The organism is Burkholderia puraquae (assembly GCF_002099195.1).
Classification (GTDB): Bacteria; Pseudomonadota; Gammaproteobacteria; order Burkholderiales; family Burkholderiaceae; genus Burkholderia; species Burkholderia puraquae.
Genome location: NZ_NBYX01000006.1, coordinates 114,023 through 334,957 on the forward strand (window position 1 = coordinate 114,023; position 220,935 = coordinate 334,957).

221 protein-coding genes, 9 tRNA genes, 1 other RNA gene and 1 riboswitch (2 of these 232 only partly in view) are annotated in these 220,935 nt (G+C 66.8%); of the genes, 115 read left to right on the forward strand and 116 right to left on the reverse strand.

Annotated elements, in window-relative coordinates; genetic code table 11:
* From ureC to hemN, 13 genes are all read right to left on the reverse strand, one after another.
* A protein-coding gene (ureC, locus tag B7G54_RS14170; RefSeq protein ID WP_085039642.1) for an urease subunit alpha crosses the window boundary here: on the reverse strand, positions 1-755 show its beginning. The gene continues 952 nt to the left of window position 1, outside the view; the window shows 755 of its 1,707 coding nt (coding positions 1-755); it begins with the start codon at positions 753-755; its stop codon lies beyond the left edge, outside the window.
* 29 nt (positions 756-784) lie between these two features.
* On the reverse strand, positions 785-1,090 hold the full coding sequence (locus B7G54_RS14175; RefSeq protein ID WP_046545089.1) for an urease subunit beta: 306 nt from the start codon (positions 1,088-1,090) through the stop codon (positions 785-787).
* A gap of 8 nt (positions 1,091-1,098) precedes the next feature.
* On the reverse strand, positions 1,099-1,401 hold the full coding sequence (gene ureA / locus B7G54_RS14180; protein WP_006406310.1) for an urease subunit gamma: 303 nt from the start codon (positions 1,399-1,401) through the stop codon (positions 1,099-1,101).
* A 236-nt stretch (positions 1,402-1,637) separates the two neighbouring features.
* Positions 1,638-2,513, reverse strand: a complete 876-nt coding sequence (locus B7G54_RS14185; RefSeq protein ID WP_085039643.1) for an urease accessory protein UreD — start codon at positions 2,511-2,513, stop codon at positions 1,638-1,640.
* 207 nt (positions 2,514-2,720) lie between these two features.
* A complete protein-coding gene (gene urtE, locus B7G54_RS14190; RefSeq protein ID WP_085039644.1) occupies positions 2,721-3,413 on the reverse strand; it encodes an urea ABC transporter ATP-binding subunit UrtE in 693 nt (230 codons plus the stop codon).
* A 4-nt stretch (positions 3,414-3,417) separates the two neighbouring features.
* Positions 3,418-4,275 (reverse strand): urea ABC transporter ATP-binding protein UrtD, encoded by an 858-nt coding sequence (gene urtD, locus B7G54_RS14195; RefSeq protein WP_085039645.1) that lies wholly within the window; start codon positions 4,273-4,275, stop codon positions 3,418-3,420.
* Positions 4,272-5,459, reverse strand: a complete 1,188-nt coding sequence (gene urtC / locus B7G54_RS14200; protein ID WP_085039646.1) for an urea ABC transporter permease subunit UrtC — start codon at positions 5,457-5,459, stop codon at positions 4,272-4,274. Before urtC ends, urtD begins: the two co-directional genes overlap by 4 nt.
* A 1-nt stretch (position 5,460) precedes the next feature.
* Positions 5,461-7,080, reverse strand: a complete 1,620-nt coding sequence (urtB, locus tag B7G54_RS14205) for an urea ABC transporter permease subunit UrtB (protein ID WP_085039647.1) — start codon at positions 7,078-7,080, stop codon at positions 5,461-5,463.
* A gap of 160 nt (positions 7,081-7,240) precedes the next feature.
* Positions 7,241-8,548 carry an urea ABC transporter substrate-binding protein gene (gene urtA, locus B7G54_RS14210; RefSeq protein WP_085039648.1) on the reverse strand — a complete coding sequence of 436 codons (1,308 nt, stop codon included), beginning with the start codon at positions 8,546-8,548 and terminating at the stop codon, positions 7,241-7,243.
* Positions 8,549-8,999: 451 nt separating this feature from the next.
* Positions 9,000-9,323, reverse strand: a complete 324-nt coding sequence (locus B7G54_RS14215) for a rhodanese-like domain-containing protein (RefSeq protein ID WP_011351193.1) — start codon at positions 9,321-9,323, stop codon at positions 9,000-9,002.
* 14 nt (positions 9,324-9,337) lie between these two features.
* A complete protein-coding gene (locus B7G54_RS14220; RefSeq protein ID WP_085039649.1) occupies positions 9,338-9,994 on the reverse strand; it encodes a protein-L-isoaspartate O-methyltransferase family protein in 657 nt (218 codons plus the stop codon).
* Between the two features lie 104 nt (positions 9,995-10,098).
* Positions 10,099-10,356, reverse strand: coding sequence for a hypothetical protein (locus B7G54_RS14225; protein WP_085039650.1), 258 nt, complete (start codon positions 10,354-10,356; stop codon positions 10,099-10,101).
* Positions 10,357-10,422: 66 nt separating this feature from the next.
* The gene (hemN, locus tag B7G54_RS14230; RefSeq protein ID WP_085039651.1) at positions 10,423-11,814 is read right to left on the reverse strand and encodes an oxygen-independent coproporphyrinogen III oxidase; all 1,392 of its coding nucleotides are present in this window, start codon (positions 11,812-11,814) and stop codon (positions 10,423-10,425) included.
* 171 nt (positions 11,815-11,985) lie between these two features.
* Between hemN and B7G54_RS14235 the strand changes: the two genes are divergently transcribed.
* From B7G54_RS14235 to B7G54_RS14245, 3 genes are all read left to right on the forward strand, one after another.
* On the forward strand, positions 11,986-12,303 hold the full coding sequence (locus B7G54_RS14235; RefSeq protein ID WP_085039652.1) for a YkgJ family cysteine cluster protein: 318 nt from the start codon (positions 11,986-11,988) through the stop codon (positions 12,301-12,303).
* Entirely contained in the window at positions 12,300-12,881 is a 582-nt protein-coding gene (locus B7G54_RS14240) for a DUF1439 domain-containing protein (protein ID WP_085039653.1), read from the forward strand. The genes B7G54_RS14235 and B7G54_RS14240 overlap by 4 nt, the downstream gene beginning before the upstream one ends.
* 81 nt (positions 12,882-12,962) lie before the next feature.
* Entirely contained in the window at positions 12,963-13,793 is an 831-nt protein-coding gene (locus tag B7G54_RS14245; RefSeq protein ID WP_046545097.1) for an undecaprenyl-diphosphate phosphatase, read from the forward strand.
* Positions 13,794-13,940: 147 nt separating this feature from the next.
* On the opposite strand, the gene trmB is transcribed toward B7G54_RS14245, so the two are convergent.
* Positions 13,941-14,708: a tRNA (guanosine(46)-N7)-methyltransferase TrmB gene (gene trmB, locus B7G54_RS14250; RefSeq protein ID WP_085039654.1), complete on the reverse strand. Its 768-nt coding sequence runs from the start codon at positions 14,706-14,708 to the stop codon at positions 13,941-13,943.
* A gap of 133 nt (positions 14,709-14,841) precedes the next feature.
* A tRNA-Gly gene (locus tag B7G54_RS14255) sits at positions 14,842-14,916 on the reverse strand.
* Between the two features lie 344 nt (positions 14,917-15,260).
* On the opposite strand from B7G54_RS14255, the gene B7G54_RS14260 reads away from it, so the two are divergent.
* Together B7G54_RS14260 and B7G54_RS14265 are read left to right on the forward strand one after the other, a co-directional pair.
* A complete protein-coding gene (locus B7G54_RS14260; protein WP_085039655.1) occupies positions 15,261-16,337 on the forward strand; it encodes an Imm71 family immunity protein in 1,077 nt (358 codons plus the stop codon).
* Between the two features lie 272 nt (positions 16,338-16,609).
* Positions 16,610-16,954, forward strand: coding sequence for a cupin domain-containing protein (locus tag B7G54_RS14265; protein ID WP_011351206.1), 345 nt, complete (start codon positions 16,610-16,612; stop codon positions 16,952-16,954).
* Positions 16,955-17,081: 127 nt separating this feature from the next.
* Here the strand turns inward: B7G54_RS14265 and B7G54_RS39330 are convergent, their stop codons facing one another.
* Positions 17,082-17,381, reverse strand: coding sequence for a hypothetical protein (locus B7G54_RS39330; RefSeq protein ID WP_175130509.1), 300 nt, complete (start codon positions 17,379-17,381; stop codon positions 17,082-17,084).
* A 95-nt stretch (positions 17,382-17,476) separates the two neighbouring features.
* Between B7G54_RS39330 and B7G54_RS14270 the strand changes: the two genes are divergently transcribed.
* Positions 17,477-18,637, forward strand: coding sequence for an enolase C-terminal domain-like protein (locus B7G54_RS14270; protein ID WP_085039656.1), 1,161 nt, complete (start codon positions 17,477-17,479; stop codon positions 18,635-18,637).
* Here B7G54_RS14270 and B7G54_RS14275 read toward each other — a convergent pair.
* The 3 genes from B7G54_RS14275 to B7G54_RS14285 form a co-directional block, all read right to left on the reverse strand.
* Positions 18,623-19,267, reverse strand: a complete 645-nt coding sequence (locus B7G54_RS14275; protein ID WP_085039657.1) for a LysE/ArgO family amino acid transporter — start codon at positions 19,265-19,267, stop codon at positions 18,623-18,625. The genes B7G54_RS14270 and B7G54_RS14275 overlap by 15 nt on opposite strands.
* A gap of 115 nt (positions 19,268-19,382) precedes the next feature.
* Positions 19,383-19,721 carry a DMT family transporter gene (locus B7G54_RS14280; protein WP_085039658.1) on the reverse strand — a complete coding sequence of 113 codons (339 nt, stop codon included), beginning with the start codon at positions 19,719-19,721 and terminating at the stop codon, positions 19,383-19,385.
* A 123-nt stretch (positions 19,722-19,844) separates the two neighbouring features.
* Positions 19,845-20,771, reverse strand: coding sequence for a LysR substrate-binding domain-containing protein (locus B7G54_RS14285; protein WP_085039659.1), 927 nt, complete (start codon positions 20,769-20,771; stop codon positions 19,845-19,847).
* 170 nt (positions 20,772-20,941) lie between these two features.
* Here B7G54_RS14285 and B7G54_RS14290 point away from each other — a divergent pair, with 170 nt between their 5' ends.
* From B7G54_RS14290 to scpB, 3 genes are all read left to right on the forward strand, one after another.
* Entirely contained in the window at positions 20,942-22,264 is a 1,323-nt protein-coding gene (locus tag B7G54_RS14290) for an MFS transporter (protein ID WP_085039660.1), read from the forward strand.
* Between the two features lie 61 nt (positions 22,265-22,325).
* Positions 22,326-23,549: a CaiB/BaiF CoA transferase family protein gene (locus B7G54_RS14295; RefSeq protein ID WP_085039661.1), complete on the forward strand. Its 1,224-nt coding sequence runs from the start codon at positions 22,326-22,328 to the stop codon at positions 23,547-23,549.
* Entirely contained in the window at positions 23,546-24,355 is an 810-nt protein-coding gene (scpB, locus tag B7G54_RS14300; RefSeq protein ID WP_085039662.1) for a methylmalonyl-CoA decarboxylase, read from the forward strand. Before B7G54_RS14295 ends, scpB begins: the two co-directional genes overlap by 4 nt.
* A 32-nt stretch (positions 24,356-24,387) precedes the next feature.
* Here the strand turns inward: scpB and B7G54_RS14305 are convergent, their stop codons facing one another.
* The 3 genes from B7G54_RS14305 to B7G54_RS14315 form a co-directional block, all read right to left on the reverse strand.
* The gene (locus B7G54_RS14305) at positions 24,388-24,930 is read right to left on the reverse strand and encodes a chromate transporter (RefSeq protein WP_085039663.1); all 543 of its coding nucleotides are present in this window, start codon (positions 24,928-24,930) and stop codon (positions 24,388-24,390) included.
* Complete coding sequence (locus tag B7G54_RS14310) at positions 24,927-25,538, reverse strand: chromate transporter (protein WP_085039664.1); 612 nt, start codon at positions 25,536-25,538, stop codon at positions 24,927-24,929. The genes B7G54_RS14305 and B7G54_RS14310 overlap by 4 nt, the downstream gene beginning before the upstream one ends.
* Positions 25,539-25,670: 132 nt before the next feature.
* On the reverse strand, positions 25,671-26,426 hold the full coding sequence (locus B7G54_RS14315; RefSeq protein ID WP_085039665.1) for a DeoR/GlpR family DNA-binding transcription regulator: 756 nt from the start codon (positions 26,424-26,426) through the stop codon (positions 25,671-25,673).
* 81 nt (positions 26,427-26,507) lie between these two features.
* Here B7G54_RS14315 and B7G54_RS14320 point away from each other — a divergent pair, with 81 nt between their 5' ends.
* The 5 genes from B7G54_RS14320 (at position 26,508) to B7G54_RS14340 (ending at position 29,496) form a co-directional block, all read left to right on the forward strand.
* Entirely contained in the window at positions 26,508-27,107 is a 600-nt protein-coding gene (locus B7G54_RS14320; protein ID WP_085039666.1) for an NUDIX domain-containing protein, read from the forward strand.
* Positions 27,104-27,484, forward strand: coding sequence for a TIR domain-containing protein (locus tag B7G54_RS14325; protein WP_085039667.1), 381 nt, complete (start codon positions 27,104-27,106; stop codon positions 27,482-27,484). Before B7G54_RS14320 ends, B7G54_RS14325 begins: the two co-directional genes overlap by 4 nt.
* A gap of 184 nt (positions 27,485-27,668) precedes the next feature.
* Positions 27,669-28,541 carry an SIR2 family NAD-dependent protein deacylase gene (locus B7G54_RS14330; protein ID WP_085039668.1) on the forward strand — a complete coding sequence of 291 codons (873 nt, stop codon included), beginning with the start codon at positions 27,669-27,671 and terminating at the stop codon, positions 28,539-28,541.
* A 194-nt stretch (positions 28,542-28,735) separates the two neighbouring features.
* The gene (gene crcB / locus B7G54_RS14335; protein WP_085039669.1) at positions 28,736-29,122 is read left to right on the forward strand and encodes a fluoride efflux transporter CrcB; all 387 of its coding nucleotides are present in this window, start codon (positions 28,736-28,738) and stop codon (positions 29,120-29,122) included.
* A gap of 23 nt (positions 29,123-29,145) precedes the next feature.
* Positions 29,146-29,496 carry a DUF190 domain-containing protein gene (locus B7G54_RS14340; protein ID WP_085039830.1) on the forward strand — a complete coding sequence of 117 codons (351 nt, stop codon included), beginning with the start codon at positions 29,146-29,148 and terminating at the stop codon, positions 29,494-29,496.
* A gap of 12 nt (positions 29,497-29,508) precedes the next feature.
* Here B7G54_RS14340 and B7G54_RS14345 read toward each other — a convergent pair whose 3' ends face one another.
* The gene (locus B7G54_RS14345; RefSeq protein ID WP_059448134.1) at positions 29,509-30,072 is read right to left on the reverse strand and encodes a YggT family protein; all 564 of its coding nucleotides are present in this window, start codon (positions 30,070-30,072) and stop codon (positions 29,509-29,511) included.
* A 72-nt stretch (positions 30,073-30,144) separates the two neighbouring features.
* Positions 30,145-31,074, reverse strand: coding sequence for a Rossmann-like and DUF2520 domain-containing protein (locus B7G54_RS14350; RefSeq protein WP_085039670.1), 930 nt, complete (start codon positions 31,072-31,074; stop codon positions 30,145-30,147).
* Positions 31,075-31,590: 516 nt separating this feature from the next.
* Here B7G54_RS14350 and B7G54_RS14360 point away from each other — a divergent pair.
* Complete coding sequence (locus B7G54_RS14360) at positions 31,591-31,893, forward strand: hypothetical protein (protein ID WP_021157078.1); 303 nt, start codon at positions 31,591-31,593, stop codon at positions 31,891-31,893.
* Between the two features lie 123 nt (positions 31,894-32,016).
* Here the strand turns inward: B7G54_RS14360 and B7G54_RS14365 are convergent, their stop codons facing one another.
* On the reverse strand, positions 32,017-32,685 hold the full coding sequence (locus tag B7G54_RS14365) for a LysE family translocator (RefSeq protein WP_085039672.1): 669 nt from the start codon (positions 32,683-32,685) through the stop codon (positions 32,017-32,019).
* Between the two features lie 58 nt (positions 32,686-32,743).
* Positions 32,744-34,300 (reverse strand): UbiD family decarboxylase, encoded by a 1,557-nt coding sequence (locus B7G54_RS14370; RefSeq protein WP_085039673.1) that lies wholly within the window; start codon positions 34,298-34,300, stop codon positions 32,744-32,746.
* A 596-nt stretch (positions 34,301-34,896) separates the two neighbouring features.
* Here B7G54_RS14370 and B7G54_RS14375 point away from each other — a divergent pair.
* Positions 34,897-36,009 (forward strand): lytic transglycosylase domain-containing protein, encoded by a 1,113-nt coding sequence (locus tag B7G54_RS14375; RefSeq protein ID WP_085039674.1) that lies wholly within the window; start codon positions 34,897-34,899, stop codon positions 36,007-36,009.
* A gap of 114 nt (positions 36,010-36,123) precedes the next feature.
* Here the strand turns inward: B7G54_RS14375 and B7G54_RS14380 are convergent, their stop codons facing one another.
* The 5 genes from B7G54_RS14380 to B7G54_RS14400 form a co-directional block, all read right to left on the reverse strand.
* Positions 36,124-37,320, reverse strand: a complete 1,197-nt coding sequence (locus B7G54_RS14380) for a pyridoxal phosphate-dependent aminotransferase (RefSeq protein ID WP_085039675.1) — start codon at positions 37,318-37,320, stop codon at positions 36,124-36,126.
* A 73-nt stretch (positions 37,321-37,393) separates the two neighbouring features.
* A complete protein-coding gene (nusB, locus tag B7G54_RS14385; RefSeq protein ID WP_021157083.1) occupies positions 37,394-37,831 on the reverse strand; it encodes a transcription antitermination factor NusB in 438 nt (145 codons plus the stop codon).
* The gene (gene ribH / locus B7G54_RS14390; protein WP_011351235.1) at positions 37,828-38,346 is read right to left on the reverse strand and encodes a 6,7-dimethyl-8-ribityllumazine synthase; all 519 of its coding nucleotides are present in this window, start codon (positions 38,344-38,346) and stop codon (positions 37,828-37,830) included. Before ribH ends, nusB begins: the two co-directional genes overlap by 4 nt.
* Before the next feature lie 53 nt (positions 38,347-38,399).
* Positions 38,400-39,542: a bifunctional 3,4-dihydroxy-2-butanone-4-phosphate synthase/GTP cyclohydrolase II gene (ribBA, locus tag B7G54_RS14395; RefSeq protein WP_085039676.1), complete on the reverse strand. Its 1,143-nt coding sequence runs from the start codon at positions 39,540-39,542 to the stop codon at positions 38,400-38,402.
* A 178-nt stretch (positions 39,543-39,720) separates the two neighbouring features.
* Positions 39,721-40,239 carry a DUF1993 domain-containing protein gene (locus tag B7G54_RS14400; protein ID WP_085039677.1) on the reverse strand — a complete coding sequence of 173 codons (519 nt, stop codon included), beginning with the start codon at positions 40,237-40,239 and terminating at the stop codon, positions 39,721-39,723.
* A 275-nt stretch (positions 40,240-40,514) separates the two neighbouring features.
* On the opposite strand from B7G54_RS14400, the gene B7G54_RS14405 reads away from it, so the two are divergent.
* Together B7G54_RS14405 and B7G54_RS14410 are read left to right on the forward strand one after the other, a co-directional pair.
* Positions 40,515-41,117 (forward strand): O-methyltransferase, encoded by a 603-nt coding sequence (locus tag B7G54_RS14405; RefSeq protein ID WP_085039831.1) that lies wholly within the window; start codon positions 40,515-40,517, stop codon positions 41,115-41,117.
* Positions 41,114-41,797 carry a GntR family transcriptional regulator gene (locus tag B7G54_RS14410; RefSeq protein WP_085039678.1) on the forward strand — a complete coding sequence of 228 codons (684 nt, stop codon included), beginning with the start codon at positions 41,114-41,116 and terminating at the stop codon, positions 41,795-41,797. The genes B7G54_RS14405 and B7G54_RS14410 overlap by 4 nt, the downstream gene beginning before the upstream one ends.
* Positions 41,798-41,869: 72 nt before the next feature.
* On the opposite strand, the gene B7G54_RS14415 is transcribed toward B7G54_RS14410, so the two are convergent.
* The 4 genes from B7G54_RS14415 to B7G54_RS14430 all read right to left on the reverse strand — a co-directional run bounded on the left by B7G54_RS14415 (position 41,870) and on the right by B7G54_RS14430 (position 45,573).
* Positions 41,870-42,499, reverse strand: coding sequence for a riboflavin synthase (locus tag B7G54_RS14415; protein ID WP_085039679.1), 630 nt, complete (start codon positions 42,497-42,499; stop codon positions 41,870-41,872).
* Positions 42,500-42,513: 14 nt separating this feature from the next.
* Positions 42,514-43,635 carry a bifunctional diaminohydroxyphosphoribosylaminopyrimidine deaminase/5-amino-6-(5-phosphoribosylamino)uracil reductase RibD gene (gene ribD / locus B7G54_RS14420; RefSeq protein ID WP_085039680.1) on the reverse strand — a complete coding sequence of 374 codons (1,122 nt, stop codon included), beginning with the start codon at positions 43,633-43,635 and terminating at the stop codon, positions 42,514-42,516.
* A 15-nt stretch (positions 43,636-43,650) separates the two neighbouring features.
* Positions 43,651-44,934: a glutamate-1-semialdehyde 2,1-aminomutase gene (hemL, locus tag B7G54_RS14425; RefSeq protein ID WP_014897811.1), complete on the reverse strand. Its 1,284-nt coding sequence runs from the start codon at positions 44,932-44,934 to the stop codon at positions 43,651-43,653.
* A gap of 174 nt (positions 44,935-45,108) precedes the next feature.
* Positions 45,109-45,573 carry a hypothetical protein gene (locus B7G54_RS14430; RefSeq protein WP_085039681.1) on the reverse strand — a complete coding sequence of 155 codons (465 nt, stop codon included), beginning with the start codon at positions 45,571-45,573 and terminating at the stop codon, positions 45,109-45,111.
* Positions 45,574-45,820: 247 nt separating this feature from the next.
* Between B7G54_RS14430 and B7G54_RS14440 the strand changes: the two genes are divergently transcribed.
* Positions 45,821-47,038, forward strand: a complete 1,218-nt coding sequence (locus B7G54_RS14440; RefSeq protein WP_085039682.1) for a Bcr/CflA family multidrug efflux MFS transporter — start codon at positions 45,821-45,823, stop codon at positions 47,036-47,038.
* 107 nt (positions 47,039-47,145) lie between these two features.
* On the opposite strand, the gene B7G54_RS14445 is transcribed toward B7G54_RS14440, so the two are convergent.
* The 3 genes from B7G54_RS14445 to zwf all read right to left on the reverse strand — a co-directional run bounded on the left by B7G54_RS14445 (position 47,146) and on the right by zwf (position 51,290).
* Positions 47,146-49,074, reverse strand: a complete 1,929-nt coding sequence (locus B7G54_RS14445) for a bifunctional transcriptional regulator/glucokinase (protein ID WP_085039683.1) — start codon at positions 49,072-49,074, stop codon at positions 47,146-47,148.
* Complete coding sequence (pgl, locus tag B7G54_RS14450) at positions 49,052-49,732, reverse strand: 6-phosphogluconolactonase (RefSeq protein ID WP_085039684.1); 681 nt, start codon at positions 49,730-49,732, stop codon at positions 49,052-49,054. Before pgl ends, B7G54_RS14445 begins: the two co-directional genes overlap by 23 nt.
* An 88-nt stretch (positions 49,733-49,820) precedes the next feature.
* Complete coding sequence (zwf, locus tag B7G54_RS14455) at positions 49,821-51,290, reverse strand: glucose-6-phosphate dehydrogenase (RefSeq protein ID WP_085039685.1); 1,470 nt, start codon at positions 51,288-51,290, stop codon at positions 49,821-49,823.
* Positions 51,291-51,721: 431 nt separating this feature from the next.
* On the opposite strand from zwf, the gene B7G54_RS14460 reads away from it, so the two are divergent.
* The 4 genes from B7G54_RS14460 (at position 51,722) to B7G54_RS14475 (ending at position 56,124) form a co-directional block, all read left to right on the forward strand.
* Positions 51,722-52,969 carry an ABC transporter substrate-binding protein gene (locus B7G54_RS14460; protein WP_085039686.1) on the forward strand — a complete coding sequence of 416 codons (1,248 nt, stop codon included), beginning with the start codon at positions 51,722-51,724 and terminating at the stop codon, positions 52,967-52,969.
* A 138-nt stretch (positions 52,970-53,107) separates the two neighbouring features.
* Entirely contained in the window at positions 53,108-54,046 is a 939-nt protein-coding gene (locus B7G54_RS14465; RefSeq protein WP_085039687.1) for a carbohydrate ABC transporter permease, read from the forward strand.
* Positions 54,036-54,893: a carbohydrate ABC transporter permease gene (locus tag B7G54_RS14470; RefSeq protein ID WP_011544828.1), complete on the forward strand. Its 858-nt coding sequence runs from the start codon at positions 54,036-54,038 to the stop codon at positions 54,891-54,893. Before B7G54_RS14465 ends, B7G54_RS14470 begins: the two co-directional genes overlap by 11 nt.
* Positions 54,894-55,005: 112 nt before the next feature.
* Entirely contained in the window at positions 55,006-56,124 is a 1,119-nt protein-coding gene (locus B7G54_RS14475; protein WP_085039688.1) for an ABC transporter ATP-binding protein, read from the forward strand.
* A gap of 87 nt (positions 56,125-56,211) precedes the next feature.
* Here B7G54_RS14475 and B7G54_RS14480 read toward each other — a convergent pair whose 3' ends face one another.
* From B7G54_RS14480 to trxB, 3 genes are all read right to left on the reverse strand, one after another.
* The gene (locus tag B7G54_RS14480; protein ID WP_027788121.1) at positions 56,212-56,835 is read right to left on the reverse strand and encodes a trimeric intracellular cation channel family protein; all 624 of its coding nucleotides are present in this window, start codon (positions 56,833-56,835) and stop codon (positions 56,212-56,214) included.
* Entirely contained in the window at positions 56,822-57,601 is a 780-nt protein-coding gene (locus B7G54_RS14485; RefSeq protein ID WP_085039689.1) for a Smr/MutS family protein, read from the reverse strand. Before B7G54_RS14485 ends, B7G54_RS14480 begins: the two co-directional genes overlap by 14 nt.
* Positions 57,602-57,738: 137 nt before the next feature.
* Entirely contained in the window at positions 57,739-58,701 is a 963-nt protein-coding gene (trxB, locus tag B7G54_RS14490; protein ID WP_085039690.1) for a thioredoxin-disulfide reductase, read from the reverse strand.
* A 439-nt stretch (positions 58,702-59,140) separates the two neighbouring features.
* Here trxB and B7G54_RS14495 point away from each other — a divergent pair, with 439 nt between their 5' ends.
* The 3 genes from B7G54_RS14495 (at position 59,141) to B7G54_RS14505 (ending at position 63,673) form a co-directional block, all read left to right on the forward strand.
* Positions 59,141-61,450: a DNA translocase FtsK gene (locus B7G54_RS14495; RefSeq protein WP_085039691.1), complete on the forward strand. Its 2,310-nt coding sequence runs from the start codon at positions 59,141-59,143 to the stop codon at positions 61,448-61,450.
* A gap of 46 nt (positions 61,451-61,496) precedes the next feature.
* Positions 61,497-62,186 (forward strand): outer membrane lipoprotein chaperone LolA, encoded by a 690-nt coding sequence (lolA, locus tag B7G54_RS14500; protein ID WP_027788119.1) that lies wholly within the window; start codon positions 61,497-61,499, stop codon positions 62,184-62,186.
* Positions 62,187-62,362: 176 nt separating this feature from the next.
* A complete protein-coding gene (locus B7G54_RS14505) occupies positions 62,363-63,673 on the forward strand; it encodes a replication-associated recombination protein A (protein ID WP_085039692.1) in 1,311 nt (436 codons plus the stop codon).
* Positions 63,674-63,718: 45 nt separating this feature from the next.
* On the opposite strand, the gene B7G54_RS14510 is transcribed toward B7G54_RS14505, so the two are convergent.
* Positions 63,719-63,985, reverse strand: coding sequence for a DUF2164 domain-containing protein (locus B7G54_RS14510; RefSeq protein WP_085039693.1), 267 nt, complete (start codon positions 63,983-63,985; stop codon positions 63,719-63,721).
* A 262-nt stretch (positions 63,986-64,247) separates the two neighbouring features.
* Between B7G54_RS14510 and serS the strand changes: the two genes are divergently transcribed.
* From serS to B7G54_RS14530, 4 genes are all read left to right on the forward strand, one after another.
* Positions 64,248-65,549: a serine--tRNA ligase gene (gene serS, locus B7G54_RS14515; protein WP_085039694.1), complete on the forward strand. Its 1,302-nt coding sequence runs from the start codon at positions 64,248-64,250 to the stop codon at positions 65,547-65,549.
* Positions 65,550-65,676: 127 nt separating this feature from the next.
* A tRNA-Ser gene (locus tag B7G54_RS14520) sits at positions 65,677-65,767 on the forward strand.
* 216 nt (positions 65,768-65,983) lie between these two features.
* Positions 65,984-66,304 (forward strand): hypothetical protein, encoded by a 321-nt coding sequence (locus tag B7G54_RS14525; RefSeq protein ID WP_085039695.1) that lies wholly within the window; start codon positions 65,984-65,986, stop codon positions 66,302-66,304.
* Positions 66,305-66,364: 60 nt separating this feature from the next.
* Positions 66,365-67,900, forward strand: a complete 1,536-nt coding sequence (locus tag B7G54_RS14530) for a methyl-accepting chemotaxis protein (protein ID WP_085039696.1) — start codon at positions 66,365-66,367, stop codon at positions 67,898-67,900.
* Between the two features lie 108 nt (positions 67,901-68,008).
* Here the strand turns inward: B7G54_RS14530 and B7G54_RS14535 are convergent, their stop codons facing one another.
* A complete protein-coding gene (locus B7G54_RS14535) occupies positions 68,009-69,169 on the reverse strand; it encodes an alkane 1-monooxygenase (protein WP_085039697.1) in 1,161 nt (386 codons plus the stop codon).
* A 466-nt stretch (positions 69,170-69,635) separates the two neighbouring features.
* On the opposite strand from B7G54_RS14535, the gene B7G54_RS14540 reads away from it, so the two are divergent.
* The 5 genes from B7G54_RS14540 to B7G54_RS14560 all read left to right on the forward strand — a co-directional run bounded on the left by B7G54_RS14540 (position 69,636) and on the right by B7G54_RS14560 (position 73,011).
* Positions 69,636-70,352, forward strand: a complete 717-nt coding sequence (locus B7G54_RS14540) for a GNAT family N-acetyltransferase (RefSeq protein WP_244289338.1) — start codon at positions 69,636-69,638, stop codon at positions 70,350-70,352.
* A 169-nt stretch (positions 70,353-70,521) separates the two neighbouring features.
* Entirely contained in the window at positions 70,522-71,307 is a 786-nt protein-coding gene (gene minC / locus B7G54_RS14545) for a septum site-determining protein MinC (RefSeq protein WP_085039698.1), read from the forward strand.
* A 59-nt stretch (positions 71,308-71,366) separates the two neighbouring features.
* Positions 71,367-72,182: a septum site-determining protein MinD gene (minD, locus tag B7G54_RS14550; protein ID WP_085039699.1), complete on the forward strand. Its 816-nt coding sequence runs from the start codon at positions 71,367-71,369 to the stop codon at positions 72,180-72,182.
* A 12-nt stretch (positions 72,183-72,194) separates the two neighbouring features.
* Positions 72,195-72,449, forward strand: a complete 255-nt coding sequence (gene minE / locus B7G54_RS14555; RefSeq protein WP_006476634.1) for a cell division topological specificity factor MinE — start codon at positions 72,195-72,197, stop codon at positions 72,447-72,449.
* A 160-nt stretch (positions 72,450-72,609) separates the two neighbouring features.
* The gene (locus B7G54_RS14560; protein ID WP_085039700.1) at positions 72,610-73,011 is read left to right on the forward strand and encodes a YXWGXW repeat-containing protein; all 402 of its coding nucleotides are present in this window, start codon (positions 72,610-72,612) and stop codon (positions 73,009-73,011) included.
* Positions 73,012-73,127: 116 nt separating this feature from the next.
* Here the strand turns inward: B7G54_RS14560 and B7G54_RS14565 are convergent, their stop codons facing one another.
* Positions 73,128-74,672, reverse strand: coding sequence for a chloride channel protein (locus B7G54_RS14565; RefSeq protein WP_085039701.1), 1,545 nt, complete (start codon positions 74,670-74,672; stop codon positions 73,128-73,130).
* 170 nt (positions 74,673-74,842) lie between these two features.
* Between B7G54_RS14565 and waaC the strand changes: the two genes are divergently transcribed.
* Positions 74,843-75,841: a lipopolysaccharide heptosyltransferase I gene (gene waaC / locus B7G54_RS14570; RefSeq protein WP_085039702.1), complete on the forward strand. Its 999-nt coding sequence runs from the start codon at positions 74,843-74,845 to the stop codon at positions 75,839-75,841.
* 19 nt (positions 75,842-75,860) lie between these two features.
* Here the strand turns inward: waaC and B7G54_RS14575 are convergent, their stop codons facing one another.
* The 9 genes from B7G54_RS14575 to rph all read right to left on the reverse strand — a co-directional run bounded on the left by B7G54_RS14575 (position 75,861) and on the right by rph (position 82,372).
* Positions 75,861-76,040 carry a hypothetical protein gene (locus B7G54_RS14575; RefSeq protein WP_021164136.1) on the reverse strand — a complete coding sequence of 60 codons (180 nt, stop codon included), beginning with the start codon at positions 76,038-76,040 and terminating at the stop codon, positions 75,861-75,863.
* A 102-nt stretch (positions 76,041-76,142) separates the two neighbouring features.
* The gene (locus B7G54_RS14580) at positions 76,143-77,453 is read right to left on the reverse strand and encodes an MFS transporter (RefSeq protein ID WP_085039703.1); all 1,311 of its coding nucleotides are present in this window, start codon (positions 77,451-77,453) and stop codon (positions 76,143-76,145) included.
* A gap of 294 nt (positions 77,454-77,747) precedes the next feature.
* Complete coding sequence (locus B7G54_RS14590; RefSeq protein ID WP_085039704.1) at positions 77,748-78,239, reverse strand: energy transducer TonB family protein; 492 nt, start codon at positions 78,237-78,239, stop codon at positions 77,748-77,750.
* A gap of 325 nt (positions 78,240-78,564) precedes the next feature.
* The gene (locus B7G54_RS14595) at positions 78,565-78,858 is read right to left on the reverse strand and encodes a hypothetical protein (RefSeq protein ID WP_046545146.1); all 294 of its coding nucleotides are present in this window, start codon (positions 78,856-78,858) and stop codon (positions 78,565-78,567) included.
* 236 nt (positions 78,859-79,094) lie between these two features.
* Positions 79,095-79,490: a hypothetical protein gene (locus tag B7G54_RS14600; RefSeq protein WP_085039705.1), complete on the reverse strand. Its 396-nt coding sequence runs from the start codon at positions 79,488-79,490 to the stop codon at positions 79,095-79,097.
* 141 nt (positions 79,491-79,631) lie between these two features.
* Positions 79,632-79,719, reverse strand: a tRNA-Ser gene (locus B7G54_RS14605).
* 44 nt (positions 79,720-79,763) lie between these two features.
* A complete protein-coding gene (hemW, locus tag B7G54_RS14610) occupies positions 79,764-80,978 on the reverse strand; it encodes a radical SAM family heme chaperone HemW (RefSeq protein ID WP_085039706.1) in 1,215 nt (404 codons plus the stop codon).
* Between the two features lie 34 nt (positions 80,979-81,012).
* Positions 81,013-81,639, reverse strand: coding sequence for an RdgB/HAM1 family non-canonical purine NTP pyrophosphatase (gene rdgB, locus B7G54_RS14615; protein WP_085039707.1), 627 nt, complete (start codon positions 81,637-81,639; stop codon positions 81,013-81,015).
* 1 nt (position 81,640) lies between these two features.
* Positions 81,641-82,372, reverse strand: coding sequence for a ribonuclease PH (rph, locus tag B7G54_RS14620; protein ID WP_085039708.1), 732 nt, complete (start codon positions 82,370-82,372; stop codon positions 81,641-81,643).
* A gap of 174 nt (positions 82,373-82,546) precedes the next feature.
* Here rph and B7G54_RS14625 point away from each other — a divergent pair, with 174 nt between their 5' ends.
* From B7G54_RS14625 to B7G54_RS14640, 4 genes are all read left to right on the forward strand, one after another.
* Positions 82,547-83,470: a YicC/YloC family endoribonuclease gene (locus tag B7G54_RS14625; protein ID WP_043181767.1), complete on the forward strand. Its 924-nt coding sequence runs from the start codon at positions 82,547-82,549 to the stop codon at positions 83,468-83,470.
* Positions 83,471-83,558: 88 nt separating this feature from the next.
* Positions 83,559-84,242 (forward strand): guanylate kinase, encoded by a 684-nt coding sequence (gene gmk / locus B7G54_RS14630; RefSeq protein WP_085039709.1) that lies wholly within the window; start codon positions 83,559-83,561, stop codon positions 84,240-84,242.
* A gap of 58 nt (positions 84,243-84,300) precedes the next feature.
* On the forward strand, positions 84,301-84,504 hold the full coding sequence (rpoZ, locus tag B7G54_RS14635) for a DNA-directed RNA polymerase subunit omega (RefSeq protein ID WP_006025620.1): 204 nt from the start codon (positions 84,301-84,303) through the stop codon (positions 84,502-84,504).
* Positions 84,505-84,567: 63 nt separating this feature from the next.
* Positions 84,568-86,934: a RelA/SpoT family protein gene (locus tag B7G54_RS14640; RefSeq protein WP_085039710.1), complete on the forward strand. Its 2,367-nt coding sequence runs from the start codon at positions 84,568-84,570 to the stop codon at positions 86,932-86,934.
* Positions 86,935-87,126: 192 nt separating this feature from the next.
* Here the strand turns inward: B7G54_RS14640 and B7G54_RS14645 are convergent.
* The 3 genes from B7G54_RS14645 to B7G54_RS14655 form a co-directional block, all read right to left on the reverse strand.
* Positions 87,127-87,203 (reverse strand) — tRNA-Arg (locus tag B7G54_RS14645).
* A gap of 60 nt (positions 87,204-87,263) precedes the next feature.
* Positions 87,264-87,340 (reverse strand) — tRNA-Arg (locus B7G54_RS14650).
* A 67-nt stretch (positions 87,341-87,407) separates the two neighbouring features.
* Positions 87,408-87,484 (reverse strand) — tRNA-Arg (locus tag B7G54_RS14655).
* A 129-nt stretch (positions 87,485-87,613) separates the two neighbouring features.
* On the opposite strand from B7G54_RS14655, the gene greB reads away from it, so the two are divergent.
* On the forward strand, positions 87,614-88,177 hold the full coding sequence (greB, locus tag B7G54_RS14660; RefSeq protein ID WP_085039711.1) for a transcription elongation factor GreB: 564 nt from the start codon (positions 87,614-87,616) through the stop codon (positions 88,175-88,177).
* A gap of 83 nt (positions 88,178-88,260) precedes the next feature.
* On the opposite strand, the gene B7G54_RS14665 is transcribed toward greB, so the two are convergent.
* Together B7G54_RS14665 and B7G54_RS14670 are read right to left on the reverse strand one after the other, a co-directional pair.
* On the reverse strand, positions 88,261-89,406 hold the full coding sequence (locus tag B7G54_RS14665) for a porin (RefSeq protein WP_085039712.1): 1,146 nt from the start codon (positions 89,404-89,406) through the stop codon (positions 88,261-88,263).
* A 501-nt stretch (positions 89,407-89,907) separates the two neighbouring features.
* On the reverse strand, positions 89,908-90,174 hold the full coding sequence (locus B7G54_RS14670) for a hypothetical protein (protein WP_085039713.1): 267 nt from the start codon (positions 90,172-90,174) through the stop codon (positions 89,908-89,910).
* Between the two features lie 247 nt (positions 90,175-90,421).
* Between B7G54_RS14670 and B7G54_RS38590 the strand changes: the two genes are divergently transcribed.
* From B7G54_RS38590 to B7G54_RS14680, 3 genes are all read left to right on the forward strand, one after another.
* Positions 90,422-90,604, forward strand: a complete 183-nt coding sequence (locus B7G54_RS38590) for a hypothetical protein (protein ID WP_133059166.1) — start codon at positions 90,422-90,424, stop codon at positions 90,602-90,604.
* On the forward strand, positions 90,586-90,789 hold the full coding sequence (locus B7G54_RS14675; protein ID WP_006476615.1) for a cold-shock protein: 204 nt from the start codon (positions 90,586-90,588) through the stop codon (positions 90,787-90,789). Before B7G54_RS38590 ends, B7G54_RS14675 begins: the two co-directional genes overlap by 19 nt.
* Positions 90,790-90,930: 141 nt before the next feature.
* Entirely contained in the window at positions 90,931-92,070 is a 1,140-nt protein-coding gene (locus B7G54_RS14680; protein WP_085039714.1) for an exonuclease domain-containing protein, read from the forward strand.
* Between the two features lie 34 nt (positions 92,071-92,104).
* Here B7G54_RS14680 and B7G54_RS14685 read toward each other — a convergent pair whose 3' ends face one another.
* A complete protein-coding gene (locus B7G54_RS14685) occupies positions 92,105-92,698 on the reverse strand; it encodes a chorismate mutase (RefSeq protein WP_085039715.1) in 594 nt (197 codons plus the stop codon).
* A 223-nt stretch (positions 92,699-92,921) separates the two neighbouring features.
* Complete coding sequence (locus B7G54_RS39035) at positions 92,922-93,068, reverse strand: hypothetical protein (RefSeq protein ID WP_165765576.1); 147 nt, start codon at positions 93,066-93,068, stop codon at positions 92,922-92,924.
* 198 nt (positions 93,069-93,266) lie between these two features.
* On the opposite strand from B7G54_RS39035, the gene B7G54_RS14690 reads away from it, so the two are divergent.
* The 3 genes from B7G54_RS14690 to B7G54_RS14700 all read left to right on the forward strand — a co-directional run bounded on the left by B7G54_RS14690 (position 93,267) and on the right by B7G54_RS14700 (position 96,580).
* Complete coding sequence (locus B7G54_RS14690) at positions 93,267-93,656, forward strand: DUF2946 domain-containing protein (protein WP_085039716.1); 390 nt, start codon at positions 93,267-93,269, stop codon at positions 93,654-93,656.
* Positions 93,657-93,782: 126 nt separating this feature from the next.
* A complete protein-coding gene (locus B7G54_RS14695) occupies positions 93,783-96,146 on the forward strand; it encodes a TonB-dependent receptor (protein WP_085039717.1) in 2,364 nt (787 codons plus the stop codon).
* Complete coding sequence (locus B7G54_RS14700) at positions 96,134-96,580, forward strand: TlpA family protein disulfide reductase (protein ID WP_425266483.1); 447 nt, start codon at positions 96,134-96,136, stop codon at positions 96,578-96,580. The genes B7G54_RS14695 and B7G54_RS14700 overlap by 13 nt, the downstream gene beginning before the upstream one ends.
* A gap of 36 nt (positions 96,581-96,616) precedes the next feature.
* Here B7G54_RS14700 and B7G54_RS14705 read toward each other — a convergent pair whose 3' ends face one another.
* From B7G54_RS14705 to pepN, 7 genes are all read right to left on the reverse strand, one after another.
* Positions 96,617-96,871 (reverse strand): GlsB/YeaQ/YmgE family stress response membrane protein, encoded by a 255-nt coding sequence (locus B7G54_RS14705; protein WP_027788093.1) that lies wholly within the window; start codon positions 96,869-96,871, stop codon positions 96,617-96,619.
* Between the two features lie 265 nt (positions 96,872-97,136).
* Positions 97,137-97,349, reverse strand: coding sequence for a hypothetical protein (locus tag B7G54_RS14710; RefSeq protein ID WP_085039718.1), 213 nt, complete (start codon positions 97,347-97,349; stop codon positions 97,137-97,139).
* A complete protein-coding gene (locus tag B7G54_RS14715; RefSeq protein WP_085039719.1) occupies positions 97,346-99,079 on the reverse strand; it encodes an FAD-dependent oxidoreductase in 1,734 nt (577 codons plus the stop codon). The genes B7G54_RS14710 and B7G54_RS14715 overlap by 4 nt, the downstream gene beginning before the upstream one ends.
* A gap of 166 nt (positions 99,080-99,245) precedes the next feature.
* Positions 99,246-100,055: a helix-turn-helix transcriptional regulator gene (locus tag B7G54_RS14720; RefSeq protein WP_085039720.1), complete on the reverse strand. Its 810-nt coding sequence runs from the start codon at positions 100,053-100,055 to the stop codon at positions 99,246-99,248.
* A 172-nt stretch (positions 100,056-100,227) separates the two neighbouring features.
* Positions 100,228-100,303: transfer RNA gene (locus B7G54_RS14725), tRNA-Thr, on the reverse strand.
* 205 nt (positions 100,304-100,508) lie between these two features.
* Positions 100,509-101,522, reverse strand: coding sequence for a class 1 fructose-bisphosphatase (locus tag B7G54_RS14730; protein WP_085039721.1), 1,014 nt, complete (start codon positions 101,520-101,522; stop codon positions 100,509-100,511).
* 276 nt (positions 101,523-101,798) lie between these two features.
* Positions 101,799-104,492: an aminopeptidase N gene (pepN, locus tag B7G54_RS14735; RefSeq protein WP_085039722.1), complete on the reverse strand. Its 2,694-nt coding sequence runs from the start codon at positions 104,490-104,492 to the stop codon at positions 101,799-101,801.
* 187 nt (positions 104,493-104,679) lie between these two features.
* Between pepN and B7G54_RS14740 the strand changes: the two genes are divergently transcribed.
* Positions 104,680-105,378, forward strand: coding sequence for a DUF4136 domain-containing protein (locus B7G54_RS14740; RefSeq protein ID WP_085039723.1), 699 nt, complete (start codon positions 104,680-104,682; stop codon positions 105,376-105,378).
* A 54-nt stretch (positions 105,379-105,432) separates the two neighbouring features.
* On the opposite strand, the gene B7G54_RS14745 is transcribed toward B7G54_RS14740, so the two are convergent.
* From B7G54_RS14745 to B7G54_RS14790, 7 genes are all read right to left on the reverse strand, one after another.
* The gene (locus B7G54_RS14745) at positions 105,433-106,005 is read right to left on the reverse strand and encodes a TMEM165/GDT1 family protein (protein WP_046545165.1); all 573 of its coding nucleotides are present in this window, start codon (positions 106,003-106,005) and stop codon (positions 105,433-105,435) included.
* Between the two features lie 78 nt (positions 106,006-106,083).
* Positions 106,084-106,221, reverse strand: a riboswitch (yybP-ykoY riboswitch).
* A gap of 155 nt (positions 106,222-106,376) precedes the next feature.
* A complete protein-coding gene (guaD, locus tag B7G54_RS14755; protein WP_085039724.1) occupies positions 106,377-107,696 on the reverse strand; it encodes a guanine deaminase in 1,320 nt (439 codons plus the stop codon).
* A gap of 371 nt (positions 107,697-108,067) precedes the next feature.
* Entirely contained in the window at positions 108,068-109,093 is a 1,026-nt protein-coding gene (locus B7G54_RS14765) for an adenosine deaminase (RefSeq protein WP_085039726.1), read from the reverse strand.
* 18 nt (positions 109,094-109,111) lie between these two features.
* The gene (gene xdhC, locus B7G54_RS14770; protein WP_085039727.1) at positions 109,112-110,122 is read right to left on the reverse strand and encodes a xanthine dehydrogenase accessory protein XdhC; all 1,011 of its coding nucleotides are present in this window, start codon (positions 110,120-110,122) and stop codon (positions 109,112-109,114) included.
* A gap of 630 nt (positions 110,123-110,752) precedes the next feature.
* Positions 110,753-111,265 (reverse strand): disulfide bond formation protein B, encoded by a 513-nt coding sequence (locus tag B7G54_RS14780; protein ID WP_085039729.1) that lies wholly within the window; start codon positions 111,263-111,265, stop codon positions 110,753-110,755.
* Positions 111,266-111,404: 139 nt separating this feature from the next.
* Positions 111,405-112,781 (reverse strand): amidase, encoded by a 1,377-nt coding sequence (locus tag B7G54_RS14785; RefSeq protein ID WP_085039730.1) that lies wholly within the window; start codon positions 112,779-112,781, stop codon positions 111,405-111,407.
* Between the two features lie 6 nt (positions 112,782-112,787).
* Positions 112,788-113,468 (reverse strand): GntR family transcriptional regulator, encoded by a 681-nt coding sequence (locus tag B7G54_RS14790; protein ID WP_085039731.1) that lies wholly within the window; start codon positions 113,466-113,468, stop codon positions 112,788-112,790.
* A 280-nt stretch (positions 113,469-113,748) separates the two neighbouring features.
* Between B7G54_RS14790 and B7G54_RS14800 the strand changes: the two genes are divergently transcribed.
* The 3 genes from B7G54_RS14800 to tcuC all read left to right on the forward strand — a co-directional run bounded on the left by B7G54_RS14800 (position 113,749) and on the right by tcuC (position 117,439).
* On the forward strand, positions 113,749-114,939 hold the full coding sequence (locus tag B7G54_RS14800) for a gamma-glutamyl-gamma-aminobutyrate hydrolase family protein (RefSeq protein WP_085039732.1): 1,191 nt from the start codon (positions 113,749-113,751) through the stop codon (positions 114,937-114,939).
* A 115-nt stretch (positions 114,940-115,054) separates the two neighbouring features.
* On the forward strand, positions 115,055-115,747 hold the full coding sequence (locus B7G54_RS14805; protein ID WP_085039733.1) for a DUF2968 domain-containing protein: 693 nt from the start codon (positions 115,055-115,057) through the stop codon (positions 115,745-115,747).
* 396 nt (positions 115,748-116,143) lie between these two features.
* Entirely contained in the window at positions 116,144-117,439 is a 1,296-nt protein-coding gene (tcuC, locus tag B7G54_RS14810; RefSeq protein WP_085039833.1) for an MFS transporter, read from the forward strand.
* A gap of 81 nt (positions 117,440-117,520) precedes the next feature.
* Here tcuC and B7G54_RS14815 read toward each other — a convergent pair whose 3' ends face one another.
* Positions 117,521-119,359, reverse strand: coding sequence for a tetratricopeptide repeat protein (locus tag B7G54_RS14815; protein WP_425266485.1), 1,839 nt, complete (start codon positions 119,357-119,359; stop codon positions 117,521-117,523).
* Positions 119,360-119,491: 132 nt separating this feature from the next.
* On the opposite strand from B7G54_RS14815, the gene B7G54_RS14820 reads away from it, so the two are divergent.
* Positions 119,492-121,135, forward strand: a complete 1,644-nt coding sequence (locus B7G54_RS14820) for an FAD-dependent monooxygenase (RefSeq protein ID WP_085039735.1) — start codon at positions 119,492-119,494, stop codon at positions 121,133-121,135.
* Between the two features lie 9 nt (positions 121,136-121,144).
* On the opposite strand, the gene B7G54_RS14825 is transcribed toward B7G54_RS14820, so the two are convergent.
* The 4 genes from B7G54_RS14825 to B7G54_RS14840 are packed head-to-tail and all read right to left on the reverse strand — an operon-like array spanning position 121,145 to position 126,447.
* A complete protein-coding gene (locus tag B7G54_RS14825) occupies positions 121,145-121,396 on the reverse strand; it encodes a formate dehydrogenase subunit delta (protein ID WP_085039736.1) in 252 nt (83 codons plus the stop codon).
* Positions 121,397-121,403: 7 nt separating this feature from the next.
* On the reverse strand, positions 121,404-124,355 hold the full coding sequence (gene fdhF / locus B7G54_RS14830) for a formate dehydrogenase subunit alpha (RefSeq protein WP_085039737.1): 2,952 nt from the start codon (positions 124,353-124,355) through the stop codon (positions 121,404-121,406).
* Positions 124,356-124,372: 17 nt separating this feature from the next.
* Entirely contained in the window at positions 124,373-125,950 is a 1,578-nt protein-coding gene (locus B7G54_RS14835) for a formate dehydrogenase beta subunit (RefSeq protein ID WP_085039738.1), read from the reverse strand.
* A complete protein-coding gene (locus B7G54_RS14840; RefSeq protein ID WP_085039834.1) occupies positions 125,947-126,447 on the reverse strand; it encodes an NAD(P)H-dependent oxidoreductase subunit E in 501 nt (166 codons plus the stop codon). Before B7G54_RS14840 ends, B7G54_RS14835 begins: the two co-directional genes overlap by 4 nt.
* Positions 126,448-126,576: 129 nt before the next feature.
* Between B7G54_RS14840 and B7G54_RS14845 the strand changes: the two genes are divergently transcribed.
* From B7G54_RS14845 to B7G54_RS14855, 3 genes are all read left to right on the forward strand, one after another.
* Positions 126,577-127,683 (forward strand): substrate-binding domain-containing protein, encoded by a 1,107-nt coding sequence (locus B7G54_RS14845; protein ID WP_085039739.1) that lies wholly within the window; start codon positions 126,577-126,579, stop codon positions 127,681-127,683.
* Positions 127,684-127,784: 101 nt separating this feature from the next.
* Positions 127,785-128,054 (forward strand): hypothetical protein, encoded by a 270-nt coding sequence (locus B7G54_RS14850; protein ID WP_085039740.1) that lies wholly within the window; start codon positions 127,785-127,787, stop codon positions 128,052-128,054.
* 378 nt (positions 128,055-128,432) lie between these two features.
* On the forward strand, positions 128,433-128,786 hold the full coding sequence (locus B7G54_RS14855) for a DUF4148 domain-containing protein (RefSeq protein ID WP_085039741.1): 354 nt from the start codon (positions 128,433-128,435) through the stop codon (positions 128,784-128,786).
* Positions 128,787-129,061: 275 nt separating this feature from the next.
* Here the strand turns inward: B7G54_RS14855 and ssrA are convergent.
* The 4 genes from ssrA to ompA form a co-directional block, all read right to left on the reverse strand.
* Positions 129,062-129,431: a transfer-messenger RNA gene (gene ssrA, locus B7G54_RS14860) on the reverse strand.
* Positions 129,432-129,448: 17 nt separating this feature from the next.
* Positions 129,449-130,165 (reverse strand): phosphoglycolate phosphatase, encoded by a 717-nt coding sequence (gene gph / locus B7G54_RS14865; protein ID WP_085039742.1) that lies wholly within the window; start codon positions 130,163-130,165, stop codon positions 129,449-129,451.
* A gap of 13 nt (positions 130,166-130,178) precedes the next feature.
* Entirely contained in the window at positions 130,179-130,877 is a 699-nt protein-coding gene (ubiG, locus tag B7G54_RS14870; protein WP_085039743.1) for a bifunctional 2-polyprenyl-6-hydroxyphenol methylase/3-demethylubiquinol 3-O-methyltransferase UbiG, read from the reverse strand.
* Positions 130,878-131,031: 154 nt separating this feature from the next.
* Positions 131,032-131,700: an outer membrane protein OmpA gene (gene ompA, locus B7G54_RS14875; protein ID WP_085039744.1), complete on the reverse strand. Its 669-nt coding sequence runs from the start codon at positions 131,698-131,700 to the stop codon at positions 131,032-131,034.
* Positions 131,701-132,241: 541 nt separating this feature from the next.
* On the opposite strand from ompA, the gene gyrA reads away from it, so the two are divergent.
* From gyrA to cysM, 16 genes are all read left to right on the forward strand, one after another.
* Positions 132,242-134,845 (forward strand): DNA gyrase subunit A, encoded by a 2,604-nt coding sequence (gyrA, locus tag B7G54_RS14880; RefSeq protein WP_085039745.1) that lies wholly within the window; start codon positions 132,242-132,244, stop codon positions 134,843-134,845.
* Positions 134,846-134,928: 83 nt separating this feature from the next.
* Positions 134,929-135,528, forward strand: coding sequence for a DUF2059 domain-containing protein (locus B7G54_RS14885; RefSeq protein WP_006486966.1), 600 nt, complete (start codon positions 134,929-134,931; stop codon positions 135,526-135,528).
* 155 nt (positions 135,529-135,683) lie between these two features.
* A complete protein-coding gene (gene serC, locus B7G54_RS14890) occupies positions 135,684-136,766 on the forward strand; it encodes a 3-phosphoserine/phosphohydroxythreonine transaminase (protein WP_085039746.1) in 1,083 nt (360 codons plus the stop codon).
* A 33-nt stretch (positions 136,767-136,799) separates the two neighbouring features.
* Complete coding sequence (gene pheA / locus B7G54_RS14895) at positions 136,800-137,882, forward strand: prephenate dehydratase (protein ID WP_085039747.1); 1,083 nt, start codon at positions 136,800-136,802, stop codon at positions 137,880-137,882.
* A gap of 186 nt (positions 137,883-138,068) precedes the next feature.
* Positions 138,069-138,995, forward strand: a complete 927-nt coding sequence (locus B7G54_RS14900; RefSeq protein ID WP_085039748.1) for a prephenate dehydrogenase — start codon at positions 138,069-138,071, stop codon at positions 138,993-138,995.
* 13 nt (positions 138,996-139,008) lie between these two features.
* Complete coding sequence (aroA, locus tag B7G54_RS14905) at positions 139,009-140,313, forward strand: 3-phosphoshikimate 1-carboxyvinyltransferase (RefSeq protein ID WP_085039749.1); 1,305 nt, start codon at positions 139,009-139,011, stop codon at positions 140,311-140,313.
* A 13-nt stretch (positions 140,314-140,326) separates the two neighbouring features.
* Complete coding sequence (cmk, locus tag B7G54_RS14910) at positions 140,327-141,013, forward strand: (d)CMP kinase (protein WP_006476573.1); 687 nt, start codon at positions 140,327-140,329, stop codon at positions 141,011-141,013.
* A gap of 141 nt (positions 141,014-141,154) precedes the next feature.
* Positions 141,155-142,867 carry a 30S ribosomal protein S1 gene (gene rpsA / locus B7G54_RS14915; RefSeq protein WP_085039750.1) on the forward strand — a complete coding sequence of 571 codons (1,713 nt, stop codon included), beginning with the start codon at positions 141,155-141,157 and terminating at the stop codon, positions 142,865-142,867.
* 22 nt (positions 142,868-142,889) lie between these two features.
* The gene (locus tag B7G54_RS14920; protein ID WP_006486894.1) at positions 142,890-143,213 is read left to right on the forward strand and encodes an integration host factor subunit beta; all 324 of its coding nucleotides are present in this window, start codon (positions 142,890-142,892) and stop codon (positions 143,211-143,213) included.
* A 209-nt stretch (positions 143,214-143,422) separates the two neighbouring features.
* Positions 143,423-143,716 (forward strand): lipopolysaccharide assembly protein LapA domain-containing protein, encoded by a 294-nt coding sequence (locus tag B7G54_RS14925; RefSeq protein ID WP_085039751.1) that lies wholly within the window; start codon positions 143,423-143,425, stop codon positions 143,714-143,716.
* Between the two features lie 53 nt (positions 143,717-143,769).
* A complete protein-coding gene (gene lapB / locus B7G54_RS14930) occupies positions 143,770-144,942 on the forward strand; it encodes a lipopolysaccharide assembly protein LapB (RefSeq protein WP_085039752.1) in 1,173 nt (390 codons plus the stop codon).
* Between the two features lie 90 nt (positions 144,943-145,032).
* Entirely contained in the window at positions 145,033-146,433 is a 1,401-nt protein-coding gene (locus B7G54_RS14935) for a UDP-glucose dehydrogenase family protein (protein ID WP_085039753.1), read from the forward strand.
* A 7-nt stretch (positions 146,434-146,440) separates the two neighbouring features.
* On the forward strand, positions 146,441-147,391 hold the full coding sequence (gene rfaE1, locus B7G54_RS14940; protein WP_085039835.1) for a D-glycero-beta-D-manno-heptose-7-phosphate kinase: 951 nt from the start codon (positions 146,441-146,443) through the stop codon (positions 147,389-147,391).
* Positions 147,392-147,454: 63 nt separating this feature from the next.
* Positions 147,455-148,447 carry an ADP-glyceromanno-heptose 6-epimerase gene (gene rfaD / locus B7G54_RS14945; protein WP_085039754.1) on the forward strand — a complete coding sequence of 331 codons (993 nt, stop codon included), beginning with the start codon at positions 147,455-147,457 and terminating at the stop codon, positions 148,445-148,447.
* 73 nt (positions 148,448-148,520) lie between these two features.
* Entirely contained in the window at positions 148,521-148,865 is a 345-nt protein-coding gene (locus B7G54_RS14950; protein ID WP_085039755.1) for a ComEA family DNA-binding protein, read from the forward strand.
* Positions 148,866-149,079: 214 nt separating this feature from the next.
* Entirely contained in the window at positions 149,080-149,982 is a 903-nt protein-coding gene (gene cysM, locus B7G54_RS14955; RefSeq protein WP_085039756.1) for a cysteine synthase CysM, read from the forward strand.
* A gap of 79 nt (positions 149,983-150,061) precedes the next feature.
* Here the strand turns inward: cysM and mltB are convergent, their stop codons facing one another.
* A complete protein-coding gene (gene mltB / locus B7G54_RS14960; RefSeq protein WP_085039757.1) occupies positions 150,062-151,405 on the reverse strand; it encodes a lytic murein transglycosylase B in 1,344 nt (447 codons plus the stop codon).
* Between the two features lie 43 nt (positions 151,406-151,448).
* Here mltB and B7G54_RS14965 point away from each other — a divergent pair, with 43 nt between their 5' ends.
* Positions 151,449-152,372 (forward strand): histone deacetylase family protein, encoded by a 924-nt coding sequence (locus tag B7G54_RS14965; RefSeq protein WP_085039758.1) that lies wholly within the window; start codon positions 151,449-151,451, stop codon positions 152,370-152,372.
* A 30-nt stretch (positions 152,373-152,402) separates the two neighbouring features.
* On the opposite strand, the gene B7G54_RS14970 is transcribed toward B7G54_RS14965, so the two are convergent.
* Positions 152,403-153,323, reverse strand: a complete 921-nt coding sequence (locus B7G54_RS14970) for an alpha/beta hydrolase (protein ID WP_085039759.1) — start codon at positions 153,321-153,323, stop codon at positions 152,403-152,405.
* A 218-nt stretch (positions 153,324-153,541) separates the two neighbouring features.
* Here B7G54_RS14970 and B7G54_RS14975 point away from each other — a divergent pair, with 218 nt between their 5' ends.
* The 5 genes from B7G54_RS14975 to B7G54_RS14995 all read left to right on the forward strand — a co-directional run bounded on the left by B7G54_RS14975 (position 153,542) and on the right by B7G54_RS14995 (position 157,973).
* Positions 153,542-154,576 (forward strand): methionine ABC transporter ATP-binding protein, encoded by a 1,035-nt coding sequence (locus tag B7G54_RS14975; RefSeq protein WP_085039760.1) that lies wholly within the window; start codon positions 153,542-153,544, stop codon positions 154,574-154,576.
* Positions 154,566-155,219, forward strand: a complete 654-nt coding sequence (locus B7G54_RS14980; protein ID WP_085039836.1) for a methionine ABC transporter permease — start codon at positions 154,566-154,568, stop codon at positions 155,217-155,219. Before B7G54_RS14975 ends, B7G54_RS14980 begins: the two co-directional genes overlap by 11 nt.
* A gap of 29 nt (positions 155,220-155,248) precedes the next feature.
* Positions 155,249-156,043 (forward strand): MetQ/NlpA family ABC transporter substrate-binding protein, encoded by a 795-nt coding sequence (locus tag B7G54_RS14985; protein WP_085039761.1) that lies wholly within the window; start codon positions 155,249-155,251, stop codon positions 156,041-156,043.
* A gap of 228 nt (positions 156,044-156,271) precedes the next feature.
* Positions 156,272-157,021, forward strand: coding sequence for an electron transfer flavoprotein subunit beta/FixA family protein (locus tag B7G54_RS14990; RefSeq protein WP_006496532.1), 750 nt, complete (start codon positions 156,272-156,274; stop codon positions 157,019-157,021).
* Positions 157,022-157,037: 16 nt separating this feature from the next.
* Positions 157,038-157,973, forward strand: a complete 936-nt coding sequence (locus B7G54_RS14995; protein WP_085039762.1) for an electron transfer flavoprotein subunit alpha/FixB family protein — start codon at positions 157,038-157,040, stop codon at positions 157,971-157,973.
* 158 nt (positions 157,974-158,131) lie between these two features.
* Here the strand turns inward: B7G54_RS14995 and B7G54_RS15000 are convergent, their stop codons facing one another.
* Positions 158,132-159,418 carry a D-amino acid dehydrogenase gene (locus B7G54_RS15000; RefSeq protein ID WP_085039763.1) on the reverse strand — a complete coding sequence of 429 codons (1,287 nt, stop codon included), beginning with the start codon at positions 159,416-159,418 and terminating at the stop codon, positions 158,132-158,134.
* A gap of 145 nt (positions 159,419-159,563) precedes the next feature.
* Between B7G54_RS15000 and B7G54_RS15005 the strand changes: the two genes are divergently transcribed.
* Entirely contained in the window at positions 159,564-160,052 is a 489-nt protein-coding gene (locus B7G54_RS15005; RefSeq protein WP_011351353.1) for an Lrp/AsnC ligand binding domain-containing protein, read from the forward strand.
* Between the two features lie 90 nt (positions 160,053-160,142).
* On the forward strand, positions 160,143-161,330 hold the full coding sequence (locus B7G54_RS15010) for a PA0069 family radical SAM protein (RefSeq protein WP_085039764.1): 1,188 nt from the start codon (positions 160,143-160,145) through the stop codon (positions 161,328-161,330).
* A 36-nt stretch (positions 161,331-161,366) separates the two neighbouring features.
* Here B7G54_RS15010 and B7G54_RS15015 read toward each other — a convergent pair whose 3' ends face one another.
* On the reverse strand, positions 161,367-161,834 hold the full coding sequence (locus B7G54_RS15015) for an NINE protein (protein WP_060062168.1): 468 nt from the start codon (positions 161,832-161,834) through the stop codon (positions 161,367-161,369).
* A 109-nt stretch (positions 161,835-161,943) separates the two neighbouring features.
* Positions 161,944-163,083 carry a PQQ-dependent sugar dehydrogenase gene (locus B7G54_RS15020; protein WP_085039765.1) on the reverse strand — a complete coding sequence of 380 codons (1,140 nt, stop codon included), beginning with the start codon at positions 163,081-163,083 and terminating at the stop codon, positions 161,944-161,946.
* A 152-nt stretch (positions 163,084-163,235) separates the two neighbouring features.
* On the opposite strand from B7G54_RS15020, the gene rpsP reads away from it, so the two are divergent.
* The 6 genes from rpsP to B7G54_RS15050 all read left to right on the forward strand — a co-directional run bounded on the left by rpsP (position 163,236) and on the right by B7G54_RS15050 (position 167,365).
* A complete protein-coding gene (rpsP, locus tag B7G54_RS15025) occupies positions 163,236-163,490 on the forward strand; it encodes a 30S ribosomal protein S16 (RefSeq protein WP_006476550.1) in 255 nt (84 codons plus the stop codon).
* Positions 163,491-163,532: 42 nt separating this feature from the next.
* Positions 163,533-164,210, forward strand: a complete 678-nt coding sequence (gene rimM, locus B7G54_RS15030) for a ribosome maturation factor RimM (RefSeq protein ID WP_085039766.1) — start codon at positions 163,533-163,535, stop codon at positions 164,208-164,210.
* A gap of 1 nt (position 164,211) precedes the next feature.
* Positions 164,212-165,006 carry a tRNA (guanosine(37)-N1)-methyltransferase TrmD gene (gene trmD / locus B7G54_RS15035; RefSeq protein ID WP_085039767.1) on the forward strand — a complete coding sequence of 265 codons (795 nt, stop codon included), beginning with the start codon at positions 164,212-164,214 and terminating at the stop codon, positions 165,004-165,006.
* A 133-nt stretch (positions 165,007-165,139) separates the two neighbouring features.
* Entirely contained in the window at positions 165,140-165,532 is a 393-nt protein-coding gene (rplS, locus tag B7G54_RS15040) for a 50S ribosomal protein L19 (protein WP_085039768.1), read from the forward strand.
* Positions 165,533-165,619: 87 nt separating this feature from the next.
* Entirely contained in the window at positions 165,620-166,306 is a 687-nt protein-coding gene (locus B7G54_RS15045; protein WP_085039769.1) for a CoA pyrophosphatase, read from the forward strand.
* Positions 166,307-166,426: 120 nt separating this feature from the next.
* A complete protein-coding gene (locus tag B7G54_RS15050; RefSeq protein WP_085039770.1) occupies positions 166,427-167,365 on the forward strand; it encodes a CobD/CbiB family protein in 939 nt (312 codons plus the stop codon).
* Positions 167,366-167,428: 63 nt separating this feature from the next.
* Here B7G54_RS15050 and B7G54_RS15055 read toward each other — a convergent pair whose 3' ends face one another.
* The 3 genes from B7G54_RS15055 to B7G54_RS15065 all read right to left on the reverse strand — a co-directional run bounded on the left by B7G54_RS15055 (position 167,429) and on the right by B7G54_RS15065 (position 170,010).
* A complete protein-coding gene (locus tag B7G54_RS15055) occupies positions 167,429-167,746 on the reverse strand; it encodes a putative signal transducing protein (RefSeq protein WP_011351362.1) in 318 nt (105 codons plus the stop codon).
* Positions 167,747-167,812: 66 nt separating this feature from the next.
* Positions 167,813-168,754, reverse strand: a complete 942-nt coding sequence (gene rsgA / locus B7G54_RS15060) for a ribosome small subunit-dependent GTPase A (RefSeq protein ID WP_085039771.1) — start codon at positions 168,752-168,754, stop codon at positions 167,813-167,815.
* Positions 168,751-170,010 (reverse strand): M48 family metallopeptidase, encoded by a 1,260-nt coding sequence (locus B7G54_RS15065; RefSeq protein ID WP_085039772.1) that lies wholly within the window; start codon positions 170,008-170,010, stop codon positions 168,751-168,753. The genes rsgA and B7G54_RS15065 overlap by 4 nt, the downstream gene beginning before the upstream one ends.
* A gap of 117 nt (positions 170,011-170,127) precedes the next feature.
* Here B7G54_RS15065 and orn point away from each other — a divergent pair, with 117 nt between their 5' ends.
* Positions 170,128-170,748, forward strand: a complete 621-nt coding sequence (gene orn, locus B7G54_RS15070) for an oligoribonuclease (protein ID WP_085039773.1) — start codon at positions 170,128-170,130, stop codon at positions 170,746-170,748.
* Positions 170,749-170,782: 34 nt separating this feature from the next.
* Here the strand turns inward: orn and mog are convergent, their stop codons facing one another.
* Positions 170,783-171,394, reverse strand: coding sequence for a molybdopterin adenylyltransferase (mog, locus tag B7G54_RS15075; RefSeq protein WP_085039837.1), 612 nt, complete (start codon positions 171,392-171,394; stop codon positions 170,783-170,785).
* Complete coding sequence (yjgA, locus tag B7G54_RS15080; RefSeq protein WP_279628075.1) at positions 171,375-171,980, reverse strand: ribosome biogenesis factor YjgA; 606 nt, start codon at positions 171,978-171,980, stop codon at positions 171,375-171,377. Before yjgA ends, mog begins: the two co-directional genes overlap by 20 nt.
* A 127-nt stretch (positions 171,981-172,107) precedes the next feature.
* Between yjgA and pmbA the strand changes: the two genes are divergently transcribed.
* The gene (gene pmbA / locus B7G54_RS15085; RefSeq protein WP_085039775.1) at positions 172,108-173,478 is read left to right on the forward strand and encodes a metalloprotease PmbA; all 1,371 of its coding nucleotides are present in this window, start codon (positions 172,108-172,110) and stop codon (positions 173,476-173,478) included.
* Positions 173,479-173,561: 83 nt separating this feature from the next.
* On the opposite strand, the gene B7G54_RS15090 is transcribed toward pmbA, so the two are convergent.
* Positions 173,562-174,062, reverse strand: a complete 501-nt coding sequence (locus tag B7G54_RS15090) for a dihydrofolate reductase (protein ID WP_085039776.1) — start codon at positions 174,060-174,062, stop codon at positions 173,562-173,564.
* A gap of 272 nt (positions 174,063-174,334) precedes the next feature.
* Entirely contained in the window at positions 174,335-174,553 is a 219-nt protein-coding gene (locus B7G54_RS15095) for a hypothetical protein (RefSeq protein ID WP_244289339.1), read from the reverse strand.
* Between the two features lie 613 nt (positions 174,554-175,166).
* On the opposite strand from B7G54_RS15095, the gene B7G54_RS15105 reads away from it, so the two are divergent.
* Positions 175,167-176,564: a sigma-54 dependent transcriptional regulator gene (locus B7G54_RS15105; RefSeq protein WP_085039779.1), complete on the forward strand. Its 1,398-nt coding sequence runs from the start codon at positions 175,167-175,169 to the stop codon at positions 176,562-176,564.
* A gap of 41 nt (positions 176,565-176,605) precedes the next feature.
* Entirely contained in the window at positions 176,606-177,577 is a 972-nt protein-coding gene (locus B7G54_RS15110; protein ID WP_085039780.1) for a thymidylate synthase, read from the forward strand.
* Positions 177,578-177,680: 103 nt separating this feature from the next.
* Here the strand turns inward: B7G54_RS15110 and B7G54_RS15115 are convergent, their stop codons facing one another.
* A complete protein-coding gene (locus B7G54_RS15115; protein WP_085039838.1) occupies positions 177,681-180,254 on the reverse strand; it encodes a DUF6600 domain-containing protein in 2,574 nt (857 codons plus the stop codon).
* 162 nt (positions 180,255-180,416) lie between these two features.
* Positions 180,417-181,124 carry an ArsR/SmtB family transcription factor gene (locus tag B7G54_RS15120; protein ID WP_085039781.1) on the reverse strand — a complete coding sequence of 236 codons (708 nt, stop codon included), beginning with the start codon at positions 181,122-181,124 and terminating at the stop codon, positions 180,417-180,419.
* A 194-nt stretch (positions 181,125-181,318) separates the two neighbouring features.
* On the opposite strand from B7G54_RS15120, the gene B7G54_RS39040 reads away from it, so the two are divergent.
* Positions 181,319-181,459 (forward strand): hypothetical protein, encoded by a 141-nt coding sequence (locus B7G54_RS39040; RefSeq protein WP_165765577.1) that lies wholly within the window; start codon positions 181,319-181,321, stop codon positions 181,457-181,459.
* A 130-nt stretch (positions 181,460-181,589) separates the two neighbouring features.
* Positions 181,590-182,102, forward strand: coding sequence for an acyl-CoA thioesterase (locus B7G54_RS15125; RefSeq protein WP_012328135.1), 513 nt, complete (start codon positions 181,590-181,592; stop codon positions 182,100-182,102).
* A gap of 44 nt (positions 182,103-182,146) precedes the next feature.
* Here B7G54_RS15125 and fumC read toward each other — a convergent pair whose 3' ends face one another.
* The 3 genes from fumC to B7G54_RS15140 all read right to left on the reverse strand — a co-directional run bounded on the left by fumC (position 182,147) and on the right by B7G54_RS15140 (position 185,440).
* Complete coding sequence (gene fumC / locus B7G54_RS15130) at positions 182,147-183,541, reverse strand: class II fumarate hydratase (protein WP_047850516.1); 1,395 nt, start codon at positions 183,539-183,541, stop codon at positions 182,147-182,149.
* Positions 183,542-183,697: 156 nt separating this feature from the next.
* Entirely contained in the window at positions 183,698-185,086 is a 1,389-nt protein-coding gene (gene norM / locus B7G54_RS15135) for a multidrug efflux MATE transporter NorM (protein WP_085039782.1), read from the reverse strand.
* 135 nt (positions 185,087-185,221) lie between these two features.
* Positions 185,222-185,440, reverse strand: coding sequence for an RNA-binding S4 domain-containing protein (locus B7G54_RS15140; RefSeq protein WP_006486208.1), 219 nt, complete (start codon positions 185,438-185,440; stop codon positions 185,222-185,224).
* A 270-nt stretch (positions 185,441-185,710) separates the two neighbouring features.
* On the opposite strand from B7G54_RS15140, the gene B7G54_RS15145 reads away from it, so the two are divergent.
* The gene (locus tag B7G54_RS15145; protein WP_085039783.1) at positions 185,711-186,112 is read left to right on the forward strand and encodes a hypothetical protein; all 402 of its coding nucleotides are present in this window, start codon (positions 185,711-185,713) and stop codon (positions 186,110-186,112) included.
* 123 nt (positions 186,113-186,235) lie between these two features.
* Here the strand turns inward: B7G54_RS15145 and B7G54_RS15150 are convergent, their stop codons facing one another.
* From B7G54_RS15150 to fdxA, 8 genes are all read right to left on the reverse strand, one after another.
* Positions 186,236-187,018 (reverse strand): DUF4088 family protein, encoded by a 783-nt coding sequence (locus B7G54_RS15150; protein WP_085039784.1) that lies wholly within the window; start codon positions 187,016-187,018, stop codon positions 186,236-186,238.
* A gap of 161 nt (positions 187,019-187,179) precedes the next feature.
* Positions 187,180-187,518: an AzlD domain-containing protein gene (locus B7G54_RS15155; RefSeq protein ID WP_085039785.1), complete on the reverse strand. Its 339-nt coding sequence runs from the start codon at positions 187,516-187,518 to the stop codon at positions 187,180-187,182.
* Positions 187,515-188,282 carry an AzlC family ABC transporter permease gene (locus B7G54_RS15160; RefSeq protein ID WP_085039786.1) on the reverse strand — a complete coding sequence of 256 codons (768 nt, stop codon included), beginning with the start codon at positions 188,280-188,282 and terminating at the stop codon, positions 187,515-187,517. Before B7G54_RS15160 ends, B7G54_RS15155 begins: the two co-directional genes overlap by 4 nt.
* A gap of 126 nt (positions 188,283-188,408) precedes the next feature.
* Positions 188,409-189,308: an AraC family transcriptional regulator gene (locus B7G54_RS15165; protein ID WP_085039787.1), complete on the reverse strand. Its 900-nt coding sequence runs from the start codon at positions 189,306-189,308 to the stop codon at positions 188,409-188,411.
* 62 nt (positions 189,309-189,370) lie between these two features.
* Positions 189,371-189,856, reverse strand: a complete 486-nt coding sequence (locus tag B7G54_RS15170; protein ID WP_027788025.1) for a CreA family protein — start codon at positions 189,854-189,856, stop codon at positions 189,371-189,373.
* A gap of 119 nt (positions 189,857-189,975) precedes the next feature.
* A tRNA-Asn gene (locus B7G54_RS15175) sits at positions 189,976-190,051 on the reverse strand.
* Between the two features lie 75 nt (positions 190,052-190,126).
* A tRNA-Asn gene (locus B7G54_RS15180) sits at positions 190,127-190,202 on the reverse strand.
* A gap of 101 nt (positions 190,203-190,303) precedes the next feature.
* Positions 190,304-190,627: a ferredoxin FdxA gene (gene fdxA / locus B7G54_RS15185; RefSeq protein ID WP_011351384.1), complete on the reverse strand. Its 324-nt coding sequence runs from the start codon at positions 190,625-190,627 to the stop codon at positions 190,304-190,306.
* Between the two features lie 320 nt (positions 190,628-190,947).
* On the opposite strand from fdxA, the gene pncB reads away from it, so the two are divergent.
* The 5 genes from pncB to B7G54_RS15215 all read left to right on the forward strand — a co-directional run bounded on the left by pncB (position 190,948) and on the right by B7G54_RS15215 (position 196,918).
* Positions 190,948-192,147: a nicotinate phosphoribosyltransferase gene (gene pncB / locus B7G54_RS15195; RefSeq protein ID WP_085039789.1), complete on the forward strand. Its 1,200-nt coding sequence runs from the start codon at positions 190,948-190,950 to the stop codon at positions 192,145-192,147.
* An 88-nt stretch (positions 192,148-192,235) separates the two neighbouring features.
* Complete coding sequence (locus tag B7G54_RS15200; RefSeq protein ID WP_085039790.1) at positions 192,236-192,898, forward strand: LutC/YkgG family protein; 663 nt, start codon at positions 192,236-192,238, stop codon at positions 192,896-192,898.
* Between the two features lie 43 nt (positions 192,899-192,941).
* On the forward strand, positions 192,942-194,372 hold the full coding sequence (locus B7G54_RS15205; protein ID WP_085039791.1) for a sodium:proton antiporter: 1,431 nt from the start codon (positions 192,942-192,944) through the stop codon (positions 194,370-194,372).
* A gap of 81 nt (positions 194,373-194,453) precedes the next feature.
* Positions 194,454-195,443 (forward strand): 2-hydroxyacid dehydrogenase, encoded by a 990-nt coding sequence (locus B7G54_RS15210; RefSeq protein ID WP_085039839.1) that lies wholly within the window; start codon positions 194,454-194,456, stop codon positions 195,441-195,443.
* Complete coding sequence (locus tag B7G54_RS15215; RefSeq protein WP_085039792.1) at positions 195,440-196,918, forward strand: DNA recombination protein RmuC; 1,479 nt, start codon at positions 195,440-195,442, stop codon at positions 196,916-196,918. The genes B7G54_RS15210 and B7G54_RS15215 overlap by 4 nt, the downstream gene beginning before the upstream one ends.
* An 87-nt stretch (positions 196,919-197,005) precedes the next feature.
* On the opposite strand, the gene B7G54_RS15220 is transcribed toward B7G54_RS15215, so the two are convergent.
* The 6 genes from B7G54_RS15220 to B7G54_RS15245 all read right to left on the reverse strand — a co-directional run bounded on the left by B7G54_RS15220 (position 197,006) and on the right by B7G54_RS15245 (position 204,248).
* The gene (locus B7G54_RS15220) at positions 197,006-197,491 is read right to left on the reverse strand and encodes a GNAT family N-acetyltransferase (protein WP_085039793.1); all 486 of its coding nucleotides are present in this window, start codon (positions 197,489-197,491) and stop codon (positions 197,006-197,008) included.
* Positions 197,488-197,763, reverse strand: a complete 276-nt coding sequence (locus tag B7G54_RS15225; RefSeq protein WP_006401288.1) for a hypothetical protein — start codon at positions 197,761-197,763, stop codon at positions 197,488-197,490. Before B7G54_RS15225 ends, B7G54_RS15220 begins: the two co-directional genes overlap by 4 nt.
* Before the next feature lie 39 nt (positions 197,764-197,802).
* Positions 197,803-199,101, reverse strand: coding sequence for a molybdopterin molybdotransferase MoeA (gene moeA, locus B7G54_RS15230; RefSeq protein WP_085039794.1), 1,299 nt, complete (start codon positions 199,099-199,101; stop codon positions 197,803-197,805).
* Between the two features lie 105 nt (positions 199,102-199,206).
* Entirely contained in the window at positions 199,207-199,824 is a 618-nt protein-coding gene (mobA, locus tag B7G54_RS15235; RefSeq protein WP_085039795.1) for a molybdenum cofactor guanylyltransferase MobA, read from the reverse strand.
* 28 nt (positions 199,825-199,852) lie between these two features.
* Positions 199,853-200,965 (reverse strand): GTP 3',8-cyclase MoaA, encoded by a 1,113-nt coding sequence (gene moaA, locus B7G54_RS15240; RefSeq protein WP_085039796.1) that lies wholly within the window; start codon positions 200,963-200,965, stop codon positions 199,853-199,855.
* 130 nt (positions 200,966-201,095) lie between these two features.
* Positions 201,096-204,248: an Rne/Rng family ribonuclease gene (locus tag B7G54_RS15245; protein ID WP_085039797.1), complete on the reverse strand. Its 3,153-nt coding sequence runs from the start codon at positions 204,246-204,248 to the stop codon at positions 201,096-201,098.
* Between the two features lie 721 nt (positions 204,249-204,969).
* Here B7G54_RS15245 and B7G54_RS15255 point away from each other — a divergent pair.
* The 4 genes from B7G54_RS15255 to B7G54_RS15270 are packed head-to-tail and all read left to right on the forward strand — an operon-like array spanning position 204,970 to position 208,042.
* A complete protein-coding gene (locus B7G54_RS15255) occupies positions 204,970-205,974 on the forward strand; it encodes an RluA family pseudouridine synthase (RefSeq protein WP_085039798.1) in 1,005 nt (334 codons plus the stop codon).
* Positions 205,975-205,979: 5 nt separating this feature from the next.
* Positions 205,980-206,639, forward strand: a complete 660-nt coding sequence (locus B7G54_RS15260; protein WP_085039799.1) for an HAD-IA family hydrolase — start codon at positions 205,980-205,982, stop codon at positions 206,637-206,639.
* The gene (locus tag B7G54_RS15265; protein ID WP_085039800.1) at positions 206,636-207,037 is read left to right on the forward strand and encodes a Rieske (2Fe-2S) protein; all 402 of its coding nucleotides are present in this window, start codon (positions 206,636-206,638) and stop codon (positions 207,035-207,037) included. Before B7G54_RS15260 ends, B7G54_RS15265 begins: the two co-directional genes overlap by 4 nt.
* Positions 207,038-207,049: 12 nt before the next feature.
* Positions 207,050-208,042, forward strand: coding sequence for a S49 family peptidase (locus B7G54_RS15270; protein WP_085039801.1), 993 nt, complete (start codon positions 207,050-207,052; stop codon positions 208,040-208,042).
* A 60-nt stretch (positions 208,043-208,102) separates the two neighbouring features.
* Here the strand turns inward: B7G54_RS15270 and B7G54_RS15275 are convergent, their stop codons facing one another.
* Positions 208,103-208,825 carry an SAM-dependent methyltransferase gene (locus tag B7G54_RS15275; RefSeq protein WP_043181959.1) on the reverse strand — a complete coding sequence of 241 codons (723 nt, stop codon included), beginning with the start codon at positions 208,823-208,825 and terminating at the stop codon, positions 208,103-208,105.
* Positions 208,822-209,454: a Maf-like protein gene (locus B7G54_RS15280; protein WP_085039802.1), complete on the reverse strand. Its 633-nt coding sequence runs from the start codon at positions 209,452-209,454 to the stop codon at positions 208,822-208,824. The genes B7G54_RS15275 and B7G54_RS15280 overlap by 4 nt, the downstream gene beginning before the upstream one ends.
* Positions 209,455-209,684: 230 nt before the next feature.
* On the opposite strand from B7G54_RS15280, the gene B7G54_RS15285 reads away from it, so the two are divergent.
* The 14 genes from B7G54_RS15285 to B7G54_RS15350 form a co-directional block, all read left to right on the forward strand.
* Positions 209,685-210,320 (forward strand): YceD family protein, encoded by a 636-nt coding sequence (locus tag B7G54_RS15285; protein WP_085039803.1) that lies wholly within the window; start codon positions 209,685-209,687, stop codon positions 210,318-210,320.
* A gap of 98 nt (positions 210,321-210,418) precedes the next feature.
* The gene (gene rpmF / locus B7G54_RS15290; protein ID WP_047900174.1) at positions 210,419-210,598 is read left to right on the forward strand and encodes a 50S ribosomal protein L32; all 180 of its coding nucleotides are present in this window, start codon (positions 210,419-210,421) and stop codon (positions 210,596-210,598) included.
* Between the two features lie 129 nt (positions 210,599-210,727).
* Positions 210,728-211,834: a phosphate acyltransferase PlsX gene (plsX, locus tag B7G54_RS15295; RefSeq protein WP_085039804.1), complete on the forward strand. Its 1,107-nt coding sequence runs from the start codon at positions 210,728-210,730 to the stop codon at positions 211,832-211,834.
* Positions 211,835-212,824, forward strand: coding sequence for a beta-ketoacyl-ACP synthase III (locus B7G54_RS15300; RefSeq protein WP_085039805.1), 990 nt, complete (start codon positions 211,835-211,837; stop codon positions 212,822-212,824).
* Between the two features lie 83 nt (positions 212,825-212,907).
* A complete protein-coding gene (gene fabD / locus B7G54_RS15305; protein ID WP_085039806.1) occupies positions 212,908-213,840 on the forward strand; it encodes an ACP S-malonyltransferase in 933 nt (310 codons plus the stop codon).
* Positions 213,841-213,876: 36 nt separating this feature from the next.
* Positions 213,877-214,626 (forward strand): 3-oxoacyl-ACP reductase FabG, encoded by a 750-nt coding sequence (fabG, locus tag B7G54_RS15310; protein WP_006476504.1) that lies wholly within the window; start codon positions 213,877-213,879, stop codon positions 214,624-214,626.
* A gap of 144 nt (positions 214,627-214,770) precedes the next feature.
* Positions 214,771-215,010, forward strand: coding sequence for an acyl carrier protein (gene acpP, locus B7G54_RS15315; RefSeq protein ID WP_004197638.1), 240 nt, complete (start codon positions 214,771-214,773; stop codon positions 215,008-215,010).
* Positions 215,011-215,177: 167 nt separating this feature from the next.
* Complete coding sequence (gene fabF, locus B7G54_RS15320) at positions 215,178-216,410, forward strand: beta-ketoacyl-ACP synthase II (protein WP_085039807.1); 1,233 nt, start codon at positions 215,178-215,180, stop codon at positions 216,408-216,410.
* 12 nt (positions 216,411-216,422) lie between these two features.
* Positions 216,423-216,887, forward strand: coding sequence for a hypothetical protein (locus B7G54_RS15325; protein WP_085039808.1), 465 nt, complete (start codon positions 216,423-216,425; stop codon positions 216,885-216,887).
* Between the two features lie 91 nt (positions 216,888-216,978).
* Positions 216,979-217,578, forward strand: a complete 600-nt coding sequence (rpoE, locus tag B7G54_RS15330; RefSeq protein ID WP_006490873.1) for an RNA polymerase sigma factor RpoE — start codon at positions 216,979-216,981, stop codon at positions 217,576-217,578.
* 86 nt (positions 217,579-217,664) lie between these two features.
* Positions 217,665-218,282: a sigma-E factor negative regulatory protein gene (locus tag B7G54_RS15335; protein WP_085039809.1), complete on the forward strand. Its 618-nt coding sequence runs from the start codon at positions 217,665-217,667 to the stop codon at positions 218,280-218,282.
* Positions 218,283-218,287: 5 nt separating this feature from the next.
* Positions 218,288-219,340, forward strand: a complete 1,053-nt coding sequence (locus B7G54_RS15340; RefSeq protein WP_085039810.1) for a MucB/RseB C-terminal domain-containing protein — start codon at positions 218,288-218,290, stop codon at positions 219,338-219,340.
* Positions 219,341-219,356: 16 nt separating this feature from the next.
* Complete coding sequence (locus B7G54_RS15345; protein ID WP_085039811.1) at positions 219,357-220,859, forward strand: DegQ family serine endoprotease; 1,503 nt, start codon at positions 219,357-219,359, stop codon at positions 220,857-220,859.
* 7 nt (positions 220,860-220,866) lie between these two features.
* Positions 220,867-220,935, forward strand: partial view of a glutaredoxin family protein gene (locus tag B7G54_RS15350; protein ID WP_085039812.1) — the 5' end (the start) only. 174 nt of this gene lie beyond the right edge of the window; the window shows 69 of its 243 coding nt (coding positions 1-69); its start codon is at positions 220,867-220,869; its stop codon lies beyond the right edge, outside the window.

Consider the following 220,935-nt stretch of genomic DNA (forward strand, 5'->3'; position numbering starts at 1 on the left):
TTCAGCGTGTCGGTGTGGATCGCAACCTGCGTGTCGGTATCGTCGGCGACCGACAGGCAGTTGTCGATCGCGGCGGGCGTCGTGCCCCAGTCCTCGTGCAGCTTCAGCCCGATCGCGCCGGCCGCGATCTGCTCGACGAGCGGCTGCGGCAGGCTCGCATTGCCCTTGCCGAGAAAGCCGAGGTTGATCGGCCAGCCGTCGGCGGCCTGCAGCATCCGCTCCATGTGCCACGGGCCCGGCGTGCAGGTCGTCGCGTTGGTGCCGGTGGCCGGCCCGGTGCCGCCGCCGAGCATCGTCGTGACGCCCGAGGCGAGCGCCTCGTCGATCTGCTGCGGGCTGATGAAGTGGATGTGCGTGTCGATGCCGCCGGCCGTCACGATCAGCCCTTCGCCGGCGATCACTTCGGTTGCGGCGCCGATCGCGATCGTCACGCCCGGCTGGATGTCGGGGTTGCCGGCCTTGCCGATCGCCGCGATGCGGCCGTGCTTGAGCGCGATGTCGGCCTTCACGATGCCCCAGTGATCGAGGATCACCGCGTTCGTGATGACCGTGTCGGGCACGTCGGCCGCCACGCGCTGCGACTGGCCCATCCCGTCGCGGATCACTTTCCCGCCACCGAATTTCACTTCCTCGCCGTAGGTCGTGAAGTCGCGTTCGATCTCGATCAGCAGTTCGGTATCGGCGAGCCGGACGCGGTCGCCCGTCGTCGGCCCGAACATTTCCGCGTACGCGCGGCGGCTCAAGCGTAGTGTCATGTTGCTGTTCCTGAAGAGCGGGGCGCGGCTTACAGCGGCCCCATCACTTTGCCCTGAAAACCGTAGACGGCGCGATCGCCCGCGAGTGCGACCAGCTCGACGGTGCGCGTCTGGCCCGGCTCGAAGCGCACGGCGGTGCCGGCCGCAATGTTCAGGCGAAAGCCGCGCGCGGCCGCGCGATCGAATGACAGTGCGTCGTTGACTTCGAAGAAGTGGTAGTGCGAGCCGACCTGTACCGGGCGGTCGCCGGTGTTCGCGACGACGAGCGTCAGCGTCGCGCGGCCCGCGTTCAGTTCGTGTTCGCCGTCGTCGGTGAGGATTTCGCCGGGGATCATGCGGGGCCTCACGGAATCGGGTGATGGACGGTCACGAGCTTCGTGCCGTCGGGGAAGGTCGCTTCGACCTGGATGTCGGGAATCATCTCCGGCACGCCGTCCATCACGTCATCGCGCGTGAGCAGCGTCGTGCCGTAATGCATCACCTCGGCGACGGTCTTGCCGTCGCGCGCGGCTTCCATCAGCGCGGCGGTGATGAAGGCGACCGCCTCCGGATAGTTGAGCTTCAGGCCGCGGGCGCGACGGCGCTCGGCCAGCAGCGCCGCCGTGAAGATCAGCAGCTTGTCCTTCTCTCGGGGAGTCAGTTTCATGAAGGTAGACGTTCAGGAAAACGTAATTTTTATCGGTGCATGCGCAACGGGGCGAACGCGCGGGTCATCGTAGCACCGCGCTGTTTAGCGTGCGCCGCGTATCGGTTATGTAAGGAGCAAGGCGCGTGCCATGTGCATGAAACGCAGCGCGATGCGCGTTCGTGGTGCGCGATGCATGGCCAGCGTGCAACGCCCGTCGCGACGCTGCGCCGAAACGGTGCGTGGCGCGACGGCGCTCAGGTTTGCCAGAGACGCAGCGGCCGTGCGTCGACGCCGTGCACGATCGGCCGCAACTGCAGCCAGCAGTCGGTGAAGTGGCGTTGCAGCGCTTCCATCGATGTCGCGAGCGCGCGCACGAGCACGACCCCCGGGGTCACGCACGTTGCCCCCGCGCGCAGCGTGTCGTCGAACGGCATCCGCGCGGCGAGCGCTTCGGCGAGCGCGGCGTCGCATGCGGCGCCGGCGGCCCATAGCGTGCCGTACGCGGGAAAGCCGGCGAGACCCTGCAGCGCGCCGCGCAGCGGGTCGTGCGCGTCGAGCAGCGCACGTTCGGTCCACAGCGGCCGGCCGTCGGCATCGACGAGCGCCGAGGTCGACGCGATGCGGCCCGCCGACCAGGTTTCGCCGGCCGCCTGCCGGCCGAGCTGCGACGCGTCCCAGCCGATCGCACTGGCGCCCGCACCGAGCGTCACCGTGAAGTCGAGCGCCGCGTGCGCCGCGTCGAAGAACAGGTTGTTCTGCGGCAGCCAGTCGAGCTTCGCATGCGCGCCGACCGTGATGCCGACGCGCTGCGTCGCATCGAGGCCGTTCGACTTGTACCACTTGGTCGCGCCGGGCGTCGTCAGCACCGCGTGCGTGCCGTCGCCGAGCGCGATGTCGATGTCGAGCCGGTCGCCGCCCGCGACGCCGCCCGGCGGGTGGACGATCACCGCGTGGCAGATCGCGTCGCCTTCCGGGTACAGCGGCCGCTGCACGCGCAGCGGGCCGTCGTGCAGCCGGTGCGCAAGCGTCGTGCGCGCGCCGTGCCGCTCGAAGCCGAGTTCGAGGCGGCCGCGCCACGACTTGGCGACGGCGGGGCGGGACAGCGGGGCGTGAGAATCAGGGGCGGACATCGGCGGGAAGCAGGGGACGGGCGCGGTGAACGAGGATGCTACCGCAACAATATACGCTTCGGTGCCCGCGTTGCAGGACGTGGCAACGCCGCTCCCGGGCCGTGCCGCTTCGCCGGCGTGGGGCCGACATGCGCTGTTCGGCGAGGCGCCGGATCGATGCGCAGGATCGGCAGCCGGCTGCGGTGCAGCCCCGGGCCGCTTTTCCCGCTACACCGCGATCAACTCCCGCACGCCGTTCGCCGCCATGTCGCACGCGTCGCCGCCCGCGACGATCTCGCCGCGGCTCATCACCCAGTAGCGGTCGGCGATCGATTGGGCGAAGTCGTAATACTGCTCGACGAGCAGCACGGTCATCTTCGATTCGTCGACCAGCTGGCGCAGCGTGCGGCCGATGTCCTGGATGATCGACGGCTGGATGCCTTCGGTCGGTTCGTCGAGGATCAGCAACTGCGGCTCGCTCATCAGCGCGCGGCCGATCGCGAGCTGCTGTTGCTGGCCGCCCGACAGGTCGCCGCCGCGCCGCGCCCGCATGTCCTTCAGCACCGGGAACAGGTCGTAGATGCGGTCGGGTACCTTCGACGGCGCCTTGCGGCTCGCCGCGCCGACGAGCAGGTTCTCCTCGACGGTCAGCCGCGGAAAGATGTCGCGGCCCTGCGGCACGTACGCGAGCCCGGCCGCGACGCGCGCATAGGGCGGCAGCGCGCCGAGCGCCGTCCCGCGCCACGCCACGCTGCCGCTTTTCGCGGCGACGACGCCCATCAGGCAGCGCAGCAACGTGCTCTTGCCGACGCCGTTGCGGCCCAGCAGCACGGTGAGCTTGCCGTCGTCGGCGGTGAGGTTCACGTTGCGCAGGATATGGCTGCCGCCGTAGAACTGGTTCAGTGCATCGATCTTCAGCATCGCATCATCGTCCGAGGTAAGACTCGATCACCGCTTCGTCGCGCTTGACCTGGTCGAGCGTGCCTTGCGCGAGCACCGCGCCTTCGGCCATCACCGTCACGCGGCCCGTGTCGCCCGCGAGCGCCGCGACGAATTCCATGTCGTGCTCGACGACCATCATCGAGCAGGTGCCGCGCAGCGTGTTCAGCAGCTCGGCAAGTTCCATCGTTTCCTGGTCGGTCATCCCGGCCGCCGGCTCGTCGAGCAGCAGCAGCGCGGGGCGCTGCATCAGCAGCATGCCGATCTCGAGCCGCTGCTTCTGCCCGTGCGACAGCTCGCCGGCCGCGCGGAATGCCTGGCTTTCGAGGCCGATCAGCGCGAGCGTTTCCTCGATCTTCGCCTGCGCGGTGCGGTCGAGCCGCGCGCGCAGCGACGCGAGCCAGCCCTTGTCGGTCTGCATCGCGAGCTCGAGGTTCTCCCACACCGGATGCTGTTCGAACACGGTCGGCTTCTGGAACTTGCGGCCGATGCCCGCGCGTGCGATCTCGGGCTCGTTCATCCGCGCGAGGTCGAGCGTCTGGCCGAGAAACACCTTGCCCGCATCGGGGCGTGTCTTGCCGGTGATCACGTCCATCATCGTCGTCTTGCCCGCACCGTTCGGGCCGATCACGCAGCGCAGCTCGCCCGCGTCGATCGCGAGCGACAGCTTCTTCAGCGCGCGGAAGCCGTCGAAGCTCACCTCGATATCCTCGAGGTAGAGGATCGTGCCGTGCGACGTGTCGATGCCGGGCGGTACCACGCGCCCCATCGATGCGGTGCCGCTGACGGCCAGCAGTTCGTCCTCGGGCGGCGGCGTGAATTGGTAGAGGGCCGTTCCGTTCATGCGCGTTTCCCCTTCGCGAGCACGGTTTCGACGAGGCCCATGATCCCGCGCGGCAGCAAGAGCGGCACGAGCACGAAGATCAGGCCGAGGAAGAACAGCCAGTATTCGGCGAAGTACGCGGTAAAGAAGCTCTTCGCGCCGTTCACCGCGAACGCGCCGACGATCGGCCCGATCAGCGTGCCGCGCCCGCCCACCGCGACCCAGATCGCCATCTCGATCGAGTTGCCGGGCGACATCTCGCCGGGGTTGATGATGCCGACCTGCGGCACGTACAGCGCGCCCGCGATGCCGCACAGCACGGCCGACGCGGTCCACACGAACAGCTTGTACGCGAGCGGGCTGTAGCCGAGGAACATCAGCCGCGTCTCGCCGTCGCGCACCGCGGTGACGACGCGCCCGAGCTTGCTGGTGACGATCGCGCGCGCGGCGATGAACGCGAGTACCAGCGTCGCGAACGTCAGCAGCAACAGCACCGTGCGCGTGCCGGGCGACGTGATCGCGAAGCCCGCGATGCGCTTGAAATCGGTGAAGCCGTTGTTGCCGCCGAAGCCCGTCTCGTTGCGATAGAACAGCAGCATCGCGGCGAACGTCATGGCCTGCGTGATGATCGACAGGTACACGCCCTTCACGCGCGAGCGGAACGTGAAGAAGCCGAACACCCACGCGAGCACGGCCGGCACGAGCACGACGAGCGCCAGCGCCCACGCGAGATGCTGCGTGCCGCTCCAGTACCACGGCAACTGGTGCCAGTCGAGGAACACCATGAAGTCGGGCAGGTCGCTGCCGTACTTGCCGTCGCGGCCGATCTCGCGCATCAGGTACATGCCGATCGCATAGCCGCCGAGTGCGAAGAACAGCCCGTGGCCGAGGCTCAGGATTCCGCAGTAGCCCCACACGAGATCGAGCGCGAGCGCGGCGATCGCGTAGCACATCAGCTTGCCCGTGAGCGTCATCGTGTACGCGGACAGGTGGAACGCGCTCGACTCGGGCGCGACGAGCGCGGCGAGCGGCACGCCGATGCCGATCGCGACGCACAGCGCGATCAGCGCGAGCCACGCACGGCGCGACAGCAGTGCGGGGCGGGGCGGCAGGCCGAGCGCGAAACCGTCTGCCGCGCGGCCGGCGGCAGTGGGCTTCGGCGTATCGGCGGCCGGATTCGACAGGGAATGGCTGAATGAAGTCACGTCAAGCCTCCGCACTGCGGCCCTTCGGGGCGAACATGCCCTGCGGACGTTTCTGGATGAACAGCACGATCATCACGAGCACCGCGATCTTCGCGAGCACGGCGCCCCAGAACGGCTCGATCGCCTTGCTCGCGAGGCCGAGCCCGAAGCCGCCGAGCACGGTGCCGGCGATCTGCCCGACGCCGCCGAGCACGACTGCCATGAACGAATCGATGATGTAGTTCTGGCCGAGGTCGGGGCCCACGTTGCCGATCTGCGACAGCGCGCAGCCGCCGAGGCCCGCGATGCCCGCGCCGAACGCGAACGCATACGCATCGACGCGCGCGGTCTTCACGCCGACGCACGCGGCCATCCGGCGGTTCTGCGTGACCGCGCGCACGAACAGGCCGAGCCGCGTCTTCGTCAGCACGGCCCACGCGACGAATACCACTGCGAGCGCGAAGGCGAGGATCGCGAGCCGGTTGTACGGTAGGATCAGGTTCTGCATCACGGTCACGCCGCCGCTCATCCACGACGGGTTCACGACCTGCACGTTCTGTGCGCCGAACAGCATCCGCGTGGCCTGGATCAGGATCAGGCTCACGCCGAAGGTCGCGAGCAGCGTCTCGAGCGGGCGGCCGTACAGGTGCCGCAGCACGAGCCGTTCGAGCACGATGCCGACGAGCGCCGCGGTCACGAACGACACGGGCACGGCGACGAGCGGATACCAGTCGAATGCGCCGGGCGCGTAGCGCTGGATCAGCGTCTGCACGACGTAGGTCGCGTATGCGCCGATCATCAGGAATTCGCCGTGCGCCATGTTGATCACGCCGATCAGCCCGTACGTGATCGCGAGGCCGAGCGCGGCGAGCAGCAGCACGCTGCCGAGTGACAGGCCGGCAAACAGGGTGCCCGCAATTTCGCCGCGGCGCTGCAGCGAATGCAGTGCGTCGAGCCCTTGCTGGGCGGCGTCGCGTACACGTGCGTCGGGTTCCGCGTAGCTGCCGTCGGCGTTCTTCGCGACGAGCGGGCGCAACTGTTCGATCATGTCGAGGTCGTGGCGCGCGGCCACCACCTGCACGGCTTCGAAGCGTTTCGCCGGATCGGCATCGTGTAGTGCGGCGATCGCCCACAGTGCGTCGAGGCGGCGCTTCAGTGCGGGATCGGTTTCCTTTGCGCGCGCTCGGTCGATCATCGGCTTGAGTGCCGGGTCGGGCGATTTAAGCAATGCGTCGATCGCGTCGCGGCGCGCGGCGACGTCGGGCGATGCGAGCGCGAGCCCCGACAGCGCGCCCGCGATCTTCGTCCGCAGCAGGTTGTTCAGCATCACGGGCTGCGCGTCGCCGGACGGTGCCGCGGCCTGCGTGAGCGCATCGTGCGCGGTGTCGCCGGCCTGGATCAGCAGGCGGCCGTCGCCAGTCGCGAGTGCGTCGCCGGTCGACAGTGCGTTGAGCACCGCGACGGCGCGCGGATCGGGATCGGCGGCGAGCCGTTCGATCGCGGCCGTCTTCGCGTCGAAGTCGTCGCCGGCAAGCGCAGCGGTATCGGTAGGCGTCAGCGCGAACGCGGCGCGCGGCAGCCCGCCCGCGAGGGCGGCGCACGCGACGATCGCGACGGCGGCTCGGCGAAAGCGTGTTGGCATCGGGAAATCCTGTCGGGCGTAGGGAAGCGGATGCAGGCGGCGATGCGCGGGCGCTTGCTGTTCATCACGGCAAGCGCGGCCGGTGCATCGAGATCGGCATCGGCGTGCGAGCGGCACGTCGCGTGTGAAGCACGACGCGCCACCCAGCGTCAGGCCCGCATCAGGCCAGCGCCGCGCGCTGCCGGCGCAGGAAGGCCGGGATCGACGTGACGATGTCCGGCTTGCCCTGGTTGCCCGCGATGAACGGGCTCCACGGCTGCGCGCGCACCGCGGTCTTGGTCTTCCACACGACGTTGAACTGCCCGTCGCCGCGGATCTCGCCGATCATCACCGGCTTGTGCAGGTGATGGTTGCCGTCCATCGCGAGCGTGAAGCCGGACGGCGCGGCGACGGTCTGGCCGATCATCGCGACGCGCACCTTGTCGACGTCGGTGCTCTTCGCCTTCTCGACGGCCTGCTTCCACATGTGGATGCCCACATAGGTCGCTTCCATCGGGTCGTTGGTCACGCGCTTCGCGCCGCCCGGCAGGTTGTTCGCCTTCACCCACGCGGCGAACTGGTCCTTGAACTTCGTGTTGGTCGGGTTCTTCACCGACATGAAGTAATTCCACGCGGCGAGGTGGCCGACGAGCGGCTTCGTGTCGATCCCGCGCAGCTCTTCCTCGCCGACCGAGAACGCGACGACCGGCACGTCGGTCGCCTTGATCCCCTGGTTGCCGAGTTCCTTGTAGAACGGCACGTTCGAGTCGCCGTTGATCGTCGAGATCACGGTCGTCTTGCCGCCTTGCGAGAAGTTCTTGATGTTCGCGACGATCGTCTGGTAATCGCTGTGGCCGAACGGCGTGTAGACCTCCTGAATATCGGCGTCCTTCACGCCCTTCGATTTCAGGAACGCACGCAGGATCTTGTTGGTCGTGCGCGGATACACGTAGTCGGTGCCGAGCAGGAAGAAGCGCTTCGCGCCGCCGCCTTCCGCGCTCATCAGGTACTCGACGGCCGGGATCGCCTGCTGGTTGGGCGCGGCGCCCGTATAGAACACGTTGCGCGACATTTCCTCGCCTTCGTACTGCACCGGGTAGTAGAGCAGCCCGTTCAGCTCCTCGAACACCGGCAGCACGGACTTGCGCGACACCGACGTCCAGCAGCCGAACACGCATGCGACCTTGTCCTGCGTGAGCAGCTGGCGCGCCTTCTCGGCGAACAGCGGCCAGTTCGACGCGGGATCGACCACCACGGGCTCGAGCTTGCGGCCCATCACGCCGCCGCTCTTGTTGATGTCGGCGATCGTCATCAGCGCGGTGTCCTTCAGCGACGTCTCCGAGATCGCCATCGTGCCCGACAGCGAGTGCAGGATGCCGACCTTGATCGGGCCGGTGCCCGCATCGGCCGCTTGAGCGAACGGGCTCTTGCCCGCGAGCGCAAGTGCGCCGGCCATCGAACCGAACTTCAACAGACTGCGACGTTTCATCGGGATCCCCTTGACGTGTTGGATGTGCGTGCGCCGTGAAGGCGTGTGCCAAGGGGTAACGCAAGGCATGTGCCAGTCGTGCGGATGCACGTCCGGCGTGCCTGCGCGGGGCCGTGCGTGGCGTCGGGACGGTGCGCATGACGCGTCGTGCAGCATGCGCGGTCCGTCGCGGTGCAGGTTCGCGGGCGTAAATGGTGCACGGTCGGGGTTCCCCGTTCCGGTGCCTGCACCTGCACGCGGTGCGGGAACAGTCGTGCACCATGACTTCGCGCCAAGCGGGCAGGGCGCGGGCACGGCACGGTGCCGCCGTCGGTCATCGAGGCGACGCTGAAGTGATTAGCCTGACCGGAAAAGAGAAACGGGCACGCGATGCGTGCCCGTTCGGGGGATCGGTGCGGCCGGCGGCAGTGTGCCGATCGGCGAGGCGGCGCGTGATGCGCCACCGGCAGGATCAGTAACGCGGCACGGACGGATCGACGTCGCGCGACCACGCGTCGATCCCGCCTTGCAGGTTGTACAGCTTCGTGAAGCCGCGCGATTCGAGGAACATCGCCACCTGTGCGCTGCGCATCCCGTGATGGCACACGCAGACGATTTCCGCTTCGTCGTCGAGCTCTTCGCTGCGCGCAGGAATCTGCTGCATCGGGATCGACACGCTACCGGCGATGTGCGCGGTCGCGATTTCCCACGGTTCGCGCACGTCGAGCACGACCGGCGCGGGGCGCGCCTTGTCGCCGAGCCATTCCGCGAGCATCGCGGCCGTCAGGATCTGCATGGAGGCTCCGCTGCTCAGAACTTGAAGCGCGACGGCTCGATCGCGTTGACGAGGTGGTCGATGTAGGTTTCGAACACGTCGGCGACGCGGTACTGCTTGTCGTCGATGCGCGTGATGATCTGCGCCTTCATCACCGGACGGCCGCCGACGAATGCCGCGAGGCGGCCGCCGACCTTCAGCTGTTCGAGCATTTCCTGCGGCACGACGGGCAGGCCGCCCGCGACGCAGATCACGTCATACGGCGCCTTGCCGGCCCAGCCGCGCGAACCGTCGCCGAGCACGACTTCCACGTTGGTCACGCCGTCGTTGCGCAGGTTGTCTTCCGCGAACTTCGCGATCGTCGGATCGATCTCGACGGCCGTCACGTGCTGCGCGCGATGCGCGAACAGCGCGGCCAGGTAGCCCGAGCCGGCGCCGATCACGAGCACGTTCTCGTGCTTCTTGACCGTCAGCTCCTGCAGCACGCGCGCTTCGACGCGCGGGAACAGCATCTTGCTGCTGCCGCCGGGCAGCGGCAGTTCGAGGTCGGCGAACGCGAGATCGCGGTATTCGGCCGGAACATAGTTTTCACGCTTGACGATCGACAGCAGGCCCAGGACGTCGAGATCCAGCACGTCCCACGGCCGGATCTGTTGTTCGATCATGTTGAAACGCGCGTTTTCGATATTCATGGTGTGGTCACGCAGCCTGGTCGGCCATCAGCGGGGATAGAGAAACTTTGTGATTGTACCAAACGGGGCGGCCGCGAAGCCTTCAGGCGGCCTGCAACAGACCTTTACCCCTTGCTCTTCTTGATCTGCGCCTCGAACGCGAGGTCGAGCTTGCTCGCCTTGCGCGGCTTTTTGGGGCCGTATTCGTCGACGAACTTGACGAACTCGTCGAGCGGCAGCGGCTCGCAGCGCTTCTCGGCCGTGCCGCCCGAGCGGTCGACGAGATAGAACAGGCCGCCCGCCATCGCGACGGCCGCGAATTGCGGGTTGCCGGAGCGGGTCTTCAGGCGTTCGACCGCGTGGGTCGCTTTGGTGGTGCGCATCGTGCGGATTCTGGCGGAGCGTAAGCCCCACACTGTATCAAACCGGCCGCCCGCGTGCGGCCGGCCCTAGACCGTACGCGAATAGCGCTGCTGTTGCGCCTGGCCGAGATACGCGTCGAACGCCATCGCGATGTTGCGCACGACCATCCGGCCGGCCGGATGGATCGTCAGGCGGTCGGCCGCGATCGTCAGCAGCCCGTCGCGTTCGAACGGGCGCAGCGCGTCGAGTTCGCGCGCGAAATGATCGGCGAAGCGGATGCCGTGCGCGGCCTCGACGTGCGAGAACGGCAGTTCGAGGTTGCACATCAGTTGCGTGATCACGTCGCGGCGCAGCCGGTCGTCGGGCGTGAGCCGCACGCCGCGCGCGATCGGCAGCCGGCCCGCGTCGAGCGCGGCGCCGTAGGCGGGCAGGTCCTTCACGTTTTGCGCGTAGACGTCGCCGACCTTGCCGATCGACGACACGCCGAAGCCGACGAGGTCGGTATCCGCGCGCGTGCTGTAGCCCTGGAAATTGCGCTGCAGCGTGCCGTTGCGCTGGGCGCGCACGAGCTCGTCGGACGGCCGCGCGAAGTGGTCCATCCCGATGTACACGTAGCCGGCCGACGTCAGCATGTCGATCGCGAGGCCGAGCAGCGCAATGCGCGTTTCCGGCGGCGGCAGCGCCGCATCGTCGATCTGCCGCTGCATCTTGAACAGGTGCGGCATGTGCGCGTAGCCGAACACCGACAGCCGGTCGGGCGCGAGTTCGATGATCGTTTCCAGCGTGCGCGCGAAGACGGAAACGGTCTGGTGCGGCAGCCCGTAGATCAGGTCGACGCTCACCGAATGAAAGCCCGTCGTGCGCGCGGCGGAGAGCAGGTCGGCCGTCATCGCAAGCGGCTGGATGCGGTTGATCGCCTGCTGCACGACCGGATCGAAATCCTGCACGCCGAGGCTCAGCCGGTTGAAGCCGATGGTGCGCAGATGGACGAGCGTTGCGGGCGTGACCGTGCGCGGGTCGATCTCGATCGAGAACTCGGCATCGGCATCCGGCGCGAGCGCGAAGTGCTCGCGGGTGGCCGCCATCAGCTCGGCCGTTTCGTCGTCGGACAGGAAGGTGGGCGTGCCGCCGCCCCAGTGCAGCTGCGTGACCGGGCGCGCCGGATCGAATAGTGCGGCCTGCAGCGCCATCTCGCGCTTGATCTGGTCGAGATACGGGCGCGCGCGGCGGCGGTTGTTGGTCGCAATCTTGTTGCAGCCGCAGTAGAAGCACGCGGTGTTGCAGAACGGGACGTGGAAGTACAGCGACAGCTCGCTCGACGACGCACCGGGGTCGCTCGCCGCGCGCACGTAGTCGGCCGGGTTGAAATCGTCGCGAAACTGCAGCGCAGTGGGGTACGACGTATAGCGCGGCCCGTTCGCGCCGTATTTCGCGAGCAAATCGGGACGGAACAATGAGTCGGCAGAACCGGAACGCATGATGGTCTCGCGCTTTTTAGATGCTTTCGAGTATATAAACGCGCGATTCGGCTGCATTGCGTAATAACGTCGCAGCCGGCGATGGCACAATGCGGGGTGGGGCTGCCGGCACCGCGTCCGGTTGCCGCACCGTTTTTGTTGTTCGTTCGAGAGAGCCGAGTGTCCGTCGAAATGCCTGTCCGCCCGGCGCCTGCCGATGTCCCGCCGCCGCATGCGTGCCGCGAGGGCTGCGGTGCGTGCTGCATCGCGCCGTCGATTTCCAGCCCGATTCCGGGCATGCCCGACGGCAAGCCGGCCGGCGTGCGCTGCGTGCAACTCGGCGACGACCTGCGCTGCCGGATCTTCGGCCGCCCCGAGCGGCCGGCGTGCTGTTCCGGGTTGCAGCCGGCCGCGGACATGTGCGGCGCGTCGCGCGACGACGCGCTCGCGTGGCTCACGCGTCTCGAGGCCGCGACGCGGCCGTCGCCATCAGGAGAGTGTTCAGCATGACCGTACCTTGCGCGCCCGGCCGGCGCCGTTTTCTCGCCGCAACCGTCGGCGCCATCGGCGTGACGCTGTCGCTCGCCGCCTGCGCGTCGACGTTCCCGTTCATCCCCGATCACTACACGTTCTCGCGCGGCGACGTGCAGAAAGCCGTCGCGCGCAAGTTTCCGTACCAGAAGACGGTCGCGCAGGTCGTCGACGTGTCGCTCGCGAACCCGGCCGTCAACCTGCTGCCCGACCAGAACCGCGTGGCCGTGCAGCTCGACGCGCATTTCGTGAGCCCGTTCCTGCGCGCGCCCGTCAGCGGCAAGTTCACCGTATCGGGCCAGCTCGCGTACGACGCGCCGAGCCGCTCGGTCGTGCTGAAGTCGCCGGCCGTCGACAGCCTCGCGCTCGACGGCGACGCGCAGATGTACGCGCAACAGGTTGGCGCGGCCGCCGGCCTGCTCGCGACGCAGTTGCTGACCAACTATCCGATCTATACGTTCAAGGCCGAACAACTGCAATTTGCCGGGGTGAACTACGAACCCGGTACAATTACGATTCTTACAAACGGCATACGCGTGGCGATCGTCGAAAAGTGACGACGAACCGCGCTCGGCCGGAGGGGGGCCGCGCGCGGAAGAGTGGCCCATTCATTCGACCATTTCGGAGTTGGGCCACGGATGGACTGGATCCTGATCTGCAAGGCTTTGATCCTCGGCGTCGTCGAGGGGCTGACGGAATTCCTGCCGGTGTCGAGCACCGGTCACCTGATCGTCGCGGGCAGCTTCCTGAATTTCAACGATTCGCATGCGAAGACGTTCGACGTCGTGATCCAGTTCGGTGCGATCCTCGCGGTCTGCTGGGAATACCGGCAACGGATCGCGTCCATCGTGTCCGGGCTGCCCAGCCGGCCCGACGCGCGGCGCTTCACGCTGAACGTCGTGATCGCGACGATTCCCGCGATCGCGCTCGGCCTCCTGTTCGAGAAGAAGATCAAGGCCGTGCTGTTCTCGCCGGTGCCCGTCGCGTTCGCGCTCGTCGTGGGCGGCGCGATCATCCTGTGGGCCGAGGCGCGGCAGCGCGAACGCAGCGAGCCGCCGCGCGTGGTGTCGGTCGATGCGCTGACGCCGCTCGATGCGCTCAAGGTCGGCATCGCGCAATGCTTCGCGCTGATTCCCGGCATGTCGCGCTCGGGCTCGACGATCATCGGCGGGATGCTGTTCGGCCTCGACCGGCGCGTGGCCACCGAATTCTCGTTCTTCCTCGCGATCCCGATCATCTTCGGCGCGACGCTCTACGAAACCGTCAAGGACTGGCAGGCGTTCACCGTCGACTCGCTCGGCCTGTTCGCGCTCGGGCTCGTCGCGGCGTTCGTCAGTGCGTTCGTGTGCGTGCGGTGGCTGCTGCGCTACGTCGCGACGCACGATTTCACGGTGTTCGCGTGGTACCGGATCGCGTTCGGGCTGTTCGTGCTGCTGGTCGGGTACAGCGGCTGGCTGAACTGGGCGTGACGCGGGCCGGCGGCGCCGTGCATGTGTGAAGCCGGGCGCCGCCCGCCACGCTCGACGCAGTACGTGCACCCAACGTAAAAACGGCCCAATCGGCATTTGCCGGTTGGGCCGTTTTGCTTGACGCCGTTCGCGCGATGCCGGGCGGGATCAGCTCGCGCGCTTGCGGAACACCAGGTCCCACACGCCGTGGCCGAGCCGCAGCCCGCGCCGTTCGAACTTCGTCACCGGGCGGTAGTCGGGGCGCGGTGCGTAGTCGGCGGCTGTGTTTTCGAGCGTCGGCTCCGCGCCGAGCACTTCGAGCATCTGTTCCGCATAGTTCTGCCAGTCGGTCGCGCAGTGAATGTACGCGCCGGGCTTCAGGCGCGACGCGAGATGCGCGACGAGCGGCGGCTGGATCAGCCGGCGCTTGTGGTGGCGCGCCTTGTGCCACGGGTCGGGGAAGAAAATGTGCACGCCATCGAGGCTTTCCGGCGCGAGCATGTGCTCGAGCACCTCGACCGCGTCGTGCTGGATGATGCGGATGTTCGGCAGGTCCTGCTCGCCGATCAGCTTCAGCAGCGCGCCGACGCCCGGTTCATGCACCTCGACGCCGAGGAAGTCGTCGCCGGGGCGATTCGCGGCGATTTCCGCCGTCGATGCGCCCATGCCGAAGCCGATCTCGAGGATGCGCGGCGCGCTGCGGCCGAACACCGCGTTCCAGTCGGGCATCTCCGGCGCATACGGGACGACGAAGCGCGGGCCGAGTTCGTCCATCGCGCGGCGCTGGCCGGTCGACACGCGGCCGGCGCGCGTCACGAAGCTGCGGATGCGGCGGTGGTGCAGCGGATTGACTGCGTCGGCGCCTTCGGCGGCTTCGTCGGGAATGGCGTCGTCGTGCGGCGGCAGGCCGGCTTCGTTCGGATCGTCGTGCATCATCGGTGACAGAGAAAGGCTCGGTTGCTGGCGAGGGCCCGTTGCGCGCAGCAGGGGCCGGGTGAACCGGCACATGGTACAAAAAAGCCGCCTTCGACGAGGCGGCTCATGCGCAGGCTGCGATGCAGCCGGAAAGTGGAGCGGGCGATGGGAATCGAACCCACGTCATCAGCTTGGGAAGCTGAGGTAATGGCCATTATACGACGCCCGCAGAACTGGCGATTCTACAGGGGTTTGGGTGGGGATGGCAAGCGGGAGGTTTCGGGCGGTGGCAGCGAAACGGGCATGGGGCGATGCTGGGGCGGTGGCGTTGCTGGCAGTGTCGGGCGAGCCCCCTGCTATTCACGGGATTTACCATCCAGGCGGAAGGCACATCCCTTCGGCGCGCAGCTTGCGAACGGGCAGCTCAAGGCGCTTCGGATGCATTGGACTGACGTTAAGTTACCCGATCAAGCAACTGCGCGAGCGCGAGCGAGCGGCCAAGATCAGACAGGAAGGTTACGTTCGGAGAGCGGTAGCCGATGCTGGCAAACAATCGACGGATGAACAGGTTCCATGATGTTGAATATTTTGACCATGACCGCCGAGCAGGAACAGGATGCGCGAGCAAAGGCGTTTTATCTGCTCAAGAAATGGACGAGTTTCACGTTTCTGGAATACGCCGTTGGACTATATCGGGACTTTCTCTGCGCGTACGCAAAACAACTGGACACACCGAGCCCAAATCAGGGAGAGCTTGAGGAAGCCTACACACATGATTTCTTGCGGGCACTGGTGCCTATGGGTCTGGGCATCGATGCATTGCGCCGAGGTCTTGACAAACGAGCAGCATACGACGCGCTGATTATAGGAAGCGAGCGAGGTGGCGACCTGTTGTTTGGACGGAGTGCGCTTGAAATCGGTCGTAAATACGATCCGCTTTTTCATTCACTGGGACTGAAGGACACCAACTTTGCAGACCCGGTGTATGCGACCGGGTTCGCGCAGGGCGTGTGGATCGAGAGATTGATTTGCTACGCGCTCAAGTGCACGGTCGGGCTCGATTTTTCCGAATACCTTACCTATGGCAAGCGTGCCGACGGCGGCACTCGTGTGTTCAAGCATTGGACGTATGAATCGTTGTTCCAGGATCCGTTATTTCCTGCATGGCGGTATTGGCCCCCCGGTCGCACCTATCCTGCATCGCTTCCTCCCTGTCCGCCCAGGAACGAATCCGCAAGCGGCGAGGTTTGCAGCGATCAGGAGATTCCTGTCGAGGGTATCTGGGAGCCATGGTTTCCTTCCGGCAAGGTGGGCTGTCCGAGCTACTTCCTCAAAGGCAGCGTTGCCCATAAGTACCTGCTGGAAGGGTCCAACGACGAACAGGTGGTGCGCTGGCGGCTGCTGTGGGAAGACAAGCGATACCGTGACGGCAGCATTCCGGCGGAGGAGGAAACTTACCTCCCCAGGCCCGTCGCGCAACCGAGGCTACGGGTGCTGCCCGGAGAGCCTTGTCCGCGCACCGGCTACTGGCAAAGCCCGGCCGTGAAAGATTCGGTTCATGTCGAGGCCGGAGCGCCTATGCCGGGGCCGCAGCGCACCGCGTGCGGGAGGGGCATTTGGCATTATGGAGATCCTCAACCGGACAATTGAATAGCTGCTGAGCCACGAGGTAACGGCGCTTCGCGACCTGGTCATGAAGTGCCTGATGACCTGTTTCCTGCCCCTCCGTCTCCATGAGTGCCTCCGTCCGTTGTTCATGGGATAGGGGCGTGTCCGATCCCATACGTGACCTCGGGCGGCGTGCCCGCGCGCAAACCGGTGTCGAAAATAGACGAGTCCGCGTCGGAAGCATACAAGTCCCCACCACGCTTTCGAACTAACGTGACAGGCCTCTCTTACACGATCGTTAGTCTGGAGCCGACATGTCCGATTTCATCACCGTTCTGCGCAAAACCTGCCCGACCCCGGTCCTCGATGCGACCAAGTGGAAGCGCATCGGCGGCGATCCGCACACCGTGAACCTGAACGCCTACGTCTCGAAGGACGGCAGCAAGATCATGGGCACCTGGATCTGCACGCCGGGCAAGTTCGAGGTGAACTACGAGAAATGGGAGTACTGCCACTTCCTCGACGGCTACTGCATCATCACGCCGGAAGGCGAGGAGGCGGTGCACCTGAAAGCCGGCGACGTGTTCGTGATCGAACCCGGCATGAAAGGGACGTGGGAAGTGGTGGAAACGGTGCGCAAGTACTTCGTGTTCGCCTGAGCGAGTTGTTCGGTTCGGCCTGCGCAAAAGGCGCCGGTCGTTCCGACGCATTGAGCCGCCCCCTTCAGTCGATACCCGCAAGCCAGGATGGCAGCCGGGATGACCGGCGAGAGATGCCGGCTCAATCTCAATAGAACTCGTTCCGGTTCGGAAACAGCTCGCCGAGCCTGGTCGCACGCCCGACCGGTTCCGTCATCCTGCCAATCGCGCCCGCGATCCACAGCATCGTGACATGGCGTTGTTTCAGGCCGTCGCCAGGCCCGTATGACGACCATTCATGTCGTTCTCCTCCCTGTTGACAGTGTCTGGTTTGTTGTTCATCGACCTGCGCGTTGCAGGCAGCGATCGCGTTCGTATGCCGATGCGGCGCTGCGCGATTCGGACGCCGCTGCTCGGGTCGCATGACGATCGCGAGCCTGCAGGACATCGCGCGAGCGCCTATGATGCAGCGGTCCGCCCGTCGCGCCGGCCGCCATGCGTGCAGCACCTGCGAACCCCGACCGTTTTCCCGGAACCCCGACCATGCGCATCACCGCGATCCACGAACAAGCGATTCCCGTGTCCCGCTATGGCGATCCGGCGATCCCGTCCGGTGGCCTGACGACGAGCGTTGTCGCGGTCGTCACCGACGTCGTGCGCGACGGCCGCCCGGTGACGGGCTACGGCTACGCGTCGATCGGCCGCTTCGCGCAGGGCGGCCTGATCCGTGAACGATTCGCACCGCGCCTGCTGGCCGCGGCCGACATGCTCGCGGACGAAGCCGGCACGAACCTCGATCCGTTCCGCGCGTGGCGCGCGATGATGGCCGGCGAAAAGCCCGGCGGACACGGCGAACGATGCGTCGCAGTCGGCACGCTCGACATGGCGATCTGGGACGCAGCCGCGAAGATCGCCGGCCTGCCGCTTCATCGCTTTCTCGCCGACCGGCTTGACCGCACCGCGGCGCCACGCGTGCGCGTCTATGCAGGCGGCGGCTACCGTTATCCGCATGACGATCTCGCGCGTCTGTCGGACGAGCTGCGCCGCATCGTCGATCTCGGCTACACGCACGCGAAGATCAAGATCGGCGGCGCGGATCTCGATCAGGATCGCAGGCGCATCGAAGCGGCCGCCACGCAATTGGCGGACAGTTCGCATCTCGCGGTCGATGCGATGAACACGTACGGCGCGACGACCGTTGACGCTGCCGCCGCGATGCTCACGCCGTTCGATCTCTGGTGGTTCGAGGACATCTGCGATCCGCTCGACCTGCCGCTCCAGGCGGATCTCGCCACGCGCTACGCATTGCCGATCGCGGCCGGCGAAGCGTTGTTCTCGCTCGCGGAAGCGAAGCTGCTCGACCGCTACGGCGGCCTGCGTCCCGATCGCGACGTGCTGGTGTTCGACCCGGTGCATTGCTACGGGCTGCCGGGCTATCTGCAGATCGTCGAATACTTCGCATCGCGCGGCTGGCGGCGCGACGCGTTCTGGCCGCATGGCGGCCACCTGTTCTCGCTGCACGTCGTCGCGGCGCTCGGGCTCTGCGGTGCGGAAGTCAGCCCGTTCGCGTTCCATCCGTTCAGCGGGCTCGCCGACGGCGAAACCGTCGACGCGGGATACGCACGCGTGCCGCAGGCACCGGGTATCGGCTTCGAGATGCATGCCGGTGCGCGCGACGTGTTTCGCACGCTATCGAGCCGCTGACGCCTGAAGCGCGTCGATCGCGAAACGTGCCGCGAAGCCGAGCATCATCACCGCGACGAAGCAGTCGAGCATGCGCCACGCGAGCGTACGGGCGAACCACGCGCGGCACGCGCGTGCGCCATACGCGAGCATCAGGAACCAGGCGAGCGAAGCGGCCATCGCGCCGATCGCAAACGGTGTGCGCGCGGCGGGCGTGTGGCTCACGATCACGGTGCCGAGCAGCAGCACGGTATCGATCCACGCGTACGGATTGAGCAGCGAGACGGCGGCGGTCGCGAGCACCGTGCGCGAGAGCGTGGGCTCACTACCCGAGTGTGGGCCATCGACGTGCCCTGGCTGTCGCCGCCGGATCGCCGAGTGCAGCGCGAGCAGGCCATAGCCGGCGAGATACGCGATGCCGGCCCACAGCGCGGCCGACACTACGCCGGGATGTCGCGACAGCAACGACGACAACCCGTGCGCGCCCAGCGCGATCAGCAGCGCGTCGCTGCCTGCGCAGACGAGGGCGATGGAAAGCAGATGGGGGCTCGAGATCGAGCGCTTGATGACGAACGCGTCCTTGGGGCCGACGGACGTGAACAGTCCGGCGCCAAGCAGCAGGCCTTCGATGAAGGCAGAGGTGTCGAGCACGAGCGGGCCGACAACCTCTTAAGCTGAACCGGTGATGGTTGCGATGGAAGCAACGTTAAGGGGCGCCGGGGGGCGTTGTCAATGCTCAATGCCCCGCCGGACGCGTGCGCACCGATCATCGCGCCGCCTCGCCGAGGTTGAGCGCGACGAGCGCACAGACGGTCAGCGCGATGCCGGCGAGCTTCAGCGACGACACCGATTCGTCGAAGCAGACGATGCCGATCACGGCTGTGGCCGCGGTGCTGGCGGCGGCCCAGCTTGCATACGCGAGCCCCATTTCGAGCCGCTTGGTCGCGAGCGCCATCAGCCAGACAGCACACGCGTAACAGACGACGGTGAGCGTGGAGGGGAGCGGGCGGGAAAAGCCGGCGGAGTATTTCAGGCCGACGGAGCCGAGCACTTCGGCGAGGACACTGACGCCCAGCAGAAGCCAGGCAGACTGGAGCGGGGACACGGGCAGCCTCCTTCGTCCGACGCTTATACCGAGCGGCGAGGAGAAGTGGGGGTGTCAGCGGTACCCAGGATGAACGGAGCTTAGTACGCGTGGCGGCGCAGCACAAGGCACGCGGCGCGCTCGTCATGCACCGGCCTGCCCGGCCGCCCACTCGAGCCGTTGCCCGAGCGTGTCGAACAACCGGACGATTTCGGCTTTCACCTTCTGCACCGCGTTGCTGACGAGCGCGGTGTCGTGCCAGCACAGTGACAGGTCGCGCGCGAACAGCCGGTGCGCGACTGTCGACAGCTTGAGCTTGCGTTCCTCGATCTCGACGTGCGCGGCCGTCCACGGCAGGATCGTCACGCCGAGCTGCGCCATCACGGCCGCGAACAGCAGCCCGGTCGAGCTCGCCTCGAAACTGATCTCGTACGACAGTCCGGCCTCGCGCATCGCCCAGTCGACACGGTTGCGGATCGTGTTCGGCGCGCTCGGCAGCACGAGCGGCATCCGCGCGATCGCGTCGAGCGGCACGGGATCGTCCGGTACCTGGAACCCGGGCCACCTGATCAGGTACAGCGTTTCCGTCAGCAGCCGATGGATCGCGATGCCGCGCGAGTCGACCGCGTCGACGACGATCGCGAGATCGAGCCGCGCACGTTCGAGCAGCGTGTCGAGGTCGGCGCTCGGCGCCTCGATCAGTTCCAGCATGATGCCGGGAAACCGATCGCGCACCGCGCGGGCGAGCGGAATGGCCAGCACGCGCGCGGTGCTCGACGGCATCCCGACCGTCACGCGGCCCTGCGGCGTGTCGGCGTCGCGGCGCAGCAGTTCGCGCGTGCCGTCGGCCTGGCGCAGCAGTTCGAGCGCGTGTTGGTATAGCGTGCGGCCGGCAGCAGTCGGCGCAACGCCACGCACGCTCCGTTCGAGCAGCTGCATCCCGAGATCCTGCTCGAGATTGCGCATCTGCTGGCTCACCGCCGGCTGTGCGACGTGCAGCGCCTCGCTCGCATGCGTGACGTTGCCGCATTCGACGACCTTCACGAAATAGCGCAACTGTCTCAAGTCCATCGCCGCCGCCTCCCGATTCAAGCCATAAGCCAATCCGATCGAGCAAGATGAATATCATATTTTTCTGTGATCGATGGGGTTTCTATACTCGTCTCACAAAAGAGCCAGCCTGCCGGCCATCCCGGACCGGACGAGGCAAAAGCGCCGGCACCGCCGGCAAGGAGACGAAGATGTTCAAGGCGATCGACGCGCCGGCGGCCGGCGCGAAGCCGCGGCGCACGCCGCTCACGCGCGAGCAGGTCAAGGGCTTCTGGGCCGTGTATGCGGGCTGGGTACTCGACGGCGTGGATTCGGTGATCTACGCGCTCGTGCTGATTCCCGCACTGACCGAACTGCTGCCGGCGTCCGGCATCGCGGCGACGCCCGCGAACCTCGGGATGTACGGCTCGATCCTGTTCGCGCTGTTCCTGATCGGCTGGGGGCTGTCGTTCGTCTGGGGGCCGCTCGCCGACCGCTTCGGCCGCGTCCGTACGCTCGCCGCGAGCATCCTGATCTATTCGGTGTTCACCGGCGCGGCCGCGTTCGTGCACGACGTGTGGGCGCTGGCCGCGTGCCGGCTGATCGCCGGGATCGGCGTCGGCGGCGAATGGGCGCTCGCGGGCACCTACGTGGCCGAGAGCTGGCCGGAAGACCGCCGCAAGATGGGCGCCGGCTACCTGCAGACGGGCTACTACTTCGGCTTCTTCATCGCGGCGTGCCTGAACTACACGATCGGCGCGACCTACGGCTGGCGCGCGATGTTCCTGTGCGGCCTCGCGCCTGCGTTGCTCGCGGTGTTCACCGTGATGCGCGTGAAGGAGCCCGGCCAGTGGCGCCGGCATGACGCACGCGACGGCGACGTGGCCGACGCGCGGCGCGCGCATCCGCTGCGCGAGATCTTCGCGCCGGCCTTCCTGCGCCGCACGCTGACGAGCGCGAGCCTCGTCGGCGTCGCGATCGTCGGGCTGTGGGCCGGCTCCGTGTACGAGGCGAGCGCGGTCAGCACGCTGGCGGCGCGTGCGGGCATCGACCACATCGGCGCGATGCGGCTCGCGTCGATCGGCGCGGCGATCCTGTCGTGCGCGACGATCGCCGGCTGCCTGGTGGCACCGTGGCTCTCCGAACGGCTCGGCCGGCGCACGGCGCTCGGCGTGTATTTCGCGGGCATGGCCGGGTCGATCGTGTTCGCGTTCGGCTGGGCGTTCTACCAGCCGAACGGGCTTGCGGCATTCATGGTGTCGCTCGCGTTCCTCGGTTTCTTCGGCGGCAATTTCGCGATCTTCTCGCTGTGGCTGCCCGAGCAGTACCCGACGCGCGTGCGTGCCACCGCGTTCGCGTTCAATGCGTCGGTCGGCCGCTTCATCGGCGCAGGCGTGAACTTCCTGCTCGGCGCGGCGATTCACGGCTACGGATCGCTCGGCGTGCCGGTCGCATGGACCGCGGCCGTGTTCGGGCTCGGCATCCTGATCCTGCCGTTCGCGGTCGAAACGCGCCACCAGACGCTGCCCGAATGAGCGGCACGCCGCGATCGTTCGAAAGCCAGCTACACCCAGTCATCAATATCAGGAGTCCGGAATGCAGGCATTACAAGGAATCAGGGTCGTCGATCTGAGCCGCGCGCTGTCGGGGCCGTTCTGCTCGATGGTGCTCGCCGATCTCGGCGCCGACGTGATCAAGGTCGAGTCGGGGCCGCACGGCGACATGAGCCGCGCATGGGGGCCGTTCGATCGCGGCGTGAGCACGTACTACCTGTCCTGCAACCGCAACAAGCGCGGCATCTGCGTGGATTTCCGGCAACCGGCCGGCCTCGATGTCGTGCGGCGGCTGATCGCGCAGGCCGACGTCGTGATCGAGAATTTCAAGGCGGGCACGATGGACGCGATGGGGCTCGGCTATGCCGCACTGAGCGCACGCGATCCGCGGCTCGTGATGGGCAGCGTCACCGCATTCGGCCCGCGCGGCCCGTTGCGCGACTGGCCGGGCTTCGACCAGATCGCGCAGGGTTACGCGGGGCTCATGAGCCTCACCGGTTTTCCCGACGGCGAGCCGACCCGCACGGGCACCGCGATCGGCGATCTCAGCTCGGGGATGTGGGTCGCGACCGGCGTGACGGCCGCGCTGTTCGAGCGCGAGCGCACCGGGCGCGGGCAGCATGTCGGCACGTCGCTGCTCGAGAGCCTCGTTTCGCTGCTGAGCGTGCACGGGCAACGCTACCTGAGCCTCGGCGACGTGCCGCGCCGCACCGGCAATGCGCATGCGGTGATCGCCCCGTACGGCGTGTTCGAGACGGCCGACGGGCCGCTCAACCTCGCGCCGATCACGACCGACATGTGGCTGCGGCTGTGCCAGTTGCTGGATCTGCCCGAGCTGCCGAACGATCCGCGCTTCGCGACCAACGACGCACGCGTCGCGCACCGCGACGAACTGAAAGCGTTGCTCGAAGGCCGCTTGCGCACGCGCGGCAAGCGCGAATGGACGCAGCGTTTCGTCGACGCCGGGCTGCCGGCCGGGCCGATCAACACGCTCGACGAAGTGTTCGACGATCCGCAGCTCGCGCATTGCGGGCTGGTCGAGCCGGTTGCGCATCCGACGCTCGGCGCGCTGCGCCAGGTCGTCACGCCGCTCGGCGGGATGGGTGACGAGGTGCCGGCGCCGCGCACGCGCCATGCGCCGCCGCTGCTCGGCGAGCATACCGTCGACGTGCTGCGCGAAGCGGGCTACGGCGACGACGCGATCGACGCGCTGCTGGCCGGGCGCGCGATTTTCCAGGCGGAAGCGGTGGCGGAGGCCGTGCAATGAGCGACACGACGAAACTCGAAGGGGCGTCGAACGTGACGGTCGACATGATCGGCGAGCGGATCGCGCGCGTGCGGTTCGCGAATCCGGCGCGACGGCATGCGCTCGACGCGCCGTTGCTCGATGCGCTCGTCGCACGCCTCGATGCGCTGGCCGAACACCGTCCTCCACCGGTCGTGATCCTGTCGAACGACGGCAGCGGCGACGTGTGGAGCGCGGGGCACGACCTGCGTGAACTGGCCGACGATCGCGATCCGCTCGCGTACGGCAAGCCGCTCGAACGGGCGCTGCGGCGCGTGCGGACCTACCCGGGCGCGGTGATCGCGGCGGTATCGGGTTCGGCGTGGGGCGGGGCGGTCGATCTCGTGATGAGCTGCGACCTGGTGGTCGCGGCGCGCGACGCGCGTTTCGCGATGACGCCCGCGAACATCGGCCTGCCGTATTCGACGAGCGGCCTGCTGCGCTTCTACGACAACTTGCCGATCCACGTGCTGAAGGAGATGTTCTTCTGCGCGCAGCCGCTCGATGCGGAGCGTGCTGCGCATCACGGGCTCGTGAACCGGCTGGCCGACGCGGGCGGTGTCGACGATGCGGCGCTCGACGTCGCGCGCACGATCGCTGCGAAGGCGCCGCTCGCGGTGCACGCGGTGAAGGAGCAGTTGCGCGTGCTGCAGGACGCGCGGCCGTTGCCGGCCGACGCGTTCGAACGGATTGCCGAGCTGCGCCGGCACGCGTGCGAAGGCGCGGACTTCGACGAAGGGCTGCGCGCGTTTGCGGAACGCCGTGCACCGCAGTTTCGCGGCGTCTAGGTGTACCGGCCGCACTGCGACGGCAGCATGCGCTACACGCCGCCGAGCGCGTGCATGCCGACGAGCAGCAACGCGCCGATCGCGATCAGCAGCAGCGCATGGACGCGCGTGTAGATCACGCACAGCGTCGATGCAACCGCGATCGCGCGCGCGGCCCAGCCGCCGTCGAGCGCCTGCAGCAGCACCCACACCGACGCGAGGATCATGCCGGCCGCGACCGGGCGCAGGCCGGCTTCCAGTGCGACCTGCCAGCGCGCACCCTGATGGCGTCTCCACAGGTGCGCGACGCCGTAGATCAGGAACGCGGTCGGGCCGAACAGCGCGAGCGTCGCGATCACTGCGCCCCAGAAGCCGGCGACCTGCCAGCCGATCAGCGTCGCCAGCAGCGAGCCGGGGCCCGGCGCCATCCGCGCGATCGCGAAGTCGTTCACGAATTGCGTCGCGGTCATCCAGTGATGCACGTCGACCACCTGCCGCTGGATGTCGGCGATGATCGCCTGTCCACCGCCGATCGTCGCGATCGACAGCGGCGCGAACACGCCGAACAGCGCGGCGTAGCGGGCCGACGCGGTCATCGTGCGTCGCTCCCGGCCGGGGTGGCGGCCGCGCGGCGGTATTCGAGCGCGACGCTCAGCGTGCCGCCGATCAGCACGGTCCACACGAGCGGCCAGTGCAGCACCGCAACCGACACGAAGGTGAGCGTCATCACCGCGAACGGCAGCACGCGGCGCGGCAGCCGGCGCACGGCGGTGATCGCCATCGAGATCGACAGTCCAATCGCCGCGGCCGCTGCGCCGGCGAGCGCGACATGCGTGAGCGGGAAGCGCGTGAGGGTCGAGAACGCGATGCCGAACAGCACGATCAGCACGGCCGGCGGCGCGATGATGCCGGTGAAGCCGGCCACCGCGCCGCGCCATCCGGCGAGCCGGTAGCCGATCCAGATCGCGAGGTTCTTCACGTTGACGCCCGGCAATGCCTGCGACAGCGCGAGGCCGTTGAGGAACGCTTCTTCGTCGAGCCAGCGCCGCTCGTACACGAAGTCGCGCATCATCCGCCCGCTGAGCCCGCCGCCGAAGCTGGTCAGGCCGATCTGCGAGAACGCGACGAACAGCGCGAGGATGCCGGGCGGCGGCGCATCGTCCGCGGGCGGTGCCGGTGACGTCGTGGCGGAGGGTGGGGGCATCGGGTGGGCGGCGCGTGGCGATCGGGTGATCGCCCATGTTAGCAAGCGCTGCCTGTCAGCACGCTGACATCGGCTCGGCGCCGGCGTGACGGCAGTCCGCGATCGATTCGACGCGTACGGGCCAGCGATGTGTCAGGCGCGCACGACCGTTACGCCCGCCGCCTCGATCGGCTCCGTGAGCGCGGTGTCGGTTTCCTGCTCGACGACGATCGTTTGCGCCAGCGTGAGTTCGCCGATCACGAACTGCGACGCCGCGCGCAGCTTCGACTGCGACGCGAGCACGACCGTCTCGGCCGCGCGCCCGGCCAGCGCGCGCTTGATCGCCGCTTCCTCGAAATCGCCGGTGCTGAGTCCCGCGACCGGATGGACGCCCGTGACGCCCATGAAGTACAGGTCCGCGTGGATGCGCGCAATGCCCTCCATCGCGGCCGCGCCGACGGCGACGATCGAATGCTTGTAGAGCCGCCCGCCGATCAGGATCACGTCGATCGACGGATGCGCGGCGAGCGCGACTGCGACACTCGGGCTGTGCGTGACGATCGTCGCGCGCAGGTCGGCCGGCAACTGGCTGACGAGCAGCGCCGAGGTGGTGCCGCCGTCGACGATCGCCACCTGCCCGGGCGCGATCATTTCCGCGGCCCGCCGCGCGATGCGCCGCTTTTCCGCCGACTCGAGCGCCTCGCGCTGCGCGAAGGGGGCAACGGCCGGCGACGCCGGCAGCGCGCCGCCGTGCACGCGCTGCAGCAGGCCCTCGGCGGCGAGCTCGCGCAGGTCGCGGCGCACGGTATCTTCGGATACGCCGAATTGCGCGCTCAGTTCGACCGCCAGCACCTGGCCATCGCGCGCGAGTGCGTCGAGGATCGCTTTCTTGCGTTGTGTCGTCAGCATCGTGTTTGCACGAATTTTCTTGAAGTTGCACGAATATGCACGTTACCATGGGCGCCGTCTTTTGTCGAACCGGAGGCTGGGATGGCTGCAACGCGGGACCGTGTCCGCATCGTCGATACGACGGTGCTGTCCGATGACTGGTATGTGCTGAAGAAGGTGACGTTCGATTTCCTGCGCCGCGACGGAACGTGGCAGCGCCTGAGCCGCGAGACCTACGATCGCGGCAATGGCGCGACCATCCTGCTGCGCAATGCCGATACGGGCGACGTGCTGCTGACGCGGCAGTTCCGGATGCCGGCGTTCGTCAGCGGGCACGACGGCATGCTGCTCGAGGCCGCCGCCGGCCTGCTCGACGACGCGACGCCTGAAGCACGCATCCGCGCGGAGGCCGAGGAGGAGACCGGCTATCGCGTGCGCGGCGTGCGCAAGGTGTTCGAGGCATTCATGAGCCCGGGCTCGGTGACGGAGAAGCTGCATTTCTTCGTCGGCGAATACGATGCGTCGCTGCGCACCGGCGACGGCGGCGGTGTCGCGGAAGAGGGCGAGGATCTCGAGGTCGTCGAGATGCCGCTGCAGGCGGCGCTGGACGCGGTCGAGCGCGGCGAGATCGTCGACGCGAAGACGATCATGCTGCTCCAGTACGTCGCGCTGCGGGAAACCGCCGGCGCGCGCACGGCATGACGCCGCTGCTCGTGCTGGTCGCCGGCCCCTATCGCAGCGGCACGGACGGCGACCCCGCGCGCATCGCCGCGAACCTGCACCGGCTGGAGGAGGCGGCGCTCGCCGTGTATCGCCGCGGGCACGTGCCGATGATCGGCGAGTGGGTGTCGCTGCCGCTCGCCGTCGCGGCCGGGTCGCGACAGGTCGGCGACGCAATCAGCGAGGCGTTCCTGTATCCGGCCGCGCACCGGCTGCTGCGCCGCTGCGATGCGGTATGGCGGATCGACGGCGCGTCGCGCGGGGCCGACGCGGACGTCGACCTTGCGCGGCAGCTCGGCAAGCCGGTCTATTTCGCGGTCGACGAGATTCCGGTCGCGCAGGACGATTCGGATAGCTGAGCAGGCGGGGAGCCGCCTGACCGCGGCGGCGCCGGCCGCGCACTGCATCGGCCGGCCGCCTGCATCGCCCGCGGCTGGACGAGCGTCGCGTCACGCCGTTGCATCGCGCACGCCGCGCCATACGCGAACCGGCGTATGATCGCGACGCCACTCGCGCACCGCTCGACGCTACAGGCGCCCCATCATGCCGTTTTCCGATTCCGCTGATTCCGCTGCTGCTGCCGCCACCGCCCAACTGCCCGCCGATCTCGTCGCCTCCGCCGTTGCCGCGCTCGCACGTGCCGACGCATTGCTCGTGACGGCCGGCGCCGGTATCGGCGTCGATTCCGGGCTGCCCGATTTTCGCGGCACGGACGGCTTCTGGCGCGCGTATCCGGCGCTGCGCCACGAGCGTTTCGAATTCCACGAGATCGCGTCTCCGCATGCGTTCCGTGCACGCGCGCAGCTCGCGTGGGGCTTCTACGGGCATCGTCTCGCGCTCTACCGTGCGACGGTGCCGCATGCGGGCTTCGCGATCCTGCGCCGCTGGATCGACGCGATGCCGAACGGCGGCTTCGTGCTGACGAGCAACGTCGACGGCCAGTTCCAGAAAGCCGGCTTCGATCCGGCGCGGATCGTCGAGATCCACGGTTCGATCCACGCAATGCAGTGCTTGCGCCCCTGTTCGGACGATACGTGGGATGCGGCGCCGTTCGCGCCGGACGTCGACGAAGCGACGTGCCGCCTCGTCGGCGACATGCCGCGCTGCCCGCACTGCGGCGGCCTTGCGCGGCCGAACATCCTGATGTTCGGCGACACCGGCTGGCTCGGCGCGCGCTACGACGCGCAGGAACGTGCGCTGGAAGACTGGATCGCGCGGGCCGGGCGGGTCGTCGTGGTCGAGATCGGTGCGGGCACGGCGATCCCGACCGTGCGCCTGCTGAGCGAACGGCTCGGTGCCGACGTGATCCGCATCAACGCGCGCGAAGCGCATGCGCGCCGCGCGGACGTGATCGGCCTGAAGGGCGGCGCGCTGGCGACGCTGAGCGCACTCGACGCAGCCTGGCCACGCGCGTGAGCCTGCGGGCGGGCGAGACGATTCGAACGGGCGGGCAGTCTGCCGGTTGTCGCCGTTGCGGGTGGGCGGCGAATCCGCATACAGTTCAGCGTGTGCCGCCCGCGCACGCGCCGCGCGCGGGCGGGAGCGCACATTGCCCCGGGCAACCGGGGGCCGGCGGCTGAATCCAGCTGCCTTATCGACCGGGAGCGCCCTTGTTCTATTCGATCGTCGCGATCTTCGTCGGCGCCGGGCTCGGCGCGTTGCTGCGCTGGTTCCTGAGCCTCGCGCTCAACGCATTCTTTCCCGCCGTGCCGCTCGGCACGCTCGCCGCGAACCTGATCGGCGGCTACGTGATCGGCATCGCCGCCGTCGTGTTCACGACCCGCGTCGGGCTGCCGCCCGAGTGGCGGCTGTTCGTGATCACGGGCTTTCTCGGCGGCCTCACGACGTTCTCGACCTATTCGGTCGAAGTGATGACGCATGCGCTGCAGGGCGAATTGGGATGGGCGTTTGCGGTGGCTGCCCTACACTTGACTGGATCGTTCGCGCTGACGGCGCTCGGCATGTGGACCGCGCGCGCGTGGCTCGCGGCGGCCTGAGCGTGCCGCCATCGGAGGAAGCGATGGACAGGATCTTCTTGCGCTTTTATGTGCACGAGCAGCACCGGTTGCACTGGAAGCCGCTGTGGGAATGGCTGCTGGAGGAGGCGAACCGGATGGGCGTCGCGGGCGGTTCCGCGTTTCGCGCGATGGCCGGTTTCGGCCAGCATCGCGTGCTGCACGAGGACCGCTTCTTCGAACTGCAGGGGTCGCTCGCGATCGAGATCGAATTCATCGTCACCGAGGACGAGGCGCAGCGCTTGCTCGACCGGCTGTCGCACGAGAAGGTGCGGGTGTGCTACGCGATGATGCCGGCGCGCTTCGGCGTGATCGACACGCTAGGTGCACCGCCGGCGCAAGGGCCGGCGGCGTAGGGTACGACGGCGTCAGATGCCGAACATCGTCAGCGACACGGCGGCGCGCGTGACGATCATCAGCAGCACCTGCACGATCACGAACAGCAGGATCGGCGACAGGTCGATGCCGCCGAGGTTCGGGATGACGCGGCGCAGCGGGTTCAGGAACGGCGCGGTGAGCTGGTAGAGGATCGGCATTGCCGGCGAGCGCGGGTTGAGCCACGACAGCAGCGCCATCAGGATCGTCATCCAGATCACGAGATTGAGTGCCCACTTCACGACGGTGAGCAGCGCGACCACGACGAGCGTCGCGATCACCGAGGCCGGGTCGAAGCCGGCCATCACGACCATCAGCACGACGTAGACGAGCGCGGTGAGCAGCGCGGCGACGACGCTGGCCCAGTCGATGCCGCGCACGCCCGCGATCACGCGGCGCAGCGGCAGCACGAGCCAGTTGGTCGCCTGCAGCACGGCCTGCGTGACGGGGTTGTACGGCGGCACGCGGACGGCCTGCATCCAGACGCGCAGGATCAGCGCGGCGCCGAACAGCGTGAAGACGGTATTGAGCAGAAAACGGGCGATCTCGCCGAACATCGTTGGCATCCTCTTTTAGTCAGTAGCGTGCGGCCGCCAACGCCGGATGGCGGCGCATCGGCCGACACCTTATCACGCCTTGTCACGCGACGGGGAGGGGTGCGCGGCCGTGCGCGCGAGCGACGTTTCGACGGCTTCGGCGAGCGCCGGCAACGATGCCGGCGGTACGGCGCGCTGCGCCGCGAGCGCGACCGCGCGGCGGGTCAGCAGCGCATACAGCGTCGCATGATCGCCGCCGCGCGTTTCAAGCAGTGCCAACTGGCGTTCGACGATACCCGTATCGCCACGCGACACGGGGCCGGAGAGCGCGTTCGCGAGCCCCTTGTCGCGCGCGGTCTCGATCGTGCCGGCCAGCATCGGCAGCAGCGCGCGCAGCGCGGCTTGCTCGTCGAAACCGAGGCCGCGCCACAGCTCGACCGCTTCCGCCAGCCCGCACAGCGCGAAGCTCGCCGCGTAGTGCGCGGCCGCGTGATAGAGCATCCGGCCGCCGGCCGGAATCGACAGCGGATGGCAGCCGAGTGCGGCAGCAAGTCGCATCAGCGTCGCATGCAACGCGCCGTCGGCTTCGATCGTGACCGAGCAGCCGTCGATGCGGGCGAGGTCGGCGTCGGTGCCGCCGAACAGGTAGAGCGGATGGAAGCCGCCGGTGGCCGCGCCTTGCCGTTTCGCCGGATCGAGCAGTGCGACCGCCGACGCGCCGCTGCAGTGAACGACGGCCTGCTGCGCCGCGCGCGAAGTATCGAAGTGCAGCGCCGCGGCGGTCGACGCGAGATGGTCGTCGGGCACCGTCAGGAAGATCAGGTCGGCGGTGTCGGCGACCTGCTGCGGCGTGTCGACCGCCTGGCAGCCGTCGATGCGCGCGGCGAGCGCCGCGGCCGACGCGGGCGTGCGGCTCGCGATCGCGACGACCGGAAAGCCGGCCTGTGCGAAGCGCTGCGCGACGCAGCGCGCGAGACGGCCGGCGCCGATGAAGCCGAGGCGGGGTGTGTCGGGGAGGGACATGGCAGCGGGCGTAAGCGAAAACGAAGCAACCGCCAGTATCGCAGGAATGACGGCGGGGCCGCGAAAGGACAATTTCCGCGCGAACACGTGCGTGGCTGACCGGTACGCGCACGATATCGACGCGTGTACCGGCACCCGGCGTCACGGTCGATTCACGATTCTGGAATCCGACCCCGACACATATCGCACCCGTATCCCGCTTGAAATGTCGGCATCTTGTCTCAAATTTGTAATCGTTCATTACGGTTGCGTGCCCGCTGCGCGCGCCGCATCCGGTAAGACTGACCGGCCATGATGTTGCGACCCGACTCGTCGGACGGAATGGTGCGGCCCGCAAGGGGCGCCGCGGGTGCTGCAAGTCACCCCGCACGGCGGCTCCGGCCGCGTGCAATTGCAATTTGCAACAAATGCAGGACACGCGCGGGGCGGGTTTTCGCTACATTGCTTGCATGCGACGTGCATGCCCGCCGTTGCCGACAGGAGCGCATAAAATACCGCTCCAGCAGGAGAATCGAAGTGAAAAAGCTCATTCCGTTCATCGCCGCCGCCGCGCTGGGCCTGGGTGCCGCAAGCGCCGCGCAGGCTCACGTGTCGATCGGGGTCGGCATCGGTATCCCGGTCGCACCCGCGTACCCCGTCTATGCACCGCCGCCGCCCGTGTATTACGCGCCGCCGCCTCCGCCCGTCTATTACGCGCCGGCACCGGCCTACTATGCGCCGCCGCCCGCCGTGGTCGTCGGCGGCTACGGTGGCTACTACGGCCGTCCGTACTGGCGTCACGGATACGGCGGCTGGGGCCATCACGGCTGGCGTCGCTGATTCGTCCCGCGCGGCCTGACCGCGCGTGGCAAAACGGCGCACCGTCCTGAGAGGGGCGCTGCGCCGTTTTTCTTTGGGGCCGCCGCCAAACCGCGGCGCGCGGCCCGTGCAGGCCGGCTTCGATTACACCGCGTGCACGATCAGGTCGCGGTAGCCACCGACGATCACGCTGTACGAGAAATACGCGAACAGCATTGCCGACGCGACGTGACACGCACGCATCAGCCCGGCGCCCGCGCGCTTGCGGCCCTGGCTTGCGAGCGTGCACATGAAGAGCGTCCACGCGAGGCCGCCGAGGAAAAACCCCGACAGGAACACCGACGCGGTGACCGGTGTGGTCGCGCCGGCTTTCGCGATCAGCGCGCCGCCGACCGCCGCGAACCACAGGATCGCGCTCGGCGACGACATCGCGAGCAGCATCCCGCGCAGGAAACTGCGCCGCGCGCTTGCACGTGGCTGCGGCGTGTCCTCGGCATCGTTGCCGGGTGCCTTGGCTGGCGCGAGCGCTTCGCGCGCCATCTTCCACGTGAGGAACAGCAGCACGGCGCCGCCGCCGATCCACACGATCCAGCGCACCGGCTCGAACTGCAGCAGCACGGCCATTCCCGCAAGCGCGAGCGCCGCATAGACGAGATCGCCGACGCACGAGCCGATGCCGAGCCAGAAGCCCGGCCGGAAGCCGTGCGACAGCGTCAGCGACAGCATCGCGACGTTCACGAGGCCGATGTCGAGGCACAGCGACAGCGACAGAAAGAAGCCGTCGGACAGCATGGAGGCGGGCGGAAAGGTCATCTTCGTTGGTCTTGTGGCGATGGCACGCCATGGGCCGGCGGGCGCCGGCCGCATGGTGTCAGAGTCCGATCTCCTGCCAGAGCCGGTCGACGCGCGCCTTGACGGCCGCATCCATCTCGATCGGGCGGCCCCATTCGCGGCTGGTCTCGCCGGGCCACTTGTTGGTCGCGTCGAGCCCCATCTTCGAACCGAGGCCGGCGACCGGCGACGCGAAGTCGAGATAGTCGATCGGCGTGCTGTCGACCATCACGGTGTCGCGCACGGGGTCGACGCGCGTCGTGATCGCCCAGATCACTTCCTTCCAGTCGCGGATGTTCACGTCTTCGTCGACGACCACGATGAACTTCGTATACATGAACTGCCGCAGGAAGCTCCACACGCCGAACATCACGCGCTTCGCGTGGCCCGCGTAGCTCTTCTTCATCTGGACGATGGCCATCCGGTAGCTGCAGCCTTCGGGCGGCAGGTAGAAGTCGGTGATCTCGGTGAACTGCTTCTGCAGCAGCGGCACGAACACCTCGTTGAGCGCGACGCCGAGCACCGCGGGCTCGTCGGGCGGCTTGCCCGTGTAGGTCGAATGGTAGATCGCGTCGCGGCGCATCGTGATGCGCTCGACGGTGAACACCGGAAACCACTCCTGCTCGTTGTAATAGCCGGTGTGGTCGCCGTACGGGCCTTCGAGCGCGTGCTCGTATGCGGCGGACGCATTGCCGGCCGGGCGCGGCGGTGCGCCGGCCGGAGCGGGGGCGGGGGAGCCTTCCTGCGGATAAATGAAGCCTTCGAGCACGATTTCCGCGCGCGCGGGCACCTGCAACGTGTCGACGCCGGGCGTCAGGCACTTCGCGAGCTCCGTGCGGCTGCCGCGCAGCAGGCCGGCGAACTGGTACTCGGACAGCGAATCGGGCACGGGTGTCACCGCGCCGAGCGTCGTGGCCGGATCGGCGCCGAGCACGACCGCGACCGGATACGGCTTGCCGGGGTTCTGCAGCGCGAATTCGCGGAAGTCGAGTGCGCCGCCGCGATGCGCGAGCCAGCGCATGATCAGCTTGTTGCGGCCGATCAACTGCTGGCGGTAGATCCCGAGGTTCTGGCGCGACTTGTTCGGCCCGCGCGTGACCGTCAGGCCCCACGTGACGAGCGGCCCCGCATCGCCGGGCCAGCAGGTCTGGATCGGCAGCCTGTTCAGGTCGACGTCGGCGCCTTCCCAGACGATTTCCTGGCACGGCGGCGACGACACCGACTTCGGCGCCATGTCCCACACGGCCTTCGCGAGCGACAGCAGCTTGCCGGCATCCTTCAGGCTCTTCGGCGGATCGGGTTCCTTCAGCGCGGACAGCAGGCGCCCGAGATCGCGCAGCGAGCCGAGCGCGGCGTCGTCACCCGCATCGACGCCCATCCCGAGTGCGACGCGGCGCGGCGTGCCGAACAGGTTGCCGAGCACCGGGAAGTCGTAGCCGGTCGGCGTGTTGAACAGCAGCGCAGGGCCGCCGGCGCGCAGCACGCGGTCGCACAGCTCGGTCATTTCGAGCACGGGCGACACGGGCTGCGTGACGCGCCGCAGTTCGCCGAGCGCCTCGAGGCGCTGGATGAAATCGCGTAAGTCTTTGTATTTCATGAAGATGGTCCGGGCCACCCGCGTGGCGGGCAGCGATGGGCGGGCGCAGCGGCCGGCTGCGGCCCCGAATCGACCGACGATTTTACCTGCGCCGCCGCATGCCCGCCCGGCGGAGAAAAAAGTCGACCGCGCGCAAACCCCCTACGGCACGGGGCCTGCGATCTGAAGAGCGGTTTTAAATTACTTTTTGTTATGATTTCAGTGTTTTATAGTGTTGACGATCTATAAAACCCTGCTAGAATCCGCTCACATTGGCTGCAGGGTAAAAGGCTTCGAGCCGCCAATCACCGATCTTTGACGCAGCGCGTCACCGTCCGCCGAATCCTGCACGGCGTATCCGACGGCCTTAGTCGTAGTCTCAGCCAGCGCTATCAAACGCTGGTTTTTTGCGTGGGTGCCACCGCGTATGCCCGCCTCGCCCAATGTGCGAAGGCGCCGGCCCTCTTACACCGTGGCCTCGAACGGTACTTATACCGTTTCCCCGATGCTTGCACGCCCCAACCAAAGCGTGCGGCGTTGTGATTCCGCGGCGCGTTACCTGTCTCGCCATCGAGCTGAGCGAGCCGCACGAGTCATGTTCATGGGAGATGATCTGAATGAACGCTTGGTTATCGTGGCGTCCTAGTGAGCAGCATGCGCAGTTCGTGCGCAGCATGCTGCGTCGCGGGACGCGTGTCAGTCACCATTTATTCAGCGTTGTCGGCTGTCTCGCTGTCGCAGTTGCGCTCGCACTGTGGCTGCTGCCAACCGTTCGCGGCACGCTCGCCGCGAAGCTGATGCCGGTCGTATCCGCGGCCGTGCAAGCCGGGCCGGCCCGTCTGCTGACCGGCCATCCGCTGCCGAACTTCGCGCCTGCCGGCGCGCAGCCGCAGCAGGAAGACAGCCCCGAAACGGACGCGCTTGCGGTCGGCCTCGACGTCGCACCGGAAGCCGCCGCGCAGGGCGACGCGTCCGATCCGGCTCGCAACGGCCCGTCGCCCGTCGCGCTTGCCAAACTGATCCCGACCCAGCGCGTGGCGGCCGATGCGCGGGACGACCGTGCGCTCGCATCGAATCGCGAGCAGGCGCTCGTCGCGACCTACCTGTCGCGCCGTTACCGCGTCGCGCAGGAGCCGCTCGGCCAGCTCGTCAAGGCTGCATTCCAGACCGGCCGTGACGTCGGTCTCGATCCGCTGCTGCTGCTGTCCGTGATGGCGATCGAGTCGGGCTTCAACCCGTACGCCGAAAGCGGCGTCGGCGCGAAGGGCCTGATGCAGGTCATGTCGAAGGTGCATTCCGACAAGTTCGAGTATTTCGGCGGCACCGACACCGCACTGCAGCCGCTCGCGAACCTCCAGGTCGGCGCGCTCGTGCTGAAGGACTGCATTGCACGTGGCGGTTCGCTCGCGAACGGCCTGCGCATGTACAACGGTTCGACGAATCCCGATGACAACGGCTACGGCTCGAAGGTGATGGCCGAGCGTGGTCGCCTGCGTGACGTTGCGCGTGGCCGCAGCGTGCCCGTCAATGCGCCGCAGGCGCCGGCGAAGCCGATCGTCACGGCCGCTGCCGTGACGGCAGCAGCAGGCGGTGCGAAGCGCGTACATGCGACGCTCGAAACCTCGACGTCGGCGAAGTCGACGGCATCGAAGGAAGCCGCGTCGCAGGACGACGCGAGCGTCGATACCGCGAAGCAGTCGCACACCGACCATTCGGAGCTTGGCGCGTAACGTGCGGCGGTAACGTACCGGATGGCTCAGGCCGGCAGGAAATGAAAAAGGCACCCGATCCGGGTGCCTTTTCTTTTTTGCGGTGCGCGGAATGGCCGCCGCGCCGGCCGCGTGTCAGCGTTGCCCGAACAGCGTCGCGAGCCGGTCGACCGCTTCTTCGAGCCGTGGGTAGGCCGTCGCATAGGACAGGCGGATATAGTCACGCGGCGCATGGACACCGAAGTCCATGCCGGGCACCAGCACGACGCCCGCGTCGTGCAGCATCGCCGTCGTAAGCGCGGCGCTGTCGCCGGCCGCCGGGTGGGCGACGCCGCCGCAGTGCGCATAGACATAGAACGCGCCGTCCGGCATCACGGGCACCGTGAAGCCGAGCCGTTCGAGCGCGGGTGCGATGAAGTCGCGGCGGCGCTTGAATTCGAGCCGGCGTGCTTCATAGATGTCGAGCGCGGCCGGCTCGAAGCACGCGAGCGCCGCGTGCTGCGCGAGCGCGGACGGGCAGATGAACAGATTCTGCGCCAGCTTCTCGAACGTGCCGACCAGCGTGGGCGGCACGACCAGCCAGCCGAGCCGCCAGCCCGTCATGCTGAAATACTTGGAGAAGCTGTTCACGGTGACGACGTCGTCGCCGAACGACAGCGCCGACACGGGCGCCGCGTCGTAGCTGAGCCCCTGGTAGATCTCGTCGACGATCGTGAAACCGCCGCGTGCGCGCACGGCTTCGACGATTCGTTTCAGCTCGTCCGGTTCGAGCGACGTGCCGGTCGGGTTCGACGGCGATGCGAGCAGTACGCCGCGTGTGCGCTCGCTCCAGCGCGTGCGGACGTCGTCCTCGGTGAGCTGGAAGCGCGCGTCCGGGCCGCTCGGCACGAGCACCGCGCGGCCTTCGGCCGCCGCGACGAAGTGCCGGTTGCACGGATACGACGGATCGGGCATCAGCACCTCGTCGTCACGCCCGACAAGCGCGAGGCACGCGAGCAGCAGCGCGGCCGACGCGCCTGCCGTCACGACGATCCGTTCCGGACTGATCGTGAGGCCGTAGGCGCGCGCGTAGTGTGCGGCGATCGCCTCGCGCAGCGGCGCGATGCCGAGCGCGCTCGTATATTGCGTGACGCCGCGACGCAGCGCGGCCGCGGCCGCTTCGACGACCGGCTCCGGCGCAGTGAAATCCGGCTCGCCGATGCCCATGTGGATAACATCGCGCCCGGAGGACTCGAGACGCTGTGCCTCCTTCATCAGTTCCATCACGTAGAAGGGCTGGATCGCGTCGACGCGTGCGGCGAGCTTGACGAGCGAATCGGTGGCGGTATTCATCGGGCGGGCAGGGCGAGGGAGGCGGGGCAAAAGAAAAAACGGGCGCATGTGCGCCCGTTCCGGACAAACGGTATCAGCCGTTGCGGCGCGCCTGCGTTTCGGCGGGGCGCAGCTTCGCGGCGAGCTTGTCGAGCACGCCGTTCACGTACTTGTAGCCGTCGGAGCCGCCGAACGTCTTCGCGAGTTCGACTGCTTCGTTGATGATCACGCGGTACGGCGTTTCGACGTGGTGCGTGAGCTCGAACGTCGCGATCAGCAGCACCGCGCGTTCGACCGGCGACAACTGGTCGATCGGGCGGTCGAGCGACGGCGTCAGCGCTTCGACGAGCGTGGCGTGCTCGCGGATCACGCCGTGCAGGATCGCGTCGAGCAGCTCCTTGTCAGCCTTGTCGTAACCGAGCGCGCCGCGCAGTTGCGCGTCGATCTCGCCGGAGGACGCGTTCGACAGCAGCCACTGGTAGAGGCCTTGCGTCGCCAGCTCGCGCGATTGTCGGCGGGCGCTCTTCTTCATGCCCGCTCCTCTTCGTCGTCTTCGTCTTCTTCTTCGTCCTCGTCGTCATCGCCGAGCTGGTCGAGTGCCATCGTCAGGTTGGCCATCTCGACGGCGACGCGTGCGGCGTCACGACCCTTTTCGGTCATGCGCGCGACGGCCTGCTCGTCGTTTTCGGTCGTCAGGACCGCGTTCGCGATCGGCAGGTTGAAGTCGAGGCCGATGCGGGTGATGCCCGCGCCGCTCTCGTTCGACACGAGTTCGAAGTGGTAGGTCTCGCCGCGGATCACCGCGCCGAGCGCGATCAGTGCGTCGAACTGGCCGCTTTCTGCGAGCTTCTGCAGCGCGAGCGGGATTTCCAGCGCGCCGGGCACCGATACGAGCAGCACGTCTTCACCGGTGACGCCGAGGCGTTCCAGTTCCTCGACGCACGCGTCGGCGAGGCCGTTGCACACGGGCTCGTTGAAGCGCGATTGCACGATACCGATACGCAGGCCGTCGCCTTCGAGATTCGGTTGGTATTGTCCGATTTCCATGATCTTGTCCGTGGTGTGGATGAACGGTTATAGGGCGAAAGCGCCGTGGCGGGTTACGCGTTGGACGCCGGGCAGGACTTGGCTTCGCCGCCGGGCATCGGAATGAAGCCCGTGACTTCGAGGCCGTAGCCGGACATGCTGCCCAGCTTGCGCGGATTCGACAGCACCTGCATCTTGCTGACGCCGACATCGTGCAGGATCTGCGCGCCGATGCCGAACGTCTTGAAATCAACCGGCCGGCGCTTGAGCGCAGCGGCCTTTTCTTCCTCGTCGAACGCCTTGAAGACGTCGATCAGGTGTTCCTTCGTGTCGCCGCAGTTGAGCAGGACGATCACGCCGAGGTCGCGCTCCGCGATCTCGCGCATCGCGGCGTCGAGCGTCCACGAGTGCGTCGACACGCCCGTCTCGAGCAGGTCGAGCACCGACAGCGGCTCGTGCACGCGCACCGGCGTATCGACGTCGGGCGACGGCGCACCGCGCACCAGCGCGATGTGCGGCGAGCCGCTCGGCTGGTCGCGGTACAGCACCGCGCGGAACGTGCCGTGCGCGGTTTGCATCGTACGCTCGGCGATCCGCTCGATGATCGATTCGGTGCGGCTGCGGTACTGGATCAGGTCGGCGATCGTGCCGATCTTCAGGTTGTGTTCCTGCGCGAATTCGATCAGGTCGGGCAGGCGCGCCATCGTGCCGTCGTCCTTGATGATCTCGCAGATCACCGCGGCCGGCGTGAGGCCCGCGAGCGCGGTGAAGTCGCAACCGGCCTCGGTGTGGCCCGCACGCACGAGCACGCCGCCCGGCTGCGCCATGATCGGGAATACGTGGCCCGGCTGCACGATGTGCTCGGGGCGCACGTCGTGCGCGACCGCCGTGGCGATCGTGTGCGCACGGTCGGCGGCCGAGATGCCGGTCGTCACGCCTTCGGCCGCTTCGATGCTGACCGTGAACGCGGTGCCGTACTGCGTGCCGTTGCGGTAGGTCATCAGCGGCAGGTGCAGCTGCTTGCAGCGTTCCTGCGTCAATGTCAGGCAAACCAGGCCGCGGCCGTACTTGGCCATGAAGTTGATCGCTTCCGGCGTGACGAATTCGGCGGCGATCACGAGGTCGCCCTCGTTTTCGCGGTCTTCTTCGTCGACCAGGATCACCATCCGGCCGGCTTTCAGCTCGGCGATGATGTCGAGCGTGGAGGCGAGCGTCATAAGGGGGCGAGAAAGAGGAAAGTGCGTATTTTACGCCAGCCGGACGGCGTTTCGGCTGGCATGGGCCACGCGCGGCCGGCAAGCGCTCCGGAAAGCGCTGCGACCGGCCTGCGCGGCAGGCCTGGCAAGGCCGCCGCGCGTTGCCAGCACGCGGGTGCGGGCCGTGGCGGGCCGGGCGTCAGGCGTGCTGGTCGCGCCCGCCCAGGTAGTCGAGCTTGCCGAGCTCGACGCCGCTGTGGCGAAGGATGTCGTACGCGGTCGTCACATGGAAGAAGAAGTTGGGCAGCACGAAATTCAGCAGGTACGACTGGCCGGTGAACTCGATCGGGCCGACGCGCATCTTCAGCACGATCTGGCGCGCCTCGCTGCCGTCGATCTGCGCGGCGTCGAAGCTTTTCAGGTAGTCGATCGTCTTCTGGATGCGTGCGTGCAGTTCGTCGAAGGTCTGCTCGACGTCCGGGTAGCTCGGGATCTCGACATCGGCGAGCCGTGCGGCGCAGCCCTTGGCCGTGTCGGTCGCGATGTAGACCTGGCGGACGAGCGGCAGCATGTCCGGGTACAGGCGGGCGCCGACGAACACCGACGGATCGATCTGCTTTTCGGCCGCATGCGCCTGCGCCTTGCCGAGGATGTGCTGGAGGTTGGTCAGGCCACGGATCAGCACGGGCAGCGAAGCCTGGTACATCGAGATGGACATGGGAACGACTCCTTGAGGAGGAAGAGGGCGGCCGGTATGCGGCACGTCGTGCGTTGCGGCGTTGAAACCGCTGTCGACGCATCTTAGCGCGGCGGCATGACCCGTGCGCGTCGTTGGCCATTCGGCCGGGTGCCGGGTGAGCGACTGGCCGATGGAGGCGATGCAGTCGTCCCGATTGCGCCGGAATGGCGGGCGTCGCCGGCACCACGCGTCGATCCGCAAAAAAGTCGTATCATGAAACACGAAACACGAAATATGAAGAAGCGGAGATCTCGATGATCGAACTCGATAGCGCCGCGTTGGCCGTCGTTGCCCGGCTGGCGGCCTTCGGCCAGGAAAACGATGCGCGGATGGACGACCGCAGCCGCAAGATGCTCAACCTCGAGCCGCCCACGGCCGAACTGCTGTACCTGCTCGTCACCGGCGCGCGTCGCCGGCGCGTGCTCGAGATCGGCACGTCCAACGGCTACAGCGCGGTCTGGCTCGCCCACGCGCTGCGCGAAACGGACGGGCAGCCGCTCGTTACCGTCGAGTACTCGCCCGACAAGGCCGGGCAGGCGAGGGCCAACCTGCGTGCGGCGTCGCTGCAGGATTGGGCGCAGGTGATCGAAGGCGATGCGACGCAGGTCTGCGCGGCCGTAACGGGCCCGTTCGACTGCGTATTCTTCGATGCCGACCGCGTGAGCGCGCCGCAGCAGCTCGCGCACCTGTTGCCGAAGCTGACGGCCGACGCGCTGCTCGTCGCGGACAACGCGCTGTCCCATCCGGACGAGATCGCCGGCTATCTCGCCGCGGTCGACGCGACGCGGCAGTTCGACACGACGATCGTGCCGGTCGGCAAGGGGCTCCACATCGCACGCCGCCGGCGGGTCGCATGACGCGGGCCACGCTCGAGCGCTCGACTCTGGGGCGCGACGCGTATGGGGCGATCCGCGAGATGCTGGTCGACGAGGCGCGCTTCGCGGCGGGCGAGAAGATCAGCATCGAAGCGCTGTCGCGCGATCTCGGCATCAGCCGCTCGCCCGTGTGGGCGGCGGTCTCGCGCCTGGAGGCCGAGGGGCTGCTGCAGGTCGTGCCGCGGCAGGGCGTGTTCGTCATCGCGTTCGACCGCGCGCGAATCGTGGCCATCTTCGAGGCGCGGGAAGCGCTCGAAGGGATGGCCGCGCGCCTGGCGGCGCAGCGCATGACGCCCGACGATCACGCGGCGCTGGATGAAGCGTTGACGCGGCAGGCAAATGCGGTCGACAGGCGCGACGGCGATGCATACCGCATCGCCAACCTCGACTTTCACCACGGGCTGCTCGCTACCGCGCGCAACGCGACGATCGAGGCGTCGCTCAGGGCGCTGTATGCGCAGGTGCAGACGATGTGTTCGGGCAGCGCGAGTCCGATGGACGACTGGGCACGGCTCAGCGGGAATGTCGCCGAACACCGGCAGGTGTTCGCCATGATCGCGAAGCACGATGCGGAGGGTGCCGAGCGCGCGGCGCGCGAGCATGTGCGGCAGTTGCTCGGGACGATCCTGGCGCGCGCGGGAGCGGAGGAGGCGGATGCTTGATCGCCCGCGGGCGACGGCGCGAAGGATGGGGAAAGGCGGCGGCCGGCCGGGCTACGGGGGCCGCCCGTACGATCAGTCCTGATGCACGCCCTGCGACGTCGACAGCATCCGCTCGACGTAGCGCGCAATCATGTCGACTTCGAGATTGACCTTGTCGCCGGCCTTCACGTGGCGCAGCGTCGTGACCTCGACCGTATGCGGAATCAGGTTGATCGAGAATTCGCAGCCGTCCGCGCGATCGTCGATCGTGTTGACGGTCAGGCTCACGCCGTTGACCGTGATCGATCCCTTGTATGCGAGATAGCAGCCGAGCTCGCGCGGCGCGACGATGCGAAGCTCGTGCGACTCGCCGACCGGCGCGAAGCGCGACACGGTGCCGAGGCCGTCCACATGACCCGACACGATGTGCCCGCCGAGGCGGTCGTGCGCGCGCAACGCCTTCTCGAGGTTCACGTCGCCGGGTTCCGCGAGGCCGACCGTGCGGTTCAGGCTTTCGCGCGACACGTCGACGTCGAACGATGAATCGGTCTTCTCGATCACCGTCATGCACGCGCCCTGGATCGCGATGCTGTCGCCCAGCGCCACATCGGTGAGATCGAGCCCGCCGACCAGCACGGTGAGGCGCACGCCGGCATCGGCCGACGCGCCGAGCGGCTGGATCGATCCGATACGGCCGACGGCCGCGACAATTCCGGTAAACATCGTGACGATCCCGTTCAGTGAGTGGCGTCAGGCGGCGTGAAACGCGCGAGGATCCGCAGGTCGTCGCCGATCCGCTCGAACCCGTGGAACGACAGTCGCGTGCGCGCCTCGAGGCTCGCCGGCGCGGCGAGGTCGAACATGCCGGCCGCATCGGCGCCCAGCAGGCTCGGCGCGAGGTAGACGAGCAATTCGTCGACGCACTGCTCGCGCAGCAGCGAGCCGTTCAGCTTGTGGCCGGCCTCGACGTGCAGCTCGTTGACGCCGCGCGCGCCGAGCGCCGCCAGCATCGCGGGCAGGTCGACCTTGCCGTGCGCATTCGCGAGCGGCACGATTTCCGCGCCGCGCGCCTTCAGCACCTTCGCGCGCACTTCGCCGGCGGCGTCGAGCCGGCCGCAGAAGATCAGCAGCGGCGCACCCTCGAGCAGCCGCGCATCGAGCGGCAGGTCGAGGCGGCTGTCTACCAGGATGCGCTGCGGCTGGCGCGGCGTGTCGACGCCGCGCACGGTCAGCAGCGGGTTGTCTTCGCGCACGGTGCCGATGCCGGTCAGGATTGCGCAGGCGCGCGCACGCCATGCGTGCCCGTCGAGGCGGGCGGCCTCGCCGGTGATCCACTGGCTTTCGCCGGACGGCAGCGCGGTGCGGCCGTCGAGCGACGCGGCGGTCTTCATCCGCACCCACGGGCGGCCGCGCGTCATCCGCGACACGAAGCCGATGTTCAGTTCGCCGGCTTCATGCGCGAGCAGCCCGCAGCGCACGTCGATGCCCGCGTCGCGCAGCATCCCGAGGCCGCGCCCCGACACCTGCGGGTTCGGGTCTTCCATCGCGGCGACGACCTTCGCGACGCGCGCGTCGATCAGCGCGTTCGCGCATGGCGGCGTGCGGCCGAAATGGCTGCACGGTTCGAGCGTGACGTAGACGGTCGAACCCGCGACGTCGTAGCCGCGCGAGCGCGCGTCCTTCAGCGCCTGCACCTCTGCGTGATCCTGGCCGGCCGGCTGCGTGAAGCCTTCGCCGATCACGTCGCCGTCCTTGACGATCACGCAGCCGACACGCGGGTTCGGTGCCGTTGTATACATGCCGCGCGCGGCGAGCGCGAGCGCACGCTGCATGTGGGCGAAATCGATATCCGAGAACATGCGCGCGGACCCGGGTCAGGCAGCGAGTGCCGCGAATGCGCGGCGCGCGGCCGCGAGCGTCGCGTCGATCACCGCGTCGTCGTGCGTGCTCGACACGAAGCCGGCTTCGTATGCGGACGGCGCGAAGTACACGCCTTCGTCGAGCATCAGGTGGAAGAAGCGGTTGAAGCGCTCGGTGTCGCTCTTCGTCACTTCGGCGAAGCTGGTCGGCACGCGTTCGGCGAAGTAGAGGCCGAACATCGCGCCGATCGAGTCGGCCGCGAACGGCACGCCGGCCGCGCGCGCTTCGGCCGCGAGGCCGTCGGCGAGCCGCTTCGTCTGCGCAGTGAGCGCGTCGTAGAAGCCGGGCGCCTGGATCAGCTGCAGCGTCTTCAGGCCTGCCGCGACCGCGATCGGGTTGCCCGACAGCGTGCCGGCCTGATAGACGCCGCCGAGCGGCGCGAGATGGGCCATGATGTCGCGGCGGCCGCCGAATGCAGCCGCCGGCATCCCGCCGCCGATCACCTTGCCGAGGCAGGTGAGGTCGGCCGTGATCCCGTAGTACGCCTGCGCGCCGCCGAGCGCGACGCGGAACCCGCACATCACTTCGTCGAAGATCAGCACGGCGCCGTGCTTCGTGCACAGCGCGCGCAGCGCGTTCAGGAATTCGGGCGTGCCGCGCACGAGGTTCATGTTGCCCGCGACCGGCTCGACGATCACGGCGGCGATCTCGTCGCCGAACGCACCGAACGCTTCTTCGAGCGCGGCGACGTTGTTGTATTCGAGGACGGTCGTGTGCTTCGCGATGTCGGCGGGCACGCCGGCCGACGTCGGGTTGCCGAACGTCAGCAGGCCCGAGCCGGCCTTCACGAGCAGGCTGTCCGCATGGCCGTGGTAGCAGCCTTCGAACTTGACGATGCGGCTGCGGCCCGTGAAGCCGCGCGCGAGACGCAGCGCGCTCATCGTGGCCTCGGTGCCGCTCGACACCATCCGCACCTGCTCGATCGACGGCACGAGCTTGCAGATTTCCTCGGCGATCTCGATCTCGGCTTCGGTCGGCGCGCCGAACGAGAAGCCGTCGGCGAGCACGTTCTGCACGGCCGACAGCACTTCCGGATGGACGTGGCCGACGATCATCGGGCCCCAGGAGCCGATGTAGTCGATGTACTGCTTGCCGTCGGCATCCCAGAAATACGGGCCTTGCGCGCGCGCGACGAAGCGCGGCGTGCCGCCGACCGAACGGAATGCGCGCACCGGCGAGTTGACGCCGCCGGGAATGGTCTTCTGGGCGCGTTCGAAGAGGATCTGATTGTTGGACATGGGCGAAACCTGCGAGAGAAGGGCGCGGGGGCCTGTGCACGGGCCGCGGCGCCTGGGCGGAACGATCGTCTGATTGTACCGGAGACGCGCGTGGCGGGCCCGCGACGCCGTCTGCGGCCTGTCGGCGCATGAGGGATCGCGTTGGCCGGGAAGGAAGGGGGCAATTCGGCCCCGTTATCGATCCGGCACGGGCGGCGGCTTGCGCTTGCCGGTCAGCTCGGCCCAGCGCTTTTCGAGCGGGCCTTCGACCATCGGCTTGATCACCGTGCCCGAGCTCTGCGCATCCCAGGTCTGCACCGAGTACGGATGCACGCGCAGCGCGTCGCGCGCGATCACGACGTCCTGGTGCGCGTCGACCAGCCAGTCGTACACGAAGTCGATGCACAGCCGGTAGCCGCGCTTCGTCGCCGGATCGGGCACCTCGTACGGCGCGCGCGTCACGTAGCCGGAACCGAACACGCCCTTGGGCTCCTTCGCGACGCGGTGCAGGAACACGCGGTCGCCCGGCAGGATGCCGCGCGCGAAGCCGCAGCCCCACACGTCATGCACGGCCTCGCCTGCCTTCACGCGCGCGGCGACGTCGGGCAGTTCGGGCCACGGCCATTTCTTGGGGCTCCAGATCAACAGGAAAGCGGTCATCGGTTCGGTCGTGCGTCGAATTGGTCAGACAAGAGGGGCGAGGAGCTGCAAGCTTAATCGAATCCCCGCTCGCGATCCCGCGCGGCGGGCACCGCGCCGGTCGTTTTCGACCGGCCGCGCACTCGGCCGACGGCACGTAAAAAAGTTGCGCGTACAATCATGGGCCTGGGCGTGCCGTTCGCGGTGCGGCCTCCCGTCTTCACTGCCACGTGCGCCCCGATGCGCGCGGGCTCCATTGCGGATACCCATGTCTCACGTCGTCCGACGCCGGCCCGATGCCCGGCTGATCCTGTTGCTCGGCGCGCTCGCCGCCTGCGGGCCGATCGCTACCGACATGTACCTGCCGAGCCTGCCGTCGATCGCCGACGGCTTCTCCGTCAGCCCCGGCGCCGCGCAGCGCACGCTGACGAGCTTCATGGCCGGCTTCTCGATCGGCATGCTGCTGTACGGTCCGCTGTCCGACACGTGGGGCCGCCGCCCGGTGCTGCTCGGCGGCATCGCGCTGTTCACGCTCGCGAGCATCGGCTGCTTCGTGTCGAACTCGATCGACATGCTGATCCTCGTGCGCTTCCTGCAGGCGCTCGGCGCCGGCGCGGCGTCGGTGTTGTCGCGCGCGATCGCGCGCGATGCGCACGAGCCGACCGATGCGGCGAAGGTGCTGTCGATGGTCGCGATCGTCACCGCGGTCGGGCCGCTGCTCGCGCCGCTGATCGGCGGGCAGATCCTGCGCTTCTCCGGCTGGCGCGGCGTGTTCGTCGTGCTGGCCGCGTTCGGCGCGGTGTGCGCGGCGACCGCGTACCTGCGCGTGCCCGAAACCTGGCCGAAGGAGCGGCGCAAGAGCGCGGCCGTGCTCGCATCGTTCGCGTCGTACGGGCGCATCCTGTCCGACCCCGTCGCATGGGGGCACATGCTGTGCGGCGGGATGGCGTTCGCGGCGATGTTCTCGTACATCACCGCGACACCGTTCGTGTACATCGAGTATTTCCACGTGTCGCCGCAGCACTACGGGCTGCTGTTCGGCCTGAACGTGGTCGGCATCATGATCGGCAACTTCACGAACACGCGGCTCGTCGGCCGTATCGGTTCGCTGCGCATCATCGCGGCCGCGTCGCTCGTGAGCTGCATCGCATCGCTCGCGGTCGCGCTCGTCGCGCTGACCGGGTGGGGCGGGCTGTGGTCGATCGTCGTGTGCCTGTTCTTCGTCGTCGGCGTGGTCGGGATCCTGTCCGCGAACTGCACGACCGACCTCATGCATCGCTATCCGCACAACGCGGGCGCGTCGGCGGCCGTGTTCGGCGCGATGCAGCTGGCGCTCGGCGCACTCGCGAGCGTCGCGATCGGCGCACTCGCGGACGGCACGCCGTTCGCGATGGGCGTGACGATCGGCGTGTCGGGGGTGCTGTGTTTCGCCGGGCGCTACCTCGTGCTGCGCTGGCATGGCCGGCCGGTGAAAGCGGGCGCCTGAGCGGAGGCCGCAATGGCCGCGGCATGAAAAAACGCCACCGCGCGATGCGTCGGTGGCGTTCTTTTTCGGGCAGTCGGAACGCGGCGAGCGCCTGACCGTGTCGAGCGTCAGTCCCGCGCGACGTCCTTCGCCGCCGGCGATGCGCCGTGGCTCAGCCAGTCGAGCACGTCGGCCGTTTCGTCGTCGCTCGCCCGTGCGCGCGCCTGCGCGACGGCCTCCGGCAACTCCCCGTTGGTCGACGCACGGCGGATCGCGACGCCGACCGCGAGGACGTCGATCATCAGCAGATGCAGGATCCGCGAGATCATCGACAACTGCGACTCGCGCATCTCGATGTGGTCGGTCTCGAGCGCGACGGTCGCACGCTTCGCAAGCGGCGTGTTGCTCGACGTGATCGCGATCACCTTGGCACCGGCCTGCATCGCGACCTCGAGCACGCGCAGCAGCTCGGGCGCGCGCCCCGACTTCGACACCGCGACGATCACGTCGCCCTTGCCGAGCAGCGCGGCCGATGCGGCCTGCATGTACAGGTCGCCGTACGCGATCGTCGGGATCCCGAAGCGGAAGAACTTGTAGTGCGCGTCCTGCGCGACGATGTTCGAGTTGCCGAGCCCGTAGAACTCGATGCGCCGTGCGCCGTTCAGGATCTCGATCGCATTCTCGACGTGCTCGAAGTTCAGGTGTTCGCGCAGCTGCAGGATCGCGGACACTGTGTTGTCGAGCACCTTCGCGCCGAAGTCGGTGGCCGTGTCGCCGAGATGCACCTGGCTGTGGCTCATCGGAATCGTGCCGGTGAGGCCGGTGGCGAGCTTCAGCTTGAAGTCCGACAGCCCCTGGCAGCCGAGCGAGCGGCAGAAGCGGATCACCGTCGGCTGGCTCACGTCGGCCTTGCGCGCGATATCGACGATCGGATCGTTGATGATCGAGCGCGGATGGTTCAGCGCGAGATCGGCGACGCGGCGCTCGGCCGGCGTCAGTGCGTCGCGCATCTGGCGGATCCGTTCGAACACGGCCGACGATGCACCGCCCGAGCGGTTCGACAACTGCTCCGCGAGGATCGCCGACACGCCGAGGAACGCCGGGTATTCGGCGGTGATCAGGTAGGTCGGGATGTTCTCGAGGTAGTGCGTGAAGCGGCCCTTCGCCTCGAAGCGCGCACGGAACGACGAGCGCGTGAACAGTTCGCCGAGCTTCACCGCGACGCCGCCGCCGATGTATACGCCGCCGAGCGCGCCGAGCGTCAGCGCGACGCTGCCCGCGAACGCGCCGAGAATCCCGCAGAAGCATTCGACCGTTTCGAGCGCGAGCGCGTCGCCCGCATGCGCGCGCTCGACGATCTCGACCGTGTCGACGGTCGCGGCCACGCGCTTCTTGTCGCGCGCGGCAAGTGCGCGATAGATGATCTCCATGCCGGGGCCCGCGCACACGCGTTCGAATGACACGTGCGGAAACTTCTTGCGCGCGTACTGCAGCACCAGGTCCTCGCGCTCGTCCTGCGGCGCGAACGATGCGTGGCCGCCTTCGCTGCCGAGCGCGATCCAGCGGTCGTCGGCCGGAATCAGCCCCGACACGCCGAGCCCGGTGCCGGGCCCGAGCAGCCCGATCACGCTGTTCTGGCGGCGCGCGCCGCCGCCGATCTGCACGCGCTGCGCGTCGGTCAGGCCCGGCAGCGCCATGGCCAGCGCGGTGAAATCGTTGACGACGAGCAGCGTGTCGAAGCCGAGCGCGCGGCGCGTCGCCTCGATCGAGAAGCTCCAGTCGTGGTTGGTCATCGTGACCTGGTCGCCGTCGACCGGGTTGGCGATCGCGATCGCCGCGTGGTTCACGCGGCTGATCTTCACGTCCTTCAGATACTTGCGGATCGCGTCGGTGATCGTCGGATAGTCGGCGCCGGGATACACGCGGATCTGCGTGATCTCGCCCGGGCCGGTTTCCAGCGCGAAGCGCGCGTTGGTGCCGCCGACGTCCGCGAGCAGGCGCGGGCCGTCGGCATGCTGGGCCACGACGACCGCCTTACTTTGCGCACCAGTAGACATCGAGCTGGGTCCCCTTGTCGTTGGCCAGTTGGGAAATCGCGTTCTTCTGCAGCGATGCGGCCGCGGCGTCGAGCACCGCGCGTTTGCGTTCGCCCGCGATCAGCAGGAATAGCCGGTCGACGCGCTTGAGCGCATCGAGCGAGAAGCTCACGCGCGCATGCGGTGCGGCGCCGGGATGCACGGCGACGAAACGCTCGGGCGTCGTGATCGCGTGATCCCATTCGGGCGCATCGGCGAAGATCGACGCGGTATGGCCGTCCTCGCCCATCCCGAGCACCGCGACGCTCGGCACGCGGTACTCGGCGTTTGCGTTCAGCGCAGCGACGTGCGCGTCGAGCGCGCTGCGCGTGTCGACGAGCGGCAGGAAACGGGCAGGGGCTGCCGCGTGCTGCAGCAGCGTGTCGCGCACGAGGTGCGCATTGCTGGCTGCGTCGTCCTCCGGCACCCAGCGGTCGTCGACCAGCGTCACGTCGACGCCGGCCCAGTCGAGCGCCGCGTGCGACAGCGTTTGCAGGAACGGGCGCGGGCTCGTGCCGCCGGACACCGCGAGCGTCGGGCGCGCGGGGCCGGCGAGCGCGGCGCGCAGCGCATCGCCGACGGCGCGCGCGAGCGCTTCGCTTTGCGCTTCCTGGGTGTCGAAAGCGTGGATCTCGATCACATCTCCTCCGGACTGCTTTGTCTGTTCAAATCGTACGAATCGTGGGGCACGTTGCCGCGTACGGTGGCGTGCGCGGCAGCGGTTTGCATCAGTTCTCTTCTTCGAGCCAGCAGGTGTCGTGCTGCGCAAGCATCGCGCTCGCCGCGGCCGGCCCCCACGTGCCCGCCGCATACGGCTTCGGCGGCTTCAGCGTGCGTGCCCATTCGTTCAGGATGGGCTCGACCCAGCGCCATGCGGCTTCCTGTTCGTCGCGGCGCACGAAGAGGGCGAGACGGCCGTTGATCACGTCGAGCAGCAGGCGCTGGTACGCCTCCATCTGCCCTTCCTTGAAGAACTGGTCGAACGCGAGGTCGAGGTGCACGCTCGCGAGGTTCATCCCTTCGCCGGGCTGCTTCGCGAGGCAGTACAGGCGGATCGTCTCGTTCGGCTGCAGCCGGATCACGAGGCGGTTCGAGCCGGGGCGCAGCGCGGTGGGCCCGAGCGCCGAATGCGGCACCGGGCGGAAATTGACGACGATCTCCGCGACGCGATCGGCAAGACGCTTGCCGGTGCGCAGGAAGAACGGCACGCCGGCCCAGCGCCAGTTCTCGATCTCGACTTTCAGCGCGACGAAGGTTTCGGTCTGGCTGTCGGGCTTCACGCCCGGCTCGGTCGCATAGGCCGGCACCTGCGCGCCCTTGATCACGCCCGCATGATACTGGCCGCGCACGGCCACCTTGCCGATGTCGCGCGGATCGACCGGTTTCAGCGCGCGCAGCACGCGCAGCTTCTCGTCGCGCACCGAATTCGAATCCATCGAATGCGGCGGCTCCATCGCGACGATCGACAGCAACTGCAGCAGGTGGTTCTGCACCATGTCGCGCAGTGCGCCCGTATTGTCGTAGAAATCGCCGCGCGCCTCGACGCCGAGCTCCTCGGCGATCGTGATCTGGATGCTTTCGACCCATTCACGGCGCCACAGCGGCTCGAACAGCGCATTGCCGAAGCGCAGCGCGAGCAGGTTCTGCACGGGTTCCTTGCCGAGGTAGTGGTCGATCCGGTAGATCTGGCCTTCCGCGAAAATTTCGCCGACCGCGTCGTTGATCGCATTCGACGACTTCAGGTCGTAGCCGAGCGGCTTCTCGAGCACGATGCGCGAGCCTTCGTTCAGGCCGACCGACGCGAGCGCCTTGCAGATCGGTACGAACAGCGACGGGCCCGTCGCCAGATAGAACACACGGATGCCGGGCAGCGATGCGACCGCGTCGCGCAGCACGACGTAGTCTTCCGCGCGGCCGAGATCGAGGTGCACGTATTCGATGCGATCGAGGAAGGACTTCCACGCAGTTTCGTCGAACGCCTTGCCGGCGGCCTTGGCCGCGTGCGGCTTCACGTGCGTGTCGACCCATTCGAGATAGGACGCCCGATCCGATTCATGACGCGCCACGGCGACGATGCGGCCGCTCTCCGCCAGCATGTTCGCACGGTGCGCTTCGAATAGCGCAGGCAGGATCTTGCGCATCGACAGATCGCCGGTGCCGCCGAAAAGTACGAAGGTAAAGCTGGAATCGGTATGCATGTGTCTCCGCCGTGTTGGGGGTGCTCGGAAGCGATCCGTAGTGCGATAAAAATATTTTTGACACTGAATTGTAGTTTAACTACAATCCGCCGCAAGGGGTAGCACCTGGGTGAAGAAAAAAAGAAGTGCGGTCGATGAACTGCGCGAGCTTCGCCTTCGGGAACGCCTTGTGCCGAATGTTATCGGACATTGACGGCGCGCATCGTCGGCGCGACGTCGGCCCCGGGCTCGCGCCGCATCATCGCGGCGGGCCAGAAACACAAAGAGGAGACACGCCGTTGAATCTCGATTCACGCTTTCTGTAAGAGCCCGGCCGGTCATCGGCCCCGTACGCTGCATGCGTCCCGCGGCTCGATTTCCCCGTCGTTATCAAGAAGCCGGTTCCCGGTCAGGGAACCTCACGAGTTGATTCAGTCTGGAGGAGATAAGTAATGAAAGTTCGCTCGATCATGGGTGCGCTCTGCGCGGCAGGTCTGATGGCTGGCGCCGTGGCGGCGCAGGCAGCCGAGAATGTAACGGTGCTGCACTGGTGGACCTCGGGCGGCGAGTCGAAGGCCGTCGGCGTGCTGAAGGACGACCTGCAGAAGCAGGGTTATGTATGGAAGGACTTCGCGGTTGCGGGCGGCGCGGGCGCCGCGGCAATGACCGCGCTGAAGACCAAGGTGATCAGCGGCGACGCACCGTCGGCCGCGCAGATCAAGGGCCCGCTGATCCAGGACTGGGCCGACCAGGGCGTGCTCGTCAACATCGATTCCGCTGCCGGCGACTGGAAGCAGAACCTGCCGCCGGAAATCGATAAGATCATCAAGTACAAGGGCCACACCGTCGCGGCGCCGTTCTCGGTGCACCGCGTGAACTGGCTGTACATCAACAAGGCCGCGCTCGACAAGGTTGGCGCGAAGGTGCCGACCACCTGGCCTGAATTCTTCGCGGTGGCCGACAAGCTGAAGGCCGCGGGCATCCAGCCGGTCGCGATGGGCGGCCAGCCGTGGCAGGACCTGACGCTGTGGGAAGACGTGGTGCTGTCGCAGGGCCCGGCGTTCTACAAGAAGGCGCTGGTCGATCTCGACCAGGCGACGCTGACGTCGCCGCAGATGCTGTCCGTGTTCGACACGGTGCGCAAGATCCAGGGCTACTTCGATGCCGGCCGTAACGGCCGCGACTGGAACCTCGCGACCGCGATGGTCATCAACGGCAAGGCCGGCATGCAGTTCATGGGCGACTGGGCGAAGGGCGAGTTCGAGAACGCCGGCAAGAAGTCGGGCAAGGACTACATCTGCGCACCGGTGCCGGGCACGGCGAATGCGTACACGTTCAACGTCGATTCGTTCGTGTTCTTCCAGCAGAAGGGCGAGAAGAACGCGACGCCGGGCCAGCTCGCGCTCGCGAAGACGATCATGACGCCGGACTTCCAGGAGCAGTTCAGCCTGCTGAAGGGCTCGGTGCCCGTGCGCCTCGGCGTGAAGATGGACAAGTTCGACGACTGCGCGAAGAAGTCGTATGCCGACGAGCAGACCGCGATCAAGTCGGGCGGCTTCGTGCCGTCGCTCGCACACGGGATGGCGCAAAGCGATGCGACCGCCGGCGCGATCACGGACGTCGTGACGAAGTTCATGAACTCGCAGCAGGATTCGAAGAGCGCGGTCGCCGCGCTCGCGAAGGCCGCGAAGGTCAAGTAACGCGCGCCAGGCGCCCGGCCGGAAACGCTTCATCGGCCGGGCGTTTTTGCATGTGCAGCAAACGGGCTCGCCCGCGGGCTCGTGCCGTACCTGGCGCCGGCCCGGCCTGCGCCGCCCTCGTTCCAGGAGTCGAATCAAGTGGCTGCCCCTCTTAGCGGAAACGGATCCGGCGCTGCCGCCGCACGGCGTACGTCGCCGATGTCGGCCTTCGCCGATCGCTGGATCCCGAAGCTCGTGCTTGCACCGAGCGTCGCGATCGCCGTGGTGTTCATCTACGGCTTCATCCTGATTACCGGCTATCTGTCGCTGACCAATTCGCGGCTGTTGCCGAACTACGAATTCGACGGCTTCGGCCGTTACACGGACCTGTTCCAGAACGACGTGTGGTGGACTTCCGCCGCGAACCTCGGCTGGTTCGGGATTCCGTTCATCGCGGTCTGCGTCGCGCTCGGGTTGTTCCTCGCGATCCTGCTCGACCAGCGGATCCGCAACGAAGGCGCGCTGCGCGCGATCTTCCTGTATCCGATGGCGCTGTCGTTCATCGTCACCGGCACCGCGTGGCAGTGGATCCTGAACCCGGGCCTCGGCCTCGAGAAGGTGATGCACGACTGGGGCTGGACGAGCTTCTCGTTCGACTGGCTCGGCGATCCGGACAAGGCGATCTTCTGCGTGGTGATCGCCGCCGTGTGGCAGTCGACGGGTTTCGTGATGGCGCTGTTCCTCGCGGGGCTGCGCGGCGTCGATGCGGAGATCTTCAAGGCCGCGCAGGTGGACGGCGCGACGCTGCCGACCATCTACCGGAAGATCGTGATCCCGAGCATGCGCCCGGTGTTCTTCTCGGTGCTGCTGATCCTCTGCCACATCACGATCAAGACCTTCGACCTGGTCGTCGCGCTGACGGCGGGCGGCCCGGGCACGTCGTCGTCGCTGCCGGCCATGTTCATGTACACGTTTTCGTTCAACCGCGGCCAGCTCGGGCTCGGCGCGGCGTCCTCGGTGATGATGCTCGCGACCGTGGTCGCGGTGCTGGTGCCGCTGATGTATATGGAATCGAGGAGCACCCGCAATGCAGCCTAAGATGACGATCAGCCGGGCAGTGATCTATGCGGCACTGATCCTGTTCGCGCTGTATTTCCTGTTCCCCATCTACGTGATGCTGTCGACCTCGTTCAAGGATCTCGACCAGCTGCGCACCGGCAACCTGCTGACGCCGCCCACCACGTGGACCGTCGACCCGTGGGTGAAGGCCTGGAGCGGGGCGTGCACCGGCGTGCGCTGCGACGGCATGAAGCCGTTCTTCCTGAACTCGCTGCAGATGGTGATCCCGGCCGTGCTGATCTCGTCGCTGATCGGCGCGTTCAACGGCTACGTGCTCACGCACTGGCGCTTTCGCGGTGCCGACGCGCTGTTCACGATGATGCTGGTCGGCTGCTTCATCCCGTTCCAGGTGATCCTGCTGCCGATGGCGCGCCTGCAGGGGATGCTCGGCCTCGCCAACACGATTCCGGGCCTCGTGTTCGTGCACGTCGTGTACGGCATCGCATTCACGACGATGTTCTTCCGCAACTTCTACGTGAGCGTGCCGGCCGAGCTCGTGAAGGCCGCGCGCATCGACGGCGCGGGCTTCTTCACGATCTTCACGAAGATCCTGCTGCCCGTGTCGCTGCCGATCTTCATGGTGTGCCTGATCTGGCAGTTCACGCAGATCTGGAACGACTTCCTGTTCGGGATCGTGTTCTCCGGCGTCGATTCGATGCCGATCACGGTGGCGCTGAACAACCTCGTCAACACGTCGACGGGCGTGAAGGAATACAACGTCGACATGGCCGGCGCGATCATCGCCGCGCTGCCGACGCTGCTCGTCTACATCGTCGCCGGCCGCTACTTCGTGCGCGGGCTGACGGCGGGCGCGGTGAAGGGGTAGGCGCGGCTTTATCCGATACGACGAACCGGCCGCGCATTGCGCGCGGCGCATCGAAACGAACCCGACGCGGCGCCCGAGTGCGCCGCGCGAGACGAGACAGAGGATTCACAGCATGGCAAGCCTTTCCATCCGTGACGTGTACAAGACCTACCCGAACGGGGTGCCGGTCCTGAAGGGTGTCGACATCGAGATCGAGGACGGACAGTTCCTGATCCTGGTCGGCGGTTCGGGCTGCGGGAAGTCGACGCTGCTCAACATGATCGCCGGGCTCGAGACCGTGACGAGCGGCGAGATCTGCATCGACGGCAAGGTCGTCAACGACCTGTCGCCGAAGGATCGCGACATCGCGATGGTGTTCCAGTCGTACGCGCTGTATCCGTCGATGACGGTGCGCGAGAACATCTCGTTCGGCCTGAACATCCGCAAGGTGCCCAAGAGCGAGCAGCAGCAGATCGTCGACCGCGTGTCGCAGATGCTGCAGATCCAGCATCTGCTCGACCGCAAGCCGGGCCAGCTGTCGGGCGGCCAGCGCCAGCGCGTCGCGATGGGGCGTGCGCTCGCGCGCGATCCGTCGCTGTTCCTGTTCGACGAGCCGCTGTCGAACCTCGATGCAAAGCTGCGCATCGAGATGCGCGCGGAAATCAAGCTGCTGCACCAGCGCCTCGGCACGACGATCGTCTACGTGACGCACGACCAGATCGAGGCGATGACGCTCGGCGACCGGATCGCGGTGATGAAGGACGGCGTGGTCCAGCAGTTCGGCGCGCCGCAGGAGATCTACGATTCGCCGTCGAACCTGTTCGTCGCGGGCTTCATCGGCGCGCCGCCGATGAACTTCATCAACGGCAAGCTGGTCGAGCAGGGCAGCGGGATCGCGCTCGAGATCGACACGGGCGTCAAGCGCGGCGTGCTGAACCTGCCGTTCGACGCGGGCAAGCTGAAGTCGCACGTCGGCAGCGAGGTGATCCTCGGCCTGCGTCCGGAGCGCATCACCGACGTGCGCCACGCGCACAACGGCGACGCGTCGCATCTGCAGCCGTTCGACGTGCGCGTCGACGTGACCGAGCCGACCGGGCCGGACACGCACGTGTTCGCGCAGGTGAACGGCAAGCGCATCGTGAGCCGCGTGCATCCGGCTGCGAACCCGCAGCCCGACCAGACGCTGTCGCTGCTGTTCGACGTGTCGAAGGCGGTGCTGTTCGATCCGGCGTCGGAAGAGCGGATCGCGTGATGTCGCGCGAGTGCTGAAGGAAGCAAAAAGGGGCCGTCTTCGGACGGCCCCTTTGTTTTGGCGCGGCGGTAGATGCCGCGGCGGCAGTCAGTGCGGCAGCCGCACGTCGAACTTGAACGTCGCCAGCCGCGCGACGAGGATGAAGCCGGTCGCGAGCAGCACGCTGTACACCGAGTCGAACTGCAGCCACACGAGCAGCAGGTAGAACCAGCAGCCGACGAACGCGCAGGTCGCGTACGGCCGCGAATCGCGCAGGATCAGCGGGATGTCGTTGCACAGGACGTCGCGGATGATCCCGCCGACCACGCCCGTGATCACGCCCATCATCACCGCGATGAAGCGCGGCATCTCGGCATCGAGCGCGATCGCCGTGCCCGAGATGCTGAAGATCCCGAGCCCGATCGCATCGGCGACCAGCAGCAACCGCTCGGCCGACAGCCGCGACAGCATTCGCAGCACGAACGGCGCGAACAGTGCGAGCACGAAGATCGCGATCACGTAGTCGTCGTGCACGACCCAGTAAAACGGCCGGCGCTCGAGCAGGATGTCGCGCAGCGTGCCGCCGCCGAACGCGGTGGCGAGCGCGACCACGAACGTGCCGACCGAGTCGAGACGGTTCTTGCGCGCCTCGATGAATCCCGAGATCGCAAAGGCGAGCGTCGCGATCGCCTCCAGTACCGCGATCGCGAGCGTCAGCCTAGGATGCGGCACGCGGCCCCCGGTCGCCGGGCGCCGCGAACGGCTGCAGCAGCACCAGCACCGCGCCCGCGCCGCCGTCGTGGCCGCGTGCCTCGCAGAACGCGATCACTTCTTCCTTCTGCACGAGCCACGCGCGCACCTTGCCTTTCAGCACGGGCTCCTTGCCGATCGAGCCGAGCCCTTTGCCGTGGATCACGCGCAGGCAGCGCAGCCCTTTCTTGCCGGCTTCGCGGATGAACTCGGCGAGCGCGTCGCGCGCCTCGTCGCGCCGCATCCCGTGCAGGTCGATCTGCGCCTGCACGATCCACGCGCCGCTGCGCAGCTTGCGCACGACGTCGCGGCTGATGCCGGGGCGGTGGTAGTACAGCGAGTCGTCGCTGTCGAGCAGCGTCTCGGGATCGAATTCGTCGGACAGCGTCGCGTTCAGCACGGCTTCCTCGTCGCGCTGCGTCTGCTTCGGCACCGGGTCGGGCGGCGTGCGGCCGGCCGTCGCGCGCGGCGGCGCACTGAGCGGCTGGATGGCGCCGATCTCGTTGCGGAACAGGTTCGCGTCGGCATCCGCCTGGCGCGCGGCCTTCGCAGTTTCGACGCGGGCACGCTCGCGGCGCTCGGCTTCGCCTTTCAGGTTCGCGCGCAGCGCGCCGAGGCCCGCGAGTCCCTGGCCGCGCAACGCGGCGGGATCGGGCGCGGGCGCCGGCGCGACGGGCGCGGGGTTCGCGGGGCGGGCGGCGATCTGCCGCTTCGCGGGATCGCTCGGATGGGGCTGGTTCTTCGCCATGATTCGGTATACAGGGCAGGCGCGTTCGGGCGCGCGGGCAAAAAAAAGCCGCTGCACGGCGGCAGCGGCTTGTCCGGCCAGGCCCGCTTCGCGGCAGCGGACGCCATTGTAGCGCCCGGCGCGACGGGTCTCGCGGCTTACTTCTTGTCGTGCAGGCTTTCGAGGTAGCGCTGCGCGTCGAGCGCGGCCATGCAGCCCGTGCCCGCGCTGGTGATCGCCTGGCGGTACACGTTGTCCTGCACGTCGCCCGCGGCGAACACGCCAGCGACGCTCGTCGACGTCGCGTTGCCGTGCAGGCCGCTCTTCGTCAGGATGTAACCGTCCTTCATTTCGAGCTGGCCCTGGAACAGGTCGGTGTTCGGCTTGTGGCCGATCGCCACGAACACGCCCTGCACGTTGAGGTCTTCGGTTGCGCCGGTCTTCACGTTCTTGATGCGCAGGCCCGTCACGCCCGAATCCTCGCCGGTCACTTCGTCGAGCACGTGATCCCACTTGATCACGACCGCGCCTTCCTTTTCCTTCTCCAGCAGGCGGTCGATCAGGATCGGCTCCGCGCGGAACTTGTCGCGGCGGTGGATCACCGTGACCTTCTTCGCGATGCCCGTCAGGTAGAGCGCTTCCTCGACGGCCGTGTTGCCGCCGCCGATCACCGCGACTTCCTGGTTGCGATAGAAGAAGCCGTCGCAGGTCGCGCAGGCCGACACGCCCTTGCCCATGAACGCTTCCTCGGACGGCAGGCCGAGATACTGCGCGGACGCGCCGGTCGCGATGATCAGCGAGTCGCACGTGTATTCGCCCGAGTCGCCGATCAGGCGGATCGGCTGCTCGTGCAGCTTCGCGGTGTGGATGTGGTCGAACACGATTTCGGTGTTGAAGCGCTCGGCGTGCTCGAGGAAGCGCGCCATCAGCTCCGGACCCTGCACGCCTTTCGCGTCTGCCGGCCAGTTTTCGACGTCGGTCGTGGTCATCAGCTGGCCGCCCTGCGCGATGCCGGTGATCAGCACCGGGGACAGGTTGGCGCGTGCCGCGTAGACGGCAGCCGTGTAGCCGGCGGGGCCGGAACCGAGAATCAGGACTTTGGCGTGTTTGGGCGTGGACATGTGCGAATCCGTAAAAGGCGGCCGCGGCGGGCGGGGTAGGGCTCGCCGTACGATCCAGGGTGACCGGGATGCCGTCATAGATGGGTATCAGACGCGCATTATAAAGGTCCCGTTGCTGCATTGCCGAACGAGAGTTTCAATCGCGGCGATAGTGTCGCGCGGTGAAACGGCCGTGCGTGCGGGGCGGGCGCGGCGCGCGGCGGCGCGTTGCCGCACGTGTGCGGCGGGGCGTGGCGCCGGCTCGGCGCGGCGCAGCAGCGGCGCCCGACGGCCGGCCGGGCCGGCGCGAAAGGGGGGGGGCGGAGCGCGGCCGCCGGGCCGGCCGTACCCCGGCCCCGTTATGTAACCGTCATTTACACTTGGCGGCCCGGTGCAGCGCTTACAATATGCGGGATCGAACGACAGGCGGGCGCACGGCCCGTCCTCTTTATACGGATTCATGGCAAAAGCTCCTTATTCCGCCCAGGCACAGGCGTTGCCGCACCGGATGTCGAAGCTCCTCACGGAGATCCGCTGGATTCTCCAGGTCGCGCTCTGCGCATTTCTGGTGATGGCCCTGCTGAGCTACAGCCGGCGCGATCCGAGCTGGACGCACGCCGCCCAGGTGGACCACATCTCGAACTGGGCCGGTCGCGTCGGCGCCTGGACGGCCGACATCATCCTGCTGCTGTTTGGCCTGTCGGCCTACTGGCTGATCGTGCCGCTCGCGCGGCGCATCGCCGTCAACTATCGCCGTATCACGCGCCACGAGGCGGTCTCGGACGAGCCCGAGCGGCCGATCGGCTGGCTCACCGAAATCCTCGCGTTCGTGCTCGTCGTGCTGGCATGCGACGGCATCGAGGCGCTGCGCATGTGGTCGCTGAAGGTGCAGTTGCCGCGTGCGCCGGGCGGCGTCGTCGGCGAGGCCGTCGCGGGCGCGATGTCGCACGCGTTCGGCTTCACGGGCGGCACGCTGCTGCTGCTGATCGCGCTGGCGATCGGCCTGTCGCTGTATTTCCGCTTCTCGTGGCTGTCGGTCGCCGAGCGCGTCGGCGGCGCGATCCTGTCTGCCGTCAACGTCGCGAAGCTGCGCCGCGAGGCCGAGCGCGACCGCAAGCTCGGCGAGGCTGCGGCCGTGCGGCGCGAAGGCAAGGTTGAAGAGGAGCGCGTGCGCATCGAGGATCACGAGCCCGTGACGATCGTGCCGCCGGTCGTCACGCCGGCGAAGTCCGAGCGCGTCGAGCGCGAGCGCCAGGTGCCGCTCTTCACCGACCTGCCGGGCGATTCGACGCTGCCGCCGGTAGCGCTGCTCGATCCTGCACCGAAGGCGCAGGAGGCGATCTCCGCCGACACGCTCGAATTCACGTCGCGCCTGATCGAGAAGAAGCTGAAGGACTTCGGCGTCGAGGCGAGCGTCGTCGCCGCGTATCCGGGCCCGGTCGTCACGCGCTACGAGATCGAGCCGGCCACCGGCGTGAAGGGCAGCCAGATCGTCAACCTCGCGAAGGATCTCGCGCGCTCGCTGTCGCTCGTGTCGATCCGCGTCGTCGAGACGATTCCCGGCAAGAACTACATGGCGCTCGAGTTGCCGAACCAGCGCCGCCAGACGGTCCACCTGTCCGAGATCATCGGTTCCGAGGTGTACGCGGCCGCCTCGTCGGCGCTGACGCTGAGCCTCGGCAAGGACATCGGCGGCAAGCCGGTGTGCGCGGATCTCGCGAAGATGCCGCACCTGCTTGTCGCCGGTACGACCGGTTCGGGCAAGTCGGTCGGGATCAACGCGATGATCCTGTCGCTGCTGTATAAAGCGACCGCCGATCAGGTGCGCCTGATCCTGATCGATCCGAAGATGCTCGAAATGAGCGTCTACGAGGGCATTCCGCACCTGCTGTGCCCGGTCGTCACCGACATGCGCCAGGCCGGCCACGCGCTGAACTGGACGGTCGCCGAGATGGAGCGCCGCTACAAGCTGATGAGCAAGCTCGGCGTGCGCAACCTCGCGGGCTACAACAACAAGATCGACGAGGCCGCGAAGCGCGAGGAGAAGCTGCCGAATCCGTTCAGCCTGACGCCGGAAGATCCGGAGCCGCTCGGCCGCCTGCCGAACATCGTCGTGGTGATCGACGAGCTGGCCGACCTGATGATGGTCGTCGGCAAGAAGGTCGAGGAACTGATCGCACGGATCGCGCAGAAGGCGCGCGCGGCCGGTATCCACTTGATCCTCGCGACGCAGCGTCCGTCGGTCGACGTGATCACGGGCCTCATCAAGGCGAACGTGCCGACGCGGATCGCGTTCCAGGTGTCGTCGAAGATCGACTCGCGCACGATTCTCGACCAGATGGGCGCCGAATCGCTGCTCGGGATGGGCGACATGCTGTACCTGCCGCCGGGCAGCGGGCTGCCCGTGCGCGTGCACGGCGCGTTCGTCGCCGACGACGAAGTGCATCGCGTCGTCGAGAAGCTCAAGGAGCATGGCGAGCCGAACTACGTCGAGGGCCTGCTCGAAGGCGGCACCGCCGACGGCGACGAGGGTTCGGCCGGCGCGGGAACCGGCGAAGGCGGCGACGAGTCAGATCCGCTGTACGACCAGGCGGTCGAGATCGTCATCAAGAACCGCCGCGCGTCGATCTCGCTCGTGCAGCGCCACCTGCGGATCGGTTACAACCGCGCGGCGCGGCTGCTCGAGCAGATGGAGCAGTCGGGGCTCGTATCGGCGATGTCGTCGAGCGGCAACCGCGAAATTCTTGTGCCGGCGCGCGACGCGGAATGAGTCCGCGGCGTTCGCGGCGCCGGCCACCCAGGGAGAAAACCGCAATATGCAGCAACATTCGTTCGCAATGTCCCTTCGTTCGACGCGGCGCTGGCTCGGCGCGGCGCTCGCCGGTGCATCGCTGATGCTCGCGGCGACGCACGCGTTCGCGGGCGGCACCGAGCAACTGAAGGCGTTCGTGTCGCAGGTGCGTTCGGCGAAGGGCGATTTCACGCAGCAGATCGTCAAGGCACCGGCGAAGGGCGCGAGCGCCGCGCAGGCCGTGCCGAAGCCCACCGACAATTCGAGCGGCACGTTCGTGTTCGCGCGCCCGGGCAAGTTCATCTGGACGTACCAGAAGCCGTACCAGCAGGTGCTGCAGGCCGACGGCGAGAAGCTCTACGTGTACGACCGCGACCTGAACCAGGTCACCGAACGCAAGCTGAACGGCGCGCTGGGCGCGAGCCCGGCCGCGATCCTGTTCGGCAGCAACGATCTCGACAAGAACTACACGTTGCGCGATGCCGGTGAGAAGGGCGGCATCGAGTGGCTCGAGATGCTGCCGAAGGCGCAGGACACCCAGTTCCAGCGGATCGGCATCGGCTTCCGCAACGGCACGCTCGCCGCGATGGAGCTGCACGACGTGTTCGGCAACGTCACGTTGCTGACGTTTACGAACATCCAGACGAATCCGCCGCTGAAGGGCGATACGTTCAAGTTCGTCGTGCCGAAGGGCGCCGACGTGATTACCGGCTGACCGGCGCCGCGCGCCGTTCTCCCGCAACGGGCCTGCCGGCGACGGCAGGCCCGTGTTGTTTTCGGGCGCGGGCACTGGGCGCGGGCACCAGGCGCGGCGGTGCTTTCGCGCGGCTGTCATAATGTCGGGTCCGGCGGCCGGTTCGGCCGCGTCCGTTTGATGTGGAGCGAGGGTTCATGTCCGATCTGTTTCAAGTCGAGCCGCGCCGCCCGCTCGCCGAGGCGCTGCGGCCGAAGACGCTCGCCGAGGTGATCGGCCAGACGCATTTGCTGGGCGAAGGCAAGCCGCTGCGGCTCGCCTTCGAATCGGGCAAGCCGCATTCGATGATCCTGTGGGGGCCGCCCGGCGTCGGCAAGACGACGCTCGCGCGGCTCACCGCGCTCGCGTTCGACTGCGAGTTCATTGCGCTCTCCGCGGTACTCGGAGGCGTGAAGGACATCCGTGAGTCGATGGAGCAGGCGAAGGACACGCTGAACCGCACCGGCCGCCACACGATCCTGTTCGTCGACGAGATCCACCGCTTCAACAAGGGGCAGCAGGACGCGTTGCTGCCGTTCGTCGAGTCGGGGCTCGTGACCTTCATCGGCGCGACGACCGAGAACCCGAGCTTCGAGGTCAACTCGGCTTTGCTGTCGCGTGCGCAGGTGTACGTGCTGCAGTCGCTGAACGACGACGAGATGCGCCAGTTGCTGAAGCGCGCACAGGAAATCGCGCTCGACGGCCTGGCGTTCGACGACAAGGCGATCGACACGCTGGTCGGCTATGCGGACGGCGACGCGCGGCGCTTCCTGAACCTGCTCGAGCAGGCGCAGACGGCTGCCACGTCGGCCGGCGTCGCGACGATCGACGCCGAATTCGTCAGCAGCGCGATGACGCTGAACGCACGGCGCTTCGACAAGGGCGGCGACAACTTCTACGACCAGATCTCGGCGCTGCACAAGTCGGTGCGAGGTTCGAGCCCGGACGGCGCGCTGTACTGGTTCTGCCGGATGATCGACGGCGGCGCGGATCCGAAGTATCTCGCGCGGCGGATCGTGCGGATGGCGTGGGAAGACATCGGCCTCGCCGATCCGCGCGCGCTGCAGATGGCGAACGACGCGGCCGAAACCTACGAGCGGCTCGGCTCGCCGGAAGGCGAGCTCGCGCTCGGGCAGGCGGTGATCTATCTCGCGTGCGCGGCGAAGAGCAACGCGGGCTACAACGCGTTCAACCAGGCGATGGCGTTCGTGAAGCAGGACAAGTCGCGCGAGGTGCCCGTGCATCTGCGCAACGCGCCGACCAAGCTGATGAAGGAACTCGGCTACGGTCACGCATATCGCTACGCGCACGACGAGCCGAATGCGTATGCGGCCGGCGAGACGTACCTGCCGGACGGGATGCGCGAACCGCGCTGGTACAAGCCGGTGCCGCGCGGTCTTGAATCGAAGATCGCCGACAAGCTCGTGTGGCTGCGCGAGCTCGACCGCGAGGCCGGCAAGAAGGACTGACGGGAGGGCGCACGGTGCGCTCCGGCCGGCGCCGCCGCGAACGCGTCAGCGCTTGCGGCCCGACTGCTTCTTCCAGTAGTCGAACGGCTCCTGATGGCACTCGATGTCGAGCTCGGCGACGCGGGCGTGCAGGCTCTGCTGCGCATCGGCGATCGCGAGGTTGTAGATCGCGGGCGCAATCTCCTCGACGAAGAAGTGCAGCAGCGCGCCGGCCTGGATATTGCCGATCGGCTCGTCCATGTTCTCTGTGAAATAGCGTTGCAGCGACGCGATCGCGCGGTCGCGTACGTCCTTGTCCAGTTCGATGGCCATCGGGTTCCTTGAGTAGCTGTGACGTGTGGCGGGTGCCTCGTTCGATGCGCTGCGGCGGCCGCGCACGGGCGTTTCGCGATCCGCGGCGCGTCGACGCCGCGCGATTCGCGAGTGCCGACGGGCGGACCGGCAATGCGATACTGCCATGGCAGTCGCACCACGGTCATCGCCCGTTTGCAGCATTGTCCGGCCGGCCGGTGCCGTGGCGGCCCTGCGGTGCGTTAGAATTCCCGTCTTACACAACGATTCTCCAAGTCCTCCCATGCTCGACATCCAGTTGCTGCGCAAAGACCTCGACGGCGTCGCCCAGCGCCTCGCCGATCGCGGCTACACCCTCGACATCGCTGCGTTCTCCGCCCTCGAAGCGGAACGCCGCGCGATCCAGACCCGCACCGAAGAGCTCCAGGCGCGCCGCAACAGCCTGTCGAAGCAGATCGGCGCGATGAAGGGGAAGGGCGAGGACACGTCGGCCGTGATGGCCGAGGTCGGCGGGATCGGCGACGAAATGAAGGCGTCGGAAGCCAAGCTCGGCGAGATCCAGGCGCGTCTGTCCGACCTGATGCTGGGCATGCCGAACGTCGCGCATGAAAGCGTGCCGGTCGGCAAGGACGAAGCCGACAACGTCGAGGTGCGCCGCTGGGGCACGCCGCGCCAGTTCGATTTCGAGGTCAAGGATCACGTCGACGTCGGCACGCCGCTCGGCCTCGATTTCGAGACCGGCGCGAAGCTCGCCGGCGCGCGTTTCACGATGCTGCGCGGCGCGATCGCGCGCCTGCACCGCGCGCTTGCGCAGTTCATGATCGACACGCACACGCAGCAGCACGGCTACACCGAGACGTATACGCCGTACATCGTGAACCCCGAGATCCTGTACGGCACGGGCCAGCTGCCGAAGTTCGCGGACGACATGTTCCGCGTCGAGAAGGGCGGCGAGGAGAACAAGGTCACGCAATACCTGATCTCCACGTCGGAAATCTCGCTGACGAATACCGTGCGCGAGTCGATCGTCGACGCATCCGCGCTGCCGATCAAGCTGACCGCGCATTCCCCGTGCTTCCGCTCGGAAGCCGGTTCGTACGGCCGCGATACGCGCGGGATGATCCGCCAGCACCAGTTCGACAAGGTCGAGATGGTGCAGGTCGTCGCGCCGGAAGCGTCGTACGCGGCGCTCGACGAGATGGTCGGCCATGCGGAAGCGATCCTGCAGAAGCTCGGCCTGCCGTACCGCGTGATCACGCTGTGCACGGGCGACATGGGCTTCTCGGCCGCGAAGACGTTCGACCTCGAGGTGTGGCTGCCTGCGCAGAACACCTATCGCGAGATCTCGAGCTGCTCGAACACCGAAGCGTTCCAGGCGCGCCGGATGCAGGCGCGTTTCCGCAACGCGCAGGGCAAGCCGGAGCTCGTGCACACGCTGAACGGTTCGGGTCTCGCAGTCGGCCGCACGCTCGTCGCGGTGCTGGAGAACTACCAGAACGCGGACGGCTCGGTCACGGTGCCGGAAGTGCTGCGCCCGTACATGGGCGGCATCGAGCGCATCGACGCGCCGGCACAGGCGTCGTAAGATCGCGACCCGGCAGGCACCTGAAGTTCTCGCAAAAAATTTGCAAAAAGGGCTTGTGGGTTTCGAAGAGATCGTTCTATAATCTTTTCTTTCGCGGAAACGACCAGCCGCGAAATGCAGTAAGGAAGGAGAGGTGGCAGAGTGGTCGAATGTACCTGACTCGAAATCAGGCGTACGGTTTCCCCGTACCGTGGGTTCGAATCCCACCCTCTCCGCCAAAATACGAAGCCCCTTGATCCGGAAGGATCAAGGGGTTTTTCGTTTTGGGTTCGCGGTGCGATGTGTCGTGTCGCAAGTCGTTGCAGTGGCAACAGCTCGATCATGGATGCATCGGATCGTGCCGATCCGACGGCGACCCACCGCGTGCACGATCGTGCCGCGTCCTCGATACAGCCGCGCTGAATCGCAAACACCGCAATCCCACGGCGAACCGAGTGTCGAAAGTCCTGACGGGCATTGCGTTGCTGCCTGCCGTGATTGCAGTCGTTGGCATCCGCCGCGCGCATGACGTCGGCATGGCGCTGGCACTCGATAACACGGCGCATTTCGCGGCGCTGGCAGGATGCGCTGTCATCGCGATTGCGGCGGAATGGATCGTGCTGTCGCATGCATCGCGCTCCCGCGAGCGCGCGCAGGGCCGCGACAGCCGGGCCGCGCGCGACGCGTCCGACCTGATCGGACTGGCCGCCTCTGTCACGTGCGTCCGGTCTTTGCCGCTTTCTTCAGCTTTAAGCCCGCGCTTCCAGTGCCGTTAACACGGGGCGGCGGCCGGTGCCCATGCTGGGCCGCATCGTTTCCCGTCGATTCAAGGTCCCATGAAGCTGAGCTACAAGATTCCCCTCGCATTCGCCGTTGCGCTGCTGCTGATGTTCGGTGGCGCGCTGTACGGTATCCACATTCTCAATCGGTCGATCGATACGTTTGCCGAAGACGTGCAGACGAACGTCGGCGACGAACGGCTCGTGTCGGCCACGCTCGTGCAGTTCAAGCTGCAAGTGCAGGAATGGAAGGACACGCTGTTGCGCGGCAAGCAGCCCGCGAAGCTGGACCAATACTGGCAGGCATTCCAGACGCGCGAGCGGACGGTCGATACGCTCGCCGCGCAGCTCGTTCGTCAGTTGCCGCCCGGCGCGAGCCGCTCGCTCGTCGAGCAGTTCATGCGCGCGCATACGGCGATGGGCGAGGGTTACCGGCGCGGGTTCGATGCGTTCAAGGCTGCCGGCTTCGAGCCGTCGGCCGGCGATGCCGCCGTGGCGGGCGTCGATCGCGAACCCGCGGCGCTGCTGGAGCGGGCCGCGAAATCGATTGCCGACGAGAGTGCCGCCGTGTCGGCGCAGGCGAGCCGCGATGCGCAGCACGCAACCGTCGCGAGCCTCGTGCTGATGCTGGTCGTGCTCGGCGTTGCGATGGTCGGCGCGTTCCTGTTCAGCCGCGCGATCCTGCGCCCGCTCGACCGCGCGGTGGCATGCGCGCAGGCCGTCGCCGAAGGCGACCTGACGCGCGACGTCGACGCGGCCGGCCGCGACGAGATCGCCGATCTGCTGCGCGCGTTGCAGACGATGCAGGCGAGCCTGTCGGGCGTCGTGCTCGAAGTGCGTACGCACGCCGAAGCCGTCGCGACGGCGAGCGCGCAGATCGCGTCGGGCAATCACGACCTGTCGGCGCGTACCGAGGAACAGGCCGCGTCGCTCGAGGAGACGGCTGCCAGCATGACCGAACTCACGGGCATCGTGCGCCAGTCGGCCGAGCACGCGCAGCACGCGGCGCAACTGGCGCACGACGCGTCGAACATCGCGGCGGCGGGCGGCGGCGTGATGACGGAAGCTGTCGGCACGATGAACGGCATCGCCGACAGCTCGGCGAAGGTCGGCGAGATCATCGCGGTGATCGACGGCATCGCGTTCCAGACCAACATCCTCGCGCTGAACGCAGCGGTCGAGGCGGCCCGTGCGGGCGAACAGGGGCGCGGCTTCGCGGTCGTCGCGGCGGAAGTGCGGTCGCTCGCGCAGCGCAGCGCCGCTGCCGCGAAGGAGATCAAGGGGCTCATCGAGCAGTCGACGAAGCGGGTCGACGAGGGCGCCGTGCTGATCGGACGTGCGGGCGAATCGATTCACGAGATCGTCGGCGCGGTGCAGCGCGTCACGACGATCGTGGGCGAGATCTCGTCCGCGTCGCAGGAGCAGAGCGGCGGCATCCAGCAGGTGAACATCGCGGTGACGCAGATGGACGAAGCGACGCAGCGCAACGCGGCGCTTGTCGAGCAGGCCTCGGCCGCGACGCAGGCGCTGGCCGAGCAGGCGAGCGCGCTGCGGCACGCGGTGGCCGTGTTCAGGCTGCGGGAAATGGCGTGACGGCGCCGCCGTTGCACCGGGCCTCGACGGAACCGGAGGCCGACGTGGCGTCGGTCTCGGCCTCCGGCGGCGAGCCGGCGAAAGCCTTCCCCGGCCCGTCCCCCGCGATCAGGCCGCGGCCGGATATTGCGCGAGCACCCGGGCGCGGATCGACGGCTTGATGTTCGATTGCGCCATGTCGCCGCCGTAGTGCGCGACGACACGCGGATTCATCACGCGATACCAGAGCGGCGGTACGTAGGCGAACAGGATCATCGTCGCGTAGCCGGCCGGCAGTTGCGGCGAATCGTCGAAGTGGCGCAGCGCCTGGTACGAGCGCGTCGGATTCGCGTGATGGTCCGCGTGCCGCTGCAATTGGTACAGGAACAGGTTGGTGACGACGTGATTGCTGTTCCACGAATGCTGCGGCGTGCAGCGTTCGTAGCGGCCGCTCGGCAGCTTGCGGCGGCCGAGCCCGTAGTGCTCGACGTAGTTCACGACTTCGAGCAGCGACGCACCGTAGACGGCCTGGATCACGAGAAACGGGATCACGACCTTGCCGGCCATCGCGATCGCGATGCCCCACACGACGACGGTCATCGCCCATGCGTGCAGCACCTCGTTGCGCCAGGTCCACGGCGAATGCCCGAGCTTTTCGAGGCGGGCCTTCTCGAGCCGCCACGCCGAGCGGATGCTGCCGGTCACGGTGCGCGGCAGGAACGCCCAGAACGATTCGCCATAGCGCGCGCTTGCCGGATCTTCGGCCGTCGCGACGCGCACGTGGTGGCCGCGGTTGTGCTCGACGTAGAAGTGGCCGTAAGCGACCGGCGCGAGCGTGATCTTCGCGAGCCAGCGCTCGAAGCGGTTGGTCTTGTGCCCGAGCTCGTGCGCGGTATTGATCGAGATCCCCGTCGCTGCACCGAGCGACAGCGCAAAGCCGACATAGTCGTACCAGGCGAGCGCGTGCGTGCCGACGATCCATACGCACGCGAAGAATGCGACGTATTCGACGAGAGTCGCGAGATAGACGATCAAGCGGTAGTAGCGCTCCCGCTCGAGGTGCGCCACGACGGCCTCGGGCGGGTTGTCGCGATCGTCGCCGATCAGCGTGTCGAGGATCGGGATCACGCCGAACGCGAACAGCGGGCCGAACCACCAGAACACGTGCAGGCCCGTCGACAGCGCGAGCTGGGCGGCAAGGATCGGCAGCGTAATCGTCAGCGCGCCGAGCAGCCACAGGTAACGCTTGCCATCCGACCAGCCCGAAGCCGATCCGTCGGTCGTTGCCATTGTCTCCCTCCTGCCGGCCGCCCCGAAGGCGGCCGCCTGTATGGTTGTTCGAATTCTCGTTGATCCGCGATGCACGCGCGGTCGAGCCGGATCGTCACCCGGTTCTGCCTGTTATACGACCCATGCGCACGCTTGCCAAACTCCGGCGCTAGGCGCACGGCTCCAAACGGAGAGGCGCGTGCGGCGCAGGCAGGGAAGGGCCCGCGCACGCTGATTGAAACATGCGGGGGAGCGGCGGATGGGCCCGCGCTGGCGGCAGGTTTGTCAGACGAATGGTGCGCCGTGAAGCGTGCGGGCATCCGCGCTACAGGTTCGCAACAAATGTTGCGTCGCAATATGCGGAGGGCGGCGGCTACCCGTGACGCATGCTTTCGAGGTTACCAATATTACGGGCCATTACGGTTTCCACGATGAAATGCGCAGGGCCTGACGGGCGCCTGCCTCATGTCGCAAGGCGATGGGTGCCATGCGTCGAACGAAGCCTCCGCGGCCGTCGTCCGGCGGCACGCATCGACATGGCGATGCTGCACGTGCACATCGCCTGATCGCATGGCTGCCGGCGGTGCCTGCCGCCTTTCGATTCGCGCCGCCATTTGAAAATTACGATTTGACTCATGCCCCGCTTTCGGTTGAAGCTAGTAGCTTGCTGTCCGAAGGGGGCTGTGCCTGCATGAGTTCGACCTTGACCGTTCGTCGTATCGTTGCCGACCAGGGCGGCGTGTATCGCGAACTCCGCGCTGCATCGCTGCGCGAGCCCTACGCGCCCGGCGAAGCGCCGGAGGCCGAATTGCTGAACGTCGAAACGGACGCAGCGTCGGCAATCGCCGCACAACGCGCCGTGTCCGACGAGTCGACGACTTTCCTGCTGTATACCGAAGGCCATCCGGCCGGCATGATCGGTGCGTATTTCGACAATACGCCCGATCGGCGCGCGTTCGTCAGCGAGTTGTGGGTCGCGCACGCAGTGCGTCACCTGCGCGGCGGCGTGCTGCTGCTGGAGACGGCCACTGCATGGCTCGCCGAGCGTGGCGCCCAGGACGTCTACGCATGGATTGCCGATGCGAACCGCAATGCGATCCGCTTCTACGAGCGTGCCGGCTTCGGCAACACCGGCGAACACGCGCCGATCGCGCGGATGCCCGGCGCGATGAAATCGCTGTACGTGTCGCAGGTGAAGCACTGACGCGACGTCAGCGCGCGGGTCGCGCGGCGTGATGAAGGCCCGCTCGCCCGCTTGCCTGCCCGCCTGCCGGTTGTATGCCCGCCCGGGCCGCCGCCCCCCGGTTTCCCAAAAATAATGGCTGCGCGCGTGGACGCCTGTAAAATACGCAAAAAATTTTTGCAGAGTGTCCATGTCGCTTAAAAAATCGCCATTCTTCGAGCTGCGCAGCGGATCGGTCGATACGTTGCTGTTCACCGTGAAGACGACCGATCTCGATGCGTTGCGTACCGAACTGGTCAAGCGCTTCGAAGCGACTCCCGAGTTTTTCGCCGACGATGTCGTCGCGATCGACGTCCGCCGCCTGGCTGACGGCGAACGCGTCGCGCTGGCGGACATCCGCCAGATGCTGAACGACGTGCGGATGCGCCCGGTGGGCGTCGTCGCGCTGGCAACGCAGGGCTGGGCGGGGGAAGCCGGCCTGCCGTTGCTCGAGGCGCGCGATCGCCGCGCGCCGGCCGGGAAGCACGCCGACGAAGCGGAACCGGCGGCTGTGCCAGCCGTCGAGGCCGCCGCCGCTCCGGCAGCCGCAACGGCGCCCGAACAGTCGTCGGAAGCCGCGCCGACGCTGTTGCAGACCGGCGGCCAGACGCTCGTGATCGACCGGCCGTTGCGTTCGGGGCAGCAGATTTACGCGAAAGGGGACCTCGTGGTGCTCGCGCCGGTCAGTCACGGCGCGGAAATCATCGCGGAAGGCAACATCCACATCTACGCGCCGTTGCGCGGCCGCGCACTCGCGGGCGTGCACGGCAATCACGACGCGCGCATTTTCTGCACGTGTCTCGAACCGGAACTGATTTCGATCGCGGGTATCTATCGAACAACCGAGAACCCATTGCCCGCCGAAGTACTGGGCAAAGCGGTGCAGATCCGGCTCGAAGAGGAAAAACTGATGATCGAACCGCTGCGCCTGACGTAAATCACGCGGCACGCTCCGGATCGATCGGCTCTCATTGACGAACACAGGGTATTGGGTAAATGGCAAAAATCATCGTGGTGACCTCGGGCAAGGGCGGCGTGGGCAAGACGACGACGAGCGCGAGCTTTGCGTCCGGTATCGCGCTGCGCGGCCACAAGACGGCCGTGATCGACTTCGACGTCGGCCTGCGCAACCTCGATCTCATCATGGGCTGCGAGCGTCGCGTCGTGTATGACCTCGTGAACGTGATCCAGGGCGAAGCGAACCTGAACCAGGCGCTGATCAAGGACAAGAAGTGCGAGAACCTGTTCATCCTGCCGGCGTCGCAGACGCGCGACAAGGATGCGCTGACGCGCGACGGCGTCGAGAAGGTGCTGAACGACCTCGTCGCGATGGACTTCGAATACATCGTCTGCGATTCGCCGGCCGGTATCGAGGCCGGCGCGCTGCACGCGATGTATTTCGCGGATGAAGCGCTGATCGTCACGAACCCGGAAGTGTCGTCGGTGCGCGATTCCGACCGCATTCTCGGCATCCTGTCGTCGAAGACGAAGCGCGCGACCGAAGGCAAGGAGCCGATCAAGGAACACCTGCTGATCACGCGTTACAGCCCGAAGCGCGTGAGCGAAGGCGAGATGCTGTCGCTCGAGGACATCAGCGAGATCCTGCGCATCAAGCTGATCGGCGTGGTGCCCGAGTCGGAAGCCGTGCTGCACGCATCGAACCAGGGTCTGCCGGCGGTGCATATCGACGGTACCGACGTCGCCGAAGCGTACAAGGACGTCGTCGCCCGCTTCCTCGGCGAAGACAAGCCGCTGCGCTTCACCGATTACCAGAAGCCGGGCCTGCTGCAGCGCCTCTTCGGCAGCAAGTAACGGAGGCCGCCCATGTCCATCCTTTCGTTTCTCCTCGGCGAGAAGAAGAAGTCCGCATCGGTCGCGAAGGAGCGCCTGCAGCTCATCATCGCGCACGAGCGCGTCGGCGGCCGGCCGCCGGCCGATTACCTGCCGGCGCTGCAGAAAGAGCTCGTCGCGGTCATCTCGAAGTACGTCCATATTTCGGACGATGACATCCGCGTGAGCCTCGAGCGCCAGGACGACCTCGAAGTCCTCGAAGTGAAGATCGAGATCCCGCAAGCCTGACGCTTGCCGGTGTCCCTCCGCACGGCGGCACTCGCCGCCGTGCGCGTCTTACGCCCTGTTGCACTTTCGGGCACGCCGTAACACGGCGTCTGTCGGCCGTTATCGCGCCTCCCGCATTGAACGAATACGCTCGCGTAACTCGTTCAACCAGGAGGTTCTGATGGCTGTCTCTACCGTTCAACGTCGTATCGTTTCGCTCGCGCTGTTTGCCGCGGGCCTGTCAGCCGTCGTCGCGCCGCTTGCCGCGCATGCGGACGAGATTCTCGTCGGCACCCCCGTGATCGCGCCGCAGGGCCGCGTGGTCGTCGCCGAGCCGATCGCCGTGCGCACCGAGGAAATCGTCGTCGTCGCGCCGAACGCGCCGCCGCCGGTGCACTACGAGGTCGTGCCGGCCGCGCGCGTGGGCTATGTGTGGGACCGTGGGCACTGGCACTGGGATCATGGCCGCTACGTGTGGATCGGCGGCCACTGGGAAGCCGAGCGCGTCGGCATGCACTGGGTGCCGGGCCATTGGGACCAGCGCGGTCCGAACTGGTTCTGGACCCGCGGCCACTGGGCATGATGGAGGCGGGCGATGAAGAGAACCGCAATCGCCATCGCGCTCGTCGCGATCACGCTGGCCGGGTGCATCGTCGTGCCGGCCCGGCCCGTGTACTACCGGCCGGCGCCCGTCGTGATCTACTGAGTATCTCGCGGGCCGGGCTGCGCCGGGCCGTTCGTACCGGCCGCAGCCGGCCCGTCGTCGTGCGGCGCCGGCGCATGCGCTGCGCCTTCGACCGGTGCGGCGGCGGCCGGCACTTCGCCGCCTTCGTCGCGCAGCGTATCGAGCGGATCGGCGGGCGCGGCGGTCGCATCCTGCGGCTCGGTGACATTGGTGGCCACCGTCGCTGCGGTTGCCGCAGCCGGTTCCGCGGCTGCGACGGGCGGCGCGAGATAGCGCTGGGCGAGCGTTTCGTAGAGCGGCGGCGCGAAAAAGCGCGATACGCGGCTCGACACCAACGCGGTGGCCATCAGCGAAATCACGAGCGCGTGCCCGTTGATCATCTCCATCACGATCACGAACGACGTGATCGGCGACTGCGTGACGGCTGCCATATAGCCGACCATCGCGAGCGCGATCAGCATCGGCAGGCTCATGTTGCTGAACACGACGTGCAGCAGGTTGCCGAACCCGGCGCCGATCGACAGCGACGGTGCGAAGATCCCGCCCGGGATGCCCGGCAAGTACGACGCGACCATCGAGATCATCTTCAGGAACGGGTAGAGAACCGACAGGTGCTGGCTGCCGTCGAGCAGGCCGCGCGCCTCGGCATAACCGCTGCCGAAGGTCGTGCCGCCCGATACGAGGCCGACGACGGCAATCGTAAAGCCGCACAGCGCGGCGAACGCGATCGGCCGCTCGCGATACAGGCCGAGCAGTTGCGCGGGCAGCCAGCGCCCCGTGTTGAGCAGCAGCCAGCAGAACAGGCCGCCTGCGATCCCCGTCACGATCGCGGTGACCAGTACGGCGAGCGCCAGCAGTTTCGGGAAATGGGGGCCGGCATCGATCGTGCCGAAATACGTGTAGTTGCCGTTCAGGCCGAGCGCGACGACGCCGGCGAGGATGATCGCGGTGATCAGCACGCCGCTGGCGCGTGCGGAGAAGCTGCGCGTCAGCTCCTCGATCGCGAACACGATCCCGGCGAGCGGCGTATTGAACGCGGCCGACAGCCCGGCCGCCGCGCCGGCCAGTACCAACTGGCGTTCGATCTGCGCGTTCGAGCGCGGGTAGAAGCGCCGCAGGTTGAACATCAGCGCCGCGCCGACCTGCACGGTCGGCCCTTCGCGGCCGATCGTGAAGCCGCCCAGGATGCCGAGGAACGAAACCAGCACCTTGCCGAACAGGATGCGCAGCGTCAGCAGCCGGGAGCCGAACGCGCTCGGGCGCGCATGCAGCGTCGCGATCACCTGCGGGATGCCGCTGCCCTCGGCGCCGCGGAAGAAGCGGCGCGTGATCCATACCGACACCGCGGCGATGGTCGGCGTCAGCAGCAGCGGCAGCCACGCGGCGTGATCGCGCATCGTGCGGAAGGTCTCGTAGCCCCAGTCGATCAGCCGCGCGTAAAGTACGGCCGCGAGGCCGACGACGATTGCGCCGAGCCAGAAAACGCCATATTGGCGCCAGATTCGCAGCGAGCGACGGGTGAGTGCGGGAAACAGGGCGGGAAGGGCGGGGCGTGGCATCGACGCGGGCCGGAAGGCAAAGACCGAATTATAAAAAGAACCGGATGCAGGTGGAGCGTGAGAATATTCCCGAAAGGAGACGCATTTTGTTGCAAAAGTAATGTTCACGTAATGTTTGCGCATGTAACCATCGTTAGCATGCCAGATTGGTCGGTCTATCCCCACACATCGTGAAACGTATTCTCATCGTGAAAGTGACGTCGCTCGGCGACGTCGTCCAGACGTTGCCCGTCGTCGCGGATCTGCATCGCGCCTTTCCCGGCGTAACGGTCGACTGGGCGGTGGACGAGTCGTGCGCGGAGGTCGTGCGCTGGCATCCTGGCGTCAGCAATGTCCTTTGCGCGCCGCTGCGCCGCTTCAAGAAACTGCGCAATCGCGGCGACCTGAAGGCGATCTCGGCGTCGATCGGCGCATTGCGGAGGCACCGCTACGATGCGGTGATCGACCTGCACGGCGTCTACAAGAGCGCGATCATTTCGGCGCTGGCGCGCGCCGCGCGCCGCGTCGGCTACCAGACGCAGGATCTCGGCGAAACGGGCGCACGCTTCGCGTATTCGCATCGCTTCGGCCCGCGGCCGGACTGCGATGCCTGGCACGGGATGCGCGTGAGCGCGGGCGAGGCGCTCGGTTACGCGCCCGAGGGCATCGCTACGTACGGCATCGTCCCGCCGCAGGATGTGAACCTGCCGGCGGCCGTGACCGACGGCGCACCGTTCATGCTGCTGTTCCATGCGACGTCCAACCCCGACAAGAAATGGCCGGCCGACCACTGGGCCGCGCTCGCCACGCAGATGATGGCGCGTGGCGTGCGCGTGCTGTTGCCGTGGGGATCGGCTGCCGAGCATGACGATGCACAGGACATCGCTGCGCGCGCGCCGGGGGCGGTCGTGCTGCCGGCGATGACAGTGCGTGAGCTCGGCGCGGCGCTCGGCCGGGCTGCGCTCGTGGTGGGGGTCGACACGGGGTTCGTGCACATGGCGCACGCGCTGCAGCGGCCGACCGTGATGATTTTCGTCGCGACCTCGCGGCACCATTGCGGCATCGGCGGCGCGCCGAATGCACTGTCGATCGGCGAGCCGGGTACGATGCCGTCGGTCGGGGAGGCACTCGACGCAATCGATGCGGTCGGTCCGGCCTACGGCGCGCTGCGCGCGCGGCTGACCGCCTGACGAAGCGGGGCCGGCCGGTTCAGGCGAGCAGCGCCTCGACCGTGACGACGGCGGCGATAGCCGCCAGATTCGCCAGCAGCGCCTCGAACACGAGGCCACGCCACGTCTTCGGCCGGAAGCGCAGCGCGAGCAGTAGCGCGCCACCCAGTGCGAGCGCGAGGATCAGGACGAGATCGGCATTGCCGAGGCGGATGTTCATGGCGGCGGCTCCTTCGGGGCGGGCCCGGGGGCGCGCAGCGGCGCACCCAGGATCGAGTATAGGCAGAGCCGGCCGCCGCACAACCCGGGTCGCCCCGGAGTCTCAGACGAGCGACGCGTCGCGCGTTTCGCGCATCAGCAGCACGCCGATCAGGCTGATTGCCGCCGCAACCGAGACATAACCGCCGACCCACGACAGCCCGCCGCGCGCTGCCAGCAGTTGCGCGATATACGGCGCGATCGACGCGCCGAGGATCCCGCCGAGGTTGTACGCGACGCCCGCGCCCGTGTAGCGGACGTTGGTCGGGAACAGTTCCGGCAGCAGCGCGCCCATCGGCGCGAACGTCACACCCATCAGGAACAGCTCGATCGTCAGGAACAGCGCGACGAGCGGCATTGAGCCGCTGCCGAGCAACGGCTCCATCGCGAAACCCGACAGCAGCGCGGCGATCGCGCCCACGACGAGTACCGGCTTGCGGCCGAAGCGGTCCGACGCCCATGCGGAAAGCGGCGTTGCGAGCCCCATGAACACGACCGCGAAACACAGCAGGCCGAGAAAACTCTGGCGCGGAATATGCAGCGCCGACACGCCGTACGACAGCGAGAACACCGTCGAGATGTAGAACAGCGTGTAACAGACGACCATCGCGAGCGCCCCGAGCAAGGTCGGCTGCCAGTGTTGCGTGATGAGTGTCGCGACCGGCACGCGCACGCGCTCGTTGCGGTCGAGCGCAGCCTGGAACGCGGGTGTTTCGGTGATCTTGAGGCGCACGTACAGGCCGAGCGCGACCAGCACCGCGCTGACCAGGAACGGGATGCGCCAGCCCCAGCTGCGGAACTGCTCGTCGGACAGCGACAGCGCGAGCGCGAAGAACAGGCCGTTCGACATCAGGAAGCCGACCGAGGGTCCGAGCTGCGGGAACATGCCGAACCAGCCGCGCTTGCCCTGCGGCGCGTGCTCGGTCGCGAGCAGCGCGGCGCCGCCCCATTCGCCGCCGAGGCCGATCCCCTGGCCGAAGCGCAGCACGCACAGCAGCACCGGCGCGAGCGTGCCGATTGCGTCGTAGCCGGGCACGAAGCCGATCGCGGTGGTGGACACGCCCATCACGAGCAGCGACGCGACGAGCGTCGACTTGCGGCCGATGCGGTCGCCGAAGTGTCCGAACAGGAACGAGCCGATCGGGCGGGCGATGAATGCAATGCCGAACGTGACGAACGCGGATAGTGCCTGGGCGGTCGCGGAGCCGTGCGGGAAGAAGACGGGGCCGATGACGAGCGCGGCGGCGGTGGCATACACGTAGAAATCGTAGAACTCGATCGCGGTGCCGATGAAGCTCGCGAACACGATGCGCCGGTGGCTGACGGCGCCGGCCGAACCGGTTGCGTGTGCAACGGTCGGGGGGGATGCGGACATGGATGTCTCCGTTTTGTCGTTGGGGCGGTCGGCTGGGCGTGCGGTCGGGCAGGCGGACACCTGCCGGGGGCAGCCGAGCGGATGATGCGGTGGCGGCGTGGAACGTGCGCCGTGGCGCGGACGTCACCCGCCGGTCGACGATGGAGACGGGTACGTCGCCGCCGCCCGGTGCCGGCGTGGTCGGCTCGCATGCCGGGTGGGGCGCGCGAACGCGCGCGCGGCGTGATGGCCGCGCGATTGCGGAAAATTATAGCCAGCGCCGCCGCGCACCGGCAATCGCGGTGCAGCGAGCGATCAGTCGATCGATTGTGCCTGCGCCGACGCGGTGCTTTGCAACTGGAAGTGGCCGTCGTCGTTGAAGAGCCAGCCTTCCATCAATTCGAGCCGGCCGTTGCCGTCGAGCAGTCGCGATGGCGGCGGCGGCAGCGGCGCCGAGCGGCGCAGCGACGCGAGCGCGAGCGCTTCCGCCTCGCTGTCGCCATTGCTGCGATAGACGGACGCGTTGACGAGCCGGCCGCTGCCATCGACGGTGAAGGCCACGACGACGAGCGAACGGAGCATCGCCTGCGGCGTGCCGTGCAGCAGGCCGGACGGATTGCGTTCGGCGACACGCTGCGCGACTTCGACGCGGTACTGGGCGAGGTTGCCGCTGCGGGTGATCGACGGAATCGTCAGGACCGAGTGCAGCGACGGCGGGGGCGTGATCGTGCACGCCGCGAGCATGGCGACGACGGCCAGTGCGACTGCACGCAGCCGGTCGACGCGCGGACGGGGAAGGGGGCGCATGGGAGGCTAGCCAGAAGTGACTATAAAAAAATGATAGGCGCACGGACGCGAGCCGATATCGGGAGAAACGCATAACGGGCGATGCCGGATGATGCGATCGCTGATGACGTGCGGACGTGCATCGCGATGTGACGTGACATGTGACAGCACGCTCGCGTGGCTGCCATCCGCATGCATCCCGGCGTGCGTGTTGCAAGGTTGAAAGAAAGGCGAGGAACGCGAGTGGCACGCAGGCACGCGGCGATGGTTCGGCCGGGCACCGGGTTGCCGCGGGCAGCACCGCTTCGGACGCCCGCGCAATTGCCCGTGATGCGTGCCGCCCGGTTCAGAAGCCGTGCGTGACGAGTGACAGGATCGACAGGTCGGGGTGCGTGCCGTCGATGATGCTCTTGCCGATGTGCACGGCTTCGTGGACGGCTTCGTCGAGGCTCGCGAAGCTTTCCTCGCCGTCCGCGTGGAATGGCACCGCATGGCCGGGCAACGCGGGATTCGCGCCGGGATGGCACACGTAGCCGGTGTAGGTGTAGCGCGTGTCGCTGCCGGGCACGGTGGCCGGCACGACATGGATCTCGAAGCCTTCGTAATCGACGTGTTCCGCCGGTGTCGACAGTTCGGTCATGGCGATCTCCGTGTACCGCGCGCAGGGGTGGCGCGCGCGGCATCGAGTACGCGGCGGCGGTCGTGTCGCCGTGTTGATCGAATTCTAGGTGATCGAGCGGCCGGCCGGGAGGCTTCCGGTGCGGTGGGGCGCGGCGCGACGACGGGCCGCTGCCCGTGCCCGCGGCTCAGGTGCCGCGCGAGACCCGGGCGATTGCCCGTGCCGTTTCGACGGACGGGTTCGCGCGCGGCTCTGCATCATTGTTTGCAGCGCGCGTCCTTGCGCTGCACGACGATGATCACCGGGTATTTCTGGCCGTGGTCGAGCTCCACGCGTGCCACGACGGTCAGCGTCGCCGGATCGGAATCGTCGTACACGCTGACCTGTTCGTTCCGGAGGTAGGTCACGCCGGTGCAGTTCGACGTGCGTCCGTCGTCCCCCACCTTGCACTGGAGGTCGTTGTCCTTCAGGTAGTTGTAGGGCGACGGGCTCGCGAGGTATTCGCTCAGGCCGCGTGGCGAGCCGCCGACGCCGGACACGTAGGCGATTGCGCACGACGCCTGCGCGTCGCCGCCGGCGGCAGTATCGGCCGTCGCCTGCGTGCTGACGGCAACCAGCAGCGCGGCGAGCGACGAGACGATGAAAGGCTTCATGACGTGGTTTCCCGTTTCGCGAATCGGAGCGCCGGATTGTAACGGCATCCGGCGTGACGCGTCGGAACGTGGGAGAAGGGTGCGCGCGACCCAACAAAAAACCCCGTCATTCGGTGAATGGACGGGGTTTGGCGAACTTCCTGGCGGAAGCGGTGAGATTCGAACTCACGGACAGTTTCCCGTCGCCGGTTTTCAAGACCGGTGCCTTAAACCGCTCGGCCACGCTTCCACACGAGGCGGCATTGTAACCGAAATGCCGCGATGTTCATTCCATCAATCGTCGCGCAGGAACAATTCCTGCAGGTCGTTGAGGAAACGCTGGCCGAGCGGCGTCGGGGCAATCTGCGCGAAATCGCGCGCGATCAGCCCGCGCCGTTCCGCTTCCTGCAGTGCCGGCTCGATCGTGCTCATCGGCAGGCCCGTGCGTTCGGCGAAGCTGTGCACGGGGAAGCCCTCGACGAGCCGCAGCGTGTTCAGCATGAACTCGAACGGCAGGTCGCGCGCGCCGACTTCACGTTCTTCCTGGACGGCCGTGCCGGCCATCGCCTGCTCGATGAACGTTGCCGGGTGCTTGTAGCGTGCCTGCCGCAGGATCCGGTTCGGGAACGACAGCTTCGTGTGCGCGCCCGCGCCGATCCCGAGATAGTCGCCGAAGCGCCAGTAGTTCAGGTTGTGCTTGCACTGATGATTCGGCCTGGCGTACGCGGAAACTTCGTAGCGCCCGTAACCGGCTTCGGCCGTGCGCGCATGGATCCACTCCTGCATGTCGGCCGATGCGTCGTCGTCGGGGACGACCGGCGGGAACTTCGCGAACAGCGTATTCGGCTCGAGCGTCAGGTGATACAGCGACAGATGCGGCGGCGCGTACGACAGCGCGGTCTCGATGTCGGTCCGGCATTCGTCGAGCGTCTGGTTCGGCAGCGCGAACATCAGGTCGAGGTTGAAGTTGTCAAAGTTCTTCGCGGCGATCTCGACGGCCGTGCGCGCCTGCGCGGTGTCGTGAATCCGGCCGAGCGCCTTCAGGTGCGTTTCGTTGAAGCTCTGGATGCCGACCGACAGGCGATTCACGCCGCTTGCGCGGAACTGCGCGAACTTCGCGGCCTCGAACGTGCCCGGATTCGCCTCGAGCGTGATCTCGGCATCGGCGTCGAGCGGCAGCAGCGCGCGCACGTCGGACAGCATCCGGTCGAGGCCGGCTGCCGACAGCAGGCTCGGCGTGCCGCCGCCGATGAACACCGTATGCACCTGCCGACCCCACACGAGCGGCAGCGCCTGCTCGAGATCGGCGCGCAGCGCGTCGAGATACTCGGTTTCCGGAAACCGTTCGCCCTTCCACTCGTGCGAGTTGAAATCGCAGTACGGGCACTTGCGCACGCACCACGGGAAATGCACGTACAGCGCGAGCGGCGGCAGCGACGTGAGCCGCACCTGGCCGGGCGACGTGAAGGTCGCGACGACGCGTGCGCCGGTTTCCGCGGCCTGGCTCATGCGACCTCCGTTGGCGAACGGGTATCGGGCGCGCTCATGCTTCCTCCGCGAGCCGCGCCAGCAGCGCCTTCAGCGCCAGCGCGCGATGGCTGTGCGTATTCTTCACGGCCGGCTCGAGTTCGGCGGCCGTCGCGCCAAGCGACGGCAGGTAGAAATACGGGTCGTAGCCGAAACCGTGGTCGCCGCGCGGCGTATCGACGATCTCGCCCGCCCAGCGCCCTTCGGCGAACAGCGGCTCAGGGTCGTCCGCATGGCGCACGAGCGCGAGCACGCAGCAATAGTATGCGCGCCGGTCGTCGACGCCGCGCAGTTGCTCGACGAGATACGCGTTGTTCGCCGCGTCGCCCTTGTCGCGGCCCGCGCGCTGCGCGTAACGCGCCGAGTAGACGCCCGGCGCGCCGCGCAGCACGCGCACGCACAGGCCCGAATCGTCGGCGATCGCCGGCAGCCCGGTGAGCCGCGACGCGTGGCGCGCCTTCGTCAGCGCATTCTCGATGAAGGTGCCGAACGGCTCTTCCGCCTCGGGCACCGCGAGGTCGCCCTGCGGGACGATCTCGATGCCGACCGTCGAGAACAGCGCGGTGAATTCGCGCAGCTTGCCGGCGTTGTTCGACGCGAGAACGATGCGCGACAGCGGCGCAATGGTGTGGTCGTCCGGCATGTCAGGCGCCCAGCACGTCTTTCTGAAGCTGCACGAGCCCGGCGATCCCGCCTTGCGCGAGGTCGAGCAGCGCGTTCATCTCGGCGCGCGAGAACGGCACGCCTTCGGCCGTGCCCTGGACTTCGACGAAGCCGCCGGCGCCCGTCATCACGACGTTCATGTCGGTGTCGCAGCGCGAATCTTCTGCGTAATCGAGGTCGAGCACGGGCGCGCCTTCGTACACGCCGACCGAGATCGCGGCGACGTGGTCGGTGATCGGCGAGCGCGTGAGCTTGCCGGCCGCGATCAGCTTCGACACGGCGTCGTGTGCGGCGACGAACGCGCCGGTGATGCTCGCCGTGCGCGTGCCGCCGTCGGCCTGGATCACGTCGCAGTCGATGTGGATCGTGCGCGGGCCGAGCGCCTCGAGGTCGAACACCGCGCGCAGCGCGCGGCCGATCAGGCGCTGAATTTCCTGCGTGCGGCCGGTCTGCTTGCCGCGCGCGGCTTCGCGGTCGCTGCGCGTATGCGTCGCGCGCGGCAGCATCCCGTATTCGGCGGTCAGCCAGCCTTGCCCGCGGTCGCGCAGGAAATCGGGCACGCGTTCGGAGACGCTCGCGGTGCAGAGCACCTTCGTGTCGCCGAATTCGACCAGCACCGAGCCTTCGGCATGTTTCGTGTAGTGGCGCGTGAGGGCGACCTTGCGCAGTTCGTCGGCGCGACGGCCGCTCGGGCGAGACAGGGAAGACGTCATGGGGGAATCGTGGACGGGAGAGGAAACCCCGATTTTAGCGCCGAACGGCAGCGTTGCCCGGCGGGGTAGGGTGCAAAAATGGGATAATGCGCGCTTCCCGCCCCGCGCTTTCCGATGCGCCGGGCGCCTCGACACATCCCCGCCCGCGAGGGCACCCAGACGGCGAGACGAACCATGATCTACAGCATGACGGGCTACGCGAGCGCAACGCGCGAACTCGCGACGGCCACCGGCAACGGCGGCACCAGCGTGTCGGTCGAACTGCGCACCGTGAACTCGCGCTTCCTCGACCTGAATTTCCGGATGCCGGACGACGTGCGCGCGTGCGAACCCGCGCTGCGTGAAATGCTGATGAACAAGCTGTCGCGCGGCAAGGTCGACATCCGCATCAACCTGCAGCGCGGCGAGCAGAGCATCGGCGCGGGCGCGCTGAACCAGTCGGCGCTCGGCCAGCTCGCCGAGCTCGAGCGTTCGGTGCTCGACACGTTCCCGGGCGTCGGCCGCCTGCGCGCGGGCGAGATCCTGCGCTGGCCCGGCGTGATCGCCGAGAGCGGCGTGTCGGCGGACGCGATCCGCGAGGCGGTGCTCGCGTGCGGCAAGGAAGCGATCGGCGAGCTCGTCGTCGTGCGTTCGCGCGAAGGCGCACAGCTGGCGACGATGCTGCTGTCGAACGTCACCGAGATGGAAGCGATCGTCGCGCGCATCACGCCGCTCGTGCCGGAGCTGATCGCGAAGCATCAGCAGAAGATCGTCGAACGGCTGCAGGAGGCGCTCGGCATCGCGGCGCCCGAAGGCAGCTCGACGATCGTCACGCGCGAGGAAGCCGCGGAGCGCATTCGTCAGGAAGTGACGATGTACGGGATCCGGATCGACATCGCGGAAGAGCTGTCGCGGCTCACTGCGCACCTGAACGAAACGCGCCATGTGATCGAGAAGGGCGGCCGCGTCGGCAAGCGTCTCGACTTCATGATGCAGGAACTGAATCGCGAAGCGAACACGCTGGGCTCGAAGGCGGCGGCGAAGGAACTCGCCGACGCGTCGATGGCGCTCAAGCTGCTGATCGAGCAGATGCGCGAGCAAGTGCAAAACCTGGAGTAAAAGAGATGAAACAACCCCCATGCTCACTACGTTCGATGCCCCGCGAGGGGGCGGTCAGCCTCCTTGGGGCGGCGCGGCGGAGGCTGACATGACCGAATCCCATCGCGACGCCCACGCGTCGCATTCGCTGCACGGCGGCGTGTATCCCGGCAACCTGTTCATGGTCGTCGCGCCGTCGGGTGCCGGCAAGTCGACGCTCGTGAATGCGCTGCTGTCGAAGGATCAGGACATCTGCCTGTCGATCTCGTACACGACGCGCAAGCCGCGCCCGGGCGAACAGGACGGCCGGCACTACCACTTCACGACGGTCGAGGATTTTCGCACGCGTCACGCGGCGCACGAATTCCTCGAGAGCGCGGAAGTGCACGGCAACTATTACGGCACGTCGCGCGTCTGGATCGAAGAGCAGATGAAGAACGGCCACGACGTGCTGCTCGAGATCGACTGGCAGGGCGCGCTGCAGGTGAAGAAGCAGTTCCGCAACGCGGTCGGCATCTTCATCCTGCCGCCGTCGCTCGACGCGCTCGAGGAGCGCCTGAAGAAGCGCGGCCAGGACGAACCGAACGTGATCACGCGCCGCCTGCTTGCCGCCGGCAGCGAGATCGCGCACGCGTCGGAAGCGGAATACGTGGTGATCAACGAGAATTTCGAGCGTGCGCTCGCGGAGCTCGAATGCATCGTCGCGGCCACGCGCCTGCGCTTTGCTTCGCAGTACGCGCGACACACGGAGCTGTTCATCGAGCTCGGCATCCATCTGCCCCACGCGGAATGACGCGGGGGACGAGGGACATAAGGTAGAATAAGCACTATATTCAGAAGGAATTACCAACATGGCTCGCATTACCGTCGAAGACTGCCTGAAGCAAATCCCGAACCGCTTCGAACTGGCGCTCGCCGCCACCTATCGCGCGCGGCAGCTCGCGCAAGGCCATACGCCGAAGATCGAAAGTCGTGACAAGCCGACCGTCGTCGCGCTGCGCGAAATCGCTGCCGGCCAGGTCGGCGTCGAGATGCTGAAGAAGGTGCCGGTGTAACGCGCATCCGGCCCGTTCCAGCCATGTAATCCACGCGCGCAACGACTCGACCTGGAGGCGAATATGAGCACCACCCCATCGTCCGCCTCCGCGGATTCGACCACCGAAGCCACGGCCCAGTCGCCTGCGCGCCAGTACATCGACGCGGTCCTCGAACAGTCCTTCCGGCATCTGTTCGGGCCGACCGCCACACCGGAGCAGCCTCGCAAGCACGGCGTCGTTTCGATCGCGAAACTGACGGCGGTGCTTGCCGAGTATCTCCCTCCGGAAGAAATCAAAGAGGTCAAGGCGGCGTTCCACTTCAGTGACGAAGCCCACCTCGGTCAATATCGCCAGAGCGGCGAACCCTACATCACCCATCCCGTCGCCGTCGCGGAAATCTGCGCCGGCTGGAAGCTCGACGCGCAGGCCGTCATGGCAGCGCTCCTGCACGACGTGATGGAAGACCAGGGTGTGACCAAGAGCGAGCTGGCCGAACGGTTCGGCCCGAAGGTCGCCGAACTGGTCGACGGCCTGTCGAAGCTCGACAAGATGGAGTTCCGCAGCCGCGAGGAAGCGCAGGCGGAAAACTTCCGCAAGATGCTGCTCGCGATGGCACGCGACGTGCGCGTCATTCTCGTCAAGCTCGCCGATCGTCTGCACAACATGCGCACGCTCGGCGCGGTGCCGATGGAAAAGCGCCGCCGCGTCGCACGGGAAACGCTCGACATCTACGCGCCGATCGCGCACCGCCTCGGGTTGAACAACACGTATCGCGAGCTGCAGGACATGAGCTTCGCGAACTTCAACCCGCATCGCTACGCAACGCTCGAGAAGGCCGTGAAGGCCGCGCGCGGCAACCGCCGCGAAGTGATCAGCAAGATCCTCGAGGCCGCGCAGCGTGCGATGGCCGATGCGAAGATCGACGCCGAGATCACCGGCCGCGAAAAGACCATCTACAGCGTGTACCGCAAGATGCGCGACAAGCAGCTGTCGTTCTCGCAGGTGCTCGACGTGTACGGTTTTCGCGTCGTCGTCGACAGCCCGCTCGACTGCTACACGTGCATCGGCGCGCTGCACGCGCTGTACAAGCCCGTGCCCGGCAAGTTCAAGGACTACATCGCGATCCCGAAGATCAACGGCTATCAGTCGCTGCACACGACGCTCGTCGGCCCGTTCGGCGCACCGATCGAGTTTCAGGTGCGCACGCGCAAGATGCACGAGATCGCCGAAGCGGGTGTCGCCGCGCACTGGCTGTACAAGAACGGCAGCGCGGATCTCAGCGATGTGCAGAAGCGCGCGCACCAGTGGCTGAAGTCGCTGCTCGACATCCAGAGCGAAGCCGGCGATTCGAGCGAATTCCTCGAGCACGTGAAGATCGACCTGTTCCCCGACGCGGTCTACGTGTTCACGCCGAAGTCGAAGATCATGGCGCTGCCGCGCGGCGCGACGGCACTCGATTTCGCCTATTCGATCCACAGTGATCTCGGCAACCAGTGTGTGGCCGTGAAGATCAACAACGAGTTGCTGCCGCTGCGCACCGAGCTGAAGAGCGGCGACATCGTCGAGGTGATCACCGCACCGTATTCGAAGCCGAACCCTGCATGGCTCGGCTTCGTGCGTACCGGCAAGGCGCGCTCGGCGATCCGTCACTACCTGAAGACGATGCGCCTGAACGAGTCGGTGCAGCTTGGCGAGCGGCTGGTCGACCAGAGCCTGAAGGGCTACGGTCTCGCGCTGGCCGATGTCGAGCCGGAAGTGTGGGAGAAGCTCGTGCAGTGGACGGGCAACAAGAGCCGTCAGGAAATCTTCGCGGACATCGGCCTCGGCCGTCGCGTGGCCGCGGTAATGGCCAAGCGCATCGAGGTGCTGATGAGCGGCCGCGACGCTGACGACGATCTGCCGAAGTCCGAGCGGCATCCCGCGCACCATGCGCCGCCGGTCGTGATTACCGGCACCGAAGGGATGTCCGTGCAGTTGTCCGCGTGCTGCCGCCCGATTCCGGGCGACGCGATCATGGGTTACATCGGCATCGGCCTGGGGATGGCGATTCATACGACCGATTGCCGCGTGGCGCAGCGTATTCATCGCCGCGATCCGGGCCGCTGGATCGACGTCGAATGGGCGCCGCAGCCGGGCCGCCTGTTCGATGTCGCGGTGAAGGCGCTCGTGAAGAACACGAAGGGCATCTTTGCGCGCGTGGCGGCAGACATCACGTCGGCCGACGCGAACATCGTGCATATCGCGATGGACGAGGATCTGACGCACGAATCGACGGTGCTGCGTTTCGTGATCCAGGTCAGCGACCGCGTGCATCTCGCGAACGTGATGCGGCGCGTGCGAACCAATCCGGATGTGATGCGGATCATGCGCGAACGCTCGACCGACGACAGCGTGCATGCACGTCACGACGGCGGCATGCGCATCGAGCGGGAGCGGCAGGATTATTGACGCTTGCCCGAGTGGGCGATCGATCGACGGCGGCCAATGGCCGCCGTTTTCATGTGTGCTGCTGGAGGCGTGAACGTGCGGCGTGGCCGACGTTCTTTCGAAAAGGGGCGCCACGCAACCAACCGTGCTGCGAGCGAGGGAAGGCGGGGCAGAAAAGAAAAAGGGCTTTCCCGGAGGAAAGCCCTTTTAAGGTGGCGCGGCTGGCAGGATTCGAACCCACGACCCCTTGGTTCGTAGCCAAGTACTCTATCCAACTGAGCTACAGCCGCACGCAAAACGGTACTTCTCAACTGTCGGAACCTTCTGCGATGGGAAGGCCCCCAAAAAAGTGGCGCGGCTGGCAGGATTCGAACCCACGACCCCTTGGTTCGTAGCCAAGTACTCTATCCAACTGAGCTACAGCCGCACGCAAAACAAAACTTCTACTGCTTTGAACTGAAAGGGCCTTCGGTTCAGAAGGCCCTCGGAAAAAGTGGCGCGGCTGGCAGGATTCGAACCCACGACCCCTTGGTTCGTAGCCAAGTACTCTATCCAACTGAGCTACAGCCGCACGCAGAAGCGAAATTATAGCAGGGTTGTATAAAAAGGGAAGCCTTATTCGCGAATTGTTCTGCCCGGCCTTGCCGGGGCGCCCTTCGTGTACCCTTGGAGCATCAGTCATCCATGTTGAATCCGCATCATGAACAAGGCGTTTGTCAAAGAGTCGGACGGCGACGACGACGATCTCGACCAGGCCCAGCCCGCGATTCCGGCTGGTGCGAAGAACTACATCACGCCCGCCGGCCACAAGCGGCTGAGGGACGAGCTACTGAACCTGATCGACGTCGAGCGTCCCGAGGTCGTGCGGCTCGTGTCCTGGGCCGCGTCGAACGGCGACCGGTCGGAGAACGGCGACTACATCTACGGCAAGCGGCGGCTTCGCGAGATCGATCGCCGCATCCGTTTCCTGACGAAGCGGCTCGATCTGGCCGAAGTCGTCGATGCGAGCCGGCAGGAGAATGTCGATCAGGTCTTTTTCGGCGCGACGGTCGATTACGAGACGCCGGACGGCGTGGATCACACGATCACGATCGTCGGGATCGACGAGGTCGATCTCGATCACGGCTGCGTCAGCTGGATTTCGCCGGTCGCGCGTGCGCTCATCAAGGCGAAGATCGGCGATACCGTCATGCTGATGACGCCGGCCGGCCCGCAGCCGATCGACGTGCTCGACGTCCGTTACCCGGCGCCGGGTAACGCCTGAGCGGCGCTCGGTGCGGCCTGGCAAAGAAAAAGCGCCCCGATGGGGCGCTTCGTCATCCGGCGTGGAACGGATGTGCCGGTTGCTCAGAAGCGATGGCGCATGCCGGCCGTGACCGCGATCTGCTTGTTGGTCGATGACGCGGCGCCCAGCCCGTTGATGTTGGCGCCGAGGTCGAGGCCGTCGTTGTTGACCTTCTGGAACTCGCCCTGCAGGTAGACGTCGGTGCGCTTCGACAGCGCATAGTCGGCTTGCAGGTTGAACTGGTGCCAGGTCGGCTTGTCGCCGGCCAGGCGGCCCTGCGTGTACGTGTAGGAGCCGGCGAGCGACAGCGCCGGCGTCAGCGCGTAGCGGCCGTTGAGTTCGTAGTTGCTGAAGCGCGCGGTTCCGCCGAGGCCCGTGATGCCGCCGGACACGCCGGACTGCCCCGCGCTGATCGCCCGGATGCCGGTCAGGCGCGTCTGCGTGAACACGAAACCGACCGTGGCCGGGCCGAACCCGTAATTCAGGCCGGCGCCCCAGGTGCGCTGCACGCGCGATGCGAAGGTCCAGTCGCCGGTCACCGCGCCCGGATCGGACGCTGCCTGCGCGAGCGCGTTCACGTCGCTGTTCAGCTGCAAGTAAGCCGCGGCGAAGTTGAAGCCCAGGTAGCTGTACGACACGCCGCCGCTATAGGCGCGGTTGTTCGCGAAAGCCGTCGAGTTCGAGAACCCGTACAACGCACCGAACTTGAGGCCGCCGTAGTTCGCGCTCTGATACTTGACCGAGTTGTTGATCCGGAACGAGTTGTTCAGGTTGTCGTTGTCGAACGGGTGGGCGAACTGCGTGCCGCCGTACTGGGTACCGGTCAGCGACAGCGGCCCGAGGTAGTCGACGACGCTGTCGTACTGCCGGCCCAGCGTCAAGGAACCGTAGCTGTTGTGTGCGAGGCCGACAAACGCTTGCCGGCCGAATTCGCGGCCGTTCTGCTTCAGCGCGCCGTTGTTGATGCCGAAACCATTTTCCAGCGTGAAGATCGCTTTCAGGCCGCCGCCGAGATCTTCGGTGCCGCGCAAGCCCCAGCGGCTGCCGTTCACCGAACCGCTCGTTTCCTGCCAGGCGCTGTGGCCGTGCTGATTGTTCGTGTAGGTGATGCCTGCATCGATCAGGCCATAGAGCGTCACGCTGCTTTGCGCGTGGGCTGCTGTAACGAATACACCCGACAACGCGGTGACGATCAGGGTTTTTTTCATGGATCTGTCTCCAAACAGGATGATGTCGATCGAACCTGCTGCTGACTGGCATGTTTTGCTTGACGCTGCGACCGGCCCGGCAGAGCGGCGGTGCGCTTATCAAAAAGCCATTTGCAGTGTACGGAGTGCGTGGAGCGGGGAAGGGTTACGCTTTAAGCAATAGTATATTTTGGAATCCGCAAAGATCGTCGAGGCAGCGCAAACGATTACCCATCAAGGGTTTGCGGCGGTGCAGCGAAAGAAAATGGCGCTCAGGACTCCGTAATGGGTGTTGCGCGATCGCGACAGGTAGTCAGCGGCAGGCGAGGGCGGTCGTAGCGCGATTATTGACACATCGGCAATAGAGGTTTGTGTGGAGCATGAATAATGAAAGGTTGTTCTCTCGCTATACTGCGATCTCTGCTTTCCGAAGCAGACTTTTTCGTTGACGGAAAAGATCTCCAAACCTTTGTCGGCGCGACTTCCCAGTCGCGCTTTTTTTTTGCCCCGCTGCTCCGCATGCTATTGCGCGTGCGAGCGCCGCTTGCGCTTGGCCGCTGGCGCGGTCTCCTTGTCTTCGGTCGGGGGCGGCGTGTATGTCCAGTCTTCCATCACGTAGTGACGGGCATCGAGAGGCGATGCGAGCAGGTTCTGCCAGTGATCGCCATGCCAGGTCGTATCGAATTCGGTGTCGCAGGGCGCTTCGCGCGCGGACTCGGCCAGGGCGCGGGACTTGCGGCGTACGCGTCCGAGCCGGCTCGCGAAGCGCTTGATTCCGTCCAGCCACATGACCTTCTCCTTCCTTCCGGCGTTAAGTGAGCATCGCAACGTCCCCGCGTTTCCGCAACCCGGAAAAAACCCGAGGATTTTACCGAGCCGATTTGTCCCCGGTAGGAATTTCATGATCGAGATTATCGACGCTCTAATCCCGGTAATGTTGACAGGTTTTTGATGCGAATCAATTAATCAAAGGTGATGGTGTACCGATTCCAATGGCATTAGCGTTTTTTTGATAAAGCGACCATCAAAAATTTTCTTGACGCACCGGGATTGTCCAATTTATAAAGTCAGCACTCCGTCCTCGGGCGGCGTGCTGGTGCTGGTGCTGGTGCTGGTGCTGGTGCTGGCGCAATGTTTCGGGATTTCGGGAAACGGCTATAAAAATAGCTTTTTTGATCTAAACGAGTGGGGAACGAAGACATGGATACCGGTATCGTGAAATGGTTTAACGATGCTAAAGGTTTCGGCTTTATTACGTCGGACAATGGTGGTGAAGATTTGTTTGCGCACTTTTCCGAAATCCGGATGGACGGCTTCAAGACGCTGAAGGAAAACCAGCGTGTTTCGTTCGACGTGAAAGTCGGGCCGAAAGGCAAGCAGGCAGCGAATATCCAGGCGGTCTGACGCGCCACGCATTGCCGATCACGTCCGGCCCCCGCATTGCGGGGGCTTTTTGTTTTCCGGGGACGGAACATTCCGGTTCGGGCTGGCCGCGAACCCGGATGCCGGTGCATACTCACGGAAGCATCGTTTCCCAGTCTTTTCATGTCTGATTCTCGCCGTCCGTCCGATCCCGCCAGCGAACAGCCGCTCGTTTTCGTCGACCTTGAAACCACTGGCGGCTCGCCCGCCGAACACCGCATCACCGAAATCGGCGTGGTCGAAATCGGCCCGCTCGGCGTGTCGACGTGGACGACGCTCGTCAATCCGGGCCAGTCGATTCCGCCGTTCATCCAGCAACTGACGGGCATCTCGGACGAGATGGTGCGCGACGCGCCGCCGTTTGCGTCGCTGGCGCCGGCGTTGTTCGAGCGGCTCGACGGCAAGCTTTTCGTCGCGCACAACGCGAGCTTCGACCGCGGCTTCCTGCGGGCCGAATTCGAGCGGGCCGGCTTGGCATTCAATCCCGATGTGCTGTGTACGGTGCGATTGTCGCGTGCGCTGTTCCCGCGTGAATCGCGACACGGGCTCGACGCGTTGATCGAACGCCACAGCCTCGTACCGGCTGCGCGCCACCGGGCGCTGGCGGATGCCGACCTCCTGTGGCAGTTCTGGCGCCAGTTGCATGACATCGTGCCGCTCGAGCGGTTGCGCGACCAGATCGCACGCACGACGCGCCACTTCCGTCTGGGCGGCGACCTGACCGAAGCCTGGCTCGATACCGCACCGGCCGGATGCGGTGCGTACGCGCTGTTCGGGGAGGACGACGCGCCGCTGTATGTCGGCCGCAGCGTGCGTGTGCGGCAGCGGCTGCGCGCGCTGCTGACGGGCGAGCGTCGCTCGTCGAAGGAAATGCGGCTGGCGCAGCAGGTGCGGCGTGTCGAATGGCGAGAGACCGGCAACGAGCTGGGGGCGATGCTCACCGAAGCGCAATGGATCGCCCGGCTGCGTCCGTCATACAACCGGCGCCCCGCGGCCGACACCGCCCGTGCCGGCGGTGCGCCCTGGCCGTTCGACGGTGCCGTTGCGTTCGAGGCGAGCGGCGAGCGCCGCCTGTTTCATGTGATCGATGGCTGGCGCTATCTCGGTGCGGCGGAATCGCTCGACGCGGCCGCGCGGATCGCGGCCGACGGGACGGACGGCGCATTCGAACCCTTCACCCACCGGCTGTTGCAGACGCATCTTGCACGCGGTCTGGAACTGATTCCGCTCGCCGTGCTCACGCCTGCGGGGCAAGCGGGTTAGTCAAGCACGGCCGCACGATCCGCAGCCCGCTGCGTCAGCCGATCGCGCTTGCGCCGCCGGCCGAGCAGACGTGCGACAGCGCGGTATCGAGGGCCTGCGTCTGCTTGGAGTCGTAGCGCGTGAGCGTCTTCCAGTTCGCGATGCTGCGCGCGAGCCGCGCCTGACAATCAGGCGCATCGCGTAGCGGTGCAACCTGCGCGAGCCCCGCGAGCATTTTCTGCGTCAACCGGTCGAGCGCCGGGCGCGTGCTGGTCGCGAGATCGGGCGGCGTGCCTTCTGGCGGCCGCGTCGCGCGCCAGGTTGCGAACAGCGCGTTCTGCACATCCTTGCTCGCGCTGATCTGATCCTCGAAGAACGTCCGCGCGAACGCGGGGTCGATGCCGGCCTGTGCCGCGCGCTTCTCGACCGACGCGAGTAGCTCCGCTTCGCGCGGCCGGTCCTCGATTGCCTTGTGATTCGCCCATTTCCATCGAGCGACCGGTTCGGCGAGCGCGAGGCGCTGCGACGCGAGCGCGACGAGGTTGGTGAGGGCGGTGTCGTCGCCGTCTGCATTGGCAATACGCGGGGACGAAAAGAGGGCGACGCCGAGTGCGGCGACAGCGAGGCTGGCACGAATGGCTTGCTTCATCGGAACGATCGGGAGAGCCGGGCGGGCCGGACGTGGAAAACCAGAAGGATAGACGAAGACAGTCGCGCGGCGTAGCGCAGCGACAGGAGAATCAGCGGGCGAGCTGATCCGGCACCGTCAGGCTGTTGCGGCCCGGGTGCGAGGCGAATTGCGCGCGATGCGCAGTGATGAACCGCACGATAGCGATGATCGACACGTGGCGGTTACAGAACCGGACAGGCGTTCACTTCGGCGAGTACAGCCTGTGCTGCTCGTCGAAGAATGCCCGCACGTGGTCGGGCAATTCGGCGAGGAATTCCACGCCGACGGGTTCCGGATCCGGGCTCATCACTTGCTCGGGCGGTGGCATGCGAGTGGGTCTTTCGTCCATGGTCATTTCTCCAGCAGGTTCAATGATTATCAACCTCGTGCTTGGATTTATGCCAGTGGCGAATCGTTAGATTTTGTCTCTGTTGTATTCACGGCACATGCGTGCTGACGCGCGCTGCGATGCCGACTATTGCATCGTGCGGAATCGGCAACAATCAGGCCGCTTGTTATACTTGCGCGCACTTTTTCCCGGACCGCGATGAGACGAACGACGCGATGGATCGGCCTCGTATGGCTGGCGCTGGTACTGAATGTACTGTCGCCCGTCATCGGTTATGCGCGTCTCGCATCGAGCGGTTCCGGCGCGCTCACGCTCGAGTTGTGCAGTGCAGCGGGCGCCCGCCAGGTCGTGCTCGCGCAGGCGGGCGGCGATCACGACACATCGTCGTTCGACCATGCCGGCGTGCCGCACTGCGTGTACTGCCCGGGCTTCGCTGCGAACGTGGCGCTCGGGTCGAGCCTGCCCGCGTTGCCGGGCTTCGTACGGACGTTCGCGTATCGCGCGGCCGCCCCCGTCATTCCTGATTGTCCCCGCAAGGGCATCCGTCTCGCGCAGCCTCGCGCCCCGCCTGAAAACGCTCCGATCTGATTGATGTCGTCCGCGCGCCCCGGTGGCGCGCGTGCCGCCCGCGGCCGGGCCGCGTGCTGCGCCATTCGTGCGCGGCGCGCGCGCTCGCGTCCGGCGGCGTCCGATTACGTTTTCAGGAATTCACTCATGTCCTCTCCCTTTGCCGCACGGCCGTCGCGCGGCCGGCTCGCGCTCGCATGCGCGGCCGCTTTCGCGTGGCCTGCCGCCCATGCGGCCTCGACGGACGATGCACGCGGCGCTACCGCGCGCGGTGGCGTCGAGCATGCCGCCGATGCCGCTGCGCCCGCTTCGGCCGTTGCAACCGTGCCACCGGCGCTGGCCGGCGGTACGCTGACCGCCGTCAGCGTGACCGCGCAGCGGCAACCAGTCGATCCGGATTCGCCGGCCGTCGTCACATCGATCACGCGCGAGCAGATCGAATCGCACACCAACGTCACCACCGAGGACGCGCTGAAGTACGCGCCGAACCTGATGGTCCGCAAGCGCTATATCGGCGACCGCAACAGTGTGTTCGCAGGCCGCGACTTCAACGAACTGCAGAGCGCGCGCGGGCTCGTCTATGCCGACGGCGTGCTGCTGTCGAACCTGCTCGGCTCGAGCTACGCGTACCCGCCGCGCTGGTCGCTGATTCCGCCTGACGATATCGCGCGCGTCGACGTGCTCTATGGCCCCTTTTCCGCGCTGTATCCCGGCAACTCGATCGGCTCGACCGTGCTGCTCACGACGCGCCGCCCGGAAAAGCTCGAGGCGTCGCTGTCGACGCAGTTCTTTACGCAGCGCTACCACGACGGCTACGGATTCGCGGACAGCTTCGGCGGCAATCACCAGACCGCGCGGATCGCGAACCGCGTCGGCCGGTTCTGGTTCGCACTGTCGCTCGACCGGCTCGAGAACGACGGTCAGCCGATGCAGTACGCGAGCCCCAATTCGGCGTACAACCCGAAGCTCGGCGCCACCGTGCCCGTGACGGGCGCCGCGACCGACATCGGACCCAACGGCCGGCCGCGGACGATCGTCGGGGCGCAGACGATCGAGCGGACCGAGCAGCTCAACGAGACGGTCCGGATGGGCTATGCGTTCACCGAACGCGTCGATGCGACGCTCACGCTCGGGCATTGGGAGAACCATTACCGGCAGCACGGCGAAACCTTCCTGCGCGATGCGGCCGGCAATCGGGTCTACGGCGGCAACGTGTCGATCGGCGGCCAGAACATGACCGTCGCGCCGAACGCATTCGCGCCGCAGCGTGGCGACCAGGAGAACTGGCTGTACGCGCTCGGCCTGAACGGCCGGCTCGATTCCGGCTGGCGCCTGTCGGGCGTCGTGTCCGCGTACGACGTGTCGCGCGACGTGCAGCGCTCGGCGTCGACCGTGCAGGGCGGCGCAGGCACGTTGTTCCAGGGCGACGGCACCGGCTGGCGCACGCTCGACCTGAAGGCGGAAGCGCCGGAAGTGAGGGGCCATACGTTCACGTTCGGCTATCACTACGACAACTATTTCCTGCGCAACATCACGTACAACACGGCCGACTGGCTGGCCGGGCCGACCACGTCGCTGTCGAGCGTCTATCGTGGCGACACGCGCACGCAGGCGCTGTTCGGGCAGGACGCGTGGCGTTTCGCGCCGGGCTGGCTCGCGACGCTGGGGCTGCGCTACGAGCGCTGGGATGCGTATGGCGGGGCGCTCGGCAATGCAACGGGTACGCTCGGCTATGCGGACCGCAGCGCGAATGCGTTGTCGCCGAAAGTCGCGTTGCAATGGGATGCGACCGACGTCTGGCGCTTCCGGCTGTCGTTTGCGACCGGCACGCGTTTCCCGACGGTCGGCGAACTGTTCCAGGGCACGATCTCGAACAATGCGATCGTCAACAACAACCCGAACCTGCGGCCTGAAAAGGCGATCGACTGGGATTTCACGGCCGAACGCGACGTGGGTGTCGGCGTCGTGCGTGCCAGCGTGTTCCAGAGCGATTTGCGCGATTCGATCTACAGCCAGACGACGGTGTCGGGCGCGACGACGGTGACCAATATCTCGAACGTCGATCGCGTGCGCGTGCGCGGTGTCGAACTCGCGTTCAGCGGCGAGAACGTCGGGCTGCGCGGGCTCAATCTCGACGCGAACGTGTCGGCGAGCAACGCGCAGATCCTCGCCGATGCCGCGAATCCCGCGTATGTCGGCTCGCGCTTTCCGCGTATTCCGCGCATGCGTGCGAACCTGCTCGCGTCGTATCGCTTCGACGAGCACTGGCTTGCGAGCGTCGGCGTGCGCTACTCGGGCCGCCAGTTCAACACGCTCGACAACAGCGACGTGAACCCGGACGTCTACGGCGGCACGAGCGCGTTTACGGTCGTCGACCTGAAGGCGCGCTATCGCTTCGACCGGCACTGGGCCGCGTCGCTCGGCATCGACAACCTGACGGACCGCCGCTACTACGTGTTCCATCCGTATCCGGGCCGTACTTTCTATGGAGAACTGAAATGGTCGCTGTGAGATCGCTCGCGGCAGGTGGCGTGCTGTGGTTCGCGATGCTGCCGCCTGCCGGTGCGCACGATGCGCACGACGTGCCGAAGGCCGCCGATTTGCACGCCGCGCACATGAGCATGCAGGCAGCCCCCGCGCAGCAGAAGCAGCCGCTCGCGACGGGGGCGGCGTTCGACTCGCATCACCGGATATGGGTCGTGACGGATGCGTACGACGACAACGGTGCGGCGATCTCGCAGGCGCTCGCGCAGATGAACCCGCCGCAGGTCGCACAGTATGCGAACGCGGAGCCGATGCCCGAGCGGTTGCGCGTGGTGTTCGATGCGGGACGGAGAGGGGAGATGCCGCGCACCGTGCGGACCGGGCGCGATGGCGCACGCGAAGCACGCAGCGGATTGCTGACGGCCGACGGCGCGCGGCGAACGGGCCGCGCGCCGGCCTGATGCGAAAACGCGCCCGTAGGCGCGTGGAGAGAAGCGTCAGGCCGCTCGCTTGAATAGCCGGATCACGAATAGCAGGATCACCGCGCCGACGACCGCGACGATCACCGAACCGATGAAGCCGCTGCCGATGCTGATGCCGAGCAGCCCGGCGAGCCAGCCGCCGATCACTGCGCCGACGATCCCGACGATGATGTCGACGATCAGCCCGAAGCCGCCGCCCTTGACGAGCAAGCCGGCAAGCCAGCCGGCAATCGCGCCGATAATGAGCCACATAATCAAGCCATGAGTCATGGTGGTCCTCTCCTTGTGTTGTGTCGAATGACCGGACGTCGGCTATGTCGCCGCAAGCTGAATGAAGGCGGCATTGCGACCCGCCGCGCCGCCCACGCAATGTAACGCGATAGCCGGGTCGGAATCGTTAAGTAATGTTATGCACCCTTAACGGGATTTTCCAGGGAATTCGTCTGCGTACGGCGAGGCTCGCGCGCAGGGCAATGCATGCCGAAATGAATCTGTAAGGAATGGCCGCCGGCGACGCCGGGGTCGGCCATGCGTGTCATCGCCCGTGCGTCGATGCCTGCATGCCCGCGTCGGGCAACCCGTCGCTTGCGTCGGCGATCAGTCGTGCGACGGTCGCGGTGTCGCCGATCGCCTCGATCGACAGCAGTGCGAAGCGGGCGAGAAAGAGCGACGCATCGGCTTCGCCGATCCGCGTCATCGCGCGGCACAGGTCAGTGTAGAGGGTGTCGCGTTCGGTGTCGGTCATCATGCGGTCTCCTGAGGATCGGTTGACGCGGACGGATGGAGTGCGCGTTCGAGCGCGGCGGCCACGTCGCCGCCGCGAGCGTCGTGCCAGCGGCCGAGGACGTGACCGTCCGGACGCACGAGATAGACGGTGCCGTCGCGCGCGCCGTACGTGTCGAACAGCCGGCCGTCGTCGTCATGGCCGCCGCAGGCCGGTTGCCGCGGAGCAGCATGCCGCGCAAGCGTGACGAGCGCGAACGGTATCCGCGCAGCGTGCAGGCGCCGTTCGAGATCGGCCAGCGTCGGATCGGGCACGCCGTCGGACGTGAAGCAGAACGCGGTGAAGCGCGGGGCGACGAGATCGGTCAGGTGGCCGCGGCGCATGTCGCTGCCGTTCGCCGTGTACAGCATCAGCGGGCCTTCGGTGAGCACCGTGCCAGGCGCAGGCCCGGCGGCAAACGTGTCGCGTTCGGCTGCGTTGAGCGACGACGTCGCATACGCGATGGCCGTCGTCTGGCGCGGATTGATCAGCGAACGCAGCGCCGGATGATGGACCGCGAGCGACAGCACGGCTCGGCGCATCAGTTCGAAGGCAAACGACGGCGGCGCCATGAATTCGGTGCTCTTCGTGCCGTAGCGGAGGTTCTCGTGCGTGGCGAACACGCGTTCGTCCGAGTAGCTGTCGAGCAGCGTGTCCGACGCGAGGCCGCGAATCACGTACGCGAGTTTCCATGCAAGGTTGTCGGCATCATCGATGCCCGAATTCGCGCCGCGCACGCCGAAGATCGGCACGAGATGCGCGGCGTCGCCGCAGAACAGCACGCGGCCGTGCCGATAGCGTTCGAGCGTCAGCGCGTTCGCCTTGTAGATCGTGATCCAGATCGGCGACCAGTCTCCGCGCTCGCCCATCATGTCGAGCAGGTTCTGCACGCGCGGGATCACGTTCTCCGGTTTTACGGCCGCTTCGGAATCCTCATCGTCGCGCAACTGGTAGTCGATCCGCCACACGTTGTCGGGCTGCTTGTGGACGAGCACCGTCGAACCCGGGTTCGACGACGGATCGAAGTACGCGAGTCGTTCGGTCGGCCGGTCGCTGTCGAGCGCGATGTCGACGATCACATAGCGCCCCTCGTAGCGCGTGCCCTGCAGCGACAGGCCGAGCGCGTCGCGCATCGTGCTGCGTCCGCCGTCGCACGCGACGACCCAGTCGGCGTCGAGTGCGTAGCCGCCGAGTGGCGTGTCGACGTCGAGGCGCGTGCCGTCCGGTTGCCGGGTCACGCCGGTGACTTTCGCCTGCCAGCGGATCTCGATGAGTTCGGGACGGCGCAGCGCGGCGTCAAGCAGGAACTGCTCGATGTGATACTGCGCGAGATTGACCATCGGCGGCAGCTTCTGGTTTTCGTCCTGCGGCATCGTGAAATGCAGCACTTCGTCGCGACGGTAGAAACTGCGTCCGCCGGTCCACGGCAGCCCCTTGCGCAGGAAGTCGTCGAGCGCGCCGAGCCGCTCGATGATCTCGAGGCTGCGCCGCGAGATGCAGATGGCGCGGCTGCCGTGGCAGACCGCGTCGTCGGCCTCGATCAGTACGCTGCGGATGCCGTGGTTCGCGAGACCGAGCGCGACGGCGAGGCCGACGGGGCCGCCGCCGACGATCGCAACGCGATGCCGGCGCGTATCGATACCGTCGGCGCAGGCCGGCAGATGCGCGGGATGGCGCTCGGCGACGAACGGGTAGGGCTTGAAGTCGATATCCATCGTTGGCTTCCCGGGTAGTCTGGTTCGACGTGTGCGCATCGACGCTGAGATGCGCGCAACAGGTCAGCGCAGTATGGGAGCCGGTCATGCCCCTGTTGTCCCCAAATCGGGTACAGCGAGAGGCAACTCGAATGGTCGCGAGCCGCTTAACGCAAGCCGCGATATTTCATGGCTGCATGCACAGCGCAAACAGCTCGCGCTGGCCCGAGATGCCGAGGCGCCGGTATGCGCGTTTCTGGTAGGTGACGACGCTCGAGGCCTTCACGCCGATGGTCTCGCCGATCTCGTGCGCGGTCTGGCCTTCGAGTACGCCGCGCAGTACATCGAGTTCGCGCTTGGACAATGCGGGGCATGCATGCCGCAGTCGCGCGAGCATCCGTTGCGGGATAGCGACCTGCGCGGCACCGGCAAGCGCGTAGTGATGCTTCGCGGCCTGCGCGATCAGCGGCGCGAGCGCTTCGATCGCGGCGATCTCGCGCGTCTGGAACACGCCGCTGCGATGCGCGCGGTACAGGTTGATCGACAGCCACGTTGCATCGCCAGGCTGCATCAGCAGCGCCAGCCGGTCGGATACGTCGGGGCCGTGGTAGCAGGCCGCGCGATACGCTTCGTGGCCGATCTCGTCGCCGGCCTGCTGGTGCAGCAGCAGGTCGTGGCGGCGGGTGCCGCGACCTGCGGTCGAGACGATCTGCTGGTTGCCGTCGAGCGCGTAGAAGTGCCGTGCATAGGTGTCGGCGACATCGCGCAGGTAGCGCCCGCCGCGATGATCGGCGACCGACATCGTGCGCGGCCGATTGCCGAACTCGTACGCGAAGATCGTGCACTGCGAGATCGACAATGCGTCGTCGAACAGCTTCAGCACTTCGGCCGCGAATGCGTTCGGTTCTTCGCCGCCGATCGCGGCGACGAGGCGCGTCGCACGCGATACGTCCAGTTGCCCGGTGAGGTTCGGTCGCTCGAGACGCCAGGTGCGCATGATGCTCGGAAAAGGCGGGGTGGTCCGTCGATTGTAATCGGCGGGATGCGGCGCGGGAGTCGGGTGATGCCCGCAAGCGGAGCGGACGCAGGCAGAAGGAGGGCAGCGCACGATTCGGCGTGCCGGAATGAGAAAAGGGCTGACAAGCATTGCTTGTCAGCCCTTTATAACTTGGTGCCGGAGATAGGAGTCGAACCTACGACCTTCGCATTACGAATGCGCTGCTCTACCAACTGAGCTACACCGGCATCAGAGAAACGAAATTATAAGGTGAAATCTGAGACCTTGGCAATAGGTTTTGCGAATTTTTTTCAGCTTGCTGCTGCTGTTTCGCGAAACTCATCGATTCGGCGGACTCCCCGCTTCGTTTCACTGCGATGCGACCCGTTGGGGTCACATCGAGAGGCGCGATTGTACGTACGTCGCGCGACACTGTCTAGTGCTGCAGTGCAATTATTTTGCTTCGTCGTGATAGCCGGTCACGCGCTCGACTTCGTTCTTCGAACCGAGGAACACAGGGACGCGCTGGTGCAGGCCCGTCGGCTGCACTTCCATGATGCGCTGCGTGCCGGTCGTCGCGGCGCCGCCAGCCTGTTCGACGATGAACGACATCGGGTTCGCTTCGTACATCAGGCGCAGCTTGCCCGGACGATCGGGCGTGCGCTTGTCGGCCGGGTACATGAAGATGCCGCCGCGGTTCAGGATCCGATGCACGTCGGCCACCATCGATGCGATCCAGCGCATGTTGAAGTTGTCGCCGCGCGGGCCGTCCTTGCCCGCGTTCAGTTCGTCGACATAGCGCTGGACCGGCTCGTACCAGTGGCGCGCGTTCGACGCGTTGATCGCGTATTCGCGCGTGTCGGCCGGGATCTGCATGTTGCTCTGCGTGAGCACCCACGAGCCGACTTCGCGGTCGAGCGTGAAGCAGTTCACGCCGTTGCCGGTCGTCAGCACGAACACCGTCTGCGGGCCGTACACGGCGTAGCCGGCCGCGACCTGCTGCGTGCCGGGCTGCAGGAACGATTCCTCGGTTGCCTGCTTGCCGTCCGGGCAGCGCAGCACCGAGAAGATCGTGCCGATCGACACGTTCACGTCGATGTTCGACGAGCCGTCGAGCGGATCGAACACGAGCAGGTATTCGCCGCGCGGGTAGTTCGCCGGGATCGGGAAGAACGTTTCCATTTCTTCCGACGCCATCGCGGCGAGGTTGCCGCCCCATTCGTTTGCGTCGAGCAGGATTTCGTTCGACAGGATGTCGAGCTTCTTCTGCACTTCGCCCTGGACGTTCTCGCTGCCGGCGGTGCCGAGCGCTTCGCCGAGCGCGCCCTTCGACACGTTGTAGCTGATCGCCTTGCACGCGCGGGCGACGACTTCGATCAGCAGGCGCAGGTCGGCGGGGAGGTTGTTGGTCTCACGTTGCTGTTCGATCAGGAACTTCGACAGCGTAGTGCGGCGGGCAATGGACATGACAGACTCCAGAAGGCCAAAGAATCCTTGAATGGCTGCAATTTTACCCGTCGCGCCTCCCGCGCCGCCGGGTTTTTTCGTCCGGTTACATGGCCGGGCGGCCGAACCGGCCCGGTTTCCGGGGGCGGGGCGGGCGGGACGCGCTTTGCGGCGGCAGGCGGCGCGTTCAGACCCGGCGATTGCGCCCGGTTCCAGCCGTGCTCAGACAATAAAAAAAGCCGGTGCCGCGACTGGCGGCACCGGCTGTATGGCGTGGGCGCAAGGCGGGCGATGGTGTTACGCGAGCGCCTTCTCGACGATCTCGCGTACGTCGCGCGATTTCGCACCGGCGGCGACCTGCTCGAGCGCTTCGCGCATCCGATCGCGCAGCGCGGGCGTGAAGCGGCGCCACAGTTCGAGCGAGCGCGCGAGGCGCGCCGCGACCTGCGGGTTGATTGCGTCGAGCGCGAGCACCTGTTCGGCCCAGAACGCGTAACCCGAGCCGTCCGCCGCGTGGAATTGCGCGGGGTTGGCCGCGCAGAAGCTGAAGATCAGCGAGCGTGCGCGGTTCGGATTCTTCAGGTTGAACGCGGGGTGCGCGAGCAGCTTGCGAACCTTCGCGAGCGTCGGCTGCGCGGACGTGCCGCGTTGCGCGGCCTGCATCGCAAACCACTTGTCGATCACGAGCGCTTCCTTCTCGAAGCGGCGGTAGAAGTCGTCGAGCGCGTGCTCGGCCGGTTCGTTCGCGCCAGCGGCCGCGGCGGACAGCAGCGCGCCGAGTGCAGCCGCGCGATCGGTCATGTTGTTCGCCGCGTCGTATTGCGCAGTCGCAAGGCGCACGGCATCGGCCGGATCCTCGAGTTCGGCGAGATACGCGAGCGCGAGGTTCTTCAGCGCGCGGCGGCCGGAGGCCTCCGGCGTCGGCTCGTAGGCGCCGGGCGTCTGGTGCTGCTCGTAGGCGGCGAGCCAGTCGGCGCGCAGTGCGGTGGCGAGCTGGCGGCGCACGAACTGGCGCGCACGATGCACGGCGGCCGGATCGGCTTCCGCCATCTGGTCGGCGAGGTAGGTTTCCGACGGCAGCGTCAGCGCGAGTTCGCGGAACGCCGGCGACAGCGTCGCGTCGGTCAGCACGCGGCGGAATGCTGCGACGAAATTCTCGCCGAGCGTGAGCGGCTCTTTTGCGGCGGCACGCGTGGCGAGCGTCAGCAGCGCGCGCGTCGCGAGGCGCTGGCCGGCTTCCCAGCGGTTGAACGGATCGCTGTCGTGCGCGAGCAGGAACGCGAGGTCGTCGTCGCTGTAGTCGTACTCGACGATGACAGGCGACGAGAAGTTGCGCAGCAGCGACGGCAGCGGTTGTTCCGGCACGTCGACGAACGTGAAGGTCTGCTCGGTGTCGGTGAAGTCGAGCACGCGCGTCGTGCCTGCGGCCGCGGCTTCGCCGTCGAGACGCAGCGGCAGGTCGCGGCCGTCGCGGCCGATCAGGCCGATCGCGAACGGGATCAGCAGCGGCCCTTGCTGCGTTTCGCGCGCCGCCGGCGACGCGTCGCCGTAACCCTGCGCGAGCGTCACCGTATAGCGGCGCGCGGCCGCGTCGTACGCGGTGCGCACCGACACGCGCGGCGTGCCGGCCTGGCTGTACCAGCGCTCGAACTGCGCGAGGTCACGCCCGTTCGCGTCGGCCATCGCGTGACGGAAGTCGTCGCAGGTCACGGCGTGCCCGTCGTGACGCTTGAAGTACAGGTCCATCCCCTTGCGGAAGCCGTCGCGGCCGAACAGCGTCTGGTACATCCGCACGACTTCCGAGCCTTTCTCGTAGACGGTCATCGTGTAGAAGTTGTTGATCTCGACGTAGCTCTCCGGGCGCACCGGGTGCGCCATCGGGCCCGCGTCCTCGGCGAACTGCAGCTGGCGCAGCACGCGCACGTCCTCGATGCGCTTGACCGCACGGGCCGCCGATTCGATGGCGTCGCCCGCGGCCATGTCGGCCGAGAATTCCTGGTCGCGGAACACCGTCAGGCCTTCCTTCAGGCTCAGCTGGAACCAGTCGCGGCAGGTCACGCGGTTGCCGGTCCAGTTGTGGAAGTACTCGTGGCCGACTACCGACTCGATGTTCGCGAAGTCGGTGTCGGTCGCGGTCTCGGGGTTCGCCAGCACGTACTTCGTGTTGAAGATGTTGAGCCCCTTGTTCTCCATCGCGCCCATGTTGAAGTCGCCGACCGCGACGATCATGAAGCGGTCGAGATCGAGCTCGAGGCCGAAGCGCTTTTCGTCCCAGCGGATCGAATGGATCAGCGAATCCATCGCATGACGCGTCTTGTCGAGATCGGCCGGCTCGACCCACACCTGCAGCAGCTTTTCCTTGCCCGAGCCGGTCGTGATCTTTTCCTCGAGCGCGACGAGCTTGCCCGCGACCAGCGCGAACAGGTAGCTCGGCTTGCGGAACGGGTCTTCCCACTTCGCGAAGTGGCGGCCGTCGGGCAGGTCGCCGGAATCGACGAGGTTGCCGTTCGACAGCAGCACCGGGTACGCCGCCTTGTCGGCGCGCAGCGTCACCGTGTACGACGCCATCACGTCCGGGCGATCGAGGAAGTAGGTGATACGGCGGAAACCTTCGGCTTCGCATTGCGTGAAGAAGTTGCCGCTCGACACATAGAGGCCCGACAGCGTCGTATTCTGGTCGGGTGCGCATGCGCTTTCGAGCGTCAGTTCGAAGGCATCGGGGACGTTCTCGACGGTCAGCCCGTGCTCGTGCGCGCGCACGGCGCCATGCGGCGTGCCATCCAGCCGTGCGCCGAGGAATTCGAGCGCTTCGCCCATCAGCTCCAGGTGCGGCGCGGGCGCGGCGTCCGGATTGCGGCGCACGCGCATCGTATTCCTGACGATCGTACGGGCCGGCGCGAGATCGAATTCGAGCGCAACGGAGTCGATGAGGAAAGCCGGCGGCGTGTAGTCGGCGCGGCGGATCACGGTGGAGGAGGCGTTGTCGGACATGGTCGTCGAGATCGGTGGAGTGGGGGACGGGCCCGCAGCGCGGGCCGGGCGAACCGGGCCATTGTACAAAGGCTTGCGGCCGCGTGCCGGGCGAACTTTTTACCGGTTCCGGGAGTCCGCGTATTATCGGCATCCCGTTACGGTTCGCGCGGTGCGACGAACGGGTGACGGATCGAAGAGGATCAACATGAAACGCGAATGGATTCGACGCGGTGCGGGCTGGGCGGCGGTGTTGTGCGTGGCGCTGCTGACCGGCTGCACCAGCTACGTGACAACCCAGGTCACGGCCTTCTCCGACTGGAGCGGTAGCGACGCGACACGCACCTATGCGTTCACGCGCACCGATGCGCAGAAGAACAGCATCGAGCAGTCGACCTACGAGCCGATCGTCGCGAACGAGCTGTCCACGTATGCGTTCCGGCAGGTGCCGCAGGCGCAGGCGCGGTACCTCGTCGGGCTGACCTATGCGGTCGGCAGCGATCTCGTGACGGTACCGCAGCCGGTCTACTACGATCCGTGGTTTGCGCCCGGGCCGTACTGGCGGCGCGGGCCGTGGGGCCCATGGGGCCCCTGGGGGCCGATGCCGGCCGGCTATGTCGCGCAGACTTACCAGGTGTTCGACTACACGCTCGGTATCCGTATCACCGAGCGCGCGACGGGCAAGGAGGTCTACAACGTGTCCGCGCGCACGACCGGCGATAACGGCACGCTGCTGTACGCGATGCCGTTCCTCGCGCGCAGCGCGCTCGCCGATTTTCCGCTGTCGAACGGCGCAGTCCGCTCGGTCCGGCTGCCGGTCGACAAGCGCGGCGGCCCGGCGGCGCCGGCCGCCAACGAGCGCGTAGTGCCGGCGGCGCCCGCTTCGGGCGCAGCCGCCGCGAAGTAACACGGTGTCAGTCTCGGCGCGGCCGTCCGGCCGCGCCGGCCATCTTCCTCCCCGTCAGACCCCGATGCCCAGCAGCGCGAGCGCGCCGAGCACGACGAACAGCACGGCCGCGATCGCGTGCACGAGCTTCGTCGGCAGGCGGTGCGCGAAGCGGTCGCCAAGCAGGATCGCGGGCACGTTTGCGAGCATCATCCCGAACGTCGTGCCGGCCACGACACCGATGTAGTCCTGGAAGCGCGCGGCCAGCGCGACGGTCGCGATCTGCGTCTTGTCACCCATTTCCGCGAGGAAGAACGCGACGAGGGTCGCACCGAACACGCCGAGTCGTGAACGGTTGGCATTGGCTTCGTCGGCATCGAGCTTGTCCGGCACGAGGATCCACAACCCCATCGCGATGAACGAGAACGCGAGCGCCCAGCGCATGATCGACGGGGTGACGAGCACACCGAGCCATTCGCCGAGCGCACCGGCGAAACCGTGGTTGACGAGCGTGGCGACGAGCACGCCAAGAATGATCGGCACCGGCTTGCGATAGCGCGCGGCCAGTACGAGGGAAAGCAGTTGGGTCTTGTCGCCGATTTCAGCGAGAGCGACGGCGCCGGTGGAGATCAGGAAGGCTTGGGACACGTATGGGGTTCCACGGGCCGGTGTTGTGCGTGCGAGCGACGATTCACGGCGCGCCGGGCCCTGATGCGGCGCACTGTGAACCATCGGTCTCGCCAGGCCTAGGTGGCTGCGCCCGCCATGGCCGTACGGCCAAGTCTGTTGACGGACGCCTCCGTCACGATGCGCGCCGGGAGCGCGGGACATCGAGCGGAGCGGCTACTCCCCAATGAGCGGCGAATTCTAGCACGACGCGTTGCGCGCGGGAAAGTGGCCGGGCGGCGCGGCGCCTGGCGTCGGGGCGGGATCGGCGGACGGCAATCTCCGGCAGGCCCGGCAGGCCCGGCGGCAGGATGCCTGCGCCTGCCGGGCCGCGACTCTGGCGGCCGTGGCCGTTACGCGGCGGCGGGGCGGCGTGCCGCGCCGCGTTCGTGGGCGAGTTTGCCGGCCGCATAGGTGCGGTACACCGCGCGGTCGTCGCCGAGCAGCGCGAACGCGAACAGCAGCTCCTCGAGCGAATCCGCGCGCTTCGTACGGCGCGCGAGCAGCGGCGTGGCCTGCGGATCGAGCACGACGAAGTCGGCTTCGGTACGCGGCGCGAGCGTGCCGACCGTATCGGCGAGGTCGAGTGCCTGCGCGGCGCCGGCCGTCGCGAGCCAGAACATCCGCGTCGCGCTCAGGTGGTGGCCCGACAGTCGCGCGACCTTGTGCGCTTCGTTCATCGTCTGCAGCATCGAGAACGACGTGCCGCCGCCGACGTCCGTGGCGAGCGTGACGGGCACGTCGTATTCACCGGCCTTGTCGAAATCGAACAGCCCGCTGCCGAGGAAGAAGTTCGACGTCGGACAGTGCGCGACGACGGTGCGCGTCTCGGCCATCCGGCGGCGGTCCTCGTCGTCGAGGTGGATGCAGTGGCCGTACACCGCGCGCGGACGCAGCAGTCCGTAGCGGTCATAGATGTCGAGATAGCTGCGGTGGCCGGGGAACAGCTCGGCCACCCATTTCACCTCGTCGACGTTCTCCGCGACGTGGCTCTGCACGAACACGTCCGGATGGCGGCGCGCGAGTTCGCTGCACGCTTCGAGCTGCGCCTCGGTCGACGTCGGCGCGAAACGCGGCGTGAGCGCGTACATCTGGCGGCCCTTGCCGTGCCAGCGGCCGATCAGCTCGGCGCTGTCGTCATAACCCGATTGCGCGGTATCGCGCAGGAATTCGGGGCAGTTGCGGTCCATCAGCACCTTGCCCGCGATCATCCGCAGGTCGCGCGCGTCGCTCGCCGCGAACAGCGCATCGGCCGACTGCTTGTGCACCGTGCAGTAGACGAGCGCGCTCGTCGTGCCGCAGGCGAGCAGTTCGTCGACGAAGAAGTCGGCGACTTCGCGCGCATGCTCGGGATCGCCGAACTGGCGCTCGGTCGGGAACGTGTACTTGTCCAGCCACGGCAGCAGGCCCGGCGCCGGCGACGCGATCATGTCCGTCTGCGGATAGTGGATGTGCGTGTCGATGAAGCCGGGCACGATCAGCTTGTCGCGCAGGTCATGGACGATCGCGTCGCGCGCGAGCGTCGCGGCGAGCTGCGCGTACGGGCCGGCCGCGACGACCTTGCCGTCGTCGACGATCAGGAGGCCGTCGGTCTCGTAGTTCGCGGCCTGGCTCGATTGCGCCGGGTCGCCGTTGAAGGTCAGCAGCTGGGAACGGAAAGCGGTTTGCGTCATGACGAATGGTCCTGCATCAAGGTAAGGCGAACAGAAGAAAACGAGTGGCGCCGCACGAGGGCGGGACGGCGCTTCGCGAGCGGTTGCAGCACGCTGCGTGCGGCACGACCGGATGCGATTGCGCGGGCGAACGTGGCGGCCGAAGCCGCCAGCAAGTGGTTGCCGGCGGGCCTCGCGGTCGTTGCGCTCGCGACCGATGCCGCGGCGAACGAAACGGCACACCGCGACGGCGTGCCCGTGCGAGCGACGACGAACGGCGCCGTCGCCGCGCGGGCACGCGGGCGATCGTCCCGGCGCAAGGCCGGCCCGGTGGTCGCGAAGCGGATGCCGTCGCCGTGTTTCATCTGTCTAGCGTTCCTCGATGCGGGCCGTCACGCGGCCTGCCAGTACGCGTCGAGGCGCGCGTACAGGGCGTCGCGCTGCGCCGGTTCGATGAACGACGCCTCGAAGCCGTTGCGGATCACCGCATGGACTTCGGCATCCGTGAGTTGCAGCCCTTCGGCCGTCGCGAAGTAGTTTTCGTTGACGTAGCCGCCGAAATAGGCCGGATCGTCGGAGTTGATCGTCACCGCGACACCGCGATCGAGCAGCGCCTTCAGCGTGTGCTTCGCCATGTCGTCGAACACGCACAGCTTCAGGTTCGACAGCGGGCACACGGTGAGCGCCGTGCGCGTTTTCGCGAGGCGCTCGACGAGTGCGGCGTCTTCGATGCTGCGCACGCCGTGGTCGATCCGGTCGACCTTCAGCACGTCGAGCGCTTCGTAGATGTACGCGGGCGGGCCTTCCTCGCCCGCGTGTGCGACGAGCTTCAGCCCGAGCGCGCGCGCCTTGTCGAACACGCGCGCGAACTTCGTCGGCGGATGGCCGAGCTCGGACGAGTCGAGCCCCACGCCGATCAGGCGATGGCGATAGCGCTCGAACAGCGGCAGCGCGGATTCGAATGTCGCGAGCGCGTCCTCTTCGGACAGGTGGCGCAGGAAGCACAGGATCAGCTTGCTGGACAGCCCGCGCTGCTCGGCGTCGGCGAGTGCCCGCTCGATGCCCGCGACCACTGTCTCGATCGGCACGCCACGCTCGGTGTGCGTCTGCGGATCGAAGAACAGCTCGGTGTGGACGACGTTGTCGGCGAGTGCGCGTTCGCAGTACGCGGCCGTCATGTCGTAGAAATCCTGCTCGGTCAGCAGCACGCTCGCGCCTGCGTAATAGATGTCGAGGAACGACTGCAGGTCGGTGAACGCATACGCGGCGCGCAGCGCATCGATCGAGTCGTACGCGAGCTTCACGCCGTTGCGCTGCGCGAGCGCAAAAATCAGTTCGGGCTCGAGCGAGCCTTCGATATGGATGTGCAGCTCCGCTTTCGGCGCACGGGCAATCTTGTCCTTGAATGTCGGGGTCATGGCGTCGTTCTTGGTCGGTCAGTAGGTAGGGGAAGCCTGCGCGGACGCGTTCGCATTTGCCTCGACGGCCTGCAGCAATTGCGCAGCCACCGAGATCGCGATCACTTCGGGTGCCTTGTCGATGATGCCTTCGACTCCGATCGGGCAGCGCATCCGCGCGACCTGGGCCGGGTCGATGCCGATCGCCGCGAGGCGATGATCGAACTGCACGCGTTTCGCATGCGAGCCGGTCATCCCGAAATACGCGTAGTCGCCGCGCCGCAGGATGCGCTCGGCCAGCACGAAATCGAGTGCGTGGTCGTGCGTCATCACGACGAAGTAGGACTGCGGCGGTGCTGCGTCGACCGCGTCGGCCGGGGCAGCGGCCGCTTCGATCGCGAGGTTGCCGATGCCGGCGAGCGCGTCGGCCGGCGGGAACACCGCATCGGGCCCGTCGATCCAGCGCACGTGGCACGGCAGCGTCGCCAGCACCTTCACGAGCGCGGTGCCGATGTGCCCGGCGCCGAACAGCACGACGGGGAACGCATACGGCGCGATCGTTTCGGTCATCAGCGACACGCCGCTGGTTTCCCACAGCAGGCAATCGGCACGCGCAGCTTCCGATTCGGGCTCGCTCAACAGCGGCGCGCCCGGCGAGGGGCCGAATGATACGCTACGCACGGTCGCGGCGCCGGCCGCGACACGCTTCGCGAGCGACATGATCCAGCCGAGATCGCCGACATCGAGCCGCTCGAACGCGAGCACCACGGCGCCGCCGCAGCACTGGCCGAGGCTCGGGCCGAGCGCGAGCCGTTCGAGCCGGCGAGCGTGCGGCACGTGCGCACCATCCTTCAGCAGATGCCGTGCGATCTCGATCGCCTTCCATTCCAGATGACCGCCGCCGATCGTATGGCGGGCCGTGTCGCGCGTGACGAGCATCTTGGTGCCGGCTTCGCGCGGCGCGGAGCCGTCGGTGTGCGCGACCGTCACGAGCACGGCCGCTTCGCCATGCGCGAGCAGTTGCTGCAGATCGCCGAGCCAGGCTTCCATCAGCACGCTCCGTTCGGGACGACGCGGCACGACACGCGGCGCGGGCTGGCGAGCATGGCGGCAACGATGACGGACGGAAGTGGGGCGGCCCGGCCGCACGGCCGATGCGGTGCGGCGGCAGCGCGCCGACGACGCGCGCGAACGGCACCGCCGGATGCGCGGACGCCATGAGGGTGACGGATGCGGATGGTTTGCGTTGTCATGATGAATCCAGTCGACATTGCGGATCGGGCGCGCGTTACGCAGGGGTGGTGAGACCGCCTGGCCTCGCGCACGTAGATCGCCATCCAGTCGCGAAGATAGCACCGCAACGCGACGGGAACATCGCGGGGCAGTGATCCGGGCTATCAGGAGGCGATCATGTCGATCATAGGCCCGCCGCACGGGATCGGGGCGCCGCTGCGTGCACATCGGGCCGAAACGCAGGCGTGGCGGGCCTGGGCGCGAAAATCGCACGATGCGCGTTCGCCCGGAGATCCGGGCGGCGGCGGAGTAGGTGTTTACGCGGGGGTCGCCTGGGCGCGGCCCGCCGGGTTGGGCCGGCGAGCGCTCCGGGGCCGGGCGGTCACCCGCCGGCGGTGTGCAGCCCGCGCGAGCGGGCCGCGTGCAGGCCGGTGCGAAACCGGCCGGTCAGGCCACGAGCTTGCGGCGATGGCGCCAGAGGCTCGCGACGACCGCGATCAGGATCACGGCGAAGCCGATCAGCGCCCAGCCGGGCAGCAGGATGCCGAAGATCGGCGGGTAGACGGTCTCGCACAGCCCGGCGACCTTGAACATGCCGGGGAACCACTGCGCGGGCGGCAGGCTGTCGACGATCGGCTGCAGCGTGTCGAAGCCGCAGCTGAAGCCCGGATTCATCTGGATCGACAGATGCCGCGCGGCCGTGCCGACGCCGCCGGCCGCGGCGATCGCGATCAGCAGCTCGAGCACCCAGACGCCGCGCCAGTTGCGGATCCCGGCGGCCAGGAACGCGAAGATCCCGATCGCGCAGAAGAAGTAGCGCTGGATGATGCACAGCGGGCAGGGGTCTTCGTTCTTCACGTACTGAAGGTAGAGCGCACCGGCCAGCAGGGCGATGCACACCCATCCGAGCAGCATCAGCAGGCGGCGTTCGCGGCGGATTGCGAGCGTGTAGTCGTTCATGTCGGCGGGGTTCCTCGTGGGTCGGTCCGGAAAACAATCGCGCGATTTTAGCGCGAACGGTCTGGCACGAAACTGACAGCGCGCGTGCGGCAACCTGCCGCACCGCGCGTCCAGTCCGCCGGTGGTCGGTTGGCTGCGGTCAGCGGATCGTGTTCAGCACGGCCTCGACCGCCTGGCCGATCGCGAGCAGCGCGTCGTCGCGATGCGGTGCGGCCGCGAGCATCAGGCCGACCGGCGCCGCGTCGCGCGGATGGCAGGGCAGCGACAGCGCGCACGCGTCGAGGAAGTTGAACGCGCTCGGGTTGCGCAGGATCAGCGCGTTGGTGCGCGTGAACGCGGCGTCGTCTGCTTCGAGTTCGGCGATGCGCGGCGGCACGACCGGCACCGTCGGTGCAACGAGCGCGTCGAAGCGCGACCAGACCGTGTGCGCGGCTTCGTCGAGCATCGCCGTGCGCGCGGCGAGCAGGTCGAGATAGTCGGCCGCGCTCGCAGGTTCTCCCTTCAGGATCCGCGTGAGCACGCGCGGGTCGTACTGGTCGCGGTGCTGCGCGAGCAGCGGGCGATGCCACGCGTAGGCCTCGATCGGCGAGAAGCCGAAGCGGTTGATGTCCGGCAGCCGGTCGAGTGCGGGGAAGCGCACTTCCGTGACGATCGCGCCGGCGGCTTCGAGATGCTTGAGCGCGGCATCAAGCGCGGCCGCGACGTCGGCATCGACGCCGTCCGTCACGTAGTTCGTCAGCACGCCGAGCCGCACGCCTTCGAGCGGCCGGGCGGCCGGCACGTGCGGTTCGAGGCCCGCGAGCATCCGGTCGACGAGCGCACAGCAGGCGACCGTCAGGCCGATCGGGCCGAACGAGTCGAGCGTCGTCGACAGCGGCACGCCGCCTTGCGTCGGGATCCGGCTCGCGGTCGGCTTGAAGCCGGTCAGCCCGCAAAGCGCCGCCGGAATGCGGATCGAGCCGCCCGTGTCGGTGCCGAGCGCGACGGCCGCCATCCCGTCGGCGACGGACGCGGCCGCGCCGGACGACGAGCCGCCGGAAATCCGCGCGTCGCCCGGCACGTCGCGGTGGTACGGCGAGCGCGGATGGCCGAAGTGCGGATTCAGCCCGAGCCCCGAGAATGCGAATTCGCTCATGTTGGTGCGGCCGACCAGCACCGCGCCCGCGCGCTTGAGCCGCGCGACGGCGACCGCGTCGGTGCGCGCGGCCGGCGCGCCGTCGAGCACGCGCGAACCCGCGCGCGTCACCTGGCCCGCGACGTCGAACAGGTCCTTGACCGACACGGGAATGCCTGCGAGCGGCGACAGCACGGTGCCCGCGGCGCGCAGCCGGTCATGCGCGTCGGCGGCCGCGCGCGCATTGTCGGCATCGACTTCGGTGAAGACGACCGCACCCTGGCCCGACGGATCGGCGATCCGGTCGAGCGCGGTGTCGACGAGCGCGCGGCTCGTGGTCCGGCCGGCGGCGAGGTCGGCGGCGAGCTGGGCGAGCGGGGGGAAGGGCGTGAAAGTGGTCATGGCGGCTCAGGGGCGAAGATGTTGGAGAAGCGTGGAGCGAAACGAATCGATATGGCTTTCGACGGCCACGCGCGCGCCGGCGGCGTCGCGCGCGGACAGCCGATCGAACAGTTCGCGATGCTCATGCTGGACGTCGGCGAGATGGTGAGGTTCGGACAGCGTGACGAACCAGAAGCGCAGCGAGCGCTCGTGCAGCGCGCGCAGGATCTCGGCGAGGACCGCATTGCGCGCGGCCGCGGCGATCGCCTGGTGGAACGCGCGGTCGAGCTCCATCATGCCTTCGACGTCGTGCGTGTCGACGCACGCCTGCCCGTCGTCGAGCAGCGCGGCCAGGCGCGCGAGATCGTCGGGCGTCGCATGGCGCGCGGCGAGTTCCGCGCAGTGCGCTTCGTTGATGCGCCGCACGTCGATCACCGCGACGATGTCGTCGAGCGACAGCGGCTGCACCATCAATCCCTTGCGCGGCATCACGGACAGCAGCCCTTCGAGCACGAGCCGATGCACGGCCTGGTGCACCGGCGTGCGGCCGATGCCGGTGCGCGCGACGAGGTCGGCTTCGTTGAGGGCGGCACCGGGCTTCAGGCGCATCGTGATGATGTCGCGCTGGATCAGCGCGTACGCGCGGTCGGCGAGGCTGGCCGCCGGCGCGGCGGGGCGCTCACGGGTGACGTCGGTCAGGGCATTCATGCAGGGGGCGGTGCGGCGGCCGGACGGGGCACGATCATGGCGCGGGTGACCGGGAAGCGTGGACGATGTTTGGATATTATTGTGATATATCACTGGTGTCCAGTACCGGCGGCGATGCATCGGCGTTGCCGGCGCGCGGGCGGGGACGCTCCCCGATGTGGTTTGCCGCCGACTTGCAACAATATCGACAGGATGTTGCAGGTTTGCCGCTCGATCGTGCGCTGAAGCATAATGAATCCTCGTTTATCCATACGCGTGAGCGACGTACCAGACCATCGTCATGAGCGAAAACACGCCTTCCCCGGCCGGTCTGCCCGGCACCTCCTCCGTTTCTTCCGATTCCCCCCGTCCCGCTCCGGCGCAAGCGCCCGATGCGCCGGTAGCCCAGGCCGCCGCGCGGAACGTCGCCGCGGACGGTGCGTCGCCGGTCACGGCAGCGTCCGAGCCGGGCGCGCCCGGTGCAACGGGTGCCGCCGTCGATGGCGTTGCCGCTGCCGCGCCGACGAAGCATGGCGCGCCGCCACCGGGGTTCGGCGCGCAGCCCGACTTCGACACACCGCGCCCGCCGCCCGCGAGCGCGCAGAATGCGCCGCCGGCCTACCTGAAACAGAGCGACACGCCGTGGTCGGTATTCGGCCGGATCGTGGCCGCGCGCGCGCGCCGGCTGTTCGACCGTGCCGGCCAGCGCATCACGCAGCGCACGCTGCGCATCGGCGTGTCGGCGCGGATCTTCCATCCGGAACCGGGTGCGAAGGGGCTGCGCGGCAAGACGCTGCAGTATCTCGAGGAATCGATCGCCCACTGGGTGATGTCGCGCGACGTGCTCGTGTTCATGATCCCGACCGTCGGCCACCAGGGGATGATTCACCCGAGCAACATCCGCCTGCGCGACTACGCGAAGCATCTCGACGGCCTGCTGCTGCAAGGTGGCGCCGACGTATCGCCGCAAACCTACGCCGCGTCCGACGCCCGCCCCGAATGGCCGGGCGATCGCGTGCGCGACATGTACGAACTCGAGCTGCTGCACGAGTTCGTCGAATCCGGCAAACCCGTCCTCGGCGTGTGCCGCGGCTGCCAGCTGATCAACGTCGCGTTCGGCGGCTCGCTGTACCAGGACATCGCCACCGATGTGCCGACCGCGAATGCGCACGTGAGCGAGCATTACGACCAGCATCGTCACGCGATCCGCTTTCCGGATTCGTCGACGCTCGCGAGCATGTTCCCCGGGCGCAGCGAAGCGATCGTCAACTCGATCCACCATCAGGCGATCCGCGATCTCGGCCGCGATCTGAACATCGAGGCCGTGTCGGCCGGCGACGGGATCATCGAGGGCATTCGCCATCGCCGCTCGCCGTTCGTCGTCGGCGTGCAGTGGCACCCCGAGTTCCATCGTGCCGGCGGCTCGGAGCTGCTCGACTGCACGCCGCTGCTCGATGCGTTCCTGCGCGCGGCGCGCGAAACCCGCCTGTAGCAAGCCGCATGCTTCGCGTCGCACGAAGGCTGGCCGCATCCCGATAAATTCGAGATGCGGCCGTTTCGTTTTGAACGATAATCGCGAGTCCCGATTCGTTCGCCGGAGTCTGACGTTGGCTTTCCGAAACTTCTCCCCTGCACGATGCGCGACGTGGATCGTTGCGCTGGCTGCCTGCATGCAAGCGGGCTCGGCCTGGTCTGCCGACGCGACCGCGCCCGCCGCCGGTACGCGTCCGGCAGTCACGAGCCTGCGCGGCGACGCGGCGGCATCCAACGCGGCTGCAACGGATGCATCCGCGCAAGGCAACGTCGCCGAGCTGACGCAGATGCTGCACGATGGCCGGATCGTCGAGATGCGCACGACGTACAACGGCAGCTACGGTGCGAGCCTGATGTTCGATCCGCGCGAGATGACGTACTACGTCGCGCTGTTTCAGGACAAGCACCTGTGGCGCGTGATCCGGTCGCAGGAGAAGAGCCGTGCGGAGATGGTGTACGCGAACTTCGTTCAGCAAACCGTACAACTTGCCGACATCGAAATTCACCGTACCGAGCTGGAGGCACAGAAGGCGTTTCTCGAGCGCGTGATCGCGCTGCAGGCGAATCGTGCACAGCAGTTGCAGGCCGACCTGAGCGTTGCGCGCAGCCAGCAGGCCGAAGTCGCGCAGCGGCAGCAGTCGGCGCAGGAGCAGACACGGGCGCTGCAGGTCGAGAAGCGGGCCGCGCAGATGCAGTTGCGTGATCTGCAGGAACAGGTGCGGCAACTCGAGAAGCAGACCGAGACGGGACTGCCTGCGCACAAGTAACGATTCGTCGGACGGAGAGCGACGAGCAAAACCCGGCGAAGCGTGCTTCGCCGGGTTTTTTATGGCGCGGCCATCAGCGCGCGAACGCGTCCGGCGTATCGGTCAAGCGGCGGTGGGATAGTTGGGCCGTCCAGTCGACGCTGGTGGCGGGCGCGTGTGTTTTGCTTCTGTTTCGGGATGACTCGTACGAGGCGAACGCCGCGATGGCAACGGCAGGGGCGACACAAGGCAAATGTCGGGATTGCGTGGCATGATGCGCGAACCATGCCGGTGCGCGCGTCGTCGCGCGGCGCGTCGCCGGCGGGCAGCGATGCCCGTGCGCGCCGGCCTGGCGCCGCGTGCGTCGTCGGATCCATGCGGCGCGGATTCGCGCCATCCGAGCTGAGCGAGAAAAACATGTCCACAGCGTCACACGTCGTCGCGCAGGAATCGAAATTCCGCACCGTGTTCCGGGTCGTCAGCGGCAACTTCCTGGAAATGTACGACTTCATGGTCTACGGCTATTACGCGTCGGCCATCGCGAAAACCTACTTTCCGAGCGGCAACGCATTCGCGTCGCTGATGCTGTCCCTGTCGGTGTTCGGTGCGGGCTTCCTGATGCGGCCGGTCGGCGCGATCGTGCTCGGTGCATACATCGATCATCACGGCCGGCGCAAGGGGCTGATCCTGACGCTCGGGCTGATGGCGCTCGGCACGCTCACGGTGGCCGCGATACCCGGCTATGCAACGATCGGCGTGCTCGCACCGGTGCTCGTGCTGCTCGGCCGGCTGCTGCAGGGCTTTTCGGCGGGCGTCGAGCTCGGCGGCGTGTCGGTCTATCTGTCGGAGATCGCGACGAAGGGGCACAAGGGGTTCTATACGTCGTGGCAGTCGGGCAGCCAGCAAGTGGCCGTCGTGTTCGCCGCGCTCGTCGGCGTGTTGCTGAACCGCGCGCTGCCGGTCGAGGAGATGACCGCGTGGGGCTGGCGCATTCCGTTCCTGATCGGCTGCCTGATCGTGCCGTTCCTGTTCCTGATCCGTCGTTCGCTGAGGGAAACCGACGAGTTCCTCGCGAAGCGTCATCGTCCGACGATGGGCGAGATCATGCGTTCGATGCTCGACAACTGGGGCGTCGTGGTGGCGGGTATGGGGATGGTGATCATGACGACGGTGTCGTTCTACATGATCACCGCCTATACGCCGACGTTCGGCAAGGAAGTGCTGCACCTGTCGTCGCTCGACGCGCTCGTCGTGACCGTCTGCGTGGGGATCTCCAATCTCGTGTGGCTGCCGCTGTCCGGTGCGTTGTCCGACCGCATCGGCCGCCGCCCGGTGCTGATTGCGTTCACCGTGCTGACGCTGCTGTCGGCTTACCCGGCCGTGCTGTGGCTCGTCGGCGATCCGTCGTTCCTGCGGCTGCTCGCGGTCGAGCTGTGGCTGTCGTTCCTGTACGCGTCGTATAACGGGGCGATGGTCGTCGCGCTGACCGAAGTGATGCCGGCCGACGTGCGCACGGCCGGTTTCTCGCTGGCATATAGCCTCGCGACGACGATCGGCGGCTTCACGCCCGCGATCTCGACGCTGCTGATTCATCAGACCGGGAACAAGGCGGCGCCGGGGCTGTGGCTGAGCGTGGCCGCGATCTGCGGGCTGATCGCGACGCTCGTGCTGTATCGCACGCCCGAGGCGCGCAACCAGTACAAGGCGGCCTGACAGGTACCCGCAAGTCGTGCGGCGCCGGCCGCACGCATCAAACAAGGGAGCGCAGCGCGCTCCCTTTTTTTGCATCTGCGTTCAGGCTTCGCGCAGCTTGTCGGCGACCGCGGCCGCCACGTCGAGCCATGCGCCCGGAGCGGGCTGGCGGGCGAGCCTGGCCTGCGGATACCACGGGCAGTCGTCGCCGGTGAACCAGCGCCAGTCGGGCGCGAACGGCAGCATGACCCACAGCGGCTTGCCGAGCGCGCCGGCGAGGTGCGCGACCGCCGTATCGATCGTGACGACGCCGTCGAGCCGCGCGATCAGCGCGGCCGTATCGGCAAAGTCGCTCAGCCGTCCGTCGAGCCGATGCACGCGCGGATGTGCGTCGACGCGCGCGCGTTCGTCGTCGTCGAGTGCGGGCTGCAGCACGATCCAGTCGATGTCCGGCAGCGCAAGCAGCGGCGCGAGCGCGTCGAACGGCATCGAGCGGTTTTCCTGCGCCTGCCGGCGCCCCGACCACGCGAGGCCGAACTTGCGCTTCGCCTGCCCGCCGAGCGAGCCGCGAAAGCGCCGGCCGGCGCTGTCGGGGGCATCGAGGTAGCGCGAGCCCGCGACGATGTCCTCCGTCTGAAGCCCGAGCAGGAACGGCAAGCTCATCAGCGTGCACGCGACATCTGCGGCGGGCGGTTTCGCGGTGCCCTGTGCGACGAGCGTCACACGCCAGCGCGACGCGGCCGGCGCCAGCAGCGTCACGAGTTCCGGCTGGACTTCGAGCACGACGCGCGCGCAGCGTGCGCGGGCAAGCGGCACGAAGCGGACGAACTGCAGCGTGTCGCCGAAGCCCTGTTCCGCGCGGATCAGCAGCGTGCGCGACGCAATCGGCTCGCCTTGCCAGCGCGGCAGTGCGCCGAGTGGCGTCGCGCCCGGCGTGTCGTGGCGCGCTTCATAGGCGGGCAGGCCGCGCGTGAAGTCGCCGAGCGTGAGCAGCGTGACCGCGCGGTGCAGCCGTGCCAGCGTGAGATCGGGCGCGACACGCAGCGCCTGGTCGAATGCGCGCAGCGCCATCTCGTGCGCACCGAGCGCGTGATGTGCGTTGCCGAGGTTCAGCCAAGCCAGACTGAACGACGGATCGAGACCGACGGCACGCTCGTAGTAGGGCAGCGCGTCGCGGTGGCGTGCCTGTGCGCACAGTGCGTTCGCGAGCCCGAACAGCGCGAGCGGAAACGGCGGATGCAGCGCGAGCGCGGCTTCGAACGCGGCGGCTGCCTCGGTATGCCGGCCGACCGCGTCGAATGTGTTGCCGAGATTGAAATGGGCGGCGACGAAGCGCGGCTGCGCGGCGATTGCGGCCTGGAAGTGCGCGATTGCGTCGTCGGCGCGGCCCATCGCGTTCAGCGCCATCGCGAGGTTGTTGTGCGCCCCCGCATGCCCGGGCCGCAGCTCGAGCGCGCGATGGAACGCGGCGAGCGCGTCGTCGTGGCGGCCGAGCGCGTTCAGCGCGTTGCCGAGATTGTTGTGGATCGATGCATCGTCGGGCGTGAGCCGGAGCGCGCGGCCGAATGCATCGATCGCATCGTCGTGGCGCTGCAGCGCCGCATATGCATTGCCGAGGTTGTAGTGCGCGAGCGGAAATTCGGGCGCGAGCGTCAGCGCGTTGCGAAAGCGGTCGACCGCTTCGTCGAGCCGGCCGAGTGCCTTCAGCGCGTTGCCGAGATTGAGGTGCAGCGCGGCATCGTCCGGACGCAGCGCGACGGCGCGGCCGACGAGATCGGCCGCCTCGGCGTGCTGGCCCTGCTGGTGCCGCAGCACGCCGAACAGATGCAGCGCGTCGGCGTTGGCGGGGTTGGAGGCGAGCGCGTTGCGATAGCCGTGCTCGGCCTCGGCGAGGCGGCCCGCGCGGTGTGCAGCATACGCTCGGTCGAATGCGGAATCCATGACGCGAAAACTGACGGAAAGGGTGCATTTTCCCACACCGCGCGTCGGTGCCGCGCGTCGGACGATCGGCATATGGCCCCGTCACGCGGAGCGGCGTAGACTTGCAGGGTCTCGCGTGTCATCGAGGTTCTCATGGCTGACACACTGTCCGATATCCCGCCCGTACTGATCGTCGGCGCGGGGCCGACCGGCCTTGCCGCGGCGATGAGCCTCGCGCGGGCCCGCGTGCCGGTGCGCATCATCGATCGGCTCGCTGCGCCCGCGCCGCATTCGCGCGCAATCGGCATCCAGGCGCGCACGCTCGAACTGCTGGAGCAGCATCGCGCGGTCGAACCGTTTCTCGCGCTCGGCCATCGTGCGCATGCGGCCGCGCTGCATGCCGATGGCCGCGTGATCGCGCGGCTCGATTTCGATCCGCTGCAAACGCGCTATCCGTACCTGCTGTTTCTCGACCAGACCGTCACCGAGCGCCTGCTCGCCGAGCACCTGGCCGGGTTCGGCGTGACGGTCGAGCGCGGCGCGACGCTGACCGCGTGCGATGCGGGCGGCGCGTCGCTCGACGTGTCGATCCGCTGCGCCGACGGCCGCGACGAATCGTTCGCACCGTCGTACCTGATCGCGGCCGACGGCGCGCACAGCACGGTCAGGCATCTGCTCGGCCTGGGCTTCACCGGGCACGCGTTCGAACAGACTTTCCTGCTTGCCGATTTCGCGGCGATACCCGACTGGCCGGATGAAGAGATTCACCTGTTCACGGCGCCCGAAGGCATCGCCGGCCTGTTTCCGATGGGAGGCGGCCGTTACCGGCTCGTGGCCGACCGGCCGCCCGGCAGCGACGCGTCGCCCGATGCGCCGACCCCGTCGCTCGCGGAATGCGACGCGATCGTGCGTGCCCGTACCGGCATGTCGATTTCGCCGAGCGATCTCGCGTGGTCGTCCTATTTTCACCTGCACAGCCGGATGGTCGACCGGCTGCGTCACGGCCGCGTGTTCTTCGCGGGCGACGCCGCGCACGTCCACAGCCCGGCCGGCGCACAGGGCATGAACACCGGCATCCAGGAAGCATTCAATCTCGGCTGGAAGCTCGCGCGCGTGCTCGGCGCGGGCACGCCCGAGCGGCTGCTCGACACGTATCACGCGGAGCGTCATCCGATCGAGCGCGACGTGTTGCGGCAGACCGGTTTCGTCACGCAGATCGTCGAAGCCGAGCGTGGCGCGATGAAACTGCTGCGCGATCATGTCGTGCCGCTGCTGGCGTCGTTCGGGCCGATGCGCGACGCGGTGCGGCGCACGGTCAGCGAGCTCGGCGTGCAGTACCGGAAGAGTCCGCTCACGCTGGAGCGTGTGCTCGACGGCGGGCCGCGCGCAGGCGAGCGGGCACCCGACGCGCACGTGCGCGTGGTCGACGGGCCGCTCGGTCAGGCGCCCGGAACGGCGCGGCTATACGACCTGCACGATCCGGCGAGCTTCACGCTGCTGTTGCTGGAAGAGCCGGCGAATGCCGACGCCGGCGCGGTGCCGCCGATGCCGGCCGATGCGCAGGCGCTCGTGCAGGGGCTCGAACGGATCATGCCGGATGCGGTGCGCGTCTGGCGCGTCACCGATGCCGAAGGCGGTGATGCCGGGCTTGCGCAGGAATACGGCCGCTCGCGGCCGTCGTTCTACCTGCTGCGGCCCGACGGTTATGTGGCCGCGCGCGGGCGCACGGCGACCGACGCGAACGCGCTGCTGCGCCACTGCGAAAGCTGGTTCGCGGGCATGTCGCGGCCCGCGTAGCGGTGCTGGTCAGGCGCTCGCGGCGGCAGGCACGAGCGACGCGCGATGCACGGCGATCGCGTCGCGCACGATCGGCGCCGCGCGCTGCGCGGCCTCGCTCGATGGATCGTCGAGCGCCGCGAGAAGCGCACGGCGCATCCGCGGCTCCCAGAAGCGCCGGATATGGTCGGCGATACCGGTCAGCGCTTCGTCGCGATCGGGCATCGATTCGAAGAATGCGCCGATCTGGTTGGCCATGTCGATCAGGTGTCCGTTGTCCATCGCTTCCTCACTTGCCTGTCGTCACGCTGGCAGTCGCGGCTGCGCGGCGCTCGAGCAGATCGAGCTGCTCCGCGTTGAAGCGCGCGTATGCTTGCTGCCAGTCGGACGGCTGCGCGACGGGCAGCACCTGCACGGCCGTCACCTTGTACTCGGGGCAGTTCGTCGCCCAGTCCGAGCTGTCCGTCGTGATCACGTTCGCACCCGATTCCGGGAAGTGGAATGTCGTATACACGACGCCCGGCTGCATGCGTTCGGTCACGAGCGCGCGCAGCACCGTCTGCCCCGCACGCGACTCGATGCCGACCCAGTCGCCGCTGCGGATACCGCGATCCTGGGCGTCGTGCGGATGGATCTCGAGGCGATCCTCTTCGTGCCAGCGGACGTTCTCGGTGCGGCGTGTCTGCGCGCCGACGTTATATTGGGACAGGATGCGGCCCGTCGTCAGGATCAGCGGATAGCGTTGCGTGACCTTCTCCGGCGACGCAATGAACTGCGTGATCACGAACTTGCCCTTGCCGCGTACGAATGCGTCGATGTGCATCGTCGGGGTGCCTTCCGGTGCGTGCTCATTGCACGGCCACTGGATGCTGCCGAGCGCGTCGAGCTTCGCGTACGACACGCCCGAGAAGGTCGGCGTGAGCCGTGCGATCTCGTCCATGACTTCCGACGGATGCGCATAGTCCATCTCGTAGCCGAGCGCACGCGACAGCATCAGCGTGACTTCCCAGTCCGCGTAGCCCGCGAGTGGCGGCATCACCTTGCGCACGCGCGAGATGCGGCGCTCGGCGTTCGTGAACGTGCCGTCCTTCTCGAGGAACGACGAGCCGGGCAGCAGCACGTGCGCGTATTTCGCGGTCTCGTTCAGGAAGATGTCCTGCACGACGATGCATTCCATTGCCGACAGCGCGGCCGCGACGTGCTGCGTATTCGGGTCGGACTGGACGATATCCTCGCCCTGGCAGTAAAGCCCCTTGAAGCTGCCGTCGAGCGCCGCGTCGAACATGTTCGGGATGCGCAGCCCCGGTTCCGGTTGCAGCTTCGCCGACCACGCTGCCTCGAACTGCGTGCGCACGATCTCGTCGCTGATGTGCCGGTAGCCGGGCAGCTCGTGCGGGAACGAGCCCATGTCGCACGAGCCCTGCACGTTGTTCTGGCCGCGCAGCGGATTGACGCCGACGCCTTCGCGGCCGATGTTGCCGGTCGCCATCGCGAGGTTCGCGATGCCCATCACCGTCGTCGAGCCCTGCGCGTGTTCGGTCACGCCGAGGCCGTAGTAGATCGCGGCGTTGCCGCCGGTCGCATAGAGTCGCGCGGCTTCACGCACCCGCTCGGCCGGCACGCCCGTTACATCCGCGGTCGCTTCGGGCGAGTTCTCGGCACGCGACACGAAGTCGCGCCATTGCTCGAATGCGCGCGTCTCGCAGCGCTCGGCGACGAACGCGTCGGCGACGAGCCCTTCGGTGACGATCACGTGCGCGAGCGCATTGACGATCGCGACGTTGGTGCCTGGGCGCAACTGCAGGTGGTGAGTGGCCTTCACGTGCGGGCCGTCGACGACGTCGATGCGGCGCGGATCGATCACGATCAGCTTTGCGCCTTCGCGGATGCGTCGCTTCAGGCGCGAGCCGAACACCGGGTGGCCGTCGGTCGGGTTCGCGCCCATCACGACGATCACGTCGGCCTGGTCGACCGACGCGAAGGTCTGCGTGCCGGCCGATTCGCCGAGCGTCGTCTTGAGGCCATAGCCGGTCGGCGAGTGGCACACGCGTGCGCAGGTGTCGACGTTGTTGTTGCCGAATGCGGCGCGCACGAGCTTCTGCACGAGGTAGGTTTCCTCGTTCGTGCAGCGCGACGAGGTGATGCCGCCGATCGAGTCACGGCCGTACTTCTGCTGCAGCTTGCGGAATTGCGTTGCCGCGTAGGTCAGCGCTTCGTCCCAGCTTACTTCGCGCCACGGGTCGGTGATCTTCTCGCGGATCATCGGCTTCGTGATGCGGTCCTTGTGCGTGGCGTAGCCCCAGGCGAAGCGTCCCTTCACGCAGGCGTGGCCCTCGTTCGCGAGGCCGTTCTTGTGCGGCGTCATGCGCACGACCTGCGTGCCCTTCATCTCGGCCTTGAACGAGCAGCCGACGCCGCAGTACGCGCAGGTCGTGACGACCGAGTGTTCCGCCTGCCCGAGCTGCACGACCGATTTTTCCTGCAGCGTAGCGGTCGGGCAGGCGGCGACGCACGCGCCGCACGACACGCATTCCGACGCCATGAACGATTCGCTTTCGCCCGCGGCGACACGCGATTCGAAGCCGCGTGCGGCGATCGTCAGCGCGAACGTGCCCTGCGTTTCCTCGCAGGCCCGCACGCAGCGGTTGCAGACGATGCACTTCGACGGATCGTACGTGAAGTACGGATTCGACTCGTCCTTTTTGTCGAGCAGGTGATTCGCGCCGTCGAAGCCGTAACGCACCTCGCGCAGCCCGACGACGCCTGCCATGTCCTGCAGTTCGCAGTCGCCGTTGGCGGGGCAGGTGAGGCAGTCGAGCGGATGGTCGGAGATGTACAGTTCCATCACGTTGCGACGCAGCGACTGCAGCCGGTCCGACTGCGTGCGCACCTTCATGCCCGCTTCGGCAGGCGTCGTGCACGAGGCCGGATAACCGCGCCGGCCTTCGATCTCGACGAGGCACAGCCGGCACGAGCCGAACGGTTCGAGCGAATCGGTCGCACAGAGCTTCGGGACGTTGACGCCGGCTTCGATCGCCGCACGCATCACCGACGTGCCGGCCGGCACCGTGACCGGCTGGCCGTCGATTTCGAGCGTGACGTCGGTATCGGCGTACCGTTGCGGCGTGCCGTAGTCGGTATCGTCGAACGGGTCGCGTGCACGCGCCTGAGCGGCGCTCTTGCACGCGCATTGGCCCGAGCCGCAGCCGCCTTGGCGGACGTTGTTCGTGTCGAGGGACATGCAGGGCTCCTTCTGGGTCAGGCCGCAGCCTTGACCGGACCCGACGCGGCATTCTTGCCTGCGGCGAGCCCGAAATCTTCGGGGAAATGGTCGAGCGCGGACAGTACCGGGTAGGGTGTCATCCCGCCCATTGCGCACAGCGAACCGGCCAGCATCGTGTCGCACAGGTCGCGCAGCAGCGTTACCTGCCGCTCCGACGTATCGCCGTGGCGGATGCGCGCGATCGTTTCGACGCCGCGCGTCGAACCGATCCGGCACGGCGTGCACTTGCCGCACGACTCGATCGCGCAGAACTTCATCGCGTATTCGGCCAGCTCGGCGAGGTTCGACGTGTCGTCGTGCAGCACGATCCCGCCATGGCCGACCACGGCGCCGATCGCCGTATAGGCTTCGTAGTCGAGCGGCACGTCCCACTGGTGGTCGGGCAGGTAGGTGCCGAGCGGGCCGCCCACCTGTGCGGCGCGTGCGGGCCTGCCGCTTGCCGTGCCGCCGCCGAAGTCAAACAGCAGCTCGCGCAGCGTGACGCCGAACGCGAGCTCGACGAGGCCGCCGTAACGGATGTTGCCCGCAAGCTGGAACGGCAGGGTGCCGCGCGAGCGGCCCATCCCGTAGTCGCGATAGAACGCGGCGCCGCGCGCGAAGATCACGGGCGCCGTCGCGAGCGTGATCACGTTGTTGATGACGGTCGGCTGGCCGTACAGGCCGGCGAGCGCGGGCAGCGGCGGTTTCGCGCGCACGACGCCGCGCTTGCCTTCGAGCGATTCGAGCAGCGCCGTTTCCTCGCCGCACACATACGAGCCCGCGCCTTTTGCGACGTGCAACTCGAACGCATGTGCGGAGCCGAGCACGTGGTCGCCGAGCCAGCCGGCTTCGCGTGCGCGGACAATCGCCGCTTCAAGCGTGGCGATCGCGTGCGGGTATTCGCTGCGCACATAGATGTAGCCGACCGTCGCGCCGGTCGCGATGCCCGCGATGATCATCCCTTCGATCAGGCAGTACGGGTCGCATTCCATGATCAGGCGATCGGAGAACGTGCCCGAATCGCCTTCGTCTGCGTTGCAGACGATGTATTTCTGCTTGGCGCTTGCTTGCCGGACCGTGCGCCATTTGATGCCGGCCGGGAACGCTGCGCCACCGCGGCCGCGCAGCCCCGATTCGATCAGCGTTTCGCACGCCGCGTCGCCGTCGAGCGCGAGCGCGTTCTTCAGGCCGGCGAGGCCTTCGTACTGCAGGTAGTCGTCGATCGACAGCGGATCGGTCAGGCCGATGCGTGCGAACGTGAGGCGTTGCTGGCGCGCGAGATAGGGCAGCGCGTCGACGAGGCCGACGCCGCTCGGATGCGTGCCGCCTTCGAGCCAGTTTGCGTCGAACAGGGCCGGCACGTCGGCGGCTGACAGGTTCGCATAGCCGACGCGGCCGGCGGCCGTGCCGACCTCGACGAGCGGCTCGAGCCACAGCAGCCCGCGCGAACCGTTGCGGACCAGTTCGACGGCGACGCCGCGCCGTTCGGCTTCCGCCGCGATCGCGGCGGCGAGCGCGTCGGCGCCGAGTGCCAGCGCAGACGAATCGCGCGGGACGTAGATGCGGGTCGTCATGCGGCCTCCGGGGTGTGGGCGATCGCGTCGGCAAGCAGCGCGTCGAATTGCTCCGGCGTGACCTTCGCATGCAGCACGCCGTTGACCGTCAGCGACGGCGACTGTGCGCACAGTCCGAGGCAGTAGACCGATTCGAGCGCGACGTCGCCCGGCGCATGTGCATCCACGCCGTCGCCGTGCGCCGCGTCGAACCGGCAGCCCGTGCGGGCTTCCGCATGCGCGGCCAGCGCTTCGCAGCCCATGCTGCGGCACGCTTCGGCGCGACACATCTGGATCGTCACGCGGGCGGGCGGCGCGGTGCGGAAGTGGTGGTAGTAAGTCAGTACGCCGTGCACTTCCGCGCGCGACAGGTTGAGTGCCCTGGCGAGCGGCGCGACGCAGCCCGGCGGCACGTAACCCGCGTCGTCCTGGATCGCGTGCAGGATCGCCACGAGCGACCGGCCGGCGCGTGCATGACGCTCGACGAGCGCGTCGGGCGCGTGGGAATTCGGGGACATCTTGTGCTCCTCCAAAGTCTCATATGCGCTCGAAATTCATATAGTGCGCATCACGACTTCGATTTGATTGATTTTGACCAACGATAAGCGGAAGATTTGGCCGTCGCAATAGGAAATCGGAGTGCATAATTGATTCGAATCGAATGCGACGCGTATCTGACCGTACGCGACACGGAAGGCCGTGCGGCCAGCCTCTCGGATGTCGCACCCTTGCTGGAACTCGTGGCCGACACGGGCAGCATCGCGCAGGCCGCGCAGGCGAAAGGGCTGTCCTACCGGCACGCGTGGGGCATGCTGCGCGCGCTGGAGGCGTGCATCGGCGGGGACCTGATCGAAACCGCGCGGGGCAAGGGCTCGACGCTGTCGGCACTCGGGCAGGCGGTCGTCGATGCACAACGCCTCGCGCGTAGTCGGCTCGACGGAAACCTGCGCACGCTGGCGGCTGAAGTGGCCAGCGACCTGAACCGGCGGCTCGCGCAGCGCGACGGCGCCGTGCGCATCCACGCGTCGCACGGCTACGCGGTGGCGACGCTCGTCTCTGCGCTCGTCGATGCGCAGGCGGCCGTCGACATCAAGTATCGCGAGAGTGTCGAGGCCGTGCAGGCACTTGCCCGCGGCGAGTGCGATCTGGCCGGCTTCCATCTGCCGCGCGGCGCGTTTCGCGCGCAGTGCGCGCAGATCTACCGGCCGTGGCTCGACGATACGCGCCACGTGCTGATCCACCTGACACGGCGCCAGCAGGGGCTGTTCGTTCCCCGCGGCAACCCGAAGCAGATTCGCGGGCTCGCGGATCTGGCGCGCAATGACATCCGCTTCGTCAATCGCCAGCCGGGGTCGGGCACGCGCATGCTGCTGGATCTCGCGCTGCGCGCGATCGGCATCGATCCCGAGCGCATCGATGGCTACGCGTCGGCCGAACTCACGCATTCGGCGATCGCGGCATTCGTCGCGAGCGGGATGGCCGATCTCGGCTTTGGCGTCGAGCCGGCCGCCCATCATTTCGGGCTCGATTTCATCCCGGTCGTCGACGAAGACTATTACTTCGCATGCGAACGCGCGCGGCTCGACGCGCGGCCGCTGTCCGGCGTACTGGCGCTGCTGCGTGACGCGCGCTTCGTCGAGCGCGTCGCGCATCTCGACGGCTACGATCCGGCCGCATGCGGAACGCTGACGAGCATCGCGACGGGGCTGGCCGGCGACGACGGCGCTAGCGTGCCGGACGGCAATTCCCGGTAACGCGGGTACGATCGCACCGCGATGCAGCAGCGGGGGATTTGCGCTACGCTTGCCGCTTGATCAACGTTCTAACAAGCACGCCGTTCAAGCGTCATCCCGCCATGAAATTTTCCGTTCCCCTCGCCGCGGCAGCGTTGACCGCGGGGCTGCTGGTCACTGTTTCGCCGTTTGCGCTCGCTCAGAATTCCCCCGGTGTGCCCGGCGGTATCCTGAGCGAACAGTTTCGCCTGAACGAGCATCCGCAGATGCCGTTCGCGGCGTCGGCGCCGTCGCAGAAATACCAGAGCGGCAAGAAGTCGGCATTGCGCCGCAAGGGCGACATAGGCGATCCGAACGGCTGCAACCTGAAGTGTCCGATGGATAGCCGGTAACTGGGCGGAAGGGCGCGTCCGCACGAGCGTCAGCGGCACCGGTTCGACTGGCGCTTGTTGCACTCGAGCACCGATCTGGCCGGCTGACCGGCGACTGTCGGAATCCCGTGCGATTCAAATTCTGTCCGAGCCCCGCGAAGCGTCGCCGTTTCGCGGGGCTTTTGCTTTCCGGCGAATCTTCGTGCGATTCGATGCCGAGCGATGCCGGTGTACGCGCACCGCCGGCCTGGCAGGTGATTTAGGGTTAACCCGTAAACCAGGAAGGATGTCTTCCAGAAACCTGCCTTATTCTTAAGCATCCGCCTACATAAACTTCGGGTTGTCAGCGATGAACAAGGTGTTCACCGCGAACACAGACAAATCTGGAGGTAGGTCATCATGAAGTCGCTCGTTCAAGCTGTTGTCGTTGCTGCCGCGCTCGTTGCCCCGGTCGTGTCGTTTGCCCAGTCGGGTTCGACGATCACCCGCGCGCAGGTTCGTGCCGAACTGGTCCAGTTGCAGCAGGCAGGTTACAACTCCGCTCGCGGCGAAGATCCGCATTATCCGGAGGCAATCCAGGCTGCAACGGCGCGTGTTGCAGAGCAGCAGCGCAGCGCGCTGGCGCAAGCACAAGGCGCCGACGCCAGCGGTTACGGTGTGCAGGCACAGGGCGCGTCGGCGTCGGGTTCGCGTGCAATGGGCGTGCGGCCGGCCAGCGCTGAAGAAATGAAGTCGCTGTATCGCGGCAGCTAAGCCGCGCATCGCCCGGTGTGCGCGAATGCCGGGTGCGACGACGCGTCGCGCCGGGCACTGCGGCACCCGGGCCGGCCGCTGCCCGGCGCGATCGATGATTGCGCGGGCACGGCAGGACATCCGTCACCTCCTGTCGCCGGAATACCGGCGGCATTCCGCCCGGCCTACCCGTGGCTGGGCGCTTTTTCGGAAGAAGAGGGATGCATGCGTTTCGCCGGCAACAAAAAACCCCGCAGACTTGCGTCATGCGGGGTTCGTGCGACGAGCGCGGAATTTGGTGGAGGCGGCGGGAATCGAACCCGCGTCCAGAAGCGCTCCACGACTAGTTCTACATGTTTAGTTCAGTCATTTGATTTAACCGCAGCGACGCGGACGAACACGCTGCACTACGGCGATTCGCTAGGTTTTCGACCCTGGCGTCGCGACGCCGACAGGGCTTAACTGACGTAAATGACCTCTGGCGGTATTGCTACCGGTCTTGCGACACTAGCCCGTCAGTGAACTAGGCAGAGGACGGCGGCCGTTAGGCTGCCAGTGCGAACGTATCGTCGTTTGCAGTTACGATTTTCCCATTGATTAACGAGGTGACGGGTCCTCGACATGCCCTAGCCGCTTCACAACCCCTGTCGAAACCAGGTCGCCCCCGCGGATAAGATCGATCATTATAGCCCAACATCGCGCAGCAGTTTGAGCAGTTGCTGCGTCGTGTCGACGAGATGCTGCGCTTGCCAGTCAGATGGCGCGGCGCCGTCGCCGCAGTAGCCGTACGCGGCCGCGACCGTCGCCATGCCGGCGGCGCTGCCGGCCTGAATGTCGCGCAGGTCGTCGCCGACGTAGACGATGCGTGCGGGCGCGAGCGTCAACTGGTCGGCCGCGTGCAGCAGCGGGGCCGGGTGTGGCTTCGGGTGCGGCGTTGTATCGCCCCCGACGACGCAGGCTGCGCGCGGCGCGAGGCCGAGCAGATCGACGAGCGGCGCCGTGAGCCGCATGGCCTTGTTCGTGACGATGCCCCAGCGCACGCCGCGGGCGTCGAGTTCGTCGAGCACGTCGCCGATGCCGGGGAACAGTGTCGTATGCACGCACAGGTCCGTCGCGTAGTTGGCCAGGAACTCGTCGCGCATCACTTCGTAGCCGGGCGTGTGCGGATCGATGCCGAACGCGCCGCCGAGCAGGCCGCGTGCACCGGCCGAGGCCAGCGGCCGCAGCACCTCGAGTGGTGTTTCGGGCAGGTCGCGCACGCGTTGCATCTTGTTGACGGCAGCCGCGAGATCGGGGGCCGTGTCGGCGAGCGTGCCGTCCAGGTCGAACAGCACGGCATCGCAGTGCAGCAGGCGCGGTTCGTCGAGTGCAGCCCGCGTGGTCGAGAGGGGAGTCGTCATGCCGGTTGAAAGGTCACGCGCCGCGGCGGCACGCGACGAGGTAGTTGATGTCGGTGTCGTTCGACAGCGCGAAGCGCTTGCCGATCGGGTGATACGTGATGCCCTTGATCTCCACGATGTGCAGATCCGTCGCCCGCACGAAGCCGGCCAGTTCCGACGGGCGGATGAAGCGCGCGTAGTCGTGCGTGCCCTTCGGCAGCATTTGCGCGATGTACTCCGCGCCGATCACGGCGAACAGGTAGGCCTTCAGGTTGCGGTTCAGCGTCGAGAAGAACACCCAGCCACCGGGCTTCACGAGCGTCGCGCACGCGGCGACGACATCGCCGGGCGACGGCACGTGCTCGAGCATCTCCATGCAGGTGACGACATCGTAGGTGCCCGGTTCGCGCGCGGCGATCGCTTCGGCGGCGATGGCCTCGTAGTCGACCGAGATGCCGCTTTCGAGGCTGTGCAGGTCGGCGACGCCGAGCGCTTCGGTCGACAGGTCGATGCCTTTCACCTGTGCGCCGAGTCCGGCCATCGATTCGGACAGGATGCCGCCGCCGCAACCGATATCGAGTGCGCGCTTGCCGGCGAGGTGCGCGTGCGCATCGATCCAGCCGAGCCGGACCGGGTTCAGGTCGTGCAGCGGCTTGAATTCGGCATTCGGATCCCACCACCGATGGGCGAGGTCGCTGAATTTCTGGAGTTCGTGCGGATCGGCGTTGGTCATGTCGGCAAACGGGCTACGGGAGGAGGGCGGTGCTGCGGTTCGTCAGCCCCGAGTATATAAGAAGCGGACGAGCGGCGAAGCGGCGAGCGCCCGGGCGGGCGTCAAAGAAAAAGCCCCGCCGGAGCGGGGCTTTGAAGCAGTCGAAAACCGCGGCTTAGTTTGCCGGAACGGTCGTCTTCTGAACTTCTTGCGTACCAACCACTTCGACTTCCACGCGGCGATCCGGTGCGAGGCAGGCGATGAGTTGCTTGCGGTTCTTCTGGTTGCAGCCGGTCGTAACCGGGTTGCGCTTGCCCTTGCCTTCCGTGTAGATCTTGTTGGCCGGCACACCCTTGCTGACCAGGTACGACTTCACAGCTTGCGCGCGGCGCAGCGACAGACGGTCGTTGTACTTGTCCGAACCGATGCGGTCCGTGTAGCCCGTTGCGACGACCACTTCCGTGTTCATGCCTTGGATCTTCGAAGCCAGTTCGTCCAGCTTTTGCTTGCCCAGCGGCTTGAGCGTTGCCTTGTCGAAGTCGAACAGTGCGTCGGCTTGATACGTGATCTTCTGGCTCGAGATAGCCGGAGCGACCGGAGCGACCGGCGGCTGCGGTGCCTGGGCGACCAGTGCGCCATCGCACTTCGCGTTGGCGGTGGCCGGCGTCCAGAACGCATCACGCCAGCAGAGCTCGTTCGTGCCGTTCATCCACACCCATTCGCCCGTGCCGTTCACCCAGTTGTCATTGACGGCTTGACGCGACGCCGGCACCGACTGTGCCGAAGCGGATGCAGCCATAACTGCGGTAGCTGCAATGAACGCGAGCTTTGAAAGTTTATTCATATTTCTCCTCTCGAAATTGAGATTACCGCAGGTTTACTGCGAGCCTGTTGACGGTGACAAGTCATACATTGCTCGAAGTATAACATTGGTGCGGCACAAAAACCGTGGCACCGCTCTGTGTAGACTTCGAGCAGCGTCTAACTTTCAGTGCGTTGGCATTTTGCCATATCGTTCCCTTCCTACGAAAAAAAATCCTCCCCACCCTAAGATCGCCTCAACGTTTGTGGTGCATGCGCAACACCGACCTGCCGTAACTTTTAGAGATTGTCAAGAGTGTGGCGGCGAAATTGCGCGGATGAATGCAGTTGTTTACTCGTGCGCGAGAAACAAGTGCGACGCGATCGCCGGTGGCGCCGAGTCGAATGTGATTCTGGTGTGCGATTCCTGGCGGATTGGCGCCGCCGCAATTTTCGCTATTTATATATAGAGGGGGAGGCGAATTGGCGGCTGTTGGACGCATGTTAGAATCTCGCGTTGCGTTGCGCATGCAGCGCCCACGCGAAAGGCGTTCGCCGTCTTCGCTCCGAAACGATACGGATACATGGATCAATTCGCCAAAGAGACCCTGCCCACCTCCCTAGAGGAGGAAATGCGCCGTTCGTATCTCGATTACGCGATGAGCGTGATCGTCGGACGTGCCCTCCCGGATGTCCGCGATGGCCTGAAACCCGTGCATCGGCGCGTGTTGTTCGCGATGCACGAACTGAACAACGACTGGAACCGCGCGTACAAGAAGTCGGCGCGTATCGTCGGTGACGTGATCGGTAAGTACCACCCTCACGGCGACACCGCGGTTTACGACACGATCGTGCGGATGGCGCAGGACTTCTCGCTGCGCTACATGCTGATCGACGGGCAGGGCAACTTCGGCTCGATCGACGGCGATAATGCCGCGGCGATGCGTTACACCGAAATTCGCATGGCGAAGATCGGTCACGAGCTGCTTGCCGACATCGACAAGGAAACGGTCGATTTCGAGCCGAACTACGACGGCAACGAAACGCAGCCGTCGGTCCTGCCGTCGCGCATCCCGAACCTGCTGATCAACGGCTCGTCGGGTATTGCGGTCGGCATGGCGACCAACATCCCGCCGCACAACCTGAACGAAGTCGTCGACGCGTGCCAGCACCTGCTCGGCAACCCGGAAGCGACGATCGACGAGCTGATCGAGATCATCCCGGCGCCGGATTTCCCGACGGCCGGCATCATCTACGGCGTCGCCGGCGTGCGCGACGGCTATCGCACCGGGCGCGGGCGCGTCGTGATGCGCGCGGCCACGCACTTCGAGGAGATCGACCGCGGCCAGCGGATGGCGATCATCGTCGACGAACTGCCGTACCAGGTGAACAAGCGCTCGCTGCTCGAGCGAATCGCCGAGCTCGTCAACGAGAAGAAGCTCGAAGGCATCTCCGACATCCGCGACGAGTCCGACAAGAGCGGCATGCGTGTCGTGATCGAGCTCAAGCGCGGTGAAGTGCCGGAAGTGGTGCTGAACAACCTGTACAAGGCGACGCAGCTCCAGGATACGTTCGGCATGAACATGGTCGCGCTCGTCGACGGCCAGCCGAAGCTGCTGAACCTGAAGGAAATCCTGCAGTGCTTCCTGTCGCATCGACGCGAAGTGCTGACGCGCCGCACGATCTACGAACTGCGCAAGGCTCGTGAACGCGGCCACGTGCTCGAAGGTCTCGCGGTCGCGCTCGCGAACATCGACGAATTCATCGCGATCATCAAGGCCGCGCCGACGCCGCCGATCGCGAAGGCGGAGTTGATGGCGAAGCCGTGGGATTCGTCGCTCGTGCGCGAGATGCTCACGCGAGCCGAGAGCGAGAACGCGGCGGCCGGCGGCCGCTCCGCGTACCGCCCGGAAGGCCTGAACCCGGCGTTCGGCATGCAGAGCGACGGTCTGTACCGTCTGTCCGACACGCAGGCCCAGGAAATCCTGCAGATGCGTCTGCAGCGCCTGACCGGCCTCGAGCAGGACAAGATCATCGGCGAGTACCGCGAAGTGATGGCGCAGATCGCCGACCTGCTGGACATCCTCGCGCGCCCCGAGCGGATCACGACGATGATCGGCGAGGAGCTGGTTTCGGTGAAGGCCGAATTCGGCGACGCGCGCCGCTCGAAGATCGAGCTGAACGCGACCGAGCTGAACACCGAAGATCTGATCACGCCGCAGGACATGGTCGTCACGATGTCGCATGCGGGCTACGTGAAGTCGCAGCCGCTGTCCGAGTACCGTGCGCAGAAGCGCGGCGGTCGCGGCAAGCAGGCGACGCAGATGAAGGAAGACGACTGGATCGAGACGCTGTTCATCGCGAACACGCACGACTACATCCTGTGCTTCTCGAACCGCGGCCGCGTGTACTGGGTCAAGGTCTATGAAGTGCCGCAGGGCTCGCGCAACTCGCGCGGCCGCCCGATCGTCAACATGTTCCCGCTGCAGGAAGGCGAGAAGATCAACGTCGTGCTGCCGGTCAAGGAATTCTCGGCCGACAAGTTCATCTTCATGGCGACGTCGCTCGGCACCGTGAAGAAGACGCCGCTCGAGGCATTCAGCCGTCCGATGAAGAAGGGCATCATCGCGGTCGGTCTCGACGACGGCGACTTCCTGATCGGGGCGTCGATCACCGACGGCGCGCACGACGTGATGCTGTTCTCCGACGCCGGCAAGGCCGTGCGCTTCGACGAGAACGACGTGCGTCCGATGGGGCGCGAGGCGCGAGGCGTGCGCGGCATGCAGCTCGAGGACGGGCAGCAGGTCATCGCGCTGCTGGTTGCCGGCAGCGAGGAGCAGACGGTGCTCACCGCGACCGAGAACGGTTACGGCAAGCGCACGCCGATCACCGAGTACACGCGTCACGGCCGCGGCACGAAGGGTATGATCGCGATCCAGACGTCCGAGCGCAACGGCAAGGTCGTGGCTGCGACGCTCGTCGACGCCGAGGATCAGATCATGCTGATCACGACGGCCGGCGTGCTGATTCGCACCCGTGTCTCGGAGATTCGCGAGATGGGGCGTGCCACGCAAGGTGTTACACTCATCAGTCTCGATGAGGGTACCAAGCTCTCCGGCCTGCAGCAGATCGCGGAGGCCGAGGAGGGCGATGGCGAGGCCGACGAGGCGTCGGACGGCGAAGCCTGAAGAACGGATGAGACTCTGGCCGCCGCAGGCGCGAAGCGCCGCGGCCGGCGAGCAACCATTCATATTTCCAAAAGGGAGTGATGATGCAAAAGCAATTCAAGCAACTGGTTCTGCTGGCTGCACTGGTGCCGACGTTCGCGATGGCGCAAGCGCTGTCGAATTCCGCACCGGCTGCTCCGGCGGCAGCTGCGCCGATCGACGCCGACAAGAAGGCAGCGATCAAGGATCTGCTCGACGCGATCGACGCGCCGAAGCTCGTGTCGGCAATCGGCAACAGCGCCGAAATGCAGGCCAAGCAACTCGTCCCGGCGATCCTGTCGGACGCGCTGTCGGAAAACAAGACGCTGAACGACAAGCAGAAGCAGGCTGCCGTTCCGACGCTGCAGAAGAACGCTGTGCCGAAGCTGGTCGACGGCGCAGGCAAGGTGTTCGGTACGCAACAGTTCCAGAGCGACGCGATGTCGGCTCAGTACGACGCGTACGCGAAGTACTACAGCACGTCGGAGATCAAGGATCTGACGACGTTCTACAAGAGCCCGACGGGCCGCAAGTTCATCCAGGTTCAGGATCAGGTCGGTCGCGACGTGGTCAACGGCCTGATGCAGAAGTACATGCCGCAAGCTATCCAGGCAACGCGCACGCAGGCTGACAAGGAAGTCGCAGCAGTCAAGCCGGGCAAGTAAAGCCGTCCAGGCGCGCCCCCGGCCGTTCGGCCGGGTTTGGCGGGAGCCTGACGACAGTGCGATAATGGCCGTTTGCGCGCGAGCGCAAGCGGCCATTTCTTTTCTGGCGCGTTCTGCCGGCGGCGAGCCGGTCGCGTCCCTCCGAGGTTTTCACGATGCGCGTCTTTAATTTCTCCGCCGGCCCTGCGGCGATGCCCGAGGAAGTGCTGCGGCAAGCTGCCGACGAAATGCTCGACTGGCACGGCAGCGGCATGAGCGTGATGGAGATGAGCCATCGCGGCAAGGAGTTCATGTCGATCCACGAGGCCGCGCTGACCGACCTGCGTGACCTGCTCGGCGTGCCGGCCAGCCACCGCATCCTGTTCCTGCAGGGCGGTGGTATCGCGGAAAACGCGATCGTGCCGATGAACCTGCTCGGGTCGCGCACGACGGCGGACTTCGTCGTGACGGGCTCGTGGTCGCAGAAATCGTTCAACGAAGCGAAGAAATACGGCACGCCGCATCTCGCCGCAACCGGCAAGACGGAAGACGGCTTCACGCGTGCGCCCGCGTACGCCGAATGGCAACTGTCGGACGATCCGGCCTACGTGCATTTGTGCACCAACGAGACGATCGACGGCGTCGAGACGTTCGAGATTCCCGATCTCGGTGACGTGCCGCTGGTCGCGGATGTCTCGTCACACATCCTGTCGCGTCCGATGGACGTCGCGAAGTACGGTGTTCTGTTCGGCGGTGCGCAGAAGAACATCGGGATGGCCGGCGTGACGCTCGTGATCGTGCGCGAGGATCTGCTCGACCGCGCGCTGTCGATCTGCCCGTCCGCATTCGAATGGAAGACCATCGCCGCGAACAACTCGCTGTACAACACGCCGCCCACCTACGCGATCTACATCGCGGGCCTCGTGTTCCAGTGGCTGAAGCGGCAGGGCGGCCTCGAAGCGATCGAGGCCCGCAATATCGAAAAAGCGAAGCTGCTCTACGACACGATCGATACGAGCAGCTTCTATCTGAACAAGGTCGAGCCGGCAGCACGTTCGCGGATGAACGTGCCGTTTTTCCTGGCCGACGAAACGCGCAACGAAGACTTCCTTGCCGGCGCAAAGGCGCGCGGGCTGCTGCAGCTGAAGGGCCACAAGTCCGTCGGCGGCATGCGGGCGTCGATCTACAACGCGGTGCCGCTCGAGGGCGTGAAAGCGCTCGTCGAGTACATGAAGGACTTCGAGCAGCGCGGCGCCTGACGGCGGCGCTGCTCAAACAGCACGGCAAAACGCATGGACGACGAACTGAATTCCCGCCTGAAACCGCTGCGCGATCGCATCGACGCGATCGACGCGCAGCTGATCGCGCTCCTGAACCAGCGTGCCGCGGTGGCGCTGGAGGTGGGCGAGGTCAAGAAGCATTTCAACGCGCCGGTGTTCCGGCCGGAGCGCGAGCTGCAGGTGATCGCGCGGCTGCAGGACATGAGCGCGGGGCCGCTCGCGAGCGAGCACATCAGCGCCATCTGGCGCGAGATCATGGCCGCGAGCCGCGCGCTCGAACAGACGATCCACGTCGCATTCCTCGGGCCGGTCGGCACGTACAGCGAACAGGCGATGCTCGAGTATTTCGGCCAGTCGATCGAAGGGCTGCCGTGCCCGTCGATCGACGAGGTGTTCCGCTCGGTCGAGGCTGGCGCGTCCGCGTTCGGCATCGCGCCCGTCGAGAATTCGACCGAAGGGGCCGTGTCGCGCACGCTCGACCTATTGCTGCAGACGCAACTGCTGATCAGCGGCGAGCTTGCACTACCGATTCATCACAACCTGCTGACGCAGGGCGGCACGCTCGACGGCGTGAAGCGCGTCTGTGCGCATGCGCAGGCGCTTGCGCAATGCCAGCAGTGGCTCGCGGCGAACGCGCCGCAGCTCGAACGGCAGGCTGTGGCGAGCAACGCGGAGGCCGCGCGTCTCGCGGCGGCCGATCCGACCGTCGCGGCGATCGCGGGTGACCGCGCGGCCGCGCACTACGGTTTGCAGATCGCGTTCTCGCTGATCCAGGACGATCCGCATAACCGTACGCGCTTCGTGATTATCGGCAAGCAGCCGGCCGGGCAAAGCGGTCACGACCAGACGTCGCTGATCGTGTCGGTGAAGAACGAGCCGGGCGCCGTGTTCAAGCTGCTCGAGCCGCTCGCGCGGCACGGCGTGTCGATGACGCGCTTCGAGTCGCGCCCGGCGCGCGTCGGCACGTGGGAGTACTACTTCTACATCGACATCGAAGGGCACCGGGACGATGCGGCGGTGGCGGCCGCGCTCGCGGAACTCGGCCAGAAGGCCGCGTTCCTGAAGATACTCGGTTCGTATCCAAGCGCACGCTGATGCGCGGCGGCCCGTCGCCTGTGCGAGCAGGCGTTGCGGCCAGGCGGGCAGGGCAGGCCGGTCGGCGCTGCCGAAGGCGGGTTCGGGCGATGTCCGGCGCAGGGTGTGCCGGATGCGGGCCCGTTGCCCGGAATCTGGAATTCCGCGTGCGGGATGTTGTCCCGCGCGCGTAACTTGGCTCTTGTCGTGTCAGGCTTTGCATTCAACAAACTGGTCATTTTCGGCGTCGGCCTGATCGGCGGATCGCTGGCCCGCGCGCTGCGCGAGCGCGCGACGGGCGGCGCGGGCGAGATCGTCGGCGTGGGCCGCTCGCGTGCGTCGGTCGAGCGCGCGCTCGCGCTCGGCGTGATCGACCGCGCGGCGGCGCTCGACGACGACGCGCAATTGCGCGACGCGCTGGCCGGTGCCGATCTCGTGCTGCTGGCGGCACCCGTCGCGCAGACGGGCCCATTGCTTGCGCGCATCGCGCCGTGGCTTGAAGAGGCGACGATCGTCACCGATGCGGGCAGCACCAAGTCCGATGTCGTTGCGGCCGCGCGTGACGTGCTCGGCGCGCGCATCGCGCAGTTCGTGCCGGGGCATCCGATTGCCGGTCGCGAGTCGAGCGGCGTCGAGGCCGCGTTGCCGGATCTGTACGTCGGCCGTAATGTCGTGCTGTGCCCGCTGCCGGAGAACGCACCCGGATCCGTCGCGCGGATCGACGCGATGTGGCGCGCGACCGGTGCCGACGTGCGCACGATGAGCACGGAGCAGCACGATCGCGTATTTGCGTCGATCAGCCATCTGCCGCACGTGCTGTCGTTCGCGCTTGTCGAGCAGATCCTCGGCGAGGCCGACGCGGAACTGAAATTCTCGTATGCGGCGGGAGGTTTCCGCGACTTCACGCGCATCGCGGCGTCGAGCCCGGAGATGTGGCGCGACGTATGCGTCGCGAACCGCGCGGCGCTGCTCGACGAACTCGACGGCTACACGCGCGTGCTCACGCGGTTGCGCGCGGCGATCGACGCCGGCGACGGCGCGGCGCTCGAAGCGGTGTTCACGCGCTCGCGCGCCGCGCGCAAGGCATGGCAGGAGCGTGGCGGCACGCCCGCTGCCGAACCGGTCAAGAAATAACAGGACGATTCCCATGGACTATCTCGATCTCGGCCCGTACTCCAGCGCATCGGGCACCGTGCGCCTGCCCGGCTCGAAGAGTATTTCGAACCGCGTGCTGCTGCTTGCGGCGCTTGCCGAAGGCGAAACGACGATCACCAACCTGCTCGACTCCGACGACACGCGTGTGATGCTCGACGCACTCGGCAAACTCGGCGTGAAGCTCGCGCGCGACGGCGACACCTGTGTCGTCACGGGCACGCGCGGCGCATTCACCGCGAAGTCGGCCGACCTGTTCCTCGGTAACGCGGGCACGGCTGTTCGGCCGCTGACTGCCGCGCTCGCGGTGAACGGCGGCGACTACCGCGTGCACGGCGTGCCGCGCATGCACGAGCGGCCGATCGGCGATCTCGTCGACGGCCTGCGGCAGATCGGTGCGCAGATCGACTACGAGCTGAACGAGGGCTATCCGCCGCTGCGCATCAAGCCCGCGAACATTTCCGTCGACGCGCCGATCCGTGTGCGCGGCGACGTGTCGAGCCAGTTCCTCACGGCGCTGCTGATGACGCTGCCGCTCGTGAAGGCGAAGGATGGCAAGACCGTCGTCGAGGTCGACGGCGAGCTGATCTCGAAGCCGTACATCGACATCACGATCCGGCTGATGGAGCGCTTCGGCGTGACCGTCGAGCGCGACGGCTGGCAGCGCTTCGTCGTGCCGGCAGGCGTGCGCTACCGCTCGCCGGGGCGGATCATGGTCGAGGGCGATGCGTCGTCCGCGTCCTATTTCCTCGCGGCCGGCGCGCTTGGCGGCGGTCCGCTGCGCGTCGAAGGCGTGGGGCGCGCGAGCATCCAGGGCGACGTCGGTTTCGCGAACGCGCTGATGCAGATGGGCGCGAACGTGACGATGGGCGACGACTGGATCGACGTGCGCGGCATCGGCCACGATCACGGCAAGCTCGAGCCGATCGACATGGACTTCAACCTGATCCCCGATGCGGCGATGACCATCGCGGTCGCGGCGCTGTTCGCGAACGGCACGAGCACGCTGCGCAACATCGCGAGCTGGCGCGTGAAGGAAACCGATCGCATCGCGGCGATGGCGACCGAGCTGCGCAAGGTTGGCGCGATCGTCGAGGAAGGCCCGGACTATCTCGTCGTCACGCCGCCGGAAAGGCTCACGCCGAACGCGGCGATCGATACGTACGACGATCACCGGATGGCGATGTGCTTCTCGCTCGTCAGCCTGGGCGGCGTGCCCGTGCGGATCAACGATCCGAAGTGCGTCGGCAAGACGTTCCCCGACTATTTCGACCGCTTCGCCGCGCTCGCCAAAGCCTGACCCGACTGTCCTGATGAAATCGACCCGACCCTTTCACCCGACTCCCGTCATCACGATCGACGGCCCGACTGCTTCCGGCAAGGGCACCGTTGCCGCGCTCGTCGCCGCGCATCTTGGCTTCCACCTGCTCGACAGCGGCGCGCTGTACCGCCTCGCCGCGCTCGCGAGCGTGCGCTACGGCATCGCGGCAGAGGACATCGACGCGCTGGTGAAGCTGATCGACGATCTCCACATCACGTTCCGCGAAGGCTGTGCGCAGCTCGATGGCGTCGATGTGTCGAACGACATCCGCGCCGAAGCGGTCGGCAACCGCGCATCGGCGATTGCCGTGCACGGGCCGGTGCGTACCGCGCTCGTCGCGCGCCAGCGCGCGTTCCGCAAGACGCCGGGCCTCGTTGCGGACGGGCGTGACATGGGCACCGTGATCTTCCCGGACGCCGTGCTGAAGGTGTTCCTGACGGCTAGCGCCGAGGCGCGCGCGACCAGACGGCATAAGCAATTGATGCAAAAAGGTTTTTCTGCTAATATAGATGACTTGCTCCGGGATCTTCGTGAACGTGACGCGCGCGACAGCAATCGCGCGGCCGCGCCGCTGAAGCCCGCAGCAGATGCCAAGCTGCTCGATACGTCGGCGCTTTCGGTCGATGAAGCCGTCGATCAGGTGCTGCAGTGGTACCGGGCACTCGGCCAGCCCGCCTGAGAAGGCGGGTGGCGGTAGGTGCTCCGTGCATAAGTGCGGAGCGTGTTTCGAACCCTTAACCCCGTGTGGAACTCGATCTGGCCCTTTCAGCCTGCCATTCCGGCCGGCGTGGCACAGCGATCCATGCACAATCAGATTTTTATGTCCGACCTGCAAACCTCCAACCCGAATACTGAATCTTTCGCGGCTCTGTTCGAAGAGTCGCTGACCCGCCAAGACATGCGCGCCGGCGAAGTGATTTCCGCCGAAGTCGTGCGCGTCGACCACAACTTCGTGGTCGTCAATGCAGGCCTGAAGTCCGAGGCTTACATTCCGATCGAGGAATTCCTGAACGATCAGGGCGAGGTTGAGGTGCAGTCGGGCGATTTCGTGTCCGTCGCGATCGACGCACTCGAAAACGGCTACGGCGACACGATCCTGTCGCGCGACAAGGCGAAGCGCCTTGCATCGTGGCTGTCGCTGGAAAAGGCTCTCGACAACAACGAACTCGTCACCGGCACGATCACCGGCAAGGTGAAGGGCGGCATGACCGTGATGGTCAACGGTATCCGCGCGTTCCTGCCGGGTTCGCTGGTCGACACGCGTCCGGTCAAGGACACGACCCCGTACGAAGGCAAGACGCTCGAGTTCCGCGTGATCAAGCTCGATCGCAAGCGTAACAACGTCGTGCTGTCGCGTCGTGCAGTGATCGAAGCAACCCAGGGCGAAGAGCGCGCGAAGCTGCTCGAGACGCTGAAGGAAGGCGCGATCGTCAACGGCGTGGTCAAGAACATCACCGATTACGGCGCGTTCGTCGACCTCGGCGGCATCGACGGCCTGCTGCACATCACCGACATCGCATGGCGTCGTGTGCGTCACCCGAGCGAAGTCCTGTCGGTTGGCCAGGAAGTTACCGCGAAGATCCTCAAGTTCGACCAAGAGAAGAACCGCGTCTCGCTGGGCATCAAGCAACTGGGCGACGATCCGTGGGAAGGCATCTCGCGCCGTTACCCGTCGGGCACGCGCCTGTTCGGCAAGGTCACGAACATCACCGACTACGGCGCATTCGTCGAAGTGGAATCGGGCATCGAAGGCCTCGTCCACGTGTCGGAAATGGACTGGACCAACAAGAACGTTGCGCCGTCGAAGGTTGTCCAGCTGGGCGACGAAGTCGAAGTCATGGTCCTCGAGATCGACGAAGACCGTCGTCGTATCAGCCTCGGCATGAAGCAGTGCAAGCCGAATCCGTGGGATGACTTCAGCCGCAACTTCAAGAAGGGCGACAAGATCACGGGCGCAATCAAGTCGATCACCGACTTCGGCGTGTTCATCGGTCTGCCGGGCGGCATCGACGGCCTGGTCCACCTGTCGGACCTGTCGTGGAGCGAAACCGGCGAGGAAGCCGTTCGCAAGTACAAGAAGGGCGACGAAGTCGAAGCAATCGTGCTCGGTATCGACGTCGAGAAGGAGCGTATTTCGCTCGGCATCAAGCAGCTCGAAGGCGACCCGTTCAGCAACTACGTTGCAATGAACGACAAGGGCTCGATCGTCGACGGCGTCGTGAAGACGGTCGATGCGAAGGGTGCGGTCGTCACGCTGACGGGTGACGTCGAAGGCTACCTGCGCGCGTCGGAAATCTCGCAGGATCGCGTCGAAGACGCACGCAACGTGCTGAAGGAAGGCGACAAGGTCAACGCGATGGTGATCAACATCGATCGCAAGTCGCGCGGCATCAACCTGTCGATCAAGGCGAAGGATTCGGCTGAACAACAGGAAGCGATCCGCGGCCTGCAGTCGGACACCAGCTCTGCTGCGACCGGTACGACCAACCTCGGCGCGCTGCTGAAGGCGAAGCTCGACGGCCAGAACCAGTAAGCCTCACGAGGTCTGCTGAAGTATGACCAAATCCGAGTTGGTCGCGCAGCTGGCATCGCGATTTCCGCAACTTGTCCTCAAGGATGCGGATTTCGCGGTGAAAACGATGCTCGATGCGATGTCTGACGCCCTGGCGAAAGGGCATCGCATTGAAATTCGGGGTTTCGGCAGCTTTGGCCTCAACCGTCGCCCGGCGCGCGTCGGACGCAACCCGAAGTCGGGGGAGAAAGTGCAGGTGCCCGAGAAATTCGTGCCGCACTTCAAGCCTGGCAAGGAATTGCGTGAACGCGTCGACGGCCGCGCCGGTGAGCCGCTGAAGGCTGACGATCCGGACGACGAGCGTTGAGCGTCTCCGGTTTGCCCGGGACCCATCCGGCGAAGGCTGAAAAGAAAAGCGCCCCTTGTGGGCGCTTTTTTCATTTCCGGCCATCGCCGCGCAACGGGGGCGCGCAGGATGTGCGCAGCCGCGGAAACGCATCCTTTACAATACGGGTCGATTCGGCGCGACGAAGGGGAGTCGCGCGCCGCGGCAAACCTCAACAAAGAGAGGGCTTCATGAAGTTTATCGTCTGGCTGATCCGGGTATTGGTGTTCGTACTGCTGCTGGTGCTCGCGTTGGCCAATACGCAAACCGCGACGCTGAATTTCGTTGCCGGCTATTCGTGGCAAGCGCCGCTGGTCCTGATCGGCCTGGCGTTCTTCGCCGTGGGGCTGCTGGCCGGTTTGCTGTCCGCGCTGCCTTCGATCTTCCGTCTGCGCCTCGAGAACGGGCGCCTGAAGCGCGATCTGCGCGCGGCGCGCGAAACGCCGGCCGTCATCGACCAGCCGCCGATGCCGCCCGTCATTTAACACGGACGCCGCGCGATCATCGCGCGGTTTTCGTCTCTGCTTCGATATTTCGCATGGATCTGGATTTCTGGTGGTTGCTCGCGATTCCGGTCGCGTTCGCGCTTGGTTGGGCGGCGTCACGCTATGACCTGAAGAATCTCCTGTCGGAGAGTGCCAACCTGCCGCGATCGTATTTTCGCGGCCTGAATTTTCTGTTGAACGAACAACCCGACAAGGCGATCGACGCGTTCATCGAGGTCGCCAAGCTCGATCCCGAGACGGTTGAGCTGCACTTCGCGCTTGGCAACCTGTTTCGCCGCCGCGGCGAGACCGACCGCGCGATTCGCGTGCACCAGAACCTGCTGAGCCGCACGGACCTGCCGGTCAACGAGCGCGACCACGCGCTGTACGAGCTTGGCCAGGATTTCCTGAAGGCCGGCCTGCTGGACCGTGCCGAGGAGGCGTTTCACAAGCTCGCCGACGGCGATTACGCGCTCGGCGCGCAACGGGCGCTGCTGACGATCTACGAGATCGAGAAGGACTGGAACAAGTCGATCGATACGGCGAAGCGTATCGAATCGATGAGCGACAAGCCGCTTGGCGTCGAAATTGCGCAGTTCCACTGCGAACTCGCGCAGGACGCGCTGCAGCGCAAGAACGCATCAGCGGCAGCCGAACAGCTGCGCCTGGCGCTGACCGTGAACCCGCAGAACGTTCGCGCGACGGTCCTGTCCGGCGATGCAGCGGAAGCGGAGGGCAACCACGCGGCCGCGATCGAACACTGGAAGCGCGTCGAAGTGCAGAATCCGGCGTATCTGCCGCTCGTCGCCGACAAGCTGATGAAGGCGTATGTCGCGCTCGGCAAGAACGCCGAAGGCGCCGAGTTGCTGATGGGGTATGTCGACCGCTATCCGTCGAACGACCTGCTCGACATTGCGTACCAGCACATCGCGGGGTTGCGTGGCCAGGATGCGGCGCACACGCTCGCGCGCACGCAGATGGAGAAATCGCCGAACCTGTCCGGGATGCTGCATCTGCTCGATGCGCAAATCGCGGCGGCGGACGAACCGCGCCGTAAGGAACTTGAAATGATGCGTGCGCTGATCAAGCAGCGCACGAAGAATCTGCCACGGTATACGTGCCAGAATTGCGGTTTCCGGGCACGGCTCTTCTACTGGCAGTGCCCTGGATGCAGCGGCTGGGAAACCTATGCGCCGCGCCGCGTCGAACCTGCGATGCCGGGCTGATCCCGGCACGCGGAACCAACGCGCAGCGGTTGCCGCCGGGCTCGTTCCGGCGGCCAAGTTAGTCAATTACCGGGAAGTACCGGAACATCTATGAAAATCACCATCATCGGCACCGGCTATGTCGGTCTCGTCACGGGCGCGTGCCTCGCGGAGATCGGTCACGACGTCTTCTGTCTCGACGTCGATCTGCGCAAGATCGACGTCCTGAACAACGGCGGGATGCCGATTCACGAACCGGGGCTGCTGGACATCATCGCGCGCAACCGTGCGGCAGGGCGCCTGCGTTTCTCGACCGACATCGCGGCGAGCGTCGCGCACGGCGAGATCCAGTTCATCGCCGTCGGCACGCCGCCCGACGAGGACGGCTCGGCCGACCTGCAGTACGTGCTCGAAGCCGCGCGCAACATCGGCCGCCACATGACGGGCTTCAAGGTGATCGTCGACAAGTCGACGGTGCCGGTCGGCACCGCGCAGCGCGTGCGCGGCGTGGTCGACGAGGCGCTTGCGGCCCGCGGGCTGGCAGGCAGCGTCGCGCATCGCTTCTCGGTCGTGTCGAACCCGGAGTTCCTGAAGGAGGGCGCCGCGGTCGAAGACTTCATGCGTCCGGACCGGATCATCATCGGTGTCGACGGCGACGAGACGGGCATGATCGCGCGCGAGAAGATGAAGAAGCTTTACGCGCCGTTCAACCGCAACCACGAGCGCACGATCTACATGGACGTGCGTTCGGCCGAATTCGCGAAATACGCGGCGAACGCGATGCTTGCAACGCGTATCTCGTTCATGAACGAGATGTCGAATCTCGCGGACAAGGTCGGCGCGGACATCGAGGCCGTGCGCCGCGGGATCGGCTCCGATCCGCGCATCGGCTATCACTTCCTGTACGCCGGCGTCGGCTACGGCGGCTCGTGCTTCCCGAAGGACGTCCAGGCGCTGATTCGCACGGCCGGCGAGAATGGCCAGCCGCTGCGCATCCTGGAAGCCGTCGAGGCGGCCAACCATGCGCAGAAAGACGTGCTGATCGGCAAGATCGAGCAGCGCTTCGGCGCCGACCTGACCGGCCGCGAGTTCGCGGTCTGGGGCCTCGCGTTCAAGCCGAACACCGACGACATGCGCGAGGCGCCGAGCCGGCGCCTGATCGCCGCACTGCTCGAGCGCGGTGCGACCGTGCGCGCATACGATCCGGTTGCGGTCGACGAGGCACGGCGCGTGTTTGCGCTCGATTTCGGCGCCGATCCGGACGCACTGGCGCGGCTGCATCTCGTCGAGACGCAGGACATCGCCGTGACGGGCGCGGATGCGCTCGTGATCGTGACCGAGTGGAAGGAATTCCGAAGCCCCGATTTCACGCGCCTGAAGGCTGAGCTGAAGGCGCCGGTGATCTTCGACGGGCGCAACCTGTACGAGCCGGACGCGATGGCCGAACTGGGCATCGACTACTACGCGATCGGCCGGCCGTACGTCGATCCCCAGTCGTCCTCCCGTGGCTGATCGCACGATGAATACTCTCCGCGAAATCGTTCCGGTGCCGCGCGAGCAACTCGCGCGCTCGCGCGTGCTTGTCGTCGGCGACGTGATGCTCGACCGTTACTGGTTCGGCAACGTCGATCGCATTTCGCCTGAGGCGCCGGTGCCGGTCGTGCACGTGCAGCGCCAGGAAGAGCGGCTCGGCGGCGCGGCCAACGTCGCGCGCAATGCCGTGACGCTCGGCGGCCAGGCCGGGTTGCTGTGCGTCGTCGGTTGCGACGAACCCGGCGAGCGGATCGTCGAGTTGCTCGGCAGCAGCGGCGTGACGCCGCATCTCGAGCGCGACCCGGCGCTGCCGACCACGATCAAGCTGCGCGTGCTCGCGCGCCAGCAGCAACTGCTGCGCGTCGACTTCGAGGCCATGCCGACGCACGAGGTGCTGCTCGCGGGGCTCGCGCGCTTCGATGCACTGCTGCCGCAGCACGACGTCGTGCTGATGTCGGATTACGCGAAAGGCGGCCTGACGCACGTCACGACGATGATCGAGAAGGCGCGTGCGGCCGGCAAGTCCGTTCTCGTCGACCCGAAGGGCGACGACTGGGCACGCTATCGCGGCGCGTCGCTGATCACGCCGAATCGCGCGGAATTGCGCGAAGTGGTCGGGCAGTGGAAATCGGAAGACGATCTGCGCGCACGCGTCGCGAAGCTGCGCGCGGAACTCGACATCGATGCGCTGCTGCTCACGCGTTCCGAAGAAGGCATGACGCTGTTTTCCGCCACCGGTGAACTGCACGCCCCGGCGCTCGCGCGCGAGGTGTTCGACGTGTCGGGCGCGGGCGATACCGTGATCGCGACGGTCGCGACGATGCTCGGCGCGGGCGTGCCGCTCGTCGACGCCGTCGTGCTCGCGAATCGCGCGGCAGGTATCGTGGTCGGCAAGCTCGGCACGGCCACGGTGGACTACGACGAACTGTTTCACTGAGCGCATGCGGCGGCGCGACGAGCGCGCCGCACGCATGGCTCGCACTTTTCAGGCAGGACGATCATGACCCTCATCGTCACCGGCGCAGCCGGTTTTATCGGCGCGAACATCGTCAAGGCGCTCAACGAGCGCGGCGAGACGCGCATCATCGCGGTCGACAACCTGACGCGCGCGGACAAGTTCCGGAATCTCGTCGATTGCGAGATCGACGACTACCTGGACAAGACGGAATTCGTCGAACGCTTCGCGCGCGGCGATTTCGGCACGGTGCGCGCGGTATTCCACGAAGGCGCCTGTTCGGACACGATGGAAACCGACGGCCGCTACATGATGGACAACAATTTCCGCTACAGCCGCGCGGTGCTCGACGCCTGCCTCGCACAGGGCACGCAGTTCCTGTACGCGTCGTCGGCGGCGATCTATGGCGGCTCGACGCGTTTCGTCGAGGAGCGTGACGTCGAGGCGCCGCTGAATGTCTACGGCTATTCGAAGTTCCTGTTCGACCAGGTGATCCGTCGCGTGCTGCCGACCGCGAAGAGCCAGATCGCCGGCTTCCGCTATTTCAACGTGTATGGCCCGCGCGAGACGCACAAGGGTCGCATGGCGTCGGTCGCGTTCCACAACTTCAACCAGTTCCGCACGGAAGGCAAGGTGAAGCTGTTCGGCGAGTACAACGGCTATGCACCGGGCGAGCAGACGCGTGACTTCGTGTCGGTCGAGGACGTGACGAAGGTGAACCTGTTCTTCTTCGATCATCCGGAGAAGTCGGGCATCTTCAACCTCGGTACCGGCCGTGCGCAACCGTTCAACGATATCGCGTCGACGGTCGTGAATACGCTGCGCGCACTCGACAACCTGCCGCCGCTGACGCTCGCGCAGCAGGTCGAGCAGGGGTTGATCGAATACGTGCCGTTTCCCGATGCGTTGCGCGGCAAGTACCAGTGCTTCACGCAGGCCGACCAGTCGAAGCTGCGTGCGGCCGGTTACGACGCACCGTTCCTGACCGTGCAGGAAGGCGTCGACCGCTATGTGCGTTGGCTATCCGGCCAGGTTTAAGCGGAAGCGTTGCATCGATAGACTGGGTCTCACGGTCGGCAGCCGCCGGCCGTATTCATCGGAGATCCAGCACATGATCAGGAAATGGTTGGCCGCAGCGGCAATGCTCGGCACGATTGCGTCGGCCTGGGCGGCCGTCGACGTCAACACCGCGAACGAGGATGCGCTTGTCGGCATCAAGGGCATCGGCCCGGCACGGGCGAAAGCGATTCTCGACGAACGCGGCGCACGCGGTCCGTTCAGGAATGCGGACGATCTCGCATCACGCGTGAAAGGCATGGGCGGTCATACCGTCGAGCGGCTTCAGCAGGAAGGCCTGACGATAGGCGCGGGCGGCACGGGCGCCGCGCTGCCGGCCGCGGGCAAACCGGCTACCGGCAAGCCTGCGGCTGCACCTGCCCGCACCGCGCAGAAGTAACGCGTCGCGCGCAGCCGACAACGAGCTCCTTCAGTCGCCGTCGTTGCGACGGCTTCCCGCGGCATGCCGCGGGTTTTTTGCGTGGGCACGGCGTATGTGGCGGCCATACGTTGCACGGCCGGCGTATTCCATCGTCGCAATGGGGTTGCCGGCGCGAGCAGCGGTGCTGGTTTACAATCGATCGATTGATCGGCCTCGTACTCACGGTATATCCATGGCTTACAAAACTATCGAAGACACGATCGGCAACACGCCGCTCGTCCAACTGGTCCGCTTGCCGGACGACGAGATTCGCGCGCGCAACAACGTCGTGCTCGCGAAGCTCGAAGGCAACAATCCGGCCGGTTCCGTGAAGGATCGTCCGGCCCTGTCGATGATCGGCAAGGCCGAGGCGCGCGGGCGCATCAAGCCGGGCGATACGCTGATCGAGGCGACGAGCGGCAACACGGGTATCGCACTCGCGATGGCAGCGGCGATCCGCGGCTACAAGATGGTGCTGATCATGCCGGAGGACCTGTCGGTCGAGCGCCGCCAGAGCATGGCCGCCTACGGTGCCGAAATCATCCTGACGCCGGTGAAGGGCGGGATGGAACTGGCACGCGATCTCGCGGACGAGATGCAGCGCGAAGGCAAGGGCGTGATCCTCGACCAGTTCGCGAACCCCGACAATCCGGTCGCGCACTACGAAGCGACGGGCCCGGAAATCTGGCGCGATACCGAAGGGCGGGTCACGCATTTCGTGTCGGCGATGGGTACGACGGGCACGATCATGGGCACGTCGCGCTACCTGAAGGAACAGAATCCGGCGATCGAGATCATCGGTGCGCAGCCGGAAGACGGTTCTCGCATTCCGGGTATCCGCAAGTGGCCGGAAGCGTACATGCCGACGATCTTCGATCGTAGCCGCATCGACCGCGTCGAGAGCGTGAGCCAGGCTGCTTCCGAAACGATGACGCGCCGGCTTGCAGCGGTCGAAGGCATCTTCGCGGGCATTTCGTCGGGTGGCGCATGCGAAGTCGCGATGCGCCTCGCGCGTCAGGTCGAGAATGCGACGATCGTGTTCATCGTCTGCGATCGCGGCGACCGCTACCTGTCCACGGGCGTGTTTCCTGCCTGAACGCGGGCAGGCGCGCGTCGTGCGCCTGCGATAAAAAAAGCGCCGCTTGTGCGGCGCTTTTTCTTTGGGCGGACGGTGCTTACTGCGACTGCGTTTCGGTATCGATCGGCTGAAGTGCGCCGCTCGCTTCCATCTGTGCCTTCACGGCCTCGCCAAGCTGGTACACGGTGAGCGCGTAGAAGAAGCTGCGGTTGTAGCGCGTCAGTACGTAGAAATTCTTGAGCCCGAGCATGTATTCGGTCGCGCGGCCCGGCGACGGCAAATCGACCACCGTTACAGGTGTCCCGCCTTCGGTGGTGATGTTGACCGTCGGCTCGTTCAGCGTCATGCCCGCGCGCAGCAGTTGCGACAGCGCCCAGTGCGGTTCGGGCTGGCCGTCGGCGGCGGCCTGTGCGATCCCCAGGCTGCCCGTATCGGGTGTGATCTGCCAGACCACCGGGCGGTCGGTTTCCCAGCCGTGCTGCTTCAGGTAGTTCGCGACGCTGCCGATCGCATCGACAGGACTGCTGCGCAGGTCGACATGGCCGGTGCCGTCGAAGTCGACCGCATATTCGCGGATGCTGCTCGGCAGGAACTGCGGGATCCCGATCGCGCCCGTATACGAGCCGAGCACGGTGGTCGGGTCGAGCTGGTTGTCGCGGGTCCAGACCAGGAAATCCTCGAGGTTCTTGCGGAAGGTCGCCTGGCGGCTGTCGCGATTCGGCGTGTCCGGATAGTCGAACGTGAGCGTCGTCAGCGCGTCGAGCACGCGGAAATTGCCCATGTAGCGGCCGTAGATCGTCTCGACGCCGATGATGCCGACGATCACCTCGGGCGGCACGCCGAATTGCTCGGATGCGCGCTGCAGCGTTGCCTGGTTCGCCTTCCAGAATTTCACGCCCGCGTTGATGCGGATCGGCTCGATGAAGCGCGATCGATAGACGCGCCAGTTCTTGACCGTCGGCGACGGGGCCGGCTTCACGAGCTTGACGGCCGTCGCCGAATAGCTGATGCGCGAGAACAGCGCATGCAGGCTCGCCGAGTCGAAGCCGTTGCGGCTCACCATCTCGTCGATGAACGCGTCGACCTTCGCGTTGTTCGCGTAACGCTGCGGAACGATTTCCTCTTCGAAGGTCTGGCCTTGCGGCGTCGGCTGCTGCGGCTGGGCCTGTGCGACGAGCTTGCCCGCGGATTTCGCGGGTTGCGTCTGCGCGCCGGCGGGCGCGGTGCCGAGGGCCGCGACTACAGCGGCCGCAACGAGCGGGACGCGAACACGGAACAGCGCGGAGAGAAGGGCGGCAGGCTTGCTGGAATTCATGTCGAAGCGGGCGGACAGGGCGATTGGGTTCGGCGCAGTATACCCGACGGATCCAGCGTGCCGGGGCGTGGCGGGCTCCCGTTGTGGTAAGTTAGCGGCGAATTCGCGGCAGACGATGGACATCATTGATGGAGACCTGCGGCGCACCGTGCGCCGCGGATGACAGCTTATGGCAACCGCTTTCTATACGCACCCCGACTGCATGCTGCACGAGATGGGGGAATGGCATCCGGAATGCCCGGCTCGCCTGTCGGCGATCCAGGATCAACTGATTGCGAGCCGCATCGACGACCTGATCGTGCACGAGACCGCGCCGTTCGCGAGCGAGGTGGCACTGGGCCGGGTGCATACGCAGGCGCACATCGACTACATCCGGAGCATGACGCCGGTCGACGGCTACGTCGAGATCGATCCCGATACGCTGATGAACCGCGATACGTGGCGCGCGGCGCTGCGCGCGGCCGGCGCCGCGATCGCGGCGACCGACGCGGTGATCGAAGGCCGCTATGCGAATGCGTTCTGCGGCGTGCGCCCGCCCGGCCACCATGCGGAGCCTGCGCGTGCGATGGGTTTCTGCTTCTTCAACAACGTCGCGATTGCCGCGCGGCATGCGCTCGACGTACACGGTCTCGAGCGCGTGGCGATCATCGATTTCGACGTGCACCATGGCAACGGCACCGAGGCCGCGTTCGCGAACGACGAGCGCGTGCTGATGTGCAGCTTCTTCCAGCATCCGCTGTACCCGTTCTCGGGCGTCGATCACCAGGCGCCGAACATGGTCAACCTGCCGATGCCCGCGCGCAGCAACGGGATGGCGATCCGCGAAGCCGTCGACATGTTCTGGCTGCCGCGCCTCGATGCGTTCAAGCCGCAGATGCTGTTCGTGTCGGCGGGTTTCGATGCGCATCGCGAGGACGATATCGGCAACCTCGGCCTCGTCGAATCCGACTTCGAATGGCTGACTGCGCAGATCGTCGACGTGGCGCGCCGGCATGCGCAGGGCCGCATCGTGAGCTGCCTCGAAGGCGGCTACAACCTCTCCGCGCTCGGGCGCAGCGTTGTCGCACACCTGCGCGTGCTGGCCGGCATTTGATTTCCGATTGGCCGGCCGGGCCCGGCGCGCTCAGCGCGCCGGCACGCGCGCGTGAATCCACGCGATCAGCGCGTCGATCACGCGATCGCGTTCGAGATCGTTCATCGTTTCGTGAAAGCTGCCTTCGTATAGCGTCAGCGTACGATCGGGCGAGCCGACGCGCGCCCCGAACGCGCGGCTGCCGTCCGGCTCGGTCAGCTTGTCCTCGGTGCCGTGATAGACGAGCACCGGTACGCGCAGCGCGCCGCGGCCGCTTTCGATGCGTGCCATCGCGTCGAGAATCTCCGCACCGGTGCGCGCCGGCACCGCGCCGTGATGCACGAGCGGATCGGCGCGATTGGCCGCGATGATGGCTGGATCGCGCGACAGCAGCGCCGCATCGATCTTGATCGCGGGGAAGGTCGGCCAGACGCGGCTGATGACGCGGCTCACCGCGAGCATCCAGCGCGGCACGTCGCGCCCCGGCGCGAGCGCCGGGCTCGACAGCACGAGGCCCGTCAGCGCATGGCCGCTTGCCGGCGCACGTTCGATCGCGTATAGCGCCGCGACCGCACCGCCCATGCTGTGCCCCATCAGGAACAGCGGCGAATTGCCGCGCGCGGCTTCGGCGATCAGTGCATCCGCATCGTTCAGGTAGCCGTCGAAGCGCTCGACCCAAGCACGCTTGCCGGGTGACTGGCCGTGCCCGCGCAGATCGATCGCGAGCACGTCGATGCCGGCCGCATTCAGCCGACCGGCGAGCGCGGCATAGCGGCCCGCGTGTTCGGCAAGGCCGTGCACGAGTGCGATCGTCGCGCGCGGCGGCGCGGTGCCGTCGCCGGCCGGCCAGCGGTACGACGCCAGTTCGAGCCCGTCCGCGGTACGCAGCCGGCCCATGATCGGCGCGGGCGACGACGAAGGCGCCGGTCCGGCGGTGGCGGGTGCGGCGGCCGGCGTGGTGGTGGCGGTCATCTGGCGTGTCCCCTGGCGGTTGGCATGTGTGTTCCGGATCATAGTCGCGGCACCGTTGCGGCGCGCCAGCGGCGCTCCTCTAATTTCGTATGGTTATGAAAAGATCGAAATCGATTATTAAGGGGAATGAGGGGTTTGCGGTAAAATCGCCGGTTATTCCAGATGCATCGGCGGCCGACTGGCGGGCCAACTTGCCAGCCGGCCGCCGTTTTGTTTACATGATCGAATTACGCAATCTTTCGCAGCGATTCCCCGGGCCGGGCGGCTGGGTCGAGGCGCTGCGCAACGTCAACCTGACGATCCCGCAGGGCGAGGTGTTCGGCATCATCGGCCGAAGCGGCGCCGGCAAGAGCACGCTCGTGCGCACCATCAACCTGCTCACGCGGCCGACCGAAGGCAATGTCGTCGTCGGCGGGCGCGATCTCATGCTGCTGCCGGCCGGCGCGCTGCGCGAGGCGCGCCGCGAGATCGGCATGATCTTCCAGCACTTCAACCTGCTGTCGTCGCGCACGGTGTTCGACAACGTCGCGCTGCCGCTCGAGCTGGCCGGCGCAAGCCGTGCCGACATCGAGGCCGCCGTGCTGCCGCTGCTCGACCTCGTCGGGCTGTCCGCGCAGAAGGACCGCTATCCGTCGCAGATCAGCGGCGGGCAGAAGCAGCGCGTCGGCATCGCACGCGCGCTCGCGAGCCAGCCGAAGGTGCTGCTGTCGGACGAAGCGACGTCCGCGCTCGATCCCGAGACCACGCGTTCGATCCTCGACCTGCTGAAACGCATCAACCGCGAACTCGGCCTGACGATCGTGCTGATCACGCACCAGATGGAAGTGATCAAGCAGGTGTGCGATCGCGTTGCGGTGCTCGATGCCGGGCGCGTGGTCGAGGAAGGCCGCGTGATCGACGTGTTCCTGCAGCCGCATCACGAAGTGACGCGCGCCCTGATCGGCGACGTGATCGCGCAGGAGTTGCCGCCCGCGCTGAAGGCGCGCGTGGCCGAGCGGCTGAAGACGGGCAGCGGGCATCTGCTGCGGCTCGCGTTCACGGGCTCGGGTGTCGACCAGCCGATCCTGTCGGAGACGATCCGCCGGTACGAACTCGATTTCAACATCCTGCACGGACAGATCGACGAGATCCAGGGGCAGGCATTCGGTTCGCTCGCGGTGCTCGCGGGCGGCGAGCCGGGCAAGGTCGGGCAGGCGCTCGCGTTCCTGCGCGAGCAAGGCGTGGTGGTAGAGGAGCTTTCGTATGTTGAGTGAGATGTTCGATATGTTCGTGCAGTCGTTCTGGGAGACGCTGATCATGGTCGGCATCTCCGGGGCCGTCGGCGCGCTCGTCGGCCTGCCGCTCGGCGTGCTGCTCTACCTGACCGACCGCCAGGGCGTGCTGCAGAACCTCGCCGTGAATCGCGTGCTCGGCGGCATCGTGAATGCCGTCCGCTCGACACCGTTCATCATCCTGCTGGTCGCGGTGATTCCGTTTACGCGGCTCATGACCGGTTCGTCGATCGGCACGGCCGCGGCGGTCGTGCCGCTGACGCTCGCGGCCGCGCCGTTCATCGCGCGTCTCGTCGAGACGGCGTTGCGCGAAGTCGACCGCGGGCTGATCGAGGCCGCGCAATCGATGGGTGCGACCACGTCGCAGATCGTCTTCAAGGTGCTGCTGCCCGAATCGCTGCCGGGCGTCGTAGCGGGCCTGACGATCACGTTCGTGTCGCTGGTCGGCTATTCGGCGATGGCAGGCGCGATCGGCGGCGGCGGCCTCGGCGATCTCGGGATCCGCTACGGCTACCAGCGCTATCTGCCCGAAGTGATGTGGACGGTGGTCGCAATCCTGATCGTGTTCGTGCAGATCGTGCAGTCGTTCGGCGACTGGCTCGTCCGCCGGCTGAGCCACAAGTAAAACAAGACTGATTCGTTAGGGGACACACGATGCAACGACGCTTCATGCTGAAATTCGCGGCGGCACTGGGCGCGGCCGCGCTGTTTGCGGGCGCACACGCACAGGCAGAAACCATCAAGGTGGGCGTGACGGGCGGGCCGCACGCGCAGATCATGGAAGTGGTGAAGAAGGTCGCGGCGAAGAGCGGCCTCGACATCCGCATCGTCGAATTCTCCGATTACGTGCAGCCGAACGCCGCGCTCGCGTCGGGCGACCTCGACGCGAACAGCTACCAGCACGATCCGTATCTGCAGGCGCAGGTGAAGGATCGCGGCTACAAGCTGGTCAAGGTCGCGGATACCGTCACGTTCCCGATGGGCATCTACTCGAAGCGCGTGAAGTCGCTGGCCGAACTGAAGCCGGGCGCGCGCATCGCGGTCCCGAACGATCCGACCAACGGCGGCCGTGCGCTGCTGTTGCTGCAAAAGCAGGGCTTGCTGAAGCTGCGCGCGGACGCGGGGCTGAAGGCGACGCCGCTCGATATCGTCGACAATCCGCGCAAGCTGAAGATCGTCGAACTGGATGCGGCGCAGATTCCGCGCTCGCTCGGCGACGTCGACGCGGCCGCGATCAACACCAACTACGCAATGGAAGCGGGGTTGAAACCGAAACAGGACGCGATCGCGATCGAAGGGCCGAATGGCCCGTACGCGAACATCCTCGCGATCCGCGACGCGGACCGGAACAAGCCGTGGGTGGCGAAACTGATCGCGGCCTATCATTCGGCCGATGTGAAGCAGTTCATCGAAGGCAAGTTCGGCGGCGCGGTCATTGCCGCCTGGTAACGGGCGAAGCACGAGGCGCCCGGCGAGATTAGAGTCGATGATCGAAAACCCGGGCTTTGCGTCCGGGTTTTTTCTCTTTTAAAATAGAACGACCGTTCGCTATCATTGGCGCGTCGCCAAGAAGCGGTATCCTCGACAACCACGATGGTTGGGTCCGCTTGGCCGCGCAGTCATGAGGCCTCGCTATAGAATGGCCTCTGGTCGTATTCGTAACTTTGGAGCGTGTGCATGAAAATCCTGGTGCCAGTGAAAAGAGTGGTCGATTACAACGTGAAGGTCCGCGTGAAGTCGGACAACACGGGCGTCGACATCGCGAACGTGAAGATGTCGATGAACCCGTTCGACGAGATCGCGGTGGAAGAAGCCGTGCGCCTGAAGGAAGCGGGCGTGGCGACCGAAGTGATCGCCGTGTCGGTTGGTGTCACGCAAGCGCAGGAAACGCTGCGTACGGCGCTGGCGATCGGCGCGGATCGCGCGATCCTCGTCGAGTCGAACGACAGCGTCGAGCCGCTGGCCGTCGCGAAGATCCTGAAGGCGCTGGTCGACAAGGAACAGCCGCAACTGGTGATCCTCGGCAAGCAGGCCATCGACGACGATTCGAACCAGACGGGCCAGATGCTGGCTGCGCTGGCCGGTCTCCCGCAAGCGACGTTCGCATCGAAGGTGACGGTGGCCGACGGTAAGGCAACGGTCGCACGCGAAGTCGACGGCGGCGCGGAAACGCTGTCGCTGACGCTGCCGGCCGTGGTCACGACCGACCTGCGCCTGAACGAGCCGCGTTACGTGACGCTGCCGAACATCATGAAGGCGAAGAAGAAGCCGCTTGAAACCGTAAAGCCGGAAGACCTGGGCGTGGATGTCGCGCCGCGTCTGAAGACGCTGAAGGTGGTCGAGCCGCCGAAGCGCGCGGCCGGCGTGAAGGTGCCGGACGTGAAGACGCTGGTCGAGAAGCTGAAGACCGAAGCCAAGGTGCTGTAAGAGGGAGCGGAAAGAAATGACGATTCTGGTGATTGCAGAACACGACAACGCGTCGATCAAGGCCGCGACGCTGAACACGGTGGCGGCGGCGGCGAAGATCGGCGGCGACATTCACGTGCTGGTCGCGGGCCACAATGCGCAAGGCGCAGCCGACGCGGCAGCGAAGATCGCGGGCGTTTCGAAAGTGTTGCTGGCCGACGCGCCGCAACTCGAAGCGGGCCTCGCGGAAAACGTCGAAGCGACCGCGCTGAACATCGCGAAGGATTACTCGCACATCCTCGTGCCGGCCACGGCCTACGGCAAGAACATCGCGCCGCGTATCGCCGCGAAGCTGGATGTCGCGCAGATCTCGGACATCACGGCAGTCGATTCGGCCGACACGTTCGAGCGCCCGATCTACGCAGGCAACGCGATCGCGACGGTGCAGTCGAGCGACCCGATCAAGGTGATCACGGTGCGTGCGACGGGTTTCGATCCGGTTGCAGCGGAAGGCGGCAGCGCGTCGGTCGAGAAGATCGAAGCGGCGGCCGACGCAGGCAAGTCGCAGTTCGTGAGCCGTGAAGTGACGAAGCTGGACCGTCCGGAGCTCACCAGCGCGAAGATCATCGTGTCGGGCGGCCGCGGTCTGGGCAGCGGCGAGAACTACACGAAGGTGCTGGAGCCGCTGGCGGACAAGCTGTCGGCGGCACTCGGCGCTTCGCGCGCGGCAGTCGATGCGGGCTTCGTGCCGAACGACTACCAAGTTGGCCAGACCGGCAAGATCGTTGCACCGCAGCTGTATATCGCGGTCGGCATCTCGGGCGCAATTCAGCACCTGGCCGGCATGAAGGATTCGAAGGTGATCGTCGCGATCAACAAGGATCCGGAAGCACCGATCTTCAGCGTGGCCGACTACGGCCTCGTCGGCGATCTGTTCGCGCTCGTGCCGGAACTCGTGGCCGAGCTCGGCTGACGCGGTGTGACGCTTCGGCGGTAAGCACACGAGAAGAGGGGCGCGACGAGCGCCCCTTTTCGGCTGACGGTTCGATGAAATGAAAAAGGCGCCCCGGGGCGCCTTTCTTTTTGATCCGGCCGGCCCGCATCGCTGCGGGCGGCGTCGGCTAATAAAGCTTATGCGTATGCCGGGCGCGTCTGGCCGGCCACGTCCTTCAGGTAACGATGCACCGACAGGTCGTCGGCCTGGATCGCCGGCATCTTGCCCGAGATCAGGTCCGCGAGCAGCTGGCCCGAGCCGCACGACATCGTCCAGCCGAGCGTGCCGTGACCGGTGTTCAGGAACAGGTTCGACACCGGCGTGCGGCCGACGATCGGCGTGCCGTCCGGCGTCATCGGGCGCAGGCCCGTCCAGAACGTTGCCTTCGACGTGTCGCCGCCGCCCGGGAACAGGTCGTTCACGCACATTTCGAGCGTTTCGCGGCGTGCGGCGCGCAGCTTCTTGTCGAAGCCGACGATTTCCGCCATGCCACCGACGCGGATGCGCTGGTCGAAACGCGTGATCGCGATCTTGTAAGTCTCGTCGAGCACGGTCGACACGGGCGCGGCCGCTTCGTTGACGATCGGTGCCGTGATCGAATAGCCCTTCAGCGGATAGACGGGGATCTTCATCAGGTTCGAGATGAAGCTGGTCGAGTACGAGCCGAGCGCGACGACGTACGCGTCCGCGCGCACCGTCTCGCTGCCGCACTGCACGCCGGCGATCTTGCCGCCCGCGATCGCGAGCGCATCGATCGGCGTGTTGTAGCGAAACTTCACGCCAAGCGATTCGGCGAGCGCGGCAAGGCGCGTCGTGAACAGCTGGCAGTCGCCCGTTTCGTCACCCGGCAGGCGCAGGCCGCCCGTCAGCTTGTGCGAGACGGCAGCGAGCGCCGGTTCGGCGTTCTTCAGGTCGGCCGGCGACAGCAGTTCGAACGGCACGTTCGCTTCCTGCAGGACGGCGATGTCCTTCGCCGCGCCGTCGAGTTGCTGCTGCGTGCGGAACAGCTGCAGTGTGCCGCCCGTGCGGCCTTCGTACTGAATGCCGGTATCGGCGCGCAGCGCCTGCAGGCAGTCACGGCTGTATTCGGCGAGGCGAACCATGCGGCCCTTGTTGACTGCATAGCGCTCGGCCGTGCAGTTGCGCAGCATCTGGACCATCCACTGGAGCTGGAAGCGCGTGCCGTCGAGGCGGATCGCGAGCGGCGCGTGTTTTTCGAACATCCACTTGACGGCCTTCAGCGGCACGCCGGGGGCGGCCCACGGGGCGGCATAGCCGGGGGAGATCTGGCCTGCGTTCGCGAAGCTCGTCTCGAGCGCCGGGCCGGCCTCCCGGTCGATCACCGTGACTTCGTGACCGGCGCGCGCGAGGTAATACGCGCTTGCCACGCCCACCACACCGCTGCCCAGAATGACGACTCGCATAGCTGCTCCAGATGGAAGGGACCAGATCGAGGCCGGGCGCACATGCGGCTCCGTGTAACCTCTAGCTGATCTAGTTTTTTGCGCTATGGTATTGTCGAATGTGTAGGTTTTGTTATCGTATTTTTCAGGTTTTCAGCATAAAAAAATGAGAACGCAACGTCAGCCCGTACGCTCGCTCGACAAGCTCGACCGGCGCATCCTGAAGCTGCTCCAGGACGACGGCCGGATGGCGATGAAAGACCTCGCGGAACAGGTCGGACTGACCGTCACGCCGTGTATCGAGCGTGTGCGCCGCATGGAGCGCGACGGCGTGATCACCGGCTATCACGCGCGTGTCGATCCGCACCAGCTCGATGCCGCGCTGCTGGTGTTCGTCGAGATCACGCTCGGCCACAAGGGCGGCAACATGTTCGAGCAATTCCGCCGGGAAGTGATGAAGATCGACGAGGTGCTCGAATGCCATCTCGTGTCCGGCGATTTCGACTACCTGATCAAGGCGCGGATCGGCGAGATGGCCGACTACCGGAAGCTGCTCGGCGATATCCTGCTGCAGCTGCCCGGCGCCGTGCAGTCGAAGAGCTATGTCGTGATGGAAGAAATCAAGGAGACGTTGACGATCGCAGTGGGCGACTGACACGCCTGCGGCAGGCCGTCTGGCCCTTTATCCCGCCCTTGGCATGCTGCGCCCAATACTGTATAAATGTACAGTATTGGGCGCAGGCGAATGGGTGGGCATATGGACGATCGATCCGACAACGAATTTCCGGTAGCGCCGCCCGTGCCCCGCAAGGGGCGCGGTGCGGTCGACAACCTGCAGGGCCGATATGAAATCGCACAGCGCGAAGCGGTCGACGACGGCTGGACGCACGAATCCGACGATGTCGATTTTCCCGCGCCGCTGCGCACGCAGGTATTCGAGGAGCGTGCGAAGAGCATCCTGACGCACAACCAGTCGCCCGACATTCCATTCAGCGTATCGCTCAATCCGTATCGCGGCTGCGAGCACGGCTGCATCTACTGCTTCGCGCGGCCGACGCACAGTTATCTCGGCCTGTCGCCGGGCCTCGATTTCGAAAGCCGGATCTATGCGAAGGTCAATGCGGCCGAACTGCTCGAGCGCGAGATTTCGCGCAAGCGCTACGTGCCGGAGCCGATCGCGCTTGGCGTCAACACCGACGCCTATCAGCCGGTCGAGCGCGACCTGCGCATCACGCGCAGCGTGATCCAGGTGATGCACGATCGCGGGTTGCCGTTCGCCGCGATCACGAAGTCGTCGCTGATCGAGCGCGATCTCGACCTGCTCGCGCCGATGGCCGAACGCGGGCAGGTGATGGCGGCGGTCACGATCACGACGCTCGATGCCGATCTCGCGCGCACGCTCGAACCGCGCGCGGCAACACCGGCGCGACGGTTGCGTACGATTCGTGCGCTGAGCGAGGCGGGCGTGCCGGTCGGCGTAAGCATTGCACCGATGATTCCGTTCGTCACCGAGCCCGACATGGAGCGTGTGCTCGAGGCGTGCGCGGAAGCCGGCGCGACGCACGCGAGCTACATCATCCTGAGGCTGCCATGGGAAGTCGCGCCGCTGTTCAAGAACTGGCTTGCCGCGCATTTTCCCGATCGCGCGGAGCGCGTGATGAACCGCGTGCGCGACATGCGCGGCGGGAAAGACTACGACTCGGATTTCTCGAAACGAATGAAGGGCGAGGGGATCTGGGCCGACCTGCTGCGGCAACGCTTCCGCCAGGCCGTCAAGCGGCTCGGGTTGAACGAGCGCACGAACGGCATTCTCGATCTGTCGCAGTTTCGCGGTGCGCCGGCCGCCGCGGCGCCGGCGCCGCGCATTGCTGTTCGTTCAGCCGGCGCGCGGTCGACGCAGGCGCGCGACGACCTGCAATTGAACCTGTTCTGACCGGCGCGGGGTGCCGGTGCGTTGCGTTCGTTTCGCCTACTGCGAAATCTGCTTGGCCGCTTCGACCTGCGATTCGAAATATGTCTGGAACGACAGCGCAAGTGCGGTCATCAGCAGGAAGGCGCCGATCAGCAGCGAGAAGATCACCACGAAGATCACGGTCCACCCCGACTTGCTGTGCTTGCCTGTCTCCGCGTTGAATTGCGCGTCCCATTTTTCGTCGGGACGCAGCCCGTAGACGAGCGCGGCGAGGAACGCCGCCAGCAGCGAGATTGCGCCGGGTACTGCGAGCCACCAGCCGAGGCCGGCGCTGCGCTGGGTCGCGGCGAGCAGGAGGAAGCCCGGGATGCCGACGATCGTTGCGAGCAGGTGCGCCCAGCCGTACACGTCGCGAAAGCCATACAGATAGAAGCGGTGCGCGCCGAGCGATCCGAACAGGAACGCGAGGGCGGCGGTGAGCGTCTTGGAGCGAAAGCGGCGGGACGGTGCGGTGCTGCTGGACATGGATGGCGGCGTATTGTCGTTGGCATGGGCGGCCGGCGGGCCGGCGCGGGCGCGCGGCCCGGCACGCATTCTACGATGCCCGGTCGGGCCCGGTCACCCCTGTCCTGCGTCAAGGTGCCGCATAGGTTACGCGGTAGATTGCACCTGCGTAGTCGTCGCTGACGAGCAGTGAGCCGTCCGGCAGCGGCAGCACGTCGGCAGGGCGTCCCCATACCGTGCCGTCGGGCCGCAGCCAGCCGGTGACGAACGGGATCTGGCGCGCCTGGCTGCCGTCCGCCGGGACGACGACTCGCATCACGCGGTAGCCGACCTTCGTGCTGCGGTTCCACGAGCCGTGTTCGGCAATGAACACATTATTGCGATACGACGCCGGAAACATCGGCCCCGTATAGAAGCGCATGCCGAGTGCCGCGACGTGTGCACCGAGTTTCAATACGGGTGGCACATAGCGGCGGCATACGTCGGCGCTGCCGAATTCCGGGTCGGGCGTGTCACCGCCATGGCAGTACGGGAAGCCGAAGTCGAGGCCGGCGCGCGGGGCGCGGTTCAGCTTGTCGTTGGGCACGTCGTCACCCATCATGTCGCGCCCGTTGTCGGTAAACCACAGCTCGCCCGATTCGGGGTGCCACGCGAAGCCGACCGTATTGCGTACGCCGCGGGCGACAACCTCGCTTCCGCTGCCGTCCGCCTTCATGCGTGCGATGATCGCGTAGCGGTTGCGATCGGCGAGACAGACGTTGCACGGTGCGCCGGTCGGCACGTACAGCTTGCCGTCGGGGCCGAACGCGATGAATTTCCAGCCGTGATGGCGTTCGGTCGGCAGTGCGTCGGTGACGACGGCGGGTGCGGGCGGCGTGGCGAGCCGGTCGTCGATATGATCGAGACGCAGGATGCGCGATACGGCGGATATATAGAGTGCGCCGCCACGGTAGGCGACGCCGACGGGCATGTCGAGCCCGGACGCGATCACGTAGCGCGCACTGATCCGGCCCTCATGCATCACGAACGCATGCACGCGGCCTTCCCGCGTACCGACATACAGGATGCCGCGCGGCGACCACGCCATTTCGCGCGCGGTCGGTACCGCGTCGGTCAGCACTTCGACGCGGAAGCCCGGCGGCACGACGAGTTCGGCCACCGGCAACGGCGCGGCAAACGCCAGTGCGGATGCGAGGCAGGCAAGGCCGGCAAGCAGCGCCGCGAAACGGTGCTGAGCACGGCGTGTCGAGGCGGCGCGTAGGGGCGGCATGACGGTGTGGAACGTCCCGGACACGACGATTGTATGCCCGGCGGACAGGCCGCCCGCGGATTTTTTACGCGTAAGTGTTTGTTGTACCTCTGGTTTCCGGCTATAATCGCGTGTTTCAGTAGTTTCGAACCCGGTTTTCCGAAGGACATCATATGGTTATCATCCGTCTGGCTCGTGGCGGCTCGAAGAAGCGCCCGTTCTACAACATCGTTGCTACCGATTCGCGCAACCGTCGTGACGGCCGCTTCATCGAGCGCGTCGGCTTCTACAACCCGGTTGCCACGAAGGGCGAATCGCTGCGTATCGCTCAGGATCGCCTGACGTACTGGCAAGGCGTTGGCGCGCAACTGTCGCCGACCGTCCAGCGTCTCGTGAAGGAAGCGCAAAAGGCGCAACCGGCTGCCTAACATGGCACGGTGTGCCGGTCGTGCCGGCTGTGAGGTGCATTGATGGCGGGTCACGATTCCGGTAATGCAAGGCGCGGGCGTGCGTCGTTTGGCGCATTCGTCCGCAAGCCGGTCGAGCGCGACGTTGTCGCGAACGCCGGTCAGGCTGCCGAGCAGGGTAGTCTCGAAATGGCGCAAGCCTGGCCCGACGATGCCGTCGAGGTCGGAGCGGTGGTCGATGCCTATGGCCTGAAGGGCTGGGTCAAGGTGGCGACGCATGCCGACGCCGGTCGCGGTGGCGATGCGCTGCTCAAGGCGCGCCGCTGGTGGCTGGAACGCGGTGCGGAGCGGCTTTCCATCCGCATCATGCAGTCGAAGACGCACAGCGACACCGTCGTTGCGCAACCCGCGGGCGTCAGCGACCGCGATGCCGCGCTTGCCATGCGCGGCTTTCGCGTGTTCGTGCGCCGGGAAGATTTTCCGGCATTGGCCGCGGACGAATTCTATTGGGTCGACCTGATCGGTCTCGACGTCGTCAACGAGCAATCGGTGGCGCTCGGGAAGGTGAGCGGGATGATCGACAACGGCGTGCATTCGATCATGCGTGTCGAGTATCCGGCGACCGGCAAAGACGGTCAGCCGACCACCGACGAGCGGTTGATTCCGTTCGTCGGCGTATACGTCAAAACGGTGGATCAGGCGGCGCGTCGCATCGTCGTCGACTGGGAAGCCGATTACTGAAATGAACCAGGTTAACGAGAGCGCGGTGCAGTTCGACGTCGTCACGCTCTTTCCCGAGATGTTCCGTGCACTGACCGACTGGGGGATCACCAGCCGAGCCGTCAAGCAAGGGCGCTTCGGGCTGCGCACCTGGAACCCGCGTGATTTCACGACGGACAACTACCGCACGGTCGACGATCGTCCGTACGGTGGCGGTCCGGGCATGGTGATGCTGGCCAGGCCGCTCGAAGCCGCGATCGATGCTGCGAAAGCGGCGCAGGCCGAACAGGGCATCGCGAGCACGCGTGTCGTGATGATGTCGCCGCAGGGCGCGCCGCTCACGCACGATCGCGCGGTGCGGATGGCGCAGGAACCCGGTGTCGTCGTGCTGTGCGGCCGCTACGAAGCGATCGACCAGCGTCTGCTTGATCGTTGCGTCGACGAGGAAATCAGCCTTGGCGATTTCGTCCTGTCCGGCGGAGAATTGCCGGCGATGGCGATGATGGATGCCGTCGTACGGTTGCTGCCCGGCGTGCTGAACGATTCGCAGTCGGCCGTGCAGGACAGCTTCGTCGATGGCCTGCTCGATTGTCCGCACTACACGCGCCCCGAGGAATACGATGGCGTGCGCGTGCCGGACGTGCTGCTCGGCGGGCATCATGCCGAGATCGAGCGGTGGCGGCGCCAGGAAGCATTGAGGAATACGTTGCGGAAGCGGCCGGACCTGATCGTCCGGGCGCGCCGCGAGAAGTTGTTGAGCCGTGCCGACGAGGCATGGCTTGCGAACCTCGCACGCGAAGCGAAGGACGCCTCCTGAGGCGGCTGCGCGAGCGGGAATTGGCGGTGTCGTACATGCGTGTGCGGTGCCTGATGTGAATCCATCCTCTATCGGGGCCAGGCCTGGAAGCAGGCGGGTGCTAACGCCGACACGATGGCATAAGGAGTCAGTAATGAATCTGATCGCAAAACTTGAGCAGGAAGAAATCGAGCGCGCGCTCGCCGGCAAGACGATCCCCGAATTCGCCCCGGGCGACACGGTGATCGTGAACGTGAACGTGGTTGAAGGTACCCGCAAGCGCGTTCAGGCTTACGAAGGCGTCGTAATCGCGATTCGCAACCGTGGCCTGAACTCGAACTTCATCGTCCGCAAGATCTCGTCGGGCGAAGGCGTCGAGCGTACGTTCCAGACGTACTCGCCGCTGCTGGCAAGCATCGTCGTGAAGCGCCGCGGCGATGTGCGTCGTGCGAAGCTGTACTACCTGCGCGAGCGTTCGGGCAAGTCGGCTCGTATCAAGGAAAAGCTGGTGTCGAAGGATCGCGCCGCAGCAGCTTCCCAAGAGTAAGAGCTGTAAGGAAAAAGCACCCACCCGGGTGCTTTTTTCATTCTGGCGCGACAATATGCTCGATACGACACAACCCCGAGAGCCCCATTGAATCGCCGCCCCATCATCGATCCCGAAGTCCTGCCGGTCGAAGGCACCGGCGCCGGCCTGCCGGCCATCGATTCCAGCCTGATGACACCGTCCGGCCTGCGCGACCGTTTCGCGCGCACGCTCGAATGGAACGTCGAGCCCGGCGAGGCGCGGCTGCAGGAGGGGGTCGATCCACGCAGCGCGGCCGTCCTCGTGCCGCTCGTCGTCCGCGAGTCCGGCCTCTCCATGCTGCTGACCCAGCGCGCCGACCACCTGAACGACCACGCCGGACAGATCAGCTTCCCCGGCGGGCGTCGTGAACCGTTCGATCGCGATGCAACCGCGACCGCGTTGCGCGAGGCAAAGGAAGAGATCGGGCTGGCAGACGAGCGTGTCGAGATCCTCGGCGCGCTGCCCGACTACCTGACCGGCACGGGCTTCTGCGTGACGCCGGTGGTCGGCCTCGTGCATCCGCCGTTCACCGTGCAGGCCGACACGTTCGAAGTGGCCGAGATTTTCGAGGTGCCGCTCGCGTTCCTGATGAATCCCGCGAACCATCAGGTCCGTGTGTTCCGCTGGGAAGGCGGCGAGCGTCGTTTTTTTGCGATGCCCTATCCGAATGGCGAACCAGGCGGGCATTACTTCATCTGGGGCGCAACTGCCGGCATGTTGCGCAATCTGTACCGCTTCTTGGCCGCCGGCTAGGCGCACACGGCGGCTGGTGCGCGCGGCCGGCTAACGGGCGACCGCACCGGCAGCCATCCGGTGCTTACGCTGTGCTATCGTTATGCAAAAAATGACATAACTCCGAAGACGGCGCCACGCATGACTTTCTTTTCGGTTCTCCTCGCCCTCATCATCGAACAGGTCCGCGCGTTGTCGCCGAACAATCCGGTGTTCGCGCTGTTCCAGTTTCATGCGGAAACCGTCGCGCATGGTCTCGACGCCGGCAAGCAGAAGCACGGCATCCTTGCATGGCTCGCGGTCGTGCTGCCGTGGGTGCTGATCGTCGCGCTGATCTATTTCCTGCTGTACAAGGTGAGCTTCGTGCTCGCATTCATCTGGAACGTCGTCGTCGTGTATTTCACGCTCGGCTTCCGCCAGTTCAGCCACTACTTCACCGATATCCACCTCGCGCTCAACAACGACGACGTGCCGCGTGCGCGCGAAATCCTGCACGAGTGGACGGGCATCGACACGGTCGACATGCCGGTCGGAGAAATCGTCCGCCACACGCTGATTCATGCCGTTGTCGCATCGCATCGCCACGTGTTCGGCGTGTTCTTCTGGTACGTGTTGCCGCTCGGCCCGGCCGGTGCCGTGCTGTACCGGATTTCCGAATACCTCGCGCGCAGCTGGTCGACGCCGGGCGACGACCGCACGGCGGCCTTCTCGACGTTCGCGCAGCGCGCGTTCTTCGTGATCGACTGGATTCCCGCGCGATTGACCGCGCTCGGCTTCGCGATCGTCGGCAATTTCGAGGACGCGATCTACGCGTGGCGCAACCACACGCGCCAGTGGCCCGATCCGAACGATGGCGTCCTGCTGGCAGCCGGCAGCGGAGCGCTCGGCGCGCGCCTTGCGGGGCCGCTTGCGGAACCGTCGAGCCTCGATGCGCTGGCAGTCGGCGACAGCGGTCCGTTGACGGTCGGTGATGATTGCACGCCGCGTACGCTGCAATCTGCAGTCGGCCTCGTGTGGCGCGCGGTGATCCTGTGGATGATTCTGCTGCTGATGCTGACGCTCGCCGTCTGGGTGTCGTGACGGGGCAGTGCGGTACCGACGAAAGGCAAAAGGCCGGCTTGAAGCCGGCCTTTTTGTTGCGAGTCAGTCGTCGAGCGGGTCGCGTACGGCGCCGCATTGCCAGCACGCGGTGAACTGGGCCTCGAGCGCTTCGCCGCATTGCCGGCAGCGCCACGGCGCGGCGCCGGCCGACGGGCCGTGCGATGCGGCATCGAGGAGCCGGCGTGCGAGCGCGTCGTCGCGTTCGTCGTCGAGCCACAGCTCGGGCGTGCACGCGTCGGCGGGCAGGCCGCCGAGCGCGCCGGTCGCGTAGCAGTTATGCAGCTCGCAACCGATGCCGGCCACCTGAAGCACGTTGGCCCAATGCTGCGCCGTCGCGAGATCGGGTGCCTTGAAACGCATCGCGGCTCCTGTCGGTGAGGGCCGGCCCGCGCGGCACCGGCTGGCCGCCGCGCGCGTGCCGCGCGATCAGCGGACGATCTGGCTCGCCTCGTGCACGAGCTGCGCGTACAGCGCGTGCCGCGACGGGGCGATGCGGCCGTCGGCGACCGCTTCGAGAATCGCGCAGCCGGGTTCGTGCAGATGATGACAATTATAGAAACGGCAGTCGGCGAGCAGCGGCCGGAACTCTGGAAATGCGCGCTCGAGACGGCCTTCCGTCAGGTGGTAGAGGCCGAATTCCTGGAAACCCGGCGAATCGATCAGGGCACCGCCGCCCTGCAACGGGTAGAGGCGCGTGAACGTCGTCGTGTGACGGCCGCTGTTGAGCGCAGCCGAAATCTCGCGCGTGGCTGCTTCGGCATCGGGAACGAGCAGGTTCACGAGCGTCGACTTGCCCATCCCGGACTGGCCGAGCAGGATCGTCGAATGCCCGGCGAGGTGCGGCATCAGTTGCGCGCGCGCGTCGTCGGGCGAGCCCTTCACCGACAGCTCGAGCACGTCGTAGCCGAGTGCGCGGTACGGTGCGAGGCGCTCGCGCGCGACCGGCAGCGCGGCTTCGACATCGATCTTGTTCAACACGACAAGCGGCTTCAGCTCGTTCGCCTCGGCGGCGATCAGCGCGCGGCCGAGCAGGTCCTCGCTGAAGTAGGGCTCGGTCGCGAGCACGATCAGCAACTGATCGAGGTTGGCCGCGAACAGCTTCGACTTGAACTGGTCGGAACGGTACAGCAGGTTGCGCCGTTCGCCGATCTCGACGATGACGCCCTGGTCGGCCGATGCGAGCTCGTACGCGACACGGTCGCCGACCGCGATGTCGCTCTTCTTGCCGCGCGGGAAGCACTGCAGCATCGGGCCGCCGTCGTCGGGCGCGACGATGTAGTGGCGCCCGTGCGCCGCGATCACGCGGCCTTCGACCCGCTGCGCGCTCGATGCACGCGGGGCCGGCTTGCGGGAGGTCGGGCGGCTCATGCGTGCTGCAGCAGGCGGTCGATCCGCTGCGACGCAGGCGGATGCGAGTAGTAGAAGGCCGTGTAGACAGGGTCAGGCGTCAGCGTCGACGCGTTGTCCTCATAGAGCTTCACGAGTGCGCTGACGAGATCTTGCGCGTCGGTCTGGCTGGCCGCGAATGCGTCAGCCTCGAATTCGTGCTTGCGCGACGTCAGGCTGCCGAACGGCGTCGCGAAGAACAGGAACACGGGAATCGCGAGGAAGAACAGCACGAGCGCGGCGCCCGCGTTGCTGGTGTCGAGCGACGGCGCGACGCCGAGCCCTGTGTAGAACCACGTGCGTTGCGCCAGCCAGCCGAGCAGCGCGAGCAGCACGAGGCTCAGCACGAACGACACGAGCATCCGCTTCATCACGTGGCGGCGCTTGAAGTGGCCGAGCTCGTGCGCGAGCACGGCCTCGATTTCCTCGCCGGACAGGCGCGCGAGCAGCGTGTCGAAGAACACGATTCGCTTCGACGCGCCGAAGCCCGTGAAGTACGCGTTGCCATGCGCGGAGCGGCGGCTGCCGTCCATCACGAACAGCCCCTTCGCCGCGAAGCCGCAGCGCTTCATCAGCGACTCGATGCGCGCGCGCAGCGCGTCGTCCTTCAGCGGTTCGAACTTGTTGAAGAGCGGGGCGATGAAGGTCGGGTAGATCAGCAGCACGAGCATCTGGAACGCGACCCAGACGATCCAGGTCCACAGCCACCACAGGCTGCCGGCCTGGTTCATCAGCCACAGTACGACGAACAGCAGCGGCAGGCCGAGCGCGGCGCCGAGCAGCGAGTTTTTCAGCATGTCGGTGAAGAACAGGCGCTTCGTCATCCGGTTGAAGCCGAAGCGCTGCTCGATCCCGAACTGACGGTAATACTCGAACGGGACGTCGATGACGCTCGTGATCACGAGTACGGCGGCGACGAGCGCGACCTGTTGCCCGTAGCCGCGGCCGAGCCAGCCGGTGAGCAGCGTGTCGAGTGCGCCGACGCCGCCGAGCAGCGTGAGGCCGACCAGCACGGCCGCGCTGACGACGATCTCGAGCATCGTCAGCCGGGTGCGCTCGACCGTATAGTCTGCCGCGCGCTGGTGGGCGGTCAGCGGGATGGTTGCGCTGAACTGCGCGGGAACGCCGTTGCGGTGCGCGGCGACGAAGCGGATCTGCCGCGACGCGAGCCACAGCTTGGTGACGACCATCGCGAGCACGGCGAGCGCGAACAGCAGGGTGAACGAAAAGGGTGACATCGAAGGCGCCAAAGGGTTCTATGCGAGAATTATATGTTCTTGCGGACCGGGCCCGCTGATGCGATGCCGGCCGCCCGGGCGGCACCGCGCGCCGTCCGCCATTTTCCAGGATGACTCATGACCGATACCGCCGCTTCCTCCAGCCAGCCCGCGCTCGTGCGCAACGAGTTGAACCTCGTCTGGCTCGACATGGAGATGACGGGCCTCGACCCGGATAACGACCGCATCATCGAAATCGCGGTCGTCGTGACCAATTCCACGCTCGACATCGCCGTCGAAGGCCCCGTGTTCGCAATCCACCAGAGCGACGAAACGCTCGCGAAGATGGACGACTGGAACAAGTCGACGCACGGCCGCTCGGGCCTGATCGACCGCGTGCGCGCGTCGACCGTGACCGAGGCGGATGCCGCCGCCCAGTTGCAGGCGTTCCTCGCGCAGTACGTGTCGCCCGGCAAGTCGCCGATGTGCGGCAACTCGATCTGCCAGGATCGCCGCTTCATGGCGCGCTGGATGCCGGAATTCGAGCGGTTCTTCCACTACCGCAACCTCGACGTCAGCACGCTCAAGGAGCTGTGCCGCCGCTGGCAGCCGGCGATCTACAAGGGTTTCCAGAAGCGGGCGATGCACACGGCGCTCGCGGACATCCACGAGTCGATCGACGAGCTGAAGTACTACCGCGAGCATTTCCTGATTCCCGCGGCGTCTGCTTCGGCGGGCGAGTCCGCGCCGGCCGCCTGAGCGGGCCGGCACGCGCTTGGCGCTGGGTGCAGGCTCAGCGCCGCGCGCTTTTCGGCCGGAACGCCGCGACCACCGCGGCGTCGGTCTCGAGGTACGGGCCGCCGATCAGGTCGATGCAGTAGGGCACCGCGGCGAAAATGCCGGGCACGGTCGACTTGCCGTCGGCATCGCGCAGCCCTTCGAGCGTTTCCCGGATCGACTTCGGCTGGCCGGGCAGGTTGATGATCAGCGCCGCATGGTCATCCGTCTCGCGGATCACCGCGACCTGCCGCGACAGGATCGCGGTCGGCACGAAATTCAGGCTGATCTGCCGCATCTGTTCGCCGAATCCCGGCATTTCCTTCGTCGCCACGGCCAGCGTGGCTTCGGGCGTTACGTCACGGCGCGCGGGGCCCGTGCCGCCGGTCGTCAGCACGAGGTCGCACCCAACGATGTCGACGAGCTCGGCGAGCGTGGCCGAGATCGTCGGCGCATCATCCTGGATCAGGCGCGTTTCGGCGCGCCACGGCGACACCAGCGCGCCGGCGAGCCACTCCTGCAGTGCGGGAATGCCCTTGTCTTCATAGACGCCCGTGCTCGCGCGATCGCTGATCGACACGAGGCCGACGACGAGCTCGTCCGGGTGATTACGCTTCGTCGTCGTCATGGTCGTCTCCGGCGTCGTCCGCCGCTTCGTCGTCCGCATCGGACGTGCCGCCGGCGGCCTTGATCCACTGGAACAGCTCGCGGAAATAGCGCGGCGGCTTGCCTTGCTGCGCTTCCTTGCGTGCGTTGCGGATCAGCGTGCGGCCTTCCTGGATGTCGGCTTCCGGGTGCTGGCGCAGGAATTCGGTCAACGCGTCGTCGTTGGCGAGCAACTGTTCGCGCGTGCGTTCGATCCAGTGCAGGCGGGCCGTCGCGGCCTTGTTCACGCCGCGCTGCGCGTCGAGCGCGGTGCGCAGTGCGGCGGTTTCGTCGTCGGTCAGCGAGCGCATCACGCGGCCGACATACTGGAGCTGGCGGCGCTTGCCTTCGTGATCGGTGATCCGGCGCGCCTCGCGAACGGCGTCGGCGAGACTTTCGGGCATCGGCATGCGTTTCAGCGCGTCTTTCGGCAGGTCGACGAGCGCCTGACCGAGCACCTGCAGCTCGTGCATCTCGCGCTTGAGCTGGGATTTGCTGGGGCGATCGTAGCCATTGTCGTCGTCTTCGACGGCATGCTCGATCGGTTGGATTCGGGTTTTGCGTGTCATGGACGGCATTGTATCGCGCCGCGGACACCCCAAGCTTGTCGGTGTCCGGCCCCGGACCTTGCTATGATCGCGGGATACGCAACATTTTGACCATGCGGGCGCCCGCCCGCCACCGGATATCAAGACGATGGCAGCCAATCTCGACGTACAAGCGCGCTATTTCCCGCACACGCAGGACCAGCTCAAAGAAATCGCCTCGGACATCCTTCGCCATGCGAAGGCGCTCGGGGCGACGGACGCCGCGACCGAAATCTCCGAGGGCGACGGCCTGTCGGTGTCGGTGCGCCGCGGCGAAGTCGAAACGATCGAGCACAACCGCGACAAGATGGTCGGCGTGACCGTGTTCATCGGCAAGAAGCGCGGCAACGCGAGCACGTCGGACTTCTCGCCGGGCGCGATCAAGGATACCGTCGCCGCCGCGTACAACATCGCGCGCTTCACGGCCGAGGACGAGGCGGCCGGCCTCGCCGAGGCCGAACTGCTCGAAACCGATCCGCGCGACCTCGATCTGTACCACCCGTGGGCGCTGACGGCCGACGAGGCCGTCGAGCTCGCCCGCCGCGCGGAAGACGCCGCATTCGCGGTCAGCCCGCAGATCCGCAATTCGGAAGGCGCGAGCGTGTCGGCCCAGCATTCGCAATTCGTGCTCGCGACGTCGCGCGGCTTCCTGTCCGGCTACCCGTATTCGCGCCACTACATCGCGTGCGCGCCGATCGCGGGCAGCGGCCGCCACATGCAGCGCGACGACTGGTATTCGTCGAAGCGCAGCGCGATCGATCTCGCAGCACCTGAAGCGGTGGGCCGTTACGCGGCCGAGCGTGCGCTTGCGCGGATGGGCGCGCGTCGTCTCGACACCCGCAAGGTGCCCGTGCTGTTCGAAGCGCCGCTCGCGGCCGGCCTGCTCGGCGCGTTCGTGCAGGCAGTAAGCGGCGGCGCGCTGTACCGCAAGACGTCGTTCCTCGTCGACAGCCTCGGCAAGCCGGTGTTCGCGCCGCACGTCCAGGTCGTCGAGGATCCGCACGTGCCGCGCGCGATGGGCAGCGCGCCGTTCGACGAGGAAGGTGTGCGTACGCGTGCGCGCAGCGTCGTCAAGGATGGTGTGGTCGAAGGCTACTTCCTGTCGACCTACTCGGCGCGCAAGCTCGGCACGCAGACCACCGGCAACGCAGGCGGCTCGCACAACCTCGCGCTGCGCAGCTCGAACACGCAGCCGGGCGACGATTTCGACGCGATGCTGAAGAAGCTCGGCACGGGCCTGTTGCTGACCGAACTGATGGGGCAGGGCGTGAACTACGTGACGGGTGACTATTCGCGCGGCGCGGCGGGCTTCTGGGTCGAGAACGGCGTGATCCAGTATCCGGTCGAGGAAATCACCGTCGCGAGCACGCTGCAGGAGATGTTCCGGCATATCGTCGCGATCGGTGCGGATTCGATCGTGCGCGGCACGAAGGAAACGGGCTCGGTGCTGATCGAGCAGATGACGATCGCCGGGCAATAAGCGGCGCGCGGCATCGGCCGCCATCAAACGAAAAAGCCCGACCGGCGTGAGCCGGTCGGGCTTTTTTCATTGCGCGTGCCGCGTCAGCCGCGCTTGCGCTCGTAGACGACGAACGCATAGCCGAACGTGTTCGGCGCGGCCGCCTGGTGCGCATCGCGCGACACTTCCTGCCACTGCGCGGCGTCGGGTGCCGGGAACGATGCGTCGCCTTCGAAGTCGGCATCGATCTCGGTGACGACCAGCTTGTCCGCGAGTACGAGACCTTCCGCGTAGAGTTGCGCGCCGCCGATCAGGAACGCCTCGGGCACCCCGTCGCGCGCGGCGAGCGCCAGCGCGTCGGCGAGCGACGTGACCGTGTCGCAGCCGTCGAAGCGACGCGCTGCGTCGCGCGTGACGACGATATTGCGGCGGCCCGGCAGCGGCCGGCCGATCGACTCGTGGGTCTTGCGGCCCATCACGATCGGTGCGCCCATCGTCGTGCGCTTGAAGAAGGCGAGATCCTCGGGAAGTTTCCAGGGCAACTGGTTGTCGCGGCCGATGATGCCGTTGCGGGCACGCGCGACGATCAGGGTCAACGTCGTCATGAAGGTCGGGGAGAGGAGAACCGGAATGGCGCCGATTCTACCGGAACGGCGGCGCGCGCCGGTTCCGGGTGCGCGCATCTGCCTTCCTACCCTGTGCGCCGCGACGCTTGAGGCAATGCGTCGCGGCGACGGAATGAATAAAAAGCGTGCCCGCCGGGGGACGGAGCACAAAACCGTGCCGTGTTGCGAGATCGCCGATGCCGGCAGCCGATCGATGCTGCCCAGGTCACTCCAATCAATACGTTATCCTGATCAAATGGATCGGCTCGCACTCACTGGTGCGTACTGCCTTGCGTATTACCTTCCATCGCATGCTGCACGTCGCCGGGCTGCGGTGCCGGGACCGGCATCGGCAACACGGGCGGTGACGGGATCTCGTCCCACAGCGTCACCGAAGTCCGGCCGGCGGGCAGCGGTTGCGGTGACGACACGGTCACGATGCCGAACCCGTTGCCGTGCTGCATGCCCGGCGAGTTTGCCGCAAGCAGCATGGCACGGTCCGGATTCGTGCTTTCGTCTGCGCGTACGGGCGTGGGCGGACCGGCGGCCGCGACCGCGATGGTCATCGGCACGAAAGAAAGTAAAAGATGTTTTCGCATGGTCGCTGTCTCCGACGGTTTCCATATTCAGCGAAATACATGCCATCGCGCCGGGACCGTTGTCGAGACTGCGATTCGTGCGCATGCGTTGCGAATTGTGTCGAAAAACGGCTGAAAATGTTTCAGGCTTGAAACGAGGGGGCTCGGGAATACTGCGGATTCAACCAATGCGCTTCAAGGATGAAAATCGTCGCATGTGTGGATGAGAGAACCCATCGCTGCGCGGCTGCTATGTGCAGACGATTGACATGCATCGACCTCCTGAGCGATTCGGCCGTATCGCCCACGGCGCTGAAATCGGATTGTCGTATTCAGTGCCTATAACCCAAGCTGTCTTATCAAAAAAATAACCAGACGCGAGATAAGCGCCATCATGCGAGGCATTGTCGTCGCCGCGCATCGGCATGGCGAATCGAGCCGCCTTCGGCTGACCCGATTCGATCCTTTTCGCACGTGACCTGGCGTGCACGGCAATCGTTAGACGGTTGATGAACGGGGTGAGCATATGGGCGCCGATCAGCGGCACGTGATCTACTATTCGCGCGAACCGAACGACGCGTTGCGCAGCCATTTCGACGAATGCGGCTGGCGTGTCGATCTCGCTGAGACCGTGCGAGACGTACGGCGCGTCGTGCAGCATGGTGTCGCGACGGCCGGGTTGCTCGACTTTTCGCCGGGCTTCAAGCCCTCGGACCTGCGCGAGCTCGAATCCTGTCTGAGCATTCAGCACATCGGCTGGATCGCGGCGACGCGCCGCGGCCAGTTGCAGGACGCCACGCTGCGCCATCTTATTCGCGACTATTGCTTCGACTACGTGACGATGCCGTACGAGACGTCGCGGATCGTCGAGACCGTCGGTCATGCGCACGGCATGGTCGCGCTGACCGAACCCGTTGCACCGCCCGTCGGCGCCGGACGCAGCGAAGGCGAAATGGTCGGGACCTGCGATGCGATGCTCGGGCTCTTCAGGACAATTCGCCGCGTCGCGGCCACTGACGCGCCGGTGTTCATTTCGGGCGAATCGGGTACGGGCAAGGAATTGACGGCGGTCGCGATTCACGAACGTTCGTCGCGCGCGCATGCGCCGTTCATCGCGATCAATTGCGGCGCGATCCCGTCGACGCTGCTGCAGGCCGAACTGTTCGGCTATGAGCGCGGCGCGTTCACCGGCGCGAACCAGCGCAAGATCGGCCGCGTCGAGGCTGCCAACGGCGGCACGCTGTTTCTCGACGAGATCGGCGACTTGCCGCTCGAAAGCCAGGCAAGCCTGCTGCGCTTCCTGCAGGAAGGCAAGATCGAGCGGTTGGGTGCCCATGTGTCGGTGCCCGTCGACGTACGCGTGATCTGCGCGACACACGTGGACATGGAAGCGGCGCTGCGCGAAGGGCGGTTCCGCGAGGACCTGTTCCATCGTCTGTGCGTGCTGAAGATCGAGGAGCCGCCGCTGCGTGCGCGCGGCAAGGACATCGAGATACTCGCGCGCCACATGCTAGAGCGATTCAAGGGCGACGCGCATCGTCGCCTGCGCGGCTTTTCCCCTGATGCGGTTGCGTCGCTGTACGGCTATTCGTGGCCGGGCAACGTGCGCGAGCTGATCAATCGCGTGCGCCGCGCGATCGTCATGTCGGAGGGCAGGATGATCACCGCGGCCGATCTCGAGCTGAACGACTTTGCGACGCTCGCGCCCGTGTCGCTGCTGGAGGCGCGCGAGGCGGCCGAACGGCAGGCGATCGAGCAGGCGCTGTTGCGCCATCGCGGCCGTTTCGCGGATGCCGCGCGCGAGCTCGGTGTGTCGCGCGTCACGCTCTACCGGCTGATGTGCGCGCACGGCATGCGCGATCGCGGCGACACGCTGGCAGGGTTTTCGGCGACGTTGCCGGAGCTTCCGCATCACGCTTGCTAAAATTGGCGGGTACGGCCGCCCTCGCGGCCGAAGGAACCCGCATGAAACAGTATCTCGATCTCGTTCGTACCATTCTCGATACCGGCACCTGGCAGGAGAACCGCACGGGAATTCGCACCATCAGCATGCCGGGCGCGATGCTGCGCTTCGACCTGCAGCAAGGCTTCCCGGCCGTGACGACCAAGAAGCTCGCGTTCAAGTCCGCGATCGGCGAGCTGGTCGGTTTCCTGCGCGCGTCGCGCAGCGCGGCCGATTTCCGCGCGCTCGGCTGCAAGGTGTGGGACGCGAACGCGAACGAGAACGCGCAGTGGCTCGCGAACCCGTATCGCCAGGGCGTCGACGATCTCGGCGACGTATACGGCGTGCAATGGCGCCAGTGGCCGGGCTACAAGGTGCTCGACGCGGGTGCCGACGCGCAGATCGCCGATGCGACGCAGCGCGGCTTCCGGATCGTCACGCGTTTTGACGAAGACGGCGCGCCGAAGGTGCTGCTGTACAAGGCGATCGACCAGCTGCGCCAGTGCCTGGACACGATCATGGAGAACCCGTCCGACCGCCGCATCCTGTTTCACGCGTGGAATCCGGCCGTGCTCGACCAGATCGCGCTGCCGGCGTGCCATCTGCTGTACCAGTTCCTGCCGAATGCGACGAAGCGCGAAATCTCGCTGTGCCTGTACATCCGCAGCAACGACGTCGGCCTCGGTACGCCGTTCAACCTGACGGAAGGGGCCGCGCTGCTGTCGCTCGTCGGCCGGCTGACGGGCTACACGCCGCGCTGGTTCACTTACTTCATCGGCGACGCGCACATCTACGAGAACCAGCTCGACATGCTGCAGCGTCAGCTCACGCGCGAGCCGTACGAAAGCCCGCGGCTCGAGATTGCCGAGCGTGTGCCGGAATACGCGAAGACGGGCGTCTACGCGCCCGAGTGGCTGGAGCAGATCGAGCCGTCCGATTTCGCGCTCGTCGGCTACCGCCACCATGAGCCGCTGACTGCGCCGATGGCGGTCTGATCGCTCGACCCGGGCCGCGCGGATGCATCAGATCCGCGCCCCGCAGATAAAGGGCCCGACCGGCTGATACCGGTCGGGCTTTTTTGTTTCACGTTTGCGGCACTTACTGGCGATGCCGTTCTTCGTGACCGCCTTGCGGCGGCGGGTTGCTTGGGTGCGGCGCCTCAACGTGCGGCGCCGGTTGCGGCCGCGGTTCCATGCGCGGTGCGGGCATCGACGGGCGCGGCTCCATCCGTGGCGCCGGTTGCGGTCTCGGCTCCATGCGAGGCGCGGGTTGTGGCCGGGGTTCCATGCGCGGCGCCTGCGGTTGCGGGCGCGGCATGTCATGCACGGCGGGGGCCGGCGGACGGTACTCGTTCACACGTGGCGGGGCGACTTCACGATGCGGCGCCGGTTGCGCGAATTCGGGGCGCGGTTGCGGCGCAGGTGCCGCCCGTTCCGGTTGCGGTTGCCCATGCTGGGCCGGCGTCGGGAAATCGGGGTGCGGACGCGGCTGCGGAATCTGCGCCGTATTGTCGAGCCGCGGCTGCGGTAATGCGCGCGGCGCGTCGTTCCGGCTGCCGGGCTGCGCGCCCTGCGGAGTCGGCACGCCGTCCGGATGCGGCAGCGCGGCGCTGCGCACGGGCGGCAGCGCATTCTGTCCTGCCGCATGCAGCGCGGTCGGCGGAGCAGGGTGCTGTCGCTCCATCGGTGTGTGCGGCTGCATCCACGCGGGCGACGGCGCCTCGGCTGCGCGCGCGTTGCCGAGGCCGGACGGATTGTTGTTCGCTACCGGCGGATGCGGGACGCCGTTGCCGGGCCCGAATGCCTGATGTGGCATCGGGTTGCCGGCTGCCTGCGGCATGCCGCCGTTGGCAAAACGCGGGGCGTTGGGGTTTTCGCCGTTCGCGGGCCGCATGACGTTCGGCATGCCCGGCATCGGTGCTCCCGGCCGCCCGGCCTGCACGGCGGCCGGCTGGCCTTCGCGCGGCGCACGAGCCGGCTGCACGACAGGGCCGTGCGGGTTCACGAGCTGTACGTTGTGCATCGCCCATGCGCCGCTGCCCGGCTTACCCGGTACGCGAACCGGACGAGCCGTATAGTCGGCCGGCACGTTCGTCTTCACGACAGGCGCGCCGGCACCCGGCACGCGCCCGCCTTGCTGCGCGAGGTGGGCCGCGGCGTGGTCGCGATACGCGGCCGGCACGGCAGGATTGCGCGTCGCGACGTACGGGTGCTGAGCAATCGCCGCTGGCGGGCGGTAGGTCGCATTGCGCAGCCCGCCCGTGAAGCTCTGGCGCACCGGCGCAATGCCCGGCGTACCCGGCGTGACGTGCGCATTGCGCCATTGCTGCGGGTCGACGTGCTGCGAGAAGTGTGCGACAGGCTGGCCGTGCACGAACGCGGAGGCCGGTACGGCCGTGATCGCATGCGGCGCGCGGAAGTTGACGTACGTCTTGTTGATGTTGGTGATATTGGTGATGTTCGTCACGTTCACGGTCTTGTTCACGTTGACGTTGTTCACCACGATGTTGCGGTTCACCCGGTCGTAGTAGTGCGGGCTCCAGCCGCCCCAGCCAGGATGCCACGGTTCGCCCGGGCCGAGCGCGAACCACGCGCAGCCGGCTGCGGCGACGCCGCCCACCGTGAGCGCGACGCTCCAGTCGGGACCGCCGCCACCGCCCACGAACGCAACGAGTGCCGGTGCATAGGCAGGCGGCTGGCTGACGACCAGCGGGCCCGGTACCCAGGCCCAGCTATCGTCCACATATGCCCAGCGGCCGTAGTGATACGGCGCGAAACCCCACGGCGCGTCGTCGACCCACGTCCAGCCCCACGGTGCCTGCCAGATCCAGTGGCCGTCGTGATACGGCGCCCAGTCGGCCGGCGTGTCGTTCGGCACCCATACCTGACCGTAATTCGGGGTTTCGCGCCACGTGCCGTTCGCGTCGAGATCCTGGTACCCGGGAATGTCGCGGGACACATAGCGGGCCGACACCGAGCGCTCTTCGGCCGCGTCACGGCTGGCGGCCCACTGGTCGAGCGCATCGGGGCCTGGTGCGGCCGATTGCTGCGCGACCTGCAGGTCGGTGCCCGTGAACACGACCTGCTGCCCGGGCGACAGCGGGTACTGGCCATTGCTGCCGTAGACGGTCGCACTGCCGCTGCGCACCGTGACCGTCGTGCTCGCGCCGTTCGGCGCGACGTCGACGCGATAGTCGCCGGGGCCCGTGATGCCGAGCGCGAGGTTAGGCGTGTCGATTTCGTACGATCCGCCGGCCGGCAGATCGCGCACGTGGGTCGATACGGTGCCGAGCCCCACTTTCAGCTGCGTCGTCGTGTCGTCGAGGTTCAGTACCGACAGGCTCGTCGACTCGCCGAGCCGTACCGCGGTCGAGCCGACGTGCAGTTCCGAGCGCGCACCGGCATCGTTCCAGAGCTGGTCGCCGGTCGTCAGCGGCCGGTTCACGGCGGCATACGACCACGTATCGGTGCCGGCCGGCTCGGTCGTCACGGCGCCCGACAGGTAATTGAGCCGCGCGACACGGCTGGGCGGATCGCCGCCGGGTTGCCGTGCCGCGGTCGCATAGGGAGGGGCGCCGGCCGATTGCGCGAACGCGGGGGGCAGTGCCGCAAGCGCGACGAACGCGAGCAGCGTGCAGCGGGCGGTTCGCTTGAGCGTGAACAGGGTGGCCATGGTGAGCGTCTTCGTCATTATCGCGGCGCGTCGATTCGTGCCGTTGAGTTCACAATATCCGCTCGGCCTGTTTCAGTGCTCGGTGTTTTGTAAGTCGGATGGCACGCGATGTAACAAAACCTGTCGATCGCGCGCCGTTGTCGTGCAGACGCAATGCAGGCGTCAAGCAGACGTAAGCCACCCGTCGAAAACCTGCTGTCCGGGCACGGTGACGCGCAGCACGCGCGGCCGTGCGGCGCGCTCGATCCACCCGTGCGCGCAGAAGCTCTCGAGCAGCGCTGCACCGAGTGCGCCGCCGAGATGCGAGCGCCGCTCGCTCCAGTCGAGGCAGCCGCACGCGAAGCGGCGCCGGCGCGTGCGTTGCTGCGCGACGTCGATGCCCCATTGCGCGAGCGCCTGGGTGCCGAGTTCGGTGGTCTCGATCGCATCGCCGTCGGCAAGCAGCCAGCCGCGCGCAGTAAGCCCGTCGAAGATGCGTACCGCAAGTTCGCCGGCCATGTGGTCGTAGCAGGTGCGCGCATAGCGCAATTCGGCCGGAACCGTGCGGGACGGCGACGGAACCGGGCGATGCGGCGCGGCCGCACGGGCGACGTTCGCGAGCGCCTCGAGCGATGCCGCGATGTCGGCCGATGCGATCCGGTAGTAGCGGTGCCGGCCGCGCACGTCGAGCGCGAGCAGGCCGCCTTCGGTCAAGCGTGCGAGGTGGGCGCTTGCGGCGGAGGGCGACAGCCCCGCGATCATCGTCAGTTCGCCTGCCGGTCGTGCACTGCCGTCCATCAGCACCCACAGCATCGCGGCGCGCCCGGGGTCGGCGATCAGTGAACCGATGCGGCTCAGGCCTGGAAAGTGGTGGTCGTCTTGGTCGGTCATCGTCGTGTCTCGTCAGCGGGATGATCTTCAGTGTAGTGGGCGCCCGCATTCGATGTTTCGCTTTTGGCTGAAATGTCGGATGCAGCGGCGCAGGCATCGTCGACGCGGCGACCCGGGCTGCGGCCGCTTGCGGGGCGCGCGTAGAATGGCCGAAAGCGGCCGCAGCGGGCGGCCGCACGTGACACGACGCAACGATGAAGACGATTTTCTGTTTGCTGGCGGCCGCGCTCGTGTGCGCGGCTTGTGCGCAGGGCGGTACGGGCGCGGCCGGCGAGCGCGGCGGCAGCCTCGAGATGTACGGAACGATCGATCAGGGCATCACAGTGCGCCGCTGATCGGCGCCGGCCGCGAGCGCGCCGGGCATGGCTCCGGCAGCCGCGCCACACGGGGCGCCCCGCGACGCGTTGCCGCAGTGCAACGTATAATGGCCCGATTACAGCGCCCCTGCCGCCTGGAGCCAACAAGATGTCCCAACCGTCCCCGGTACCGGCCGCCCTCGACCGCACCGAAACCGTATTTCGCTTCCTCGCCGAACCGTCGTCCGTGAACTTCGGGGGCAAGGTGCATGGCGGCGCGCTGATGAAGTGGATCGACGAGGTCGCGTATGCGTGCGCGGCCGTCTGGTCGAGCCGCTATTGCGTGACGGTCAGCGTCGGCAACATCCGTTTCCAGCGTCCGATCCTGGTCGGCAATCTGGTCGAGCTGAAGGCGCGCGTTGTTGCGACGGGCCGCACCAGCATGCACATCCATGTGTCCGTGCATGCCGGCGATCCGAAGGGCGGTGTGCTGCGCCAGACGACCGATTGCCTCGTCGTGTTCGTCGCGGTCGACGAGAACGGCAACCCGGTGCCGGTGCCGCCGTTCGTGCCCGAGACCGACGAGCAGAAGGTGCTCGCGAAATATGCGGCCGACGTGCGGGCCGCGCTCGACAAGATCGTCGAGATGAAACCGGAAGAAGTCGCGAAAGGCGCGGTCTGACCGCCGCGGGCGCCGCGCATCGCGCCGCGCCCGTTTCCCTGCCGTTACTGCGACCCGATCATCTGCTCCGGTCGCACCCACGCATCGAATTCCGCCTCGGTCAGGTAGCCGAGCGCGAGCGCGGCCGCCTTCAGCGTCGTGCCTTCCTTGTGCGCCTTCTTTGCGATCTGCGCCGACTTGTCGTAGCCGATGTGCGGATTGAGCGCCGTCACGAGCATCAGCGATTCGTTCAGCAGCAGGTCGATCCGCGAGCGGTTCGGCTCGATGCCCACCGCGCAGTGGTCGTTGAAGCTCTGCGCGCCGTCGGCGAGCAGCCGCACCGACTGCAGCACGTTGTGCGCGATCATCGGCCGGAACACGTTCAGCTCGAAATTGCCGCTCGCGCCACCGACGTTGACCGCGACGTCGTTGCCGAACACCTGGCAGCACAGCATCGTCACGGCTTCCGACTGCGTCGGATTCACCTTGCCCGGCATGATCGAGCTGCCCGGCTCGTTCTCCGGAATCGACAGTTCGCCGAGCCCGCAGCGCGGCCCGCTCGCGAGCCAGCGGACGTCGTTCGCGATCTTCATCAGGCCGGCCGCGACCGTCTTCAGCGCGCCGTGCGCGAACACCAGCGCATCGGCGGCCGCCATTACCTCGAACTTGCTCGGTGCCGTCACGAACGGCAGCTTTGCGAGCCGGCCGATTTCATCGGCGACGCGCACCGCGAACTCCGGATGCGCGTTCAGCCCCGTGCCGACCGCGGTGCCGCCGAGCGCGAGTTCGTACAGGTGCGGCAAGGCCGACTCGACGTGACGGATGCCCTGGTCGAGCTGCGCGACGTAGCCGGAAAATTCCTGGCCGAGCGTGAGCGGCGTCGCGTCCTGCAGGTGCGTGCGGCCGATCTTCACGATGTCGGCGAATGCCTTCGACTTCGCGTCGAGCGTCGTGCGCAGCGTGCGCAGCGCCGGCAGCAGGTGATTGACGATCGCGTACGCGGCCGCGACGTGCATCGCGGTCGGGAATACGTCGTTCGACGACTGGCCGCGGTTCACGTCGTCGTTCGGATGAACCTTGCGCGCTTCGCCGCGCTCGCCACCCATCAGCTCGCTCGCGCGATTCGCGATCACCTCGTTGAGGTTCATGTTGGTCTGCGTGCCCGAGCCCGTCTGCCACACGGCGAGCGGGAATTCGCGCGGATGCTTGCCGGCGATGATCTCGTCGGCCGCGTCGATGATCGCGCGCGCCTTGTCGTCGGCCAGCACGCCGAGCGACTGGTTCACGGCCGCCGCGGCGCGCTTGACGATCGCGAGCGCGTGGATCAGCTCGGGCGACTGCTTTTCGGTCGAGATCCGGAAATTCTGCAGCGAGCGCTCGGTCTGCGCGCCCCAGAGCCGGTCGGCCGGCACGGCGATCTCGCCGAACGTATCGCGTTCCATCCGAACTGCTTCGTTCATGATCCACTCCTCCAGGAAAGGGGAAAGGCCGCGCGTCGTCGCGCGGCATCAGGCGTAATCAAGACGTATCGTGAGGCCGTCGCGCCGCTCGCGCGGCGTCTTGAAGTCTTCAGCCGACAAGCATAGCGCCGGCCCGGATTTCGCGTCGTGTCGCACTCAGTGCGGCGACGTAACGAGCGACGCGCTCTTCAGATGAAAGCGCCACGCCATCAGCACGGCCACGCTTGCCAGGCCGGCTGCGAGGCCCCACCAGAGGCCCCGGGCACCGAGGCCCGCGTGGAACGCGAACCAGTAGCCGGTCGGAAAACCGATGCCCCAGTAGCCGAGGGTCGCCGCGAGCATCGGGATGCGCGTGTCCTTCAGGCCGCGCAGCGCACCCGACGCGACGGTCTGCGCGCCGTCGACGATCTGGAACACCGCGGCGATGCCGAGCAGCGACGCGGCGAGCGACACGGTGGCCGCGTTCGACGGATCGTCGAGGTTCAGGTACAGGCCGACGATCGCGTGCGGCGCGACGACCAGCACGATGCCAGACAGCGACATGAACGCGACACCGAGGCCGAGTGCGACGAAGCCCGCATGCCGCGCGGCGACGGGCGCTCCTGCGCCGACCCAGTAACCGACCCGCACGTTGGCGGCCTGGCCGATCGCGAGCGGCACCATGAACGCCACCGACGCGACGTTCAGCGCGATCTGGTGTGCGGCCAGCGACGTCGCGCCGAGTACGCCGATCGTCAGGCCGGTTGCGAGGAACAGCGTCGACTCGACCCCGTACGTGATCGCTACCGGCCAGCCGATGCCGATCAGTTCGCCCATCATGGGCAGCTTCGGGCGTGCGGCGGTGACGAAATGACGGAAGCGTTGCCGGCCGTGCAGCAGCCAGATCAGTGCGAGTGCGGTGAGCCAGATCGTGATCGTCGTCGCAACGGCCGACCCGAGGAAGCCGAGGCGCGGCAGCCCGAACGCGCCGTGGATCAGCCCGTAGTTCAGCACGCCGTTGATGCCGACGCCGCCGATCGACACCCACAGCAGCCGCCGCGCCGCGCCGATCGCCGGCAGGAATGCGCGCATCAGCCCGACGCCGATCAGGCTGCCGAGCGCGGCGAAGCGCAGGATGCCCGTGTATTCGCCGACGTGATGCGCGAGCAATGGCGGCTCGTGGAACATCAGCAGGATCGGTTCGGACAGCGACAGCGCGATGATGGCCGGAATCGCGAGCAGCACGGACAGCGCGAAGCCGGTCCAGTAGATGTGCGGTACGCGCTCGTCGGCCTTGGCGCCGCGCGCGTGCGCGACGCTGACGCTGACCGACGACAGCACGCCTTGCAGCACGGTCACGATGACGAAGAAGAAGTTCGCGCCGAGCCCGCCCGCCGCAAGCGAATCGGGGCCGAGCGAGCCGAGCAGCACCGTGTCGGTGACGCTCATCGCCATCTGCGAGAGCTGTGCGATCGCGAGCGGCGCGGCGAGGCGCGCGGTATCGGCGGCGTGACTGGACAGGGACGGCGGCGCGGCGACCGTCCGCGTAAGACCGGAATGCGACATGGAATGGGCGCTCACGCGGGTGCGGGCCCGCGCTATATGTATTTATTTTGAGAGACGGCTAGCTTACGGCTTTATTCGAACCGTGTCGAACGCGCGCGCCGATGGCCATGTCGCAGGCAGGGGGAACCGTCGGCGCTAGGCTTCGCGCACGGCAATGCGCGTGTCGCCGAGCAGGACGACCTGACCCGCGCGGATCTTGCAGGTCTTGCGCAGCTCGACCGCGCCATCGACTTTCACCGCGCCGGACGCGACGATCAGCTTCGCAGTGCCGCCGCTGTCGGCGAGGCCGGTGATCTTGAGAAGGTTGTGCAGCTCGACGTATTCGCCGGTCAGCGTGAAATCCAGGTTGGGCATGACGAAGAAGGTGCGCAATGCGCGGGAGGAATCGCCTCGCATCATACGGCACCGCGGGCCGGCGCGCGAGCGTGGTCGGCCGTCGCACGCAGTTGTTAGGGAATGTGAGCCATTCGTCAGCAAATGAAACGGTGGGTAACAGTCTGAGAGATTCGAGAACCGGCCGTGCGGGCCGCGGGTCTTTTGTCGTACCTGCTGCGTGTTGCGGCGGGGGACGCAACGGACCGCATCGCTGCGGTTCGGGCTCACAACTTCCTGAGGAGAATTGCCATGTCCAAGATTCGTACGATGCTGATCGGTGCCGCGCTGACGGCGTTCGCCACTTCGGCCGCATTTGCCCAGACGGGCGCGGCGGTGCAGGGCGCAGCCGGTGCAGGCGTGCAGGCGCAGACGCCGGCGGCAGGTGCCGGTGCCGGCATGCAGGGCAGTGCGGGCGCGAACGCGTCGGGCAATGCGGTCGGCGGTGCAACCGATGCAGCCGGCGCGGCAGCCGACGGCGCGAAGGATACGGCGTCGTCGGCCGTCCACTCGGCCAAGAAGCACACGAAGCATGCCGCGAAGTCGGCCAAGAGCCATGTCGGCTCGGCCAAGGCGAAGGCCGGCGAAGCGACCGAAGGCGGCGCATCGGTCGGCGCGGAGGGCGGTGCATCGGCCCAGGGCGCCACGCAGTAAGCGGTGCCCGGCGCCGCGCGACGCTCGTCCCGGACGGCGCGTCGCGAAGGCGGCCATCCGACGGCCCGGTTCGCGTGGCGCGAACCGGGCCGCTTTCATCCGTTGATGCGCATGGGTGTGCCGTTACGGCCGGCGCTGCCCTTGCCCTTGTCCCTGGCCCTGTGCCGGCCGCGCGGCGGCCGGGGTGAATACGCTGCGCAGCCACACGGCGAGCCGTGCGAAGACGTCGTACGGTTCCTCGACGAAGATCTCCGGCTTCAGCAGCCGCAGGTACTCCATGATCTGCTGCGCTTCCTGCTTCTGGAACGAGCCATGCGCGAGCCCGAGCCGCAGCAGCCCGCGCAATTCGCCGAGCTTGTCGCGCGCGGTGCTGCCAACGCTCATCTCGCACGCGAGCTTGGCCTCGTAGACCCGTTGTCGCAGCGATTCCGCGAGCCGCCACGCAGGCGTCTGCATCAGTTCCTCGAGCGTCTGGATGTCTTGCGCCGCCCCCTTGATCTGCGATGCGAGCGGGTCGATCAGCGACGGGTCGCCCTGCGCTTCGGCGACGATTGCTTTCGCCCAGTCGCGGCAAGCCTTCGCGAGTTCGTCGGGGGTCCATTCGGAGCGCGACGCGAAGCCGAAGCCGAATTCGCCGGCCTGTCGCATCAGGATCGCGACGACGTCCGGAAATTCCTTGTCGAGCGTGCGTTTTGCCCACGCGTACTGGCCGCCCTGCAGCATTCGCTGCACCGCGTGCTCGGTCAGCGGCACCATGTTGTCGAGCAGCTTGGCGCGCAGGAAATCCTCGAACGACGGCGTCGCGAACTGCGGGTCGAGTTTCAGCGACACGCGGACGAACGCGTCGTAGTCCTTGCGTAGGGACTCGAGCGTGTCGTCCTTGAGGGAAAGGGTGATCTGGCCCATGAATCTTCTCGATGGCGGCCCGCGCAAGCCGACGGCCGGCACGGCGCACCGGGGCGGGCGCTGCGTCGACTGACCGGTACGCGCCGAGGCCGGTGGCGGGTCTTCACTCCCTATATCGGCGTGCCGGGCGGAAACTTGAGCGTGTGCGACCGAGCGTGCGCTCAGGCGGGCAACCAGTGGGGCAGCACGATTCCTTGCCAGAAAAAGAACACCGCGAGTCCCGCCGCGATCGTCACGAGCGGGCGGCGGGTTGCTGCCGACACGAGCACGGCCGCCAGCGCGCCAACGAGCTGCGGATTGCGCCAGGTCAGTTCGGCCGTGCCGCCGTGCGGCGAGACGGTCATCGGCACGATGATCGCGGTCAGCACGGTGACGGGCACGAAGCCGAGCGCGGTCCGCACGAGCGGCGGGAAGGTCAGCCGTTCGCCGAACAGGAACAGCGTCGAGCGGATCGCGTACGTGATGGCGGCCATCCCGAGAATCAGCAGCGCGTAGCTCACGATGCGGCCTCCGTGCGCGAGCCGGCGCGCGTGCGTTCGTGCAGCAGCGTGAGTGCGACGCCGATCGCGACGCCGGCGGCGACCGCGCCCAGCAGTCCGAGCTTGTACGGCCATCCCTGCCAGAAGTACGCGAGCATGCCGGCCGTCACGGCCGCCGCGAAATAGCGCAGCGTGCCGAGCTGCGGGACGACGATCGCAATGAAGGTCGCCGCCATCGCGAAATCGAGGCCGAGCGACTGCAGGCCCGGGAACGCCGCGCCGAAGCCGATGCCCGCGAGCGTCCAGACCTGCCAGTTGAGGTACATCGCGAGCCCCGAGCCGAAGAAGTAGTGGGGGCCGATCGCACCGGGCGGGAAGTGCCGGTAGTGCGCATAGGCGACCGCGAATACCTCGTCGGTCATCAGTGCGCCAAGCGTCGCCCGCCAGCGCAGCGGCAGGTGCGCGACATAGGGCGCGAGCGTCGCGCTGTACAGCAGGTGACGCAGGTTGACGATCAGCGTGGTCGCGAGCACGACGACGAAGCTCGCGCTGCCCGCGATCAGGCCGAGCGCGATGAACTGCGCGGAGCCCGCGAACACGGCGAGCGACATCAGCGCGCCATGCCACGCGGCGAGCGGGCCGCCGCCGACGAGCGTGCCGAAAATCACGCCGAACGGGGCGGCGCCAATCATCATCGGGATCGTGTCGCGCGCGCCGTCGAGCCATTCGTTCAATGGGCGGCGAGCAGGCGATGCGGGTGTCGGGTTCAAAGGGGGCTCCTCCATGAAGCGGAGGATAGCGGGCAGGTGGAGTGCCGGCTTGTATGTTCTTGCGCTCGCGGAGGGCGGGTGCTTGCCCGCTTGCCGGCGCCGGCGCCGGCGGCAGGGCGGTGGTGGGCTGGACGCCGCGGGTCAGCTCGCCTGCCAGCGCCCGGGCGGCACGCCGAACATGCGTTTGAAATGCCGTGTGAAGTGGCTTTGGTCGACGAAGCCGCTGGCCGCTGCGACGTCGGCGACGGGCACGCCCGCGCGCAGCGGCGCCAGCGCGCGCTGCAAGCGCAACTGGTTGCGCCAGGCATGCGGCGGCATGCCGGTCGTGCGGGTGAACAGGCGCGCCGCATGGAACGGCGACAGGCCGGCCGCCTGTGCGACTTCGTCGAGCGTTACGGTGCACATGAGATCGGCGGCGAGCCGCTCGCGCATCGCGTCGACGCGCGGTTCGTCCGTCGCGAGGGGTGCCGGTCGCGGCAGTGCGTCGGCATGGCGGACGATCAGCGTCGACAACGCATCGAGCATCGCCGTTTCGGCGGCGAGCGGATCGTAGATGCGCGGTGCGCCGCTTACCTGATCATTGGCCGGCTGCCCGTGCGCCTGCGAGGGCAGTGCCCGCTCGCTGCCGGCCTCCATCATCCGGTGCGCCAGCGTGAGCCGGGCTGCAAGATCGGCGTCGCGAATCACGTCGGGCGCAAACCACGGCGCGTCCTGCGGGCGGCCGGCGATCGCACTGGTGAGTTCGCGGATGAATTCGACCGGCATATAGCTGACGCGATAGCACCAGCCCTCGTCGGCCGCGCGCGAGCCCGTATGCACCTCGCCGGGATTGATCACGGGCACGGAGCCGGTTTCGGCGACATAGCCGCTGCCGCGATAGGTGAAGCGTTCCGCGCCTTCGAGAATCACGGGGATCGTGTATGCGTCGTGCCAGTGGGGCGCGAACGTGTGGTCGCGGTAGGTGGCCGTGACGAGATCCGCATCCGGCAGCAGCGGCGTGCGCCAGTAGCGTGCGGAGTCTGGAAGGCGGGTGGCGGACATGATCGGGCGCGGGAGCGGTCGAACCGACAGTGTATCGCTCGCGCGCCCGGCAGGCGCGGGCCTTACTTGACCGGAATCGTCGTGCCGGCCGGCATCGGCACCGCGGTGACGGCGTTCTTCGGGCTGCCGCTGACGATGCGGTCGCTGTAGGTCAGGTAGACGATCGTGTTGCGCTTGGTGTCGACCACGCGCACGACGTGCAGGGTCTTGAAGATGAACGACATGCGCTCGCTGAACACGTCGGTCTGCTGCTTGAGCGGCTCCTTGAAGCTGATCGGGCCGACCTGCCGGCATGCGATCGACGCTTCGCTCGGATCCTCGGCGACGCCGAGCGTGCCCTTGATCCCGCCGGTGCGGGCGCGTGACACGTAGCAGGTCACGCCGTTCACGACCGGATCGTCATACGCCTCGACGACCACGCGATCGGAGCCCGTGACGCGGAAATGGGTGTTGACGCTGCCGACTTCCTCTGCGTGCGCGAGCGGTGCCGCGGCGAACGCGGAAAGCAGGAGGGCGAGTGGGGCGGAGCGGAGGAGGCGGTGCTTCATCGACGGAACCGGATGCGAATGCGGGACAGAGACTCTAGCATGTGCGCGACCGGACGATGAAAGCCGCAACGCGGGCCGGAAAAACAAAAGGCCCGTCGAATGACGGGCCTTTCGCTGTTTGGCTCCCCGACCTGGGCTCGAACCAGGGACCTACGGATTAACAGTCCGGCGCTCTACCGACTGAGCTATCGGGGAATAAATCGGTACATCTGCATGCTTGTTTGTCTACCAGCAAAAAGCCCGTCCACTTTCAACGGGCCTTTGCGTTTTTGGCTCCCCGACCTGGGCTCGAACCAGGGACCTACGGATTAACAGTCCGGCGCTCTACCGACTGAGCTATCGGGGAACAAACAACAACAGCAGAGAAACGAGATTATATGGAGCGTTGATCAAGCCGTCAATACTTTTGGGCCGCGGCGTACAAAATTTTTTGCAGCCGCTGCGCGATCAGCGCTCGAGCAGGTGCAGCTTGTCCTGCACGTCCTTCCACTCGTCCGCGTCGGCCGGTGCCGGCTTGGTCTTCGTGATCGACGGCCAGTCCTTCGCCAGCTCGGCGTTCAGCGCGGTGAACTGCTGCTGGTCGCCCGGAACGTCTTCTTCGGCATAGATCGCATTGGTCGGGCACTCGGCGACGCACACGGCGCAGTCGATGCACTCGTCCGGATCGATGGCGAGAAAGTTGGGACCTTCACGGAAGCAATCCACCGGGCACACATCCACGCAGTCCGTGTATTTGCACTTGATGCAGCCTTCGGTCACAACGTGAGTCATTAAAACGCTCCTGCTTGGCGGTATATATGGGGTGGCGTTTGCGCCAAAACCGGCATTGTAACTGAAGCGCAAAACCCGCATGACGTGGTCGGCTATCCGGCTTATATCGTTTCGTGATTAGTTTATGGGGGGCGCCAAGGGGGCGCCGCAGGGGCGCGCCAACGGGGGCGCGTGTACCTTGCGCCGGCACGACGGCGTGGCCGGCGCAGGGCGGCAGGCGGTTTCACGATGGTCCGGCCCGCATTCGGGTAACATGGCCGACAGACCGGGCGGCGCGTGGTGCGCCGAGGCCCTGTCACGATATTGGCGGTGCCGTCATCATGATCATCACTTCGCTGCTCGACACGGATCTCTACAAGTTCACGATGATGCAGGTCGTCCTGCATCACTTTCCCGCTGCAAGCGTCGAATACCGTTTCCGGTGCCGCACGCCCGGCGTCGATCTCGTGCCGTACATCGACGAGATCCGCGACGAGGTGCGCGGCTTGTGCGCGCTGCGTTTTTCCGACGTCGAACTCGACTACCTGCGGCGGATGCGCTTCATCAAGAGCGATTTCGTCGATTTCCTCGCGCTGTTCCACCTGAACGAGAAGTACATCTCGATCACGCCGTCGCCGAAGGGCAACGGCGAAATCGACATCGAGATCAAGGGGCCGTGGCTGCACGCGATCCTGTTCGAGATCCCGGTGCTCGCGATCGTCAACGAAGTGTATTTCCGCAACACGCAGCGCGAGCCCGACTATCGCGAAGGCCGCGAGCGGCTGCGCGAGAAAATCACGCTGCTCGGCGCGAAGCCCGAGTTCGCCGACTGCAAGATCGCCGACTACGGCACGCGCCGGCGCTTCTCGAAGGTCTGGCACGAGGAGGTCGCGCTCACGCTGCGCGACGGCCTCGGCCCGCAGTTCGCGGGCACGAGCAACGTGCTTTATGCGATGAAGCACGGCATCACGCCGCTTGGCACGATGGCGCACGAGTACCTGCAGGCGTGCCAGGCGCTCGGCCCGCGGCTGCGCGATTCGCAGATCTACGGCTTCGAGATGTGGGCGAAGGAATATCGCGGCGACCTCGGGATCGCGCTGTCGGACGTCTACGGGATGGATGCGTTCCTGAACGACTTCGACATGTACTTCTGCAAGCTGTTCGACGGCGCGCGCCACGATTCGGGCGATCCGTTCGACTGGGGCGAGCGGATGCTGCGCCATTACGAGGCGAACCGTTGCGACCCGCGTACCAAGGTGCTCGTGTTCTCGGACGCGCTCGACATCCCGAAGGTCATGCAGTTGTACGAACGGTTCCGCGGCCGCTGCAAGCTCGCGTTCGGCGTCGGCACGAACCTCACCAACGATCTCGGCTACGTGCCGCTGCAGATCGTCATCAAGATGGTCCGCTGCAACGGCCAGCCGGTCGCGAAGCTGTCGGATTCGCCGGGCAAGAGCATGTGCGACGACAAGGCGTATCTCGCGTACCTGCGCCAGGTGTTCGGCATCGCGCAGCCGGTCGAGGAAGACGCGTCGAAGTAGTCGTCGGCCGAACGGCCAAAACTGCGTCGCGGCGAGGTCGGCCGGTATAATCTGACAGTATCGCCCGCCAACGTCACGAGGCCCGTTCATGGACACTTCCGCTGCCCGTCGCCAGATCCTCGCGCGCATTCGCGCGGCGCAGGGGCGTGCGGCCGAACCTGATGCGGCCGAGCGCGACGGCGTTGCCGACTATCTCGCGCGTCATCCGGAGGGCCCGCGCCCGCCGGCGCCGGCCGACCTCGTCGCTGCATTCGTCGACGAAGCGGCACGCCTGTCGACGACGGTCGACGAAGTCGCGACGCTTGCCGAGGTACCGGCCGCCGCCGCCCGTTACCTTTCCGCTCACGGCCTGCCGACGCAGGCCGTCGCGTGGCGCACGCTGGCCGATTTCGACTGGGCGGGCGCAGGCCTGTCGGTCGAATGCCGCAAGCCGTGCGACGGCGATCTGGTCGGCCTCACCGGCTGTTTTTGCGCGACCGCCGAAACGGGCTCGCTGGTGCTGCTGTCCGGCCCCGATACCTATGCGTCTGCCGGCCTGCTGCCGGAAACACACATCGCGATCGTTCCCGCGTCGCGGATCGTCGCCGGTCATGAAGATGCGTTTGCGCTGATCCGCTCGGAGCGCGGCGAATTGCCGCGCGCGGTCAATTTCGTGTCGGGCCCGTCGCGCACGGGCGATATCGAGCAGACCATCGTACTGGGCGCGCATGGCCCGTACCGCGTTCACGTGATCGTCGTACGGGGCGCATGACGCGCCCGTCGCATCCACTACCACTCGAACAAGGAAGTTCTGCATGAAACGACATGCCGCCTGGGCGGGCATGGCGTCGGGGGTCGCGCTTGGCGCCGTCCCTGCGCTTGCATCGGCCGCAACGCTCGACGGTGCCACACTGTCTGCCCTCTGGGGTATCCCGTTCGCCGGGATCCTGCTGTCCATCGCACTGTTCCCGCTCGTCGCCCCCGTGTTCTGGCATCACCACTTCGGCAAGATTGCAGCCGGGTGGGCGGTCGTGTTCCTGATTCCGTTCGGGTTCGCGTTCGGCGCCGGCACCGCGTTCGGCACGCTCGTGCATGCGCTGCTCGAGGAATACATTCCGTTCATCGTGCTGCTCACCGCGCTCTATACGGTTGCGGGCGGCATCTGTGTGAACGGCAACCTGCATGGATCGCCGAAGCTGAACACCGCGATCCTCGCGCTCGGTACGCTGCTCGCGAGCGTGATGGGTACGACGGGTGCGGCGATGCTGCTGATCCGGCCGCTGCTGCGCGCGAACGACAACCGCAAGCATGTCGTGCACGTCGTGATCTTCTTCATCTTCCTCGTCGCGAACGCGGGCGGATCGCTGTCGCCGCTCGGCGATCCGCCGCTGTTCCTCGGTTTCCTGAATGGCGTGAGCTTTTTCTGGACGACCACGCACCTCGCGCTGCCGATGCTGTTCATCTGCAGTGTGCTGCTGATGCTGTTCTTTGCCCTCGATACGTACTTCTACCGGAAGGGCGGCGAGGAGCGGCCGGCCGTGCTCGACCCGACGCCCGACGGCGCAGCGCTGTCGATCGACGGCAAGATCAATTTCGTGCTGCTCGCGGCCGTGATCGGCCTGGTGCTGATGAGCGGCGTGTGGAAGCCGGGCATCACGTTCGACGTGTGGGGTACGCACGTCGCGCTGCAGAACCTCGTGCGCGACGTCGCGCTCGTGGGTGTGACGCTTGCGTCGCTCGCGTTGACGCCGCGCTCCGCGCGCGAGGGCAACGCGTTCAACTGGGCGCCGATCGAGGAAGTCGCGAAGCTGTTCGCGGGGATCTTCGTGACGATCGCGCCGGTGATCGTGATCCTGCGTGCCGGTGCCGGCGGCGCGTTCGCGCAGATCGTCCATCTCGTCACGGGGCCGGACGGCAAGCCGATCGACGCGATGTACTTCTGGGCGACGGGCATCCTGTCGTCGTTCCTCGACAACGCACCGACCTATCTCGTGTTCTTCAACCTCGCGGGCGGCGATGCCCAGTCGCTGATGACGACCGGCGCGTCGACGCTCGCCGCGATTTCCGCGGGTGCGGTGTTCATGGGCGCGAACAGCTATATCGGCAACGCACCCAACTTCATGGTGAAGGCGATCGCCGAATCGCGCGGCGTGAAGATGCCGAGCTTCTTTGCCTATCTCGGCTGGGCGCTGGTCGTGCTGATACCGGTATTCCTGCTGACGTCATGGCTCTTCTTCACGGCGTAAGCTGACGATTTTCAACCTAGAGCGGGTGGTTCCGGCGGCGCACGGCACGCTGCGATCCGTCCGCGGCATGCGGAGATGGCGATGCAGAAGATCCTGGTCGCGCGTCCGATCTTTCCGGACGTGATCGAGCGGCTCAAGCAGTATTTCGACGTCGACTGGAACAACGGCGACGCACTGGCGCCCGACGCGCTCGCCGCGCGCCTGGCCGACAAGGACGGCGCGCTGACGGCCGGTGACCCGGTCGGCGCGGCCGAACTCGCGGCGGCGCCGCGCCTGCGCGTCGTGGCGAACATGGCGGTCGGCTACAACAATTTCGACATGGCCGCGTTCAACGCGGCGAACGTGCTCGGCACCAACACGCCCGACGTGCTGAACGAATCGACCGCCGATTTCGGCTGGGCGCTGATGATGGCGGCAGCACGCCGGATCGCCGAATCCGAGCACTGGCTGCGGGCCGGCCACTGGCAGAAGTGGGCGTACGACGGTTTCCTCGGCAGCGACATTTACGGCTCGACGCTCGGCGTCATCGGGATGGGGCGCATCGGCCAGGCGCTCGCGCGCCGCGCGCGCGGCTTCGGGATGCAGGTGATCTATCACAACCGGTCGCGGGTCGCGCCCGAGATCGAGGCCGAGCTGAATGCCGAATACGTGTCGAAGGATGCGCTGCTCGCCCGTGCCGATCACGTCGTGCTCGTACTGCCGTATACGACGGCGAACCATCACACGATCGGTGCGGCCGAGCTCGCGAAGATGAAGCCCACCGCAACGCTGACCAACATCGCGCGTGGCGGGATCGTCGACGACGCGGCGCTGGCCGTCGCGCTGCGCGACGGGACGATCGCCGCAGCCGGCCTCGACGTGTACGAAGGCGAGCCGACGGTACATCCGGCGCTGCTCGAAGTGCCGAACGTCGTGCTGACGCCGCATATCGCGAGCGCAACCGAAAAAACGCGCCGCGCGATGGCGAACCTCGCCGCCGACAACCTGATCGCTGCACTGGGCGAGGGGCCGCGCGCAGGGCAGCCGCCGAATCCGATCAACCCTGACGTGATCGGGAAGCCGCGCGCATGACGATCACGTTGTTGCTTGCGGCGGTCGTCGTGCTGGCTGTTGCACTCGCGGTGGCGATCGTCGCGCTCGTGCGTGGCGGTGGCCGCCACGACGATGTGGCGGTACTGGGCGACCAGATCGAGGACGCCGCGCATGCACAGGCGCGCGCAGTCGAGCGGCTCGAACGCGAATTGCGCGGCGAGATCGTCGAGAACGCGCGCGGCTCGCGCACCGAGCTGGCCGGCAGTTTCGCGCAGCTTCAGCAGACGCTCGCCGCGCAACTGACGAGCGTGGCGACCGTGCAGAACAATCAGATCGAGGGTTTCGCTCAGCAACTCGGCAAGCTCGTCGCCGGCAATGCGCAGCAGTTCGACGCGATGCGCGAGAGCGTGCAGCGTCAGGCGCAGCAGGCGCGCGAGGAGCAGACGGGCGCACTCAGGCTGTTCGGCGACACGTTGAACCGGCAACTCACGCAACTGACCGAAGCGAACGACCGCCGGATCGGCGAGGTGCGCGCGACGCTCGAACAGCGGCTGAAGGAAATCGAGACGAACAACGCGGCGAAGCTCGAGGAGATGCGCCGCACCGTCGACGAGAAACTGCACGCAACGCTCGAACACCGGCTCGGCGAATCGTTCAAGCTCGTGTCGGACCGGCTCGAGCAGGTGCATCGCGGGCTCGGCGAGATGCAGACGCTCGCGGCGGGCGTCGGCGATCTGAAGAAAGTGCTGACCAACGTGAAGACGCGCGGCACCTGGGGGGAAGTGCAGCTCGAGGCGCTGCTCGAGCAGATGCTGACACCCGAACAGTACGCGAAGAACGTCGCGACGGTGCCGAAGAGCAGCGAGCGCGTCGAGTTCGCGATCCGGTTGCCGGGGCGCGAGGCCGGCACGCGCGACGCGCCGCCCGTGTGGCTGCCGATCGACGCAAAATTCCCGCGCGAAGACTACGAGCGGCTGATCGATGCGCAGGAGCGCGCCGATGCGGTGGCGGTCGAGGAAGCGGCTCGCGCGCTCGAAGCGCGCGTGCGCCTGGAGGCGCGCACGATCGCCGAGAAGTACGTCGCGCCGCCGCACACGACCGATTTCGCGCTGCTGTTCCTGCCGACTGAAGGGCTCTATGCGGAGATCCTGCGTCGTCCGGGGCTGACCGACCTGCTGCAGCGCGACTATCGCGTGACGGTCGCCGGCCCGACGACGCTCACTGCACTGTTGAACAGCCTGCAGATGGGCTTTCGCACGCTCGCGATCGAGCAACGGTCGAGCGAGGTGTGGCAGGTGCTCGGCGCGGTGAAGACGGAGTTCGGCAAGTTCGGCGACGTGCTCGCGCGCACGAAGTCGCAGCTCGAAACGGTCACACGCTCGATCGAGGCCGCCGAGCAGCGCACGCGCGTGATGAACCGGAAGCTGAAGCAGGTCGAGGCGCTGCCGGGCGACACGGCGGCCGGGCTGCTCGGCGCGGAAGGTGGCGACGGCGCCGATGCGGACGACGTGTGACGCACGTTGCCACACCGGCTGGAAAGAACACGGGCGCCGCGGCGCCCGTGTTCTTTTGAAGCGCTTGCCGGCGTGGCCGGCCCGCGGTCAATGCCCGGCGAGCGTATCCAGCGCGTCGCCCGTGACGCGAACGATGCGCCAGTCGGGCAGCACGGTTGCGCCCATCTTTTCGTAGAAATCGATCGCAGGCTGGTTCCAGTCGAGAACCGACCATTCGAAGCGCGCGCAACGGCGCTCGACGGCCAATGCTGCGAGGTGACGCAGCATCGCGGTGCCGAGGCCCGTGCCGCGCTGCGACGGCTGCACGTACAGATCCTCGAGATAGAGGCCGCGACGGCCGAGGAACGTCGAATAATTGTGGAAGAACAGCGCGTACGCGACGATCGTGCCGTCGTGCTCGGCCACGCGCGCCTCGGCGGCGGGCTGCGTGCCGAACAGCGCGTCGGCGAGATCGGCCTCGGTCGCGACGAACAGGTGCGTGAGCTTCTCGAACTCGGCCAGTTCGCGCATCAGCGCGAGGATCGCGCCGACGTCGCGCGCTTGGGCTGCGCGGATCAGCGGCGTGCCGCTCACGCTTCTTCCGGCGGATCGGACAGCACGATCTCGATGCCGCCGAAGCGCGATGCGACCCAGTTGTACGCGTGGCACGCGATCCACAGCAGCACGAAGCCGAGAATCGCGTTCAGCAGCAGCGCGCTCAGGATCGTGCTCAGTTCGACCATCCCGTAGCGGACGTACGCGACGAGAATGCCGAGCAGCACGATCGGCACGCTGAACGTCAGGTAGACGAGGATCAGCGCCTTTGCGGTTTGCCCCGCGGCGATCGACGAAATTTGTTTCTTCATGTGCGGATTGCCCCCGTAGAGATATACCGATAGTGGAATTCAGATCAGGCCGTCGAGCGGCAGGATGTCGACCGGGGTGCCCGCGTCGACTGCCGCGGTATCGTGGCCCAGGACGATGAAACAATTGGCGGCCGAGAGGCCGCTCAGCGATGCGGAACTCTGCGAGCCCGCCGGCGCCACCTGCCAGCGGCCGTCGGCGGCGCGTGTCGCGATGCCGCGCAGGTAGTCGGTGCGGCCCGGGCGCGTCTTCAGCGCTTGCGTGCTGAGTGCCGCATGCATTGCCGGCGGCTGGGCCTGCGCGCCGGCCAGCGTCAGCAGCGCGGGGCGCACGATTGCGTAGAACGTCACGGCAGATGCGACCGGATTGCCGGGCAGCCCGAAGAACAGCGAGTGACCGGCGCCGTCGGCTGCGCGTGCGAGCGTGCCGCACGCGAGCGGCCGGCCGGGACGCAGCGCGAGGCTGGCGAATGTTACGTCACCGAGCCGTGCCATGACGTCGCGCGTGAAGTCGGCTTCGCCGACCGATACGCCGCCCGACGTGATCACCGCGTCGGCCTGCGCGGCGACGGCGTCGCGCAATGCGGCTTCGAGCGCGGCCGGGTCGTCGCGGACGATCCCCAGATCGATCGCGTCGACATGCAGCCTTTCGAGCATCGCGATCAGCATCCCGCGATTGCTGTCATACAGTGCGCCGGGGCCGAGCGGCTCGCCGGGCTCGCGCAGTTCGTCGCCGGTGGAGAACACGGCGACGCGCACGCGCCGGCGCACCGTGACCTCGGTGATACCGAACGACGCGAGCAGGCCAAGATCGGACGGCCGCAGGATGCGGCCGGCAGCGAGCGCGCAGGCGCCGCGCGCGAGATCCTCGCCGGCCTTGCGGCAGTTCGCGCCGCGCGCGATGTCGTGCGCGGCGAAGTGGATCGTGTCGCCGTCGACGCGCACGCGTTCCTGCGGAATCACCGTGTCGCATCCGGCTGGCATCGGCGCGCCCGTCATGATGCGCACGCATGATCCGGCCGCTACGGCGCCATCGAACGGATGGCCGGCGAGCGCGGTGCCGGCGACCGTCAGCGCGACGTCGGCTTGCGGCGCCGCGTGCGTGCCGGCGCTGCCGTCGAACGCATAGCCGTCCATCGCCGAGTTGTCGTACGCGGGAATGTCGAACGGCGCGTTCACGTCGGCCGTGAGCACGCGGTCGAGTGCATCGCGAAGTGTCACCGTGTCGCATGCCGCGACGGGCACCGCGAAGCGGCACGCGAGCGCCTGCGCATCGGCGAGCGACAGCGGCGCATCGGAATCGGGCGCGGTTCGGGGGGCGGGTGAGGAGGGCGTGATCATCAGTCGGACTGCGCCGCAAGGCGTATCGGGTTCGTGGCCGGTGGCGCGAGGAGGGTGCCTGGGCGCGGGTTTCGCGTGCGGCGGGCGGGAACCGCACGGGCGCCGTCAGCGGCGGGCCAGCGCGGCGAGTTCCTGCCAAGAGTTGGCATTGTAAAACGCACGCTCGTCGCGAAACTCGACTTCGACCGTCTTGTGGCGTGCGTACCACGCACGCACCTTGCGGTCGCCGGCCGCGAGCCGGGCGGCGAGATCGTCGACCAGCGACGTGCGCAGCAGCGCGAACGTCGGTTGTGGCGAGCGCGCCTGCTGCGCGTCGACGGTCACCGCCATCGCGATGTCGGCCTGCTGCGCGTCGAGCGCCGCCTGCAGCCGTGCGACGAGGTCGGCGGGCAGATAGGGCGTATCGCATGGCGAGCACGCGACGAGCGGCGCGCGAGTCGCCCGCATGCCCGCGAGCAGGCCCGCGAGCGGGCCGGGGAAGTCGGGTGTTTCGTCCGCGACGATGCGCGCATCGAACGGCGCACCGAGTTCGGCATAGCGATCGGCATGGCGATTCGCGCTGATCAGCGTCTCGTCGACCTGCGGCGAGAGCCTGCGCAGCACGTGCAGTGCCAGCGGTGTGCCGTCGAGCAACTGCAGGCCCTTGTCGACGCCGTCCATGCGCGTGGCGCGCCCGCCTGCGAGCAGCAGGCCGGCGATCGAGGGGGAGGCGGAAGATGGCATCGTGCGAAGGCGGGAAGGGCGGCGTGCGTCAGCCGCCGATATACGACATCTCGACACGCTTGCCGGCGCCGTCGGGCATGGCATCGGCAGCCGCACTGCCGCGTAGTTGCGAATAACGGTCGGTGCGGGCCTGCCAGATGCGGGCGATCGCGGTCGCGATCTCGGCGTCGCTCGCGCCGCCGCGCACGAGCGCGCGCAGGTCGTGGCCCGTCGACGCGAACAGGCACAGGTACAGCTTGCCTTCGGTCGACAGCCGCGCACGCGTACAGTCGCCGCAAAAAGCCTGCGTGACACTCGAAATCACACCGATCTCGCCGCTGCCGTCCGCATAGCCCCAGCGCTGCGCGGTTTCTGCCGCCGTGTGCGGCTCGAGCGGCACGAGCGGGAAGTGTTCGGCGATCCGAGCGATGACGTCCGCCGATGGCAGCACCTCGGTCATGTTCCAGCCGTTCGACGTGCCGACGTCCATGTATTCGATGAAGCGCAGGACCACGCCGGTGCCGCGGAAACGCTCGGCCATCGGCAGGATCTCGCTGTCGTTGGTGCCGCGCTTGACGACCATGTTGACCTTGACCGGCGCGAGGCCCGCGGCCTGGGCCGCGAAGATGCCGTCGAGCACGTCGGCGCTCGCGAACTCGGCATCGTTCATGCGCTTGAACAACGTATCGTCGAGCGCGTCGAGGCTGACCGTCACGCGCGTGAGCCCGGCGTCCTTCAGCGCGCGCGCCTTGCGCGCGAGCAGCGAACCGTTGGTCGTGAGCGTCAGGTCGAGCGGGCGGCCGTCATGCGTGGTCAGGCGTGCGAGGCGCTCGATCAGGAATTCGAGATTCTTGCGCAGCAGCGGCTCGCCGCCCGTGATGCGGATCTTCTCGACGCCGTGTGCGACAAAGAGCCGCGCCACGCGTTCGATTTCCTCGTGCGTGAGCAGCGCGCTGTGTGGCAGGAACGGGTAGTCCTTGTCGAAGACCGCGCGCGGCATGCAGTACACGCAGCGGAAGTTGCAGCGATCCGTCACCGAAATGCGCAGGTCGCGTAGCGGCCTGGCAAACGTGTCGGCCAGCGTGCCATCCGGGGCATGCGCGACGCCGGAGACGTCCGGCATCCCGCTGACGTCGGCGAGAGGAATGATGCGTCGGGACATGTTGAAAGAAGTGCGAACCAGACCTCTATTTTAGCCGCAAGCGGGCCGGTCGGTCCGGTGGGCGGAAACCCGCAGCGCGGACATGAAAAAGCCCGCCGGAGGCGGGCTTTTCCTGGTCAGTCGATGCGACTTAGTGGTGCGTCGTTTCGACCTGCTGCATCGGGGCCGTATCGGCCGGCGGCAGCACCTTGCGTTCGCGCGGCACGCGGGCTGCGCGCGGGAGTCGCGACGCGGCTTCCTGCGCAGCAGCGAACTTGCTGGCGTCCGTGTTCACCCAGACGAGACCGGCCTGCTCCAGCACGACATCCAGGCTCGCCGAAGCGGGCGCGGCGGCCGGTTGGGCGGGAGCCTGTACCGGTGCCGGGGCTGCGACGGCCTCGACCGGGGCTGCCTCGACATGGGCCGGCTCGACAGCCGCCGGAGCGGCTTCGGTCGTCACGGCCGGTGCGGCTTGCTCGACGGGCGCAGGCTGCGGTGCCTCGACAGCGGCAGGTGCTGCCGGCACGTCGAACGCGTCGGTCGGCGAAACCGCGACCGGAGCCGGACCGGCTTCCGTATCGACGGCCGGCGCGACCGGTGCCGGTTCTGCTGCGTGGGCGACAACCGCCGGCTCGACCGGAGCGGCCGGAGCTGCTTCGACGTGAACCGGTGCCGGCTGCGGCTCGACCGCGGCCGGTGCGACCGGGGCAGCATGGTGCTCGACCGCTGCTTCGGCGACGACGGCGCTTGCCGCAGCCGCGGCCACGACGACGGCCGGTGCGGCCGCATGGGCCGGTTCGGCAGCAGCCGGTGCTTCCGGCGTCACGGCTTGCGCGGTGACTTCGCCTTCTGCGCCTTGCTCGGCGTGGTCGACGACTGCGCCGTCTTCGTCGCGTTCGCGACGACCGCCACGACGACCGCGGCGGCGACGGCGACGTTCCTCACCGTCCCGTGCGCCGGCTTCCGCATCGGCTGCCAGGTCGGCGCCGGGCAGGGCCTCTGCAACGGCCTTGTCGTCTTCCGGTTCCGGATGGTTTTCACCACGGGTGACGGTTTCGAGCGTGGCCGCATGCTGGGTCGGCTTGCGGCGCTCGCCGCGCTCGCGACGTTCGCCGCGTTCCTGACGCTCGCCACGACCGGCTGCGTCGAAGCCTTCCGGCTGCTCGGCACGCTCGCGCGGTTCGCGGTTCTCGCGCGGCTCACGGCTTTCACGCGGCTCGCGCGGTTCGCGGCCTTCGCGCGGGCTACGGCCCTCGCGACCCTCGCGGTTCTCGCGACCCTCACGCGGTTCACGACCCTCGCGCGGTTCGCGGCTCTCGCGCGGCTCACGCGCTTCACGCGGTTCGCGTGCTTCCTTGCCTTCGCGTTCCTGGCGTTGCGGCTGGCCGCGGCCTGCCGCGGCCTGGTCGCGGCCGCCTTGCGCCTGCTGGGCACCGCCGCGACGATTGCGGTTGCGATCGCCGCCGCGTTCGCCGCGTTGCTCGGACTTCTCGGTGCGTTCGCCGCGAGCCGGACGGGCTGCCTGCTCCTTCGCCGGTGCCGGAGCAACCGGTGCGGGCGCGGGCGCCGGCGACACGCCGAACAGGCCCTTCAGCCAGCCGATGAAGCCGCCGCTTGCCGGCGCGACAGGCGCGGGCGCGGCAACGGGTTCGACCGGGCGCTGCGGTGCCGGGCTCGGTGCCGGGCGCTCGGGCGTGATGCCCTTGACCGCGGCTTCCTGCTTCGGCTTCACTTCCGCCGCGCGCTTGCTGTAGCCGGTTTCCGACTCGAGTTCGCGGGCCGCTTCCTCGGCCATCTTCCAGGATGCGCGCGGATCGTCGAGGCGCGCATCGTCGTGACGCAGGCGCTCGAGCTTGTAGTGCGGCGTATCGAGGTGCTTGTTCGGGATCAGCACGATGCCGACCTTGAAGCGCGACTCGATCTTGTTGATTTCCTGACGCTTCTCGTTCAGCAGGAAGGCGGTCACCTCGACCGGCACCTGGCAGTGGATTGCCGCGGTGTTTTCCTTCATCGCTTCTTCCTGAATGATCCGCAGGACCTGCAGCGCGGACGATTCGGTATCGCGGATGTGGCCGGTGCCGTTACAACGCGGGCAGGTCACGTGGCTGCCTTCCGACAGGGCCGGACGCAGGCGCTGGCGCGACAGTTCCATCAGGCCGAAACGGGAGATCTTGCCCATCTGGACGCGCGCGCGGTCATGCTTGAGTGCGTCCTTCAGGCGTTGCTCGACTTCACGCTGGCTCTTGGCCGATTCCATGTCGATGAAATCGATCACGATCAGGCCGCCGAGGTCGCGCAGGCGGAGCTGGCGGGCGACTTCGTCGGCCGCTTCGAGGTTCGTGCGGGTCGCCGTTTCCTCGATGTCCGCGCCCTTGGTCGCGCGCGCCGAGTTCACGTCGATCGCGACGAGCGCTTCGGTGTGGTCGATCACGATCGCGCCGCCCGACGGCAGCGGTACCGTTCGCGAGTACGCGGTTTCGATCTGGTGCTCGATCTGGAAGCGCGAGAACAGCGGCACGTCGTCGTGGTAGCGCTTCACCTTCGCGACGTTGTCCGGCATCACGATATCCATGAATGCGCGGGCCTGATCGTGGATTTCGTTCGTATCGATCAGGATTTCGCCGATATCCGGCTGGAAATAGTCCCGGATCGCGCGGATCACGAGGCTCGATTCCAGGTAGATCAGCATCGGCTGTCCGGCGTTGCCGCTTTGCGACGCCGCTTCGATCGCGCGCCACAGTTGCAGCAGGTAGTTCAGGTCCCACTGCAGTTCCTCGGCGCTGCGGCCGATGCCCGCGGTACGGGCGATCATGCTCATGCCGTCCGGGATCTGCAGTTGCGCCATCGTTTCGCGCAGTTCCTGGCGCTCGTCGCCTTCGATCCGGCGCGACACGCCGCCGCCGCGCGGGTTGTTCGGCATCAGCACCAGATACCGGCCGGCGAGCGAGATGAAGGTGGTGAGGGCGGCGCCCTTGTTGCCACGCTCTTCCTTCTCGACCTGAACGATCAGTTCCTGGCCTTCGCGCAGGGCATCCTGAATGCGCGCGGAGCGCATGTCGATGCCGTCCTTGAAGTACTGGCGGGCGACTTCCTTGAACGGCAGGAAGCCGTGGCGGTCCTCGCCGTAGTTGACGAAGCACGCTTCGAGCGACGGCTCGATGCGGGTGATGACACCTTTGTAGATATTGCCTTTGCGCTGTTCGCGCCCGGCTGTCTCGATGTCGATGTCGATGAGCTTTTGCCCATCGACGATGGCGACGCGCAGCTCCTCCTGCTGCGTCGCATTGAACAGCATGCGTTTCATGAACGACTCCAGGCGGCTCCGCTGCCGGCGCCTCGCGGTTGTCAGTCGCGAAGGCGGGAACGACGGCAGGCCGCACCTTGTTGTGTTGTCACAAGCACGCTGGAGCGGGAACGATGGCGGGGAGAATTGCCTGAAGAGGCGCTTGGGCCCGAAAGACGGGGCCGGCGGCCGTAGGGCACCTGCGAATACGGTTTCAAAGCACGGCGTTCACACACCGCACGCTGCAAAAGCGCGCTAAGCCTGAGTCCGGGCATTGCCACGGGCGCGCGCAATGGGTCGCGCGCGCCGACGGGCGGCAGATGCTGCGGCTTGGGCCGCAGCGGGGAGTATCGAATCCAACCCGACTTTCCCGCTTGGGGTGTACTTCCCTGGTTTGACGTCGCCAAGCCCCGCACCTTCGCGGGGCCAAATCGGGCGCAACGCCGTAATTTTCGCAACCGGCAGCCTGCGGACGCACTTCGCGCCGTCGGGCTGCCGATCAAATTCTTTTCAACCAACTTTCCGTTACCGCGGCGCCTTGCCGACCGAATCCGCCTGTGGGCGCGATCCTTGCCGACGGGCGGCGCCGTGCGTGCAACTTGCTGCATCTCTTTGATTAGGGGCGAGCAGCAGACCCCCGGCGCAAGTAAAATAGCGGTTTGCGCTTGCGCCTTACCCGACTCGGTCGGGGCCGGCCGGTCAGGCCACCCACAACGTCAGGCTGGGCAAAATTATATTCAGTATGAATGAGTTAGGCAAAATATCCCAGAATTCGGTCGCAAGCGGCCAGGTATCGATGATCGAGATCGATGAAAACTCGGCCGGTCAGCGGATCGACAACTTCCTGTTGCGCGTCTGTAAAGGCGTGCCGAAAAGCCATATTTACCGGATCCTCCGCAGCGGCGAAGTGCGTGTAAACAAGGGTCGGGTCGACGCGCAGTATCGTCTTGCCCATGGCGACGTCGTCCGTGTGCCGCCCGTGCGCGTGGCGGCGGCGGACCTCGCCCGTGCCGACACGCCCGTCGTGCCGCCCGCAAATTTCAACGTGCTGTACGAGGACGACGCGATGCTCGTCATCGACAAGCCGGCCGGGGTCGCCGTCCACGGCGGCAGCGGCGTCGCGTTCGGCGTGATCGAGCAGATGCGCCAGTCGCGCCCGCGCGCGAAATTCCTCGAACTCGTGCATCGGCTCGACCGCGAGACGTCCGGGATCCTGATGCTCGCGAAGAAGCGCACGGCACTGGTGGGCCTGCACGAACAGATTCGCGAGAACCGGATGGACAAGCGCTACTTCGCGTGCGTCCACGGCGAATGGCAGCCCGACTGGGGCCGCCGCCGCGCGGTGAAGGCGCCGCTGTTCAAGTATTCGACCCCGGAAGGGGAGCGCCGCGTGCGCGTGCAGGACGACGGCCTGCCGTCGCATACGGTGTTCAACCTCGTCGACCGCTGGCCCGACTACGCACTCGTCGAAGCGGAACTCAAAACGGGTCGGACCCATCAGATCCGTGTGCACCTCGCGCATCTCGGCCTGCCGATCGCCGGCGACGCCAAGTATGGCGATTTCGCACTGAACAAGGCGCTGGCGCGCGCGAATGCGCAGCCGTCGCTGAAACGGATGTTCCTGCATGCGTACCGGCTGCGGCTTGCCCATCCGCTGACCGGCGAGGCGCTGCAGTTCGATGCGCCGCTGCCGGACGAATGCCGGCGCTTCCTCGACCAACTCAGCGCACTGCGCGATACCGCCTGAACCGCATGGCTCGACAGCAATTTGACCTGATCGTCTTCGACTGGGACGGCACGCTGATGGATTCGACTGCGCACATCGCGCACAGCATCCAGGCGGCGTGCCGCGATCTCGGCCTGCCCACGCCGTCCGACGAGGCGTCGCGCTACGTGATCGGCCTCGGCCTGCGCGATGCGCTGCAGATTACGGCTCCGACCCTCGATCCGTCCGACTATTCGCGGCTCGCCGAGCGCTACCGCTATCACTATCTGCTCGACGACCAGCGCATCGAGCTGTTCGCCGGCGTGCGCGAACTGCTCGCCGAGCTGCGCGATACGGGCTATCTGCTTGCCGTTGCAACCGGTAAGGGGCGAGTCGGGTTGAATCGCGTGCTCGACCAGTCGAAGCTGACGAGCCTGTTCGATGCGACGCGCTGCGCAGACGAGACCTTCTCGAAACCCCATCCGGCGATGCTGCAGGAGCTGTCCCGGGAATTGGGGCAGGACCTGTCGCGCACCGTGATGATCGGCGACACGACGCACGACCTCCAGATGGCCGCGAGTGCCGGGGCGGCCGGCGTCGGCGTCGCGTACGGCGCGCACACGGCCGATGCGCTGGCTGCGCTCACGCCGCGCTTCGTCGCGCCGGACGTCGGCGCGCTGGCCGCGTGGCTGCGGGAGTACGCATGAGCGCGGCGCCGGACGCCGTGCGCGTGTGCGCATCGGATGCGCTGGCCGACGGCGGCGCCGGCGTGCGCGTCGACGCGACGCTGCGCGGCGAGCAGGCCGTCGTGTTCTTCGTGCGCTATGAGGGCCGAGCATACGGTTACCTGAACCGCTGCGCGCATGTGCCGATGGAGCTCGACTGGGCCGAAGGGCAGTTTTTCGAATCGTCGGGCCTCTACCTGATGTGCGCGACGCATGGCGCGATCTACGAGCCGAACACCGGCAAGTGCGTCGGCGGCCCGTGCCGCGGCGGCCGCCTGCGGCCGGTCGAGGTCGACGAGCGCGACACCTCCGACGGGCGTGCGGTATTCTGGGTGCCCGACGCCGACCTGCGTCCCGCCGTTCCCGCCACGACCGACTAACGACAACCCTGCATGGCCGACCAACCGAACTCCCCGGATTCCTCCTCCCGTCCCGACAGCCGTGAACCGAACTGGGAGCGTGCGGCGCTCGAGCGGATCGCGCTTGCGGCCGTCAAGGAGCAGCGCGCGGCGCGGCGCTGGAAGATCTTCTTCCGCTTCGCGTTCCTCGGCGTGTTCGTGCTGCTTGCGTTCGCGCTGATCGATTTCTCGAGCGATTCGAAGTTCTCGTCGAGCGGGCGGCATACGGCGCTCGTGACGATCGACGGCGAGATCGCGGCCGGCGTCAACGCGAACGCCGACGACATCAACACGGCGCTCGACGCCGCGTTCGACGACGACGGCACGGCCGGCGTCGTGCTGCGGATCAACAGCCCGGGTGGCAGCCCGGTGCAGGCCGGGATGGTCTACGACGAGATCCGGCGGCTGCGCGCGAAGCATCCGGACAAGCCGCTGTACGTCGTCGTGACCGACATGTGTGCATCGGGCGGTTATTACATCGCGGCCGCGGCCGACAAGATCTTCGTCGACAAGGCGAGCATCGTCGGGTCGATCGGCGTGCTGATGGACGGGTTTGGCTTTACCGGCCTGATGGGCAAGCTCGGCGTCGAGCGGCGCCTGCATACGTCGGGCGAAAACAAGGGCTTCTACGATCCGTTCTCGCCGGAGACGCCGAAGATGGACGCGCACGCGCAGGCGCTGCTCGACCAGGTGCACGCGCAGTTCATCAAGGCCGTGAAGGATGGTCGCGGCAAGCGGCTGCACGAAACGCCCGACATGTTCTCGGGCCTGTTCTGGACGGGCGAGAAGAGCGTCGAGCTCGGGCTTGCAGACGGTTACGGCACGACCGACACGGTCGCGCGCGACGTGCTGAAGGCGCCGGATCTCGTCGACTATACGGTGAAGGAAAGCCTGACGAACCGCGTCGCGCGCAAGTTCGGCGCGGCCGTCGGCGGTGCCGCGATGAAGGCGCTGACGGCCGGCGGCGCATCGGTCAGCCTGCGCTGACAGGCGACGGGCGGGCCGCGATGGCCCGCCGTTCGGTCACTGGTCCGCCGAGCGCGGTTTCTAGTTGGCGAGCAGCAGGAAGATCGCCGGGCGCTTGTGCAGATTCGGCGCCGGCGCCTTTTTCCAGTCGGCCACGGTGCGGCTCGCGATCGTCTCGGTCGCGAGGGTCAGGTCGGCTGCGACGCAGATCTGCGTCGACGGTGCGCAGGTCGCGACGAGCGTGTCGAGCATCGCGTGATTCCGGTAAGGCGTTTCGATGAAGATCTGCGTCTGGCGCGCCTTGCGTGACAGTTGCTCGAGTTCGCGCAGGCGTTTCGCGCGTGCGGCCGCGTCGACCGGCAGGTAGCCGTTGAACGCGAAGCTCTGGCCGTTCAGGCCCGATGCCATCAGCGCGAGCAGGATCGAACTCGGCCCGACGAGCGGCACGACCTTTACGCCGCGCTCGTGCGCGCGGCGCACCAGCAGCGCACCGGGATCGGCGACGGCCGGGCAGCCGGCCTCCGACACGAGTCCGGCGTCCGCGCCGGCCAGGATGGGCGCGAGCAGCCGGTCGATGGCGCCGGCCGGCGTATTGACGTTCAACTCGCTGATCTCGATTTCCTGGATCGGGCGCGTCGTGCCGATCTTCTTCAGGAACGCGCGCGTCGTTTTCGCGTTTTCACCGATGTAATAGCCGAGCGTGCCGGCGCGTGCCTGGACGGCAGCGGGCAGCACGGCGGCGAGCATCGATTCGTCGCCTTCGCCGAGCGTGTTCGGGACGAGGTAAAGCGTGCCGGCGGTCATGCGCGGTCTCCACGGGTAGTTGCAAACAGCGGGTATTCGGCGGCGCGCAGCATGCGCGTGAGTGCGATCAGCGGCAGGCCGACGAGCGCGGTCGGGTCGTTCGAGTCGATCGCGTCGAGCAGCGCGATGCCGAGCCCTTCGGATTTCGCGCTGCCGGCGACGTCGTACGGCGTTTCCGCGTGCAGGTACGCGTCGAGTTCGGCCTCGGGCAGCGAGCGGAACCGCACGCGCGTGACGATGTCCTCGACCTGCGCTTCGCCCGTGCGGCTGTCGTACAGGCAGAGCGCGCTGTGGAATTCGACTTCGCGGCCCTGCATCGACACGAGTTGCGCGAGCGCACGCTCATGCGTGCCGGGCTTGCCGATCTGGAGCCCGTCGAAGGTCGCGACCTGGTCCGACCCGATCACGAGCACGCCGTCCGGCGCGTCGATCGTCGCGGCGACGGCGCGCGCCTTCGCGCCGGCGAGGCGCAGGGCGGTCGCGGCTGGCGTTTCGCCGTCGCGCGGGGTTTCGTCCAGGTCGGGCGACACGACGTCGAAGGGGATGCCGAGGCGCTCGAGGAGCGCGCGGCGGTAGCGTGAACTGGAGGCGAGAATCAGCCGCGGCGGGCGGCAAACGGTATCCGGCATGGTCGGTTGGATCGGTGAGTCTTCAGGTATGGCGCGGCGTTGCGCGGACGCAAGCTTAAGTGATTGACCGCAAAAGGTAAAACAGGTATGCTTTCCCGCTTTTCGTCGGCAGGCTTTCGTTGTGATGGCGCCTGCCGGGTCTTCGGAAGTAAAGTACGTCATCCGTGGATGAGCCGTACGCGAGCGGTGCCAAGCCGGATCCGCAAGTCAGCCTGTAGGCAGGAGCGCACATGAACACTTCTTCTGGCAAACCTGCGGCGGCCCTTGATCCGCACGCGATCGACCTGTTCGAGTTCGCCCGCAGCGGGCGGCAGGCAGCAGGGGTGGTGCGCCTCTCGCAACTGCCGCGCATGTTAAACGAAGTGCCCGCGGACGCGCCAGATCGCGACACGGTCTTCACATGGCAGGCGGAAGGGTTCGCGCAGAAGGAGTTGCAGGACGATGGCGCCGACGGGCAGCAGCCGTATCTGCGCCTTGCGGTGCACGGCCATGCGTGGCTCACGTGCCAGCGCTGCATGACCCCGTACGACCAGACGTTCGACGTCGACATGACGTACCGGGTCGTCGCGACCGAAGAAGAAGCTGAAGAATTTCCGCTCGACGACGATGAAGCCGATGTGATCGTGGGCTCACGCCAGTTCGATCTCGTCGACTTGATCGAAGAGGAATTGCTGCTTTCGTTGCCGCTCGTGCCCAAGCACGAGGTTTGCCCGGCAGTTCACGAAAGCCTCGTGTCGGGTGCGAGCGGTCCCGTGGAAGAGTCGGACGAGGCGTCCGACGAAGCCGGGGACGAAGGCAAACGGCCGAATCCGTTCGCAGCGCTGGAAGCGCTGAAGAAGGGCGGTGACGGCACCAAGAAACACTAAGCAGTTGTGGCGCGGGAAGGCGTAAAGGCTTTGGGCCAGGGTAGTTAAGCGCCGGATCGGGCTGTGTTAGAATCCGGAAAATTATTTAGGAGTTAGTCATGGCAGTCCAGCAAAACAAGAAGTCGCCGTCGAAGCGCGGCATGCATCGTTCGCACGATTTCCTGACGGCATCGCCGCTGGCAGTCGAGCCGAGCACGGGTGAAGTGCACCTGCGTCACCACGTCAGCCCGAACGGCTACTACCGCGGCAAGAAAGTCGTCAAGACGAAGAACGACTAAGCGTCAAGTCACGCGTTGCGCGCTACGCTTGCCGTTCGCGTGACAACTGGTTCGCTTGACACTTTCCTGGCTCAACAAAAAGGCGGCATTCAACTGCCGCTTTTTTGTGCCTGAAATTCGTCGCATTCCATGACCGTAAAGCTCACAATCGATTGCATGGGAGGCGACCACGGCCCGTCCGTGACCGTTCCCGCGGCAGTCAAGTTCGTCCGCGCGCATCCCGATGCGCACCTGATGCTCGTCGGCATCGAAGGCGCGATCCGCGCCCAGCTGAAGAAGCTGAAAGCCCTCGACGATCCCGCGCTGACCATCGTTCCCGCCACCGAAGTCGTGGCGATGGACGATCCTGTCGAAGTGGCGCTGCGCAAGAAGAAGGATTCTTCGATGCGCGTCGCGCTCAACCACGTCAAGGAAGGCGCAGCGCAGGCCTGCATCTCCGCCGGCAATACCGGCGCGCTGATGGCCGTTTCCCGTTACGTACTCAAGACGCTTCCCGGCATCGAGCGGCCCGCGATCGCGTTCGCGCTGCCGAACCCGACCGGCTACACGATGATGCTGGACCTCGGCGCGAACGTCGACTGCGAACCGCAGCACCTGCTGCAGTTCGCGGAAATGGGGCATGCGCTCGTGGCCGCGCTCGAAGGCAAGGAGCGTCCGACGATCGGCCTGCTGAACATCGGTGAAGAGGTGATCAAGGGCAACGAGACGATCAAGCGCGCAGGCGAACTGCTGCGCGCCAGCACGCTCAATTTCCGCGGCAACGTCGAAGGCAACGACATCTACAAGGGCACGGTCGACGTGATCGTGTGCGACGGCTTCGTCGGCAACGTCGCGCTGAAGACGTCCGAGGGGCTCGCGCAGATGCTGTCGGACATCATCCGCGAGGAGTTCGGCCGTTCGCTGATGTCGAAGCTGATGGCGCTGCTCGCGCTGCCTGTCCTGATGCGTTTCAAGAAGCGCGTCGACCACCGCCAGTACAACGGCGCGGCGCTGCTGGGGCTGAAGAGCCTCGTGATCAAGAGCCACGGTTCGGCTGATGCCTACGCGTTTGAGTGGGCGATCAAACGCGGGTATGATGCCGTCAAAAACGGCGTGCTGGAGCGCCTCGCGCGCGCGATGGCGGATAATTCAGTGTCGCTCGGCGAAGGCGAACACGACGCGGGCGGCGCGGGCCATGCAAGCCCCGCCGCAGGCCGTCACGCCGAACCTTCCGCTGCGCAATCCTCTAAAGCATAAATGGCCCAATCGACTCTCTATTCCCGCGTGCTCGGCACGGGCAGCTACCTGCCGCCTGACCGCGTTACGAACCAGCAGTTGACCGATCGTCTTGCGAAGGAAGGCATCGAGACGAGCGATGAATGGATCGTTGCGCGCACGGGCATCCATGCGCGCCATTTCGCCGCACCCGACGTCACGACCAGCGACCTCGCGCTCGAGGCGTCGCGTCGCGCGATCGAGGCCGCCGGCATCGATCCGCAGTCGATCGACCTGATCATCGTCGCGACTTCGACCCCCGATTTCGTGTTCCCGAGCACCGCGTGCCTGCTGCAGAACAAGCTCGGTATCAAGAACGGCGGCGCGGCATTCGACGTGCAGGCCGTGTGTTCGGGCTTCGCGTACGCGATGGCGACGGCCGACAGCTTCATCCGCAGCGGCCAGCACCGCACCGCGCTCGTGATCGGCGCGGAGACGTTTTCGCGCATTCTCGACTTCAAGGACCGCACGACCTGCGTGCTGTTCGGCGATGGCGCGGGTGCGGTGATCCTGTCGGCGTCGGAAGAGCCGGGCGTGCTCGGCAGCGCGCTGCATGCGGACGGCAGCTATTCGCATATCCTCTGCACCCCGGGCAACGTCAACCGCGGCGTGATCGAAGGCAGCGCGTTCCTGTACATGGACGGGCAGGCCGTGTTCAAGCTCGCGGTCAACGTGCTCGAGAAGGTGGCGATCGAGGCGCTCGCGAAGGCGAATCTCGCGCCCGAACAGATCGACTGGCTGATTCCGCACCAGGCCAACATCCGCATCATGACCAGCACCTGCCGCAAGCTCGGCTTGCCGCAGGAGCGCATGGTCGTGACGGTCGACCAGCACGGCAATACGTCGGCCGCGTCGATCCCGCTGGCGCTCGACACCGCAGTGCGCGACGGTCGCATCCAGCGCGGCCAGCATGTGCTGATCGAAGGCGTCGGCGGCGGCTTCACCTGGGGTGCGTCGGTCTTCCGCTACTGATCCGCAGCGCGCGACTGCTGCGCGCGGATCCCACCGGCGCGCCGTTCGTGCGCGCCGTCCGAATCGATTCAATTGGGGACGATATGAAATTTGCATTCGTATTTCCGGGGCAGGGCTCGCAGGCAGTCGGCATGCTCAATGCATTTGCCGATCTGGCCGTGGTGCGCGAGACGCTCCAGGAAGCGTCCGATGCACTCAATCAGGATCTCGGCAAGCTGATCGCCGAAGGCCCGGCCGAAGAGCTGAACCTCACCACCAACACGCAGCCCGTGATGCTGACCGCGGCCTATGCGTGCTATCGCGCGTGGCAGCAGGCAGGCGGCCCGGCGCCGTCGATCGTCGCCGGCCACAGCCTCGGTGAATACACGGCGCTCGTCGCGGCCGGCGCGCTCGCGTTCAAGGACGCCGTGCCGCTCGTGCGCTTCCGCGCGCAGGCGATGCAGACGGCCGTGCCGGTCGGCCAGGGCGGCATGGCCGCGATCCTGGGTCTCGATGACGACACCGTGCGTGCGGTCTGCGCCGAAGCCGCGGAAGCGGGTGTCGTCGAAGCCGTGAACTTCAATGCCCCCGCACAGGTCGTTATCGCAGGCAACAAGGCCGCGGTCGAAAAGGCCTGCGAGATTGCGAAGGCGAAGGGTGCGAAGCGCGCGCTGCCGCTGCCGGTGTCGGCGCCGTTCCATTCGTCGCTGCTCAACCCCGCGTCGGACCAGCTGCGCGACTATCTTGCGAACGTCGACGTCAAGGCGCCGCAGATTCCGGTCGTCAACAACATCGACGTCGCCGTGGTCAGCGATCCGGCAGCGATCAAGGATGCGCTGGTGCGCCAGGCCGCGGGGCCGGTGCGCTGGGTCGAGTGTGTGCAGTACATCGCCGGCACGGGTGTCACGCACGTGATCGAATGCGGCCCGGGCAAGGTCCTCGCGGGCCTGACGAAGCGCATCGATGGCAACCTGACGGGTGTGTCGGTGTTCGATCCGGCTTCGCTCGACGAAGCGCTCAAGCTGGTGACCGCCTGACGCGGCACCTTTTCTCAAGAGACGGATATTCGATTCATGGACAAGACTCTCGATAAACAGGTTGCGATCGTTACCGGCGCGTCGCGCGGCATCGGCCGTTCGATCGCGCTCGAACTCGCGCGCCTGGGTGCGACGGTGATCGGCACGGCGACGAGCGAATCGGGCGCCGCTGCGATTACCGCGGCGTTCGCGGAAGCGGGCGTCACGGGCCGCGGCGCGGTGCTGAACGTCAACGACGCGGCAGCCGCCGAGGCGCTGATCGACGCGACCGTGAAGGAATTCGGCGCGCTGAACGTGCTCGTCAACAACGCGGGCATCACGCAGGACCAGCTCGCGATGCGGATGAAGGACGAGGACTGGGACGCGGTGATCGACACCAACCTGAAGTCGGTGTTCCGCCTGTCGCGCGCGGTGCTGCGCCCGATGATGAAGGCCCGTGGCGGCCGCATCATCAACATCACGTCGGTGGTCGGCTCGGCCGGCAACCCGGGGCAGGTCAACTACGCGGCGGCAAAGGCCGGTGTAGCGGGCATGACGCGTGCGCTCGCGCGCGAAATCGGCAGCCGCGGCATCACCGTGAACTGTGTGGCGCCGGGCTTCATCGACACCGACATGACGAAGACGCTGCCGGAAGAACAGCAGGCTGCGCTCAAGACCCAGATTCCGCTCGGCCGCCTCGGCAGCCCGGAAGACATCGCCCATGCCGTCGCGTTCCTCGCATCGCCACAGGCCGGTTACATCACCGGTACGACGCTGCACGTGAACGGCGGCATGTACATGTCGTAACGATTTTCGTTTACCATCCGCGCCGTATCCCGTTTTTCAGGCGGATCGGCGCTTGATCGACCATCAAGCCAACGCGCGTTTTGGCGTCAGCAAACCTGATAAAATGCGCGCACTTGTAAATCTGAACTTTCCCTCGGAGGGGTAATGGACAACATCGAACAACGTGTCAAGAAGATCGTCGCTGAGCAACTGGGCGTCGCCGAAGCCGAGATCAAGAACGAAGCTTCGTTCGTGAACGACCTGGGCGCCGACTCGCTCGACACCGTCGAACTGGTGATGGCTCTGGAAGACGAGTTCGGCATGGAAATCCCGGACGAAGAAGCAGAGAAGATCACGACGGTTCAGCAAGCGATCGACTACGCTCGCGCAAACGTCAAGGCGTAACGAGCGCCTTTCGCGCTTGTCCGCCACGTCGCCGCGATCTTCGCGATTGACGCGCCATCCTGCCGGCTTCGCGCCGGACGGACTAACAGCCACAGGGCTCGCAGGGCTGGTTCCTGTGGCCACTGTGGCTTTTGTTTTTGTCATCCAATAATGGAAAAGAGGTTACCGTGAGCCGCCGTCGTGTTGTTGTTACAGGCCTGGGGCTGATTTCGCCTGTTGGCAATAATGTTGCCGACGGCTGGGCCAATCTCGTCGCCGGCAAGTCCGGTATTGCCACCGTCACGAAGTTCGATGCGTCGAACCTCGCCTGCCAATTCGCGGGCGAAGTGAAGGGCTTCAGCGCCGAGGAGTACATCCCGGCGAAGGAAGCCCGGAACATGGATACGTTCATCCATTACGGCATCGCCGCCGGCGTCCAGGCCATCAAGGACAGCGGGCTGGAAGTGAACGAAGCCAATGCGGAGCGCATCGGCGTGCTGGTCGGTTCCGGCATCGGCGGCCTGCCGATGATCGAGGACACACACCAGACCTATGTCGATCGCGGCGCGCGCCGGATTTCGCCGTTCTTCGTGCCGGGTTCGATCATCAACATGATCTCGGGCCACCTGAGCATCATGTTCGGCCTGAAGGGCCCGAACCTCGCGGCCGTCACGGCCTGCACGACCGGCCTGCACAGCATCGGCCTCGCAGCGCGCCTGATCCAGGCCGGCGACGCCGACGTGATGGTCGCGGGCGGCGCCGAATCGACGGTGTCGCCGCTCGGCATCGGCGGTTTCGCGGCGGCGCGTGCGCTGTCGACCCGCAACGACGATCCGGCCAGCGCATCCCGTCCGTGGGACAAGGACCGCGACGGCTTCGTGCTGGGCGAGGGTGCCGGCGTGATGGTGCTCGAGGAGTACGAAGCGGCGAAAGCACGCGGTGCGAAGATCTACGCGGAAGTCTCGGGCTTCGGCATGACGGGCGACGCGTACCACATGACCGCGCCGAACATGGACGGCCCGCGCCGCTGCATGGTCGCGGCACTGCGCGACGCCGGCGTGAATGCCGACGAGGTCCAGTACCTGAACGCGCACGGCACGTCGACGCCGCTGGGCGACAAGAACGAGTCCGACGCGGTGAAGGCGGCCTTCGGCGAGCATGCGTACAAGCTCGTCGTGAACTCGACGAAGTCGATGACGGGCCACCTGCTGGGTGGCGCGGGCGGCCTCGAATCGGTGTTTACGGTGCTGGCGCTGCACAACAACGTGTCGCCGCCGACCATCAACATCTTCAACCAGGACCCCGAGTGCGATCTCGATTACTGCGCGAACACCGCACGTGACATGAAGATCGACGTCGCCGTGAAGAACAACTTCGGCTTCGGCGGTACCAACGGCACGCTGGTGTTCAAGCGCGTCTGACGCTGCAATCGCTTGACGAGTCCATTCGATGCTCCGGCCGGGCGTCCGCAGCGCTTTGCGTTGCGGGCCTCGGCCGTGTCGTATGTCGTGCTGGCCGTGTTCGTCGCGTCGGCTGCCGCGTCGGCCTACCTGTTCTGGGTGCCGCGCGCAGGCGCTGCCGCCGGCGCATGCGTGTCGGCCGCGACGGCTGCGCTGCTGGCCGTGTGCGCCGTGCGGGCCTGTGCCCGCCGGCTGCCGGCCGAGCTGCGGATCGACGCGTTCGGGGAAATCGCGGCGTTTGGCCGCACCGGGCGCCTGCTGGCCCGCGGCCGCGTGACGGGCCATGCGCACTGGAGCAGCCTGCTGCTGGTGCTGTCGGTCGGGCAGGGTGCCCGGCGGGCCCGGCCGCTGCTGATTCCGGCCGATGCGCTGGACGCCGCATCGTTCAGCGCGCTTTCCGTGCTGGCGAGAACGGCGGGCGCGGCGGAGCGGGCGTGACGGCGGCACGGTTACGGACCGTAACCAGCGGCCGGCGCGGGAACGCTACAATAACGCTCCGCGTTGCATCCCTAGTTAACGGATTTGTCAGGTGAGTGAAAAAGAAATCGATCAGGCTCTGGTCGAGCGCGTACAGAAGGGCGACAAGGCAGCGTTCGAACTCCTGGTCTCCAAATACCACCGCAAGATCATTCGGCTGATCTCGCGCCTCGTGCGGGATCCCGCCGAGGTCGAGGATGTGGCCCAGGACGCGTTCATCAAGGCGTATCGTGCGCTGCCGCAATTTCGCGGCGAATCGGCGTTCTATACGTGGTTGTACCGAATTGCCGTCAACACGGCGAAGAACTACCTTGCGACGCAAGGCCGCCGGGCGCCGACCTCGACCGAGGCCGATGCGGAGGAAGCGGAAACTTTCTCCGACGCAGACCAACTAAGGGATATCAACACGCCTGAGTCGATGTTGATGAGCAAGCAGATTGCCGAGACGGTCAACGCTGCAATGGCTCTGCTGCCCGAAGAACTGCGCCAGGCAATTACGCTGCGCGAGATCGAGGGCCTGAGCTACGAAGAGATCGCGGAAATGATGGGCTGTCCGATCGGGACGGTCCGGTCGCGGATCTTCCGTGCACGCGAGGCAATCGCTGCCAAATTGCGTCCGCTGCTCGATACGCCCGAAGGCAAGCGCTGGTAAGCGCGACAGGCGGAGCGACGCGGGTCGGGGTCTAGTTACGGATAGAGTCGTGAAGTCACGACGGGGTGTGCAAGATGGGGAGCATCATGGGGTCGGTCAATACGCAGTCGCAAGCGTGCTCGCGCGGCGAGCGCCTTTCCGCGCTGGTCGACGGCGAAATGTTCGATGGCCCGGACAACGGGCAGTTTCTGGCTGAGCTCAATCGCGCGGATCGCGCTGTGTGGGCTCATTACCACCTGATCGGCGATGCGCTGCGATCGGACGAGCTTGCGCTGTCGCCCGCGCTGAGCGTCGCGTTCACCGCGCGCATGTCGGCTGCGCTCGAAAGCGAGCCGCACCTGCTCGCGCCGGCGGCCGCGCCCGTCGCGCGCAAGCTGCTGTCGCTGCGCCGGCGCGTCGTACCCGCGTTCGCGGTTGCCGCCGCGGCGGCCACGCTGACGTGGATCGTCGTCCCGCAAATGCAGACGGCCGGCGCCCCGGGCACCGTCCAGGTCGCGTCGGCCGGTGCGCCGCAAGGCGGCAACCTGCAGCGCGTGACGGTTGCGCAGGCATCGGCCCAGCCGGGGCTGCAGGACGTCAACATCATTCGCGACGCCAGCCTCGACCAATACCTTGAAGCGCATCAGCAGTTCGCGCAGCAGCCCGTCGTCACGGGTTCGATGCCGCTGATCCGCGCCGCCGTGACCACCACGCCAGGCCAATAAACCCGATGCGGACATTGCAGTTGAATCACGCCATCTCCGGATGGAAGCGGCTGCCGGCCCTCCTGCTCTGCGCAGCCGCCCTGTTGTCCGTTCAATCCGTTCCTGCCAGCGCCCAGCAACCGGACGATCCCGTCGCGACCCGCAAGGGTGCAGCCGACTGGCTCGACCGTGTCCAGCAGGCGGCGCAGCAGCAGAGCTACGAAGGCACGTTCGTCTACCAGCGCGGCGGGTATGTGCAGTCGTCGCGCATTGCGCACGTCGCGTCCCGCGACGGCGAGTTCGAGCGCATCGAGACGCTCGACGGCAAGCCGCGCAAGCTGCTGCGGCATAACGACGAGCTGTACACGTTCGTGCCCGAGCGCAAGCTGTGCGTGGTCGAGCGCCGTCAGACGCGCGACTCGTTCCCCGCGCTGCTCGGCGCGAGCGGCGAGCACGTGATGTCCGTCTACGACGCGAAGTCGCTCGGCAAGGACCGCGTGGCGGGGATCGACGCCCAGGTCGTCGAGCTCGTGCCGAAGGATGCGTACCGCTTCACGTACAAGCTGTGGGCCGACGCGCGCACGGGGCTGCTGCTGCGTTCGCAGACGCTCGATGCGAACGATCACGTGCTCGAGCAGATCGCGTTCTCGCAATTGCAGACGGGCGGCGCAAGCGGCGACAAGGCCGCGATCGCGGCCGGCATGCGCAACCTGAACGGCTGGACGGTCGTGCGTCCGCCGGTCGCGACGGTCGACATGGAAGCGCAGGGCTGGCAGCTCGCGCCGAGCGTCGCCGGTTTCCAGAAGATTCGTGAAGTGCGCCGGCCGATGGCCGCGCGCGATGCGGGTGAGCCGCCGATCCCGGTCGATCAGGCCGTCTTCACCGACGGGCTCGCGACGATCTCGGTTTTCATCGAGCCGGCCGAAAAGAATACGCGCAAAGAAGGCGCGGGCAGCACCGGTGCAACGAACGTTCTCGTGAAGCGCCGCGGCGATTACTGGATCACCGTGCTCGGCGAAGTGCCGCCGGCTACGTTGCAGCAGTTCGCGTCTGCCATAGAATACAAGGCTTCCAAGTAACGCTACGGCTTCCGACATGATCAAACTCACGCTGCGCAAATGGCTCGCGGCGGCGGCGCTGTCTGCCTGCCTGCCGCTCGTGCCGCATACCGCGTTCGCGGTGACGGCCCCCGCTGCCAGCCTGCCCGACTTCGCCGATCTGGTCGAAAAGGTCGGGCCGGCCGTCGTGAACATCCGGACCACCGCCAACGTGCCGACGAGCAGCGGCCCGCGCGGAATGCTCCCGCCGGGCTTCGATAACGGCGACATGTCGGAATTCTTCCGGCGCTTCTTCGGCATTCCGCTGCCGCAGGCGCCCGGCAACGGTAGCGGCAATGGCGGCGGCAATCCGAAGAATGCGCCGGCACCGGACAATGCGCCCGACACCGAACAGAATCGCGGCGTCGGCTCGGGCTTCATCGTGTCGGCCGACGGTTACGTGATGACCAATGCGCACGTCGTCGACGATGCGGACACCATCTACGTGACGCTGACCGACAAGCGCGAATTCAAGGCGAAGCTGATCGGCGTCGACGATCGCACGGACGTCGCGGTCGTCAAGATCCAGGCGTCGAACCTGCCGGTCGTCGCGATCGGCGATTCGAACAAGGTGCGCGTCGGCGAGTGGGTCGTCGCGATCGGTTCGCCGTTCGGCCTCGACAACACGGTGACGGCCGGCATCGTCAGCTCGAAGAGCCGCAATACGGGCGACTATCTGCCGTTCATCCAGACCGACGTCGCCGTGAACCCCGGCAACTCGGGCGGCCCGCTGATCAACATGCAGGGCGAGGTGATCGGCATCAACTCGCAGATCTACAGCCGGACCGGCGGCTTCATGGGCATCTCGTTCGCGATTCCGATCGACGAGGCGATGCGCGTGGCCGACCAGCTGAAGGCGACGGGCAAGGTCACGCGCGGCCGGATTGCGGTCGCGATCGGCGAGGTGACGAAGGACGTCGCCGATTCGATCGGGCTGCCGAAGGCCGAGGGCGCGCTCGTCAGCAGCGTCGAACCGGGTGGCCCGGCCGACAAGGCGGGCATCCAGCCGGGCGACATCATCCTGAAGTTCAATGGCCGTTCGGTCGATACGGCGTCGGACCTGCCGCGCATGGTCGGCGATACCAAGCCCGGCACGAAGGCGACGGTCAGCGTATGGCGCAAGGGTCAGGCACGTGATCTGCCGATCACGATCGCGGAGACGCCGGCCGAAACGACGGCGAAGGCCGAGCAGCGCAAGAACGCGCCGCAGAAGCCGCGCCAGACCAATTCGCTCGGTCTGACGGTCAGCGACCTGACGGCGGAGCAGATGAAGACGCTGAAGCTGAAGAACGGCGTGCAGATCGACGGCGTCGACGGCCCGGCCGCCCGTGCGGGCTTGCAGCGCGGCGATATCGTGCTGCGAGTCGGCGACACCGATATCACGAATGCGAAGCAGTTCGCCGACGTGACCGCGCAGCTCGATCCGCAGAAGGCGGTCGCGGTGCTCGTGCGGCGTGGCGACAACACGCAGTTCGTGCCGGTGCGGCCGCGCCAGAAGTAACGCGCCGATGTTCACGCTCTACGGCCGCGGCTGGTGCCACCTGTGCGACGACATGCGCGACGCACTGGCGCCGGTG

What these genes read in the sequence shown, in the direction of transcription:
- B7G54_RS14175 (WP_046545089.1), bottom strand. Translation starts at nt 1,090, where the DNA reads ATGATCCCCGGCGAAATCCTCACCGACGACGGCGAACACGAACTGAAC.
- ureA (WP_006406310.1), bottom strand. Translation starts at nt 1,401, where the DNA reads ATGAAACTGACTCCCCGAGAGAAGGACAAGCTGCTGATCTTCACGGCG.
- B7G54_RS14185 (WP_085039643.1), bottom strand. Translation starts at nt 2,513, where the DNA reads ATGTCCGCCCCTGATTCTCACGCCCCGCTGTCCCGCCCCGCCGTCGCC.
- urtE (WP_085039644.1), bottom strand. Translation starts at nt 3,413, where the DNA reads ATGCTGAAGATCGATGCACTGAACCAGTTCTACGGCGGCAGCCATATC.
- urtD (WP_085039645.1), bottom strand. Translation starts at nt 4,275, where the DNA reads ATGAACGGAACGGCCCTCTACCAATTCACGCCGCCGCCCGAGGACGAA.
- urtB (WP_085039647.1), bottom strand. Translation starts at nt 7,080, where the DNA reads ATGCCAACACGCTTTCGCCGAGCCGCCGTCGCGATCGTCGCGTGCGCC.
- urtA (WP_085039648.1), bottom strand. Translation starts at nt 8,548, where the DNA reads ATGAAACGTCGCAGTCTGTTGAAGTTCGGTTCGATGGCCGGCGCACTT.
- B7G54_RS14215 (WP_011351193.1), bottom strand. Translation starts at nt 9,323, where the DNA reads ATGCAGATCCTGACGGCCGCGATGCTCGCGGAATGGCTCGGCGACAAG.
- B7G54_RS14220 (WP_085039649.1), bottom strand. Translation starts at nt 9,994, where the DNA reads ATGAATATCGAAAACGCGCGTTTCAACATGATCGAACAACAGATCCGG.
- B7G54_RS14225 (WP_085039650.1), bottom strand. Translation starts at nt 10,356, where the DNA reads ATGCGCACCACCAAAGCGACCCACGCGGTCGAACGCCTGAAGACCCGC.
- hemN (WP_085039651.1), bottom strand. Translation starts at nt 11,814, where the DNA reads ATGCGTTCCGGTTCTGCCGACTCATTGTTCCGTCCCGATTTGCTCGCG.
- B7G54_RS14235 (WP_085039652.1), top strand. Translation starts at nt 11,986, where the DNA reads ATGCCTGTCCGCCCGGCGCCTGCCGATGTCCCGCCGCCGCATGCGTGC.
- B7G54_RS14240 (WP_085039653.1), top strand. Translation starts at nt 12,300, where the DNA reads ATGACCGTACCTTGCGCGCCCGGCCGGCGCCGTTTTCTCGCCGCAACC.
- B7G54_RS14245 (WP_046545097.1), top strand. Translation starts at nt 12,963, where the DNA reads ATGGACTGGATCCTGATCTGCAAGGCTTTGATCCTCGGCGTCGTCGAG.
- trmB (WP_085039654.1), bottom strand. Translation starts at nt 14,708, where the DNA reads ATGATGCACGACGATCCGAACGAAGCCGGCCTGCCGCCGCACGACGAC.
- B7G54_RS14260 (WP_085039655.1), top strand. Translation starts at nt 15,261, where the DNA reads ATGATGTTGAATATTTTGACCATGACCGCCGAGCAGGAACAGGATGCG.
- B7G54_RS14265 (WP_011351206.1), top strand. Translation starts at nt 16,610, where the DNA reads ATGTCCGATTTCATCACCGTTCTGCGCAAAACCTGCCCGACCCCGGTC.
- B7G54_RS39330 (WP_175130509.1), bottom strand. Translation starts at nt 17,381, where the DNA reads ATGTCCTGCAGGCTCGCGATCGTCATGCGACCCGAGCAGCGGCGTCCG.
- B7G54_RS14270 (WP_085039656.1), top strand. Translation starts at nt 17,477, where the DNA reads ATGCGCATCACCGCGATCCACGAACAAGCGATTCCCGTGTCCCGCTAT.
- B7G54_RS14285 (WP_085039659.1), bottom strand. Translation starts at nt 20,771, where the DNA reads ATGGACTTGAGACAGTTGCGCTATTTCGTGAAGGTCGTCGAATGCGGC.
- B7G54_RS14290 (WP_085039660.1), top strand. Translation starts at nt 20,942, where the DNA reads ATGTTCAAGGCGATCGACGCGCCGGCGGCCGGCGCGAAGCCGCGGCGC.
- B7G54_RS14295 (WP_085039661.1), top strand. Translation starts at nt 22,326, where the DNA reads ATGCAGGCATTACAAGGAATCAGGGTCGTCGATCTGAGCCGCGCGCTG.
- scpB (WP_085039662.1), top strand. Translation starts at nt 23,546, where the DNA reads ATGAGCGACACGACGAAACTCGAAGGGGCGTCGAACGTGACGGTCGAC.
- B7G54_RS14305 (WP_085039663.1), bottom strand. Translation starts at nt 24,930, where the DNA reads ATGACCGCGTCGGCCCGCTACGCCGCGCTGTTCGGCGTGTTCGCGCCG.
- B7G54_RS14310 (WP_085039664.1), bottom strand. Translation starts at nt 25,538, where the DNA reads ATGCCCCCACCCTCCGCCACGACGTCACCGGCACCGCCCGCGGACGAT.
- B7G54_RS14315 (WP_085039665.1), bottom strand. Translation starts at nt 26,426, where the DNA reads ATGCTGACGACACAACGCAAGAAAGCGATCCTCGACGCACTCGCGCGC.
- B7G54_RS14320 (WP_085039666.1), top strand. Translation starts at nt 26,508, where the DNA reads ATGGCTGCAACGCGGGACCGTGTCCGCATCGTCGATACGACGGTGCTG.
- B7G54_RS14325 (WP_085039667.1), top strand. Translation starts at nt 27,104, where the DNA reads ATGACGCCGCTGCTCGTGCTGGTCGCCGGCCCCTATCGCAGCGGCACG.
- B7G54_RS14330 (WP_085039668.1), top strand. Translation starts at nt 27,669, where the DNA reads ATGCCGTTTTCCGATTCCGCTGATTCCGCTGCTGCTGCCGCCACCGCC.
- B7G54_RS14340 (WP_085039830.1), top strand. Translation starts at nt 29,146, where the DNA reads ATGGACAGGATCTTCTTGCGCTTTTATGTGCACGAGCAGCACCGGTTG.
- B7G54_RS14345 (WP_059448134.1), bottom strand. Translation starts at nt 30,072, where the DNA reads ATGTTCGGCGAGATCGCCCGTTTTCTGCTCAATACCGTCTTCACGCTG.
- B7G54_RS14350 (WP_085039670.1), bottom strand. Translation starts at nt 31,074, where the DNA reads ATGTCCCTCCCCGACACACCCCGCCTCGGCTTCATCGGCGCCGGCCGT.
- B7G54_RS14365 (WP_085039672.1), bottom strand. Translation starts at nt 32,685, where the DNA reads ATGACCTTTCCGCCCGCCTCCATGCTGTCCGACGGCTTCTTTCTGTCG.
- B7G54_RS14370 (WP_085039673.1), bottom strand. Translation starts at nt 34,300, where the DNA reads ATGAAATACAAAGACTTACGCGATTTCATCCAGCGCCTCGAGGCGCTC.
- B7G54_RS14375 (WP_085039674.1), top strand. Translation starts at nt 34,897, where the DNA reads ATGAACGCTTGGTTATCGTGGCGTCCTAGTGAGCAGCATGCGCAGTTC.
- B7G54_RS14380 (WP_085039675.1), bottom strand. Translation starts at nt 37,320, where the DNA reads ATGAATACCGCCACCGATTCGCTCGTCAAGCTCGCCGCACGCGTCGAC.
- nusB (WP_021157083.1), bottom strand. Translation starts at nt 37,831, where the DNA reads ATGAAGAAGAGCGCCCGCCGACAATCGCGCGAGCTGGCGACGCAAGGC.
- ribH (WP_011351235.1), bottom strand. Translation starts at nt 38,346, where the DNA reads ATGGAAATCGGACAATACCAACCGAATCTCGAAGGCGACGGCCTGCGT.
- ribBA (WP_085039676.1), bottom strand. Translation starts at nt 39,542, where the DNA reads ATGACGCTCGCCTCCACGCTCGACATCATCGCCGAGCTGAAAGCCGGC.
- B7G54_RS14400 (WP_085039677.1), bottom strand. Translation starts at nt 40,239, where the DNA reads ATGTCCATCTCGATGTACCAGGCTTCGCTGCCCGTGCTGATCCGTGGC.
- B7G54_RS14405 (WP_085039831.1), top strand. Translation starts at nt 40,515, where the DNA reads ATGATCGAACTCGATAGCGCCGCGTTGGCCGTCGTTGCCCGGCTGGCG.
- B7G54_RS14410 (WP_085039678.1), top strand. Translation starts at nt 41,114, where the DNA reads ATGACGCGGGCCACGCTCGAGCGCTCGACTCTGGGGCGCGACGCGTAT.
- B7G54_RS14415 (WP_085039679.1), bottom strand. Translation starts at nt 42,499, where the DNA reads ATGTTTACCGGAATTGTCGCGGCCGTCGGCCGTATCGGATCGATCCAG.
- ribD (WP_085039680.1), bottom strand. Translation starts at nt 43,635, where the DNA reads ATGTTCTCGGATATCGATTTCGCCCACATGCAGCGTGCGCTCGCGCTC.
- hemL (WP_014897811.1), bottom strand. Translation starts at nt 44,934, where the DNA reads ATGTCCAACAATCAGATCCTCTTCGAACGCGCCCAGAAGACCATTCCC.
- B7G54_RS14430 (WP_085039681.1), bottom strand. Translation starts at nt 45,573, where the DNA reads ATGACCGCTTTCCTGTTGATCTGGAGCCCCAAGAAATGGCCGTGGCCC.
- B7G54_RS14440 (WP_085039682.1), top strand. Translation starts at nt 45,821, where the DNA reads ATGTCTCACGTCGTCCGACGCCGGCCCGATGCCCGGCTGATCCTGTTG.
- B7G54_RS14445 (WP_085039683.1), bottom strand. Translation starts at nt 49,074, where the DNA reads ATGTCTACTGGTGCGCAAAGTAAGGCGGTCGTCGTGGCCCAGCATGCC.
- zwf (WP_085039685.1), bottom strand. Translation starts at nt 51,290, where the DNA reads ATGCATACCGATTCCAGCTTTACCTTCGTACTTTTCGGCGGCACCGGC.
- B7G54_RS14460 (WP_085039686.1), top strand. Translation starts at nt 51,722, where the DNA reads ATGAAAGTTCGCTCGATCATGGGTGCGCTCTGCGCGGCAGGTCTGATG.
- B7G54_RS14470 (WP_011544828.1), top strand. Translation starts at nt 54,036, where the DNA reads ATGCAGCCTAAGATGACGATCAGCCGGGCAGTGATCTATGCGGCACTG.
- B7G54_RS14475 (WP_085039688.1), top strand. Translation starts at nt 55,006, where the DNA reads ATGGCAAGCCTTTCCATCCGTGACGTGTACAAGACCTACCCGAACGGG.
- B7G54_RS14485 (WP_085039689.1), bottom strand. Translation starts at nt 57,601, where the DNA reads ATGGCGAAGAACCAGCCCCATCCGAGCGATCCCGCGAAGCGGCAGATC.
- trxB (WP_085039690.1), bottom strand. Translation starts at nt 58,701, where the DNA reads ATGTCCACGCCCAAACACGCCAAAGTCCTGATTCTCGGTTCCGGCCCC.
- B7G54_RS14495 (WP_085039691.1), top strand. Translation starts at nt 59,141, where the DNA reads ATGGCAAAAGCTCCTTATTCCGCCCAGGCACAGGCGTTGCCGCACCGG.
- lolA (WP_027788119.1), top strand. Translation starts at nt 61,497, where the DNA reads ATGCAGCAACATTCGTTCGCAATGTCCCTTCGTTCGACGCGGCGCTGG.
- B7G54_RS14505 (WP_085039692.1), top strand. Translation starts at nt 62,363, where the DNA reads ATGTCCGATCTGTTTCAAGTCGAGCCGCGCCGCCCGCTCGCCGAGGCG.
- B7G54_RS14510 (WP_085039693.1), bottom strand. Translation starts at nt 63,985, where the DNA reads ATGGCCATCGAACTGGACAAGGACGTACGCGACCGCGCGATCGCGTCG.
- serS (WP_085039694.1), top strand. Translation starts at nt 64,248, where the DNA reads ATGCTCGACATCCAGTTGCTGCGCAAAGACCTCGACGGCGTCGCCCAG.
- B7G54_RS14530 (WP_085039696.1), top strand. Translation starts at nt 66,365, where the DNA reads ATGAAGCTGAGCTACAAGATTCCCCTCGCATTCGCCGTTGCGCTGCTG.
- B7G54_RS14535 (WP_085039697.1), bottom strand. Translation starts at nt 69,169, where the DNA reads ATGGCAACGACCGACGGATCGGCTTCGGGCTGGTCGGATGGCAAGCGT.
- B7G54_RS14540 (WP_244289338.1), top strand. Translation starts at nt 69,636, where the DNA reads ATGCGTCGAACGAAGCCTCCGCGGCCGTCGTCCGGCGGCACGCATCGA.
- minC (WP_085039698.1), top strand. Translation starts at nt 70,522, where the DNA reads ATGTCGCTTAAAAAATCGCCATTCTTCGAGCTGCGCAGCGGATCGGTC.
- minD (WP_085039699.1), top strand. Translation starts at nt 71,367, where the DNA reads ATGGCAAAAATCATCGTGGTGACCTCGGGCAAGGGCGGCGTGGGCAAG.
- minE (WP_006476634.1), top strand. Translation starts at nt 72,195, where the DNA reads ATGTCCATCCTTTCGTTTCTCCTCGGCGAGAAGAAGAAGTCCGCATCG.
- B7G54_RS14560 (WP_085039700.1), top strand. Translation starts at nt 72,610, where the DNA reads ATGGCTGTCTCTACCGTTCAACGTCGTATCGTTTCGCTCGCGCTGTTT.
- B7G54_RS14565 (WP_085039701.1), bottom strand. Translation starts at nt 74,672, where the DNA reads ATGCCACGCCCCGCCCTTCCCGCCCTGTTTCCCGCACTCACCCGTCGC.
- B7G54_RS14575 (WP_021164136.1), bottom strand. Translation starts at nt 76,040, where the DNA reads ATGAACATCCGCCTCGGCAATGCCGATCTCGTCCTGATCCTCGCGCTC.
- B7G54_RS14580 (WP_085039703.1), bottom strand. Translation starts at nt 77,453, where the DNA reads ATGTCCGCATCCCCCCCGACCGTTGCACACGCAACCGGTTCGGCCGGC.
- B7G54_RS14590 (WP_085039704.1), bottom strand. Translation starts at nt 78,239, where the DNA reads ATGCGCCCCCTTCCCCGTCCGCGCGTCGACCGGCTGCGTGCAGTCGCA.
- B7G54_RS14595 (WP_046545146.1), bottom strand. Translation starts at nt 78,858, where the DNA reads ATGACCGAACTGTCGACACCGGCGGAACACGTCGATTACGAAGGCTTC.
- B7G54_RS14600 (WP_085039705.1), bottom strand. Translation starts at nt 79,490, where the DNA reads ATGAAGCCTTTCATCGTCTCGTCGCTCGCCGCGCTGCTGGTTGCCGTC.
- hemW (WP_085039706.1), bottom strand. Translation starts at nt 80,978, where the DNA reads ATGAGCCAGGCCGCGGAAACCGGCGCACGCGTCGTCGCGACCTTCACG.
- rdgB (WP_085039707.1), bottom strand. Translation starts at nt 81,639, where the DNA reads ATGCCGGACGACCACACCATTGCGCCGCTGTCGCGCATCGTTCTCGCG.
- rph (WP_085039708.1), bottom strand. Translation starts at nt 82,372, where the DNA reads ATGACGTCTTCCCTGTCTCGCCCGAGCGGCCGTCGCGCCGACGAACTG.
- B7G54_RS14625 (WP_043181767.1), top strand. Translation starts at nt 82,547, where the DNA reads ATGATCTACAGCATGACGGGCTACGCGAGCGCAACGCGCGAACTCGCG.
- gmk (WP_085039709.1), top strand. Translation starts at nt 83,559, where the DNA reads ATGACCGAATCCCATCGCGACGCCCACGCGTCGCATTCGCTGCACGGC.
- rpoZ (WP_006025620.1), top strand. Translation starts at nt 84,301, where the DNA reads ATGGCTCGCATTACCGTCGAAGACTGCCTGAAGCAAATCCCGAACCGC.
- B7G54_RS14640 (WP_085039710.1), top strand. Translation starts at nt 84,568, where the DNA reads ATGAGCACCACCCCATCGTCCGCCTCCGCGGATTCGACCACCGAAGCC.
- greB (WP_085039711.1), top strand. Translation starts at nt 87,614, where the DNA reads ATGAACAAGGCGTTTGTCAAAGAGTCGGACGGCGACGACGACGATCTC.
- B7G54_RS14665 (WP_085039712.1), bottom strand. Translation starts at nt 89,406, where the DNA reads ATGAAAAAAACCCTGATCGTCACCGCGTTGTCGGGTGTATTCGTTACA.
- B7G54_RS14670 (WP_085039713.1), bottom strand. Translation starts at nt 90,174, where the DNA reads ATGTGGCTGGACGGAATCAAGCGCTTCGCGAGCCGGCTCGGACGCGTA.
- B7G54_RS14675 (WP_006476615.1), top strand. Translation starts at nt 90,586, where the DNA reads ATGGATACCGGTATCGTGAAATGGTTTAACGATGCTAAAGGTTTCGGC.
- B7G54_RS14680 (WP_085039714.1), top strand. Translation starts at nt 90,931, where the DNA reads ATGTCTGATTCTCGCCGTCCGTCCGATCCCGCCAGCGAACAGCCGCTC.
- B7G54_RS14685 (WP_085039715.1), bottom strand. Translation starts at nt 92,698, where the DNA reads ATGAAGCAAGCCATTCGTGCCAGCCTCGCTGTCGCCGCACTCGGCGTC.
- B7G54_RS39035 (WP_165765576.1), bottom strand. Translation starts at nt 93,068, where the DNA reads ATGGACGAAAGACCCACTCGCATGCCACCGCCCGAGCAAGTGATGAGC.
- B7G54_RS14690 (WP_085039716.1), top strand. Translation starts at nt 93,267, where the DNA reads ATGAGACGAACGACGCGATGGATCGGCCTCGTATGGCTGGCGCTGGTA.
- B7G54_RS14695 (WP_085039717.1), top strand. Translation starts at nt 93,783, where the DNA reads ATGTCCTCTCCCTTTGCCGCACGGCCGTCGCGCGGCCGGCTCGCGCTC.
- B7G54_RS14700 (WP_425266483.1), top strand. Translation starts at nt 96,134, where the DNA reads ATGGTCGCTGTGAGATCGCTCGCGGCAGGTGGCGTGCTGTGGTTCGCG.
- B7G54_RS14705 (WP_027788093.1), bottom strand. Translation starts at nt 96,871, where the DNA reads ATGACTCATGGCTTGATTATGTGGCTCATTATCGGCGCGATTGCCGGC.
- B7G54_RS14710 (WP_085039718.1), bottom strand. Translation starts at nt 97,349, where the DNA reads ATGATGACCGACACCGAACGCGACACCCTCTACACTGACCTGTGCCGC.
- B7G54_RS14715 (WP_085039719.1), bottom strand. Translation starts at nt 99,079, where the DNA reads ATGGATATCGACTTCAAGCCCTACCCGTTCGTCGCCGAGCGCCATCCC.
- B7G54_RS14720 (WP_085039720.1), bottom strand. Translation starts at nt 100,055, where the DNA reads ATGCGCACCTGGCGTCTCGAGCGACCGAACCTCACCGGGCAACTGGAC.
- B7G54_RS14730 (WP_085039721.1), bottom strand. Translation starts at nt 101,522, where the DNA reads ATGTCCATTGCCCGCCGCACTACGCTGTCGAAGTTCCTGATCGAACAG.
- pepN (WP_085039722.1), bottom strand. Translation starts at nt 104,492, where the DNA reads ATGTCCGACAACGCCTCCTCCACCGTGATCCGCCGCGCCGACTACACG.
- B7G54_RS14740 (WP_085039723.1), top strand. Translation starts at nt 104,680, where the DNA reads ATGAAACGCGAATGGATTCGACGCGGTGCGGGCTGGGCGGCGGTGTTG.
- guaD (WP_085039724.1), bottom strand. Translation starts at nt 107,696, where the DNA reads ATGACGCAAACCGCTTTCCGTTCCCAGCTGCTGACCTTCAACGGCGAC.
- B7G54_RS14765 (WP_085039726.1), bottom strand. Translation starts at nt 109,093, where the DNA reads ATGACCCCGACATTCAAGGACAAGATTGCCCGTGCGCCGAAAGCGGAG.
- xdhC (WP_085039727.1), bottom strand. Translation starts at nt 110,122, where the DNA reads ATGGAAGCCTGGCTCGGCGATCTGCAGCAACTGCTCGCGCATGGCGAA.
- B7G54_RS14780 (WP_085039729.1), bottom strand. Translation starts at nt 111,265, where the DNA reads ATGAACGACTACACGCTCGCAATCCGCCGCGAACGCCGCCTGCTGATG.
- B7G54_RS14785 (WP_085039730.1), bottom strand. Translation starts at nt 112,781, where the DNA reads ATGACCACTTTCACGCCCTTCCCCCCGCTCGCCCAGCTCGCCGCCGAC.
- B7G54_RS14790 (WP_085039731.1), bottom strand. Translation starts at nt 113,468, where the DNA reads ATGAATGCCCTGACCGACGTCACCCGTGAGCGCCCCGCCGCGCCGGCG.
- B7G54_RS14800 (WP_085039732.1), top strand. Translation starts at nt 113,749, where the DNA reads ATGAGCGAAAACACGCCTTCCCCGGCCGGTCTGCCCGGCACCTCCTCC.
- tcuC (WP_085039833.1), top strand. Translation starts at nt 116,144, where the DNA reads ATGTCCACAGCGTCACACGTCGTCGCGCAGGAATCGAAATTCCGCACC.
- B7G54_RS14815 (WP_425266485.1), bottom strand. Translation starts at nt 119,359, where the DNA reads ATGGATTCCGCATTCGACCGAGCGTATGCTGCACACCGCGCGGGCCGC.
- B7G54_RS14820 (WP_085039735.1), top strand. Translation starts at nt 119,492, where the DNA reads ATGGCTGACACACTGTCCGATATCCCGCCCGTACTGATCGTCGGCGCG.
- B7G54_RS14825 (WP_085039736.1), bottom strand. Translation starts at nt 121,396, where the DNA reads ATGGACAACGGACACCTGATCGACATGGCCAACCAGATCGGCGCATTC.
- fdhF (WP_085039737.1), bottom strand. Translation starts at nt 124,355, where the DNA reads ATGTCCCTCGACACGAACAACGTCCGCCAAGGCGGCTGCGGCTCGGGC.
- B7G54_RS14835 (WP_085039738.1), bottom strand. Translation starts at nt 125,950, where the DNA reads ATGACGACCCGCATCTACGTCCCGCGCGATTCGTCTGCGCTGGCACTC.
- B7G54_RS14840 (WP_085039834.1), bottom strand. Translation starts at nt 126,447, where the DNA reads ATGTCCCCGAATTCCCACGCGCCCGACGCGCTCGTCGAGCGTCATGCA.
- B7G54_RS14850 (WP_085039740.1), top strand. Translation starts at nt 127,785, where the DNA reads ATGAAATTTTCCGTTCCCCTCGCCGCGGCAGCGTTGACCGCGGGGCTG.
- B7G54_RS14855 (WP_085039741.1), top strand. Translation starts at nt 128,433, where the DNA reads ATGAAGTCGCTCGTTCAAGCTGTTGTCGTTGCTGCCGCGCTCGTTGCC.
- gph (WP_085039742.1), bottom strand. Translation starts at nt 130,165, where the DNA reads ATGACGACTCCCCTCTCGACCACGCGGGCTGCACTCGACGAACCGCGC.
- ubiG (WP_085039743.1), bottom strand. Translation starts at nt 130,877, where the DNA reads ATGACCAACGCCGATCCGCACGAACTCCAGAAATTCAGCGACCTCGCC.
- ompA (WP_085039744.1), bottom strand. Translation starts at nt 131,700, where the DNA reads ATGAATAAACTTTCAAAGCTCGCGTTCATTGCAGCTACCGCAGTTATG.
- gyrA (WP_085039745.1), top strand. Translation starts at nt 132,242, where the DNA reads ATGGATCAATTCGCCAAAGAGACCCTGCCCACCTCCCTAGAGGAGGAA.
- B7G54_RS14885 (WP_006486966.1), top strand. Translation starts at nt 134,929, where the DNA reads ATGCAAAAGCAATTCAAGCAACTGGTTCTGCTGGCTGCACTGGTGCCG.
- serC (WP_085039746.1), top strand. Translation starts at nt 135,684, where the DNA reads ATGCGCGTCTTTAATTTCTCCGCCGGCCCTGCGGCGATGCCCGAGGAA.
- pheA (WP_085039747.1), top strand. Translation starts at nt 136,800, where the DNA reads ATGGACGACGAACTGAATTCCCGCCTGAAACCGCTGCGCGATCGCATC.
- aroA (WP_085039749.1), top strand. Translation starts at nt 139,009, where the DNA reads ATGGACTATCTCGATCTCGGCCCGTACTCCAGCGCATCGGGCACCGTG.
- cmk (WP_006476573.1), top strand. Translation starts at nt 140,327, where the DNA reads ATGAAATCGACCCGACCCTTTCACCCGACTCCCGTCATCACGATCGAC.
- rpsA (WP_085039750.1), top strand. Translation starts at nt 141,155, where the DNA reads ATGTCCGACCTGCAAACCTCCAACCCGAATACTGAATCTTTCGCGGCT.
- B7G54_RS14920 (WP_006486894.1), top strand. Translation starts at nt 142,890, where the DNA reads ATGACCAAATCCGAGTTGGTCGCGCAGCTGGCATCGCGATTTCCGCAA.
- B7G54_RS14925 (WP_085039751.1), top strand. Translation starts at nt 143,423, where the DNA reads ATGAAGTTTATCGTCTGGCTGATCCGGGTATTGGTGTTCGTACTGCTG.
- lapB (WP_085039752.1), top strand. Translation starts at nt 143,770, where the DNA reads ATGGATCTGGATTTCTGGTGGTTGCTCGCGATTCCGGTCGCGTTCGCG.
- B7G54_RS14935 (WP_085039753.1), top strand. Translation starts at nt 145,033, where the DNA reads ATGAAAATCACCATCATCGGCACCGGCTATGTCGGTCTCGTCACGGGC.
- rfaE1 (WP_085039835.1), top strand. Translation starts at nt 146,441, where the DNA reads ATGAATACTCTCCGCGAAATCGTTCCGGTGCCGCGCGAGCAACTCGCG.
- rfaD (WP_085039754.1), top strand. Translation starts at nt 147,455, where the DNA reads ATGACCCTCATCGTCACCGGCGCAGCCGGTTTTATCGGCGCGAACATC.
- B7G54_RS14950 (WP_085039755.1), top strand. Translation starts at nt 148,521, where the DNA reads ATGATCAGGAAATGGTTGGCCGCAGCGGCAATGCTCGGCACGATTGCG.
- cysM (WP_085039756.1), top strand. Translation starts at nt 149,080, where the DNA reads ATGGCTTACAAAACTATCGAAGACACGATCGGCAACACGCCGCTCGTC.
- mltB (WP_085039757.1), bottom strand. Translation starts at nt 151,405, where the DNA reads ATGATGTCCATCGTCTGCCGCGAATTCGCCGCTAACTTACCACAACGG.
- B7G54_RS14965 (WP_085039758.1), top strand. Translation starts at nt 151,449, where the DNA reads ATGGCAACCGCTTTCTATACGCACCCCGACTGCATGCTGCACGAGATG.
- B7G54_RS14970 (WP_085039759.1), bottom strand. Translation starts at nt 153,323, where the DNA reads ATGACCGCCACCACCACGCCGGCCGCCGCACCCGCCACCGCCGGACCG.
- B7G54_RS14975 (WP_085039760.1), top strand. Translation starts at nt 153,542, where the DNA reads ATGATCGAATTACGCAATCTTTCGCAGCGATTCCCCGGGCCGGGCGGC.
- B7G54_RS14980 (WP_085039836.1), top strand. Translation starts at nt 154,566, where the DNA reads ATGTTGAGTGAGATGTTCGATATGTTCGTGCAGTCGTTCTGGGAGACG.
- B7G54_RS14985 (WP_085039761.1), top strand. Translation starts at nt 155,249, where the DNA reads ATGCAACGACGCTTCATGCTGAAATTCGCGGCGGCACTGGGCGCGGCC.
- B7G54_RS14990 (WP_006496532.1), top strand. Translation starts at nt 156,272, where the DNA reads ATGAAAATCCTGGTGCCAGTGAAAAGAGTGGTCGATTACAACGTGAAG.
- B7G54_RS14995 (WP_085039762.1), top strand. Translation starts at nt 157,038, where the DNA reads ATGACGATTCTGGTGATTGCAGAACACGACAACGCGTCGATCAAGGCC.
- B7G54_RS15000 (WP_085039763.1), bottom strand. Translation starts at nt 159,418, where the DNA reads ATGCGAGTCGTCATTCTGGGCAGCGGTGTGGTGGGCGTGGCAAGCGCG.
- B7G54_RS15005 (WP_011351353.1), top strand. Translation starts at nt 159,564, where the DNA reads ATGAGAACGCAACGTCAGCCCGTACGCTCGCTCGACAAGCTCGACCGG.
- B7G54_RS15010 (WP_085039764.1), top strand. Translation starts at nt 160,143, where the DNA reads ATGGGTGGGCATATGGACGATCGATCCGACAACGAATTTCCGGTAGCG.
- B7G54_RS15015 (WP_060062168.1), bottom strand. Translation starts at nt 161,834, where the DNA reads ATGTCCAGCAGCACCGCACCGTCCCGCCGCTTTCGCTCCAAGACGCTC.
- B7G54_RS15020 (WP_085039765.1), bottom strand. Translation starts at nt 163,083, where the DNA reads ATGCCGCCCCTACGCGCCGCCTCGACACGCCGTGCTCAGCACCGTTTC.
- rpsP (WP_006476550.1), top strand. Translation starts at nt 163,236, where the DNA reads ATGGTTATCATCCGTCTGGCTCGTGGCGGCTCGAAGAAGCGCCCGTTC.
- rimM (WP_085039766.1), top strand. Translation starts at nt 163,533, where the DNA reads ATGGCGGGTCACGATTCCGGTAATGCAAGGCGCGGGCGTGCGTCGTTT.
- trmD (WP_085039767.1), top strand. Translation starts at nt 164,212, where the DNA reads ATGAACCAGGTTAACGAGAGCGCGGTGCAGTTCGACGTCGTCACGCTC.
- rplS (WP_085039768.1), top strand. Translation starts at nt 165,140, where the DNA reads ATGAATCTGATCGCAAAACTTGAGCAGGAAGAAATCGAGCGCGCGCTC.
- B7G54_RS15050 (WP_085039770.1), top strand. Translation starts at nt 166,427, where the DNA reads ATGACTTTCTTTTCGGTTCTCCTCGCCCTCATCATCGAACAGGTCCGC.
- B7G54_RS15055 (WP_011351362.1), bottom strand. Translation starts at nt 167,746, where the DNA reads ATGCGTTTCAAGGCACCCGATCTCGCGACGGCGCAGCATTGGGCCAAC.
- rsgA (WP_085039771.1), bottom strand. Translation starts at nt 168,754, where the DNA reads ATGAGCCGCCCGACCTCCCGCAAGCCGGCCCCGCGTGCATCGAGCGCG.
- B7G54_RS15065 (WP_085039772.1), bottom strand. Translation starts at nt 170,010, where the DNA reads ATGTCACCCTTTTCGTTCACCCTGCTGTTCGCGCTCGCCGTGCTCGCG.
- orn (WP_085039773.1), top strand. Translation starts at nt 170,128, where the DNA reads ATGACCGATACCGCCGCTTCCTCCAGCCAGCCCGCGCTCGTGCGCAAC.
- mog (WP_085039837.1), bottom strand. Translation starts at nt 171,394, where the DNA reads ATGACGACGACGAAGCGTAATCACCCGGACGAGCTCGTCGTCGGCCTC.
- yjgA (WP_279628075.1), bottom strand. Translation starts at nt 171,980, where the DNA reads ATGACACGCAAAACCCGAATCCAACCGATCGAGCATGCCGTCGAAGAC.
- pmbA (WP_085039775.1), top strand. Translation starts at nt 172,108, where the DNA reads ATGGCAGCCAATCTCGACGTACAAGCGCGCTATTTCCCGCACACGCAG.
- B7G54_RS15090 (WP_085039776.1), bottom strand. Translation starts at nt 174,062, where the DNA reads ATGACGACGTTGACCCTGATCGTCGCGCGTGCCCGCAACGGCATCATC.
- B7G54_RS15095 (WP_244289339.1), bottom strand. Translation starts at nt 174,553, where the DNA reads ATGCTGCTTGCGGCAAACTCGCCGGGCATGCAGCACGGCAACGGGTTC.
- B7G54_RS15105 (WP_085039779.1), top strand. Translation starts at nt 175,167, where the DNA reads ATGGGCGCCGATCAGCGGCACGTGATCTACTATTCGCGCGAACCGAAC.
- B7G54_RS15110 (WP_085039780.1), top strand. Translation starts at nt 176,606, where the DNA reads ATGAAACAGTATCTCGATCTCGTTCGTACCATTCTCGATACCGGCACC.
- B7G54_RS15115 (WP_085039838.1), bottom strand. Translation starts at nt 180,254, where the DNA reads ATGGCCACCCTGTTCACGCTCAAGCGAACCGCCCGCTGCACGCTGCTC.
- B7G54_RS15120 (WP_085039781.1), bottom strand. Translation starts at nt 181,124, where the DNA reads ATGACCGACCAAGACGACCACCACTTTCCAGGCCTGAGCCGCATCGGT.
- B7G54_RS39040 (WP_165765577.1), top strand. Translation starts at nt 181,319, where the DNA reads ATGAAGACGATTTTCTGTTTGCTGGCGGCCGCGCTCGTGTGCGCGGCT.
- B7G54_RS15125 (WP_012328135.1), top strand. Translation starts at nt 181,590, where the DNA reads ATGTCCCAACCGTCCCCGGTACCGGCCGCCCTCGACCGCACCGAAACC.
- fumC (WP_047850516.1), bottom strand. Translation starts at nt 183,541, where the DNA reads ATGAACGAAGCAGTTCGGATGGAACGCGATACGTTCGGCGAGATCGCC.
- norM (WP_085039782.1), bottom strand. Translation starts at nt 185,086, where the DNA reads ATGTCGCATTCCGGTCTTACGCGGACGGTCGCCGCGCCGCCGTCCCTG.
- B7G54_RS15140 (WP_006486208.1), bottom strand. Translation starts at nt 185,440, where the DNA reads ATGCCCAACCTGGATTTCACGCTGACCGGCGAATACGTCGAGCTGCAC.
- B7G54_RS15145 (WP_085039783.1), top strand. Translation starts at nt 185,711, where the DNA reads ATGTCCAAGATTCGTACGATGCTGATCGGTGCCGCGCTGACGGCGTTC.
- B7G54_RS15150 (WP_085039784.1), bottom strand. Translation starts at nt 187,018, where the DNA reads ATGGGCCAGATCACCCTTTCCCTCAAGGACGACACGCTCGAGTCCCTA.
- B7G54_RS15160 (WP_085039786.1), bottom strand. Translation starts at nt 188,282, where the DNA reads ATGGAGGAGCCCCCTTTGAACCCGACACCCGCATCGCCTGCTCGCCGC.
- B7G54_RS15165 (WP_085039787.1), bottom strand. Translation starts at nt 189,308, where the DNA reads ATGTCCGCCACCCGCCTTCCAGACTCCGCACGCTACTGGCGCACGCCG.
- B7G54_RS15170 (WP_027788025.1), bottom strand. Translation starts at nt 189,856, where the DNA reads ATGAAGCACCGCCTCCTCCGCTCCGCCCCACTCGCCCTCCTGCTTTCC.
- fdxA (WP_011351384.1), bottom strand. Translation starts at nt 190,627, where the DNA reads ATGACTCACGTTGTGACCGAAGGCTGCATCAAGTGCAAATACACGGAC.
- pncB (WP_085039789.1), top strand. Translation starts at nt 190,948, where the DNA reads ATGATCATCACTTCGCTGCTCGACACGGATCTCTACAAGTTCACGATG.
- B7G54_RS15200 (WP_085039790.1), top strand. Translation starts at nt 192,236, where the DNA reads ATGGACACTTCCGCTGCCCGTCGCCAGATCCTCGCGCGCATTCGCGCG.
- B7G54_RS15205 (WP_085039791.1), top strand. Translation starts at nt 192,942, where the DNA reads ATGAAACGACATGCCGCCTGGGCGGGCATGGCGTCGGGGGTCGCGCTT.
- B7G54_RS15210 (WP_085039839.1), top strand. Translation starts at nt 194,454, where the DNA reads ATGCAGAAGATCCTGGTCGCGCGTCCGATCTTTCCGGACGTGATCGAG.
- B7G54_RS15215 (WP_085039792.1), top strand. Translation starts at nt 195,440, where the DNA reads ATGACGATCACGTTGTTGCTTGCGGCGGTCGTCGTGCTGGCTGTTGCA.
- B7G54_RS15225 (WP_006401288.1), bottom strand. Translation starts at nt 197,763, where the DNA reads ATGAAGAAACAAATTTCGTCGATCGCCGCGGGGCAAACCGCAAAGGCG.
- moeA (WP_085039794.1), bottom strand. Translation starts at nt 199,101, where the DNA reads ATGATCACGCCCTCCTCACCCGCCCCCCGAACCGCGCCCGATTCCGAT.
- mobA (WP_085039795.1), bottom strand. Translation starts at nt 199,824, where the DNA reads ATGCCATCTTCCGCCTCCCCCTCGATCGCCGGCCTGCTGCTCGCAGGC.
- moaA (WP_085039796.1), bottom strand. Translation starts at nt 200,965, where the DNA reads ATGTCCCGACGCATCATTCCTCTCGCCGACGTCAGCGGGATGCCGGAC.
- B7G54_RS15245 (WP_085039797.1), bottom strand. Translation starts at nt 204,248, where the DNA reads ATGAAACGCATGCTGTTCAATGCGACGCAGCAGGAGGAGCTGCGCGTC.
- B7G54_RS15255 (WP_085039798.1), top strand. Translation starts at nt 204,970, where the DNA reads ATGAATGAGTTAGGCAAAATATCCCAGAATTCGGTCGCAAGCGGCCAG.
- B7G54_RS15260 (WP_085039799.1), top strand. Translation starts at nt 205,980, where the DNA reads ATGGCTCGACAGCAATTTGACCTGATCGTCTTCGACTGGGACGGCACG.
- B7G54_RS15265 (WP_085039800.1), top strand. Translation starts at nt 206,636, where the DNA reads ATGAGCGCGGCGCCGGACGCCGTGCGCGTGTGCGCATCGGATGCGCTG.
- B7G54_RS15270 (WP_085039801.1), top strand. Translation starts at nt 207,050, where the DNA reads ATGGCCGACCAACCGAACTCCCCGGATTCCTCCTCCCGTCCCGACAGC.
- B7G54_RS15275 (WP_043181959.1), bottom strand. Translation starts at nt 208,825, where the DNA reads ATGACCGCCGGCACGCTTTACCTCGTCCCGAACACGCTCGGCGAAGGC.
- B7G54_RS15280 (WP_085039802.1), bottom strand. Translation starts at nt 209,454, where the DNA reads ATGCCGGATACCGTTTGCCGCCCGCCGCGGCTGATTCTCGCCTCCAGT.
- B7G54_RS15285 (WP_085039803.1), top strand. Translation starts at nt 209,685, where the DNA reads ATGAACACTTCTTCTGGCAAACCTGCGGCGGCCCTTGATCCGCACGCG.
- rpmF (WP_047900174.1), top strand. Translation starts at nt 210,419, where the DNA reads ATGGCAGTCCAGCAAAACAAGAAGTCGCCGTCGAAGCGCGGCATGCAT.
- plsX (WP_085039804.1), top strand. Translation starts at nt 210,728, where the DNA reads ATGACCGTAAAGCTCACAATCGATTGCATGGGAGGCGACCACGGCCCG.
- B7G54_RS15300 (WP_085039805.1), top strand. Translation starts at nt 211,835, where the DNA reads ATGGCCCAATCGACTCTCTATTCCCGCGTGCTCGGCACGGGCAGCTAC.
- fabD (WP_085039806.1), top strand. Translation starts at nt 212,908, where the DNA reads ATGAAATTTGCATTCGTATTTCCGGGGCAGGGCTCGCAGGCAGTCGGC.
- fabG (WP_006476504.1), top strand. Translation starts at nt 213,877, where the DNA reads ATGGACAAGACTCTCGATAAACAGGTTGCGATCGTTACCGGCGCGTCG.
- acpP (WP_004197638.1), top strand. Translation starts at nt 214,771, where the DNA reads ATGGACAACATCGAACAACGTGTCAAGAAGATCGTCGCTGAGCAACTG.
- B7G54_RS15335 (WP_085039809.1), top strand. Translation starts at nt 217,665, where the DNA reads ATGGGGTCGGTCAATACGCAGTCGCAAGCGTGCTCGCGCGGCGAGCGC.
- B7G54_RS15340 (WP_085039810.1), top strand. Translation starts at nt 218,288, where the DNA reads ATGCGGACATTGCAGTTGAATCACGCCATCTCCGGATGGAAGCGGCTG.
- B7G54_RS15345 (WP_085039811.1), top strand. Translation starts at nt 219,357, where the DNA reads ATGATCAAACTCACGCTGCGCAAATGGCTCGCGGCGGCGGCGCTGTCT.